This is a genomic window from Buttiauxella noackiae (assembly GCF_000737905.1).
Taxonomy (GTDB): Bacteria; Pseudomonadota; Gammaproteobacteria; order Enterobacterales; family Enterobacteriaceae; genus Buttiauxella; species Buttiauxella noackiae.
In genome coordinates this window covers 57,672-252,722 of sequence record NZ_JPRU01000004.1, presented here as the reverse complement: position 1 = coordinate 252,722, position 195,051 = coordinate 57,672, and the positions used below count along the sequence as shown (strand labels likewise).

The 195,051-nt window shown below is 49.7% G+C and carries 172 protein-coding genes, 1 tRNA gene, 1 rRNA gene, 2 pseudogenes and 1 riboswitch (1 of these 177 cut by a window edge); of the genes and pseudogenes, 109 read left to right on the top strand and 67 right to left on the bottom strand.

The window, feature by feature from the left end:
• Positions 1-838: ribosomal RNA gene (locus IX31_RS18905) — 16S ribosomal RNA — on the bottom strand; the annotation flags it as partial.
• Between the two features lie 392 nt (positions 839-1,230).
• A complete protein-coding gene (gene gmhB / locus IX31_RS18900) occupies positions 1,231-1,803 on the bottom strand; it encodes a D-glycero-beta-D-manno-heptose 1,7-bisphosphate 7-phosphatase (protein ID WP_034461039.1) in 573 nt (190 codons plus the stop codon).
• 190 nt (positions 1,804-1,993) lie between these two features.
• Here gmhB and metN point away from each other — a divergent pair, with 190 nt between their 5' ends.
• From metN to IX31_RS23025, 7 genes are all read left to right on the top strand, one after another.
• The gene (gene metN, locus IX31_RS18895; RefSeq protein WP_034461037.1) at positions 1,994-3,025 is read left to right on the top strand and encodes a methionine ABC transporter ATP-binding protein MetN; all 1,032 of its coding nucleotides are present in this window, start codon (positions 1,994-1,996) and stop codon (positions 3,023-3,025) included.
• Positions 3,018-3,671: a methionine ABC transporter permease MetI gene (locus tag IX31_RS18890; protein ID WP_034461035.1), complete on the top strand. Its 654-nt coding sequence runs from the start codon at positions 3,018-3,020 to the stop codon at positions 3,669-3,671. The genes metN and IX31_RS18890 overlap by 8 nt, the downstream gene beginning before the upstream one ends.
• A gap of 44 nt (positions 3,672-3,715) precedes the next feature.
• Positions 3,716-4,531: a methionine ABC transporter substrate-binding lipoprotein MetQ gene (gene metQ / locus IX31_RS18885; protein ID WP_034461034.1), complete on the top strand. Its 816-nt coding sequence runs from the start codon at positions 3,716-3,718 to the stop codon at positions 4,529-4,531.
• A gap of 114 nt (positions 4,532-4,645) precedes the next feature.
• Positions 4,646-5,050: an Rcs stress response system protein RcsF gene (rcsF, locus tag IX31_RS18880; protein WP_034461033.1), complete on the top strand. Its 405-nt coding sequence runs from the start codon at positions 4,646-4,648 to the stop codon at positions 5,048-5,050.
• Positions 5,047-5,754, top strand: a complete 708-nt coding sequence (gene tsaA / locus IX31_RS18875; RefSeq protein ID WP_034461031.1) for a tRNA (N6-threonylcarbamoyladenosine(37)-N6)-methyltransferase TrmO — start codon at positions 5,047-5,049, stop codon at positions 5,752-5,754. Before rcsF ends, tsaA begins: the two co-directional genes overlap by 4 nt.
• 113 nt (positions 5,755-5,867) lie before the next feature.
• The gene (proS, locus tag IX31_RS18870; RefSeq protein ID WP_034461030.1) at positions 5,868-7,586 is read left to right on the top strand and encodes a proline--tRNA ligase; all 1,719 of its coding nucleotides are present in this window, start codon (positions 5,868-5,870) and stop codon (positions 7,584-7,586) included.
• 112 nt (positions 7,587-7,698) lie between these two features.
• Positions 7,699-8,954, top strand: a protein-coding gene (locus IX31_RS23025) for an IS3 family transposase (RefSeq protein ID WP_122974063.1) whose coding sequence is annotated in 2 segments (ribosomal slippage) — positions 7,699-8,050 and positions 8,050-8,954 — 1,257 coding nt in all. Because the reading frame shifts where the segments join, the coding sequence is not laid out codon by codon here.
• 13 nt (positions 8,955-8,967) lie between these two features.
• On the opposite strand, the gene zupT is transcribed toward IX31_RS23025, so the two are convergent.
• Positions 8,968-9,735, bottom strand: a complete 768-nt coding sequence (gene zupT / locus IX31_RS18855) for a zinc transporter ZupT (RefSeq protein ID WP_034461027.1) — start codon at positions 9,733-9,735, stop codon at positions 8,968-8,970.
• A gap of 199 nt (positions 9,736-9,934) precedes the next feature.
• Here zupT and ygiD point away from each other — a divergent pair, with 199 nt between their 5' ends.
• Complete coding sequence (gene ygiD / locus IX31_RS18850) at positions 9,935-10,723, top strand: 4,5-DOPA-extradiol-dioxygenase (RefSeq protein ID WP_034461025.1); 789 nt, start codon at positions 9,935-9,937, stop codon at positions 10,721-10,723.
• A 64-nt stretch (positions 10,724-10,787) separates the two neighbouring features.
• Here the strand turns inward: ygiD and IX31_RS18845 are convergent, their stop codons facing one another.
• From IX31_RS18845 to tolC, 3 genes are all read right to left on the bottom strand, one after another.
• Positions 10,788-11,948 (bottom strand): glutathionylspermidine synthase family protein, encoded by a 1,161-nt coding sequence (locus IX31_RS18845; protein WP_034461024.1) that lies wholly within the window; start codon positions 11,946-11,948, stop codon positions 10,788-10,790.
• A 6-nt stretch (positions 11,949-11,954) separates the two neighbouring features.
• Positions 11,955-12,629, bottom strand: coding sequence for a DUF1190 family protein (locus tag IX31_RS18840; RefSeq protein WP_034461022.1), 675 nt, complete (start codon positions 12,627-12,629; stop codon positions 11,955-11,957).
• A gap of 159 nt (positions 12,630-12,788) precedes the next feature.
• The gene (gene tolC / locus IX31_RS18835) at positions 12,789-14,282 is read right to left on the bottom strand and encodes an outer membrane channel protein TolC (protein ID WP_034461021.1); all 1,494 of its coding nucleotides are present in this window, start codon (positions 14,280-14,282) and stop codon (positions 12,789-12,791) included.
• Positions 14,283-14,489: 207 nt separating this feature from the next.
• Here tolC and nudF point away from each other — a divergent pair, with 207 nt between their 5' ends.
• The 5 genes from nudF to parE are packed head-to-tail and all read left to right on the top strand — an operon-like array spanning position 14,490 to position 18,915.
• Positions 14,490-15,122: an ADP-ribose diphosphatase gene (gene nudF, locus IX31_RS18830; RefSeq protein ID WP_034461020.1), complete on the top strand. Its 633-nt coding sequence runs from the start codon at positions 14,490-14,492 to the stop codon at positions 15,120-15,122.
• A 2-nt stretch (positions 15,123-15,124) separates the two neighbouring features.
• A complete protein-coding gene (locus tag IX31_RS18825; RefSeq protein WP_034461019.1) occupies positions 15,125-15,547 on the top strand; it encodes a DUF1249 family protein in 423 nt (140 codons plus the stop codon).
• A gap of 25 nt (positions 15,548-15,572) precedes the next feature.
• Complete coding sequence (gene cpdA, locus IX31_RS18820) at positions 15,573-16,400, top strand: 3',5'-cyclic-AMP phosphodiesterase (RefSeq protein WP_034461018.1); 828 nt, start codon at positions 15,573-15,575, stop codon at positions 16,398-16,400.
• A complete protein-coding gene (yqiA, locus tag IX31_RS18815; protein ID WP_034461016.1) occupies positions 16,400-16,975 on the top strand; it encodes an esterase YqiA in 576 nt (191 codons plus the stop codon). The genes cpdA and yqiA overlap by 1 nt, the downstream gene beginning before the upstream one ends.
• A 44-nt stretch (positions 16,976-17,019) precedes the next feature.
• On the top strand, positions 17,020-18,915 hold the full coding sequence (gene parE, locus IX31_RS18810; RefSeq protein ID WP_034461014.1) for a DNA topoisomerase IV subunit B: 1,896 nt from the start codon (positions 17,020-17,022) through the stop codon (positions 18,913-18,915).
• A 244-nt stretch (positions 18,916-19,159) separates the two neighbouring features.
• Here parE and IX31_RS22105 read toward each other — a convergent pair whose 3' ends face one another.
• Positions 19,160-20,902 carry an EAL domain-containing protein gene (locus tag IX31_RS22105; RefSeq protein ID WP_051880764.1) on the bottom strand — a complete coding sequence of 581 codons (1,743 nt, stop codon included), beginning with the start codon at positions 20,900-20,902 and terminating at the stop codon, positions 19,160-19,162.
• A gap of 579 nt (positions 20,903-21,481) precedes the next feature.
• On the opposite strand from IX31_RS22105, the gene IX31_RS18800 reads away from it, so the two are divergent.
• The 6 genes from IX31_RS18800 (at position 21,482) to IX31_RS18775 (ending at position 27,174) form a co-directional block, all read left to right on the top strand.
• Positions 21,482-22,162, top strand: a complete 681-nt coding sequence (locus IX31_RS18800) for an N-acetylmannosamine-6-phosphate 2-epimerase (protein WP_034461012.1) — start codon at positions 21,482-21,484, stop codon at positions 22,160-22,162.
• Between the two features lie 13 nt (positions 22,163-22,175).
• Entirely contained in the window at positions 22,176-23,051 is an 876-nt protein-coding gene (gene nanK, locus IX31_RS18795) for an N-acetylmannosamine kinase (protein ID WP_034461010.1), read from the top strand.
• Positions 23,052-23,117: 66 nt separating this feature from the next.
• Entirely contained in the window at positions 23,118-24,599 is a 1,482-nt protein-coding gene (locus IX31_RS18790) for a sodium:solute symporter family protein (RefSeq protein ID WP_034461008.1), read from the top strand.
• Between the two features lie 11 nt (positions 24,600-24,610).
• Positions 24,611-25,075: an N-acetylneuraminate anomerase gene (gene nanQ / locus IX31_RS18785; RefSeq protein WP_034461006.1), complete on the top strand. Its 465-nt coding sequence runs from the start codon at positions 24,611-24,613 to the stop codon at positions 25,073-25,075.
• A gap of 179 nt (positions 25,076-25,254) precedes the next feature.
• Entirely contained in the window at positions 25,255-26,136 is an 882-nt protein-coding gene (locus IX31_RS18780) for a MurR/RpiR family transcriptional regulator (RefSeq protein ID WP_034461005.1), read from the top strand.
• Positions 26,137-26,283: 147 nt separating this feature from the next.
• Positions 26,284-27,174 carry a dihydrodipicolinate synthase family protein gene (locus IX31_RS18775; RefSeq protein ID WP_034461004.1) on the top strand — a complete coding sequence of 297 codons (891 nt, stop codon included), beginning with the start codon at positions 26,284-26,286 and terminating at the stop codon, positions 27,172-27,174.
• A gap of 82 nt (positions 27,175-27,256) precedes the next feature.
• On the opposite strand, the gene IX31_RS18770 is transcribed toward IX31_RS18775, so the two are convergent.
• From IX31_RS18770 to qseB, 4 genes are all read right to left on the bottom strand, one after another.
• Entirely contained in the window at positions 27,257-27,574 is a 318-nt protein-coding gene (locus IX31_RS18770) for a putative quinol monooxygenase (protein ID WP_034461003.1), read from the bottom strand.
• Between the two features lie 30 nt (positions 27,575-27,604).
• Positions 27,605-28,186, bottom strand: coding sequence for an NAD(P)H-dependent oxidoreductase (locus IX31_RS18765; protein WP_034461002.1), 582 nt, complete (start codon positions 28,184-28,186; stop codon positions 27,605-27,607).
• Positions 28,187-28,307: 121 nt separating this feature from the next.
• The gene (gene qseC, locus IX31_RS18760; RefSeq protein ID WP_034461001.1) at positions 28,308-29,663 is read right to left on the bottom strand and encodes a quorum sensing histidine kinase QseC; all 1,356 of its coding nucleotides are present in this window, start codon (positions 29,661-29,663) and stop codon (positions 28,308-28,310) included.
• Positions 29,657-30,319 carry a quorum sensing response regulator transcription factor QseB gene (gene qseB / locus IX31_RS18755; protein ID WP_034461000.1) on the bottom strand — a complete coding sequence of 221 codons (663 nt, stop codon included), beginning with the start codon at positions 30,317-30,319 and terminating at the stop codon, positions 29,657-29,659. The genes qseC and qseB overlap by 7 nt, the downstream gene beginning before the upstream one ends.
• A gap of 192 nt (positions 30,320-30,511) precedes the next feature.
• On the opposite strand from qseB, the gene IX31_RS18750 reads away from it, so the two are divergent.
• The 5 genes and pseudogenes from IX31_RS18750 to IX31_RS18730 form a co-directional block, all read left to right on the top strand.
• The gene (locus IX31_RS18750; RefSeq protein WP_034460999.1) at positions 30,512-30,916 is read left to right on the top strand and encodes a YgiW/YdeI family stress tolerance OB fold protein; all 405 of its coding nucleotides are present in this window, start codon (positions 30,512-30,514) and stop codon (positions 30,914-30,916) included.
• Positions 30,917-31,200: 284 nt separating this feature from the next.
• Positions 31,201-33,471, top strand: coding sequence for a DNA topoisomerase IV subunit A (parC, locus tag IX31_RS18745; RefSeq protein WP_034460997.1), 2,271 nt, complete (start codon positions 31,201-31,203; stop codon positions 33,469-33,471).
• A gap of 180 nt (positions 33,472-33,651) precedes the next feature.
• A complete protein-coding gene (locus IX31_RS18740) occupies positions 33,652-34,407 on the top strand; it encodes a 1-acylglycerol-3-phosphate O-acyltransferase (RefSeq protein ID WP_034460995.1) in 756 nt (251 codons plus the stop codon).
• 95 nt (positions 34,408-34,502) lie between these two features.
• Positions 34,503-35,915, top strand: coding sequence for a cell division protein FtsP (gene ftsP, locus IX31_RS18735; protein ID WP_034460993.1), 1,413 nt, complete (start codon positions 34,503-34,505; stop codon positions 35,913-35,915).
• A gap of 140 nt (positions 35,916-36,055) precedes the next feature.
• A pseudogene (locus tag IX31_RS18730) lies at positions 36,056-38,254 on the top strand (YgiQ family radical SAM protein); the annotation flags it as partial.
• A 219-nt stretch (positions 38,255-38,473) separates the two neighbouring features.
• Here IX31_RS18730 and dkgA read toward each other — a convergent pair.
• Complete coding sequence (gene dkgA, locus IX31_RS18725; protein ID WP_034460992.1) at positions 38,474-39,301, bottom strand: 2,5-didehydrogluconate reductase DkgA; 828 nt, start codon at positions 39,299-39,301, stop codon at positions 38,474-38,476.
• 106 nt (positions 39,302-39,407) lie between these two features.
• Entirely contained in the window at positions 39,408-40,571 is a 1,164-nt protein-coding gene (gene yqhD / locus IX31_RS18720; RefSeq protein ID WP_034460991.1) for an alcohol dehydrogenase, read from the bottom strand.
• Between the two features lie 193 nt (positions 40,572-40,764).
• On the opposite strand from yqhD, the gene IX31_RS18715 reads away from it, so the two are divergent.
• Positions 40,765-41,655 (top strand): AraC family transcriptional regulator, encoded by an 891-nt coding sequence (locus IX31_RS18715; protein WP_034460990.1) that lies wholly within the window; start codon positions 40,765-40,767, stop codon positions 41,653-41,655.
• Between the two features lie 48 nt (positions 41,656-41,703).
• Here IX31_RS18715 and IX31_RS18710 read toward each other — a convergent pair whose 3' ends face one another.
• Together IX31_RS18710 and metC are read right to left on the bottom strand one after the other, a co-directional pair.
• Positions 41,704-42,363, bottom strand: coding sequence for a DedA family protein (locus IX31_RS18710; protein WP_034460989.1), 660 nt, complete (start codon positions 42,361-42,363; stop codon positions 41,704-41,706).
• A 180-nt stretch (positions 42,364-42,543) separates the two neighbouring features.
• On the bottom strand, positions 42,544-43,731 hold the full coding sequence (gene metC, locus IX31_RS18705) for a cystathionine beta-lyase (RefSeq protein ID WP_034461058.1): 1,188 nt from the start codon (positions 43,729-43,731) through the stop codon (positions 42,544-42,546).
• Positions 43,732-43,919: 188 nt separating this feature from the next.
• On the opposite strand from metC, the gene exbB reads away from it, so the two are divergent.
• From exbB to IX31_RS18690, 3 genes are all read left to right on the top strand, one after another.
• On the top strand, positions 43,920-44,654 hold the full coding sequence (gene exbB, locus IX31_RS18700; RefSeq protein ID WP_034460988.1) for a tol-pal system-associated acyl-CoA thioesterase: 735 nt from the start codon (positions 43,920-43,922) through the stop codon (positions 44,652-44,654).
• Positions 44,655-44,658: 4 nt separating this feature from the next.
• Positions 44,659-45,084 carry a TonB system transport protein ExbD gene (exbD, locus tag IX31_RS18695; RefSeq protein ID WP_034460987.1) on the top strand — a complete coding sequence of 142 codons (426 nt, stop codon included), beginning with the start codon at positions 44,659-44,661 and terminating at the stop codon, positions 45,082-45,084.
• A gap of 295 nt (positions 45,085-45,379) precedes the next feature.
• Positions 45,380-46,831 carry a methyl-accepting chemotaxis protein gene (locus IX31_RS18690; protein WP_034460986.1) on the top strand — a complete coding sequence of 484 codons (1,452 nt, stop codon included), beginning with the start codon at positions 45,380-45,382 and terminating at the stop codon, positions 46,829-46,831.
• A 69-nt stretch (positions 46,832-46,900) separates the two neighbouring features.
• On the opposite strand, the gene IX31_RS18685 is transcribed toward IX31_RS18690, so the two are convergent.
• Together IX31_RS18685 and IX31_RS18680 are read right to left on the bottom strand one after the other, a co-directional pair.
• Positions 46,901-47,293 carry a cytoplasmic protein gene (locus IX31_RS18685; RefSeq protein ID WP_122974062.1) on the bottom strand — a complete coding sequence of 131 codons (393 nt, stop codon included), beginning with the start codon at positions 47,291-47,293 and terminating at the stop codon, positions 46,901-46,903.
• Positions 47,293-47,691 carry a hypothetical protein gene (locus IX31_RS18680; protein ID WP_034460985.1) on the bottom strand — a complete coding sequence of 133 codons (399 nt, stop codon included), beginning with the start codon at positions 47,689-47,691 and terminating at the stop codon, positions 47,293-47,295. Before IX31_RS18680 ends, IX31_RS18685 begins: the two co-directional genes overlap by 1 nt.
• Before the next feature lie 103 nt (positions 47,692-47,794).
• Here IX31_RS18680 and IX31_RS18675 point away from each other — a divergent pair, with 103 nt between their 5' ends.
• Both IX31_RS18675 and IX31_RS23710 read left to right on the top strand, forming a co-directional pair.
• Complete coding sequence (locus IX31_RS18675) at positions 47,795-48,298, top strand: ESA_00282 family adhesion-associated protein (RefSeq protein WP_034460984.1); 504 nt, start codon at positions 47,795-47,797, stop codon at positions 48,296-48,298.
• Positions 48,299-48,490: 192 nt separating this feature from the next.
• Positions 48,491-49,051, top strand: coding sequence for an NlpC/P60 family protein (locus tag IX31_RS23710; protein ID WP_034460983.1), 561 nt, complete (start codon positions 48,491-48,493; stop codon positions 49,049-49,051).
• A 328-nt stretch (positions 49,052-49,379) separates the two neighbouring features.
• On the opposite strand, the gene IX31_RS18665 is transcribed toward IX31_RS23710, so the two are convergent.
• From IX31_RS18665 to IX31_RS18635, 7 genes are all read right to left on the bottom strand, one after another.
• The gene (locus IX31_RS18665; RefSeq protein ID WP_034460982.1) at positions 49,380-50,741 is read right to left on the bottom strand and encodes an HdeD family acid-resistance protein; all 1,362 of its coding nucleotides are present in this window, start codon (positions 50,739-50,741) and stop codon (positions 49,380-49,382) included.
• Positions 50,742-50,932: 191 nt separating this feature from the next.
• Positions 50,933-51,613, bottom strand: a complete 681-nt coding sequence (locus IX31_RS18660; protein ID WP_034460980.1) for an ABC transporter ATP-binding protein — start codon at positions 51,611-51,613, stop codon at positions 50,933-50,935.
• Positions 51,607-52,287, bottom strand: coding sequence for an energy-coupling factor ABC transporter ATP-binding protein (locus IX31_RS18655; RefSeq protein ID WP_081908682.1), 681 nt, complete (start codon positions 52,285-52,287; stop codon positions 51,607-51,609). Before IX31_RS18655 ends, IX31_RS18660 begins: the two co-directional genes overlap by 7 nt.
• Positions 52,272-52,982, bottom strand: coding sequence for an energy-coupling factor transporter transmembrane component T (locus tag IX31_RS18650; protein ID WP_034460978.1), 711 nt, complete (start codon positions 52,980-52,982; stop codon positions 52,272-52,274). Before IX31_RS18650 ends, IX31_RS18655 begins: the two co-directional genes overlap by 16 nt.
• On the bottom strand, positions 52,982-53,560 hold the full coding sequence (locus IX31_RS18645; protein ID WP_034460977.1) for an ECF transporter S component: 579 nt from the start codon (positions 53,558-53,560) through the stop codon (positions 52,982-52,984). The genes IX31_RS18650 and IX31_RS18645 overlap by 1 nt, the downstream gene beginning before the upstream one ends.
• A gap of 29 nt (positions 53,561-53,589) precedes the next feature.
• Positions 53,590-54,024, bottom strand: coding sequence for a PPC domain-containing DNA-binding protein (locus IX31_RS18640; protein WP_034460976.1), 435 nt, complete (start codon positions 54,022-54,024; stop codon positions 53,590-53,592).
• A gap of 316 nt (positions 54,025-54,340) precedes the next feature.
• Positions 54,341-54,416: transfer RNA gene (locus IX31_RS18635), tRNA-Phe, on the bottom strand.
• Positions 54,417-54,852: 436 nt separating this feature from the next.
• On the opposite strand from IX31_RS18635, the gene IX31_RS18630 reads away from it, so the two are divergent.
• The gene (locus IX31_RS18630; protein ID WP_034460975.1) at positions 54,853-56,991 is read left to right on the top strand and encodes an ornithine decarboxylase; all 2,139 of its coding nucleotides are present in this window, start codon (positions 54,853-54,855) and stop codon (positions 56,989-56,991) included.
• A 44-nt stretch (positions 56,992-57,035) separates the two neighbouring features.
• On the opposite strand, the gene IX31_RS18625 is transcribed toward IX31_RS18630, so the two are convergent.
• The 4 genes from IX31_RS18625 to mutY all read right to left on the bottom strand — a co-directional run bounded on the left by IX31_RS18625 (position 57,036) and on the right by mutY (position 61,228).
• Positions 57,036-58,289, bottom strand: a complete 1,254-nt coding sequence (locus IX31_RS18625) for a nucleoside permease (RefSeq protein WP_034460974.1) — start codon at positions 58,287-58,289, stop codon at positions 57,036-57,038.
• 255 nt (positions 58,290-58,544) lie between these two features.
• The gene (gene mltC, locus IX31_RS18620; RefSeq protein ID WP_034460972.1) at positions 58,545-59,621 is read right to left on the bottom strand and encodes a membrane-bound lytic murein transglycosylase MltC; all 1,077 of its coding nucleotides are present in this window, start codon (positions 59,619-59,621) and stop codon (positions 58,545-58,547) included.
• Between the two features lie 246 nt (positions 59,622-59,867).
• Entirely contained in the window at positions 59,868-60,140 is a 273-nt protein-coding gene (locus tag IX31_RS18615; RefSeq protein WP_034460971.1) for an oxidative damage protection protein, read from the bottom strand.
• Between the two features lie 2 nt (positions 60,141-60,142).
• The gene (gene mutY / locus IX31_RS18610) at positions 60,143-61,228 is read right to left on the bottom strand and encodes an A/G-specific adenine glycosylase (protein ID WP_034460970.1); all 1,086 of its coding nucleotides are present in this window, start codon (positions 61,226-61,228) and stop codon (positions 60,143-60,145) included.
• Positions 61,229-61,506: 278 nt separating this feature from the next.
• Here mutY and trmB point away from each other — a divergent pair, with 278 nt between their 5' ends.
• The 3 genes from trmB to IX31_RS18595 are packed head-to-tail and all read left to right on the top strand — an operon-like array spanning position 61,507 to position 63,323.
• On the top strand, positions 61,507-62,226 hold the full coding sequence (trmB, locus tag IX31_RS18605) for a tRNA (guanosine(46)-N7)-methyltransferase TrmB (protein WP_034460969.1): 720 nt from the start codon (positions 61,507-61,509) through the stop codon (positions 62,224-62,226).
• Positions 62,226-62,552 carry a YggL family protein gene (locus tag IX31_RS18600; protein ID WP_034460967.1) on the top strand — a complete coding sequence of 109 codons (327 nt, stop codon included), beginning with the start codon at positions 62,226-62,228 and terminating at the stop codon, positions 62,550-62,552. The genes trmB and IX31_RS18600 overlap by 1 nt, the downstream gene beginning before the upstream one ends.
• Before the next feature lie 54 nt (positions 62,553-62,606).
• Complete coding sequence (locus IX31_RS18595) at positions 62,607-63,323, top strand: YggN family protein (RefSeq protein WP_034460966.1); 717 nt, start codon at positions 62,607-62,609, stop codon at positions 63,321-63,323.
• Between the two features lie 239 nt (positions 63,324-63,562).
• Here IX31_RS18595 and leuD read toward each other — a convergent pair whose 3' ends face one another.
• Genes leuD through leuA form a run of 4 tightly spaced genes read right to left on the bottom strand, consistent with a single transcriptional unit; the run spans position 63,563 to position 68,247 of the window.
• Entirely contained in the window at positions 63,563-64,168 is a 606-nt protein-coding gene (gene leuD, locus IX31_RS18590) for a 3-isopropylmalate dehydratase small subunit (RefSeq protein WP_034460965.1), read from the bottom strand.
• 11 nt (positions 64,169-64,179) lie between these two features.
• Positions 64,180-65,580: a 3-isopropylmalate dehydratase large subunit gene (leuC, locus tag IX31_RS18585; protein ID WP_034460964.1), complete on the bottom strand. Its 1,401-nt coding sequence runs from the start codon at positions 65,578-65,580 to the stop codon at positions 64,180-64,182.
• Between the two features lie 2 nt (positions 65,581-65,582).
• Positions 65,583-66,674: a 3-isopropylmalate dehydrogenase gene (leuB, locus tag IX31_RS18580; RefSeq protein ID WP_034460962.1), complete on the bottom strand. Its 1,092-nt coding sequence runs from the start codon at positions 66,672-66,674 to the stop codon at positions 65,583-65,585.
• 1 nt (position 66,675) lies between these two features.
• Complete coding sequence (gene leuA, locus IX31_RS18575) at positions 66,676-68,247, bottom strand: 2-isopropylmalate synthase (RefSeq protein ID WP_034460961.1); 1,572 nt, start codon at positions 68,245-68,247, stop codon at positions 66,676-66,678.
• A gap of 842 nt (positions 68,248-69,089) precedes the next feature.
• Here leuA and leuO point away from each other — a divergent pair.
• From leuO to lpxC, 20 genes are all read left to right on the top strand, one after another.
• On the top strand, positions 69,090-70,034 hold the full coding sequence (leuO, locus tag IX31_RS18570; RefSeq protein ID WP_034460959.1) for a transcriptional regulator LeuO: 945 nt from the start codon (positions 69,090-69,092) through the stop codon (positions 70,032-70,034).
• Positions 70,035-70,445: 411 nt separating this feature from the next.
• Entirely contained in the window at positions 70,446-72,170 is a 1,725-nt protein-coding gene (gene ilvI, locus IX31_RS18565; protein WP_072009481.1) for an acetolactate synthase 3 large subunit, read from the top strand.
• A 2-nt stretch (positions 72,171-72,172) separates the two neighbouring features.
• The gene (gene ilvN / locus IX31_RS18560) at positions 72,173-72,664 is read left to right on the top strand and encodes an acetolactate synthase small subunit (RefSeq protein WP_034460956.1); all 492 of its coding nucleotides are present in this window, start codon (positions 72,173-72,175) and stop codon (positions 72,662-72,664) included.
• A gap of 173 nt (positions 72,665-72,837) precedes the next feature.
• Complete coding sequence (gene cra, locus IX31_RS18555; protein ID WP_034460955.1) at positions 72,838-73,842, top strand: catabolite repressor/activator; 1,005 nt, start codon at positions 72,838-72,840, stop codon at positions 73,840-73,842.
• 564 nt (positions 73,843-74,406) lie between these two features.
• A complete protein-coding gene (gene mraZ, locus IX31_RS18550; RefSeq protein WP_034460954.1) occupies positions 74,407-74,865 on the top strand; it encodes a division/cell wall cluster transcriptional repressor MraZ in 459 nt (152 codons plus the stop codon).
• 3 nt (positions 74,866-74,868) lie between these two features.
• Positions 74,869-75,810 (top strand): 16S rRNA (cytosine(1402)-N(4))-methyltransferase RsmH, encoded by a 942-nt coding sequence (gene rsmH / locus IX31_RS18545; protein ID WP_034460953.1) that lies wholly within the window; start codon positions 74,869-74,871, stop codon positions 75,808-75,810.
• A complete protein-coding gene (gene ftsL / locus IX31_RS18540) occupies positions 75,807-76,172 on the top strand; it encodes a cell division protein FtsL (protein WP_034460952.1) in 366 nt (121 codons plus the stop codon). The genes rsmH and ftsL overlap by 4 nt, the downstream gene beginning before the upstream one ends.
• A gap of 15 nt (positions 76,173-76,187) precedes the next feature.
• A complete protein-coding gene (locus tag IX31_RS18535; RefSeq protein WP_034460951.1) occupies positions 76,188-77,954 on the top strand; it encodes a peptidoglycan glycosyltransferase FtsI in 1,767 nt (588 codons plus the stop codon).
• Entirely contained in the window at positions 77,941-79,428 is a 1,488-nt protein-coding gene (gene murE, locus IX31_RS18530) for a UDP-N-acetylmuramoyl-L-alanyl-D-glutamate--2,6-diaminopimelate ligase (protein ID WP_034460950.1), read from the top strand. The genes IX31_RS18535 and murE overlap by 14 nt, the downstream gene beginning before the upstream one ends.
• A complete protein-coding gene (murF, locus tag IX31_RS18525; RefSeq protein ID WP_034460948.1) occupies positions 79,425-80,783 on the top strand; it encodes a UDP-N-acetylmuramoyl-tripeptide--D-alanyl-D-alanine ligase in 1,359 nt (452 codons plus the stop codon). Before murE ends, murF begins: the two co-directional genes overlap by 4 nt.
• Positions 80,777-81,859 (top strand): phospho-N-acetylmuramoyl-pentapeptide-transferase, encoded by a 1,083-nt coding sequence (gene mraY, locus IX31_RS18520; protein ID WP_034460947.1) that lies wholly within the window; start codon positions 80,777-80,779, stop codon positions 81,857-81,859. The genes murF and mraY overlap by 7 nt, the downstream gene beginning before the upstream one ends.
• A 2-nt stretch (positions 81,860-81,861) precedes the next feature.
• Positions 81,862-83,178, top strand: a complete 1,317-nt coding sequence (gene murD / locus IX31_RS18515) for a UDP-N-acetylmuramoyl-L-alanine--D-glutamate ligase (RefSeq protein WP_034460946.1) — start codon at positions 81,862-81,864, stop codon at positions 83,176-83,178.
• Positions 83,178-84,422: a cell division protein FtsW gene (gene ftsW, locus IX31_RS18510; RefSeq protein ID WP_034460945.1), complete on the top strand. Its 1,245-nt coding sequence runs from the start codon at positions 83,178-83,180 to the stop codon at positions 84,420-84,422. The genes murD and ftsW overlap by 1 nt, the downstream gene beginning before the upstream one ends.
• Positions 84,419-85,486 (top strand): undecaprenyldiphospho-muramoylpentapeptide beta-N-acetylglucosaminyltransferase, encoded by a 1,068-nt coding sequence (murG, locus tag IX31_RS18505; protein ID WP_034460944.1) that lies wholly within the window; start codon positions 84,419-84,421, stop codon positions 85,484-85,486. The genes ftsW and murG overlap by 4 nt, the downstream gene beginning before the upstream one ends.
• A 67-nt stretch (positions 85,487-85,553) precedes the next feature.
• Positions 85,554-87,020, top strand: a complete 1,467-nt coding sequence (gene murC, locus IX31_RS18500; protein ID WP_034460943.1) for a UDP-N-acetylmuramate--L-alanine ligase — start codon at positions 85,554-85,556, stop codon at positions 87,018-87,020.
• Position 87,021: 1 nt separating this feature from the next.
• Positions 87,022-87,942 carry a D-alanine--D-alanine ligase gene (locus IX31_RS18495; RefSeq protein ID WP_034460942.1) on the top strand — a complete coding sequence of 307 codons (921 nt, stop codon included), beginning with the start codon at positions 87,022-87,024 and terminating at the stop codon, positions 87,940-87,942.
• 1 nt (position 87,943) lies between these two features.
• The gene (gene ftsQ, locus IX31_RS18490; RefSeq protein ID WP_034460941.1) at positions 87,944-88,780 is read left to right on the top strand and encodes a cell division protein FtsQ; all 837 of its coding nucleotides are present in this window, start codon (positions 87,944-87,946) and stop codon (positions 88,778-88,780) included.
• 2 nt (positions 88,781-88,782) lie between these two features.
• A complete protein-coding gene (gene ftsA / locus IX31_RS18485; protein ID WP_034460940.1) occupies positions 88,783-90,039 on the top strand; it encodes a cell division protein FtsA in 1,257 nt (418 codons plus the stop codon).
• A gap of 63 nt (positions 90,040-90,102) precedes the next feature.
• The gene (gene ftsZ, locus IX31_RS18480) at positions 90,103-91,254 is read left to right on the top strand and encodes a cell division protein FtsZ (protein WP_034460939.1); all 1,152 of its coding nucleotides are present in this window, start codon (positions 90,103-90,105) and stop codon (positions 91,252-91,254) included.
• 100 nt (positions 91,255-91,354) lie between these two features.
• On the top strand, positions 91,355-92,272 hold the full coding sequence (lpxC, locus tag IX31_RS18475) for a UDP-3-O-acyl-N-acetylglucosamine deacetylase (RefSeq protein ID WP_034460936.1): 918 nt from the start codon (positions 91,355-91,357) through the stop codon (positions 92,270-92,272).
• 8 nt (positions 92,273-92,280) lie between these two features.
• On the opposite strand, the gene IX31_RS18470 is transcribed toward lpxC, so the two are convergent.
• Entirely contained in the window at positions 92,281-92,799 is a 519-nt protein-coding gene (locus tag IX31_RS18470; protein WP_034460935.1) for a DUF721 domain-containing protein, read from the bottom strand.
• 22 nt (positions 92,800-92,821) lie between these two features.
• Between IX31_RS18470 and secM the strand changes: the two genes are divergently transcribed.
• From secM to mutT, 3 genes are all read left to right on the top strand, one after another.
• The gene (secM, locus tag IX31_RS18465; protein WP_034460933.1) at positions 92,822-93,331 is read left to right on the top strand and encodes a secA translation cis-regulator SecM; all 510 of its coding nucleotides are present in this window, start codon (positions 92,822-92,824) and stop codon (positions 93,329-93,331) included.
• Positions 93,332-93,399: 68 nt separating this feature from the next.
• Positions 93,400-96,105: a preprotein translocase subunit SecA gene (gene secA / locus IX31_RS18460; RefSeq protein WP_034460931.1), complete on the top strand. Its 2,706-nt coding sequence runs from the start codon at positions 93,400-93,402 to the stop codon at positions 96,103-96,105.
• A gap of 64 nt (positions 96,106-96,169) precedes the next feature.
• A complete protein-coding gene (gene mutT / locus IX31_RS18455) occupies positions 96,170-96,559 on the top strand; it encodes an 8-oxo-dGTP diphosphatase MutT (RefSeq protein ID WP_034460929.1) in 390 nt (129 codons plus the stop codon).
• Here mutT and yacG read toward each other — a convergent pair.
• The 3 genes from yacG to coaE are packed head-to-tail and all read right to left on the bottom strand — an operon-like array spanning position 96,556 to position 98,126.
• Positions 96,556-96,753, bottom strand: coding sequence for a DNA gyrase inhibitor YacG (gene yacG, locus IX31_RS18450; protein WP_034460927.1), 198 nt, complete (start codon positions 96,751-96,753; stop codon positions 96,556-96,558). The two genes, mutT and yacG, sit on opposite strands and share 4 nt — an antisense overlap.
• Before the next feature lie 9 nt (positions 96,754-96,762).
• Entirely contained in the window at positions 96,763-97,506 is a 744-nt protein-coding gene (zapD, locus tag IX31_RS18445) for a cell division protein ZapD (RefSeq protein WP_034460925.1), read from the bottom strand.
• Positions 97,506-98,126 (bottom strand): dephospho-CoA kinase, encoded by a 621-nt coding sequence (gene coaE, locus IX31_RS18440; protein WP_034460924.1) that lies wholly within the window; start codon positions 98,124-98,126, stop codon positions 97,506-97,508. The genes zapD and coaE overlap by 1 nt, the downstream gene beginning before the upstream one ends.
• Positions 98,127-98,526: 400 nt before the next feature.
• Here coaE and IX31_RS18435 point away from each other — a divergent pair, with 400 nt between their 5' ends.
• Positions 98,527-99,570, top strand: a complete 1,044-nt coding sequence (locus IX31_RS18435; protein ID WP_034460923.1) for a GMP reductase — start codon at positions 98,527-98,529, stop codon at positions 99,568-99,570.
• A 39-nt stretch (positions 99,571-99,609) separates the two neighbouring features.
• On the opposite strand, the gene hofC is transcribed toward IX31_RS18435, so the two are convergent.
• From hofC to nadC, 4 genes are all read right to left on the bottom strand, one after another.
• Positions 99,610-100,815 carry a protein transport protein HofC gene (gene hofC, locus IX31_RS18430; RefSeq protein ID WP_034460921.1) on the bottom strand — a complete coding sequence of 402 codons (1,206 nt, stop codon included), beginning with the start codon at positions 100,813-100,815 and terminating at the stop codon, positions 99,610-99,612.
• A complete protein-coding gene (gene gspE / locus IX31_RS18425; RefSeq protein WP_034460920.1) occupies positions 100,808-102,187 on the bottom strand; it encodes a type II secretion system protein GspE in 1,380 nt (459 codons plus the stop codon). The genes hofC and gspE overlap by 8 nt, the downstream gene beginning before the upstream one ends.
• A gap of 3 nt (positions 102,188-102,190) precedes the next feature.
• On the bottom strand, positions 102,191-102,640 hold the full coding sequence (gene ppdD, locus IX31_RS18420) for a prepilin peptidase-dependent pilin (RefSeq protein ID WP_034460919.1): 450 nt from the start codon (positions 102,638-102,640) through the stop codon (positions 102,191-102,193).
• A gap of 188 nt (positions 102,641-102,828) precedes the next feature.
• The gene (nadC, locus tag IX31_RS18415) at positions 102,829-103,719 is read right to left on the bottom strand and encodes a carboxylating nicotinate-nucleotide diphosphorylase (RefSeq protein ID WP_034460918.1); all 891 of its coding nucleotides are present in this window, start codon (positions 103,717-103,719) and stop codon (positions 102,829-102,831) included.
• An 82-nt stretch (positions 103,720-103,801) separates the two neighbouring features.
• On the opposite strand from nadC, the gene ampD reads away from it, so the two are divergent.
• On the top strand, positions 103,802-104,365 hold the full coding sequence (gene ampD / locus IX31_RS18410; RefSeq protein WP_034460917.1) for a 1,6-anhydro-N-acetylmuramyl-L-alanine amidase AmpD: 564 nt from the start codon (positions 103,802-103,804) through the stop codon (positions 104,363-104,365).
• Positions 104,362-105,216: a beta-lactamase regulator AmpE gene (gene ampE, locus IX31_RS18405; protein WP_034460916.1), complete on the top strand. Its 855-nt coding sequence runs from the start codon at positions 104,362-104,364 to the stop codon at positions 105,214-105,216. Before ampD ends, ampE begins: the two co-directional genes overlap by 4 nt.
• A 143-nt stretch (positions 105,217-105,359) precedes the next feature.
• Here ampE and aroP read toward each other — a convergent pair whose 3' ends face one another.
• On the bottom strand, positions 105,360-106,718 hold the full coding sequence (gene aroP, locus IX31_RS18400) for an aromatic amino acid transporter AroP (protein ID WP_034460915.1): 1,359 nt from the start codon (positions 106,716-106,718) through the stop codon (positions 105,360-105,362).
• A gap of 556 nt (positions 106,719-107,274) precedes the next feature.
• Here aroP and pdhR point away from each other — a divergent pair.
• From pdhR to lpdA, 4 genes are all read left to right on the top strand, one after another.
• A complete protein-coding gene (pdhR, locus tag IX31_RS18395; protein ID WP_034460913.1) occupies positions 107,275-108,039 on the top strand; it encodes a pyruvate dehydrogenase complex transcriptional repressor PdhR in 765 nt (254 codons plus the stop codon).
• 269 nt (positions 108,040-108,308) lie between these two features.
• Positions 108,309-110,972, top strand: coding sequence for a pyruvate dehydrogenase (acetyl-transferring), homodimeric type (gene aceE / locus IX31_RS18390; RefSeq protein ID WP_034460912.1), 2,664 nt, complete (start codon positions 108,309-108,311; stop codon positions 110,970-110,972).
• Between the two features lie 15 nt (positions 110,973-110,987).
• Complete coding sequence (aceF, locus tag IX31_RS18385) at positions 110,988-112,877, top strand: pyruvate dehydrogenase complex dihydrolipoyllysine-residue acetyltransferase (protein WP_034460911.1); 1,890 nt, start codon at positions 110,988-110,990, stop codon at positions 112,875-112,877.
• Positions 112,878-113,091: 214 nt separating this feature from the next.
• Positions 113,092-114,516, top strand: a complete 1,425-nt coding sequence (gene lpdA, locus IX31_RS18380; protein ID WP_034460910.1) for a dihydrolipoyl dehydrogenase — start codon at positions 113,092-113,094, stop codon at positions 114,514-114,516.
• Positions 114,517-114,566: 50 nt separating this feature from the next.
• Here lpdA and IX31_RS18375 read toward each other — a convergent pair whose 3' ends face one another.
• Positions 114,567-115,415 (bottom strand): DUF2950 domain-containing protein, encoded by an 849-nt coding sequence (locus tag IX31_RS18375; RefSeq protein WP_122974057.1) that lies wholly within the window; start codon positions 115,413-115,415, stop codon positions 114,567-114,569.
• A gap of 12 nt (positions 115,416-115,427) precedes the next feature.
• A complete protein-coding gene (locus tag IX31_RS18370) occupies positions 115,428-117,044 on the bottom strand; it encodes a DUF3300 domain-containing protein (RefSeq protein ID WP_034460907.1) in 1,617 nt (538 codons plus the stop codon).
• 484 nt (positions 117,045-117,528) lie between these two features.
• On the opposite strand from IX31_RS18370, the gene IX31_RS18365 reads away from it, so the two are divergent.
• The 3 genes from IX31_RS18365 to yacL all read left to right on the top strand — a co-directional run bounded on the left by IX31_RS18365 (position 117,529) and on the right by yacL (position 122,389).
• Positions 117,529-118,959, top strand: a complete 1,431-nt coding sequence (locus IX31_RS18365; RefSeq protein ID WP_034460906.1) for a 6-phospho-beta-glucosidase — start codon at positions 117,529-117,531, stop codon at positions 118,957-118,959.
• A 314-nt stretch (positions 118,960-119,273) separates the two neighbouring features.
• Positions 119,274-121,871, top strand: coding sequence for a bifunctional aconitate hydratase 2/2-methylisocitrate dehydratase (gene acnB / locus IX31_RS18360; RefSeq protein ID WP_122974056.1), 2,598 nt, complete (start codon positions 119,274-119,276; stop codon positions 121,869-121,871).
• A 152-nt stretch (positions 121,872-122,023) separates the two neighbouring features.
• Positions 122,024-122,389 carry a protein YacL gene (gene yacL, locus IX31_RS18355; protein WP_034460903.1) on the top strand — a complete coding sequence of 122 codons (366 nt, stop codon included), beginning with the start codon at positions 122,024-122,026 and terminating at the stop codon, positions 122,387-122,389.
• Positions 122,390-122,474: 85 nt separating this feature from the next.
• On the opposite strand, the gene IX31_RS18350 is transcribed toward yacL, so the two are convergent.
• Positions 122,475-122,822 carry a YacC family pilotin-like protein gene (locus IX31_RS18350; protein ID WP_034460902.1) on the bottom strand — a complete coding sequence of 116 codons (348 nt, stop codon included), beginning with the start codon at positions 122,820-122,822 and terminating at the stop codon, positions 122,475-122,477.
• 156 nt (positions 122,823-122,978) lie between these two features.
• Between IX31_RS18350 and cueO the strand changes: the two genes are divergently transcribed.
• Positions 122,979-124,556 (top strand): multicopper oxidase CueO, encoded by a 1,578-nt coding sequence (gene cueO, locus IX31_RS18345; RefSeq protein ID WP_034460901.1) that lies wholly within the window; start codon positions 122,979-122,981, stop codon positions 124,554-124,556.
• Positions 124,557-124,632: 76 nt separating this feature from the next.
• Here cueO and IX31_RS18340 read toward each other — a convergent pair whose 3' ends face one another.
• Entirely contained in the window at positions 124,633-127,047 is a 2,415-nt protein-coding gene (locus IX31_RS18340) for a glucose/quinate/shikimate family membrane-bound PQQ-dependent dehydrogenase (protein ID WP_422110234.1), read from the bottom strand.
• Between the two features lie 160 nt (positions 127,048-127,207).
• On the opposite strand from IX31_RS18340, the gene hpt reads away from it, so the two are divergent.
• Entirely contained in the window at positions 127,208-127,744 is a 537-nt protein-coding gene (gene hpt / locus IX31_RS18335) for a hypoxanthine phosphoribosyltransferase (RefSeq protein WP_034460899.1), read from the top strand.
• A gap of 55 nt (positions 127,745-127,799) precedes the next feature.
• Here the strand turns inward: hpt and can are convergent, their stop codons facing one another.
• Positions 127,800-128,480: a carbonate dehydratase gene (gene can / locus IX31_RS18330; RefSeq protein WP_034460898.1), complete on the bottom strand. Its 681-nt coding sequence runs from the start codon at positions 128,478-128,480 to the stop codon at positions 127,800-127,802.
• 120 nt (positions 128,481-128,600) lie between these two features.
• Here can and IX31_RS18325 point away from each other — a divergent pair, with 120 nt between their 5' ends.
• The 4 genes from IX31_RS18325 to IX31_RS18310 all read left to right on the top strand — a co-directional run bounded on the left by IX31_RS18325 (position 128,601) and on the right by IX31_RS18310 (position 132,179).
• Complete coding sequence (locus IX31_RS18325) at positions 128,601-129,527, top strand: ABC transporter ATP-binding protein (protein WP_034460897.1); 927 nt, start codon at positions 128,601-128,603, stop codon at positions 129,525-129,527.
• Complete coding sequence (locus IX31_RS18320; RefSeq protein WP_034460895.1) at positions 129,524-130,294, top strand: ABC transporter permease; 771 nt, start codon at positions 129,524-129,526, stop codon at positions 130,292-130,294. Before IX31_RS18325 ends, IX31_RS18320 begins: the two co-directional genes overlap by 4 nt.
• A gap of 118 nt (positions 130,295-130,412) precedes the next feature.
• A complete protein-coding gene (locus tag IX31_RS18315) occupies positions 130,413-130,844 on the top strand; it encodes a PTS sugar transporter subunit IIA (protein ID WP_034460894.1) in 432 nt (143 codons plus the stop codon).
• 84 nt (positions 130,845-130,928) lie between these two features.
• On the top strand, positions 130,929-132,179 hold the full coding sequence (locus IX31_RS18310) for a polysaccharide deacetylase family protein (protein ID WP_034460892.1): 1,251 nt from the start codon (positions 130,929-130,931) through the stop codon (positions 132,177-132,179).
• 53 nt (positions 132,180-132,232) lie between these two features.
• Here IX31_RS18310 and panD read toward each other — a convergent pair whose 3' ends face one another.
• The 9 genes and pseudogenes from panD to thpR form a co-directional block, all read right to left on the bottom strand.
• Positions 132,233-132,613, bottom strand: a complete 381-nt coding sequence (gene panD / locus IX31_RS18305) for an aspartate 1-decarboxylase (RefSeq protein ID WP_034460890.1) — start codon at positions 132,611-132,613, stop codon at positions 132,233-132,235.
• A gap of 93 nt (positions 132,614-132,706) precedes the next feature.
• Positions 132,707-133,561, bottom strand: a complete 855-nt coding sequence (gene panC, locus IX31_RS18300) for a pantoate--beta-alanine ligase (protein WP_034460889.1) — start codon at positions 133,559-133,561, stop codon at positions 132,707-132,709.
• Between the two features lie 13 nt (positions 133,562-133,574).
• Positions 133,575-134,369, bottom strand: a complete 795-nt coding sequence (gene panB / locus IX31_RS18295; RefSeq protein WP_034460888.1) for a 3-methyl-2-oxobutanoate hydroxymethyltransferase — start codon at positions 134,367-134,369, stop codon at positions 133,575-133,577.
• A 66-nt stretch (positions 134,370-134,435) separates the two neighbouring features.
• The gene (gene folK, locus IX31_RS18290; RefSeq protein ID WP_034460887.1) at positions 134,436-134,915 is read right to left on the bottom strand and encodes a 2-amino-4-hydroxy-6-hydroxymethyldihydropteridine diphosphokinase; all 480 of its coding nucleotides are present in this window, start codon (positions 134,913-134,915) and stop codon (positions 134,436-134,438) included.
• Positions 134,912-136,309 (bottom strand): polynucleotide adenylyltransferase PcnB, encoded by a 1,398-nt coding sequence (gene pcnB, locus IX31_RS18285; RefSeq protein WP_206742542.1) that lies wholly within the window; start codon positions 136,307-136,309, stop codon positions 134,912-134,914. Before pcnB ends, folK begins: the two co-directional genes overlap by 4 nt.
• Positions 136,310-136,365: 56 nt before the next feature.
• Positions 136,366-137,261: pseudogene (gene gluQRS, locus IX31_RS18280) on the bottom strand (tRNA glutamyl-Q(34) synthetase GluQRS).
• 77 nt (positions 137,262-137,338) lie between these two features.
• Positions 137,339-137,794, bottom strand: a complete 456-nt coding sequence (gene dksA / locus IX31_RS18275; protein WP_034460885.1) for an RNA polymerase-binding protein DksA — start codon at positions 137,792-137,794, stop codon at positions 137,339-137,341.
• A gap of 296 nt (positions 137,795-138,090) precedes the next feature.
• Positions 138,091-138,798, bottom strand: a complete 708-nt coding sequence (sfsA, locus tag IX31_RS18270; RefSeq protein ID WP_034460884.1) for a DNA/RNA nuclease SfsA — start codon at positions 138,796-138,798, stop codon at positions 138,091-138,093.
• Positions 138,799-139,338 carry an RNA 2',3'-cyclic phosphodiesterase gene (thpR, locus tag IX31_RS18265; RefSeq protein WP_034460883.1) on the bottom strand — a complete coding sequence of 180 codons (540 nt, stop codon included), beginning with the start codon at positions 139,336-139,338 and terminating at the stop codon, positions 138,799-138,801. It abuts the gene before it with no gap.
• A gap of 72 nt (positions 139,339-139,410) precedes the next feature.
• Between thpR and hrpB the strand changes: the two genes are divergently transcribed.
• From hrpB to fhuB, 6 genes are all read left to right on the top strand, one after another.
• Positions 139,411-141,843: an ATP-dependent helicase HrpB gene (hrpB, locus tag IX31_RS18260; RefSeq protein WP_034460882.1), complete on the top strand. Its 2,433-nt coding sequence runs from the start codon at positions 139,411-139,413 to the stop codon at positions 141,841-141,843.
• A gap of 79 nt (positions 141,844-141,922) precedes the next feature.
• The gene (gene mrcB / locus IX31_RS18255) at positions 141,923-144,478 is read left to right on the top strand and encodes a bifunctional glycosyl transferase/transpeptidase (RefSeq protein ID WP_034460881.1); all 2,556 of its coding nucleotides are present in this window, start codon (positions 141,923-141,925) and stop codon (positions 144,476-144,478) included.
• A gap of 212 nt (positions 144,479-144,690) precedes the next feature.
• Positions 144,691-146,922 (top strand): ferrichrome porin FhuA, encoded by a 2,232-nt coding sequence (gene fhuA / locus IX31_RS18250; protein WP_034460879.1) that lies wholly within the window; start codon positions 144,691-144,693, stop codon positions 146,920-146,922.
• Positions 146,923-146,969: 47 nt separating this feature from the next.
• Positions 146,970-147,767, top strand: a complete 798-nt coding sequence (fhuC, locus tag IX31_RS18245) for a Fe3+-hydroxamate ABC transporter ATP-binding protein FhuC (protein ID WP_034460877.1) — start codon at positions 146,970-146,972, stop codon at positions 147,765-147,767.
• Positions 147,767-148,666 (top strand): Fe(3+)-hydroxamate ABC transporter substrate-binding protein FhuD, encoded by a 900-nt coding sequence (gene fhuD, locus IX31_RS18240; protein ID WP_034460875.1) that lies wholly within the window; start codon positions 147,767-147,769, stop codon positions 148,664-148,666. Before fhuC ends, fhuD begins: the two co-directional genes overlap by 1 nt.
• Positions 148,663-150,648: a Fe(3+)-hydroxamate ABC transporter permease FhuB gene (gene fhuB, locus IX31_RS18235; protein WP_034460874.1), complete on the top strand. Its 1,986-nt coding sequence runs from the start codon at positions 148,663-148,665 to the stop codon at positions 150,646-150,648. The genes fhuD and fhuB overlap by 4 nt, the downstream gene beginning before the upstream one ends.
• 87 nt (positions 150,649-150,735) lie before the next feature.
• On the opposite strand, the gene hemL is transcribed toward fhuB, so the two are convergent.
• Positions 150,736-152,016 (bottom strand): glutamate-1-semialdehyde 2,1-aminomutase, encoded by a 1,281-nt coding sequence (gene hemL / locus IX31_RS18230; RefSeq protein WP_034460872.1) that lies wholly within the window; start codon positions 152,014-152,016, stop codon positions 150,736-150,738.
• 138 nt (positions 152,017-152,154) lie between these two features.
• Here hemL and clcA point away from each other — a divergent pair, with 138 nt between their 5' ends.
• Positions 152,155-153,576 (top strand): H(+)/Cl(-) exchange transporter ClcA, encoded by a 1,422-nt coding sequence (gene clcA, locus IX31_RS18225; RefSeq protein WP_034460871.1) that lies wholly within the window; start codon positions 152,155-152,157, stop codon positions 153,574-153,576.
• An 81-nt stretch (positions 153,577-153,657) separates the two neighbouring features.
• Positions 153,658-154,005: an iron-sulfur cluster insertion protein ErpA gene (gene erpA, locus IX31_RS18220; RefSeq protein WP_034460870.1), complete on the top strand. Its 348-nt coding sequence runs from the start codon at positions 153,658-153,660 to the stop codon at positions 154,003-154,005.
• Positions 154,006-154,143: 138 nt separating this feature from the next.
• Here erpA and IX31_RS18215 read toward each other — a convergent pair whose 3' ends face one another.
• From IX31_RS18215 to mtnN, 3 genes are read right to left on the bottom strand one after another with little or no spacing between them, the layout of a single operon-like run.
• The gene (locus IX31_RS18215; protein WP_034460869.1) at positions 154,144-154,764 is read right to left on the bottom strand and encodes a TRIC cation channel family protein; all 621 of its coding nucleotides are present in this window, start codon (positions 154,762-154,764) and stop codon (positions 154,144-154,146) included.
• A gap of 25 nt (positions 154,765-154,789) precedes the next feature.
• Positions 154,790-155,590: a vitamin B12 ABC transporter substrate-binding protein BtuF gene (gene btuF, locus IX31_RS18210; protein WP_034460867.1), complete on the bottom strand. Its 801-nt coding sequence runs from the start codon at positions 155,588-155,590 to the stop codon at positions 154,790-154,792.
• A complete protein-coding gene (gene mtnN / locus IX31_RS18205; protein ID WP_034460866.1) occupies positions 155,583-156,281 on the bottom strand; it encodes a 5'-methylthioadenosine/S-adenosylhomocysteine nucleosidase in 699 nt (232 codons plus the stop codon). The genes btuF and mtnN overlap by 8 nt, the downstream gene beginning before the upstream one ends.
• Before the next feature lie 92 nt (positions 156,282-156,373).
• Between mtnN and dgt the strand changes: the two genes are divergently transcribed.
• From dgt to IX31_RS18190, 3 genes are all read left to right on the top strand, one after another.
• Complete coding sequence (dgt, locus tag IX31_RS18200) at positions 156,374-157,888, top strand: dGTPase (protein ID WP_034460865.1); 1,515 nt, start codon at positions 156,374-156,376, stop codon at positions 157,886-157,888.
• Between the two features lie 143 nt (positions 157,889-158,031).
• Entirely contained in the window at positions 158,032-159,480 is a 1,449-nt protein-coding gene (gene degP, locus IX31_RS18195) for a serine endoprotease DegP (protein WP_034460864.1), read from the top strand.
• A gap of 167 nt (positions 159,481-159,647) precedes the next feature.
• Positions 159,648-160,805, top strand: coding sequence for a CdaR family transcriptional regulator (locus tag IX31_RS18190; RefSeq protein WP_034460863.1), 1,158 nt, complete (start codon positions 159,648-159,650; stop codon positions 160,803-160,805).
• A 31-nt stretch (positions 160,806-160,836) separates the two neighbouring features.
• On the opposite strand, the gene IX31_RS18185 is transcribed toward IX31_RS18190, so the two are convergent.
• The 4 genes from IX31_RS18185 to map all read right to left on the bottom strand — a co-directional run bounded on the left by IX31_RS18185 (position 160,837) and on the right by map (position 165,735).
• Positions 160,837-161,226: a DUF3461 family protein gene (locus tag IX31_RS18185; protein WP_034460862.1), complete on the bottom strand. Its 390-nt coding sequence runs from the start codon at positions 161,224-161,226 to the stop codon at positions 160,837-160,839.
• 109 nt (positions 161,227-161,335) lie between these two features.
• A complete protein-coding gene (gene dapD / locus IX31_RS18180) occupies positions 161,336-162,160 on the bottom strand; it encodes a 2,3,4,5-tetrahydropyridine-2,6-dicarboxylate N-succinyltransferase (RefSeq protein WP_034461055.1) in 825 nt (274 codons plus the stop codon).
• A gap of 45 nt (positions 162,161-162,205) precedes the next feature.
• On the bottom strand, positions 162,206-164,878 hold the full coding sequence (glnD, locus tag IX31_RS18175) for a bifunctional uridylyltransferase/uridylyl-removing protein GlnD (protein WP_034461053.1): 2,673 nt from the start codon (positions 164,876-164,878) through the stop codon (positions 162,206-162,208).
• A gap of 62 nt (positions 164,879-164,940) precedes the next feature.
• A complete protein-coding gene (gene map, locus IX31_RS18170) occupies positions 164,941-165,735 on the bottom strand; it encodes a type I methionyl aminopeptidase (protein ID WP_034460861.1) in 795 nt (264 codons plus the stop codon).
• 311 nt (positions 165,736-166,046) lie between these two features.
• On the opposite strand from map, the gene rpsB reads away from it, so the two are divergent.
• The 21 genes from rpsB (at position 166,047) to IX31_RS18065 (ending at position 190,088) form a co-directional block, all read left to right on the top strand.
• Positions 166,047-166,772 (top strand): 30S ribosomal protein S2, encoded by a 726-nt coding sequence (rpsB, locus tag IX31_RS18165; RefSeq protein ID WP_034460860.1) that lies wholly within the window; start codon positions 166,047-166,049, stop codon positions 166,770-166,772.
• 152 nt (positions 166,773-166,924) lie between these two features.
• Entirely contained in the window at positions 166,925-167,776 is an 852-nt protein-coding gene (tsf, locus tag IX31_RS18160; protein WP_034460859.1) for a translation elongation factor Ts, read from the top strand.
• Positions 167,777-167,918: 142 nt separating this feature from the next.
• Positions 167,919-168,644 (top strand): UMP kinase, encoded by a 726-nt coding sequence (gene pyrH, locus IX31_RS18155; protein WP_034460858.1) that lies wholly within the window; start codon positions 167,919-167,921, stop codon positions 168,642-168,644.
• Positions 168,645-168,805: 161 nt separating this feature from the next.
• Entirely contained in the window at positions 168,806-169,363 is a 558-nt protein-coding gene (frr, locus tag IX31_RS18150; protein ID WP_034460857.1) for a ribosome recycling factor, read from the top strand.
• A 109-nt stretch (positions 169,364-169,472) separates the two neighbouring features.
• Complete coding sequence (gene ispC / locus IX31_RS18145; protein ID WP_034461052.1) at positions 169,473-170,672, top strand: 1-deoxy-D-xylulose-5-phosphate reductoisomerase; 1,200 nt, start codon at positions 169,473-169,475, stop codon at positions 170,670-170,672.
• A 186-nt stretch (positions 170,673-170,858) separates the two neighbouring features.
• Positions 170,859-171,611 (top strand): (2E,6E)-farnesyl-diphosphate-specific ditrans,polycis-undecaprenyl-diphosphate synthase, encoded by a 753-nt coding sequence (gene ispU, locus IX31_RS18140; RefSeq protein ID WP_034460856.1) that lies wholly within the window; start codon positions 170,859-170,861, stop codon positions 171,609-171,611.
• A gap of 18 nt (positions 171,612-171,629) precedes the next feature.
• Entirely contained in the window at positions 171,630-172,487 is an 858-nt protein-coding gene (cdsA, locus tag IX31_RS18135) for a phosphatidate cytidylyltransferase (protein ID WP_034460855.1), read from the top strand.
• 11 nt (positions 172,488-172,498) lie between these two features.
• Positions 172,499-173,851 (top strand): sigma E protease regulator RseP, encoded by a 1,353-nt coding sequence (gene rseP / locus IX31_RS18130; protein ID WP_034460854.1) that lies wholly within the window; start codon positions 172,499-172,501, stop codon positions 173,849-173,851.
• A gap of 32 nt (positions 173,852-173,883) precedes the next feature.
• Positions 173,884-176,301, top strand: coding sequence for an outer membrane protein assembly factor BamA (bamA, locus tag IX31_RS18125; RefSeq protein ID WP_034460853.1), 2,418 nt, complete (start codon positions 173,884-173,886; stop codon positions 176,299-176,301).
• 121 nt (positions 176,302-176,422) lie between these two features.
• Complete coding sequence (skp, locus tag IX31_RS18120) at positions 176,423-176,923, top strand: molecular chaperone Skp (protein ID WP_034460852.1); 501 nt, start codon at positions 176,423-176,425, stop codon at positions 176,921-176,923.
• Positions 176,924-176,926: 3 nt separating this feature from the next.
• A complete protein-coding gene (gene lpxD / locus IX31_RS18115) occupies positions 176,927-177,952 on the top strand; it encodes a UDP-3-O-(3-hydroxymyristoyl)glucosamine N-acyltransferase (RefSeq protein WP_034460850.1) in 1,026 nt (341 codons plus the stop codon).
• Positions 177,953-178,068: 116 nt separating this feature from the next.
• Positions 178,069-178,524: a 3-hydroxyacyl-ACP dehydratase FabZ gene (gene fabZ / locus IX31_RS18110; protein ID WP_034460847.1), complete on the top strand. Its 456-nt coding sequence runs from the start codon at positions 178,069-178,071 to the stop codon at positions 178,522-178,524.
• A 3-nt stretch (positions 178,525-178,527) separates the two neighbouring features.
• Positions 178,528-179,316: an acyl-ACP--UDP-N-acetylglucosamine O-acyltransferase gene (gene lpxA / locus IX31_RS18105; protein ID WP_034460846.1), complete on the top strand. Its 789-nt coding sequence runs from the start codon at positions 178,528-178,530 to the stop codon at positions 179,314-179,316.
• Complete coding sequence (gene lpxB / locus IX31_RS18100) at positions 179,317-180,462, top strand: lipid-A-disaccharide synthase (protein WP_034460844.1); 1,146 nt, start codon at positions 179,317-179,319, stop codon at positions 180,460-180,462. It abuts the gene before it with no gap.
• Positions 180,462-181,058, top strand: a complete 597-nt coding sequence (rnhB, locus tag IX31_RS18095) for a ribonuclease HII (RefSeq protein ID WP_034460842.1) — start codon at positions 180,462-180,464, stop codon at positions 181,056-181,058. The genes lpxB and rnhB overlap by 1 nt, the downstream gene beginning before the upstream one ends.
• A gap of 38 nt (positions 181,059-181,096) precedes the next feature.
• Positions 181,097-184,579: a DNA polymerase III subunit alpha gene (gene dnaE, locus IX31_RS18090; protein ID WP_034460840.1), complete on the top strand. Its 3,483-nt coding sequence runs from the start codon at positions 181,097-181,099 to the stop codon at positions 184,577-184,579.
• Between the two features lie 12 nt (positions 184,580-184,591).
• Entirely contained in the window at positions 184,592-185,551 is a 960-nt protein-coding gene (accA, locus tag IX31_RS18085; protein WP_034460838.1) for an acetyl-CoA carboxylase carboxyl transferase subunit alpha, read from the top strand.
• Between the two features lie 267 nt (positions 185,552-185,818).
• Entirely contained in the window at positions 185,819-187,960 is a 2,142-nt protein-coding gene (locus IX31_RS18080) for a lysine decarboxylase LdcC (RefSeq protein WP_034460837.1), read from the top strand.
• 56 nt (positions 187,961-188,016) lie between these two features.
• Positions 188,017-188,406 carry a VOC family protein gene (locus tag IX31_RS18075; RefSeq protein WP_034460834.1) on the top strand — a complete coding sequence of 130 codons (390 nt, stop codon included), beginning with the start codon at positions 188,017-188,019 and terminating at the stop codon, positions 188,404-188,406.
• A gap of 63 nt (positions 188,407-188,469) precedes the next feature.
• Positions 188,470-189,780 carry a tRNA lysidine(34) synthetase TilS gene (tilS, locus tag IX31_RS18070; RefSeq protein ID WP_034461051.1) on the top strand — a complete coding sequence of 437 codons (1,311 nt, stop codon included), beginning with the start codon at positions 188,470-188,472 and terminating at the stop codon, positions 189,778-189,780.
• A complete protein-coding gene (locus IX31_RS18065) occupies positions 189,777-190,088 on the top strand; it encodes a c-type cytochrome (protein ID WP_034460832.1) in 312 nt (103 codons plus the stop codon). The genes tilS and IX31_RS18065 overlap by 4 nt, the downstream gene beginning before the upstream one ends.
• Before the next feature lie 45 nt (positions 190,089-190,133).
• Here the strand turns inward: IX31_RS18065 and rof are convergent, their stop codons facing one another.
• Both rof and IX31_RS18055 read right to left on the bottom strand, forming a co-directional pair.
• Positions 190,134-190,394 carry a Rho-binding antiterminator gene (gene rof / locus IX31_RS18060; RefSeq protein WP_034460830.1) on the bottom strand — a complete coding sequence of 87 codons (261 nt, stop codon included), beginning with the start codon at positions 190,392-190,394 and terminating at the stop codon, positions 190,134-190,136.
• Complete coding sequence (locus tag IX31_RS18055; protein ID WP_034460828.1) at positions 190,381-190,581, bottom strand: YaeP family protein; 201 nt, start codon at positions 190,579-190,581, stop codon at positions 190,381-190,383. Before IX31_RS18055 ends, rof begins: the two co-directional genes overlap by 14 nt.
• 206 nt (positions 190,582-190,787) lie before the next feature.
• Between IX31_RS18055 and IX31_RS18050 the strand changes: the two genes are divergently transcribed.
• The 3 genes from IX31_RS18050 to nlpE are packed head-to-tail and all read left to right on the top strand — an operon-like array spanning position 190,788 to position 192,483.
• Positions 190,788-191,330, top strand: coding sequence for a YaeQ family protein (locus IX31_RS18050; protein ID WP_034460826.1), 543 nt, complete (start codon positions 190,788-190,790; stop codon positions 191,328-191,330).
• Positions 191,330-191,749, top strand: a complete 420-nt coding sequence (gene arfB, locus IX31_RS18045) for an alternative ribosome rescue aminoacyl-tRNA hydrolase ArfB (protein ID WP_034460825.1) — start codon at positions 191,330-191,332, stop codon at positions 191,747-191,749. The genes IX31_RS18050 and arfB overlap by 1 nt, the downstream gene beginning before the upstream one ends.
• Before the next feature lie 38 nt (positions 191,750-191,787).
• Entirely contained in the window at positions 191,788-192,483 is a 696-nt protein-coding gene (nlpE, locus tag IX31_RS18040) for an envelope stress response activation lipoprotein NlpE (protein ID WP_034461050.1), read from the top strand.
• A 14-nt stretch (positions 192,484-192,497) separates the two neighbouring features.
• Here the strand turns inward: nlpE and IX31_RS23020 are convergent.
• Both IX31_RS23020 and ribB read right to left on the bottom strand, forming a co-directional pair.
• Positions 192,498-193,753 (bottom strand): IS3 family transposase gene (locus IX31_RS23020; RefSeq protein WP_122973988.1). Its coding sequence is split into 2 segments (ribosomal slippage): positions 192,498-193,402 and positions 193,402-193,753, totalling 1,257 coding nucleotides; the frame shifts between segments, so codons are not numbered across the junction.
• 97 nt (positions 193,754-193,850) lie between these two features.
• The gene (ribB, locus tag IX31_RS18025; protein WP_034460824.1) at positions 193,851-194,504 is read right to left on the bottom strand and encodes a 3,4-dihydroxy-2-butanone-4-phosphate synthase; all 654 of its coding nucleotides are present in this window, start codon (positions 194,502-194,504) and stop codon (positions 193,851-193,853) included.
• A 96-nt stretch (positions 194,505-194,600) separates the two neighbouring features.
• A riboswitch (FMN riboswitch) is annotated at positions 194,601-194,748 on the bottom strand.
• A 125-nt stretch (positions 194,749-194,873) separates the two neighbouring features.
• On the opposite strand from ribB, the gene ubiK reads away from it, so the two are divergent.
• Positions 194,874-195,051: the 5' portion of a ubiquinone biosynthesis accessory factor UbiK gene (gene ubiK / locus IX31_RS18020; protein ID WP_034460823.1), read on the top strand. The gene runs 107 nt beyond the window's last position; the window shows 178 of its 285 coding nt (coding positions 1-178); the start codon lies at positions 194,874-194,876; its stop codon lies off the right edge, out of view.

The window sequence follows — 195,051 nt, the reverse complement described above, 5'->3', positions numbered from 1 at the left end:
GGAACAACCTCCAAGTCGACATCGTTTACGGCGTGGACTACCAGGGTATCTAATCCTGTTTGCTCCCCACGCTTTCGCACCTGAGCGTCAGTCTTTGTCCAGGGGGCCGCCTTCGCCACCGGTATTCCTCCAGATCTCTACGCATTTCACCGCTACACCTGGAATTCTACCCCCCTCTACAAGACTCTAGCCTGCCAGTTTCGAATGCAGTTCCCAGGTTGAGCCCGGGGATTTCACATCCGACTTGACAGACCGCCTGCGTGCGCTTTACGCCCAGTAATTCCGATTAACGCTTGCACCCTCCGTATTACCGCGGCTGCTGGCACGGAGTTAGCCGGTGCTTCTTCTGCGAGTAACGTCAATCACTGCGGTTATTAACCACAATGCCTTCCTCCTCGCTGAAAGTACTTTACAACCCGAAGGCCTTCTTCATACACGCGGCATGGCTGCATCAGGCTTGCGCCCATTGTGCAATATTCCCCACTGCTGCCTCCCGTAGGAGTCTGGACCGTGTCTCAGTTCCAGTGTGGCTGGTCATCCTCTCAGACCAGCTAGGGATCGTCGCCTAGGTGAGCCATTACCTCACCTACTAGCTAATCCCATCTGGGCACATCTGATGGCAAGAGGCCCGAAGGTCCCCCTCTTTGGTCCGAAGACGTTATGCGGTATTAGCTACCGTTTCCAGTAGTTATCCCCCTCCATCAGGCAGTTTCCCAGACATTACTCACCCGTCCGCCGCTCGTCACCCAGGAGCAAGCTCCCTGTGCTACCGCTCGACTTGCATGTGTTAGGCCTGCCGCCAGCGTTCAATCTGAGCCATGATCAAACTCTTCAATTAAAAGCTTGATTTGCTTCAACTCGTGAAGCGGTGCTCAAAAATTAACTTTCGTAATAATTCAACTAAATGAATTACTGCTTGGTCACTCTTCAAGACTTGATATTTTTTGTGATACCCGAAGGTATCTGAGATATCAATCCTGCGAGTGCCCACACAGATTGTCTGATAAATTGTTAAAGAGCAGTGAGTTGCGCGCTTTCGCTTGCTAACTCGAGGTGGCGTATATTACGCTTTCCTCTTTCAGAGTCAAGCGATTATTTCGCGCTTTTCTCCAACTAACCAGCCGGTTTGTAAGCCGTTGTGCCGTGTCAGTGGAGGCGCAGTATAGGGATTTTCTGGAAGCTGACAACCCCTATTTTCAAAATAATTATCAATCGCGCATTTTTTAAGCATTACGCCTGTTTTTGGCGCGATTTTATCGCTTTTGGCAGATCCGCGAGGCTATTAATGACAAAATCAGCCGCAGCTTCACTTTGTTCAGTGACTGGCTTGCCAGTGCGAACCAATACTTTTGTCCCTACTTGTGCAGCTGATGCCGCCTGCATGTCTTCCAATTTGTCACCAACCATATATGAAGAAGCCATATCTATATGAAGGAACTCTTGAGCTGAGAGCAACATGCCCGGCTGCGGTTTACGGCAATCACAGGTTTGTCGAAACTCTTCTACTATAGCCTCAGGGTGATGTGGGCAGTAATAGATACCATCAAGATCAACACCACGGTCTGCTAAAGACCAGTCCATCCATTCCGTCAGATTTTCAAAATCCCCTTCCGTAAACATGCCACGGGCGATGCCTGATTGGTTAGTGACAAGAACCAATGCATAGCCCATTGCTTTTAACTCACGCATTGCGTCAATCACACCATCAATGAACTCGAACTGATCAACTTCATGGACATAGCCATGATCAACATTAATGGTGCCATCACGATCGAGAAAAATAGCGGGAACAGACTGTGCCACTTGGAAACTCCTGAAACTGGGATTATTAGCCGTAGTATCGCATGATTTCTTATCCGGACGAGAATAGACAATCATTCGCGGATTGATTTAGACGTCTGGATGCCTTAACATCCATATTGATATCGGTCATCGCCCGTTATCGGCAGCAGAAAATGCCACGGCTTACACTCATACGATAATAAATAACCTAATGATTAAACTTTCGAATATCACCAAAGTGTTCCAACAAGGGAATCGCAGCATACAGGCGTTGAATAACGTCAGCCTGCATGTTCCTGCTGGGCAAATTTATGGCGTTATCGGCGCATCCGGTGCTGGGAAGAGCACTCTTATCCGCTGTGTAAATCTGCTTGAGCGCCCAACTGAGGGTTCAGTACTGGTCGATGGTCAGGAACTGACAACGCTTTCTGAAGGCCAACTTACTAAAGCACGCCGTCAGATTGGCATGATTTTCCAACATTTTAATTTGCTATCATCCCGCACTGTTTATGGCAACGTCGCATTGCCTTTAGAGTTGGACAATACTCCGCGCGAAGAAGTTAAGCGTCGAGTTTTCGAGCTACTTGATTTGGTGGGCCTGAGTGAAAAGCATGATGCTTACCCTGCCAATCTTTCTGGCGGGCAAAAACAGCGTGTCGCTATTGCTCGCGCACTGGCCAGCAATCCAAAAGTGTTGTTGTGTGATGAGGCCACCAGCGCACTCGACCCAGCAACAACGCGTTCGATTCTCGAACTACTGAAAGATATTAACCGCCGCCTTGGTCTGACTATTCTATTAATTACCCATGAAATGGATGTCGTAAAACGTATCTGTGATTGTGTTGCGGTAATTAGTGACGGTGAGTTAATCGAACAAGATACCGTGAGCGAAGTGTTCTCTCATCCTAAGACGCCGCTCGCACAACAGTTTATTCAATCCACTCTGCATCTGGATATTCCTGAAGATTACGCTCAGCGTTTAAGCACAGATAAAAGCGAAACTACCGTTCCGCTGCTTCGCCTGGAGTTTACTGGCCAATCTGTCGATGCACCGTTACTTTCCGAAACTGCACGCCGCTTTAATGTGAATAGCAATATCATCAGCGCGCAGATGGATTACGCCGGTGGCGTGAAATTCGGCATCATGCTGTGCGAATTGCATGGAGAACATCAGGATATGGACGCTGCTATCGCCTATTTGCAGCAGCAACATGTAAAAGTAGAGGTGCTGGGTTATGTCTGAGCCAATGATGTGGTTACTTTTAAAAGGCGTGTATGAAACGCTGGCGATGACGTTTGTGTCTGGCTTCTTTGGCTTTGTACTCGGCTTGCCTGTCGGCGTATTGCTCTATATTACCAGGCCTGGGCAGATCAGCGCTAACACGAAGGTTTATAACAGCCTGTCGGCGTTGGTAAATATCTTCCGTTCTATTCCGTTCATTATATTGCTGGTTTGGATGATTCCATTTACCCGAGCCATTGTCGGAACGTCTATTGGTCTGCAAGCCGCTATCGTTCCACTAACAGTAGGTGCGGCACCATTTATCGCGCGTATGGTGGAAAACGCCCTGCTGGAAATCCCATCGGGCCTGATTGAAGCTTCTCGTGCAATGGGCGCAACACCCATGCAGATTATTCGCAAAGTTCTACTGCCAGAAGCACTACCGGGTCTGGTCAATGCTGCAACCATCACACTGATTACCCTGGTTGGCTATTCTGCTATGGGCGGTGCCGTTGGTGCCGGCGGTTTAGGTCAGATTGGTTATCAGTATGGTTATATCGGATATAACGCTACCGTGATGAATACGGTATTAGTGTTATTGGTGGTATTAGTGTATTTAATTCAATTCTCAGGCGATCGTATCGTCCGGGCAGTGACTCACAAATAATACATTCAACACAACATCATTTTTACACATAGTAAGGAAGGGATATGTCTTTTAAATTAAAAACCTTTGCAGCAGTTGGTGCTCTGATTGGTTCTCTGGCACTTGTGGGTTGCGGTCAGGACGAGAAAGATCCAAACCATATTAAAGTTGGCGTCATCGTTGGTGCTGAACAGCAGGTTGCCGAAGTTGCGCAGAAAGTCGCAAAAGAGAAATATGGCCTGGATGTTGAGCTGGTGACCTTTAACGACTACGTTCTGCCTAACGAAGCGCTGAGCAAAGGCGATATCGATGCTAACGCCTTCCAGCACAAACCATACCTGGATCAGCAGATCAAAGACCGTGGTTACAAACTGGTTTCTGTAGGTAACACATTCGTGTATCCAATTGCAGGCTACTCCAAAAAAATCAAATCATTGGATGAGCTGCAAACCGGCGCACAGATTGCTCTGCCAAACGACCCAACTAACCTTGGTCGTTCCCTGTTGCTGCTGCAGAAACAAGGTCTGATCAAACTGAAAGATGGTGTTGGCCTGCTGCCAACAGTTCTGGATGTTACTGAGAACCCTAAAAACCTGAAGCTGGTTGAGCTGGAAGCACCGCAACTGCCACGTTCTCTGGACGATGCCCAGATTGCCCTGGCGGTTATCAACACCACCTACGCAAGCCAGATCGGCCTGACTCCAGCAAAAGACGGTATCTTTGTTGAAGATAAAGACTCTCCATATGTAAACCTGATCGTTTCACGCGAAGATAACAAAGACGCTGAAAACGTGAAGAAATTCGTTCAGGCTTACCAGTCTGACGAAGTTTATGAAGCAGCAAACAAAGTCTTCAACGGCGGCGCAGTAAAAGGCTGGTAAGTTTCCAATCTTCTATTTTTGCGTAAATAATCTAAGACGGGCTAATGCCCGTCTTGTTATTTGTACGAGAGCTTGGTTCAATAATCGCGTTTTATCATTCATTGAGGAAAAATTATGCGTGCTTTACCGATCTGTTTATTAGCAGTCATGCTGAGCGGCTGTACGATGCTAAGCAGATCCCCTGTTGAACCTGTTAAAAGCACTGCAACAGCGCCAGCACCAGAACCCGCTAAGCCTAAAGCTCCACGTCCAGCACCAGTAAGAATCTATACCAATGCTGAAGAGTTAGTCGGTAAACCATTCCGCGATCTCGGTGAAGTCAGCGGCGATTCGTGCCAGGTGAGCAATCAGGATTCACCACCGAATATCCCGACAGCTCGTAAACGCTTACAAGTAAACGCATCAAAAATGAAAGCAAATGCGGTCTTACTGCATAGCTGTGATGTCACCAGCGGCACGCCAGGATGTTACCGTCAGGCTGTTTGCGTTGGTTCGGCGTTAAACGTTTCTGCAAAATGACAGCATTTAGTTTCGAGCAAATTGGCGTTATCCGCTCTCCTTATAAAGAGAAGTTTGCCGTCCCCCGCCAACCAGGTTTAGTGACTGATGGCGGCGGCGAATTGCATTTACAACCTCCCTACAATGTGGCGGATGCCGTTCGTGGCCTCGAAGGTTTTAGTCATTTATGGCTGCTATTTGTCTTTCACCAAACAATGGAAGGTGGCTGGCGTCCTACGGTTCGCCCACCGCGTCTGGGTGGGAATGCGCGTATGGGGGTTTTTGCCACTCGTTCAACCTTCCGCCCAAATCCCATCGGTATGTCGCTGGTTGAACTGAAAGGCATTCGTTGCCAAAAAGATCAGGTCATTTTGCAGTTAGGCAGTCTGGATTTGGTCGACGGAACCCCCATCGTTGATATCAAACCCTACTTGCCGTTTGCGGAAGCCGTGCCAGAAGCCATAGCGGGTTATGCACAAAACGCACCTGCAGCGGATATGCCGGTATATTTTACTACTGATGTTCAGCAGCAATTACCGGTGCTGGATGAACGTTATCCTTACATTGAGCGTTTCATCCGCCAGGTGCTCGCACAAGATCCTCGTCCGGCCTATCGTAAAACGGAAGATGCAGGTAAAACCTATGCCGTTTTATTGCTGGACTTTAACGTTCGCTGGCGTGTTACCGACCAAGGTTCAGAAGTGTTTGCAATTGAGACCCGTTAATTTATCGCCCTTCTCTTTTGACATCCCTGCCACACTGGTAAACTAAAACACTTATTTTGCATCAGGCTACTCAGGTAGCCAGTTATCTGCCGTTCAAATGGAACCGTAACAACATGCGTACTAGCCAATATCTGCTCTCCACACTGAAGGAGACACCAGCCGACGCCGAAGTCATCAGTCACCAACTGATGCTGCGCGCCGGGATGATCCGCAAACTCGCTTCTGGTTTGTATACCTGGTTGCCGACCGGTCTGCGCGTCCTGAAAAAAGTCGAAAATATCGTGCGTGAAGAGATGAACAACGCCGGTGCCATCGAGATGTGCATGCCCGTGGTTCAGCCCGCAGATTTGTGGCAGGAAAGTGGTCGTTGGGAACAATACGGTCCAGAGCTGTTACGTTTTGTTGATCGTGGCGATCGTCCATTTGTTCTCGGCCCAACTCACGAAGAAGTCATCACTGACCTGATTCGTAACGAACTGAGTTCTTACAAACAACTGCCGCTGAACTTCTTCCAGATCCAGACGAAGTTCCGTGACGAAGTGCGCCCACGTTTCGGTGTAATGCGCTCCCGTGAGTTCCTGATGAAAGATGCCTACTCTTTCCATACCTCTCAGGAATCCTTGCAAGAAACTTACGATGCGATGTATCAGGCTTACAGCAAAATCTTCAGCCGTATGGGTCTGGATTTCCGCGCGGTAGAAGCAGATACCGGCTCCATCGGCGGCAGCGCATCCCATGAATTCCAGGTGCTGGCGCAGAGCGGTGAAGACGATGTTATCTTCTCAACCGATTCTGATTACGCGGCGAATATTGAATTTGCTGAAGCTGTCGCTCCAGCTGGTGGCCGCGCGGCACCGACTGTTGAAATGACGCAGATCGACACGCCGAACGCAAAAACCATCGCTGAGCTGGTTGAGCAGTTCAATCTGCCAGTTGAAAAAACAGTGAAGACTTTGATGGTCAAAGCCACCGAAGGCAGCGCTTATCCGCTGGTTGCTTTGTTGGTTCGTGGCGATCACGAACTTAATGAAGTTAAAGCAGAAAAACTGCCACAAGTTGCCAGCCCACTGACTTTCGCGACCGAAGAAGAAATTCGTACGGTAGCTAAAGCAGGCCCAGGTTCACTTGGTCCAATCAACCTGCCAATTCCTGTTGTTGTTGACCGTTCCGTTGCGGCAATGAGCGATTTCGCGGCTGGCGCTAACATCGACGGTAAACACTTCGTCGGTATTAACTGGGAACGTGATGTTGCACTACCAGAAGTGGCCGACATCCGTAACGTAGTTGAAGGCGATCCAAGCCCGGATGGTAAAGGTACTTTGCTGATCAAACGCGGTATCGAAGTGGGGCATATCTTCCAGCTCGGCACCAAGTATTCAGAAGCGATGAAAGCTTCTGTTCAGGGTGAAGATGGCCGTAACCAGACTCTGACCATGGGTTGCTACGGTATCGGTGTGACTCGCGTAGTTGCTGCGGCTATCGAACAGAACAACGACGAGCGTGGTATTGTTTGGCCAGATGCGATTGCACCATTCCAGGTTGCGATTCTGCCAATGAACATGCACAAATCTTTCCGCGTTAAAGAGCTGGCAGAAGAGCTGTACTCAACACTGCGTGCCAAAGGCATCGACGTGTTAATGGATGACCGTAAAGAGCGTCCTGGCGTAATGTTTGCCGATATGGAGCTGATTGGTATTCCTCACACTGTCGTTATCGGCGATCGCAACCTCGATAGCGAAGAAGTTGAATACAAAAACCGCCGTGAAGGTGAGAAGCAGATGATCAAAACCGGCGAAATCATTGATTTCTTGCTGGCACAGATTCAACGCTAAGACTAGCGCATGAAGTAAAAAGCCCCGCTAAGTGATTAGCGGGGCCTTTTTATATCTACTGACCCGTCCTGAATAGCGTTGACACGTTCCTGACTTAAATCCGGAGAACGTGATGATGACTGAGTTCAAACGCACCCAACGTGATTATCCTCTATCCTTTAAAATAGCCGTTGTTGAGCAGGTTGAAAAAGGCGAGATGACCTATAAACAGGCCCAGCAGCGGTATGGCATCCAGGGGCGCTCCACCGTTCTTGTCTGGCTGCGTAAATATGGCCGGCTTGACTGGAGTCCCGGACTTCCTGACCTGGTGAAGAGGAAACGGCCTGTGGCTCAGACGACTATCCCGCTTACACCCGAACAAAGAATCAGGGAACTTGAAGAACAGCTTGAGCTGGCGAACCAGAAAGCGGAGTTTTTTGAGTCGRTTATCAATGTCCTGAAAAATGATTACGGGGTGAGTGTCGTAAAAAAGCGGCACGGCAAGTCCTCGCGCAAAGTCCGGCCCCCAAAATAACCGTTACGCGCGCATGCCAGTTCCTGGGGCACAGCAGACAGGCGTGGTATCAGGACAACACAAGGCGCAGAAAACGCCAGGAACAACATGCCCGGGTTCTTGCGTTTGTTACCCGCGTCAGGTGTCGTCAGCCGCGAATCGGTACGCGTAAACTGCACTATCTGCTGAACACTCAGGCCGATAACATGCTGAATATAGGACGAGACCGTCTGTTTAACCTGCTGAATGAATACCGGCTCCTGGTGCCAGTGAAACGGGCGTATCACAAAACCACCAACAGCCACCATCGCTTTTACCGGCATCCTAATTTGCTGAAACCCGGCCCGGGACAGGTTACCGCCCTTGAGCCAGAGCAGGTCTGGGTTGCCGACATTACGTACCTTCCACTGCTCAGTGGCACAGCTTATCTGAGTCTGGTCACAGATGCCTGCTCCAGAAAAATCATGGGTTATCATGTCGGGGAAAACCTGCAGACAGAAAATGTGGTAAAAGCGTTCAGACAGGCTCTGAGGCGAAGAAAAACGACGGRGYCCCTGGTTCATCACTCTGACAGAGGACTGCAATACTGTTCAGTGCTTTATCAGTCAGTCCATGAGAAAAACGGGATAACCTGTTCAATGACCGATGGTTATGACTGCTACCAGAATGCGCTGGCTGAGCGAATAAACGGGATCCTGAAAAATGAGTTTTTACTCTCGCGTCCTGCAGACCTGGCGCAGGCCCGGGAAATGGTAAAAGAATCCGTGGCGATTTATAACCATGAGCGGCCACACCTGGCCCTGAAATACAAAACGCCCGATGATGTTCATCAGGCGTTTTACAGACAGAAAACTGTCAACGTATATCAGGACTAGTCAATATCGAGTATTATCCAATCCCATTAGTTTGCAGCAACGTCAGGCTAAACCCCATCACTGCCATACCGCAAAGAACGCCATAACTCGGATTGTTATGTGGGTCGATTTCCTTAGCGAGCGGCATCAGTTCGTCAACCGACAACGCCACCATGATGCCTGCGACGGCAGCCATAATTGCAGCCATTAAAACTGGCGAAATCATCGGGCCTAAAATCAGCCAGGCCAATACACCACCGAGAATTTCCGCAAGTCCCGAAATCCCAGCCCAGAAGATAGCTTTGCGTTTTGAACCCGTAGCCGCGTAGACCGGGCCTGCCACGGCCAAACCTTCAGGAATGTTGTGCAATGCTACTGCGAGCGCAATCCCCATCCCTAATTCCAGGTTACTACTGGCAGTCACAAAGGTCGCCACCCCTTCAGGGAAGTTGTGTAGGCTAATACCCAGCGTTAGCAGCAATGCGGTGCGGCGTAAGTTACGCGGCTGCGGCTTGCTGTCCATCAAGTCTTGCGGATGCGCATGGGGCAGGGCGCGATCGAGTGCGAAATAGCCCAGCAAACCCAGCATAAACATGCCATAACCCAGTACCGGCGACATTCCCTCGGTATGAAGTGCGGCTGGCAGCATCTCCATTAAAGAGATAAGCAGCATAATGCCCGCTGCAAAGCCGAGGGAAAATGCCAGCACACGGTTTGATGGTTTCTGGCCGAGGACGCCAAGAAAAGCACCAATGAAAGTGGCTCCCCCTGCTAATAGGGTCAGGATCAAGGGTACTGACATTTATCACTCCTTTTGATAATGATTCTCATTCATATTAATGGGCGATGTGATAAAAATCGAGAGCCAGTTGAGAAGCTTTACACATCGCTTACATTCAAATTTCCTGAAGATCTTCATCATTCTTATCTGAGTTCTTCATAGCGTAAAAGCGCGTACTGTAGTTTTCATAAACTGAATGACCTGATTAAAGGACACTACCATGACAACTCAACGAATGCCTGCGCTGTTCCTCGGACACGGTAGCCCAATGAACGTGCTTGAAGATAACCAATATACCCAAGCCTGGCGCCATTTGGGAGAGACCTTACCGCGTCCAAAAGCAATTGTGGTTGTATCTGCGCACTGGTTCACTAAAGGCACGGGTGTTACGGCAATGGAAACGCCAAAAACCATCCATGATTTCGGCGGCTTCCCACAGGCCTTATACGATACTCATTACCCCGCACCGGGCTCCCCTGAGCTGGCACAACAGTTGGTCGATTTGCTGGCACCCGTTCCGGTGATGCAAGACAAAGAAGCCTGGGGGTTTGATCACGGCTCCTGGGGCGTTCTTATAAAGATGTACCCGAATGCTGATATTCCAATGGTGCAGCTCAGTATCGATAGTACCAAACCAGCCGAGTGGCATTTTGAAATAGGCCGTAAACTGGCGACGTTACGCGACCAGGGTATTATGCTGATTGCCAGTGGCAACGTTGTCCATAACCTGCGTACTGCGCGCTGGCATGGTGAAAACACGCCATACCCATGGGCTGAGTCGTTTAACCAATATGTGAAAGACAATCTCACATGGTCTGGGCCGGTTGCCGAGCACCCGTTGGTGAATTACTTGCAGCACGAAGGCGGATCGTTATCTAACCCAACTCCGGATCACTACCTGCCATTACTGTATGTATTGGGGGCGTGGGATGGTAAAGAGCCGATAACTCTACCAACGGACGGGATAGAGATGGGATCGTTGAGTATGCTTTCGGTGCAAATCGGCTGACACGTTATAATTCAAATTGCATATGCTGATATAAAAAAGGCGCGAAATTCGCGCCTTTCGGTATTTATTCTACAAATATATGCGGATAGAAGCGCGATAGATCCTGAGTGATTAGCTCGCGATCCTCACGAATACCAATTCCTGCAGGTTGATCGTTGATAAGCCAACTGCCGATCAACACATAACTGTCGCCAAATTTAGGTAACTGATAGAACTCCTGCACAATCATACCTTCTTCACCGTAAGGGCCATCGACACGGGCAATTTCTTCGCCGTTTTCGATGATCTTCACATTCGCGCCTTCGCGAGAGAAGATTGGCTTCACCACGTACTTATTCATCGGCGGATAGTTATCTTCGGCGAAATAAGCAGGCAGTAAGTTTGGATGATCCGGGAACATTTCCCACAGCATTGGTAGCAATGCTTTGTTGGAAATAATGCTCTTCCAGGCAGGTTCCAGCCAGCGAACGCCAGCGTCTTCGAGTTTGGTGGAGAACATTTCACGCAGCATGAATTCCCACGGATAGAGCTTGAACAGGTTACTGATAACCTGATCCTGCAAATCGGTGAACTGGCCTTTCTCGCCCAGGCCGATTTCTTCCATGTAGACGAATTCGCTCGCCACTTCTGCTTCAGCTGCACAATCTTGCAAATACTGGACAGTACCGCGATCTTCTACTGTGTCCTGGCAGCATGCGAAATGCACCAGATTGAAACCGTGCTGCTGTTTTAATTCAGCAAAACGCTCGATGATCTTTTCTTGCAGGCTGTTGAACTGATCGCTTTGGGCTGGCAGGTTGCCGGCCTGGATCTGATCTTCCAGCCAGATCCACTGGAAGAATGCCGCTTCGTATAAAGACGTTGGCGTGTCGGCGTTGTTTTCCAGCAGCTTAGGTTCACCAGCGCCATCCCACGCAATATCCAGGCGTGAGTAAAGAGATGGCTGTTGCGTGCGCCAGGACTGACGCACAAATTCCCAGGTGTGCTTAGGAATGCGGAACTTAGCCAGCAGCTCATCGCTGCCCACAACTTTTTCTACAACTTTCAGGCACATCTGATGCAGTTCAGCGGTGACTTCTTCCAGGCGTTCAACTTGAGGGAGTGTCAGCTTGTAATATGCGTCTTCACACCAGTACGGCTCGCCATACATGGTGTGAAAGTTAAAACCATATTCTGTGGCTTTTTCGCGCCAGTCCGGGCGCTCAGTAATCGCAATTCTTTCCATAATTTCTTAGCCACCCATGGAGCGAGAAGAACCCGTTGCGCTGTTGCTGCGCTGCATTGTTGATTGTTTGGCGACTGAATCACCGAAACCGCCACGAGTTACTGTGCTGGTAGTTGCAGGTTTTGGCGCCATAGCAGTTTTCGGAACTGTAGCCGTACGACCAGGTGTGGCTGCACCGTAGCTTTTACCGGTGGCATCGGCGTATTTACCATAAGCCGGGCTTGCTGGGTTTTTCGAGGTGAACAGCGGTTGCTGAGCAAAGCCTGCTCCGCCACCCATCAGACGGCCCATCATGTAGCCTGCCATCAGCGGCATCCAGAAGCTGCCGCTTTGTTGTGGCTGAGCCTGAGCTTGTTCACCCGCCATGCTTGCCTGTGCTGGAGCTTGCTGACATTGGCCTTCACCAAATTCAGCGATACATTCTTCGCGTGAAGCATATTTCGGTGCGGTACGTTCTGCTTCTTTCAAGGCATTGTTAAAAGCAGTCGTACATTCGGCACTTTTGCCTGGGTTGGCCTGCGAGCATTCATCCGCGTTTTGATACATGGAAACTGTTTCGTCATTTTGTTCGCAACCGGCAAGCATAAATACTGCGGTAACTGCCAGTGCGACCGGCGTCAAATGGCGTGCGTTCCAGCTTTTGCGGAACGATGCGTGATTTATGATTTTTGTCCGTTTCATTATTCTGTCCTGAGCCCAGTGGTCATGGTGCTTAGAATAGGGGATGAATGGTTGAAATTGAAGCGATGACGACTGTTTGGAGGGAGATCTTTACCTTGCCTTACGTTCGGATGCGTAAGTTGTGACGGGGGCATGTTGTCATGCCCCCGAAATAGCCAATCAGTTACCGAATGGGTTAGCTGATTTTTTGTTTGTTGCTGAGACTGGAGTGGCTTGTGCAGGTGTTTCCGTCTTAGTGGTTGCGGCTGTATCAGCTGAGTAACCATCTGCGCGGGCATTCTGGTCTGGCGTTTCTGGCGCGACGCTTTCGGCAGTCGTTGGTACTGGTTTGCCTAATGTGCCGTTCAACGCAACCAGATCTTGTTCGTTAAGTGTACCCAGAGCTGATTTAATATTCAGCTGGTTGATCAGGTAGTTATAACGAGCACTAGAGAGCTGTTGTTTTGCGTTATACAGCGTTGTCGTCGCATCTAACACATCAACGATGGTACGTGTACCCACGGAATAACCTGCTTCCATTGCATCTAAAGAGCTTTGGGCAGAGACAACCGCTTGTTTATAAGCGTTGATGGTACTGATAGAGGCGTTAACGTTGTTAAACGAAGAACGCACCGTTTGCACCACGCTACGATGTGCGCTTTCCAGTTGCTCACTTGCGCCAACAAAGTTGTATTGCGCTTGTTTCACCTGAGAGGTTACAGAACCGCCGCTATACAATGGCAGGGAGAAGTTCAGACCGATTTTATTCTGGCCTACACCCTGGTCATCGTACGCCTGGCTGGTGGTTTTAGAGCCGCTGTAATTAGTGTCAGAAACACCGGTAGAAGCGGTTAAACCTACAGTTGGCATATGGCCCGTTTCAGCGTAACGAATTTGCTCGCGCGCCAGGTCCTGCGACAGACGTGCCTGTAACAATGCCAGGTTACGCTTTTCAGCCTCTTTCAGCAGATTATTTACTGCATCAGGTTTGTTGGTTTTGAAGCCATCAACATTCAGCGAAGCCAGAGACGGATAGTAGTTACCGGTGACCTGGCGTAACGTTTCTACCGCGTTATCCAGATTATTCCGTGCAGTCACTTCGTTCGCTAATACGTTATCGTATTGTGCTCGGGCGTTCTGTACGTCTGTGATTGCAACCAAACCAACGTTAAAGCGCTGAGTAGTTTGATCTAACTGGCGATAAATAGCCTGTTTCTGTGCTTCTGTGTAGGAGAGTGCGTCAATGGCACTCAACACGTTGAAATAGGCAGTAGCAGTATTCAGGATCAGTGTTTGCTGGTCGGTCTGATAAGTAACATCTTGTATACCGGCAGATTTCTCTTGCAGTGTGAGCGCACGCCATTTCGACATATCAAAAATGGTTTGTGTTAATTGCAAAGAGGCACTGGTCGTAGTGGAGTCGATGCCATTCGAGTCACGGAAGCCATTGCTGTATCCATAATCAGCACCAAGGCCTAGCTGCGGTAGTAATGGGCTGCGTGCTTCGTTGATTTTTTCGAATGCGGCATCACGGTCAGCAGCGGATTTTCGCAAGTCCGGGTTGCTTAAACGTGCCTGCTGATAAACCTGCATCAGGTTTTCTGCCTGGCTCATGGCACTGAAACCCGTTAGGCTCAGACCGATAAGAATTGGGAGCAGTTTCTTCATTTGCATTCCTTGTTGTGAAGCAGAAATTGTTTGTTAGCGCTGACAAGAGCCGAAAATGATCGCCGATTCTAGCAGAGTCTGCCAGCTGGGAAGCTTGGCGTAATGTGCCATCTGCCCTTAATTTTCATCAATCTACCACATAGGAAATGAAACGGCAGTCGTACAGACTTGTATTAGCACATTTCATGACCATAAAAATATCAGGAAACCACTATGACTAAGCAAAAAGATCAACTTGTCACGTTAGGTAAAAACGATGTTGAAATTATTGCACGGGAAACGCTTTATAGCGGTTTTTTTTCGCTAGATCTTTATCGCTTCCGCCATCGCCTGTTTAATGGCGAAATGAGTGGTGAAGTTCGGCGTGAAATTTTAGAACGCGGGCACGCCGCAGTACTGCTACCCTATGACCCTGTGCGAGACGAAGTTGTATTGATAGAGCAGATTCGGATTGCTGCCTATGACACAAGCGAGAGCCCGTGGCTGCTCGAACTGGTTGCAGGAATGATTGAAGAAGGTGAAAGCGTCGAAGACGTTGCTCGCCGCGAAGCAGTTGAAGAGGCTGGAGTGGTTGTCGGTCGGACTAAACCGGTCATTAACTACCTGGCAAGCCCCGGCGGAACTAGTGAGCGTTTATCTATCCTTGTTGGGGAAGTGGACGCAACTTTGGCTACGGGCATACATGGTCTGGCAGATGAAAATGAAGATATTCGTGTTCATGTCGTGAGCCGGGAACAGGCTTATCAGTTAGTAGAAGAAGGGAAAATCGACAACGCAGCTTCAGTCATCGCACTGCTTTGGCTGCAATTGCATCATGAGAAATTAAGAGCCGAGTGGAACAACTAAACATGAAGCGCTACACACCTGACTTCCCGGAAATGATGCGCCTGTGCGAAACCAATTTTGCACAACTACGACGCCTGCTTCCTCGTAATGATGAGGTAGGTGAAAAAGTCACTTATCAGGTCAGTAGCGCCCAATATCGACTCACTATCCTTGAGTCGACACGCTATACAACTCTTGTGCAAATCGAACAAACGGCCCCAACTGTGAGCTACTGGAGCCTACCATCGATGTCGGTCAGGCTATATCATGACGCGATGGTCGCGGAAGTGTGTTCAAGTCAGCAGATCTTTCGCTTCAAAGCGCGTTATGATTATCCTAATAAAAAGTTGCATCAACGCGACGAAAAGCATCAAATTAACCAGTTTCTAGCCGATTGGCTGCGTTATTGTTTGGCGCATGGAGCGATGGCGGTTCCGGTTTGTTAGTGAGGGTGAAACCTAAGGACACCATTTGGAAAGCCTGTTAAATCTTCCTGTGGCCGGTGGGGGCCAGATCAGGATCTTGCAAATTACAGATACCCACCTGTTCTCTGGAAAGAACGAAACGCTGCTTGGTATCAATACCTGGATGAGTTATCAGGCTGTTATTGACGCCATCCTCGCTGAGCAGCGTCATTACGACCTTATCGTTGCAACTGGGGATTTAGCCCAGGATCATAGTGCGCAAGCCTACCAACACTTTGTTGAAGGCATAGCGGAGATTCCTGCGCCCTGCGTTTGGCTTCCCGGTAATCACGATTTCCAACCGGCGATGTTTAGCTCGTTGCTGGAAGCCGGTATTTCCCCGGCGAAACAAGTTTTCTTAGGCGATAGCTGGCAGATTTTGTTGCTGGACAGCCAGGTGTTTGGTGTCCCACATGGTGAATTGAGCGACTATCAGCTCGACTGGCTCGAGCGCAAGCTCGCCGGTGCACCTGAACGCCATACTCTATTGTTGTTGCATCATCACCCTGTCCCTGCGGGCTGTAGTTGGCTGGATCAACATAGCCTGCGCAATGCCGCCGAGCTTGATAACGTGCTGCAAAAATTCCCAAAAGTGAAAACTCTGGTGTGTGGGCATATTCATCAGGAGTTAGATCTCGACTGGAATGGCCGGCGCATGCTGGCAACACCTTCTACTTGCGTGCAATTCAAACCTCACTGCTCTAACTTCACCCTCGATACCATCGAGCCCGGTTGGCGCTGGCTGGAACTTCATCCAAACGGTGGGGTGACTACTGAGGTTTGTCGCTTGAAAGGTGCGGTGTTTAACCCAGATACCGCGTCAGAAGGGTATTGATGTCAACGCTACTTTACTTACACGGCTTCAATAGCTCGCCGCGTTCAGCCAAGGCGACCAGTTTGAAAGCGTGGCTTGCGCAGAACCATCCGCATATCAATATGATTGTACCGGAACTTCCACCGTATCCTGCCGATGCGGCAGAGTTGCTGGAGTCGCTGGTGCTGGAGCATGGTGGTGAACCGTTAGGTGTAGTCGGCTCGTCTTTAGGTGGCTATTACGCCACCTGGCTGTCGCAATGTTTCACGCTTCCTGCTGTAGTGGTAAACCCGGCAGTCCGGCCTTTTGAATTGCTGGTGGATTATCTCGGCACCAACGAGAACCCCTACACCGGGCAGCAATATGTGCTAGAGTCTCGCCATATTTACGATCTTAAAGTCATGCAAGTTGACCCGTTAGATTCGCCAGATCTTATCTGGTTGTTGCAACAAACGGGTGACGAAGTGCTTGATTATCGCCAGGCGGTTGCGTACTACACCCCCTGTCGCCAGACGGTAGAATCCGGTGGCAATCACGCCTTTGTAGGCTTCGAAGATTATTTCACACAGATCGTCGACTTTCTTGGCCTGCACTGAGGCCTGATGTCGGATTCCTGTTTCGCTATCTGAACGAATAAACCATGACGCAATCCAGTTATAACGCCGATGCCATTGAGGTACTCACCGGGCTTGAGCCTGTTCGCCGCCGTCCGGGGATGTACACCGACACCACCCGTCCAAACCATTTGGGCCAGGAAGTCATTGATAACAGCGTGGATGAAGCGCTGGCAGGCCATGCGAAGCGTGTTGATGTTATTCTCCATGCCGACCAGTCGTTAGAAGTCATTGATGACGGGCGCGGCATGCCGGTAGATATCCACCCGGAAGAGGGCGTTCCGGCGGTCGAGCTTATTCTTTGTCGCCTGCATGCTGGCGGTAAATTCTCCAATAAAAACTACCAGTTCTCTGGTGGTCTGCACGGCGTGGGCATTTCTGTCGTTAACGCCTTGTCAAAACGTGTTGAAGTCACCGTGCGCCGCGATGCGCAGGTTTACAGCATTGCCTTTGAAAACGGCGATAAAGTCCAGGAACTGGCGGTGGTCGGCACCTGCGGTAAACGCAACACCGGCACCAGCGTTCACTTCTGGCCAGATGCTTCCTTCTTCGACAGCCCGCGTTTTTCCGTTTCCCGTTTAAGCCATTTGCTGAAAGCGAAAGCGGTGCTTTGCCCGGGTGTGGAAATCACTTTCACCGACAAAGTGAATAATACTGAGCAACGCTGGTGCTACCAGGATGGTCTGAAAGATTATTTGTGCGAAGCGGTAAATGGCTTGCCTACGCTCCCTGAGTCTCCATTTGTCGGTAACTTCGCCGGGGATGTCGAGCAAGTTGACTGGGCGTTGTTGTGGCTCCCTGAAGGCGGGGAATTGCTGACGGAAAGCTACGTCAACCTGATCCCAACAATGCAGGGCGGTACTCACGTCAACGGTTTGCGCCAGGGTCTGCTTGATGCGATGCGCGAATTTTGCGAATACCGCAACATTCTGCCGCGTGGCGTAAAGTTATCTGCTGAAGATATCTGGGAACGTTGCGCTTACGTGCTCTCGGTTAAAATGCAGGATCCTCAGTTCGCCGGGCAAACCAAAGAACGCCTGTCATCACGCCAGTGTGCGGCATTTGTTTCCGGTGTTGTGAAAGACGCATTCAGCTTATGGCTGAACCAGAATATTCAGATTGCAGAACAACTCGCTGAACTGGCGATTTCCAGCGCCCAGCGTCGTATGCGAGCCGCCAAAAAAGTGGTACGTAAAAAACTGACCAGCGGCCCGGCATTACCAGGCAAACTGGCAGACTGCTCCGCGCAGGATTTGAGTCGCACTGAGTTGTTCCTGGTGGAAGGGGATTCCGCAGGCGGTTCAGCTAAACAGGCCCGTGACCGTGAATATCAGGCGATCATGCCTCTTAAAGGTAAGATCCTCAACACCTGGGAAGTCTCTTCCGACGAAGTACTGGCATCACAAGAAGTGCACGATATTTCTGTCGCGATCGGTATTGATCCAGACAGTGAAGACCTGAGCCAGCTGCGCTACGGTAAAGTTTGTATCCTTGCGGATGCGGACTCCGATGGTTTGCACATTGCCACTTTGCTGTGTGCGTTGTTCGTACGCCACTTCCGTTCGCTGGTTCGCGGTGGGCATGTCTATGTCGCGATGCCACCTTTGTACCGCATCGATCTGGGCAAAGAGGTTTACTACGCCCTGGATGAAGAAGAGAAAGCCGGTGTGCTTGAGCAACTCAAACGTAAGAAAGGGAAACCGAACGTTCAGCGCTTTAAAGGGCTGGGCGAAATGAACCCCCTGCAATTACGTGAAACGACGCTCGATCCAAACACTCGCCGCCTGGTGCAGCTCACGATTGACGATGAGGACAACGATAAAACAATGGCAATCATGGATATGTTGCTTGCGAAGAAACGTTCCGAAGATCGTCGCAATTGGCTGCAAGATAAAGGCGATATGGCGGATCTTGAAGTCTGATGTCCCTGCAAGGATAGATTGATAAATCTGCTAAACGTTGAGCAAGGAAGCTCTGGCGCAAGCTGCAAAACGTCAGGCCTTGCTCTAAAGATTTAGTGTAAAAATATTCTTTATTTCAGTCTGTTAAATCGAGTCGTGGGAAATCGATCCCAGGATGTAAATACTGCCTGAATTTAGAATTCGATAAGAAAGTTGCAGGCAACTTTCCTCACACTTAATTTTCTATATTGAAGCAAAATCCCTCCTATGCCCCCAATGTATCCAAAAAATCGGATAAAGGAACCGGGCGGTGGTACAAATAGCCCTGCTGATAATCAACGTTGTTATCATGCAAATATTTTGCCTGTTCCTCAGTTTCAACGCCTTCCGCAATAACTTTTAAATTCAGTGATTTTGATAATGAGACAACATTTTCTACGATATGGTGAGAGATAGCATCAAGACCAATCATTTTAATAAAACTACGGTCAATTTTAATATAGCTTACCGGGAATTTTTGGAGGTAGTGGTGGGTAGCATATCCTGTTCCGAAATCGTCAAGGGCAAAAAGAATATTTAGATTATTAAGCGCCACAGCACCTTTTATCGCAATTTTAGTATCAGTATTAAAGTTTCTTTCTGTTATTTCGAATATAGTTGTGATTGAAGTACAATTTTCTTTAAATGATTTACTTCTTGTAACCAACTCCGGATCTTCTAAATGATCAGGAGAGATATTAATTGATAAATGAAAATTACTCGGTAGTTTATGTGCCTTAATTTGTAAGGTTTTCTGTATGTTCTCAAGTAATTGATGTGTCACTTTAATAATAATTCCGCTTGATTCCATTGCCGGAATAAATGTATTTGGGGGAATGAGTCCCATCGTTGGGTGTTTCCATCGAAGAAGTATTTCACAACCAATGATTTCTTTATTTCTTGTGTCCATTATTGCCTGCGCAAAAGGTATGAACTCATTTTTTTTCATGGCGCGGAGCATGTATTTTTTAGAAAGGAAATTATAATTAGAAAATGATTGCAGGAACATAAAAGAAAAAATGATAAATGTTATGATACCTATTGGTAATCCGGCTTGAGTTGCTACTCTGATTATTTTCTCTTGTATAGTAGTATATTGTTCAATATAGAGTATGCCACTCAGTATCTCTTTGTTAGTATAGTTAGAGTAAACCCCTCCTTTAGTTTTTACGATTGAAGCAATTTCTTTATTCGAAGGGTCATTATCGCTGGAAATTATAATTTTATTATTCTTGTCAAATACTACAACGTGATAATTATTATCGTTGTTTTTAACTATTTTATTTATATAATCAAGGTTAAGATCAAGGGAAATAGCTCCTTTGAATTCATCTTTATTATAAACAGGCGCTGTAACCGTTAGTATCTGCCCCTTCCCGGCAATATCAATATAAGGGGTTGTGATTTTCACCTCACGCTTAGGATTATTTTCTGGTGTAACTAAATACCAGAATGGATCGGTATACATGCCGGGATTAAAATAGTAAGTGCTAACCTTTTTTTCAGATGAGTAAGGAGCGATATAGACAAATGAGTTTTTGGAAGTGTAGTAGATCCATGAGTATAATTTTGTAAAATAACCATCCCCTACATCAATGTTAAGAGACGCTGCAGCATTAGCTTCATTTTTTGTATCAGAATCTAATTTATCATAAGAACCAATACCGCTAATCATCCCTCCAGAAATATTATTGTGAGGTGTTATTTTAAAATGCCAATTCTCTGAAGAATTATTGTTTTTTATTGGCATTGAAATGGGATTGTAACGATTGTTAGATTGTAAGTTAATCTCCATCTGTTTTCGTAGCATTTCGCACAATACAATGCTTACGTTTATTTTTTCACTGATGCTTTTTATATATGTCTCAACTGTTTCATTTATACGTACAGTATCTTTTTCCCAATATGAGCCCAACATTGCAGCAACGCAAACCACCCAAATTACTAACAATAAATGCTTTTTATTCATTATTTATGAGCCAGTTATAAGTATTTATGTATTATTATATAAATAATTGGATTGCGTATTCAATATTTAGATTAAGGTATGTCTGGGGTGCATTATCTTTCTCGTGGCTTGAAATCAAATGAAGCTCAACGGAAGTCAGTGAGTCAGAAATTGATAATACTTTTCATTTTGTAATGCCCTATTTTTACAGAATATATTAAATAGCTAAAGCGCATTTGTGAACTCAATGAGATGCCAGAATCGATTAGCTTTTTTTCATACGTTGGGTGGAATTACCTCTTTCAGATAATGCTTTCAGATATTAAGGGTTACGATGGTTTTTAAAGAAAAAAAGGGGGTAAATAGATCCAGTGATATGACATCCTTGGCCTGATTGAAAAAAACACTTTGCTTTTCTCTGCATCAGATTTCGCTTTATCGACCATCCTCACAAGTTAAAAATCTTGGTTACCGATCTCGCGAACCCCGTGCGTATGACCCTCCTCACATTTTTCCCGTTTGTAGCTTGAAATAGTAATACTCCATCCGCTATTCTTTTTTTGGAGTTAAACTTCATTTGAGTTTGCAAGGCGGAGCACAATGTCACTACTAACAGCATTAGAACAAAGCGTGCGTGATTGCGGGGGGCTTATCGTCTCCTGTCAGCCCGTACCCGGAAGCCCAATGGACAGGCCTGATATCGTGGCAGCAATGGCGCAAGCTGCTGTATCTGCGGGAGCTGTTGCCATACGCATTGAAGGAATCGCCAATCTGGAGGCGGTACGGCCACTTATTTCAGTTCCAATCATTGGCATTATGAAACGCGACCTGGAAGACTCAGCGGTGCGCATCACCCCGTTTTTGCATGACGTTGATGCGCTTGCAAAAGCCGGAGCAGACATTATTGCCTTTGATGCAACATTCCGCCCGCGCCCGGTGGCCATTGATGAACTGATTGCCCGTATTCACCATCATGGATTGCTGGCAATGGCAGACAGTTCCACGGTAGAAGAAGGCCTCAACTGCAAACACAAAGGCGTCGAGTTTATCGGCACAACGATGTCTGGTTACACCACTTCAGTTACGCCTGAAGGACCGGATCTGATGATGGTGTCAGAGTTAAGCGATGCTGGCTGCCGCGTCATTGCTGAAGGTCGTTACAACTCTCCTGAGCTGGCATCACAGGCTATCAATCATGGCGCATGGGCTGTTACTGTTGGTTCAGCCATCACACGTATTGAACATATTTGCCAGTGGTTCAGTGATGCCGTTAAGCGCTAAGCCGGAGAAGATGATGAACACACTTGCTATTGATATCGGCGGTACCAAGCTGGCCGCGGCGCTTATCAACTCGCAGCATGAAATCTCGCTACGCACGGAGATCCCCACTCCGGCACATGCAGAGCCACAAGCTCTGGAGCAGGCTCTGGCTCATTTGGTTGAAGTCTATGAAGGGAAAGCACAGCGGGTGGCGATTGCCTCTACAGGTATTATTGATAACGGAATTCTTACTGCGCTAAATCCAGATAATCTCGGCGGGCTGAATCAATTTCCATTGCAGGCGACCGTTGAACGTCTCACGGGGTTGCCGTGTGTAGTTCTCAACGATGCACAGGCTGCCGCCTGGGCAGAATATTGCCATCTGTCAGCTCAATTCAAACACGTTACGTTTATTACGGTTTCCACAGGAGTAGGTGGTGGCATCGTGATCAATGGTGAGTTGCTAACGGGTCCTCATGCCTTTGCAGGCCACATTGGGCATACCCAGGCGGATCCGAATGGCCCGATGTGTGGTTGCGGACGTGTTGGTTGTGTTGAAGCCATAGCGTCCGGGCGAGCCATTGCAGCAGGGGCTCAGCACGATCTTTTGGGAAAAAATGCCCGCGAAATCTTTGCTTTGGCGCAGGAAGGAAATGAGCAGGCACAACAACTAGTTGCGCGTTCAGCACAGGCAATTTGCCAACTGATTGCCAATCTTAAAGCTCTGTTGGATACCGAATGCATCGTGCTAGGTGGTAGCGTCGGGCTTGCCCAGGGTTACCTTCTACAGGTGGAAAAGCAGCTCGCAACACTACCCGTGGCATTCCATGTTCCAGTTTATTCAGCTCACTATCTGCATGATGCGGGGTTAATGGGTGCTGCCCTCTGGTCTGAATATCGCGCAGTCTGATCGTTTATAAAATTTAAAATTCAGACAGTTACCTCACCCTAATAAAACCATAAGTAGGAAAGTGCCATAATGACTCATTCTTTCGGCATCTTAAATTACGTTGTTCTTTTCGGCTATTTACTGGCCATGATGTTAGTCGGTGTCTATTTTTCAAAGCGGCAGAAAACGGCTGATGATTATTTCCGTGGCGGCGGCCGAATTCCTGGCTGGGCTGCAGGTGTCAGTGTATTTGCTACTACGCTAAGCTCAATTACCTTTATGTCCATTCCAGCCAAGGCATTCACCACTGACTGGACATTTATTCTCGGCCAATATCTGGTTATTGCTATTTTGCCGGTTGTCTTTTACTTCTATATTCCATTCTTCCGAAAGCTAAAAGTAACCTCTGCCTACGAATATCTTGAAGCTCGTTTTGATGTTCGTAGCCGCTTGTTCGCCAGTCTCTCTTTTATGATGTTTAACATTGGCCGTATCGCCATTATCACTTATTTAACGGTATTGGCTCTGCGACCATTTATTGGTATTGACCCTATTGTTTTAGTGCTGCTGATTAGTGTTATGTGCATTATTTACACCTGGATGGGCGGTATCGAAGGGGTTATCTGGACTGACGTTATTCAGGGGTTGTTGTTATCGGGCAGCGCGGTGCTTATTTTCATCGTAATTTGCTTTAAGGTGCAGGGCGGGTTCGGCGAGATTTTTACCGTGACCCAACATGCCGATAAATTCTTCCCGACTTCACAGTTCCGCTGGAGCTGGACGGAAAGCACAGTGCCCGTACTGATGATTGGTTTTCTGTTTGCCAATATTCAACAATTTACTGCCAGCCAGGACGTGGTCCAGCGCTATATCGTGACGGACTCCATCGAGGAGACGAAGAAAACACTGCTGACCAACGCTAAGCTTATCGCCATTATTCCTATCTTCTTCTTTGCTATCGGTTCGGCTCTGTTTGTTTACTACAAACAAAACCCAGGCCTGTTACCCGCAGGTTTTAACATCGGGGGAATCTTGCCGCTATTCGTGGTGACAGAAATGCCTACAGGTATTGCCGGTTTGATTATCGCCGCTATTTTTGCTGCTGCGCAGTCCAGTATTTCAAGCAGCCTGAACAGCATCTCCAGTTGCTTTAACTCCGATATTTATCAACGACTGAGCAGCAAAAAGAGAACCCCAGAAAACAGTATGCGTATGGCGAAACTGGTGATCCTTATTGCCGGGCTATTTAGTAGCGCTGCGACGGTATGGTTGGTGATGGCGAATGAATCAGAAATCTGGGATGCCTTTAACAGCTTGATTGGGCTGATGGGTGGCCCGATGACAGGTCTGTTTATGCTGGGGATTTTCTGCAAACGCGCCAATGCGGGTAGTGCCACTCTTGGCATTGTGGTCAGTATTGTAGCGGTGCTGTTTGCCCGCTATGCCACAGACTTGAATTTCTTCTTCTATGGTGTGGTTGGCTGTCTGAGTGTAGTTATCAGCGGCGTTATTTTCGCCCCATTATTTGCTTCAGCGCCAGCGCTGACGCTTGGTGAAACACGTGAGTAAAAGGTGACATCATGATTTTAGGACGCATTTCAGAGCTCAGTGCTCAGACCGGTATCGCTCCTCAGCTACTGGCTATTATTAAGCAGGCACTGGCAAGGCATCCGGAAACACTAAGTGCGGGCCGCCATGAAATAGACGGCGACGATATCTTTATGAATGTTATGAGCTTTGATACCTCAGAACCGCAGAGCAAGCGTTACGAGCAGCATCGCGAATATCTTGATATTCAGCTGTTACTTAGTGGCCATGAGCGCATTGATTTTGGCCCCGTTGGTGCGGCAATAGAGCCAGATGTTTATCACCAGGATGATGATTATCTGCTTTGTGATGAGGTCGCGCCTTGCCAGACTTTGCATATGCAACCCGGAATGTTTGCGATATTTCTTCCAGGGGAGCCACATAAACCAGGCTGTATCAGCGAAACGGCGCAGTCAATCAGTAAGGTAGTCATCAAAGTGCATTATCGCTGTCTATAACATGATGTTTTAAAGCCATAATAATATTAAGCCGTAAATTAGTTCTTCTTTGACGACGCGATGTACGCATACCCCCTATGCTTACATCGCGCTTTTTTTCATGCCACAGACTTGTTACGCTCTCAACCATTCAATATTGCAGGCTTTTTGCCACAACACGCACTCAAGAGCAGGAAATTATGGAGTCTCAAGCCCTACGTCTTAAACCCGGAAAAATCCTCGACACACTGGGTGCGATGCAAAATAGCATGACGCGTGTTTCACAGCGGATCGCGCACTATATTCTGACCTCTCCACAGCAGGTGACTCAGCTCTCTATCGCCGAGTTGTCACGCGAAACACAGGCTGGCGAAGCCACCGTTATTCGTTTCTGTCGCACCCTGGGCTATAAAGGTTTTCAAGATTTTAAAATGGATTTGGCTATTGAGTTAGCCACGATGGATACAGATAACAGTAGCCCGCTGTTGGATGGAGAAATCACTGAGTCAGACGATGCGCATACCATTGGTTTGAAACTGCAAAGCACCATTAATAATGTGTTGTCTGAAACCTTAAACCTGCTGGATATGAATCAGGTTAATCAGGTAGTCGATGCGTTGCGTACCAGTAACTCGGTATATATTTTCGGTGTCGGTTCGTCGGGAATTACGGCGGAAGATATGAAGCATAAGCTGATGCGTATTGGTTTGCGGGTCGATGCAGTTACTAATAATCACTTTATGTATATGCAGGCCACATTACTCAAAGCGGGCGATGTCGCGATTGCTATCAGCCACACTGGTACATCACCGGAAACCGTCCATGCCCTCAAGCTTGCCAGGCAAGCGGGAGCTACAACGGTAGCGCTGACCCATAATTTAGGCTCCCCACTTATTGAAATAGCCGATTTTAGCCTGATCAACGGTAACCGCCAGGGGATGCTGCAAGGCGATTCGATTGGCACTAAGACAGCACAACTATTTGTACTGGATTTGCTCTACACCTTGCTGGTACAAGCTGCACCAGAGCAAGCCCGGGAAAGTAAGTTGCGTACCATGGACGCACTTAACATCGCAAAGTAATGCCACATTAGCGGCATTGATCACAGTTCAATGTATTAAGCCATTTTAGCTATGCAGCCATGGTTGCATCACTCCATTTGTCGCCTTAATATAGAGTTAAACTTCATAATCGCAAATCATTAGAAGTAAAACTCCAAAGAGGCTTGCATGGAAAAGTTAACTGGCTTAATCGCCGCGCCGCACACCCCGTTTACCGCTGATGGTAGTGTTAATTATCCGGTTATTGACCAAATAGCTGCACATTTGATTAAGCAAGGTGTTAAAGGTGCCTATGTACTGGGAACTACCGGTGAAGGTATTCATTGCTCGGTAGATGAGCGCAAAAAAATTGCAGAACGTTGGGTGAGTGCAAGTGCGGGTAAATTGAGTATCACTTTGCATACTGGTGCTCTGAGTATCGCAGACTCTGTTGAACTTAGCCGCCATGCTGAAACTTTAGATATCTTTGCTACCTCAGTGATTGGTCCTTGTTTCTTCAAGCCGGGTAACATCGAAGACTTAGTCGAATACTGCCGCATCAATGCTGCAGCTGCACCATCTAAAGGTTTCTACTATTACCATTCCGGCATGTCTGGTGTGAATCTCGATATGGAGCAATTTTTACAGGTTGCAGCCGATCGTATTCCTAACCTTACTGGCATGAAGTTTAACTCCAGTGACATGTATGAATATCAACGCTGTGTGCGCGTGAATAACGGCCAGTTCGATATTCCATTTGGTGTGGATGAGTTTCTACCTGCGGGCCTGGCATGTGGTGCGGTTGGTGCCGTTGGCAGCACCTATAACTACGCAGCGCCTTTGTATCACCGCCTGATAGAGAGTTTTAATCGTGGTGACCAGGCAGATGTTGCTGGTTGCATGGATAAGGTCATCGCTATCATCCGCGTGCTGGTGCAGTACGGTGGTGTTGCGGCTGGTAAAGTTGCGATGAAACTCCATGGCATTGATGTCGGCGACCCGCGTCGTCCGCTGCGCCCAATGACTGAGCAGCAAAAGCAAGATGCGCTGCAAGCCTTCCGCAAGGCTGATTTCCTTTAATCTGCCTGCAATATTCAGGTTTAGAAAATAAAAAAGGGAGCTGGTGTAAACACCGCTCCCTTTAATGATTCGGTAAACCCAATTACTTAATTGCGTCTTCCAGAATATGGATATGAACGTCCAGAACGTCATCTTTAACCGTGACGCTGTGCGCTTTCATATGCTGTGTTTGCAGGTGAGCTTCCAGGTGAGCCACGCTCTCCCATTTTTCCAGCATAAACACAGAATCTGGTGCAGTGGTCTGGAACGCGACTTGTGCGTTATGGTCGATGAGTGGCGCATAACCAAAGCAGCCTTCCTCTTCGAGCACGGTAGGAATAATTTTTGCAAACGCGTCCAGTACAGCCTGGCGATGGTGAACACCAGGGCGGGTACGAATTTCAGCTATTACTGTAATCATGTTCAACTCCTTGTTGTCGACATAAGACAGTTAAGCAAAAACTCGGCCCAGATGCTCGCGGTATTCTGCGATAAAACGCGGTACATCAGGCGCTTTCATTACATCGTTGGCGATAAAGGTCGGCAGGCCTTCCATTCCAAGGAACTGGTTAGCTTTGTGGAATGGCAGATAAACACCATCAACGCCAACACCGTGGAAGAACTGTTCTTTATCTTCAAATGCTTGCAGCGGGGCGTTCCAGGTGAGTGACAACATGTAAGTTTTGCCCTGGATCAGGCCGCCGGAACCGTATTTTTTCTCTGCATCAGAACGGGTGCGACCATCGCTTGCATACAGTGAGCCATGACCTTCAGTAAATACATCATCAATGTATTTCTTCATGGTCCATGGTGCGCCCATCCACCAGCCTGGCATCTGGTAAATCACGGTATCAGCCCACATATATTTTGCGACTTCTTCTTTAATGTCGTACTCGCTGTCGGTACGTGTGACCTGAACATCATGCCCGAGGTCGCGCAAAAAGCTTTCCGCGACGTCGGTCAGGGTGTCGTTAAGTTGGCCGTTAGAATGGGCGAATTTTTTCGCACCATTGATAATCAGAATGTTGCTCATCGTTATTCCTCGAATAATTGCGTCTGGCGCGGAGTTTACCGTGATGGCTGTCACAGTTAAATGCCATAAATAGGCAAAGACTTTTGCTAAAAACGCAATAATCAGAGGGCTGAATCTGTTTTTACCAGTGTATTTTTACCTGAAATCCACCGCTGGTGGCGTTTAAGAAAATCGCCTGCATACCGTGTAATGCAGCGATTCTTCTGACGATGGATAACCCGAGACCGCTGCCGGTTTTTTCCTGTCCGGGTGGACGGAAGAAGCGTTCACCCAAAGAGCTCAGATATTCAGGGCTAACGCCCGGGCCGTTGTCGGTAATCGTAATTTCGTGACTCTGGAGAACGACGTTGACTACGCTGCCGCGCGGGCTGTAGCGCACGGCATTATCCAGCACGTTTCTGACCATCAAACTAAGCAGTAGCGGCTGACCCTGGCGTGTTACTTTTGCGTCCTGAATATCAAGGCGAATATCAATGCCTTCACGCTGCGCCTCGTGATACGCATCCATCACCGCATTTTGCAGTAGCGGCTGAAAAGCTACCTCTTGCACATCATCCAGACCCGCTAAAGAATCCAGCCGCGATAAGGTCAGCAGTTGATCGACCAGGCGAGTCGCACGATCGATGCCCGCGCTCAGGTTACTCAGTGCGTGATCGCGCATCGGTTCATCATTTTGCGCAAGCTGTGCCACTTCGGCCTGTACTTTTAATGCGGCGAGTGGGCTGCGTAGCTCATGTGCGGCATCAGAGGTAAAGCGCCGTTCGCGCTGCATAAATTCCCCGGTACGGCTAAATAGCTGATTAAGTGCTATCACCAAAGGGCGCACTTCTTGCGGCAGCGTTTGTGTTGGCAGTTCACTGGCATCGTCTGGTTTACGGCTACGTAATTGCAGCGCCAGTTTGTGGAGCGGGGAGAGTGCCCGGCTAACCAGCCATACCAACAACAGCAAAATCATCGGTGAGGCGATAAGCCACGGAGTAAGTTGAGACAAAACGATATCCCGTGCCAGATCTTCGCGGTATTCCCACTCTTGACCTACCACGATACGGTATTTTCCATCAGGTGTTGTCACCCAGACCATGCGCCACATATCGTCATCGCCCGCCAGCTTGCCATCAACAAATCCGTCACGCTGGTAGCGATAGATGAGATACCTGCCGTTGTCGCCGTCATTGAGCAGCAACTGCCCGTTGGCGGTATAAATGGCGAAGGCGAGGGTGTCATCATCTTGCTTACCGCGATGATGCGAAATCATCTTTTTGGTACGAGGCAATTGTGTATCGCTTTGCACACCATCAAGCTCCAAAGCACTCAGACGTTTGGCAAACAGCACTTGTTGGGTATCAAACAGTTTATTGAGGTTTTTGCTGGTTTGCTGCCAGGCAGCAACACTTGCGCCAACCCAGGCAACCAGCGTGAGCAAAATAAACCCGGCAATGAGTCTTGCGCGTAAACTCTGAGTCACTCTTTTTAGCATTCTTCACCTAACGTATAACCAATGCCGTGCACTGTACGAATAAACCCGCTGCCGAGTTTGCGGCGTAAATGGTGGATATGCACTTCCAGCGCATTTCGGGAAACATCGTTCTCCCAACTATAAAGTTTCTCTTCAATAAGCGTGCGCGGTAATACGCGTCCTGCGTTACGCATAAATAATTCCAGCAAGGCGAATTCTTTAGGTTTTAGCAGCAGTGGTTCGCCGTCGCGGGTAACGGTTAATTTAATCGGATCAAGTTCAACACCAGCGTGGCAAAGGGTTGATTGCGTCTGCCCATGATTACGGCGAATTAAAACCTGTAAGCGAGTGGCAACTTCTATTAACGCAAAGGGTTTACACAAATAGTCATCGGCACCAAGTTGTAATCCCTCAACACGTTGTTCCAGTGCATCGCGCGCGGTTAGAATTAACACAGGTTCAGTTCGGCCATTACGACGCCAGTATTTTAAGATATCCAGTCCGTCGATTCCCGGCAGACTTAAATCCAGCACCACTGCGTCGTAGGGGGCTAAACTCAGAGCTGACTGGCCTTGAAGACCATCAGTAAACCAGTCGACGGTAAAGCCCATTTTTGTCAGCCCGGCTTTGAGTCCATCGCCAATGAGCTTATCGTCTTCAATTAGTAATATGCGCATGGTGTTTCCCTTACTGCCCATTTGCGGGAAGTTAATAACTTTTGCGAGGATGTGTACAGGGGAAAAATACGATGCTTCGGCATGGTGCACAATTGACTAAAAAAAGCGATTTTTGATGGGAGAATTAAGATCGCGTTAAGATCTATCACGTTAAATAGCACTCATGAAATCATTCATAAAAGGAAAATTAAAATGAAAAAAATAGCCGCTATTATGACTATTCTCGCTATTACCGCAGCACCTGCACTGGCTGCAAATCAGGGCGGTTTCTCTGATCCGAACGCAGCTCCTGCCACCACACAAACTCAAACCGCAGGCGGTTTTGTCGGCCCAAGTGGCAGCAACACCACGGCGACACAGGCCAAGTCACTGTCTGACGATACCTGGGTCACTTTGCGCGGCAAGATTGAGTCACGCATCGGCGGCGACCATTACATCTTCCGTGATACTTCTGGCACCATTAATGTCGATATCGACCATAAGCGCTGGAACGGCCAGACCATCACTCCGCAAGATACCGTTGAGATTCAAGGTGAAGTCGATAAGGACTGGAACTCTGTTGAAATCGACGTGAAGCAAATTACTAAAGTAAAATAATGCCCCGAATGAGCCGCCATTTGCGGCTCATTTCTTCCTCCCTTACTTCTCTTAAAGATACGCACTCCTCTGTGACTACGACTGCCAGATAGGTTACTATCGGCGGCAATTACGCCGTTTATACCCGTCATATTTCAATCTGCATGTGCGTTGGCTGCACTCACTTACCCCAGTCACTTACTCAAGTAAGCTTGTGGGATTACTGAGTTTGCCGTCTTTGTGCAACGCGAATTATTTAGGGTATGTGGCAACACTCGGCTCGTCAGTTTGAGGATGAATAATTAATGAGTGATTTAACTCATGATGGTGCAGAACGCCTTGCGCTGCACGAATTCACGGAAAATGCGTATCTCAACTACTCCATGTACGTCATTATGGACCGCGCCCTGCCGTTCATTGGCGATGGTTTAAAGCCCGTACAGCGTCGTATCGTCTATGCGATGTCGGAGTTGGGGTTAAGCAATAGCGCTAAATTCAAAAAATCTGCCCGTACCGTCGGTGACGTACTGGGTAAATACCATCCACACGGCGACAGCGCTTGTTATGAAGCCATGGTATTGATGGCACAACCCTTCTCTTATCGCTACCCGCTGGTTGATGGCCAGGGAAACTGGGGTGCGCCGGATGATCCGAAATCCTTCGCCGCGATGCGTTATACCGAATCGCGTCTGTCGAAATATGCTGAAGTCCTGCTGGGAGAGTTAGGGCAGGGGACGGTTGATTATGTGCCAAACTTTGACGGCACCATGCAGGAGCCAAAAATGCTTCCTGCGCGTCTGCCGAATATCCTGCTAAACGGCACCACCGGCATTGCCGTTGGTATGGCAACCGACATCCCTCCGCATAACTTACGTGAAGTAGCGAAAGCGGCAATCACTCTGATTGACCAGCCGAAAACTACGCTTGATGAGCTGCTGGATATTGTTCAGGGGCCGGATTACCCGACAGAAGCCGAAATCATCACCCCGCGTGAAGAGATCCGCAAAATCTACCAGAACGGCCGTGGCTCTGTGCGTATGCGTGCGGTGTGGAAAAAAGAAGATGGCGATGTGGTGATCACCGCGTTGCCGCACCAGGTTTCCGGCGCGCGCGTACTTGAACAAATCGCCAACCAAATGCGTGCTAAAAAACTGCCAATGGTTGAAGACTTGCGCGATGAGTCGAACCACGAAAACCCAACGCGTCTGGTGATTGTTCCCCGTTCTAACCGTATCGACGTAGAGCAGGTGATGAACCACCTGTTTGCCACCACCGATCTTGAGAAAAGCTATCGCATCAACCTCAATATGATTGGCCTGGACAACCGTCCATCGGTGAAAAACCTGCTGGAAATTTTGACCGAATGGCTGGTTTATCGTCGTGAAACGGTGCGCCGTCGCCTTAGCTACCGTCTCGAAAAAGTACTCAAACGCCTGCATATCCTCGAAGGTTTGCTGGTGGCATTCCTCAATATCGACGAAGTGATTCATATCATTCGTACCGAGGATGAGCCGAAGCCGGTGCTGATGTCGCGTTTCGAATTAAGCGAAACCCAGGCTGAATCTATCCTCGAGCTGAAATTACGTCACCTCGCAAAACTCGAAGAGATGAAGATTCGCGGCGAGCAGAGCGAGCTGGAAAAAGAGCGTGACCAATTGCAGGGCATTCTGGCGTCTGAACGCAAAATGAATACCTTGCTGAAGAAAGAGTTGCAGGCGGATTCAGATGCTTATGGCGACGATCGTCGTTCGCCACTGCGTGAACGTGGTGAAGCGAAAGCCATGAGCGAGCACGACATGACGCCGTCTGAACCCGTCACTATCGTGCTGTCGCAAATGGGTTGGGTGCGTAGCGCCAAAGGCCATGATATCGACGCGCAAGGTTTGAATTACAAAGCGGGTGATAGCTTCCTGGGTTGTGCTAAAGGCAAGAGCAACCAGCCGGTGGCATTTATCGACTCCACCGGGCGTAGCTACGCTCTCGACCCGATTACGTTACCGTCAGCGCGCGGGCAGGGCGAACCCCTTACCGGTAAACTGACACCGCCGCCGGGTGCCGTCGTTGAACACGTATTAATGGCGCCTGATGATCAAAAATTACTGATGGCGTCAGATGCAGGCTACGGTTTCGTCTGTACCTTTAATGATTTAGTGTCACGTAACCGTGCGGGTAAAACGCTCATCTCATTGCCGGAAAACGCAAAAGTGATGCCGCCGGTAGAGATTTCAAGTGTTGATGACATGCTGCTGGCAATCACCGCTGCGGGGCGTATGTTGATGTTCCCTGTTGGCGATTTACCGCAGCTTTCTAAAGGGAAAGGGAATAAAATTATCTCTATTCCAACTGCTGAAGCAGCAAACGGCGAAGACAAACTGGTTCATCTATTTGTATTGCCGCCGCAAAGCACCGTTACTTTGCACGTCGGCAAGCGCAAAATTAAACTTCGTCCGGAAGAGCTTCAAAAAATCACTGGTGAGCGAGGTCGTCGCGGCACATTGATGCGTGGTCTACAACGCATTGATCGTGTTGAAGTTGATTCTCCGCTTCGCGCAAGTGCAGGTGATAGCGAAGAGTAATCAAAAAAATGGCGGCTTAAAGGCCGCCAGATTGGTATGTTTTACGCTTAAGCAAGTCGTACACCCGTCATCATTCAAGTTGCAGAGCCCTGACTACCCCCATGCTTACAGTCTGGTGCTTTCCTGCATGGCGAATTATTTAGGGTATACTTGTCAGCGCTTTTGGCTTTTGAGGTTGTTATGCTATCCATCGTACGTTTTATTATCGTTATAATTTATTGCATCCTGGTGAGCATTTTTGGCTGTATTTATTGCCTGTTCAGCCCACGTAACCCGCGCCACGTTGCAACTTTTGGCCATCTGTTTGGGCGCCTGGCACCGGTATTCGGTTTGAAAGTCGAAACCCGTTTACCGAAAGGTCATGAAAATCACCCGACGGCGATTTATATCTGTAACCACCAGAATAATTTCGACATGGTCACTGCTGCGAATATTGTGCAGCCACCGACAGTTACTGTTGGTAAAAAGAGCCTGCTGTGGATTCCATTTTTTGGCCAAATCTATTGGCTGACTGGAAATATGCTTATCGACCGTGATAATCGCGCCAAAGCTCTCAGCACCATTTCCCAGGTTGTGGCACAAATTCAGAAACGTAAAATATCGGTCTGGATGTTTCCTGAAGGCACGCGTAGCCGTGGTCGTGGCCTGTTACCGTTCAAAACCGGCGCTTTCCATGCCGCAATTGCTGCGGGCGTCCCAATTATTCCGGTGTGTGTTTCCAATACCAGCAATAAAATTAAGCTAAACCGTTGGAATAACGGTTTGGTGATTGTCGAAATGCTGGAGCCAATTGATATCAGTGGTTATGGCAAAGATCAGGCGCGTAAACTCGCTACGCATTGCCGCGATATCATGAGGGAAAAAATCGCCGAATTAGATAAAGAAGTCGCTGAGCGTGAAGCCTCCGGCCGAGTTGAGAAAAAGCAGGCGAATTAATCATTTTTATACCCCTGCAATTAGATGTATGACGGGGATATTTTGGCGGCACGTCTTGTGCCGCACCACGTTAGTCAGTTTCACATGGAGTTAATATGTCACTCAGTCGGCGTCAGTTTATCCAGGCATCAGGAGTCGCACTTTGTGCAGGCTCGGTGCCACTGAGGGCAAACGCAGCAGGGCTGCAGCAACCTTTACCCGTACCGCCGTTATTAGAATCTCGTCGTGGTCAGCCTTTGTTCCTGACCTTACAGCGCGCGCATTGGTCATTTACCGGCGGTGCTAAAGCGCCGGTCTGGGGTTTGAACGGACGTTATCTCGGGCCGACCATTCGGGTATGGAGCGGTGATGACGTGAAGATGATTTACAGCAATCGTCTACAAGAAAATATCGCTATGACGATTGCCGGTTTACAGGTTCCAGGCCCGCTTATGGGCGGTGCTGCACGTATGATGCAACCCAATGTGGATTGGGCCCCGGTTCTGCCTATTCGCCAGCAAGCAGCGACGCTTTGGTATCATGCCAACACGCCTAACCGTACCGCAAAGCAGGTTTACAATGGCCTTGCGGGCATGTGGCTGATTGAAGATGAAGTGAGTAAGTCGCTGCCGATTCCTAACCACTATGGCGTCGATGACTTCCCGGTCATTATTCAGGATAAGCGCCTCGATAACTTTGGTGCGCCTGAATATGAAGAGCCGGGCAATGGTGGATTTGTGGGCGACACATTGTTGGTGAATGGTGTGCAGGGGCCATATGTTGAGGTCTCTCGCGGTTGGGTGCGTTTGCGTTTGCTGAACGCTTCCAACTCGCGCCGCTATTTGCTGCAAATGAGCGATGGCCGCGCGATGCACGTGATTTCCAGTGACCAGGGTTTCCTGCCAGCACCGGTTTCCGTGAAGCAACTTTCACTGGCTCCGGGCGAACGCCGTGAGATTCTGGTGGATATGAGTGACGGCAAAGAAGTGTCGATAACCTGCGGTGAAGCTGCCGGTATCATGGATAGAATCCGTGGCTTCTTCGAGCCGTCGAGCATTCTTATTTCCACGTTGGTTCTCACGTTGCGTGCCACCGGCCTGCTGCCGTTAGTGACTGATACATTACCAATGCGTCTTCTGCCGGATGAGATTATCAATGGCAACCCGGCGCGTAGCCGTGAAATTACACTCGGCGAAGATCCTGGCATTAACGGTCAGCTATGGGATATGAAACGCATTGATATTCAGACTCAGCAAGGCACCTGGGAGCGCTGGACTGTGCGTTCCGATATGCCGCAATCCTTCCATATTGAAGGTGTGAGTTTCCTGATTAAAAACGTCAATGGCGCGGCACCATTTGGTGAAGACCGCGGCTGGAAAGACACGGTTTGGGTTGATGGGCAGGTCGAGTTACTGGTCTATTTTGGTCAGCCTTCCTGGGAACATTTCCCATTCTTGTATACAAGTCAGACGCTTGAAATGGCGGACCGTGGATCTATCGGGCAGCTGCTGGTGCAGCCTGCGCCATAAACCATTTAGGCCCTTTCCATCAGTGAAAGGGCCTTAGATTTTAACACGGCAATAACACTTCATTTTTGAACCCATACCAGCGTATAATCGCCGGCTTTGGTTATTTTTAAATCATTTTTTATTCATTTTTCGGAAGCATTATGAGCTCTATTAGCTTGATCCAGCCCGATCGCGAACTCTTTTCGTGGCCACAATACTGGGCTGCCTGTTTCGGCCCGGCACCATTTTTACCCATGTCACGTAAGGAAATGGACGAGTTAGGTTGGGATAGCTGTGACATCATTCTGGTTACCGGAGATGCCTACGTTGACCATCCAAGTTTCGGTATGGCGATCTGTGGCCGTATGTTGGAAGCCCAGGGCTTCCGCGTGGGCATCATTGCTCAACCGGACTGGAACACTAAAGAAGACTTCATGCGCCTTGGCAAACCGAATCTGTTTTTCGGTGTGACTGCTGGCAACATGGACTCCATGATCAACCGCTACACCGCGGACCGCAAGCTGCGCCATGACGATGCGTACACGCCAGATAACGTGGCAGGTAAACGCCCGGATCGCGCATCACTTGCTTACACCCAGCGTTGTAAAGAAGCCTGGCGCGATGTGCCTGTTATTCTTGGTGGCATTGAAGCGAGCCTGCGCCGTACCGCGCATTACGATTACTGGTCTGATACCGTTCGTCGTTCAATCCTGGTCGATGCTAAAGCCGATATGCTCATTTTTGGCAACGGCGAGCGCCCTTTGGTAGAAGTAGCTCACCGCCTGGCAATGGGTGAGAAAATCGACCAAATCTGCGACGTGCGTAACACCGCTATGATGCGTAAAGAAGCGATGCCGGGCTGGTCTGGTGTGGATTCTACGCGTCTGGATATGCCTGGCCGTATTGACCCGATTCCACACCCTTACGGCGAAGATTTGCCGTGTGCAGAAACCGGTAAGCCGGATAAGCCAATTAACGAAGCGCAGGCTATCGTGGTTAAGCCTGCACCGATGAAGCCGTGGGAAAAAACCTACGTGTTGCTGCCGTCCTTTGAAAAAGTCAAAAACGACAAAGTGCTATATGCGCATGCCTCACGTATTTTGCACCATGAAACCAACCCAGGTTGTGCTCGAGCGTTGATGCAAAAACATGGTGACCGTTATATCTGGATTAACCCGCCAGCCATCCCGCTTTCCACTGAAGAGATGGACAGTGTGTTTGCACTGCCTTACAAGCGCGTTCCGCATCCTGCCTATGGCAAGGCGCGTATCCCTGCTTATGAGATGATTCGTTTCTCGGTGAACATCATGCGTGGTTGCTTTGGTGGCTGTTCATTCTGTTCTATTACCGAACACGAAGGTCGCATCATCCAGAGCCGCTCCGAAGATTCGATCATCAGCGAAATTGAAGCGATGCGCGATACCGTTCCAGGCTTCACTGGCGTGGTTTCGGATCTCGGTGGCCCAACCGCTAACATGTATATGCTGCGCTGTAAGTCACCGCGTGCGGAACAGACTTGCCGCCGCTTGTCTTGCGTCTATCCGGATATTTGCCCGCACATGGACACCAACCATGAGCCGACGATCAACTTGTATCGCCGCGCCCGTGAGATTAAAGGTGTTAAGAAGATCCTGATCGCATCCGGTGTTCGTTACGATATCGCGGTGGAAGATCCACGTTATATCAAAGAGCTGGCGACGCACCACGTGGGTGGTTATCTGAAGATTGCCCCGGAACATACCGAAGAAGGGCCGCTGTCGAAGATGATGAAGCCGGGTATGGGCAGTTATCAGCGTTTTAAAGAGCTGTTTGATACTTATTCTAAACAGGCAGGTAAAGAGCAGTACCTGATTCCTTACTTTATCTCCGCGCACCCTGGTACGCGTGATGAAGACATGGTGAATCTGGCACTGTGGCTGAAGAAAAACCGCTTCCGTTTGGATCAGGTGCAGAACTTCTACCCGTCACCGCTCGCGAACTCGACCACCATGTATTACACCGGTAAGAACCCGCTGGGTAAGATTGGCTATAAGAGTGAAGATGTGGTGGTGCCGAAAGGTGACCGTCAGCGCCGCTTGCACAAAGCGCTGCTGCGTTATCATGATCCTGCCAACTGGCCGTTGATTCGTGAAGCACTGGAAGCGATGGGTAAAAAGCACCTGATTGGTGGCCGTCGTGAGTGCCTGGTGCCTTCGCCAACGATTGAAGAGATGCGTGAAGCGCGTCGTTATAACCGTGGTGCGCGCCCAGCATTGACGAAACATACGCCAATGACACATCAGCGTCGTGCACCTGCTGATGCTAAAGCAGTTGCTGGTGCAAAACCTGGTGTTGGTTCGAAACCTGCTGCTGGTGCCAAATCTGGCGCTGGTTCGAAACCTAATGCTGGTGCGAAAGCGTCTACAGGTGCAAGACCTGCACCTAAAGTTGTATCGAAGCCTACAAGTCGCAAGCGCCCAGCTTAACGATTGTTGTAAAACAGCGGTAGGGCGGATGTCGTGAACCACATCAGCACTACCGCTACAATATTTTTCGTAGGTCGGATAAGCGTAAGCGCCATCCGACACTATGAAACAGTTTTACGAGCCAAACACATCAGGGTCTGGTCCCAGACGCTTATGACTATCCAGCTTCGCAATCTCGCTTAACTCGTCTTTATCAAGACGGAAATCAAACACGTCAAAGTTCTCAGCAATGCGCGATGGTGTGACCGATTTCGGGATCACAACCAGCCCACTATCCAGATGCCAGCGAATGACAATCTGTGCCGGGGTTTTGCCATATTTATCGGCCAGGTCGCGGATGATTTTCTTATCAAACACACCCTCACCGCCCTGAGCCAGTGGGCTCCAGGATTCGGTCTGAATTTTGTGTGTCGCATTCCAGGCATGAAGCTGGCGTTGTTGCAGTAATGGATGGAGTTCAATCTGGTTGATAACCGGCGAGACGCCCGTTTCGTCAATCAAACGCTGGAGATGGTTAAGTTGGAAATTACACACGCCGATGCTTTTGACCAGCCCCTGCTTTTGCAACTCAATCATGCCTTTCCAGGCTTCAACATAATGATCTTTGCTCGGCACCGGCCAGTGCATCAAATACAGATCGACGTAATCGAGCTGTAATTTCTCAAGGCTATCTTCTAACGCCTGACGCGGCCTCTGCTGGTCGTCATTCCACAGTTTGGTGGTGATAAACAGCTCTTCACGCGGGATACTGGCCTGTTTTAGCGCATTACCCACGCCGTCTTCGTTCTTGTACGCGGCGGCGGTATCAATAGATCGATAGCCGACCTCCAGCGCTTTATCGATTGCAATTTGAACCTGGTCGTTGCTGGCTTGCCAGACGCCGAGGCCTAACTGCGGCATCACATTCCCGTCCTGGAGCTTGATTATGGTTGGGTTTGCCATGTATTCCTCCTTAATCAAATGATACGACTGGGGCCAGGCCCCAGCGTAATAATGCATTTAAGTCTGGACCAAATACTCAGAAACGTGAAAAAAATGGCTAAATTACTTAGCGTGCTGCCTCGTAAATGCGACGGCTTACGTCCAGAGTAATATCCTGATGCTCACCCAGTTTGGTCATGCCTTTTTCTTCCAGTTTCACTAGCAGAGCTGGGATAGAGCTACCATCCAGACCGTAGGCTGACAGGCGAGTTGGTGCTCCCATTTGCTCGAAGAAATTACGTGTAGCTTCAATCGCTGCATCAATACGTTCTTCTTCAGAACCTTCAGTGATGTTCCATACGCGTTCAGCATACTGCAGCAGTTTGCCGCGTTTCTCGTTACGTTTTTCATTCAGCAGAGAAGGCAGAACAACCGCCAGGGTTTGTGCGTGATCCAGACCGTGCATCGCAGTCAGTTCATGCCCGAGCATGTGAGTTGCCCAGTCCTGCGGGACGCCAGCACCAATCAAACCGTTTAACGCCATGGTCGCCGCCCACATTACATTGGCACGCACGTCATAGTTTTCTGGTTCTTTCAGCGCAATTGGGCCGTCTTCAACCAGTGTTAACAGAATGCCTTCGGCAAAACGGTCCTGCACTTTGGCGTTCACAGGGTAGGTGATGTATTGCTCAACGGTGTGAACAAAAGCATCGACTACGCCGTTTGCGACCTGGCGCGGTGGCAAAGTATAGGTGTAAACCGGGTCAAGTACCGCGAAGACAGGCTGCACGTGTTCAGACATAAACGCTTGTTTGTCGCCGGTTGAGCGGCGGGAAACCACCGCGCCTTTATTGGATTCAGAACCGGTTGCAGGCAGCGTCAATACGGAACCCAGCGGGATTGCACTCTTAACGTCACTACCGCGAGTCAGCAGGATATTCCACGGATCTTGATCCAGCGGATAGTTCGCTGCTGCTGCGATGAATTTAGTGCCGTCGAGCACAGAACCGCCACCAACGGCTAACAGGAAAGTGACTTTCTGCTGGCGCACCACTTCTACTGCTTTCATCAGCGTTTCGTAAGCCGGGTTTGGTTCGATGCCGCTAAATTCCAGTACATCCAGCCCTTCGAGTTCGGCGTAAACCTGGTCCAGTACGCCATTTTTCTTCACGCTGCCGCCGCCGTAGGTGATCAACACACGAGCATCAGCAGGAATTTGTGCGCGCAATTCGGAAATAGCGCCTTTACCAAACAGGATGCGAGTTGGGGTATGTAGGTCGAAGTTGTTCATTATTTGATTCCTGTGGTTTGGATCGTTAGAGACAATACTTATCGAATTTGATGGTAGCCATTGTCGGCTTCAGGTGGCTATCTCTCAATGCTTATTCCTGCCTTTGTCTTGCCTATTTCTACTTACCTCTGGAGAAAAATAAAAATTAGTCGCAGACTTATTGCGTCATAAAAGCCTTGTGGAGCGGAAGGAAATGAAGCGAAAAGAGATTTGTCTGCAATTAACAAATAAGATTAATCATTTGATACAAAAAGAAAATAATGCTCTTTCTTCATTGCCAAATGTCACTTTATTGTATGGTACGAAACCTTATGCCCGCACCCCGGTGATGTATGAGCCGGGAATCATTATTCTCTTTTCTGGCCATAAAACGGGTTATCTAAACGATCGCGTGTTTCGCTACGATGCTAATGAATATCTGCTGTTAACGGTGCCACTGCCTTTTGAATGCGAAACCTTCGCGACACCTGAAGTTCCGCTGGCTGGCCTGCGTATTAACATCGATATTTTGCAGTTGCAGGACTTGCTGATGGATATCGGTGAAGACGATTTATCACATCCGCAAACATGCTCAACGGGCATTAATTCCGCCGAACTTTCAGAAGAAATTCTTTGCGCCGTCGAGCGTTTACTCGACGTGCTCGAGAACCCGCTCGACGCGCGTATTTTGGGTAAACAAATTATCCGTGAAATTCTCTATCACATCCTGGTGGGGTCGTGTGGTGCAGCATTGTTGGCATTGGTCAGCCGGCAGACGCATTTCAGCCTGATTAGCCGTGTTCTGAGACGTATCGAAACGCAGTACACCGAGAACCTCTCAGTGGACCAACTGGCCGCTGAAGCGAATATGAGCGTCTCTGCGTTTCATCATAACTTTAAGTCGGTGACCAGTACTTCGCCGCTGCAATACCTCAAAAGCTATCGTCTGCATAAAGCGCGGATGTTGATTTTGCATGACGGGATGAAAGCTAGCGCTGCGGCTATCCGTGTGGGATATGAAAGTGCTTCGCAGTTTAGCCGCGAGTTTAAACGCTACTTTGGGGTAACCCCGGGAGAAGATGCCGCTCGTATGCGAGTCATTTAAGCTGAAGCTTACAGAGTGGATAATTTCGCATTACCCACTCTGTGATTTTTATGCGGGGTTAAATCTTTTTTTAATAACTACAAATAGCGTGCCTACCAGACCTGCGACCAGCAGAACCATCGGCAGAATCATCAGGCAGGTCATCACCTGGTCTTCGTGGCGTTTCACAAATGGAATCATGCTCAGGGCATAACCCAGACTGGTGACGCTGCCAACCCACAACAACCCACTTAACCAGTTAAATACCTGGAAGCGGCGATTGCTAAGGCCAGAAATGCCCGCCATGGTTGGCAGCAATGTGCGCACAAACGCCAAAAAACGCCCAGCTAACAATGCGAACAAACCGTGTCGGTCAAACATCACCGTTGCTCGTTCGTGATATTGCGGTGGAAGTTGTTTCAACCAGCTTTTCACCACCCGAGTATTGCCGAGCCAGCGGCCTTGCACATAGCTCAGCCAGCAACCGAGGCTTGCCGCCGCGGTTAAGATAATGATTGTCGGGACGAAATCCATGACCCCTTTTGCCACTAACGCTCCTGCGAGTAACAGCAGACTGTCGCCCGGCAAAAACGAGGCGGGCAGCAATCCATTTTCGAGAAACAGCGTCGCAAACATGACGCAATAAACCACTCCAACAACATGAGGGTCCGCGAGTGCAGCAAAGTCATGTTGCCAAAGCGCTTGAACGATATTGTGTATAACAGCCATGGCAAATCCTGTGGAACCGCTTTATTGAGCAGGCCTGAATCTACAGTAGTTAGATTAGGCACACCTTAGTTTTAGGGGCTTAGTGTAACGCTAAAAAACCTGCGACATCTTGATCGCAGGCTCAACAAATCATCATGGAATAGCAAAAACTGTCCTTCCGGGCGTCCACTTCTGGCAATTTTAGGCGATCCGCTGGAAACCTGCTTCAAGATCGGCGATGAGATCGTCAACATTTTCCAGGCCAATATGAATGCGTACTAATGTCCCACTGAAGTCTATCCCGCCAGCCGGGCGGATCTGCGCGAGTTCTTCCGGTTGGTTGGCTAGGATAAGCGATTCATAGCCCCCCCAGGAATAGGCCATACTAAAATAATGGAAATTATCCAGGTAGTGCTGATATTGCTCGTTATTTAAACGATTTTTCAGCACGAATGAGAACAAGCCGCTACTACCTGTAAAGTCTCGTTTCCAGAATTCATGCCCTTTACTGCCGGGTAGTGCAGGGTGATTTACACGTTCAACCTGTGGGTGTTGCGCCAGCCATTCGGCAATTTTCAAACTACTTTCATGATGTTGACGCAGGCGCACACCAAGAGTGCGTAAACCCCTGCTCGTCATATAAGCGGTATCGGCATCCAACATTTGCCCCATCAGATAAGAATTTTCACGCAGTTGATCCCAGCAACGAGCATTTGATACAGCTGTGCCAACCATCGCATCCGAGTGGCCAATCAGGTATTTGGTGCCAGCCTGAATTGAAATATCGATACCAAAATCCAGCGCCTTAAAGAGAATGCCTGCCGCCCAGGTGTTATCAATCATGATAATGGCATCCGGGGCAACGCTGCGCACCGCCTGCACAATTGCTGGAACGTCATGTACTTCCATTGTGATAGAGCCAGGTGATTCCAGAAATACGACTTTAGTATTGGGTTGTACAAGTTCTGCGATGCCTGCGCCAATCATCGGGTCAAACCAGGTGGTGCTCACGCCGAGCCTTGCGAGGATTTTGGTGCAGAAGTCCTGGCTAGGCTCGTAAGCTGTGCCAGTCATCAACACATTGTCGCCGTGCTCGACGAACGCCAGAATCGCATTGGCAACGGCTGCGGCACCACAAGGGTAAAGCGCACAACCCGCACCGCCTTCGAGCTCGCACATTGCTTCTTGTAAAGAAAAGTGGGTCAGGGTGCCGCGACGACCATAAAAAAGTTCGCCTTTCGCGCGGTTAGCCGTTGCCAGCTTTTTGGCTTCAACACTTTCGAACACCAAAGAAGAAGCGCGTTGAATGACGCTGTTAACCGAACCCTGGGTGAATTTTTTATCGCGCCCGGCATTAACCAGCGCCGTTTCAATGTGCTTTTTACTCATCTTCACTTTACCCTGTTTAACCATCTGGATGTCTAAATCTAACTTATCATGCTTTTGCTGCGTAAGCGCAAGGAATGCATAGACAATTTAAGGCACTCTTTAAATACTAATGAGAACTACTATCAATTCGATGTCGTTTTGATATTATTGCGCACAGTTTTTGTATCATTTCGTGGTGGAGAGTAAGAGTGACGAATAATTTGATGCAGACAGACCTCTCTGTCTGGGGCATGTATCAACATGCCGACATCGTGGTAAAGATTGTGATGATCGGCCTGATTATGGCCTCTGTCGTCACGTGGGCAATCTTCTTTAGCAAAAGTGTTGAGCTGTCTGCGCAAAAGCGTCGTCTGAAGCGTGAACAGCAACAACTGGCTAATGCCCGCTCTCTGAACGAAGCCAGTGAAATGGCGGAAGCATTTGATGCAAAAAGCCTGAGCACCATGCTTATCAATGAAGCGCAAAATGAGCTTGAGCTTTCCGCGGGCAGCGAAGATAACGAAGGCATTAAAGAGCGTACCGGTTTCCGCCTTGAACGTCGTGTCGCAGCTGCGGGTCGTCACATGGGGCGCGGTAATGGCTTCCTTGCGACCATCGGTGCGATCTCCCCGTTCGTCGGCCTGTTTGGTACGGTCTGGGGCATCATGAACAGCTTTATTGGTATTGCGCAGTCGCAGACCACTAACCTTGCTGTGGTGGCACCTGGTATTGCAGAAGCATTGTTAGCAACGGCTATCGGCCTGATTGCAGCAATTCCTGCGGTAGTTATCTACAACGTATTTGCCCGTGTTATCGGCGGCTATAAAGCTTCTCTGGGTGACGTTGCGGCTCAGGTTCTGTTGTTGCAAAGTCGTGACCTGGATTTAGAGGCCAGCTCTCAGGCTCGCCCGGTACGTACGGCTCAGAAACTGCGTGTAGGTTAATCCCATGGCAATGAGTTTTAACGAAAACCACGACGATAACGGCGAAATGCATGATATCAACGTGACGCCGTTTATCGATGTCATGTTGGTGTTGCTGATTATCTTCATGGTGGCAGCACCCCTTGCGACGGTTGATGTGAAGGTTAACCTTCCAGCATCCTCAAGCCAGCCGCAGCCGCGCCCGGAAAAACCGATTTATCTCTCCGTCAAAGCGGACAAAACCATGTTTATTGGGAACGACGAAGTGACCAGGGATAACATGGTTAACATGCTGATGGCTGCGACAGAAGGTAAGAAAGACACCACGATCTTCTTCCGCGCTGACAAAACGGTTGATTACGAAACCATGATGAGCGTGATGGATACTCTGCATCAGGCAGGGTATTTGAAGATTGGCTTGGTGGGACAAGAAGTCACCAAAACTCAATAACGTTTGATTTATTACTGCAACGAAATCCCCTGCGGCCTGCTAGTTTAACTATCAGGTCGCTTTTTCATACCCATACTGATTTTACTTAGTTCAGTATCCCATCCTGTAAATCACTCTTTCATTTGCTCCTCTTTGCTGACTTAATTCAAATTATAAAAATCACTCAGCTTTATTATTGAAAACAGAAGAAAAATATACTCAGGCTAACAATAACCTTCTATGCTTTTTCTGTACGTAATAGTTCCATCTTGAAAATACCTAATAAAAACTTAATGATAAAAATGTGGATAACCAAATGGCAACGATGACTGTTTTTGATGCAGGCAACAAAAAGCCCGATGTGGTGTCTCTTCGAAGTATTTATCTACATGCAGATGTATTAATGTTTTTTGTTGTCTGGGGGCTATTTGTAATTTCGCTTGGTGTGGGGTGGGCTTACGATGCACTATCCGTTGCACTTATAGCTGGCAGCATTCTTGCTGTAAGCTCCAGTATTGTTAAGCTATTGCTCCCCGGAAAACTATTTACCCGGCTCTATTACGCTTTTACATTAATTGGATTTGCCGCATTGCTAATTCAATTAGGCGATGGTGAAACTGAATATCACTTTTCGGTTTTTGTATTGCTATCAGCAATATTAGCTTATCGCGATTATCGACCATTATTAATGGGGGCGGCGGTTGCAGCGCTTCACCATGTATTATTTGCCTGGCTGCAAGCTAATGAGTTATTCGGTATCACCTGCTTTATGCATCCAGGAATTCATATGGTCGTATTCCATGCCATTTTTGTGGTGGCACAAACTGCGATACTCATTTACATGGCATTGCGCATGGCCGATGACGCACGTTCCGCCAGCGAAGTGGCGCAGTTAGCAGCACAGATAAATTGCCAGCCGGGTTTCCTGACCCTTACGTGTAGTGAAAGGGAAAGTCGCACGCCATTTGCTCAAACCTTTAATACTACGCTTACCACGATGAGAAGTACCCTAAGCCAGGTGAGCACTGGTGTGGCATCAGTACTCGCAGCTTCGGAAAGTATCATCCAACGTAATGCCGCACTGTCTAAACGTACTGACGAGCAGGCCGCAGCACTTGCCGTTGCCGCCAGTGCCATGGAACAACTCAGCTCCTCCGCAGTCGCGACTAGTGACAAAGCGCAAAGTGCCAGAGCGCTTGCCACTCAGGCAAGTCATCTCGCAAGCAAAGGTGGAGTCAGTATTGATGCTGCCACACGTACTATGGAGCAAATCCGCGAAGAGTCTGACCACATCAGCAACATACTTGAACTGATTGATGGCATTGCCTTCCAGACTAATATTCTGTCCCTGAATGCCTCCGTTGAAGCAGCCCGGGCAGGTGCTCATGGTCGAGGATTCGCGGTGGTGGCTTCGGAAGTACGCACACTGGCGTTACGATGCGAAAATGCGGCCAAAGACATTCGCCAGTTGATAAGCGTATCGGTAGAGTGTACTCGGACAGGCTCGGTGCAAGTGGAAAATGCTGGGCAAACCATGCGTGAAGTGATTGGTTCCATTAATGCGCTGGCAGGGTTGGTGGAGGAGCTTTCCGATATGAGTGCCCAGCAAAGTATCAGCATCACGCAAATGAATGAAAGTATTGCCAGTATCGATGAAAGCGTGAGGTATAACGTGGAGCATACTGCGCAAACCGTACAGGCCGCGCGCCAACAACAGCATCAGGCTGATGATTTACAGCAGGCAATCTCAGTATTTCGTCTGGCCTGATAGCAGGTTTCGCGAGCGAATTTTTGTCGCTTGAAAGAGTGCCTGCTTGCTGCAGGCGCCTCAGCAACTTTATAAGTGGGGTGTTTTGTAGCTGTTTTCCAGCAATGCGCGGGTACGTGAGAGTGTTTGTGTTTCTTCATCTCTCAACTTCTGATACACCTCCTCTAGTCGAGCCAGAATTTCGGCTTTAAGCCTGGGATTGTGGCTGATGATTTCGCTAAGCACGGCGCCGTAAATCTCATCTTTTACGCGATATGGGTAAATTTGATGGCGGTTGTGCCATTTTTGCTCAACCAATGCCGCAGTGATATTGATCTGGCCTTGTGCGATGCGAGCAATATTTTCATTTTTAATCTGTACCAGCACGGCGATATTTTCACGTAATAACGTATTTTCAGACACTGTATCGTCAGATGGCACAGCCGTTTGAAGAGGGGGGAATTGCAATTCTGACATTGGCATTACTCATCCAGCGAATAAAACAGAGGCCAGCTTTTTTCCTGGGTTAACTGATTTACCCAGATTTGCTGCGAATGATGACTTATCTGCAATTTTTTATCTTCTATTAGCATTTGCAGATCGGCAGAGTTGATTTTTTCTTGTTCTATGAGTTCATTTAATACTGTCACTATCGCTTCAATTTTTACTGCATAAAATAAGCGGTCTTTTAAATGCTGGTCATTCTCTTCAAGCAATGTATTTTTCGCTTGCCCAGCATAATGAGGGGCGCTCAGAATCGTTTTCTCCAGAACTAAAAGATTATCCTGAGAATTTAGTGTTAGAGCGCTATGTTCTTCTGATACGGCAATATCAGCCTGTGAGACAGGAAAGGTCACTGGCACCAGGTTGTTGGGCAGCATTAGAGATGTCCTTTTATAGCAATGGAATTAAATTTTATGGTTAACAGACGGCTGGTTGACTATATGTTGCCTCAAAATTACTATAAAAAAAACAGGAGTCCTCATGCAAAGCGTCTTTTATTCAATTGTATTAATATTGTTATTGCTGTGCGTAGTACTAGTGCTGATGCGTGAGATTTCGCATCCCAAAGTGAAATTAACGCCCCGTAACGTCCCTAAATTAAATTTATCTGAAATTGATGAGCGTGAAGATTATTTTGCTAAGTTAATGTCAAAAATAACGCCTGATTATTACTGGCGAGTGAGCCATGAATATGTGGATTTCAACCACGCCACTATCAAACGGATGCGTATCGACGAACTCAGTGCTGATCTGGCACTCTTTAACGCTCAGCGACGTTGTAGTGATTTACACTCTGCCATCTACCGCTATTACGAAAATCTCAGAAAACGCTGTTCAGAGGGGGAGACGGTACCTTTTGCTGATATCGAGGTGCTGAATTTACGTCAGTGCTTTGATGAGTTCAGTCATGATGCTTATCCTGCATTGGTTGCTTTGGTGTGGCCGCATCTTCAGCGCCCAGAGGTCTGTCTTGAGAATGTATAGTGCCTTTTCCCATTTAGATTGATCTGACATCAGGCTGTTTTTTAAACTAAAAAAATCCAAATCTAAAAATGGACTGATTATCTTCTGGATTAACATTCAGTATTGTTTATTATTTGCTCACCCAAAGGAGTTGCTCGCCACGTTGCTGAACATTCAGCAATGAAGTATTTACCTTCAATAAAGATATAACGCATGTATTTGTTTAAAAAAATCGTTACCGCTTCACTCTTAATTATCCCTTTAGTTATTAGTGCAAATTCCTTTGCTTTTAATATGCCAAAGGAATTTGCATCATTGGGTGTTAATGCTCTTTCACATAAAGATGTGTTTTCTAAACAGGCTTCACTTATAAATCCTGAAGGAAAAATAAATTCTAATAATATCAGAGCCACTATATTGGCTGAATTTTCCAACTGGAAAGGAACACGCTATCATTTTGGTGGCACCACACATAAAGGTGTGGATTGCTCTGCACTCATGCAGCATATTTTTAGTGATTCTTTTCACAAGTCGCTGCCAAGAACGACAACTCAGCAAATTCGAAATGGTGAACACGTCAATAAAGAAATGCTTAAACCAGGTGATTTAGTCTTTTTTCAAACTTCTCCAGGTACCCGTCATGTTGGCGTGTACGTCGGTAATAATGAGTTTATCCATGCTTCAAGCAGCGTGGGAGTAACCATTTCCTCACTGGCTAACCGCTACTGGATGGATCATTATGAAACGGCTCGGCGTTTAAAAATGATTGGCTGAATATAAATAATATTCCTGAAATTTTGTATTTATCACCATTATTATAGTTGTTCATTTAGAATTATGTTTTCTAATTTTTGGAATTTATACTCTTATTTCCAACGAGATGCTTATTAAATGAAAAGAAATTTAATTCGCTATATGACGAGTGCTGTAATGGTGGTTTTAGCGGCAGCTATGATGCGATTTTAAGTGGAGTGGAAAAGGCTGAACATGTGATGGTCGGCGGGAAATAGCGCGTCACCAACGGCAATATCGCTGGGCTGGATGTAGCGGATTTAATCTCCCGTCGCACAAAGGCTACGAAAAATGGTATCGGATATTTAAGCTAATCTTCCGTAACGCTTTCTTCGCTTTTGCCTTTCCCCCATGCAGCGCGGCGCTGGAGCATCTTTTTTAACGCCCGGCCGGATGTATTTAACCAACCGGTTGGGCGTGGGTCGGCAAGCATACTCAGGGCGCGGGCGTAATCCAGCACAAGCCCTGGTGTCCAGGCCATGGTTTCAGCACGCTTACGCAGTTGCAGCGCCACCCAAAGTTCTGGCGTCGACATCAATTTCCCCATTGCCATCCAGAACCCGCGTTTATGCCATAGCCGCCCAACCGATCCTTCTAGTGCGGCTTCCAACGCCCGCGCTACGCTACTGGAGCAGTTGCGGTAAGTCAGGTTGTAGGACTCATTCTGGCGGTAACTTTCCCAGAATGTTTTTAGCTTTTCCTCGTTATAATTACGGATGCGCACTTTTCTTGTCGACGGGCACCACTTTGCGGCCTCCGTCGCATAATCTGGCTGAAATAATCCTGCAACGTTGTTTTCCGGGGTCGCGCGTAACAGCCGGACGAACTCGTCGGGCGACTGGTCAATAAGTTCTGCAGGATAGAGGCTGATATAAACCCCACCTGGGGACTCAAGGGCTGCGTGGCCGGTTGAGATAACCCCGTTGCGGTCGACAGCGGCGATATAACGGCTTATTACCGGGCGGGGAATTGTCTCGCTCGGGGCTGAGTCAGCAGGTGTCCAGACATGAACCGTCAGTGCTTTTTCATCATCGCTGGGTGGCCCGTCCCACTCCACGACCTTAAGCGGCGGAACATCTGCTTCTTCCATAAAGACCGCACCTTTAAGCCCAGGGTTTGCAGCGGCGCTTTTAACGCGGTTGGCGAGAATAAACATATTCCAGCCCGCAAAAGCCAGGCCCAGCCCGAGGCAGTACGGGACCGTACCTTCATAGTGGGAGGGCCAGGGTTGGAAGAGGAATATTGCCAGCGCTATTTCGACAATTCCGCCCCAGAATGCGGGCCGCCAGCGCCGATAGCGCACTACTAATGCAGAAGCGATTTGTAGTGCGCCATCAAACATAAAAAGTGTGCCGAAGATCATCGCCAGCACGAAGTTTCCGTCATGATGGCCCGCCAGAATCAACAGCGCAGCCACAGTAAATGCCCCGCCTTTTACGTAGCGCAGCACGCGCTGCCCGCCCATACCGCTATGAGCAACCATCAGCGTCGCACATCCTTCGATCAGCAGTAAGCAGGCAAAAGGTTCAATAGGAAAGAACAGTGTTCCGTCCAATGCATCAATGAATATCACCACGCCGGCAATTAGCGTAACCCAGCCAAAACGGCGCAGCCCGCGCCAGTGGGAGCGCAGGAAATCAACGCCAAGCAGGATCATTGTTAGCCGCATCATGGATGTCATTCCGAGAATCAGTCCAAGAAATATATAGTCCACAAGGCTGCTAAGTGCGTTATTTCAGCAAGCCACCAGAATTGTTTTTTTGTAGTCAGGTAGATATTGAAGTGAAGAGGGGACTGGTGGTGAATATGGTGAAGAGCTCTGATGGGGTAGATGTCAATTTAATGATTAACATTGATACCTCATCAACTTATATGCATTGAGTGAGTCTCCCGATCTTCGACGATAACACCATTGGCTAATCGGATCGTGCGGGAGAAATGCTGCTTCACAAAGTCATAGTCATGGCTTATAGCGAGAATAGTCGTGCCCTGCTCACGGCAGACGGACAACCATTTCGTAAAAATTGCCAGCCACTGACTGTCAAAATCGCGACTCGGTTCATCTAATAATAATAATGGCGGAGCAACGGCCGCGAGACTGGCAACTGCCACCATTCGGCGTTGACCAGCATGTAAGTCCAGAGGGTGGGCGTCCGCGACATCGGTTAACTCGCAAAGAGCGAGGGTCTGCATGATTTTCTGTTGTAGTTCATCACCGCGTATTCCTTGATGTCGTAAACCAAAAGCAATTTCATCACGTACACGGTTATGGAATATTTGCCGCTCCGCTTCCTGGAATAACACACCCACCAGAGGTGCGCGCTGTGCTGCTTTCATGCTGGCAATATTTTTGTTCTGTAAGAATACGTGCCCACTCCCCGGTTTTAATAATCCGGCAATCAGACGCAGCAACGTCGATTTTCCCGCACCGTTATCGCCAATTAGTGCCACCCATTCCCCTGAGTTAATAGTCAAATTCAGTCCATTAATGATAGGCGTAGACACTGTCGGCCATTGAAACCCCAGAGATTCAATCTTTAACATACCGATAATCGCCCCTCAGAGAGTGTCCAGGTTTGCTGGCATTCCGCCCCAATATGCGCCAGTGAGCGTTCAAAAAGTATGATGATGCACTGTTGCTGCTGGGCGTAAGTCACCAGCCGTTGCAATAAAGTTGTGGTTGCTTGTGGTGTCAGGCGGCTAAACGCTTCATCAAGTAATAACAGCTTTGGATGCATCGCCAGTGCACAGGCCATTACTACGCGCTGTGTTTCACCACCTGAAAGAGTTGCCGGATGGCGAGCCCGCAAGGCATGGCAATCGGTAAAGATCAGGGCCTGATCGATGCGATCCATAATCTCAGCCTCACTTAGGCAAAGATTTTCCGGGCCGAAAGCTATCTCTTCTTCGACAGTGAAGGTACATCCTGACAATTGTAATTGCGGTGCTTGCTGAATTAATTGCACTTGTTGGGCCATTTCAACCAGCGATCGTGAGCCTATTGGTGCATCCAGTACTCGTCCTTCGCCCAGTAAATCACCGGGCAAGAAATCAGGAAAATAACCGGCTATTAACTGTGCAAGAGTGGTTTTTCCACTGCCATTACCACCGCAGATGCCATAGAGCCCCGGAGTAGAACAGTGCAGATTGATCTCTTGCAGTTGCCAGCCTCGGCTGCCTTGTGGAGTAAAACTCAATGCGTTCAGTGCCACAGCCATAACCAGACTCCTGTTTCCAGCACCATAATCAACAGCAGGACGTAGCGAATAACACGTTGCAACGCGCTATCCGGTGGTGCCCATAGAGTGGTGCGCTTCGGATGCAGGCGGAACGCACGCATATCTAGCGCAGAACTCCGCGCCGTTAAATCATTTAAGGCACTGTGAGTCAGCGGCATCAGCAGTGCCGGAATATAACGCAGACGTTGATACCAGCGGCCATCAAGCGGTACACCGCGAGCAAGTTGTGCTTCGTAAATTGCCGCGAGTTGCGCGCGTAATTGTTCGACAATCAGCAGTGGCCCGGCAAGCAAATAGGTCATTCCAGGCGGCAATCTACTGGCAAAAAGTGCGCGAATAATGCGTTGTGCTGGCACAAACTGCAGCAAAATTTGTCCACTACTAAGCAATGCCAGCAGCCGCAACCATAAGGCTACCGCTCTCAGTAGTTGATGATTATCACGAGCTTCACCGTGTAACCACCACGCCAACCAGCCGCTGTGCACCAGCCACAGACCTCCAGCCATCGGTAGCATTACCCACACCACATAACGCCAGCGGTGACGGGTACTTTTCATCACAATGAGCGCGAGGAACATCGCCAGGCTGTAAGACAGAAGGGGATAACCCAGCGGCATCAGCAAGCTGCTGATGCCGAGTACCACCCAAATGGTCAGGGAGGTAAAAGGATGCATTAGCGGACGGCTGCCATTGCAGGGAAGTTACGTAAAGTCCGTTGCGGCATATTGCGTACCAGCAACCAGACGAGAATCGCCGTGACTATTTTATCTACCAGATTGGCGCCCAGAACGGTCATTGCCACCGACTCAATCAGGTCATTACCCATTGAATGCACATATGCGACAAAGAAGTCAGCGCCACTACCGGTGACTCCACCAAACAGATAGGTGCGGATCGGTACGGCGATGATGGTCACAGCCAGCGTGATCACCACGCCGCTGACAATCACTTTTGGCAGTGAACGGAACCAGCCTGCGCGCGCCAGTAAACCCGCAACCAGGCCAATGACCATGGCTACTGGAGCAAATGCCGCTGCAATCGGATCGGTTAATAATCCCCAAATAATATTGGTCAGTAACCCTGCCAACATGCCGATAATCGGACCGGCGAGAACCGCACTGAGCAATGTCCCGATTGAGTCTAGAAAAATTGGCAATTTCAGCATCGACACTAACTGACCTGCAATCATGTTGATAGCGATAGAAATAACAATCAAAACCAGTGTCTGACTGGACAACCTTTTACGTGCCATAAGTACCCCAAAGATAAAAGAAGAATGACCTATTTGTTCTGGATATGGCGTGGTGTAACACTCAGTTCGTCATACCCCGAAAGCGCACAAGGTTGTCGGTTAAATGAAAGATCGTTCAATTCCCCAATCACCAGCTCAAGAGTGGTGCGAACCAGGCAGCCGTCCATCACATGGCCACCTGTCATCTGCCCATTTTTATCGGCTACCGATAAGTGCAGATGTTCGCCACCTTCTTCAAGCGTGCCAATAAGCGACACCACCTCAAATTTTCCGCTCAATAAGGTCGTTTCTTCGCGCCCGGCATAGCGAAAAGCCACTTCGCTCAGGCTACCGACGCAACCGCTTATCCATGCAGCATGTAACCCGTGTAAGCGAATAAAATCGCGTAACGCACTGAGCAATTCTTGTTGTGGTATGAGACGCAAAGCATAAAAACGTGCCGTTGATGGCGTAGATGTCACCACAGTGAGATCCTCTAAACCAAGATTTTGAGATACAGAAAAATAAAGCTCTACGTTCAGTAGAGAGTTTAGTGGCGTCAGACAGGCAGGATGTACTTCAGGAGGGTAATTAATTCCAGTTAACTCCGAACCTCGGACGTTAAGGCACATAATAGGGAGTGATTTAGCCAATGTATATGACATATATCAGCTAAAACTGGCATAGGTTCGAGGCTGAATCAGTACGAGTAATCGAACCTTTAAGCATTAAAAAAGGGGCGATGAAGAGTCCAAATCCCCAATAGCAAAAAACCCGCCATAGGCGGGTTCTTCTAAATAGTGGTGCCCGGACTCGGAATCGAACCAAGGACACGGGGATTTTCAATCCCCTGCTCTACCGACTGAGCTATCCGGGCAACGGGGCGCATTAAACCGTAAAGGCCGTTTGGCGTCAACGGTTTTGTGTTAATAAGCCGTGCGTTTGCACGAATAATGTGCTCCAGGTAACAGCGCTGTCTTGAACCACAGGTCAGAAGGTGCCATGATTGCGCGAAATTTCACACATCTGAGACGGGACGCTTATTGATGTTTATAGTCACTGTTTACCGACATCTTTCGACAGCGCTCGTTCACCTTTCTGCACTCACCCGAAGACCCTTGCACACCATGCGGTGAGGGCAACGCACGCTCGCTGTAGGACATCAGTAAAATCAGGCGATGCCTGGTTTTACTGATGTCTGGCGGTCGGAGTGGGTATCATCCTGCAGACCATCAAGACACATTCGCCGGGGAATGCTCCCTTTGCTGTGCCACATGGCACTCACTCATCCTTGAACTCTGGGATTTGTGCATATGAAATCTTTAAAAATTGCCGCCAGCCACGATGTGGTTGCAACTGTTTCCACGCATCGTGAAGTGGTTGCGCTTGATAGCACAGACTTCACTGATGTCGCCGCTGTTGTGCTTTCTGTCGCGGATAGTCGCAGCGGCATTCTGGCGCTGCTCAAACGCACGGGTTTTTCGATTCCTGTTTTTTTAGCGGCTGATGAATGGTCAGGCGAGCAAGAAGGGATCACGGGGCTGATAACCGGCAAAGCGCAGGATTATCTGGAACTGGAAACCGCCGCTGTCGATTATGAAGAAAGCTTGCTGCCGCCATTTTTCGATACGTTGACGAAATATGTCGCGATGGAAAACAGCACTTTTGCCTGCCCGGGGCACCAGCACGGTGAGTTTTTCAAAAAACATCCGGCAGGGCGCCAGTTCTATGATTTCTTTGGCGAAAATCTATTCCGTGCTGATATGTGCAATGCGGACGTTAAACTCGGCGATTTGTTGATCCATGAAGGATCGGCCAAACATGCGCAGAAGTTTGCTGCCAAAGTATTTAATGCCGATAAAACGTACTTCGTTTTAAACGGTACGTCGGCTGCAAACAAAGTCGTGACAAATGCGCTGCTAACCCGTGGCGATTTGGTCCTGTTCGATCGCAATAACCATAAATCAAACCACCACGGCGCATTGATTCAGGCGGGGGCGACACCGGTTTATCTGGAGGCGTCTCGCAATCCATTTGGTTTTATCGGCGGAATTGATGCGCACTGCTTTGATGAAAAGTATCTGCGTGAATTGATCGCAGAAGTTGCCCCGGAACGTGCTCAGCAAAAACGCCCGTTCCGCCTTGCAATTATCCAGCTCGGTACTTATGACGGCACGGTTTATAACGCGCGTCAGGTCGTGGATAACATCGGCCATCTTTGCGATTACATTCTGTTTGATTCAGCATGGGTCGGCTATGAGCAATTCATCCCGATGATGGCTGATTGCTCGCCGCTGCTCTTGGACCTGAACGAAAACGATCCTGGCATTTTTGTTACGCAATCGGTGCATAAACAGCAGGCTGGATTCTCGCAAACGTCGCAGATCCACAAGAAAGATAACCATCTGCGTGGGCAAGCGCGTTTTTGTCCGCATAAACGTTTGAACAATGCTTTCATGCTGCATGCTTCAACCAGCCCTTTCTACCCGTTGTTTGCCGCTCTTGATGTGAATGCGAAAATTCACGAAGGGGAGAGCGGCCGCCGCCTGTGGGCTGAGTGTGTCGATCTGGGGATTGAAGCGCGTAAAGCGATTATCGCTAACTGCAAGATGATCAAACCCTTTATTCCACCAGTGGTTGCGGGTAGACCATGGCAGGATCACCCAACAACCGCAATTGCTCAGGAGCGCCGTTTCTTCAGCTTTGAGCCGGGTGAAAAGTGGCACGGCTTTGAAGGATATGCGCAGGATGAATACTTTGTTGATCCTTGCAAGCTGCTGCTGACTACGCCGGGGATCGATCCTCAAACAGGGCAATATACGGACTTTGGTGTGCCTGCGGCGATCCTCGCAAACTACCTGCGTGAAAACGGTATTGTCCCCGAAAAAGCAGACCTCAACTCGATTCTATTCCTGCTGACGCCTGCGGAAAGTGTGGAGAAGATGGCGAATCTGGTCGCGATGCTGGCGCAATTTGAACAGCATATTGAAGATGATACGCCGCTGGTGGACGTACTGCCGACTATCTATCAGAAGTATTCCCAACGCTATAAAGGCTACACGCTGCGTCAACTTTGTCAGGAGATGCACGATCTTTACGTCAGCTTTGAAGTGAAGGATCTGCAAAAAGCGATGTTCCGCAAAGCCAGCTTCCCTGCCGTTGCCATGAACCCGCAGGATGCAAACAGCGAGTTTATTCGCGGCAATGTGGAACTGGTGCGTCTGAGCCAGTCAGAAGGGCGCATTGCAGCGGAGGGAGCGTTGCCGTATCCACCAGGTGTGCTTTGCGTGGTGCCAGGCGAAGTCTGGGGAAGTGCTGCGCTGCGTTATTTCCTGGCGCTCGAGGAAGGCGTGAACATGCTGCCGGGCTTCTCGCCGGAGTTGCAGGGTGTTTATAGCGAAACGGATGCGGATGGGATTAAGCGCCTTTACGGATATATGGTTAAGGCGTAATAAAAAACTCCCCGTTTCAGTTTCGAAACGGGGAATGTTCACGATCAAACCACAGGCTGGGCAGCAACTGGCGTTCTGACGTGTTTGTATTTGAACAGTGCCACAAAGGCGAAGGCCAGTACCAGTGAATAACCGGCGAAAATCAGCCATACGGTCTGCCAATCGGTAATCCCTGCTGTAGTGAAATTCTCCACCACTTTACCGCTGACAATCCCACCCAGGATGCAACCAAAACCGTTTGTCATCATCAGGAACATGCCCTGTGCACTGGCACGGATTTCTGGTCTCACCTCTTTTTCAACAAATACTGAACCGGAAATGTTGAAGAAGTCGAAGGCGCAACCGTAGACGATCATCGACAGTACCAGTAACACGGTGCCCATTGGTGACGGGTCGCCAAAGGCAAACAGACCAAAGCGTAACATCCACGCTACGATACTGATAAGCATCACGTTTTTAATGCCGTAACGAATCAGGAAGAACGGAATCGTCAGGATAAATACTGTTTCGGAAATCTGCGAAATCGACATCAGCACAGATGCGTGTTCGACAATAAAGCTGCTGGCGAACAGCGGGTTTTGGTCAAAACTGTGCAGGAAGGTGTTACCAAACATATTGGTAATTTGCAGTTCGGCACCTAACAGCATCGAGAAGATGAAGAAAATAGCCATGCGCTTGTTTTTAAATAAGGCGAAGGCATCCAGCCCAAGCATTGAAGTCCAGCTCTGGTTTTTCTGCGCGTTAGCAACCGGGATGTGCGGTAGCGTTAGAGTGAACAGGGCTAAAACGACTGACAGCGTTGCGCCGATATAAAGCTGCATATGACTTAATTCAAAACCTGAGAAGCTCACGCCCCACATGGCGAAGATAAAGCCAATGGTTCCCCAGATACGGATTGGCGGGAAGTCCCTGACAATATCCATTCCCGCTGATTGCAGGCGATAGTAAGAGATGGTGTTCACCAGCCCAAGCGTTGGCATATAGGCCAGGGAGTTCAGCAGAATAACGATGAACATCGCGCCTGGTGTTGTGACCTGTGCGGCGAAATACAAGGTGATGGCGCCAACGATATGGCAAGCCGCGTAGAGCCAGCGTGCACTAATCCATTTGTCCGCAATAATGCCGAGTAACGTCGGCATGAATACCGCAGCGATACCCAACGAACTGTACACCGCGCCGATGGCTGCGCCATCAAACTTAAGGGTGACGAACATATAGGAGCCGAGCGTGGTGAGCCAACTCCCCCACAGGCAGAACTGCAGAAACGAAAGTATTTTTAGCTGCAGCTTAAGGTTCATGTAAATTTCCTCACAGGATTTTGGTATTGAATGTTTCGTTTCTAACATATGACATGAAATATGTTATGAAAGTAACATTAGCAGTGCCGTGAAGTAATTTTTGGTACATTCAGCAAATAAATGAAAACATCCTCAAATTGCATTCGAGAATAGTGATTTCGGTTACACTTTTTGCGCGATCTGGCGATAAAACGGGGGAGGAGCGATATCTCCCACCGTAGAAACGACGGGTGGGAGATATGACAAGCATCAGAATTAGCGTCGGCGGTAACTCTTCTGCGCGGTGTTCACTTTGTAGAGATAATTACGTGATTCTGCAGAAGGGTGGCGCGTGGTCAGAGTCTGGTAGACATCCCCAGGTTCCATGCTGTTGATAATGTTGAAGGCACGGGTTTTGTCGCTGTTGAACACGCGTAACACGCTGCCTGCACCGCCGTTGTAAGCCGTTATCATTGCGTAACGACGCGATGTCGGATTATCAATGCCACTCAAGTAGCTGTTTTGCAAAATGGCGAGATAAGCGGTACCGGTGTCGATATTGCTTTCAGGATCAAACAAATAGCTGCGGCTTGGCTTGCCCCATTTCCCTTGCGATTTAAATACATCAACCCCGGCGCTGTGCTGCACAACCTGCATCAGCCCCAGGGCGTCTGCGTGGCTGACTGCGTACGGGTTGAAGCTTGATTCAGTCTGCATAATGGCCAGAATCAACGATTCATCGACGCCGTATTTCTTCGATGCTTTACGCACCATGCTGATATATTTATGTGCTCGTTTATCAAGGTGGTTTGGTACCAGATTGATAGTCACGCTATAAACAATTTTAAGCCCGGTACTGCGGCTTTTCAGACGAGTTTGCAGCAGATAGTCAGCAAATTTGGCAGCGCGTCCTTCCCAACGAATCGCCTGGCCGGTGTTATCAACCACCTGGCCATACAGGAACGGTTGTTTGGAGATCAATACATCGTTGGCATCGGAATAAAGATCGATAGAGCCAGGATCGTCACCCATCAGCAAAGTGGTGATGATCGCCTGGCGCAGGTGCGCCGCAGGATCTGTGCCAGCAATGGTTTCAATGGTAATCGTACCGTCGTCAAAGTTGATATGGCTACGGGTCAAATATTGATCGGTATATTTTACGTAGTCTTTGGGCCCTGCAATCAACACTTCCTTCATGCCCCAGATATTTTCGATGTTGTGAGCAAATTGCCCCATCAAAATATCGAAACCATTGGTGTCCTTAACAAAAGCCTCGTTATAGGAATCATCTTTTTTGCTCGAACATGAGATGAGCAACGGAACAACCAGAGCTAGCGCGAGAAATTTTTTCATCGTTCAGTGTATGCGTTGTGCTTGATGTGGTTTGTACCCGTCATATTTCAAGTTGCAGGAGTGTTGGCTGCAGTCAAAAATCCCGGTCACTCACTTTAGTAAGTTCCGGGAGATTTGTATTCTGCCGCGTTACTCGGCGTAGCCTCGCCCCAAAGGGACCAGCGCTTACGCTGTTCAAAAGGCTGAAGCCTTTTGTTCTGCAACTTAAATTACTCTGGGTATGTAAGGGTTAGTGACCCTGTATTTTTATTTTTCTGGCGGCGTGTAGCCTTCGATGTGGACTTCTTTGCCTTCGAACAGGAAATTGACCATTTCAGCTTCCAGCTCTTTGCGATGCTCTGGATTCATCATGCTCATTTTACGTTCGTTGATCAGCATGGTTTGCTTTGCCTGCCACAACGCCCACGCTTCTTTAGAGATTTCGTTATAAATACGTTTGCCTAGTTCGCCTGGATAAAGTTGGAAATCCTGGCCTTCTGCGTCACGTTGTAGGTAAGTACAAAAAATAGTTCTGCTCATCATTATTCCTCTTCAACGGCTCGGGCCGCTTTTACGACTACCGGCTCGGCGTGCAATTGCTGTAATAAACGCTCTACAGGGGCGGCCAGTCCTACGGACGGTGGCTGCGCTAAGTTATACCAGAGAGCGGTTCCTTCATCCATGCACCCACTGAATGAAGGCACTGGGAGCCACATTGGAACGATGTCCAAATGGAAGTGGCTGAATGTATGGCGGAAGGCGGTTAATTGCGTCAGATTATCTGCTGGAAGCTGGTGTTGTGCCAGCCAGTCGCGCAGCTCCTTTTCGGTTGTGAACTGTGGGAAGCAGTACAAACCACCCCACAGACCAACCGGTGGGCGCTGGGCAAGCAGTACGCTGTCCTGGTGCTGCATCATTAGTAAATAGCCGGTGCGTTCCGGTATGGTGACCTTAGGCTTCTTACCAGGATAACTGGCCCAACTGTTATTGGCATAGGCCACGCAGATATTATTCACCGGGCAAAGTTCGCATTTTGGTTTCGAGCGGGTACAAACCATCGCTCCAAGATCCATCATTGCTTGGTTAAACTGGCCCACGCCTTGCGCTGGCGTGACCTGCTCGGTTATATCCCACAGCTTCTTCTCAACATCTTTTTTACCCGGCCAGCCTTCAATGGCATAACAACGTGCAAGCACGCGTTTTACGTTGCCATCGAGAATCGGGAAGTGTTTACCGAGTGACAGGGAAAGAATCGCACCCGCAGTCGAGCGGCCAACGCCCGGCAATGCGGCCACTTCTTCAAAAGTTTCCGGGAACTTGCCGCTATGCTGGTTCGCCACCATTTGCGCAGCTTTATGTAGGTTACGGGCGCGGGCGTAGTACCCCAGTCCAGTCCACAAATGCAGTACTTCATCAAGAGGCGCGTTGGCGAGATCTGTGACAGTCGGGAAGCGCTCCATAAAACGCTCAAAGTAAGGAATGACGGTAGCAACTTGCGTTTGTTGCAACATCACCTCAGACAGCCATACTTTATAAGGCGTTTTTTCGAGTTGCCATGGCAGTGTCTTGCGCCCGTATTTTTGGTACCAGTCGAGAACCTGGTGGGAGAATTGCGGCGCTTGTGTCATTGTTGCCAGGTCATCCGATAAATATGTGAATTATACCCGTCACCCTTCAATATGCAGGGGTGTTGGCTGCTCTCATTCACCCGAATCACTTACTCAAGTAAGCTTATCGGGGTTCACTCGATTGCCGCCTACCTGCATCTTGAAGTAACTTGGGTATAGGGGGCTGATTCCAGCACAGACGACTCCGTGCTGTAAACCGGAACTTTCTGGTGCTTGCTTCTCATCATTAACTTTGGATAATGCCCGTTCCCCAAATACTAACTCTAAGCCTGAACACCATGAAAAATGACGTCATCTCACCGGAATTTAATGAAGAAGGCCGCGCAATGCGCCGGATTCGTAGTTTTGTACGCCGCCAGGGCCGCCTGACTAAAGGGCAGGAGTTCGCTCTGGAAAACTACTGGCCGGTGATGGGCGTTGAATATCAAGACGCGCCTGTTGATTTTACCGAGCTGTTTGGCCGCGAAGCGCCAGTCACGCTGGAGATCGGTTTCGGCATGGGTACGTCGTTGGTGGCAATGGCAAAGGCTAATCCACAGCAGAACTTTTTGGGTATAGAAGTACATTCACCGGGCGTTGGTGCATGCCTCGCGACGGCTCACGAAGAAGGTGTCGAGAACCTGCGTGTGATGTGCCACGATGCGGTCGAAGTGTTGCAAAAAATGGTTCCTGACAATTCTTTATCCATGGTTCAGCTCTTTTTCCCTGATCCGTGGCACAAAGCGCGTCATAATAAGCGCCGTATCGTTCAAGTGCCGTTTGCCGAACTGGTAAAAAGCAAACTGAAACTGGGTGGTGTTTTCCATATGGCAACCGACTGGGAACCTTATGCAGAACACATGCTCGAAGTGATGTCCTCTATTGATGGTTATAAAAACCAGTCAGAGACTAACGACTACGTACCGCGCCCGGATTCACGTCCGGTGACCAAATTTGAACAACGTGGCCATCGTCTTGGTCACGGCGTATGGGACTTAATGTTCGAGAGGGTAAAGTAATGGCAATTAATCGTAGCCGTCGTTTGCGTAAGAAAATGCACATTGATGAGTTCCAGGAATTGGGCTTTTCTGTTGCATGGCGTTTCCCGGAAGGCACCTCCGAAGAACAAATCGATAAAACCGTTGATGCATTTATTGACGAAGTTATTGATAAGAATGGTTTGGCCTTTGATGGTGGTGGCCACCTATCCTGGGAAGGCTTAATCTGCCTGCAGGAAATTGGCAAATGTACCGAAGAGCATCAGGCTCTGGTGCGCAAATGGCTTGAAGATCACAAGGCAGAAGACGTTCGCACTAGCGATCTGTTTGATGTCTGGTGGGATTGATTGAAATAGTACAAATGGGCTGGTGAAAACCGGCCCTTTTTTTCAGGAGTAACTATGATTCGTAAGGCTCTGATGGGCGTTCTGCTGCTAACCGCGATGCAGGCGCAGGCAGACTATAAATGTAGCGTCACGCCTCGCGATGACGTGGTTATTAATCCGCAGTCCGTTCAGGTTGTGGGTGAGAATGGCAATCTGGTTATTGCCCCCGATGGCAGCCTGAAATTTAATGGCAAGTCGCACACATTAAACGCAACTCAGCGCCAATTGGCAGTAAATTACCAGAAAGCACTGCGTAGCGATCTCCCGTGGATCAACAACGGTGCATTGACCCGTGTTGAAAAAGGGCGTGTCGCGCTGGATAAAATCATCGCTCAGCAAGCCGGTGAGAGCAGCAGTATGCGTGGGCGTCTGACCAAACTCGACGCGCAGCTTAAAGAGCAGATGAACCGCATCATTGAAACGCGTCAGGATGGCTTAACCTTCCATTACAAAGCGATTGATCAGGTGCGTGCCGATGGGCAACAACTGGTAAATCAGGCGATGGGCGGCATCCTTCAGGACAGTATCAATGAGATAGGGGCCAAAGCCGTTCTCAAAGGTGGCGGTAATCCGTTGCAAAACGTGCTCGGTAGCCTCGGTGGTTTGCAGACCGCAGTTCAGAATGAGTGGAAAAATCAGGAAAAAGATTTCGAGCAGTTTGGCCGCGACGTTTGCAGCAAAGTGGTGACGCTGGAAGGGCAGCGGAAGGGGCTGGTTGAAACTCTTAAGTAAAATACCCGTCATACTTCAAGCTGCAGGGGTGTTGGCTGCACTCACTCACCCCAGTCACTTACTAAAGTAAGCTTCTGGGGATTATGAGCCTCGTCCATGAGGCTCACACTTCGGGCCAGCGCAAGCGCTGTTCAAATCTGTTCCTGACAGATTTGTCCCTCCCTTGCCGCCTACCTGCAACTCGAATTATTTAGGGTATTAAATTGTGGGTGAAGTTTGGGTTTCACCCGCCATGATACTTAACGCATAAACGCTGGTTGTTTCTGCTCGTAAGCAGAAATAGAACCTTCGTGTTGCAGCGTCAGGCCGATACTATCCAGCCCTTCTAACATGCAGTGGCGGCGGAAAGTATCGATATTAAATGAATAGCTTTTCTCACCTGCAATCACGGTTTGCGCTTCCAGATCGACTACAAATTTAATCCCAGGATTTGCTGCAACCAGTTTGAACAGCTCATCGACTTCTTCTTCGCTCAACGTCACCGGCAGCAGCTGGTTGTTGAATGAGTTACCGTAGAAAATATCTGCAAAGCTTGGTGCGATAACCACTTTAAAACCGTAATCGGTTAAAGCCCACGGAGCGTGTTCACGTGAAGAGCCACAGCCGAAGTTTTCACGCGCCAGCAAAATAGAGGCACCTTTAAACTCCGGGAAGTTCAGCACGAACTCAGGGTTTGGCTTTTGCCCTGCATCATCCAGGAAACGCCAGTCGTTAAACAGATGAGCGCCAAAACCGGTGCGTGTGACTTTCTGCAAAAACTGCTTAGGAATAATTGCGTCGGTATCAACGTTTGCGGCATCCAGCGGAACGACCAGGCCGGTATGTTGGATAAATTTCTCTGCCATGGTGTTTTCCCTTATTTCAACGTGCGGATGTCAGCAAAGTGACCGGATACAGCGGCGGCCGCTGCCATTGCCGGGCTAACCAGGTGTGTGCGGCCACCGCGGCCCTGGCGGCCTTCAAAGTTACGGTTGCTGGTGGAGGCGCAACGCTCACCTGGCTCCAGGCGGTCGTTGTTCATCGCAAGGCACATTGAGCAGCCCGGCAAACGCCATTCAAAGCCGGCTTCGATGAAAATCTTATCCAGGCCTTCAGCTTCCGCCTGCGCTTTTACCGGACCGGAACCCGGAACCACTAACGCCTGCACGCCTGGTGCCACTTTACGGCCTTTGGCAATTTGCGCCGCAGCACGTAAATCTTCAATGCGCGAGTTGGTGCATGAACCGATAAATACTTTGTCAATAGCGACTTCGGTTAATGGAATACCCGGTTTCAGGCCCATATAGGCCAATGCTTTCTCGGCAGAAGCGCGTTCAACGGGGTCTGCGAAGGATTCAGGATTCGGGATGTTTTCCGTAACGGAAATCACCTGGCCTGGGTTTGTGCCCCAGGTAACTTGGGGGGCGATTTCAGCGGCATCCAGCGTGACAATAGTGTCGAAGTGAGCCCCTTCGTCGGTGCTGAAGGTTTTCCAGTATGCCACTGCATCATCCCACTCGGCAGCTTTTGGTGCATGCAGACGGCCTTTTACGTAGTCGAAGGTAGTTTGGTCTGGCGCCACAATACCGGCTTTGGCCCCCATTTCGATTGCCATGTTGCACAGCGTCATGCGGCCTTCCATCGACAGCGCCTGAATTGCGCTACCACAGAATTCCACCACATGCCCGGTGCCGCCAGCGCTACCGGTTTTGCCAATAATCGCCAGCACAATGTCTTTGGCTGTAATACCTGGTGCGGCGGTGCCGGTCACTTCAATCTTCATGGTTTTCGCACGACCCTGTTTCAGGGTTTGCGTTGCCAGAACATGTTCAACTTCTGAAGTACCGATACCGAATGCCAGTGCGCCAAATGCGCCGTGGGTCGCGGTATGGGAGTCGCCACAAACAATGGTCATGCCAGGCAATGTAATGCCTTGCTCAGGGCCCATCACGTGGACAATACCCTGGAATGGGTGGTTAAGGTCATACAGTTCAACGCCGAACTCTTTGCAGTTCTTCATCAACTCTTGCATTTGAATGCGGGCCATTTCGCCAGAAGCGTTGATGTCTTTAGTCTGCGTAGAAACGTTGTGGTCCATGGTGGCAAAGGTTTTGCCTGGCTGACGCACCGGGCGCTTGTGCGCACGCAGGCCATCAAACGCCTGCGGGGAGGTCACTTCGTGAACCAGATGACGGTCGATATACAGCAGTGGCGTTTCATCCACCGCTTCGTAAACGACGTGGGCATCGTACAACTTCTGATATAACGTCTTCGCCATGATTATTTCCCCTCTGCCACGAAGTGAGCAATGGTATCGCCCATTTCGTCGGTGCTGATTGCATTGCCATCGCGAGCCAAATCGCCGGTACGGAAACCTTCTTCCAGCGCAATGTTGATAGCGTTTTCGATGGCCAAAGCGGCCTCTTCAGCGTCCAGGCTGTAGCGCAATAACAGAGCCAGAGACAGGATTTGCGCAATTGGGTTAGCAATATTTTTACCTGCAATATCTGGCGCGGAGCCGCCCGCAGGTTCATACAGGCCAAAACCTTGCTCGTTCAGGCTTGCAGAGGGCAACATGCCCATAGAGCCGGTGATCATTGCGCACTCGTCAGACAGAATATCGCCAAACAGGTTGGAGCACAGCAACACGTCAAACTGAGACGGGTCTTTAATCAACTGCATGGTGGCGTTGTCGATGTACATGTGCGTCAGCGTGACGTCCGGGTATTCGTTGGCGATTTCATTAACGATTTGGCGCCACATTACCGAAGATTGCAGTACGTTAGCTTTATCAATCGAGGTGACGATGTTCCGGCGTTTGCGGGCGGACTCGAAAGCTATACGCGCGATACGTTCGATCTCGAAGCGGTAATAAACTTCAGTATCAAAAGCTTTTTCATGCATACCGGAGCCTTCGCGACCTTTCGGCTGGCCGAAGTAGATACCGCCAGTCAATTCACGCACACACAGAATGTCGAAACCGTTAGCGGCGATATCTGCACGCAGTGGGCAAAATTCTTCCAGGCCTTTATACAAGCGGGCAGGGCGCAGGTTGCTGAATAATTTAAAGTGCTTGCGCAGCGGCAGCAATGCGCCACGTTCAGGTTGTTCAACCGGCGGCAGGTGCTCCCATTTCGGGCCGCCTACGGAGCCGAACAGAATGGCATCAGCTTGCTCGCAGCCTTCAACGGTAACTGGTGGCAATGGGTTGCCGTGACGGTCGATGGCAATCCCACCCACGTCATATTGACTGGTGGTAATACGCATATCGAAGCGCGTACGAACTGCATCCAGCACTTTCAACGCCTGAGCCATAACTTCTGGGCCAATGCCGTCCCCCGGCAATACTGCTATATGATGAGTTTTTGACATGTCACACGGTTTCCTGATTATTTTCTTTATTATGAGCTTTGCGTTGCAATTCTTTTTCGACGATGCCTGCGCGCCAGATGTTGTTCAGCACATTTATCATCGCTTTCGCTGAAGATTCTACGATATCGGTCGCAAGTCCTACGCCATGGAAGCGGCGGCCTTTATGAGTCACAACAATATCTACCTGACCCAGAGCATCTTTACCCTGACCTTTCGCGGACAGCTGATATTTCACTAATTCGACATCGTAATTGGTGATGCGGTTAATCGCCTGGTAGACCGCATCGACCGGGCCGTTGCCTGTTGCTGCTTCAGACTGCGTTTCTTCACCGCATTGCAACTGGACAGAAGCGGTTGAAATCACACTTGAGCCCGACTGCACGTTGAAGTATTCCATGCGGAAGTGTTCTGGCTCTTCTTGTTGCTTGCCAATGAACGCCAGCGCTTCCAAATCGTAGTCAAAGACCTGCCCTTTTTTGTCGGCCAGTTTCAGGAAAGCGTCGTACAAAGAGTCCAGGTTGTAATCGTCCTCTTTATAACCCATCTCTTCCATGCGGTGTTTCACAGCCGCGCGACCAGAACGGGATGTCAGGTTCAACTGCACCTGATTCAGACCAATAGTTTCCGGGGTCATGATTTCGTAGTTTTCACGGTTTTTCAGCACGCCATCCTGGTGAATACCGGAGGAGTGAGCGAAAGCATTGGAACCGACGATGGCTTTGTTGGCAGGGATTGGCATGTTGCACAGCTGGCTAACGATTTGGCTGGTGCGGTAAATTTCATGGTGATTGATATTGGTATGCACGTCTAACATTTGGCCGCGTACTTTAATCGCCATAATGACTTCTTCCAGCGCGGTGTTACCGGCACGTTCGCCGATACCGTTCAGTGTACCTTCAACCTGACGAGCACCCGCCTGAATTGCAGCGATAGAGTTACCTGTTGCCATGCCCAGATCGTCGTGGCAGTGAACGGAGATAATGGCTTTATCAATGTTAGGTACGCGATTATACAAAGTCTGAATAATGCCGCCGAACTGTACCGGTGTGGTATAACCCACGGTGTCTGGAATGTTGATAGTTGTAGCGCCTGCGCCAATGGCGGCTTCTACTATACGGCACAGGTTATCGATTGGAGTACGGCCTGCATCTTCACATGAGAACTCTACGTCGTCAGTGTAGTTACGGGCGCGTTTAACAGAATTGACTGCGCGAGCTAACACATCATCGAAGGTGCTGCGTAATTTGGTTTCAATGTGCATGGTGGACGTGGCCAGAAACACATGAATACGGAATGCTTCAGCAATCTTCAACGCTTCAGCAGCAACATCAATATCTTTATCAACACAGCGAGCGAGACCACATACACGGCTATTTTTGATATTGCGAGCGATGGTCTGTACAGATTCGAAGTCGCCAGGAGATGAAACCGGGAAACCAACTTCCATTACGTCAACACCCATACGTTCCAGCGCCATCGCAATTTGCAGCTTCTCTTTTACACTCAGACTTGCCTGTAATGCCTGCTCACCATCACGCAAAGTAGTATCGAAAATAATGACTTGTTGGCTCATGTTGTGGTCCTTTCTCGTCTTAGGGGCCCTTGCTACGAGCATAAAAAAACCCGCGCAGTGGCGCGGGTTTTTTCTGTCTGATGGCTTGAATCAACGTTCGATTTCGCCCACCAGCCTACCGCGCAAAGAAGTTGCGTTTAGTAGTAGACCTAGTAGGCGAATGGTGCGAATCATGTTTTCAAGCCCCAAGTGAATTCGTTATGCATTTATTGGTACTTGATCTGCCCTGCTGTGTCAACAATCGATTCTCTCAGGCACAGTTTTGGGGATAGTTAGGTGGGTGTGATGGACAGTTATTTGTGCTGGTATATCAATTTTTCATAATATTTATAAAAGGTATGAAAAAGGACTGCTTACCGTTTTATGTGAAAATGAAATCATCAGAAACAATTAAAAATAATATGTTTTCTATCACTTTCATTCATCATGATTATGATTTAAGAGGGTTATTCACGGTCATGACTCTATTTTAGGAATTTGTCTCCTTTCCTTATCACTCGATTACCAGTAGAACTATTGTTTCCGACCAGAGATGTTATCCATGATTGATATATAATTCATTGGGTGAATCATTGTGCGTAAAGTCATTTTGTGATTTCATTAGCCTGATTCAGGAATCAATTGACTGAAAGAAGTTATTTGCATCTTTATAGTTGTACCAGACTTGTCAGTAGCTAAAGCCGTGTTGGCGTGTCAGGGAACATGAATAAAAAATTATATTTTTATTTTTAAATGATGTTTTCAATCGTATTGATCAGCATGTTCTGCTTAGCAAGTGATAATAAGGATAGCCCGCAGAATTAATCTGTGAAAAAGGACGAACCATCTTAGTGGAGTTAGCCATGTCTGATAATTATGTAGAACAACCAACAGCTCATGATGGGTTTAAACCTCAACTACGTTCTGTTGATTTAAATTTATTAACTGTATTTGATGCTGTTATGCAAGTGCAGAATATTACCCGTGCAGCTCAAACTCTGGGGATGTCTCAGCCCGCAGTGAGTAATGCGGTAGCCCGATTGAAAATAATGTTCAATGATGAGCTATTCGTGCGGTATGGTCGAGGTATACAGCCTACGGCTCGCGCTTTCCAACTGTTTGGCTCCATCCGCCAGGCTTTACAGTTGGTACAGAATGAGTTGCCAGGAGCAGGCTTTGATCCAGGCTGCAGTGAAAGGGTGTTTAACATTTGTGTCAGCAGTCCTTTAGACAATTTTTTAACATCAGTTATCTTTAATAATGTGAAACGCTTTGCGCCAGGAATTCAGTTACTCTTTAAGTCGTCTTTAAATAAAGATATTGAACATCAATTGCGTTATCAGGAAACAGAGTTTGTTATTAGCTATACTGAATTTCGTCGTCCTGAGTTTACATGTATTCCATTATTTGAAGATGAAATGGTCCTGGTGGCTAGTAAGAAACATCCACGTTTAGTTAAACCATTAACTGAAGAAGATATTTATAACGAAAAACATGCGGTTGTTTCTCTGGAACGCTTTGCATCATTCAGTGCACCATGGTATCAAACAGCAGATAGACTAGCCTGTATTGCCTATCAAGGCATGGCAATGACCAGCGTTTTAAATATTGTGTCGCAGACGCAACTGGTTGCGATAGCACCACGCTGGTTAGCAGAGGAGTTTTCTGACTCACTTAATTTGCAAACATTCCCATTGCCGCTAAAGGATAATACGGTCACTTGTTATTTATCGTGGCATGAAGCCGCCGGCCGCGATAAAGGGCACCAATGGATGGAGAAATTGCTAACCACGGTGTGTAGTAAATAGATTTAGAATCTTCTTCTGAGTTATCCGGGTGGTTAAAACCATCCGGTTATCCTTCTTTTATTGGTTTTTGTAGTTTTTTCCGCTTTAGTTGATTTTGTGCTTTCTCTCCAGAACATCTGATAAATCGCGCGCTAATTAGATTTATCCTGCAAAGCCACCATTCGTAATATTTTCAGTCATCATTTCTCCTTATATTCAGAGCTTAACTCTGCCAGTCGAGGGTTTTGTAGTGGTCGCAAGAAAATCCCTGTTTGAGGCGTGAACATTGGTAATTGATTGCCTGATTTTCAACGGTTATGTTAGGTAACTATCAATAATAAAAAGACATATGCAGGGCGCAACAACCTGCCTCAACGACTTAGCTGAAATGATTTCGGTGGTCGGTCAAACACGTAAGCCTGGAGGCAAACCATGGAGATGTTGTCAGGAGCCGAGATGGTCGTCCGATCGCTTATCGATCAGGGCGTTAAACATGTATTCGGTTACCCAGGAGGCGCAGTACTCGATATCTATGATGCGCTTCATACTATTGGCGGCATTGATCACGTGCTGGTACGCCATGAACAAGCAGCAGTGCATATGGCTGATGGCCTGGCGCGTGCAACCGGCGAAGTAGGTGTCGTGCTGGTGACATCTGGTCCCGGTGCCACAAATGCGATTACAGGTATCGCCACTGCTTATATGGACTCCATTCCAATGGTGGTGCTTTCTGGTCAGGTTGCTACATCGCTGATTGGCTATGATGCATTCCAGGAGTGCGACATGGTGGGGATTTCGCGTCCGGTCGTGAAACACAGCTTTCTAGTCAAACAAGCAGAAGACATTCCTGGCATCATCAAAAAAGCCTTCTGGCTTGCTGCAAGTGGTCGCCCTGGGCCGGTTGTGGTCGATTTGCCAAAAGACATTATGAGTCCGGCAAATAAGTTCCCTTACAGTTACCCCGAAACAGTCAGTATGCGTTCTTACAACCCCACAACTCAGGGGCACAAAGGGCAAATTAAGCGCGCATTGCAAACCTTGCTGGCGGCGAAAAAGCCGGTCATGTATGTCGGTGGTGGAGCGATCACGTCTGGCTGCCATGATGAGCTGCTTGAGTTAGCCCAGAAGCTGAATATTCCGGTGGTCTCCTCTTTAATGGGTCTTGGCGTGTTTCCAGGGACTCATCGGCAGGCATTAGGCATGTTAGGTATGCACGGAACCTACGAAGCCAACATGGTGATGCACAACTCCGATGTAATTTTCGGTGTCGGTGTGCGCTTTGATGACCGAACCACCAACAATCTCGCGAAGTACTGCCCGAATGCGACAGTGCTGCATATTGATATCGACCCAACTTCTATTTCTAAAACTGTCGGTGCGGATATTCCTATTGTTGGCGATGCGCGTCAGGTTTTACAACAAATGCTGGAGCTGGTGGTGCAGGAAGATATGTCGCAATCCTGCGATGATATCCGTGACTGGTGGCACCAGATTGAGCAATGGCGTGCACGTCAGTGTCTGGAGTTTGACAGAACAAGCGATAAGATTAAGCCGCAGGCGGTGATTGAAACTATCTATCGTTTGACCAAAGGCGAGGCTTACGTCACCTCAGATGTCGGTCAGCACCAAATGTTTGCTGCACTTTATTACACCTTTGATAAACCTCGCCGTTGGATTAACTCTGGTGGCCTCGGCACTATGGGCTTTGGTTTGCCAGCCGCACTGGGTGTGAAGCTGGCATTACCAGACGAAACCGTGGTTTGTGTTACGGGTGATGGCAGTATTCAAATGAATATCCAGGAACTCTCTACCGCGCTGCAATACGGTTTGCCGGTATTGGTGCTTAACCTCAACAACCGTTATCTCGGTATGGTGAAACAGTGGCAAGACATGATTTATTCTGGCCGCCATTCTCAATCCTACATGGAGTCGTTACCTGATTTTGTGCGTGTTGCGGAAGCTTATGGGCATGTTGGGATCAACATTAACGAGCCGCATGAGCTGGAAAGCAAACTGATCGAAGCGCTGGAGGCGGTAGGTAACCAGCGTCTGGTATTTGTCGACGTCGCAGTTGATGGCACTGAGCATGTGTACCCAATGCAGATCCGTGGCGGTGGTATGGATGAGATGTGGTTAAGCAAAACGGAGAGAACCTGATTATGCGCCGGATATTATCTGTATTACTCGAAAATGAGTCCGGGGCGCTGTCCCGTGTTATAGGCTTATTTGCTCAGCGCGGTTACAACATTGAAAGTCTGACTGTGGCTCCGACTGACGATCCCACCCTGTCTCGCATGACTATCCAAACGGTTGGTGATGCGAAAGTGTTGGAGCAGATTGAAAAGCAACTGCATAAACTAGTGGATGTCCTGCGTGTCAGCGAACTGGTGCAAGGGGCGCATGTCGAGCGTGAAATCATGCTGGTAAAAGTGCAGGCAAGTGGTTACGGGCGTGAAGAAGTGAAGCGCAACGCAGAAATCTTCCGTGGGCAAATCATTGATGTCACACCAACGCTCTACACGGTTCAACTGGCAGGAACCAGCGACAAACTGGATGCGTTCCTGAATACCATTCGTGAAGTGGCTAAGATTGTGGAAGTAGCACGCTCAGGTATTGTAGGCGTATCGCGTGGCGATAAGATTATGCGCTAGCCGGTAAAGGCGGCTAAATAATAAACCCGGTAAAACACGTACCGGGTTTTTTTTGCAAATGGCGCAGCAACTGCCAGCAAAAGCGGTTGCCCGAGGTATTATTCTGCGCTTAGATGATAAAAATGAAACCATGACCAGGGTATGGTTATGGAAATCCTAAATAAGGGGCTACTGTGAAATTGGATGAAATCGCGCGCCTGGCTGGAGTTTCGCGCACCACGGCGAGCTACGTCATCAACGGTAAGGCAAAACAGTATCGCGTTAGCGATAAGACCGTTGAGAAAGTCATGGCAGTTGTACGCGAACATAACTACCACCCGAATGCTGTGGCTGCAGGATTACGTGCCGGGCGCACGCGTTCTATCGGATTAGTTATTCCAGACCTTGAGAACACAAGTTATACCCGTATCGCCAACTATCTGGAGCGTCAGGCTCGTCAGCGTGGATATCAGTTGCTTATCGCGTGCTCTGAAGATCAACCTGATAATGAAATGCGTTGTATTGAGCATCTGCTACAACGCCAGGTTGATGCGATCATTGTTTCAACTTCATTGCCACCTGAACACCCTTTCTATCAGCGTTGGGCAAACGATCCGTTTCCTATCATCGCACTTGACCGTGCACTCGATCGTGAAAATTTCATCAGCGTAGTCGGTGCAGATCAGGAAGACGCGGAGATGCTGGCCAGCGAGCTGCGTACTTTCCCTGCTGAAACGGTTCTTTATCTTGGCGCGTTGCCGGAATTGTCAGTTAGTTACTTGCGTGAACAAGGTTTCCGCAGCGCGTGGAAAGATGATCCACGTGAAGTGCACTTCTTATATGCGAATAGTTATGAGCGTGAAGCAGCAGCGCAGCTTTTTGATAAGTGGTTGGAAACTCACCCAATGCCGCAGGCTCTGTACACCACTTCTTTTGCATTATTACAAGGTGTCATGGATGTAACATTGCGTCGTGAAGGGCATTTGCCGTCAGAGCTAGCTATTGCGACTTTCGGAGACAATGAGCTGCTTGATTTCCTGCAATGTCCAGTATTGGCTGTTGCGCAGCGCCACCGTGATGTAGCGGAACGAGTACTGGAATTAGTATTGGCAAGCCTCGATGAGCCACGTAAACCTAAGCCTGGATTAACCCGTATTCGTCGTAATCTATATCGCCGTGGCAGTTTAAGTCGGCACTAACAAGAGTTGGCAGTTACGGCTGCCATTCTTAATTAAGAATAATCCCGTTTTATTTCCCATGGTTATTCAGGTAATTATTTTTCATTGATAATAGACACTTCTCTTAATTCCAGAATCGATATAATTCCTCCTTCTGAATTATTTTGTTACATAGCAGTGTGTAAAAGTGCCCGATAATTAAACAATAGTTCTTAGTGAGCATTCAAACTAACCCGCAGCCCGCGTTTCGCCTGCATCTGGCGCTGTTATCCTGCAGAGAAATACCTTAAAATGCCGACCGCGTCGCAAACTGAACACTTCATATTTTACCTTGCAGGTTTTCAGTCGATTTAACGATATTTATGCTTATTGATCTTTTTTCTTTCAAATATTCATAACGTTAATTTTGCATCGTGGATGTAGCGCCTTTTCACGCCAGTCAATTATCAATCGCTTAGGAGATGAAAATTATTTCCATCAGCGTTGTAGCTTGCTTGACAAGGTTTTCCTCCGCTCCGTAAACTCCTTTGGGTGGGAATTTGTGGGTCAAAGTGGTGGAAAGGGGAATTTAAGGGTGAGGCTGGCATGTTCCGTGGGGCAACATTAGTCAATCTCGACAGCAAAGGGCGGCTTGCCGTACCTACCCGTTACCGGGATGCGCTTGTCGAAACCTCTGAAGGTCAGATGGTTTGTACCATCGACATTCATCACCCATGCCTGCTGCTTTATACCCTTCCCGAGTGGGAAATTATCGAACAAAAGCTAGCTCGTCTGTCGAGCATGAACCCGGTTGAACGTCGCGTGCAGCGACTATTACTGGGCCATGCCAGTGAATGTCAGATGGATAGCGCCGGGCGATTATTGCTGGCACCTGTTTTGCGCCAATACGCCGGGCTAACCAAAGAAGTGATGCTGGTTGGGCAGTTCAATAAGTTTGAACTGTGGGATGAAACGACCTGGCATCAACAGGTCAAGGAAGACATCGACGCTGAGCAGACTACGACGACTACCTTGTCGGACCGTCTGCAGGACTTGTCACTATAAATAATGATGGAAAATTTTAAACATACTTCAGTCCTGCTTGATGAGGCCGTGAATGGTCTCAACATTCGTCAGGATGGCATTTACATTGATGGCACGTTTGGCCGCGGTGGTCACTCTCGCTTGATTCTTTCCCAACTGGGACCAGAAGGGCGCCTGTTGGCAATCGACCGCGATCCTCAAGCGATTGAGGCTGCTAAGGCAATTGATGATCCGCGTTTCTCTATCATTCATGGACCTTTCTCTGAATTAGCTGAATATGCACGCGAACGCGACTTACTAGGCAAAATTGACGGCATCTTGTTGGATCTTGGCGTCTCTTCCCCACAACTTGATGATGCAGAACGCGGCTTCTCGTTTATGCGTGATGGCCCGTTGGATATGCGTATGGACCCGACTCGTGGCCAGTCAGCTGCGGAATGGTTGCTCAGTGCTGAAGAAGCAGATATCGCCTGGGTGATTAAAACCTTCGGTGAAGAAAAGTTTGGTAAACGTATTGCGCGCGCCATTATTGAGCGCAACCGCGAACAGCCAATGACACGCACTAAAGAACTTGCGACGGTTGTAGCTGCGGCAATGCCGGTTAAAGACAAATTCAAACACCCGGCCACGCGTACTTTCCAGGCTATTCGTATCTGGATAAACAGCGAACTTGAAGAGATCGAAAAGGCACTGAAAGGCTCGATTGAAACACTGGCAACGGGTGGGCGCCTGTCAATTATCAGTTTCCATTCTCTTGAAGACCGCATTGTTAAGCGCTTTATGCGCGAAAACACCCGTGGCCCACAGGTTCCTGCCGGTATCCCAATGACTGAAGCCCAGCTCAATAAGCTCGGTGGCAGGTATTTAAAATCAATCGGCAAAATGATGCCAGGTGATGAAGAAGTGGCGGAAAACCCGCGCGCGCGTAGTTCGGTGCTGCGCATCGCTGAAAGGACGAACGCATGATCAGCAAAGTGGCAGAAGCCCTACATAAAGTTACTGGCCAGTTGAGCAGTGGCGAGCGGCATGCACTACCAGGAGTGATTGGTGGTGATTTGTTGCGTCATGGGAAACTACCACTGATCTTGTTCACCTCCATTATCATTACTGCCATTTTTGTTGTGACAACCGCTCACCACACCCGTCTGCTCACCGCTCAGCGTGAGCAAATGGTTGTGGAACGTGATGCGCTGGATATCGAATGGCGAAATCTGATTTTGGAAGAAAATGCACTGGGCGATCATAGCCGGGTGGAGCGGGTCGCAACGGAAAAGCTGCAATTGCAGCATGTTGACCCATCGCAGGAAAATATAGTAGTTCAGCAATAAGGAATCGCGTGGCAGATGAGAGCAGCGGCAAAAACGCTTAAACCGAAACGCCAGGAAGAACAGGCCAACTTTGTAAGTTGGCGTTTTGCGTTGCTTTGCGGTTGCATTTTGCTGGCGCTGGTTTTCTTGCTGGGGCGCGTTGCCTGGCTGCAAATCATTGCGCCAGATATGCTGGTTCGCCAGGGAGACATGCGCTCTTTGCGTGTGCAGGAAGTCTCTACTTCTCGTGGCATGATTAGCGATCGCGCTGGTCGTCCATTGGCAGTAAGCGTGCCGGTGAATGCGATTTGGGCCGATCCGAAAGAGCTGCATGATGCGGGTGGTATTACGCTGGATAACCGCTGGAAAGCGCTGGCGGATGCTCTGAAAATCCCTCTTGATCAACTGGCCTCCCGCGTTAACAGCAACCCGAAAGGCCGATTTATTTATCTCGCCCGTCAGGTGAACCCTGATATTGGCGATTACATCAAAAAACTCAAACTTCCCGGCATTCATTTACGTCAGGAATCTCGCCGTTACTACCCTTCTGGCGAAGTAACCGCTCACCTCATTGGCTTCACTAACGTTGATAGCCAGGGTATCGAGGGTGTTGAAAAAAGCTTCGACAAATGGCTAACCGGCCAACCGGGCGAGCGCATCGTGCGTAAAGACCGTTTCGGGCGTGTTATTGAAGACATTTCTTCAACTGACAGCCAGGCCGCTCATAACCTCGCGTTGAGTATCGATGAACGTTTGCAGGCGTTAGTTTATCGTGAGCTAAACAATGCTGTTGCCTTCAACAAAGCGGAATCAGGTAGTGCGGTGCTGGTCGATGTAAGCACTGGCGAAGTGTTAGCGATGGCAAACAGTCCATCCTATAACCCAAATAATTTAAGCGGAACCCCGAAGGACATCATGCGTAATCGTACCATTACGGATGTTTTCGAGCCGGGTTCGACAGTGAAACCGATGGTGGTCATGACTGCGCTGCAACGTGGCGTGGTACGTGAAAATACCGTTCTGAATACCGTGCCGTACCGCATTAATGGTCATGAGATCAAAGATGTGGCGCGTTACAGCGAATTGACCCTTACCGGGGTGCTACAGAAGTCGAGTAACGTCGGGGTTTCTAAACTGGCGTTAGCGATGCCCTCCTCAGCGTTGGTAGATACTTACTCACGTTTTGGATTGGGAAAAGCGACCAATTTGGGGCTGGTCGGAGAACGCAGTGGCTTATATCCGCAAAAACAACGGTGGTCTGACATAGAGAGGGCCACCTTCTCTTTCGGCTACGGGCTAATGGTAACCCCGTTACAGTTAGCGCGAGTCTACGCAACGATTGGCAGCTACGGCGTGTATCGCCCACTGTCAATTACGAAGGTTGATCCACCGGTTCCAGGTGAACGTATTTTCCCTGAGCAGTTGGTTCGTACCGTCGTTCATATGATGGAAAGTGTGGCATTGCCTGGTGGTGGTGGCGTTAAAGCAGCCATCAAAGGCTACCGCATTGCAATCAAGACCGGTACGGCGAAAAAAGTCGGCCCGGACGGAAAATACGTCAACAAATACATTGCTTACACCGCAGGCGTAGCGCCAGCAAGTAACCCTCGATTTGCGCTGGTTGTGGTGATTAACGACCCACAGGCAGGGAAGTATTACGGTGGTGCCGTCTCTGCACCTGTGTTCGGTGCCATTATGGGCGGCGTTCTGCGCACCATGAATATCGAACCGGATGCTCTGGCGACAGGTGAAAAAAGTGAATTTGTAATTAATCAAAATGAGGGATCAGGTGGCAGATCGTAATTTGCGCGACCTTCTTGCTCCGTGGGTGCCACAAGCGCCGGAGAGAGCTCTGCGAGAAATGACACTCGATAGCCGCGTGGCGGCATCGGGCGACCTTTTTGTGGCTATAGTCGGTCATCAGGCGGACGGGCGTCGATATATCCCGCAGGCAATAGCGCAAGGCGTAGCCGCTATCGTTGCTGAAGCTGAAGGCGAAGCAGTAGATGGCGAAATCCGTGAAATGCACGGTGTGCCGGTTATTTATCTGAGTCAGTTGCATCAACGACTTTCTGCTTTGGCTGGGCGTTTTTACAACGAACCCTCAAGTGCATTACGCCTGGTTGGCGTGACGGGCACTAATGGCAAAACGACTACTGCTCAGTTACTCGCACAGTGGAGCCAGTTATTAGGCGAAACCAGTGCCGTTATGGGTACTGTGGGCAATGGTTTACTCGGCAATGTGAAACCGACCGAAAACACCACTGGTTCTGCCGTTGACGTGCAGCATGTGCTGGCGGCTCTGGCTGATGAAGGCGCAAGCTTTGCGGCCATGGAAGTCTCCTCACACGGGCTGGTCCAGCATCGTGTTTCTGCATTGAAATTCGCCGCCAGTGTGTTCACCAATCTCAGCCGCGATCACCTTGATTACCACGGTGATATGGCAGGTTATGAAGCGGCGAAGTGGTTGTTGTTCTCCGAACATGATTACGGTCATGCAATCATTAATGCCGATGATGAAATCGGACGCAATTGGTTAGCGCGTTTGCCTGACGCTGTTGCCGTTACGATGGAAAATAATTTGCAGCCAGGCTGTCGTGGCCGTTGGTTGAAAGCAACCAACGTGCATTATCACGATGGCGGGGCTACCATCCAGTTCAGCTCTTCATGGGGCGATGGAGAAATTGAAAGCCGCCTGATGGGGGCTTTTAACGTCAGTAACTTGTTGTTAGCGTTGGCAACCCTGTTAGTGCTGGATTATCCACTCGAAGAACTGCTGAAAACGGCTCCGAGCCTGCAACCGGTTTGTGGCCGCATGGAAGTTTTCGCAGCTCCTGGTAAGCCGACGGTTGTGGTGGATTACGCCCATACACCAGATGCGCTGGAAAAAGCCCTGCAGGCAGCTCGTCTACATTGTAGCGGCAAGCTGTGGTGTGTCTTCGGCTGTGGTGGGGACCGTGATAAAGGTAAGCGCCCAATTATGGGGGGTATCGCTGAACAGTATGCTGATGTTGTTGTTGTTACCGATGACAATCCTCGCACTGAAGAGCCAAAAGCGATCGTTGCCGATATTCTGGTCGGTATGCTGGATGCGGGCCGTGTACATGTGGTTTCAGGCCGTGCTGAAGCCGTCACTAACGCGGTTATGCAAGCGCAAGAAAATGATGTGGTTCTGGTGGCTGGGAAAGGTCATGAGGACTATCAAATCGTAGGTGTACGCCGTCTGGACTACTCTGACCGTGTCACTGTCGCCCGTCTTTTGGGGGTTGTGGCATGATTCGCGTTTCATTGAGTCAACTCGCTACCATCCTGCATGGAGAGCTGCACGGCGCCGATATCGATATCATTGATGTTACTACCGACACGCGCAAATTAACGCAGGGCTGTCTGTTCGTCGCACTGAAAGGTGAGCGTTATGATGCTCACGACTTTGCGCAAGATGCCGTGAAAGGTGGGGCAGGGGCGTTACTGGTTAGCCGCAAGTTAGCTATTGATGTCCCACAGCTTGTCGTTACCGATACGCATCAGGCATTTGGCGAGCTCGCAGCCTGGGTGCGTCAGCAAGTTCCAACACGTATTGTCGCGCTGACCGGCTCTTCCGGCAAAACCTCTGTAAAAGAGATGACCGCGGCTATTTTGCGTGAATGCGGTAACACCTTATATACCGCTGGCAATCTGAATAACGATATTGGCGTGCCAATGACGTTGTTACGCCTGACGCCAGAACATGAATATGCGGTCATTGAGCTCGGTGCGAATCACCAGGGTGAAATCGCCTGGACTGTGAATCTCACGCGTCCGGAAGCTGCATTGGTAAATAACCTGGCGGCTGCACACCTGGAAGGGTTTGGGTCGCTTGCCGGTGTTGCAAAAGCAAAAGGCGAAATATTCGCTGGTTTGTCTGAGAACGGTATCGCTATTCTCAACGCAGATAATAATGACTGGCTGAACTGGCAGGAAGTGATTGGTGAGCGCAAAGTATGGCGTTTTTCACCGAATGCCACAGGCAGTGATTTTACTGCAACCAATGTGCACATCACCGCGCATGGCACCGATTTCACCATCAAAACACCAATGGGTGACGTTGATGTTACGCTCCCACTTCCTGGTCGCCATAACATTGCTAATGCGCTGGCTGCGGCCTCACTTGCGATGTCGGTAGGCGCTTCTCTGGGGGCGGTTAAAATCGGTCTGGCAGGGCTTAAGGCCGTACCTGGGCGTCTGTTCCCGATTCAACTTTCTGAAAACCAACTGCTCCTCGACGACAGTTACAACGCCAATGTGGGGTCGATGACCGCTGCAGCACAGGTGCTGTCTGAAATGCCGGGTTACCGTGTGATGGTAGTCGGTGATATGGGTGAGTTGGGTGCAGAATCTGTGGAATGCCATCGTCAGGTGGGGGAAGCAGCAAAAGCGTCAGGCATTGATTGCGTACTGAGCGTGGGCACACTGAGCGAAACAATCAGTACTGCCTCTGAAGTTGGCGAACACTTTACCGATAAGCCTTCTTTAATTGTGCGCCTGAGGGCGCTACTCGTAGAGCATTCAATGATTACCATTTTAGTGAAGGGTTCACGTAGTGCCGCCATGGAACAGGTCGTACACGCATTACAGGAGAATGGAACATGTTAGTTTGGCTGGCCGAACATTTGGTCAAATATTATTCCGGCTTTAACGTCTTTTCCTATTTGACGTTTCGCGCCATTGTCAGCCTGCTGACTGCTCTGTTCATCTCGTTATGGATGGGGCCACGTATGATTGCTCGTTTGCAGCAACTCTCCTTCGGCCAGGTCGTGCGTAACGACGGTCCGGAATCTCATTTCAGCAAACGCGGTACACCGACGATGGGCGGGATTATGATCCTGACTTCTATCGTTATCTCCGTGTTGATGTGGGCATATCCATCAAATCCCTATGTCTGGTGTGTGCTGTTCGTGCTGATTGGTTACGGAGTGATTGGCTTTATCGATGACTACCGCAAAGTGGTGCGTAAAGACACTAAAGGATTGATTGCACGGTGGAAATACTTCTGGATGTCTGTCATCGCGCTGGCTGTAGCCTTCACGATGTACAGCGTAGGGAAAGGAACGCCAGCCACCGAGCTGGTTGTGCCGTTCTTTAAAGACGTAATGCCACAGCTTGGTCTTTTCTACGTACTATTGGCGTACTTCGTTATCGTCGGTACTGGCAACGCAGTAAACCTGACCGATGGCCTGGATGGTCTGGCGATTATGCCAACTGTGCTGGTGGCATCTGGGTTTGCGCTGGTAGCCTGGGCAACGGGTAACATCAAATTTGCTGAATATCTGCATATTCCATATCTACGTCATGCCGGGGAACTGGTCATTGTCTGTACGGCAATTGTTGGTGCGGGGCTTGGTTTCTTGTGGTTCAACACCTACCCGGCGCAAGTATTTATGGGTGACGTTGGATCTTTAGCGCTTGGTGGCGCACTCGGAACTATCGCTGTGCTGCTGCGTCAGGAATTCCTGTTAGTCATTATGGGTGGCGTGTTTGTGGTTGAAACGCTGTCAGTCATCTTGCAAGTTGGCTCCTTCAAATTGCGCGGGCAGCGCATTTTCCGCATGGCCCCAATTCATCACCATTATGAATTGAAAGGTTGGCCGGAGCCGCGAGTCATTGTGCGCTTCTGGATTATTTCGCTGATGCTGGTCCTGATTGGCCTGGCTACCCTGAAGGTGCGTTAACTATGACTGATTACCAGGGTAAAAACGTCGTCATTATCGGATTGGGCCTCACCGGCCTGTCCTGCGTGGACTTTTTCCTTGCACGTGGTGTTACGCCACGTGTGATGGACACCCGCATTTCACCACCGGGTCTTGAGAAATTGCCTGAATCGGTGGAGCGACATACTGGTTCACTCAACGAAGACTGGTTGTTAGCGGCTGACTTGATTATTGCCAGCCCTGGTATCGCTGTAGCTCATCCCGATTTGACCCGTGCAGCAGATGCTGGCGTTGAAATTGTGGGTGATATCGAACTTTTTTGTCGTGAAGCACAAGCTCCGATTGTGGCGATTACTGGCTCTAATGGTAAAAGCACCGTCACCACGTTAGTCGGTGAAATGGCTAAAGCAGCTGGTGTGAATGTGGGTGTCGGTGGAAATATTGGCCTACCTGCGTTAATGCTGCTGGAGCCAAATCGTGAGCTTTATGTGCTTGAGCTATCCAGTTTTCAGTTGGAAACCACTTTTAGCCTGAAAGCTGCTGCGGCGACGATTCTTAACGTCACTGAAGACCACATGGACAGATATCCGTTTGGTCTGCAGCAGTATCGTGCAGCCAAATTACGTGTTTATGAAAACGCCACTGTCTGTGTAGTCAACGCCGATGACGCGCTGACGATGCCTGTGCGTGGTGCAGACGAACGCTGCATCAGCTTTGGCGTCGACGTAGGTGACTATCACCTTAATCACCAGCAAGGCGATATCTGGCTGCGGGTAAAAGGTGAGAAAATACTCAACACCAAAGAGATGAAAGTGGTTGGTCGCCATAACTACACCAACGCGCTTGCTGCATTGGCGCTGGCTGATGCGGTGAAACTTCCTCGCTCCAGTAGCTTGAAAGCACTTACAACATTTACCGGCCTTGCTCATCGCTTCCAGCTCGCCTGGGAACGTAACGGCGTGCGCTGGATTAACGATTCTAAAGCGACCAATGTTGGTAGCACTGAAGCGGCGCTAAATGGCTTGAAAGTTGAGGGTACTCTGCATCTATTGTTGGGTGGTGATGGCAAATCTGCTGATTTCTCTTCACTTGCTCAATACCTGCAAGGCTCTGCAATTCGTCTTTACTGCTTTGGTCGTGATGGTGCTGAACTTGCTGCATTGCGTCCGGATGTTGCTGAGCAAACTGAAACGATGGAACAGGCGATGAAATTAATCGCCTCTCGTGTCAAGGCGGGTGATATGGTCCTGCTTTCCCCTGCTTGTGCAAGCCTCGATCAGTTCAAAAACTTTGAGCAACGTGGTGACCAATTCACCTTACTTGCGAAGGAGCTTGGCTGATGCGCTTATCTCTCCCTCGCCTGCGTATGCCTCGCGTGCCTGGATTTGCCATCCTGGGCTGGTTGGGCTCAGCGCTTAAAGGCTGGGTGATGGGCACCAAAGAAGCGGACTCCAATAACATCGTGATGTATGACCGCACGTTGTTATGGCTGACTTTCGGGTTAGCTGCTGTCGGTTTCATTATGGTGACATCTGCATCTATGCCAGTAGGGCAGCGCCTGGCCAATGATCCCTTCCTGTTCGCAAAACGTGATGGGTTGTACATCGTTCTGGCGTTTGCGCTGGCAATGGTGACATTACGCCTTCCGATGGATTTCTGGCAGCGTCACAGTACCGCAATGCTGTTGCTCTCAATCGCTATGCTTTTGATTGTACTGGTTGTTGGTAGCTCGGTTAACGGTGCATCACGTTGGATTGCTTTCGGCCCGTTGCGTATTCAGCCAGCCGAGTTCACGAAACTGTCGTTGTTCTGTTATCTCGCCAACTATCTGGTTCGTAAGGTTGATGAAGTACGTAATAACCTGCGTGGCTTCCTCAAACCGATGGGCGTCATTCTGGTATTAGCCGTGCTACTGCTGGCGCAGCCTGACCTTGGTACTGTGGTTGTGCTGTTTGTTACCACGCTGGCGATGCTGTTCCTGGCAGGGGCCAAACTCTGGCAGTTCCTGGCCATTATCGGTATGGGTATCTCAGCCGTTATTCTGCTGATCCTTGCCGAGCCGTATCGTATCCGCCGCGTAACATCATTCTGGAACCCATGGGATGACCCATTTGGTAGTGGCTACCAGCTAACACAGTCTCTGATGGCATTTGGCCGCGGAGAATTGTGGGGGCAGGGCTTAGGTAACTCAGTTCAAAAACTCGAGTATTTACCAGAAGCACATACCGACTTCATCTTCTCAATTATCGCTGAAGAGCTGGGATATATCGGTGTGGTACTAGCTTTATTGATGGTATTCTTCGTGGCTTTTCGTGCGATGTCCATCGGTAAACGTGCATTAGAAATGGACCAGCGTTTTGCGGGCTTCTTAGGCTGTTCAATCGGAGTCTGGTTTAGTTTCCAGGCACTGGTAAACGTTGGTGCGGCAGCGGGTATGTTGCCAACCAAAGGCCTGACATTACCACTGATCAGTTACGGTGGTTCGAGCCTGTTAATTATGTCTACAGCAATCATGATGTTGCTGCGTATTGATCATGAAACACGTCTTGCCAAAGCGCAGGCGTTTACGAAGGGTGTGCGATGAGTAATCAAACCCGGCGGTTAATGGTGATGGCTGGCGGGACCGGCGGGCATGTCTTCCCGGGTCTCGCGGTGGCACATCACTTAATGGCTCAGGGCTGGCAAGTACGCTGGCTCGGAACTGCCGATCGTATGGAAGCTGACTTAGTTCCTAAACATGGAATTGAGATCGATTTTATTCGTATTTCTGGCTTGCGTGGCAAAGGCCTAAAAGCAATGTTGCTGGCGCCGGTTCGTATTTTCAATGCCTGGCGTCAGGCGCGGGCCATTATGAAAGCCTGGCGTCCGGACGTGGTTCTGGGGATGGGCGGTTATGTATCCGGCCCTGGCGGCGTGGCGGCCTGGTCGCTTGGTATTCCGGTGGTGTTGCACGAGCAAAACGGTATTGCCGGGTTAACCAACAAATGGCTTTCAAAGATCGCTAAAAAAGTAATGCAGGCATTTCCGGGCGCATTCTCGAATGCTGACGTAGTCGGCAACCCGGTACGTAACGATGTGCTGGCTTTACCATTACCGCAAGAACGTTTTGCCGGGCGCGAAGGCCCTGTGCGGATATTAGTTGTTGGTGGTTCTCAGGGCGCAAGAGTGCTGAATCAAATCATCCCGCAGGTTGCTGGTCGACTGGGCGATGCTATCACCATTTGGCACCAGAGTGGCAAAGGTGGTGAGGAATTTGTTAAGCAAGGTTATGCCGAAGTCGGACAGTCTCAGCATAAAGTGACCGAATTTATTGATGATATGGCCGCCGCTTATGCGTGGGCCGATGTCGTGGTTTGTCGCTCCGGTGCATTAACCGTTAGCGAAGTCGCGGCGGCAGGGTTACCTGCACTGTTTGTACCCTTCCAGCACAAAGACCGGCAGCAATACTGGAATGCGCTGCCGTTGGAAAAAGCTGGAGCGGCAAAAATACTGGAGCAACCGCAGTTTACCGTGGATGCCGTTACCCAAACTCTCGCCGGGTGGGACAGAGCAACGTTATTGGCAATGGCTGAACGTGCGCGTGCTGTATCCATTCCTGATGCCACAGAGCGGGTAGCAAAAGAAGTGAGCGCCGCAGCACTGGCGTAATCATTGTGGGTGGCTGTGTTGCCCATGAATATTTGAAGTAATGGCGTTTGACGCTGCAGGTTAGAGAATGAATACACAACAACTGGCGAAACTGCGTTCTATCGTGCCCGAGATGCGTCGCGTCCGGCACATTCACTTTGTTGGCATCGGCGGCGCCGGTATGGGCGGTATTGCCGAAGTTTTAGCTAACGAAGGTTACCAGATCAGTGGGTCTGATCTGGCTCCGAACCCGGTCACTCAGCAGTTGTCGGCGCTGGGCGCCACGATTTATTTCAATCATCGCCCGGAAAACGTGCTCGATGCGAGCGTTGTGGTGGTTTCTACCGCGATCTCTATGGATAACCCGGAAATTGTTGCGGCCCATGAAGCTCGTATTCCCGTTATTCGTCGTGCCGAAATGTTGGCCGAGCTGATGCGTTTTCGTCATGGCATCGCGATTGCCGGTACGCACGGTAAAACGACCACTACTGCGATGATTTCTAGTATTTATGCAGAAGCAGGACTCGATCCTACTTTTGTGAACGGTGGCCTGGTAAAAGCGGCGGGAACACATGCGCGTTTAGGTCACAGCCGTTACCTGATTGCAGAAGCCGATGAGAGTGATGCGTCATTCCTCCATTTGCAGCCGATGGTTTCTGTGGTGACAAATATCGAAGCTGACCACATGGATACTTACCAGGGTGACTTCGAGAATTTAAAGCAGACGTTTATTAACTTCCTGCATAACTTACCGTTCTATGGTCTTGCAGTAATGTGTGTCGATGATCCGGTTATTCGCGAGTTGTTGCCGCGCGTAGGTCGCAAAATCACTACGTACGGTTTTAGCGAAGATGCGGATGTGCGCATTGAAAGCTATCAGCAGAAAGGGGCTCAGGGACACTTTACTATTTCGCGTCAGGATAAACCTGCGTTGCACGTTACCCTGAATGCACCTGGCCGCCACAATGCACTAAATGCGGCTGCTGCGGTGTCTGTAGCCACAGAAGAAGGTATTGATGATGCTGACATTCTGCGTGCACTGGAAAGCTTCCAGGGAACTGGCCGCCGCTTTGATTTCCTGGGCGAATATCCACTCGCGCAGGTGAATGGTAAAGAAGGTACTGCCATGCTGGTGGATGACTACGGTCACCATCCGACAGAGGTCGATGCAACCATTAAGGCGGCGCGTGCGGGTTGGCCGGATAAAAATCTGGTCATGATTTTCCAGCCGCACCGTTTCACTCGTACCCGTGATTTGTACGATGATTTTGCTAACGTGTTGTCTCAGGTAGATTCGTTGCTGATGCTGGATGTTTATTCTGCTGGCGAAGCTGCAATTCCGGGTGCTGATAGCCGTTCACTGTGTCGTACCATTCGTGGGCGTGGAAAAGTTGACCCCATTCTGGTACCAGATGCCAGTCAGATTGCGGACATTTTAGCGCCAGTTTTGACGGGAAATGACCTGATCCTGGTGCAAGGTGCTGGGAATGTCGGGAAAGTTGCCAGAAACCTGGCTGAATTTAAATTGCAGTCCCACACTAAGGAGAGCGAATAAAATGGCTGATAAAATCGCTGTCCTGCTGGGCGGTACTTCCGCTGAACGTGAGGTTTCATTGCAATCAGGCGCTGCAGTTCTTGCAGGCCTCAGAGAAGCAGGAATTGATGCGCACGAAGTCGATCCTAAAAATACGCTAGTTACTGAACTGAAAGCGCAGGGCTTTGATAAAGTATTTATTGCCTTACATGGCCGTGGCGGAGAGGACGGAACGCTGCAGGGTTTGCTTGAACTCCTAAAGTTGCCTTACACCGGTAGCGGCGTGATGGCTTCTGCTGTCAGTATGGATAAACTGCGTACCAAATTGCTGTGGAAAGGTGCTGATTTACCGGTTGCTCCATGGGTTGCACTAAGCCGCCGTGATGTTGAAGCAGGCATTAGTGCAGCTACAGTCGAATGCATCGCAAGCTTAGGGTTGCCTGTTATCGTTAAGCCAAGTCGTGAAGGCTCAAGCGTTGGTATGTCTAAGGTTGATAATGTTTCAGCACTGCCAGCAGCGCTTGAATTAGCCTTTGAGCATGACGAAGAAGTGCTAATCGAAAAATGGCTAAGCGGCCCTGAATACACGGTTGCGATTGTAGGCGAAGAAATATTACCGTCAATTCGTATCCAACCCGCCGGAATTTTCTATGATTATGAGGCGAAGTATCTCTCTGATGAGACACAATATTTCTGCCCGAGCGGTTTAATTGAGCCGCGCGAGCAAGAATTGCAAGCTTTAGTGTTGCAAGCCTGGCAAGTTTTGGGTTGCAGTGGTTGGGGGCGCGTAGATGTCATGCTTGATAGCGATGGCCAGTTTTATCTACTGGAAGTAAATACTTCTCCGGGGATGACCAGTCATAGTTTAGTGCCGATGGCGGCACGCCAGGCCGGGATGACGTTTTCTCAACTGGTAGTCCGTATTCTGGAGTTGGCAGACTGATATGTCGCAAGCAGCTCTGAATACGCGTAATCGCCAGGAAGAAGAGGAAACCAGTTCTCGTCGCAGTAATGGTGGGCGGCTGGCCGGGATTATTTTCCTGAGCGCAGTACTGTTTACGGTATTTATCGGCGGCTGGATCGTAGTCGGCTGGATGGAAGATGCTCAGCGTCTGCCGCTATCGAAGTTGGTGGTTACTGGTGAACGGCACTACACCCGTAATGATGATATTCGTCAGTCAATTCTGGCACTTGGGCCCCCGGGCACCTTTATGACCCAGGATGTGAATATCATCCAGCAGCAAATTGAACGTTTGCCATGGATTAAGCAGGCAAGTGTCAGAAAGCAGTGGCCGGACGAATTAAAGATTCATCTGGTCGAATACGTACCCATCGCGCGCTGGAATGATCAGCATATGATTGATGCGCAGGGAAATTCGTTTAGCGTTCCGGCGGAACGTTCTGCAAAACAGAATTTACCTATGTTATCCGGCCCAGAAGGCAGTGAAGGTGAAGTGTTGGAAGGCTTCCGTGACATGGGCACAGTGCTGGCAAAGGATAAATTTACGTTGAAAGAAGCGGCGATGACCGCTCGTCGTTCCTGGCAATTGACGTTGAATAATGGCATTAAGCTCAACCTGGGCCGGGGCGATACGATGAAACGCTTGAGTCGCTTTGTGGAACTTTACCCTGTTCTGCAGCAGCAAGAGCAAGCCGACAATAAAAGGATTAGTTATGTCGACTTGCGTTATGACTCAGGCGCGGCAGTAGGCTGGCAGCCTGCTCCCGTAGTAGAACAACCTAATCCTAATCAGCAACAGAATCAGGCACAGGCAGAATAACAATGATCAAGGCGACGGACAGAAAACTGGTAGTAGGACTGGAGATCGGTACCGCAAAGGTTGCCGCTTTAGTAGGGGAAGTTCTGCCTGACGGTATGGTCAATATTATTGGCGTGGGCAGTTGCCCATCGCGTGGTATGGACAAGGGTGGCGTAAACGATCTTGAGTCAGTCGTTAAATGCGTTCAACGTGCGATAGACCAAGCCGAGTTGATGGCTGATTGCCAGATATCCTCGGTCTACCTTGCGCTGTCAGGTAAGCATATTAGCTGTCAAAATGAGATTGGTATGGTGCCAATCTCTGAAGAAGAAGTGACGCAGGAAGACGTTGAAAACGTTGTTCACACCGCAAAGTCGGTGCGCGTACGTGACGAACATCGTGTTTTGCATGTAATCCCGCAAGAATACGCGATTGACTACCAGGAAGGCATCAAAAATCCTGTAGGTTTATCGGGTGTACGTATGCAGGCTAAAGTGCACTTGATTACTTGCCACAACGATATGGCTAAAAACATCGTCAAAGCTGTTGAACGATGTGGTCTCAAAGTTGACCAACTGATTTTTGCAGGTCTTGCAGCGAGCTATGCAGTATTGACCGAAGATGAACGTGAATTAGGGGTCTGCGTAGTAGATGTCGGTGGTGGTACTATGGACATCGCGGTTTACACTGGCGGCGCACTGCGCCACACCAAAGTTATCCCTTATGCAGGGAATGTGGTGACCAGCGATATCGCATATGCTTTCGGCACCCCACCGAGTGATGCTGAAGCCATTAAAGTGCGCCATGGGTGCGCGCTGGGTTCGATAGTTGGTAAAGACGAAAACGTTGAAGTGCCAAGCGTAGGTGGACGTCCACCGCGTAGCTTACAACGCCAGACGCTCGCAGAAGTTATCGAGCCGCGTTATACCGAGCTGTTGAACCTGGTAAACGAAGAAATTTTGCAGTTACAAGAACAACTTCGCCAGCAAGGTGTGAAGCACCACCTGGCCGCGGGGATTGTTTTGACAGGCGGTGCGGCACAAATTGAAGGCCTGGCAGCCTGTGCGCAACGGGTGTTCCATACCCAAGTACGTATAGGACAACCGCTAAATATTACAGGTCTGACTGATTATGCCCAGGAGTCTTATTACTCCACAGCAGTCGGCTTGCTGCACTACGGGAAAGAAACTCATCTCAGTGGTGAAGCAGAAGTGGAAAAACGAACCTCTGTCGGCTCATGGATTAAGCGAATCAACAGCTGGCTGAGAAAAGAGTTTTAATTTTTATAAGAGACCAGACAAAATTAGCGGTCTCAGGCGACAGGCACAAAACGGAGAGAAACTATGTTTGAACCTATGGAACTGACCAACGACGCGGTGATTAAAGTCATCGGCGTCGGTGGTGGCGGCGGTAATGCCGTTGAACACATGGTGCGTGAACGCATCGAAGGTGTTGAATTCTTTGCAGTGAATACTGATGCTCAAGCGTTACGTAAAACTGCTGTAGGCCAGACTATCCAGATTGGTAATGGTATTACCAAAGGTCTGGGTGCTGGAGCGAACCCTGAAGTGGGTCGTACCGCTGCGGAAGAAGATCGCGATGCGTTACGTGCGGCCCTTGAAGGCGCAGACATGGTATTTATCGCTGCAGGTATGGGCGGTGGTACAGGGACAGGTGCTGCACCTGTAGTGGCAGAAGTGGCCAAAGATCTAGGTATCCTGACCGTCGCTGTTGTGACTAAGCCTTTCAACTTTGAAGGCAAGAAGCGCATGGCATTCGCGGAGCAGGGTATTGCTGAGCTCTCTAAGCATGTCGACTCCTTGATCACCATCCCTAACGACAAATTGTTGAAAGTGCTGGGCCGTGGTATTTCTTTGCTTGACGCTTTTGGCGCAGCAAACGATGTGCTTAAAGGCGCAGTGCAGGGTATCGCAGAACTGATTACTCGTCCGGGTCTGATGAACGTCGACTTTGCTGACGTGCGCACCGTAATGTCCGAAATGGGTTATGCCATGATGGGCTCTGGTGTTGCAAGTGGCGAAGACCGAGCTGAAGAAGCGGCAGAAATGGCGATTTCCAGCCCACTGTTGGAAGACATCGATCTGTCTGGCGCTCGTGGCGTTCTGGTCAACATCACCGCTGGCTTCGACCTGCGTCTGGATGAGTTCGAAACTGTGGGTAACACCATTCGTGCGTTCGCTTCTGATAACGCGACTGTGGTTATCGGTACATCTCTGGACCCAGAGATGAACGACGAACTGCGTGTAACTGTTGTTGCAACCGGTATTGGCATGGACAAACGTCCAGAAATTACCCTTGTGACCAACAAGCAGACTCAGCAGCCAGTTATGGATCGCTACCAGCAACACGGTATGGCCCCGCTTCAGCAAGAGCAGAAGCCTGCTGCCAAGGTAGTTAATGACAATACGCCACAAACGACGAAAGAGCCTGATTATCTGGATATTCCAGCGTTTTTGCGCAAGCAAGCTGATTAAGAATAAACCGGAATTTGGGGAACTGCGCTCTTTGTGCTAAACTGGCCCACCGATTGTGATATACACTTCGGTTGGATAGTTAATTTGGCGAGATTATACGATGATCAAACAAAGGACTCTTAAACGTATCGTTCAGGCGACTGGTGTCGGTTTACATACCGGCAAGAAAGTCATGCTGACGTTACGCCCTGCGCCGGCAAATACCGGGGTCATCTATCGTCGCACTGACTTGAATCCTCCGGTAGATTTTCCGGCAGATGCCAAATCTGTGCGTGATACCATGCTCTGTACTTGCCTGGTGAACGAGCACGATGTGCGGATTTCTACCGTTGAGCATTTGAATGCCGCCCTTGCGGGATTAGGTATTGATAACATCATTATTGAAGTCAATGCCCCTGAAATCCCTATCATGGACGGTAGTGCAGCGCCATTCGTCTACCTGCTGCTTGATGCCGGGATTGACGAATTAAACTGTGCAAAGAAATTTGTACGCGTCAAAGAAACAGTGCGCGTTGAAGACGGCGATAAATGGGCTGAATTCAAGCCGTATAATGGTTTCTCGTTGGATTTCACCATCGACTTTAACCATCCGGCGATTGATGCCAGCACCCAACGCTACAGCATGAACTTCTCTGCCGACGCTTTCATGCGCCAGATTAGCCGTGCTCGTACCTTCGGTTTCATGCGTGATATCGAATATCTGCAGTCCCGTGGTTTGTGCCTGGGCGGTAGCTTCGATTGTGCCATCGTTGTTGACGATTATCGCGTACTGAACGAAGACGGCTTGCGTTTTGAAGATGAATTCGTTCGTCACAAAATGCTCGATGCGATTGGTGACTTGTTCATGTGCGGCCACAACATTATCGGCGCGTTTACCGCCTATAAGTCAGGTCATGCACTGAATAACAAATTGCTTCAGGCTGTTCTGGCGAAGCAGGAAGCCTGGGAATGGGCAACCTTCGAAGACGATGCTGAGCTTCCGTTAGCGTTTAAAGCACCGAAAATGGTTCTGGCATAACACCAGAATTATTTATTGCGACTGGTTTCATTGGTACTCTCTCCGGCCAATGATGCCAGTCGTTCTATTATTGCCTTTAATTTTTCCGGGCTACGCTCAGCCACCATTCTTAGTGCCTCAGCACTTTGCTGACTCAGAACTCTGTTAACCCCTTCAGTTTTACCCTTCACTGTTTGAATGCTGTTTTCTTGTACTGATTCTTGCCCAATTGCAGCCAGTGATGGATTAATCCTGATGTCGATTGATGTCAATGATGGTAATATTTGTGCACGTAATGCACTCAGTAGCGTGGCTTGTTCATAGCGTAAACGCATCAGCCAGCTAGCATTTGCAGTTTCAAGTACGAGAATGCCTTGTCGGAAATTTGCTACCCGGCACCAGGGATGTAGTTGAGCGGGTAATATCCCTTTCACTGCCCTGTTAAGCCTAAGTAGTGCAGTTGCGCGTTGTTGCACGTTTTGCAACACGCTTTCGGCTCCAGCATCATCGAACAAATGATCTAAAGATTGTGGGCGACTATCACGCATACATAATGCTCCGGCGGATAAAGTGATTGGTATTCTAAATTGTTGGCGACAGTTTGGCAGACGTTATTTCTGGCCGCATCTCTTATTGGGGATGGTCGCGGCAAGTTTTGGCATGCCTGCGCTCGGTCAAAATACCGAGCCAACTGCACCTGCTGAAACCGCCACCAGTAGTAGCCACGATTACCTCAACAAGGTCAGCTTCAATAGTCTGGCATTATTGCAGGAAAGTACCCGCCGACCATCATTTAGTGTCGATTACTGGCATCAACATGCAATTCGAACAGTAATACGCCACCTTTCTTTTGCTATGGCGCCGCAAACGCAGCCAGTAGCACAAGAGAGTTTGCCACTTCAGGCACATAAACTCGCTTTACTGAACACGCTCAGCGCGCTGCTCACCCAGGAAAGTAAACCCCCAGTTATTGTGCGTCATACTGCACTTTGGCAATCGCCAGCTGTCGAGACTTTTAGTCCTGCCATTTGGATAAGCCAGGTCCAGGGTATTCGCGCTGGACCACAACGCCTCAGCTAAACCCCATTTCCTTTAATTATAACGTTATTTTTAGCTCTGCCCTGACGGTAGGCGTTTGAGAATTAATTATGCTAATCAAATTATTAACTAAAGTTTTCGGTAGCCGTAACGACCGCACCCTGCGTCGTATGCGTAAAGTTGTAAACCTTATCAATGCTATGGAACCGGAAATTGAAAAGCTTTCCGATGATGAATTAAAAGCAAAAACTGGCGAATTCCGTGCGCGTCTTGAGAAAGGCGAAGTGCTGGAGAATCTGATTCCGGAAGCTTTTGCTGTTGTTCGTGAAGCGAGTAAACGTGTATTTGGCATGCGCCACTTCGATGTACAGTTGCTCGGCGGTATGGTTCTGAATGAGCGTTGTATCGCAGAGATGCGTACTGGTGAAGGTAAAACACTGACTGCAACTCTGCCTGCATACCTGAATGCATTAAGCGGCCGTGGTGTTCACGTTGTTACAGTGAACGACTATCTGGCCCAGCGTGATGCTGAAAACAACCGTCCTTTATTCGAATACCTTGGCCTGAGTGTTGGTATCAACTTGCCAAACATGCCGGCACCTGCAAAGCGCGAAGCTTATGCAGCGGACATCACTTACGGCACCAACAACGAATACGGCTTTGACTACCTGCGTGACAACATGGCGTTCAGTCCAGAAGAACGCGTTCAGCGCAAACTGCACTACGCATTAGTGGATGAGGTTGACTCAATTCTTATCGATGAAGCGCGTACACCGCTTATCATCTCCGGCCCAGCTGAAGACAGCTCCGAGATGTACCGCAAAGTAAACAAAATCATCCCGAGCCTGATCCGTCAGGAAAAAGAAGATTCTGATACTTTCCAGGGCGAAGGCCACTTCTCGGTGGATGAAAAATCTCGTCAGGTAAACATTACTGAACGTGGTCTGGTACTGGTTGAAGAGTTGCTGGTTCAGGAAGGCATTATGGAAGAAGGCGAGTCTTTGTACTCCCCAACTAACATTATGCTGATGCACCACGTGACTGCTGCACTGCGTGCGCATGTGCTGTTCACCCGTGACGTTGACTATATTGTTAAAGATGGTGAAGTCATCATCGTTGATGAACATACCGGTCGTACCATGCAAGGCCGCCGTTGGTCTGATGGCTTGCACCAGGCTGTCGAAGCTAAAGAAGGCGTCGATATACAGAACGAAAACCAGACGCTGGCATCCATCACCTTCCAGAACTACTTCCGTCTGTATGAAAAACTGGCGGGTATGACGGGTACTGCGGATACCGAAGCGTTCGAATTCAGCTCTATCTACAAGCTCGATACCATCGTTGTGCCAACTAACCGCCCAATGATTCGTAAAGACATGCCTGATTTGGTCTATATGACTGAAGCAGACAAGATTGTGGCAATCATTGAAGATATTAAAGAGCGTACTACCAACGGGCAGCCTGTCCTGGTCGGTACCATTTCAATCGAAAAATCCGAAGTGGTTTCTGCTGAGTTGACCAAAGCGGGAATCAAACACAACGTTCTGAACGCCAAGTTCCACGCTAACGAAGCGGGTATCGTTGCTCAGGCCGGTTACCCAGCCGCCGTGACCATCGCAACCAACATGGCAGGCCGTGGTACGGATATCGTATTGGGTGGTAGCTGGCAGGCAGAAGTTGCTGAGCTTGAAAACCCAACCCCTGAGCAAATCGCGCAGATTAAAGCTGACTGGCAAGTTCGTCATGATGCGGTTCTGGCATCGGGTGGCTTGCACATCATTGGTACTGAGCGTCACGAATCTCGCCGTATCGATAACCAGCTCCGTGGCCGTTCCGGTCGCCAGGGTGATGCGGGTTCATCTCGCTTCTACCTGTCTATGGAAGACTCACTGATGCGTATTTTCGCATCGGATCGTGTTTCAGGCATGATGCGTAAACTCGGTATGAAACCGGGCGAAGCGATTGAACACCCATGGGTTACTAAGGCAATTGCTAACGCCCAGCGTAAAGTTGAAAGCCGTAACTTCGATATTCGTAAACAGCTTCTGGAATATGATGATGTGGCCAACGATCAGCGTCGTGCGATCTACAGCCAGCGTAACGAATTGCTGGATGTGAGCGACGTTAGCGAAACCATCAATAGCATCCGCGAAGACGTCTTTAAAGTGACTATTGACGCACACATTCCACCGCAATCACTGGAAGAAATGTGGGATGTCGAAGGTCTGGAAGAGCGTCTGAAAAACGACTTTGATCTTGAGCTGCCAATTAAAGAGTGGCTGGATAAAGAGCCGGAGCTGCATGAAGAAACACTGCGTGAGCGTATTTTGCAAAACGCTATCGAAGTGTATCAGCGCAAAGAAGAAGTGGTTGGTGTTGAAATGATGCGTCACTTCGAAAAAGGCGTCATGTTGCAGACTCTGGATTCACTGTGGAAAGAGCACCTTGCAGCAATGGATTATCTACGCCAGGGTATCCACTTGCGTGGTTATGCGCAAAAAGATCCTAAGCAAGAATACAAGCGTGAGTCTTTCGCCATGTTTGCATCAATGCTTGAAGCGCTGAAATATGAAGTGATCAGTACGCTGAGTAAGGTACAGGTTCGTATGCCTGAAGAAGTTGAGGCAATGGAACAGCAGCGCCGTGAAGAAGCTGAGCGCCTGGCACAGATGCAACAGCTGAGCCACCAGGATGACGAAACACTGGCTGCAGAATCATTGGCAGCAGAAACGGGTGAGCGCAAAGTGGGTCGTAACGATCCGTGCCCATGCGGTTCTGGTAAGAAATTCAAACAGTGTCATGGCCGTTTAAGCTAAGAACGTAATTGTCGATAAAGGCGCAGCTTGCTGCGCCTTTTTTCTATGGAGCATCTGCACAAAAATGAAACAACTACAAATCGCCGTCGGTATCATCCGCAATCAAACGGGTGAAATTTTCATTACTCAAAGAGCGGCTGATGCGCATATGGCCAACAAGCTTGAGTTTCCCGGAGGGAAGATTGAAGCCGATGAAACGCCTGAACAAGCATTAGTCCGTGAGCTTCAGGAAGAGACAGGTATCACAGCCACTGATTTCACGCTGTTTGATAAACTGGTTTATCAGTTTCCGGACAGGCACATCACACTGTGGTTTTTCATGGTGGAAAGCTGGGAAGGCGAGCCGTGGGGCAAAGAAGGGCAACCGGGTCAATGGATTGCGCAAAATGCGCTGGTGGCGTCAGATTTTCCACCAGCCAATGAACCTGTAATTAGCAAATTACAGCAAGGTTAACGTAGGTCTTCTTCACTCCAGTCGTCGCTTTCTGATAAATCGCCGCTGCTAGGAATTCGTTTTTCTTCGGCGGCCCATTCACCTAAGTCAATCAACTGGCAGCGTTTGCAGCAAAATGGGCGATAGGGGCTCGTTTCATCCCAGATGACAACTTTACCGCAGCCCGGGCAATTCACTTTTATTGTTTCAGTCATGTTGGCTCCTTAACAGCACGCCAGCTCAAAATCGAGACGTTCTGGGATGAGTCCATTTTCGCTATCTAGCGGCAGGAAACGGATCGCAAAACGGCTCTTATGGCCAGAAACTTGCGGATAAAGCTGCGACGAAAGGTCCAGCTGTAAACGCAGTAAATCGGCGTCATCCCCGTTATCCTGATAAAAACCATTAAGGCTGGTTTGTTTACGGAATGGTGCAGAATTGCGAATAATATCTAGTACCAGATCCAGCGCTTGCTTTAATGGCTGCAACGTCGCAAGCCAGCTATTAATTTGTGCGTCACGTTGATCCTGTGGTGAATACAGCCAGATGTGTAAGGTTGGCAAATCAAAACTACAGCACCCGCCAGGAATACTCAGACGCTGGCGAACCAAGGCTATCAAACGGTCTTCACGTAATGCCTGCCCCAGTCGAGGAGCGGCCATTAAAACACCGCCGCGTTCTTTGAGTTGGCTACGCAGTGAATCAATTCGCTGCATATCTACACCTGGAACTTCTGACCAGTTCAATAACTTACGCTGCTGGCGCTCCAGTTCTTTGAGAATATCAGTACGAATCTCACCGCGCTCAAAGACATCCAGCAGGTCGCCGATATTGCGGAAAAAATGCAGTGCTTTGGCCGTTTCATCTACCGGTAATGAACTTTCGAGTTGTTGGATTAAGAACTCGATACGCAACCATGTGCGCATTTTTTCATTAAGTGGGTGCTCAAAAAGAATCTGGGTGCTCATTATTCGTTATCCTGCTGTGCGGCCTGGGCTGCCAGTTCCAGATACTGGCGGTGCAGACGGTCAACATGTGCGGCCACCTGTACAGTGCCACCATCATTATTAATTACATCATCGGCGGCGCTTAAGCGTGCCTCGCGCGTCGCTTGTGCTGCAAGGATTTGCAGCACATGTTCGCGACTAACTTTATCGCGCGCAATAGTACGTGCGATTTGCACTTCTGGCGAGACATCAACAACCAGAACACGATCTGCCTTTTGTTGTAGGTTATTCTCAATTAATAAAGGAACAACCCATAAAACGTAGGGAGAAAGAGCCTGGTTGATTTCAGCTTGGGTTCGCTGATGGATAAGTGGGTGTAGCAGAGCATTGAGCCATTTTTTCTCTTCCGCGGAAGAAAAGATCTTTGCGCGAAGAGCCCGACGGTCGAGAGTGCCATCCTGAAGGAGGATCTCACCACCAAAATGGTCAGAAATAATGCTAAGAGCGGGTTGTCCTGGCTCTACGACCTGACGCGCAATCACATCAGCATCTACAACGGTAATACCTAAGCGGGAAAAGTGATCGGCGACAGTACTTTTGCCACTACCAATGCCACCCGTTAATGCAACCGTATAAACCATAAAAAACCAGACCCTAAATCTACGTTTCAACAAAGAGATAGAAAGCTTATTTGCACCTGGATTACTTCAGGAAAGTGCCACATCACGGGGAAAAACACGCCCATGTAGTGATTTCCTGTTACTCAGGTAAATTCTAACGATTGTAGCGCAAAAAAGACTGTTTTCGCAGTCTTGCAGAGCCATTAATAGTGCGTATGATAACGTCACTGGAATTGGTAGTTGTACCCGTCATACTTCAAGCCGCAGATGCGTTGGCCGCACTCACAAACCCCAGTCACTTACTCAAGTAAGCTCCCGGGGATTTGCTCCCTTGCCGCCTTTCTGCAACTCGAATTATTCAGGGTATAGATTGCTGATTGCGTTCACGCGTCCTTCGCCATTCGACCCAGGAATCTGCAACATGCGTATTGAAGAAGATTTGAAGTTAGGTTTTAAAGACGTTCTTATTCGCCCGAAACGTTCCACACTGAAAAGCCGCTCTGATGTAGAGCTTGAGCGCCAGTTCACTTTCAAACACTCCGGTATTGCATGGTCAGGTGTTCCGATCATCGCTGCTAACATGGACACTGTTGGTACATTCGGCATGGCCCAGGCATTGGCCTCGTTTGATATCCTCACCGCCGTTCATAAGCACTACTCTGTTGAAGAGTGGAGCAACTTCGTTAAGTCTGTTTCAGACGACCTTCTTAAGTTCGTGATGGTTTCAACCGGTACATCAGACGCTGATTTCCAGAAGACAAAACAGATTCTTTCTTTGAACCCAGCGCTGAAATTTATCTGTATCGATGTGGCTAATGGCTACTCCGAACACTTCACTCAGTTCGTTTCTAAAGCTCGTGAAGCATGGCCAGATAAAGTTATCTGTGCAGGTAACGTTGTTACTGGCGAAATGTGCGAAGAGCTTATCCTCTCCGGTGCGGACATTGTTAAAGTTGGTATTGGTCCAGGCTCTGTGTGTACTACTCGTGTGAAAACAGGTGTTGGTTACCCGCAGCTTTCTGCTGTTATTGAATGTGCTGATGCCGCTCATGGCCTGGGTGGCCAGATTGTTAGTGACGGTGGTTGTACTATGCCTGGCGATGTTGCTAAAGCATTTGGCGGTGGCGCAGATTTCGTGATGCTGGGCGGTATGCTGGCTGGTCATGATGAAAGTGGCGGCACAATCGTTGAAGAAAACGGCGAGAAATTCATGCTGTTCTACGGTATGAGTTCTGAATCTGCAATGACTCGCCATGTTGGTGGTGTTGCACAGTACCGTGCAGCAGAAGGCAAAACCGTTAAGCTGCCATTACGTGGCCCTGTTGAAAATACTGCCCGCGATATCATGGGTGGCTTGCGTTCCGCATGTACTTACGTGGGTGCTTCTCGCCTGAAAGAGTTGACCAAGCGTACTACGTTCATTCGTGTGAATGAGCAGGAAAACCGCGTTTTCAATAGCCTCTAAGCTATCAGCGACATACGGCGTGGCACTTTCGCTACGCCGTCATCCCGCGCTCATTGCATCGCCTAACTGAAAAATAGGCAGATACATCGCAATGACCAGCGTCCCAATGATAATCCCCACAACTAACATCATTACTGGCTCCAGAGCGGCGGCAAGATTGTCTGCCAGTTCCTCGGTATGGTTATGATGCCAACTTGCTAACTTCTCGAGCATTAAATCCAGCGCGCCTGATTCTTCTCCTATGCGTATCAATTGGCAACATAATGGTGTGAAGCGCTCGCTTTGTGAGAGTGTTTGCCATAGTGGTATACCTTGAGTCACCTGCTGGGTTATTTGCTGAATAACTTTCTTCCATAGTCGTTGCGGCAAAGTGGTTTCGACAGCCTTAAGCCCTTGTAGTAAGGGGATTCCTGCGTGCTGGGAAAGGGATAGAGTAGTATAGATTTGGCTGAGAATTTGCCCGCGCCATAGCGGAGCGAGCAATGGGATTCGCAGCATCAGATGTTGTTCGTACTCTTGCCAATGAGGTTTCTTTGTTCGCAAAAAATAGCCAAGGGTCATGAGTATCAAACTGGCCAACAGCCACCATATTCCCTGTGTTGTTACCCAGTTTGATACTGCCATTACCGCTACTGTAATAGCGGGTAATGGGGCATTAAATGAGTGATAAATATTGGCAAACTCGGGCAGTACAAAACTCATCATCCCGATAGTCACTAGTAGTGCTATCGCCACGATAAACAGTGGATAACGCAGGGCCTTCATGACCTTTTTACGCAGTTGGTACAGTTTTTCTTGTTGATTAGCCAGCTTTTGGCAGCACTCGTCTAGCTTTCCGGTTAGCTCACCAATATGAATCAGAGCGATGAACAGCGGCGGAAAAACCCCTGGCCATTGTTGTAAGGCGGCAGAGAAAGATATGCCATTAGAAACGCGATGTCCGATATCTTTTAGCAGCGCACGCCATTCACCAAAAGGATGTTGCTGCGCGATGAGTAATAGCCCGTCAGACAAGGATATTCCCGCCTGCAGCAACGTCGCCAACTGGCGGAATACCTGGATTTTTTGCTGGATATGCCAGCAGCCTCGGCGGGCCTGCGGTATTTTCCGCAATTGCAAAAGCTGAAGCTCTGCGCTAATTAACTGCTCTCTGATAGATTCCGCATTATCCCCAAGAACATCCCCATGTTGAATTTGCCCGTATTGATCGACTGCTTTCCAGTGCCAGAGTACAAACTTAGCCATGAGGAACACCAAGCACCCGATATAGCTCTTCGAGAGTGGTTAGCCCTTGCTCAACAGCCTGGCAGCCACTTTCAAATAGCGTCATCATGCCTTGTTGCCGTGCCAGCGTTTCGATTTCATTGGCTGGCATGCCGGTAATAATTGCGGATTGAAGTTCTGTATCGATAATTAAAATTTCAAATAATGCAGTTCTCCCATAGAAGCCTCCATAACAGCGATCACAGCCAGTTGCTTGCCAATGAGGCAAAGCATTGGCCCAAAGCGATGTGGGTAGAATGATGTCTTCGGGAAGTTGTTCTTTACAGTGTGGGCAGAGTTTACGTACCAGTCGCTGTGCAACGACCATGGTCAGTGCAGATGCTAACATCCATCGCTCAATTCCCATTTGTTCGAGGCGAACGACAGTCTCAGTTGTGGAGTTGGTATGCAGTGTTGAAAGTACCAGATGGCCTGTTTGCGCAGCTTTAATGGCTATTTCTGCCGTATCGCCATCACGAATTTCGCCCACCATGATGATGTCCGGATCCTGGCGTAGCAAGGCGCGTAAAACATTTTGAAAATTAAGCCCCGCTTTAGTGTTAATTTGCGTTTGATTAAGACCTTGCATAGGGATTTCTATCGGGTCTTCAACACTGCATAGATTAGCCGAGGCTTGGTTAAGTATCTTTAATGCACTGTAAAGGGTGAGTGTTTTCCCGCTACCAGTGGGGCCAGTGACGAGAATCATGCCCTGCGGATTGGCTAACGCGCTTTGAAAGCGAGAGCTATTTTCTGGTGACATGCCTAACTCCGATAGCTCAAAGGTTTGCTCTGTTTGTGCCATCAAACGTAAGACAACTTTTTCACCGTGATACACCGGCAGTGTCGCTATGCGAAATGAACATTTACGCTCTTCTATTTCGATTTCCATTTGCCCATCTTGAGGAAGGCGGCGCTCTGCTATATCCAAATTTGCCAATACCTTAAGTCGTGCGGTTAGCGGTGCAGCCAGATGCGATGGTAGCCGTGGTTGCAGTTGCAGCACGCCATCAATGCGAAAACGAATTTGATACCCTTGCTCTATTGGTTCGAAGTGAATGTCTGATGCCCTTAATTGCTGGGCTTTGCGGAGAGTATCTTGCAACAGTTGAACCACTGGCGCTGTGTTCTCAAGGGATTCCTCGGAGCTAACAGACAACCGTGAGTGTCTTGCTTTTTCCAGCTGTTCAGCTGGCCAGTATTCAACATTGGCAGGCTTATCACAGATAAAACGCAATGCTTCAAAAAACTGTACGGGTGGGTTTGGCGCAATAGCGATATGCAGCAATGGGGCTTCAGAGAGCAATATCGCCTGATACTGGTTACACAGTGCGAGAATCTGCTGATTTGCCATGGTTTAATTTCCCGCTTGCTTATTATCAAAACGGAAGACTTCTTCGCAGGTTTGTTGAAGAGAATTATTACTGGCAGTGCTACAGGTTCGTGACCAGCCTTCGACTCCTTCTACATCGCTCCAACGTGGAGATAGGGAGATGGTGAGCCCATTGAGACTTTCTTGCCCCGCAAGCGTAACAGCACCTTTTTCGATGCTCATGCTGCTTACATAGCGGGTGGTTTTAGGTGAAGGAATACTGTTGCTGCCCGCGTCACATTCGCTAATTCCACCCCGTTCAATCGCGCAAAGTTCAATAGCGGTACGGTAGGGCAGGAAGGTTTGCAGAACGTCAGTCAGGGCCGCTTTCCGCAGGTAGTTTTGATAGGCAGGAATACCGATGGCGCTGAGAATCGCAATAATACCGATCACTACCATCAGCTCAATAAGTGTGAATCCTTGTTGTTTGTTCATATGCCGCTCCATGTTGAGATAGCGGCACTTTGCGTCGTTTAAATTCTTCAGGCGAGGGCGAGTGTAAAGATCAGGAAGCTGTCTTCCAGGATATTTTTGCGATTTGCATAGGTGGCAATAAAAATGCGAGCGGTAACGTAACGGGAAGAAATAAGCAGATGAGTTTTAGCTCATCTGCCCGGTAGAAATTAGCGGAAACGCATGGAGAGATCGAGCGCGCGGACATGTTTAGTCAGCGCGCCAACAGAGATAAAGTCGACACCCGTTTCAGCAAATTCACGGATAGTTTCTTTCGTTACGTTTCCTGATACTTCCAGACGCGCTTTACCACTGGTGATAGCGACCGCCTTACACATATCTTCAACATTGAAATTATCGAGCATGATAATGTCAGCCCCGGCATGCAGTGCCTGTTCCAGTTCATCAAGAGACTCGACTTCAACCTCAACAGGCACATCCGGATGGAACCAGAAGGCTTTTTCTATCGCCTGGCGTATGGATCCTGAGGAGATGATGTGGTTCTCTTTGATCAAAAATGCGTCAGACAAACCTAAACGGTGGTTGCTGCCACCTCCGCATAGTACTGCGTATTTCAGTGCGGTACGCAGGCCCGGCAGCGTTTTACGTGTATCGAGCAATTGCGTGTTTGTACCAGCTAACAAATCAACATAGGTGCGCACTTCGCTGGCAACACCAGACAGAGTTTGCACAAAGTTAAGCGCGGTACGCTCACCTGTTAATAGCACGCGCGATAATCCGGTTAATTCGAAAAGTGGCTGGTCAGCGACAACGAGATCACCATCTTCAACATGCCAGGTTACTTTGACATCCCCGCCAAGCTGGATGAAAACTTCTTCGACCCAACGTTTACCACAGAACACGCCATCTTCACGGGTGATGATTACGGCATGTGAACGGTGGTCTGCATCCAGGAGTTGTGCAGTGATATCGTTATTGGGATTGACGTCGCCACCAAGGTCTTCACGTAAAGCCTGAGAAACAGCTTCTGGAATATCAAGGTTAATACGTTCGAGAAGCTCGTCACGTCGGCGGTCTGGGTTATAACGGCGAGGAGGCATGATAAAACTCCGAAATGGCTTAGTTAATGTCGAAACATGCTACATTGATGCGACCTCAAGTACCACTCTAAGGAGACCGTGGATGCAGCTAAAAGACGGCTGGCTGGTGGGTGTTAAACATGTCCCATCCCCCCATTTCGATTGCCGACCGGAGGATGAAACACCTTCGTTGTTGGTGGTGCATAACATCAGTTTGCCACCAGGTGAATTTGGTGGGCCGTGGATTGATGCGTTATTTACCGGAACACTTGATTCAGAAGCTCATCCGTACTTCGCGGGTATCGCACATTTACGAGTTTCAGCGCATTGCCTGATTCGCCGTGATGGCGAAATTGTTCAGTATGTTGCTTTTGATAAACGTGCCTGGCATGCAGGGGTTTCTGTATATCACGGGCGTGAACGCTGTAACGATTTTTCCATTGGTATTGAGTTGGAAGGGACAGATACGCTGCCCTATACCGATGAGCAATATCAAAAACTTGCTGAAATTACGGATGTGCTGGGACACGCTTATCCGGCAATTGCCGACCATATGACGGGACATTGTGATATTGCACCGGATCGTAAAACCGACCCAGGCCCTGCATTCGACTGGTCGCGTTTTCGCCATTCGGTAGAGGTAACGTCGAATAAGGAGATGGAATGACGCTGTTTACATTATTGCTGGTGATGATTTGGGAACGGTTATTTAAGCTGGGTGAGCACTGGCAGCTAGATCACCGCCTTGAAGTGCTTTTCCGGCGTGTAAAAAGCTTTTCGTTATTACGCACCATTTTGATGACCGCCCTGTGTATGTTGTTGGTTTTCCTCTGTATTCGTGCGTTGCAAGGTTTGTTCTTCAACGTGCCACTGCTCGTTTTCTGGATTGCTCTCGGCGTGTTGTGTATTGGCGCAGGCCAGGTTCGTCTGCATTACCATGCGTATTTGCAGGCGGCGAGCCATGGCGATAGTCACGCGCGAGACGCGATGGCGAGTGAACTGACGCTAATTCACGGTGTTCCACCCGATTGTGACGAACGTGAGTATCTGAAAGAACTGCAAAATGCGCTACTGTGGATTAACTTTCGCTTTTATCTCGCACCGCTTTTCTGGTTTATCGTCGGTGGTGTGTGGGGACCGGTAACGCTTGCGGGTTATGCTTTCTTGCGTGCATGGCAGACATGGCTTGCGCGCCATCATTCTCCGCAAGAGCGTTTGCATTCAGGTATTGATGCTATTTTACATGTGCTGGACTGGGTTCCAGTGCGTCTGTTTGGTGTGGCATATGCACTGCTGGGACATGGAGAAAGGGCGCTTCCAGCATGGTTTGCCTCATTAGTCGATCGCCATACTTCGCAATATCAGGTATTGACCAGGCTGGCTCAGTATTCGCTAGCCCGAGAACCACATCTCGATAAAATCAAAACACCGAAAGCAGCAGTTTCAATGGCGAAGAAAACGTCGCTGGTGATTTTGGTGGTGGTGGCATTACTGACTATTTACGGCACTCTGGTTTAGAGTCGCTGTGGTTGTAAGTTGGAATGCAAAACAGTGGCATATTTCTATGCTATGAAACGTCACATAGTATTGATAATCAATTGTTAATAACAAAAAGCCCCGGTGAGCAAAGGCTTCACCGGGGCTTTTTGCAGAAGTCATGCTTAAGCTTTAACGCTCTTCAAGTTCTTCTGTTTGATGAAATAACCAATACCCAGAATGACCACCCATACAGGAATCAGCCATACGGAGATTGCCATGCCTGGCGTCATCGCCATGATAACCAGCACTGCCGCCATAAACAGCAAGCAGACGTAGTTACCCAATGGATAGAACAGAGCAGGGAAACGCGTTTTCACACCCTGTTGTTGTTTCGCACGGCGGAACTTCATATGCGCCAGGCTAATCATTGCCCAGTTGATCACCAGTGCGGATACCACCAGCGCCATCAGCAGACCAAAGGCTTCTGCTGGTGCCAGATAGTTGATCAGTACGCACAGCGCAGTGAACAGAGCAGAAACCATGATGGTATTAACCGGCACGCCACGCTTATCAACTTTCTGCAGCGCTTTAGGCGCGTTGCCTTGTTGGGCCAGGCCAAACAGCATACGGCTGTTGCAGTAAACACAGCTGTTATAAACAGATAGTGCGGCGGTAAGAACCACAACGTTCAGTGCGTTAGCTACAAAGGTGTCACCCAGTTCGTGGAAGATCAGTACGAACGGGCTGGTATCAGCGGTAACGCGAGTCCACGGCATCAGAGACAACAGAACAGCCAGTGAGCCCACATAGAAAATCAGAATACGGTAGATAACCTGGTTGGTTGCTTTCGGAATGCTAACTTGTGGGTTATCTGCTTCAGCCGCAGTAATCCCAACCAGTTCCAGCCCGCCAAATGAGAACATGATAATGGCCATCATCATGACAAGTCCGGTCCAGCCATGCGGCAAGAATCCGCCTTGTTCCCAGAGGTTACGAACTGTCGCTTGTGGACCTGCGTGGCCGCCAAACAGCAACCAGGCACCAAACACAATCATGGCGACAACGGCGATGACTTTAATAATCGCGAACCAAAACTCCATTTCACCAAAGACTTTTACGTTAGTCAGGTTGATGGCGTTGATCACAACGAAAAAGACTGCAGCGGAGGCCCAGGTTGGGATTTCCGGATACCAGAACTGAATGTATTTACCGACTGCGGTCAGTTCTGCCATGGCTACCAGCACATACAGCACCCAGTAGTTCCAGCCAGAAGCAAAACCTGCAAACCCACCCCAGTATTTGTAAGCAAAGTGGCTAAATGAACCAGCTACCGGCTCTTCAACAACCATTTCACCCAACTGGCGCATGATCAGAAAGGCAATAAAGCCTGCGATCGCGTAACCCAGAATAATACCCGGCCCGGCGGACTGGATGACAGACGCGCTGCCCAGAAACAGACCTGTCCCGATTGCACCACCCAGCGCGATGAGCTGGATATGGCGGTTTTTAAGGCCGCGTTTAAGCGTGTCGCCTTGTTCCATCTTTAACCTCGTGTGTGGTTATTTTCAGGGCGTTCATTACGCCTCTGTAAGTTTGTAATTCCGTAATGTGTAGTCTTTATTTTACGGTTTTTAATTCCAGTATTTTGCGCATTGGACTACCGCAGCGCAAAGAATAGTGGTAAGCGCGAGTGTTTGCACCTGCTTTCTATTCTTGTCGTGACGAGTTGAATAAAAAGAAAGCAGTTGTCACCCAACCCGAGTTATTCGTTTCGTTTATTAATTGCCCACAATAAGCGCATTAGATGAATTAATATTCATATTTTAAACTGATGAATCGGTTCAAATTGCCCAAAATTGCGAATTTGGTGACTTATAAAAAGTTAAATCTACTTCTTTGGTGGTAACCGCAAGGTTTGTGTGTGGTTGCATTTTTGAAACATCATTCCTTTATTGTTGTTAAAATACCCCCAGTTTAATGATTCTGATCAAAACCAATATGGACAGAAGGTGAATACTTTGTTACTTTAGCGTCAACGATGTGAAATTGGTCATACCAATTGACTACATGAAGGCTAATGGCAGAGACAGGGAATAAATGGCCTACAGCAAAATCCGCCAACCAAAATTATCCGATGTGATTGAGCAGCAGTTGGAGTTTCTCATCCTCGAGGGAACCTTGCGTCCCGGCGAAAAACTCCCACCAGAACGCGAATTGGCAAAACAATTTGACGTTTCTCGTCCTTCACTACGCGAGGCCATTCAGCGTCTCGAAGCGAAAGGACTCCTGCTTCGTCGTCAGGGCGGCGGTACTTTTGTCCAGAACAGTCTTTGGCAAAGTTTAAGCGACCCGCTGGTCGAACTGCTGTCTGACCATCCTGAATCCCAGTTTGATCTGCTCGAAACCCGCCACGCACTTGAAGGTATCGCGGCGTATTACGCGGCATTGCGTGGTACGGACGAAGATCTCAAACGCATTGGCGACTGCCATGTAGCCATTCAACAAGCGCAAGAGTCCGGCGACCTGGATGCGGAATCCGATGCTGTTATGCAGTATCAAATCGCCGTCACAGAAGCTGCCCACAACGTGGTGCTACTACACTTGTTGCGCTGTATGTCACCCATGCTCGAACAAAACGTTCGTCAGAATTTTGAATTGCTCTACGCGCGCCGTGAAATGCTGGCGCAAGTGAGCAGCCATCGCGCCAGCATTTTTGCGGCGATTATGGCTCGCCAACCGGAGCAGGCGCGCGAAGCGTCGCACCGTCACCTGGCATTTATCGAAGAAATATTGCTGGATCGCAGCCGCGAACAGAGTCGTCGAGAACGTTCTCTACGGCGCTTACAGCAACGTAAGGAATGAGAACCCGAAATTTCTGGTTCTTTTAAGCGCCACTATTTAGAGCGCGGCAACTAAACGCAGAACCTGTCTTATTGTGCTTTGTGTTGCCCAAATAGTTCAGGGTGTATCGCGGCGGCAAGCGCGCGAATCCTCAGGAGCATAGCTAACTATGTGACTGGGATGAGGAAGCGCAGCCAACAAAGAGACAACCCGAAATATGAAGGGCAAAAAGCACAATGGGACAGGTTCCAGATAATCAACGTATTAGACACAGATAAGGAATACCACCCATGTCAGAACGTTTCCCAAATGACGTGGATCCGATCGAAACTCGCGACTGGCAACAGGCGATCGAATCGGTCATCCGTGAAGAAGGTGTTGAGCGCGCACAGTACCTGATCGATCAGTTACTGAGCGAAGCCCGTAAAGGCGGAGTAAAAGTTGCAGAAGGTTCTGCTGCCCGTCAGTACGTAAACTCCATCGCCGTTGAAGATGAACCGGAATACCCGGGGAATCTGGAGCTGGAACGCCGTATTCGTTCTGCTATCCGTTGGAACGCCATCATGACTGTCCTGCGAGCGTCTAAAAAAGACCTCGATCTGGGCGGCCATATGTCCTCTTTCCAGTCTTCTGCAACCGTGTATGACGTGTGTTTCAACCACTTCTTCCGCGCGCGCAATGCGAAAGATGGCGGCGATCTGGTGTACTTCCAGGGCCACATCTCCCCAGGTGTTTACGCACGTGCTTTCCTTGAAGGCCGCCTGACTGAAGACCAGATGAACAATTTCCGTCAGGAAGTTCACGGTAATGGTCTGTCCTCTTACCCGCACCCTAAATTGATGCCTGAATTCTGGCAGTTCCCGACCGTATCTATGGGTCTGGGTCCAATCGGTGCTATCTATCAGGCTAAGTTCCAGAAATACCTGGAACACCGTGGTCTGAAAGACACCTCCGCACAGCGCGTTTACGCGTTCCTGGGCGACGGTGAGATGGATGAGCCAGAATCCAAAGGTGCGATCACTATCGCAACCCGTGAAAAACTGGATAACCTCTGCTTCATCATCAACTGTAACTTGCAGCGTCTTGATGGCCCGGTAACCGGTAACGGCAAAATCATTAACGAACTGGAAGGTATCTTCGCGGGTGCTGGCTGGAACGTTATCAAAGTGATTTGGGGTTCTCGTTGGGACGAACTGCTGCGTAAAGATACCAGCGGTAAACTGTTGCAGCTGATGGGCGAAACCGTTGACGGTGACTACCAGACCTTCAAATCCAAAAACGGCGCGTATGTGCGTGAGCACTTCTTCGGCAAATATCCAGAAACTGCTGCACTGGTTAAAGATATGTCCGACGACGAGATTTGGGCTCTGAACCGTGGTGGCCACGATCCTAAGAAAATCTACGCTGCACTGCGCAATGCACAAGAAACCAAAGGCAAAGCAACTGTTATCCTTGCTCATACCGTTAAAGGTTATGGCATGGGTGAAACTGCCGAAGGTAAAAACATCGCCCACCAGGTTAAGAAAATGAACATGGACGGCGTTCGTTATGTCCGCGACCGTTTCAATGTGCCGGTGACCGATGCTGAAATCGAAAAACTGCCTTACATTAAGTTTGAAGAAGGCAGCGAAGAGTACAAATATCTGCATGGCCAGCGTGAGAAACTGAACGGCTATCTGCCGACGCGTCTGCCAAAATTCACCGAGAAACTGGAACTGCCTACCCTGGCTGACTTCAGCTCCCTGTTAGAAGAGCAGAACAAAGAAATCTCCACCACTATCGCTTTCGTTCGTGCTCTGAACGTAATGCTGAAGAACCCGTCTATCAAAGACCGTCTGGTTCCAATCATTGCTGATGAAGCGCGTACTTTCGGTATGGAAGGTCTGTTCCGTCAGATCGGTATTTACAGCCCGAACGGCCAGCAGTACACCCCGCAGGACCGTGAGCAGGTTGCTTACTACAAAGAAGACGAGAAAGGTCAGATCCTGCAAGAAGGTATTAACGAGCTGGGCGCAGGTTCTTCCTGGCTGGCTGCTGCGACCTCTTACAGCACCAACGATCTGCCAATGATCCCGTTCTACATCTACTACTCCATGTTCGGTTTCCAACGTATTGGCGACCTGTGCTGGGCAGCGGGTGACCAACAGGCGCGTGGCTTCCTGGTCGGTGGTACTTCTGGTCGTACGACTCTGAATGGTGAAGGCCTGCAGCACGAAGATGGCCACAGCCATATTCAGTCTCTGACTATCCCGAACTGTATCTCTTACGACCCGGCTTACGCTTACGAAGTTGCTGTCATCATGCATGACGGTCTGGTGCGTATGTACGGTGAAGCACAAGAGAACATTTACTACTACATCACTACGCTGAACGAAAACTACCACATGCCAGCCATGCCAGAAGGCGCGGAAGAAGGCATCCGTAAAGGTATCTACAAACTGGAAACAGTTGAAGGAACCAAAGGTAAAGTTCAGCTGATGGGCTCCGGTTCTATCCTGCGTCACGTGCGTGAAGCGGCACAGATCCTGGCTAAAGATTATGGCGTTGGCTCTGATGTATTCAGCGTAACTTCCTTCACTGAACTGGCGCGTGATGGCCAGGATTGTGAGCGCTGGAACATGCTGCACCCAACGGCTGAACCACGTGTACCGTACGTTGCTCAGATTCTGAGTGATGCACCAGCGGTAGCGTCTACTGACTATATGAAACTGTTCGCTGAGCAGATCCGTAACTTCATCCCGGCAAGCGATTACCGCGTACTGGGTACTGATGGCTTCGGTCGTTCAGACAGCCGCGAAAACCTGCGTCACCACTTCGAAGTGGACGCATCTTATGTGGTTGTTGCAGCACTTGGCGAACTGGCTAAACGTGGCGAAATCGATAAGAAAGTGGTGGCTGACGCTATCACCAAATTCAACATCGATGCAGATAAAGTCAACCCGCGTCTGGCATAAGAGGTAAAGAATAAAATGGCTATCGAAATCAACGTACCGGACATTGGTGCAGACGAAGTTGAAGTCACCGAAATCATGGTGAAAGTGGGCGATAAGGTTGAAGTTGACCAGTCCATCATCTCCGTGGAAGGTGATAAGGCTTCAATGGAAGTCCCTTCTCCGCAAGCAGGTGTGGTCAAAGAGATCAAAGTTGCGGTAGGTGACAAAGTTGAAACCGGCAAACTGGTTATGATTTTCGAATCCGCCGAAGGTGCAGCGCAAGCTGCACCAGCTCCGGCTGAAGAGAAGAAAGAAGCAGCGCCAGCGGCCGCTCCGCAAGCTGCGGCAGCAAAAGAAGTGAACGTGCCAGATATCGGCGGTGACGAAGTAGAAGTTACCGAGATTATGGTTAAAGTTGGCGACAAAGTAGAAGCAGAGCAAAGTCTCATCACCGTTGAAGGTGATAAAGCTTCTATGGAAGTCCCGGCACCGTTCGCAGGCGTTGTAAAAGAGATCAAAATCAACACTGGCGACAAAGTGTCTACCGGTTCCCTGATTATGGTCTTCGAAGTAGCGGGTGCTGCACCTGCTGCAACCGAAACTAAAGCGGAAGCAGCTCCGGCACAAGCCGCACCAGCCGCTTCCGGCTCTAAAGAAGTTAACGTGCCAGACATCGGCGGTGACGAAGTTGAAGTGACTGAAGTGATGGTTAAAGTGGGCGACAAAGTTGCCGCTGAACAATCACTGATCACCGTAGAAGGCGACAAAGCCTCTATGGAAGTCCCGGCTCCGTTCGCGGGTGTGGTTAAAGAAATCAAAATTAATACTGGCGACAAAGTGTCTACCGGTTCTTTGATTATGGTCTTTGAAGTGCAAGGCGCAGCACCTGCGGCTCCAGCAGCTAAGCAAGAAGCAGCGGCTCCGGCTCCTGCGGCAGCAGCTCAGAAACCAGCTGCGGCGCCAGCTAAAGCCGAAGGCAAAACTGAATTTGCTGAAAACGACGCTTACGTCCATGCAACTCCGCTGATCCGCCGCCTGGCGCGCGAATTTGGCGTAAACCTGGCGAAAGTGAAAGGGACTGGCCGTAAAGGTCGTATCCTGCGCGAAGACGTTCAGGCTTACGTGAAAGATGCGGTGAAACGCGCTGAATCTGCCCCTGCTGCTGCAACCGGCGGCGGTCTGCCTGGCATGCTGCCATGGCCGAAAGTTGATTTCAGCAAGTTCGGCGAAATCGAAGAAGTTGAACTGGGCCGTATCCAGAAAATTTCTGGTGCGAACCTGAGCCGTAACTGGGTGATGATCCCGCACGTTACGCACTTCGACAAAACCGATATCACCGATCTGGAAGCGTTCCGCAAACAGCAGAACGACGAAGCTGCTAAACGCAAGCTTGACGTGAAGTTCACCCCTGTTGTGTTCATCATGAAAGCCGTTGCTGCTGCTCTTGAGCAAATGCCACGCTTCAACAGCTCCCTGTCCGAAGACGGTCAGAAGCTGACGCTGAAAAAATACATCAACATCGGTGTTGCGGTTGATACGCCAAACGGCCTGGTTGTTCCTGTCTTTAAAGACGTGAACAAGAAGAGCATCAGCGAGCTGTCTCGCGAACTGATGGCTATCTCTAAGAAAGCTCGTGATGGCAAGCTGACTGCTGGCGAAATGCAGGGCGGTTGCTTCACCATCTCAAGCCTGGGCGGTATCGGGACGACTCACTTCGCGCCAATTGTTAACGCGCCTGAAGTGGCAATCCTGGGCGTTTCCAAGTCGGCCATTGAGCCAGTCTGGAACGGTAAAGAGTTCACTCCGCGTCTGATGATGCCGATGTCTCTGTCCTTCGACCACCGCGTGATTGATGGTGCTGATGGTGCTCGCTTCATCACCATCATCAACAACATGCTGGCCGATATTCGCCGCCTGGTGATGTAAGCCAAAAAGCCGGCCAAGCGGTCGGCTTTTTTCTGGTAATCTCATGATGCTGTTTGAGATTCTCAGGTGCAAAAATACAAATCGTTTGCCGTTTGTTGTTTCAAATTTGTTAACAATTTTGTAAACTGCGGGCGGATAGAACGTCCCGGTGGATGATGGGCGTTAAGACATAAAAATGACGTCAGACCCGCCGGAAATAAATTAAGAGGTCATGATGAGTACTGAAATCAAAACTCAGGTCGTGGTACTTGGGGCAGGTCCCGCAGGTTATTCTGCTGCCTTCCGTTGCGCTGATTTAGGTCTGGAAACCATTATTGTTGAACGTTACAGCACCCTCGGTGGTGTTTGTCTGAACGTCGGCTGTATCCCTTCTAAAGCCCTGTTGCACGTTGCTAAAGTTATCGAAGAAGCGAAAGCTTTGGCTGAGCACGGTATCGTTTTCGGCGAGCCGAAAACTGACATCGACAAAATCCGTACCTGGAAAGAAAAGGTTATCAACCAGTTGACTGGTGGCCTGTCTGGTATGGCGAAAGGTCGTAAAGTTAAAGTGGTGACTGGCCTGGGTAAATTTACCGGTGCTAACACCCTGGTTGTTGAAGGCGAAAATGGTCCAACCACCATCACCTTCGATAACGCAATCATCGCGGCGGGTTCTCGTCCGATTCAGCTGCCATTCATTCCGCATGAAGATCCACGCGTATGGGATTCTACCGACGCACTGGAACTGAAAGCTGTACCAAAACGCATGTTGGTTATGGGCGGCGGTATCATCGGTCTGGAAATGGGTACTGTGTACCATGCGCTGGGTTCAGAGATTGACGTGGTTGAAATGTTTGACCAGGTTATCCCGGCTGCCGACAAAGACGTGGTGAAAGTCTTCACCAAGCGTATCAGCAAGCAATTCAACCTGATGCTGGAAACCAAAGTGACTGCCGTTGAAGCCAAAGAAGATGGCATCTACGTCACAATGGAAGGCAAAAAAGCCCCAGCAGAACCACAGCGTTACGACGCGGTTCTGGTTGCCATCGGCCGCGTACCTAACGGTAAGCTGCTCGATGCTGGCGCTGCTGGCGTTGAAGTTGACGATCGCGGTTTCATTCGTACCGACAAGCAAATGCGCACTAACGTGCCGCACATCTATGCTATCGGCGACATCGTTGGCCAGCCAATGCTTGCTCACAAAGGTGTTCACGAAGGCCACGTTGCCGCTGAAGTTATCGCCGGCATGAAGCATTACTTCGACCCGAAAGTGATTCCTTCAATCGCTTATACCGAACCAGAAGTTGCATGGGTTGGTTTGACCGAGAAAGAAGCGAAAGAAAAAGGCATCAGCTACGAAACCGCCACCTTCCCGTGGGCTGCTTCTGGCCGTGCTATCGCTTCCGATTGTGCAGACGGTATGACCAAACTGATTTTCGACAAAGAAACTCACCGTGTTATCGGTGGTGCGATTGTCGGTACTAACGGCGGCGAGCTGTTGGGCGAAATCGGTCTGGCTATCGAAATGGGTTGTGACGCAGAAGACATCGCGCTCACCATCCACGCGCACCCGACTCTGCATGAGTCCGTAGGCCTGGCTGCTGAGATCTTCGAAGGTAGCATCACTGACCTGCCAAACCCGAAAGCGAAAAAGAAGTAATCGTTTGATGGTTAAGAAAAAAGCGGCTTAGGCCGCTTTTTTTTATTGGATTATTGCTGCTCTTGTTGCCAGCTTTCATCAGGGTTGAACTGTGTTATCTCTTTTACTTTTTCAGCCGTCTGCTCACCCAAATCCTTCTGATACACCACTCCCTGATTATTCACCATAAAGGTAGTCACCCCTGTTTCGCCATATTCGACAGGCCAGGCGACTAACGCAAAGCCTTCCACCATTTTCCCGTCACTGATATAGCTCTTTTCGCCGCCCGGTGCTTTTGCTCCCTGGGATGTAAGAATGCGGAAGTGATAGCCGTGATAACCCATTCCCGGTTGTACCGGACTGAAGCCTGGGCCGAGTGGGCTAGGCGCTTCACCAGGAGATGCGGGCCAGTAGAGGCCATCTTTCTTGCCTTCGCTGCTGGTAAATTTTTGTGCGTACTGTTTATCTAACTGATAGTAATCCTGCTGGGCGTCAACGTAAGCATGGATTGCCTGAATCGCTGAAAGCTCATTCAGGCCAATGGTACGCGTAAGAATTTCATCCGCTGCACTCTCCATATCGAAATGCCAGCCTGCATCAGATTTCACCATCGGAATAGGTAACTGCCAGTTTTCCTGCCCGACGTTCAGATGCGCAATATCGCCTTTTTCCTCGATGTTATGACTCACTTTCCAGTCACGGATAAAACGGGCGACAGCTTCCGGGTCGGCTTTTTCATCCGGCAGATAGTGACGCCAGTTATCGCCCAGCACTTCGGTAAGCGTGGCTTCATCCTGGCTTATCACGGCATTGGCAAATGAGCTGGCCGCAAGCTCTGGCGTGGTGAATTGTTGCTGTGCCTGAACAAAGGCAGGCAGCATCAGCATTAGTAGTGCACTTAACTTCATACGATTTTTCATGATGCCTCCCCGTTAGCGACGATGAAATTCACGATGTTCAGAACCACGAGCCGCAGCGCGTGGCTCACGATTGATCGATGAGCGATGAAGACTTTGCTGCCCACGCTGGTTTTGTGCCTGCCAGGAAGGAGAGCGACTGTCATTCCCGCTTAACGCGTTGGAACGTGGTGATTGCACCCGCTGCTGCTGTCGTTGGGGATCTTGCTGGCGCGTCTCCCGGCGCTGTTGCTGTTGTGCCGTTGGATGGTTGATCTGATTTTTTGCCGTCTCTCTGCGTTGCTGCTGCTGACCCGAATTGTTTAGCTGGCTTTTCGCCGCATTTCGACGGGCATCGGTATTTTGCGAATCATAACCACGATAGTTATTGCGCTGGGCGATCTGATTGAGCTGTTTAGATGAAGCCTGGCGTTGGGCATCACGTGTAGCCAGTTGAGGTGCCGCTGCGTCAATTCTCCCTTTGTTCTGCTGTAACTGTGTCGCTGCCGCTTGCCGTTGGGCATCACGATTGACCGGGGCGTTTTGCGTGGCGCTCAGGCCGCCAGGGACATTGGTCTGGTGATAGCGTTGGGCAACGTTGTTGTCGTGGTAAGGAACGCCGTTACGGTAGGCCGGATTATGCTGCCAGGCGACATTGTTTTTCTGGAGGTTTTGTCCAGATATATGGTTGAAGTTATTCACGTTGTTAATATTAATGTTGTTGTTACCGCCGCCGTGATAGCCACCATCATGATGGTAATCGTCGTCATCGTGATCCCAGTCGATGTTACTGAACAGTGCGTAAGTGGTGGCAACGCCAAGGCTGAAACCGAGGCCATTCACAAAGCTGTTGGCAAACTGTTCTCCCGGAGGCGGTGGGAGATAAACCGGTGGATACGCGGTGTTCGGCCAGGTGCCATAAACCGTAGATGGATTGTAGCTTGGCACATACACTACCTGCGGATCGGCAGGCTCGATTTTAATCACCGTTTGAGCAGGTGCCGCCGCTACGGTTTTCGATGAAGATGAGCTGGTGCTGGCAGGCGCGGCTACCGTTGTATTCTGGTTTACGGTTACAGGCGCCGTGGTCACGGTCTGTTGCGGTGTGGATTTTAACGAGCCGGTTTGCTGCGCCAGCAAACGCAATTTCTGCACTGAATCCATGACATCTTTTGGTTGCGCTAAAAATGCATCGCCAAGATTTTGCACCCACTCAGGGTTTTCACCCATCAGCGCCATTAATTGCGGGAAGGCAACGAGGGATTTAACGCTCGGATCCCACGGCTGATTCGCCACGGCCTGAATCGCGGCATCACCTTGTAGCGTCGGGTTATCACGCGACCATTGCACCGCCTGAACAACGTTTGCGGGGTAGGTCGCAGCCATCAACACCTGTGACATCAGTGAATCTGGATACAGCGCTATGGGGGCAACCCACTGGTCGATCTGTGCGGTGGTAAACGTTGGGGTGGCGGCTGTAGCGACAGGAGTCGCCGCGGTTGGCGCAGGCGTTGCTACTGGAGCAGGCTGCGTAACTGGTGCTGCGGGGACAGGTTCGGCTGTCTGGCTTTTAACGTACAGTACACCAGATGCCGCGAAAATGCCGGCGCTGCATATGAGGGCAAGAACATGAGGCTTGAATGGCAACTTCATTTAACTTCTCCTGGTATTCAGAAGGATACCCCTGGACTAAAGAGCAGTGCCGAATGGCGGCTATATCGCGGCGAGTATAGAGCGCTGATAGTTTAATTTTTGACTTAAACGGTGATTCTTGCCGTAAATGTCGTTTGAAAGCGTGAAATATTATTTCGAGCCGCGCTGAGTGTGCGTCGAGAAAGTGCAACCCAGTAATTTTTGTAGGCGACGGCATAGAAAAAGGCTTAGGTATTTGCGAATCCAGGCTCTGTGTTACTTCATGATATCTTCGTAAACCCGCTTAATTCTCCACCCTTCAGCCAAATCTATCTTGGGCAAATAGCAACACCATGGCCGTTGAAATGGCTATGCGCACAGCTCTCATAGCGGTAGATATCTTCGTCATGTGACCTGACTAAAGTATTTGCCATGATGATTCGGTCTACCATTTCAGTCAGCATTACCGGTCGCACATTCGCGATCTCTAATTGAGGGAAAAAATATGTCCGGATTTAAAGATGGATTTCTGTGGGGCGGTGCGGTTGCCGCTCATCAGTTGGAAGGCGGCTGGAAAGAAGGTGGTAAGGGGATTAGCGTTGCCGATGTTATGACCGCGGGTGCTCATGGTGTTCCACGCGAAATTACTGACGGTGTGTTGCCGGGGAAAAACTATCCGAACCATGATGCGATAGATTTTTACCATCGCTATAAAGAAGACATCCAACTGTTTGCCGAGATGGGTTTTAAATGTTTCCGTACTTCCATCGCCTGGACGCGCATCTTCCCGCTTGGAGATGAGCTGGAGCCGAATGAAGCGGGTCTGCAATTTTACGACAATCTGTTCGATGAATGCCTGAAACACGGTATCGAGCCGGTGATTACGCTGTCGCATTTCGAGATGCCTTACCATTTGGTTACCGAATACGGCGGATGGCGCAATCGTAAGCTTATCGACTTCTTCGTGCATTTTGCCAAAGTGGTCTTCACACGTTACCAGCACAAAGTGAAGTACTGGATGACCTTTAACGAGATCAACAATCAGGCTAATTTCCACGAAGATTTCGCCCCGTTTACCAACTCCGGTCTGAAGTATGAACCGGGCGAAGATCGCGAGCCGGTGATGTTCCAGGCTGCACACTACGAATTGGTCGCCAGCGCGCTGGCAGTGCGTGCTGCGCGTGAGATCAATCCAGATCTGCGGGTCGGCTGCATGATCGCCATGTGCCCAATCTACCCGCTGAGCTGTGCGCCAAACGATGTGATGATGGCGATGAATGCCATGCACCGTCGATACTGGTTTACCGATGTTCACGTGCGCGGCAAGTATCCTAAACATCTGCTGAATTACTTTGAACGCCGTGACTTCAAGTTAGACATTACCGGTGAAGATCTCGTTGCACTAGAGCAGGGCTGTGTCGATTACATCGGCTTTAGCTACTACATGTCGTTTGCCACCAAAGCCACGGACGATAATCCGCAACTGGATTATGATGAATCTAAAAGTCTGGTCTCTAACCCGTATGTCCAGAAATCGGACTGGGGCTGGCAGATAGATCCAGTAGGGCTTCGCTACTCATTGAACTGGTTCTGGGATCATTACCAGCTGCCGCTGTTTATCGTTGAAAATGGCTTTGGCGCGATTGATGTTCAGGGAAGCGATGGCGTGGTGGATGACCAATACCGCATCGACTATATGTCTGCTCATATCCGCGAGATGAAAAAAGCGGTTGTGGAAGACGGCGTTGACCTGATGGGTTATACCCCATGGGGATGCATCGACCTGGTTTCTGCGGGCACGGGCGAGATGAAAAAACGTTATGGCCTTATCTACGTAGATAAAGATAACGAAGGTAAAGGGACGTTAAACCGCAGCCGGAAGAAATCTTTCGCCTGGTATAAAGACGTGATTGCTTCGAATGGTGAGAAGCTTTAAAACGTCTAGTAAAGATGATTAATATCGAGGGCTGATGGTTTTTTAACATCAGCCTTTTTACATTTTCAGGGGAAAAAAGCCGCCTCGCCACTGCCCAAAACGAAGCCAGAAGGCCATATCGAAAAGTAATGTTTTGCCCTTAACGATTCAGCAAGTATTTAATGTTGCTTTTTTGTAAACACATTCACCCTCCCTGAAAATCCTGCTATGCTGCCCGTCGCGGTACCGGGCATTTACCCTACAAACTGCTGTCTCACAGGAGCGTGAAGAGAATAGCCGGAACCGAAATGACAATGAGAGCGAGGAGAACCGTCGTGCTAGAAGAATACCGTAAGCACGTAGCCGAACGTGCTGCAGATGGGATTGTTCCAAAACCTTTAGAAGCATCCCAAATGGCCGCACTGGTCGAGCTGCTGAAATCCCCGCCAGCGGGTGAAGAAGAATTCCTTTTAGATCTTATTACTAATCGTGTTCCGCCAGGCGTTGATGAAGCCGCCTACGTTAAAGCCGGTTTTCTGGCTGCCATCACTAAAGGTGATGCCACTTCCCCGTTAATCTCCCCTGAGAAAGCTGTAGAACTGCTTGGCACCATGCAAGGCGGCTACAACATTCATCCACTGATTGACGCGCTGGATAACGAAAAGCTGGCACCAATTGCCGCTAAAGCGCTTTCCCACACGCTGCTGATGTTTGATAACTTCTACGATGTGGAAGAGAAAGCAAAAGCCGGTAACGTTCATGCGCAACAAGTGCTGAAATCATGGGCTGACGCCGAATGGTTCCTGTCTCGTCCAAAGCTGGCCGAGAAAATCACTGTTACCGTATTTAAAGTCACCGGCGAAACGAATACCGATGACTTGTCTCCAGCTCCAGATGCCTGGTCACGCCCGGATATCCCTCTGCACGCGTTGGCGATGCTGAAAAATGCCCGTGAAGGTATCGAGCCGGATCAACCTGGCAGTGTTGGTCCGATCAAACAGATCGAAGCGCTGAACAAAAAAGGTTTCCCACTGGCTTATGTGGGCGATGTTGTAGGTACCGGTTCTTCGCGTAAATCTGCGACTAACTCCGTGCTGTGGTTCATGGGCGACGACATCCCGAATGTGCCGAACAAGCGCGGCGGCGGTGTGGTGCTCGGTGGCAAAATCGCGCCAATCTTCTTCAACACGATGGAAGATGCCGGTGCGTTGCCAATTGAAGTAGACGTAAACGATCTGCACATGGGCGATGTCATCGACATCTATCCATATAAAGGCGAAGTGCGTAATCACGAAACCAACGAAGTTATCGCAAACTTTGAGCTGAAAACTGACGTGTTGCTGGACGAAGTTCGTGCTGGTGGCCGTATTCCGTTGATCATCGGTCGTGGCCTGACAACCAAAGCGCGCGAAGCTTTGGATCTGCCGCGTAGCGAAGTGTTTGTGCAGGCGAAAGATGTTGCGGCGAGCACTCGCGGCTTCTCTCTGGCGCAGAAAATGGTTGGCCGTGCCTGTGGCGTTGAAGGCATTCGTCCGAACCAGTACTGCGAACCAAAAATGACGTCTGTTGGTTCTCAAGACACCACCGGTCCAATGACCCGTGACGAACTGAAAGACCTGGCGTGTCTGGGCTTCTCGGCAGATTTGGTGATGCAGTCCTTCTGCCACACCGCCGCGTATCCGAAACCGGTGGATGTGAATACTCACCATACGCTTCCGGACTTCATCATGAACCGTGGCGGCGTGTCGCTGCGTCCGGGCGATGGCGTTATCCACTCCTGGCTGAACCGTATGTTGCTGCCTGATACCGTGGGTACTGGTGGTGACTCCCACACCCGTTTCCCAATCGGGATCTCCTTCCCTGCGGGTTCTGGTCTGGTCGCGTTTGCTGCGGCAACCGGCGTTATGCCACTGGATATGCCTGAGTCTGTGCTGGTGCGCTTCAAAGGCAAAATGCAGCCGGGTATCACCCTACGCGACCTGGTTCACGCCATCCCGCTGTATGCGATCAAACAGGGTCTGCTGACCGTTGAGAAGAAAGGTAAGAAAAACATCTTCTCTGGCCGTATCCTGGAAATCGAAGGCCTGCCAACGCTGAAAGTAGAACAGGCATTTGAGCTGACCGATGCTTCCGCTGAGCGTTCAGCTGCTGGCTGCACCATCAAATTGGATCGCGAGCCGATCGAAGAGTACCTGAGCTCCAACATTGTGCTGCTGAAGTGGATGATCGCAGAAGGTTACGGCGATCGTCGTACACTTGAGCGCCGTATTCAGGGCATGGAAAAATGGCTGGCCGATCCTCAGTTGATGGAAGCCGATGCCGATGCAGAATACGCAGAGATCATCGAAATCGATCTGAACGATATCAAAGAGCCAATCCTGTGCGCGCCAAACGATCCGGACGATGCGCGTCTGCTGTCTGATGTGGCTGGCGAGAAAATCGATGAAGTATTTATCGGTTCTTGCATGACCAACATCGGCCACTTCCGCGCGGCGGGTAAACTGCTTGATAGCCACAAAGGCCAGTTGCCTACTCGTCTATGGGTTGCGCCACCAACGCGTATGGATGCCGCTCAGTTGACTGAAGAAGGCTACTACAGCGTATTTGGTAAGAGCGGTGCGCGTATCGAAATCCCAGGCTGTTCACTGTGTATGGGTAACCAGGCGCGTGTGGCCGACGGTTCCACCGTGGTTTCAACGTCTACCCGTAACTTCCCTAACCGTTTAGGCACTGGTGCGAACGTATTCCTGGCTTCCGCAGAACTGGCCGCAGTGGCATCACTGCTGGGCAAACTGCCAACGCCTGACGAATACCAGACCTTTATGGCACAGGTTGATAAGACCGCTGTGGATACCTATCGTTACCTGAACTTCGACAAGCTTTCTCAATATACCGAGAAAGCTGACGGTGTGATTTTCCAGACTGCGGTATAACATTTCCCCAATCTGCGACAAGGGAGGCTTAGGCCTCCCTTTTTATTTGCCCCGCGCGGGCCTGAACGCTGTTTTTCGCCGACTTTGCTGCGATAATTACCTTATACGCTAAGGGGTACTGCATTTCCCCAGGCAGGGTAGAGGAAAACACCATGGAATATGAATTTTTGCGTGATGTCACCGGTTTGGTGAAAGTGCGTATGTCGATGGGTCATGAAGTGGTGGGCCATTGGTTTAACGAAGAAGTGAAAGATAATCTCGGCTTGCTTGATGAAGTAGAAGAAGCGGCAAATTCAGTAAAAGGTAGTGAACGCCAGTGGCAACGTGTCGGGCATGAATACACAGTGTTGCTCGATGGTGAAGAAGTGATGATTCGCGCCAATCAGCTGGAAATTTCAGGTGATGAAATGGAAGAAGGAATGAACTACTACGACGAAGAGAGTTTGTCTTTCTGTGGCGTTGAGGACTTTATGCTCGTCATTAATGCTTACCGGGAATTTGTGGCGCAGAACCGATAACTTATTTTCAAAGCAGTGTCCCAAAAGCCTGCGGGAAGACTTTTGGGACGGCATCACTTTCCGCACTGGGTTGTGGAAGTTCCGGCTATTTCACGTAGGCGAGTAAGCTCAACGAGTCACGGGCCAACGCTTTACATTTGTTTGCGGTAGGAATCGCAATACCGCTCAAATCACGGTAGCTATCTTCCCCGAGTGATTTCATGTTGAAAGTATCGTAGTTGCTCAAATCCCACTGGTTTTGCTGGGCAAAAAACACCAGTGCGCGACGAATTTGTCCGTTAGGCAGGTTTTGGTAGCCACAATCATTTTTCAGAAACACAAATACCGCAGTAAGATCGGCCATATCTTCTGCTTCAGACTCGCTAAGTGCCTGGCTGCTGGTGGAAAAAGCCAGCAATAACCCCAGCATTAATGCCCTAACTCCCATCTTCATCACATCTACCACTTTTCATCAGATACGAAACGTTAACACAGTTAAATAAGGTGCGACGAGATTTATTCGCAGCGCCATACGCTGGGTAAAACTTGACCTTCCCCTTGGGGCAGGGTTTATGCTCATTCACATGCCTGCTAAAGAAAGGAATTGAATATGCATCGCCGTGATTTTCTAAAATATTCTGCTGCCATTAGTGCATTTAGCGCCTTACCGCTTTGGAGTAAAGCGGCACTGGCTGCTGATAGACCCGCATTACCGATCCCCGGAATTCTCGCCCCTGATGCAAAGAATAGCATTCGTTTAGCAGTGCAAGCGGGCAAAAGCACATTCAATGGAAAAACTGCCACTACCTGGGGCTATAACGGCAACTTGCTAGGGCCTGCTTTGCAACTGACTCAGGGCGAAGAGGTCACCGTTGAGATTAATAATAACCTCGCAGAAGAAACCACGGTTCACTGGCATGGTTTAGAAGTTCCCGGTGATGTTGACGGTGGGCCACAAGGCGTGATTGCCGCAGGTGGTAAACGCTCTGTGAAATTTACGCCGCAACAACGCGCTGCAACTTGTTGGTTCCACCCACATCAGCATGGAAAAACAGGCCATCAAGTTGCGATGGGGCTCGCAGGGTTGGTGTTAATCGATGATAAAGAAAGTCGTGCGTTACGCTTACCAAAGCAGTGGGGCATCGATGATGTTCCGCTGATTATCCAAGACAAACGCTTTGCTGCCGATGGGCAAATTGATTATCAGCTAGACATGATGAGTGCCGCGGTAGGCTGGTTTGGTGACACTCTATTGTGCAATGGCGCGGTTTATCCTCAACATGCTAACCCGCGTGGATGGCTGCGTTTGCGTTTACTCAATGGTTGTAACGCGCGCTCGCTCAATATTGCGGCCAGCGATAATCGCCCGCTGTACGTGATTGCCAGTGATGGTGGCTTACTTGCGGAGCCAGTTAAAGTAACCGAACTCCCTATGCTGATGGGCGAGCGTTTCGAAGTGCTGGTGGATACGAGTGATGGGAAAGCGTTTGATATCGTCACGCTGCCAGTCAAACAAATGGGTATGACGGTTGAGCCTTTCGACAAACCCCAGCCAGTGGTGCGCATTCAGCCACTGATTATTGCGGCATCGGGCGAAATGCCAGACAAACTGGTTAACGTACCGGCTCTGCCAAATATTGAAGGCATTACCGAACGCTGGCTGCAACTGATGATGGACCCGATGCTGGATATGATGGGGATGCAGGCGCTGATGGACAAATATGGTCAGCAGGCAATGGCGGGTATGAACATGGCCGGGCATGGCAATATGGGGAATATGGGCCAGATGGATCATGGGAAGATGAACCATGGCGCAATGAACCACGGCAAGCAGCGTTTTGATTTCCATAATGCCAACAAGATTAACGGCAAAGCATTTGATATGAACACGCCAGCGTTTGCTGCCGAAAAGGGCAAATACGAGAAATGGACGATTTCCGGTGAGGGCGACATGATGCTTCACCCATTCCATATTCACGGCACGCAGTTCCGTATCCTGAGTGAAAATGGCCAACCGGTAGCTGCCCATCGTCAGGGCTGGAAAGATACAGTTCGAGTAGAAGGTGGGCGCAGTGAAGTGCTGGTGAAGTTCGATCATGCGGCTTCTAAAGAGCAGGCGTATATGGCGCATTGCCATTTACTGGAGCATGAAGACACAGGCATGATGCTTGGGTTTACGGTGGCGTAAAAAAGGCGGATGAACAGAAGTCTGTTCATCCGCCAGTTTCGTCGGTCGGATAAGCGCTACGCCATCCGACAGTTTTTTACTTAGCGTCGTCCGGCAAAGCGTAAGCGACAATATAATCGCCCATCTTCGTGCCAAACGAGCCATGACCACCAGCTGAAATCACGACGTATTGTTTACCATTCGCTTCATAGGTCATTGGCGTTGCCTGGCCACCGGCTGGCAAACGCGCTTCCCACAGTTTCTCACCATTGCTCATGTTATAAGCACGCAGGTAGTTATCTGCGGTTGCACCAATAAACAGCACATTCCCGGCGGTAGAAATTGGGCCACCCAGCATTGGCATCCCCATTTTAAACGGCAGCGGAAGCGGTGAGCTGTCGCGCACGGTACCGATACGTTTTTTCCATACCACTTCGTTGGTTTTCAAATCTACCGCAGAGATATAGCCCCATGCAGGCTGTTTACACGGTAAGCCAAACGGAGAGAGGAACGGGTTAAGCGTCACGCCGTACGGCACGCCATACTGTGGCTGAATGCCGGTTTCGGTGCCTGAGCCTTTAGCATCTTTCGGCGGCTCCATTGGATTGCCTGGGCCACGTGGCATCAGTTTAGATACAAACGGCAGTGCCATTGGGTTGGCAATCGCCACCTGGCGGTTAGGGTCAACGGAAATGCCGCCCCACTCGAACATCCCCAGGTTACCCGGGAACACAAGCGTGCCTTGCTCAGACGGTGGTGTGAAAATGCCTTCATAACGCAGTTTATGGAAGATGATGCGACAAACCATTTGGTCATAAAGTGTCGCTCCCCACATATCCGCACCGCTCAGGTCTTTCTTCGGACGGAAACTCAAATCCGAGAACGGCTGAGTTGGCGTCACGTAATCACCTTTTGCTGCACCTTGCGGAACAGGTTTTTCCGGAGCAGGAACCACCAGTTTGCCGTCACGGCGGTCGAGCACAAAGATGTTACCGGTTTTCGCAGGCGCATAGATAACCGGAACGGTTTCGCCTTTAACGGTAATGTCCGCAAGCGTTGGCTGTGATGGCATATCCATATCCCACAGGTCGTGGTGAACCGTTTGATATGACCAGGCCAGTTTCCCGGTAGTTGCGTTTAGTGCCACGATGCTGCTGGCATAACGCTCTTGCTCCGGCGTGCGGTTACCGCCCCAAATATCTGGTGTGGTCACACCCATCGGCAGGTACACCAAATCTAACTTCGCGTCATAGGCCGCTGGTGCCCAGGAGTTCGGTGAGTTAATAGTGTAGTGATGCTCATCACCAGGAATGGTGTTGGGATCTTTAGCACCCGGATCGAATGCCCACAGCAATTTACCGCTGTTTACATCAAAGCCGCGGATAACACCAGACGGCTCGCGAGTGGAGTAGTTATCGGTGACCGCACCGGCAATCACGATAACTTTATCGGTGATAATCGGAGGTGAAGTGGGTTCGTACATGCCAGGTGTTGTGACCGGCATATTGGTTTGCAGATTCAGGATGCCTTTGTTAGCAAAGCTTTCGCAAAGCTTGCCGTTATCGGCATTAATGGCAAACAGGCGTCCATCATTCACAGGAAGAATGATACGACGTGGGCAATCAGAAACGACATCAGGAGCTGCATTGTCCGCTGTTGCTTCGTGGTAAGAAACACCACGGCAAGTCACGTGCTGGAACGAAGGGTTCGTATCCATACGCGGGTCGAATTTCCACTTCTGTTTACCGGTAGTCGCATCCAGCGCAAACAGTTGCTGGTGTGCGGTACATAAGTAAAGCGTGTCGCGGATTTTAATCGGAGTGACTTCGTTAGTGATTTCACCCGGATCGGTTGGGCGTTTCACATCGCCAGTCTGGAAACGCCACGCTTCTTTAAGCTGGCCGACGTTTTTATCGTTGATCTGTTTTAAAGGAGAGTAGCGCTGGCCTTCCTGATTACGGCCATATGCTGGCCAGTCGGCATCAGGAATGGTAGAGCTTACCGCCCCAGGCGTCTGCGCATCCGCACTTAGCGTGCCATTAATTTCTTGTGGATCGTTAAATACCGCCCAGGCCAGTGCAACCACGGTAATGGCAAGCACGGCACCCAGTGCGGGAGCTGCACCCGCAGACGGTAAAATAAGATGACGATAAACAAATGGCAGTAGCAGCCATACGCCGAAGAAGAACAGGACGTCTAAACGTGGGGTTAATGCCCAGAAATCGAAACCGACTTCCCAAACGCCCCATGCTACGGTGCAAAGCAGTAGTGCAGCATAAAGCCACAGGGCAAGAGCTTTGCGTTGCCAAAGTAACCATGCGGTGATTAACATCACCACCCCTGCAATTGGGTAGTACCAGGACCCACCAATTGCCACTAACCATATCCCGCCAATTAATAAATACAGCCCAGTTAGTACTGCAAACAGGACTGTTAAGGTTGCGATGACTCGCGAACCTGAGTTATTTGTTTTCACAATTATCACGCTCTTAAAAGTTTGATAGCAATTCATTATAGTTATTAACAAGTGTGATATTCATCACATAAATGGCTTTTTTACCAATTGGGCACGGGAATGGGTTTTGCTGTTATACTGCTGGCCTGAATATTTTGTGTTGGCTTAAATCTAACCAACATCGAATGATTTATTTTTAAATCATATGGTTATAACTATGAAACATACTGTTGAAGTGATGATCCCCGAAGCGGAGATCAAAGCCCGTATCGCTGAATTGGGTCGTGAGATCACTGAACATTATCGTGATAGCGGTAGTGATATGGTGCTGGTTGGCTTGCTGCGTGGCTCATTTATGTTCATGGCAGACCTCTGCCGTGAAGTGCAAGTGCCCCACGAAGTCGATTTTATGACCGCATCCAGTTATGGCAGCGGCATGTCCACCACCCGCGATGTGAAAATCCTCAAAGATCTCGATGAGGATATCCGCGGCAAAGACGTGCTGATCGTCGAAGATATTATCGACTCCGGTAATACGCTGAGCAAAGTGCGTGAGATTCTTAGCCTGCGTGAACCAAAGTCACTGGCTATTTGTACGCTGCTGGATAAACCAGAGCGTCGCGAAGTGGACGTGAACGTTGAGTGGGTTGGTTTCGCCATTCCTGACGAGTTCGTGGTGGGTTATGGTATTGATTACGCGCAGCGTTATCGCCATCTGCCATACGTTGGTAAAGTGGTTCTGCTGGACGAATAAGTCTGCGGCTACATCCATTAAAAAAGGGCCTTTAAGGCCCTTTTTGCTATCTGTATTACTGCGAAGGTGTTCTATTCTTGTGGCTGCGATGGGAGTTCTGGAGATTCGAAATCCCGCTGCGATAGCCTTGCTCAAGAGATTCGCGGCTAGTGGCCGTTACTTCCAGATCACGCAGGCGTCCATCGTGAATACCGTAAGCCCAGCCGTGCACTGTCACTTTCTGACTGCGTTTCCACGCTGACTGCATTATGGTGGAATGGCCAAGGTTATAAACCTGTTCCATCACATTGAGCTCACAAAGCGTATCCAGACGTTGCTCTGGTGGGAGTTCTCCCAGTAGCGAACTATGCTTGAACCAGATATCGCGGATGTGCAGTAGCCAGTTGTTTATCAGCCCTAAATCTGGGTTCTCAACCGCCGCTTGTACACCACCGCATCCGTAGTGACCGCAAATGATGATGTGTTCAACTTCCAGGACATCTACCGCGTACTGCACGACAGAAAGGCAATTTAAATCCGTATGAATTACCAGGTTTGCCACGTTACGGTGAACGAACAATTCGCCAGGCTCAAGGCCAGTCAGACGTTCAGCAGGTACGCGACTATCAGAACAGCCAATCCATAAGAAGCGAGGCTTTTGGGCTTGAGACAAACGTTCGAAAAAGCCTGGGTCTTCGTCCTCCATCAGTTTTGACCAGACCTGGTTATTACTGATGAGGGTATCAATGTCTTTCATGGAGGTTAACAACCTGTAACGGATGAAGTGCGTTGAGGTAATATAGGGCAACTGATTGTGCAACTGAAATAATTTTTAAACAGCTTAACTTTTTTGTACCGAACAAGGTAACCGCAAATAATGACCATTGCATTAGAACTGGAACAGTTAACGAAAACCTATCCCGGTGGTGTTCAGGCACTGCGTGGCATAGATCTTCGTGTTGAGGCAGGGGACTTTTACGCTCTGCTGGGGCCCAATGGCGCAGGGAAATCTACTACCATCGGTATTATCAGCTCGCTGGTAAATAAAACCTCTGGTCGGGTACGTGTGTTTGGTTATGACCTGCAAAAAGACATTGTGAATGCTAAACGCCAGCTTGGTTTGGTGCCGCAGGAGTTTAACTTCAACCCATTTGAGACCGTACAGCAAATCGTTGTGCATCAGGCGGGATACTATGGCGTTGAAAAAAGCGAAGCTATTGCGCGCAGCGAAAAGTACCTGAAACAGCTCGATTTGTGGGAAAAACGCAACGAACGTGCACGTATGTTATCGGGTGGTATGAAACGCCGTCTGATGATTGCTCGTGCCTTAATGCATGAGCCAAAGTTGCTGATTCTGGATGAACCAACAGCCGGTGTCGACATTGAGCTGCGCCGCTCAATGTGGGGATTCCTGAAGGATCTGAACGATAAAGGCACCACTATTATTCTGACCACTCACTACCTTGAAGAAGCAGAAATGCTGTGCCGCAATATTGGCATCATTCAAAATGGTGAGTTAGTCGAAAATACCTCGATGAAATCACTACTTTCGAAACTGAAGTCAGAAACTTTTATTCTCGATTTAGCGCCGAAAAGCCCATTACCGAAGCTTGATGGTTACCAATATCGGCTGGTGGATACTTCCACTCTGGAAGTGGAAGTGCTGCGTGAGCAAGGAATAAATAGTGTCTTCAGTCAGTTAAGCTCGCAAGGGGTTCAGGTATTAAGTATGCGTAACAAAGCTAACCGTCTTGAGGAGTTGTTCGTCACGTTGGTAAATGGCCCGAAAGGAGAAAAGGCATGATGCATCTCTATTGGGTGGCGCTAAAAAGTATCTGGACGAAAGAAATCCACCGTTTCACGCGTATCTGGATCCAAACTTTGGTACCGCCGGTCATTACCATGACCCTGTATTTTATTATTTTCGGTAATTTGATTGGCTCACAGATTGGCTCAATGCATGGTTTCACCTATATGCAGTTCATCGTGCCGGGCCTGATCATGATGGCGGTTATCACTAACTCTTACGCTAACGTGGCCTCTTCGTTCTTCAGTGCGAAGTTCCAGCGCAACATTGAAGAGCTGCTGGTGGCACCTGTGCCGACGCATATTATCATTGCTGGCTATGTTGGTGGTGGCGTAGCGCGCGGTCTGTGTGTTGGGATTCTGGTGACGGCGGTATCGCTGTTCTTCGTGCCTTTCCAGGTTCACTCGTGGCTGTTTGTCGCCCTAACGCTGTTGTTGACTGCAATCCTGTTCTCGCTAGCGGGTTTGCTCAATGCCGTGTTTGCTAAAACCTTTGACGACATCAGCCTGATCCCAACCTTCGTGCTGACTCCGCTGACCTATTTAGGCGGCGTGTTCTACTCCCTGACGCTGTTGCCACCATTCTGGCAGGCTCTGTCCCACCTGAACCCGGTGGTGTATATGATCAGTGGCTTCCGTTACGGTTTCCTCGGTATCAACGATGTACCATTGCTGTTTACTGTCACAGTGCTGGTGGGCTTTATCGCCGCCTTCTATATCTTGTGCTGGTATCTGATTCAACGTGGCCGCGGTCTGCGCAGCTAATTCCACTAACCTCCCCGAAAGGGGAGGTTACTCAGAGTTTTCTTACTTCGTTTTGATTAGCATCACGTGGCAGATTTTTCGCTCTGGCACACTTGCGCTCTGCGAAAAGGAGAACGCCATGTTAGGTTGGGTTATTGCCGGTCATGACTATTACGCTCAGGATATGCTGGATGCAATCGAGCGACGTTTTGGACCGCAACCGCAATGTTGCGCGGTTAATTATTGGAATGGTCTTAGCACCAATATGCTAAGCCGTATGATGTGTGATGCATTGTACAATTGCGATTCTGGGGAGGGAGTGGTCTTTCTGACCGATAAAACCGGGGCTGCACCATATCGTACGGCTGCACTCATGAGCCATCAACATTCCCATTGTGAAGTGATCTCTGGCGTCACGCTACCTGTGCTATTCGCGATGCGTATGCACCGAGAAACGCTGACCAGCGAAGAGTTCCGTGACCGTATTGTTGAGCAGGGCGGCGATGACATCACCAGCCTCTGGCATCAACAACAAAAAAATCCGCCATTTGTGTTACTCCACCAATATTGATTTGAAAGGTTGGTATTGGGTGTGCTTTTGTTAGAATGACGCCTTCTTTGGGCCTTTGAGATACTCAGTGCTATCAAATCCGTTATGCTAACTCGCCTTTTCTTTGCCGTGCTGATGCTGATTTGTGGCAGTAGCGCTAATGCCAGTCTGCTCAGCAGCAATCACACCCCTGCGCAATATATGCAAACCACCGAAGATGCTGATATCTGGGCGCAAGTGGGGGATAAAGTCATCTCTGTTGGCACTGTTCAGGAAGGGCAGATTCTGGCAGTCGTGCCAATGGCGGCAGACTACTACGAATTTAACTTTGGTTTTGGCACCGGATTTATTGATAAAGCGCATCTTGAACCGGTTGTGGGTAAGCAACGAATTGAAGACCGGCTGGGTGATCTGAATAAACCGCTGAGCAACCAGAATTTAGTCACTTTCCGTGATGTTGCTGTGTATAACGAACCGGATACCCGGAGCGCCACGTTTGGTACATTAGCCGATAATTTACGTTACCCGATAATTGCCAGTCTGAAAGACCGCTTAAACCAAACCTGGTATCAAATTCGTATTGGCAATCGTCTTGGATATGTCAGCAGTCTCGATGCGCAGCAGGACAATGGTATTCCGGTACTCACCTACCATCATATTTTGCGTGATGAAGAGAACACTCGCTTTCGCCATACATCAACAACTACCTCGGTGGTCGCATTCAGCAACCAAATGACGTGGTTGCGCGATACGGGCTACACAACACTGACGATGTATCAGCTTGAAGGCTACGTACGTAACCGTATGAATCTGCCTGCGCGGGCGGTAGTGATTACCTTTGACGATGGCCTGAAATCGGTTTACCGCTACGCTTATCCGATTCTTAAAGAGTACGGCTTCAAAGCGACTTCCTTTATTATTTCTTCGCGCATTAAAGCGCATCCACAAACCTGGAACCCGAAAACGCTGCAATTTATGAGTATCTCGGAATTACAGGCCAGCCAGGATGTGTTTGATATCCAGTCGCATACCCATTTCTTGCATCGCGTTGATGCTAATCGTCAGCCGACACTTTTACGCCGCACCTATCGTAATATCTTGCTCGATTTTGAACATTCGCGCCGCGCGCTTGCGCAGTTTAATCCGCATGTTTTATATCTTTCGTATCCGTTCGGCGGTTACAACGATAAGGCGGTGACAGCTGCTAACGATGCGGGGTTCCATATGGCTGTGACGACTGTGCGTGGGAAAGTGAAGCCGGGGGATAATCCGTTTTTGCTAAAACGGCTTTATATACTGAGAACTGACTCGCTAGAAACGATGTCACGGCTAATTAGCAATCAGACCAAACCTTAGATAAAAAAAGACCTGCTTAACAAAGCAGGTCTTTTTCATTCGTACGGAGGTTGTTATGCAACCTGAACCGGTACGGCTTTCGCAAGACGTTTCATTTCGTTATCGCCATCGAAATAGGCGACTTTCGGCTGCCAGGTGCGTGCCTGCTCATCTGGCATAGTCACGTAAGTGGCAATAATCATAATGTCGCCCACATCAGCACAATGCGCTGCGGCACCATTCACCGAAATGATTTTTGAACCACGTTCGCCAGCGATGGCGTAAGTTGAAAAACGCTTACCGTTGGTGACGTTATAAATATCAATGGCTTCATATTCCAGAATGCCTGCCGCCTCAAGGAAGTCCTGATCGATGGCGCAGGAGCCTTCATAATGCAAATCCGCCTGCGTCACTTTGACACGGTGAAGTTTGCCTTGCAGCATGGTGCGTATCATAAAATTAAACCTTAATTACGGGGTCCGAATAGAGCTGATTTCATCAGCTCTATGAATATAAGCGGGCAGTATTGCCCGATTTATGAATGCTGTCTACTGCGCCAGATCAACCTGAATATTATCAATCAAACGCGCCTGGCCAAGCCATGCGGCCATTAATACCACCGCACGTTTACTCTCAACGTTCAGCTCTAACAAGGTATCGGCATCGCGGATTTGCAGGTCGTCAGAACGAAAACCTTTTTCATTCAGTTCGGTGGCGGCAATAGCCAACATTTCTTCGGTATCACGCTCACCAGACCGCAGTTTATCCGCCAGAGACTGCATCACTTTATGCAGGCCAGGGGCGATTTTGCGCTGCTCTGCGGTTAGATAGCCATTGCGTGAGCTCAGTGCCAGGCCATCTTTCGCGCGAACCGTCGGCACACCGATAATTTCGATGTCATAGCCCATATCCGCCACCATCTTGCGGATCACGGCGACCTGCTGGAAGTCCTTCTCACCGAAGCAGGCGATATCAGGTTGCACCATGTTAAAGAGCTTGCTGACAATGGTAGAGACGCCACGGAAATGCCCTGGGCGACTTGCGCCTTCGAGCATGGTAGAAAGCCCCGGGACTTCAACAAAGGTCTGTGAGTCCAGACCTTGTGGATAAATATCGGCTGGGGCAGGGGCAAATACCAAATCCACTTTGCGGCGGTTTAGTTTCTCGCAATCTTCCTGCAAGGTGCGGGGATAGCGAGTTAAATCATCCGGACGGTCAAACTGCATCGGGTTCACAAAAATGGTGGTAACCACCACATCCGCGCGGCTTTTTGCATCATCGACCAGCTTCATATGGCCGTCGTGCAGGTTGCCCATGGTCGGCACTAGTGCGATGCGTTTACCTTCCTGGCGCCAGCGGCGGATTTGCTGGCGTAACAGCGGTATCGTTTCGATAATCAACACAACCCTTCTCCTGTCAGTGGAAACTATGTTCTTCACCTGGGTAGGCGCCTGATTCAACTTCAGCTATGTACTGGCGTACCGCGGCGCGCATGTCGCCGTTTCCTGTAAGGAAGTTTTTGGCAAATTTTGGAATATGACCTCCGGTGATACCAAAGGCATCGTGCATAACCAGAATCTGTCCATCAGTGACATTACCCGCGCCAATACCGATGACTGGAATGCTTAGCGCTTCGGTGATGCGTTTTGCCAGCGCGACCGGCACACATTCCAGCACTAACAACTGCGCGCCTGCTGCTTCGAGCGCTACTGCATCATCAAACAGCGTTTGCGCGGCTTGCTCGTCACGGCCCTGGACTTTGTACCCGCCGAAGATATTGACGGATTGCGGCGTCAGGCCCAAATGCCCACAAACCGGAACGGCTCGTTCAGTCAGCATTTTGACGGTTTCAACCAACCAGCGCCCGCCTTCGATTTTGACCATATTAGCACCGGCGCGCATAACGATGGCTGAATTGGCAAACGCCTGTTCAGGCGTGGCATATGCCATAAAAGGCAGGTCAGCAAGCAGAAGGCAGTTTGGAGCACCACGACGTACCGCGCGAGTGTGGTAGGCAATATCTTCCACGGTAACGGGCAAAGTGGAATCGTGGCCCTGGACGGTCATCCCTAATGAATCGCCAACCAGCATCACACCTATGCCTTCATCGGCAAACAGTTTTGCAAAGCTGAAATCATAAGAGGTGATGGTTGCGAATTTGCGTTGAGCCTGTTTCCACTGGCGCAACTGAGACATGGTGATTGGTTTCATGGCAATCCCAGAGAAATAAGAATGAGAGGTGAAATCGTTACATTAGCAAACAGAACACGTCCGTGGTTACCAAAACGTAATCCCATCCTGGGAGAGAGTATCTAAAATTTCAGCGGCGCGCTTGCCGTCCGGGAAGGTGCAGTCGGGGGCAATTTCCAGCAGCGGAACCAACATAAACGCACGATTCTTCATATCATAATGCGGCACGATAAGCGTTGGTGTTGCGACAGTCAGATTACCGAACAGCATAATGTCGAGATCAAGTGTGCGCGGCCCCCAGCGTTCAGCTTTACGCACGCGACCATGCTCCAACTCAATACGTTGAGTATGGGCTAGTAATGCTTCGGGAGACAGTTCAGTTTCCAGGGCAACAGCGGCATTCAGGTAATCAGGTTGGTCTTGTGGGCCGAGTGGCTTTGTTCGGTAGTACGAAGAGGTTGCAACCACCCGGCTTTGCGGAATGGTTGCTATGGCGTCCAGCGCATGAGTCACTTGCTCAAGCGGAGACGCCAGGTTGCTGCCGAGTGCGATGTACGCAAGCGTCATGCACTTCCACCGCTACGTGGTGCACGCTTGCGTGGGCGACGATGGCGGCGGCGTACTGTTGGCTCATCGCCTAACACATCGAGCATATCTTTCTGTGCAGGTGGAGCTGCAACCTGGAACTCACCCCACCATTTGGTCAGGCGCAGTAATTCCTGGTTATTTTCCACTTCCGCACGCAGTGCCAGCAGATCGTAGGCAGCGCGGAACTTAGGATGTTCCATCAGCTTCCATGCGCGTTTGCCCTGGCGGCGTGACAGGCGAAGCTGCAGGCCCCAGATATCACGCACAAGCGTGGTGATACGTTTTGGAATCGCCAGCGCACGGCAAGCTTCATCCAGCACTTCGTTCATCGCCAGTGCAAAAGCGTCCATATAGGCAAGGCCGCTTTCCTGAGTCAGCTTTTGGGCCATCTCAAGTTGCGGATACCAGAATATGGCCGAGAACAAGAAGGCCGGATTAACACGCATATCGTTCTGAATGCGGTTATCGGTATTCTTCAGCACCTGAACGATCATTCGTTCCATCGGGCTGTCACCCTGCTCGGTAAAGTAGCGGGTGATGGTCGGGAATAACGGCTGGAACAGCTGATATTCGCGCAGTAATTCGTAAGTTGGATAACCGTGGCCAGCTTGCAGAAGTTTCAGTGACTCTTCAAACAAACGAGCAGGCGGTACATCATTAATCAAGGTTGCTAAGCGCGGAATAGGTTCGCCAGTTTCCGGGCTAATCGTCATATTCAGCTTGGCGGCAAAGCGCACTGCACGAAGCATGCGGACAGGGTCTTCACGGTAGCGCGTTTCAGGATCGCCAATCAGACGGATAACGCCATTGCGTAAATCATTCAGGCCACCGACATAATCGCGAACTGAGAAATCCGCCACGCTGTAATAGAGGCTGTTGATGGTGAAATCGCGGCGCTGTGCATCTTCTTCGATAGAACCGAAGATGTTGTCACGAAGCAACATACCGTTTTGACCGGTCTGTGAAGTCTGTTTATCAGACTTCTGCTCTTCATGGTGACCACGGAAAGTAGCAACTTCAATGATTTCCGGCCCAAACATCACATGTGCCAGACGGAAGCGACGGCCCACCAGACGACAGTTGCGGAACAGTTTACGCACTTGATCCGGCGTAGCACTGGTCGTGACATCAAAGTCTTTCGGCTGTTTGCCGAGCAAAAGGTCACGGACACCGCCACCCACGAGGTAAGCCTCGTAGCCTGCTTTGTTCAGACGATAGAGCACCTTGAGGGCATTTTCACTGATATCTTTGCGGGACAGAGCGTGCTGGTCACGCGGAATTACCGTGATTTTCGGGAGATCTTCACTCTCCTCGACCACGACGTCATCGCGGTTAAGCACCTTGCGGCAAAAATTAGCGACTCGGGTAAAAATAGTACACCTCGGCAGTGTCAATCATAGGGACAAAAAAAACAGCGGCTAATCATAGCTCAGTGCGTGGCATTTGAGAATGACGTATTCACGCCGAGCCTGGTTCAATAGCCTCAAGCGACCAGGTTTGCACCGCCTGATGGAGTAACTCGTTGAGCGTCAAATCTTGCCAATGGGCAATTTCTGGTTGATTCAAAAATGCCAGCGCTGCATGAATAACTGGACGTGGATCGCCTTGCGGTAGGGCTGGCGCGTGATTCTGCTTAGAAAGCTTTGCCCCATTCTCATTAAGCACTAAGGGCAAATGTACGTAATCAGGCACCGTCCATCCAAATTGTTGATACAGTGAAATTTGTCTTACCGTTGGCTCAATTAAATCTGCGCCACGTACAATTTCGCTTACACCTTGATAATTATCATCCACTACCACAGCAAGATTATAGGCAAATAACCCATCCCGGCGGTGAATGATGAAATCTTCACGAGCCAGTTGCTCGTCGGCGATTAACGTCCCATGAAGTTTATCTTCAAAACTTAATACCGGGTGATGTTGCATAAAACGTAACGCGGCATTATTAGGACCATGGTTTAACGTGCGGCAATGGCCATCGTAAAAACCGCCAATTTGCTGAATCCGGCTGCGTGTGCAGGTGCAGTAATAACTCAACCCTTGCTGATGTAACCATGAGAGTGCTGCGCGGTAGGCTTCGTGTCGTTGGGATTGCCATAAAACTTCGCCATCCCACTCCAACCCGTAATGCTCCAGCTGCCGCAATATAGTAGCAGCGGCGCCCGGTACTTCACGTGGTGGGTCAATATCCTCAATACGCACCAGCCATTGGCCATGTTTTGAGCGTGCTTGCAGGTAGCTGCCGAGTGCGGCAATTAACGAGCCGAAATGGAGTTCACCCGAAGGCGAGGGGGCAAAGCGCCCAATGTAGTGGGGTGTGTTCATGATTTGCTGCGGTAGGCCAGAAATAAATAAGGCGGGAGAGTATCCCGCCATTATGAGTAATCTGAAATTGCGAGCCGTTAACCGGCCATTTGTTTTTCGCGAATTTCTGCCAACGTTTTACAGTCAATGCACAAATCAGCTGTCGGGCGAGCTTCGAGACGGCGGATGCCGATTTCAACACCACAGGACTCGCAGAAACCGAAGTCTTCGTCTTCTACTTTCTTGAGTGTCTTCTCGATTTTCTTGATCAGTTTACGTTCCCTGTCACGGTTACGCAGTTCGAGGCTGAACTCTTCTTCCTGGGCTGCACGGTCTACCGGATCCGGGAAGTTTGCTGCTTCATCCTGCATATGCGTCACCGTGCGATCAACTTCATCCATAAGTTGGCTACGCCAGGCTTCAAGAATAAGCTTGAAGTGCGACAGCTGGGCTTCGTTCATATACTCTTCGCCCGCTTTCTCCTGATATGGCTCCACCCCAGCGATGGCGAGGATACTCAGGGACGATGTTTTACGCTTTTGCCCTTCTTGCATGTTGTTTCTCCTTAACACGCACTATCGGTCCCCTGTTCGGGGGAAAATCAGGCCGCTATAAATAGCAGATGCTTTTCAGGATGGCAATTATATAAATTCCTCTCTTGACAAGCCTGTGAAGAAAAGCGTATTTACGCGAACCGCCAGCACACAAAACAGACAAACGTTAATACCCTTTATACTTCAGGCTGCATCTTTGTTGGCGGCGCTTACTCGCCCGAATCACTTACTTCAGTAAGTTCATCGGGGCTCATTCACTTGCCGCCGCGATGCAACTCGAATTATTGTGGGTACTCTTAAATTAAACAAACAGGCAACGGCGAAATTAGAGTAAGCCCACGGGCAGAAAGTTCAGCCTTATAAGCAATAATCTCAACACCGCACTGCTGCGCTTCGTATAACAGTTCAGCGTACTTCGCATCAATGTGGCGAGCCGGGGAAACTTGAGTGATGGAAGAATGTAGTACCGCAAACAACAGCACCGCTCGCTCACCTTGCAAAACCACGCTCATCAATTCCCGCAGATGCTTTTGTCCTCGCAGGCTTACTGCGTCCGGGAAATATCCACAACCTTGTTGTGATAACGTCACTGATTTTACTTCAATATAGCAGTTAACCTTGCAATCTGCCTGCAACATAAAATCAATGCGGCTGCGCTCAGCTCCGTATTTGACTTCACTTTTAATGGTGGTGTAACCCATTATTTCCGCAATGGTTTCTGACGCTAATGCTTCTTTCACTACCGTGTTCGCACGCAGCGTATTAACGCAAATAAATTCGTCGTTTTGTGTCTGGGTTATTTCCCAGGTGTGGGGATATTTTCGAGTCGGGCTATCTGATGTGGAATACCACACTGTATCGCCAGGGGTTGCACATCCGGTCATTGCGCCGGTGTTTGGGCAATGGAGCGTTAACTCTTCACCAGACGGAGTGACCACATCAGCCAGAAAGCGTTTATAGCGTTTGATGAGTGTGGCTTGTTGTAGTGGGGGACTAAACTCCATTTACTCTTCCTTATTGCTTAATGACCAGCGCTGTAGCTCCAGGTAACGCGTTCGCCCTTGCTTGAAAATTGATTCATACAATACGAAGTCTTCAACTTTGTATTGCCAGCGAAAACCAGGTGGCGGGATGGCAACCGCACGCGATGTGTTCCGATAAAGCGTGATATGTGGGTGAAATGGCTGCGGGCTTTGGTAGCAGCCGCTACGAGCTGCCTGGGCACGCAACATATTTGCTAACTGAATCAGCCCCAGAGGTGCATGTCGGGGGCCAATCCACACCACGTTTGATCGCAACCACTGCCCTGCATCATCAATTGTCAGGGTAAAACCGCTTTGGCGGATCCTCCCGGCGAGCACGCTGAGTGCTTTTTGCTTTTCAATACTGATATCGCCTAAAAAGGCGAGAGTCAGATGCAAGTTGGCAGCAGCGACCGGACGCCCGGAATCTTCAGGAAACTGAGTGGCGCGCCACTGGATAATCTGTTTTTGTACCTCGGCTGGCAATTCGAGGGCAAAAAACAGACGGCGAGTTTCAGCCATAGTGGTCTCTCGTTATGAATTGGCTTGATGCTACAATAGCGAACTTCGCATCATACCCGTTTGGAGCCCTTTGTGCCGTCATTACCGGTTGCCGCAGTGCTACCCGATATTCTTAACGCCTTGCAAAATGCGCCACAGGTTTTACTGAGCGCCCCAACGGGGGCGGGTAAATCGACCTGGCTTCCGTTGCAAATTTTACGGCAGGCAAACCTAGGCGGTCGCATTCTACTGCTGGAACCACGTCGCCTGGCGGCACGAAACGTTGCGCAGCGCCTCGCAGAATTACTCGGTGAAAAACCCGGTGAAACAGTTGGTTACCGAATGCGTGCTGAAACCTGTGTTGGGCCAAATACGCAGCTTGAAGTGGTAACCGAAGGTATTTTGACGCGCATGATTCAGCACGATCCTGAGCTTTCAGGTGTTGCGTTGGTGATCCTCGATGAATTCCATGAACGTAGCCTGCAAGCCGATCTGGCGCTGGCATTGTTGCTTGATGTGCAGCAGGGGCTACGCGACGATCTCAAATTACTGGTTATGTCTGCAACGCTTGATAATGCGCGCCTTCAGCAATGTTTACCGCTGGCACCTGTAATCAGCTCTGAAGGGCGAGCATTTCCTGTTGAACGCCGCTACAACCCGCTTTCTACCCATCAACGCTTTGATGAAGCGGTTGCCATTGCCGTAGCCAATTTGCTGCGAGAAGAGTCGGGTTCGCTGCTGCTGTTTTTACCGGGTGTCAGTGAAATTCAGCGTGTTCTGCAACAGTTACAAGATCGCGTCACAAGTGATGTCCAGCTTTGCCCGCTATATGGTGCACTGCCTTTAAGCGAACAGCGCAAAGCGATTCTTCCGGCAGCAAACGGTTCGCGTAAAGTGGTGCTGGCGACCAATATTGCCGAAACCAGCCTGACGATTGAAGGCATTCGCCTGGTGGTGGATTGCGCGCAGGAACGCGTCGCACGCTTTGATGTTCGTACTGGGCTCACAAGGCTTATCACACAGCGAATTAGCCAGGCTTCGATGATTCAACGCGCCGGGCGAGCGGGGCGTCTGGAGCCGGGTATTTGTCTGCACTTAACCAGTGCCGAGCAGGCAGAACGCGCGAGCTTGCAAAGTGAACCGGAAATCCTGCAAAGCGACCTCTCTGGTTTGCTGCTTGATTTAATGCAATGGGGTTGCCAGGAACCGGGTCAGTTGACCTGGCTTGATGCACCGCCCGTCGTCAATTTAGCGGCTGCGCGAACCTTATTGCGCCAGCTCAATGCCCTGGATGAACAAAATAAACTCACGCCCGTAGGCCAGAAAATGGCGAATCTGGGTAACGAACCGCGCCTGGCCGCGATGTTGGTTAACGCTAAAGATGCTGACCAACAGGCGACGGCATCGCGGCTTGTCGCGATTCTTGAAGAGCCACCACGCGGCCAGGACTGCGATTTGCGTAACGCATTTAGCAGACGTCAGGACAATTGGCAGCAGCGGAGTTCTCAGCTTCTTAAGCGTCTTAACAGCCATGGTGGAGAGGTGGATTTTAATCTTGCTGCATCATTGATGGCACAATCTTTTCCTGACAGGATTGCCCGCCGTCGTGGTCAGGATGGTCGCTACCAGTTAGCTAACGGCATGGGCGCGATGCTTAACCAGGATGATCCGCTTACGCGCTACGAATGGTTGTTAGCACCGCTATTATTGCAGGGTAGCAATACACCTGATGCACGTATCCTGCAGGCTATCCCGCTGGACATTGAGTCGCTAACGCTACAGTGCCCGGCGTTGCTGACCGAAAGTGACACCGTGGAGTGGGATGAAACGCAAGGGACTTTAAAAGCGTTTCGTCGCACCCAAATTGGCAAATTAGTGTTGAAAGTCCAGCCACTGGCGAAACCTTCTGAAGATGAGCTCCACCAGGCAATGCTTAATGGTATTCGTGAAAAAGGCCTGTCGGTGCTTAGCTGGTCGGCACATGCGCAGCAGTTAAGAACACGCCTGGTATGTGCAGCAAAATGGTTGCCAGAACTTAAATGGCCAGACGTGTCAGATGAGGCATTGCTGCGCGATTTAGACCGCTGGTTATTACCTGAACTGCATGGTGTACACTCGTGGCGGGCGTTAAAAAACATTGATGTCACATGGGCGTTACAGAACCTGATCGACTGGAACGCGCGAGTACGTCTGGATAGTGCGCTGCCAACTCATTACACTGTGCCGACTGGAAGCCAGATAGTCATTCGCTATGATGATGAAAACCCGCCAGTTCTTGCTGTTCGTATGCAAGAAATGTTTGGTGAAGCTCAAACTCCGGTGATTGCCGAAGGCCGTGTGCCACTGGTTCTGGAGTTGCTCTCTCCGGCACAACGCCCTTTGCAGATAACGCGTGATTTAACCGCTTTCTGGAATGGTGCCTATCGGGAAGTGCAAAAAGAGATGAAAGGACGTTATCCAAAACACGTCTGGCCGGACTCGCCAGCAGATGCGCTGCCTACGCGGCGTACCAAAAAGTACCAATAACTTTGAGAGATTTCCTCTTTCGACTTGAGTTGAGATGAGGAGAATCAGGCCGTGCGCCTTATTTTTGGTGGAGAAAGCAATGGCGGGGAATGACCGCGAACCGATTGGACGTAAAGGAAAACCTTCACGTCCTGTGAAAGAGAAAGTAAGCCGTCGTCGTGTCCGTGAAGAGGAATATGACGCGGATTACGATGATGATTATGAAGACGAGGAACCGATGCCGCCACGTAAAGGAAAAGGCAGTGGCAATGGTCGTCCGCCACGTAAAAAGCGCCGTTGGTTCTGGTTCATGGTAAAACTGTTTGTTGTCTTTGCTGTGCTGTTTGTGATTTACGGTGTCTACCTGGATCAGAAGATCCGTACCCGTATTGATGGGAAAGTCTGGCAGCTCCCGGCGGCAGTGTATGGTCGTATGGTGAACCTTGAACCAGACATGCCGTACAGCAAAAAAGAGATGGTTAACCTGCTGGAAGCGACACAGTACCGCCAGGTGACTAAGATGACGCGCCCTGGTGAGTTTACGGTACAGGGCAACAGCATTGAGATGATCCGTCGTCCGTTTGATTTCCCTGACAGTAAAGAAGGGCAGATCCGCGCACGTCTGAATTTTGATGGCGACCATCTGGAATCTATCCAGAACATGGATAACAACCGCAGCTTCGGTTTCTTCCGTCTGGATCCACGCTTGATCACCATGCTGTCTTCACCGAACGGTGAACAGCGCCTGTTTGTGCCGCGCACCGGTTTCCCGGAGCTGTTGGTTGACACGTTGATCGCAACAGAAGACCGCCATTTCTACGAGCATGATGGGATTAGCTTCTTCTCCATTGGCCGTGCGGTGCTGGCGAACCTGACAGCTGGCCGTACTGTGCAGGGTGCAAGTACGCTGACGCAACAGTTGGTCAAAAACCTGTTCTTGTCGAGCGAGCGTTCTTACTGGCGTAAAGCGAACGAAGCGTACATGGCGCTGATCATGGATGCGCGTTACGGCAAAGATCGCATCCTTGAGCTGTATCTGAACGAGGTGTATCTAGGTCAGAGCGGCGATAATGAAATTCGTGGTTTCCCACTGGCGAGCCTGTACTACTTTGGCCGCCCGGTAGAAGAACTGAGCCTCGATCAGCAAGCATTGCTGGTGGGCATGGTGAAAGGTGCGTCGATTTACAACCCATGGCGTAACCCAAAACTGGCGCTGGAACGTCGTAACCTCGTCTTACGCTTGCTGCAAGAGCAGAAAGTTATCGATCAGGAGCTTTACGATATGCTGAGCGCGCGCCCTCTGGGTGTGCAACCGCGTGGTGGTGTCATTTCACCGCAGCCTGCATTTATGCAGATGGTACGTAATGAGCTTCAGACTAAGCTCGGCGACAAAGTTAAAGACCTCTCCGGCGTAAAGATCTTCACCACTTTCGACTCCGTTTCCCAGGATGCGGCAGAAAAAGCGGTGAGTGAAGGAGTTCCGGTATTGCGAGCCTCCCGTAAGCTCAAAGATCTGGAAGCGGCAATGGTGATTGTTGACCGTTCAACCGGTGAAGTTCGTGCGATGGTTGGCGGAGCAGAAACACAGTTTGCGGGCTTCAACCGCGCGATGCAGGCACGCCGTTCTATCGGTTCTCTGGCGAAACCGGCGACCTATCTGACAGCCTTGAGCCAGCCGGACGCTTACCGCCTGAACACCTGGATTGCCGATGCGCCAATCGCGCTGAAACAGCCGAACGGGCAAGTGTGGTCGCCGCAGAACGATGACCGTCGCTACAGTGAAAGTGGCAAGGTGATGCTGGTGGATGCGCTGACGCGCTCAATGAACGTGCCAACCGTTAATCTCGGTATGGCGCTGGGCTTGCCAGCAGTTACCGACACCTGGATAAAACTCGGCGTGCCGGAAAACCAGTTGCATCCGGTTCCTGCGATGTTGCTCGGTGCGCTGAACCTGACGCCAATTGAAGTGGCTCAGGCATTCCAGACCATCGCCAGCGGCGGCAACCGGGCAACGCTTTCTGCATTGCGTTCGGTTATTGCTGAAGATGGCACCGTGCTGTACCAAAGCTTCCCGCAGGCGGAGCAAGCTGTACCTCCACAGGCCGCATATATGACGCTGTTTACCATGCAGCAAGTTATGGCTCGCGGTACTGGTCGCGCGTTAGGTGGCAAATATCCAAACCTGCACTTAGCAGGTAAAACGGGTACCACCAACGATAACGTCGACACCTGGTTTGCGGGCATTGATGGCAAAGAAGTGGCCATTACATGGGTTGGGCGTGACAACAACCAGCCGACCAAACTGTACGGTGCGAGCGGGGCAATGTCGCTTTACCAACGTTATCTGGCTAACCAGACGCCAATTCCACTGGTGCTCAATCCACCGGAAGATATCGTTGATATGGGCGTTGATAGTGCGGGTTACTTCCAGTGTGGCGGGGGGGGAGATCGTGTGCTGCCCGTTTGGACGACGAATCCAGACGGATTGTGCCAGCAAAGCCAACAGGCTGAGCAGACTAATAATCCGTTTAGCCAGTCGCAGCCGCCACAGACCCAGCAGCCGCAACAGCAGCAACAACAACAACCGCAGCAGCAGCAAGAGCAAAGTAGTGATGGTGTTGCCGGTTGGATAAAGGACATGTTCGGCAGTAAATAATTCGCGCTGTTTTCTACTAAAGCCTCCGTTTGTAACGGGGGCTTTTCTTTTTTGTTAAATCCATGCAATTACTCTGGTTAATTATTATTCCCTCGCACTTTTCATGGGTGTGATCCGCTTGCTATGCGCTTTCCGTTTCGACTATTATTCTGCGGCTAATAATAATTATCGTTTACGTTATCATTCGTCACTACTTCATCAGAGAAAAACCAATGGCGCGTTTAAGAACTGGACAACCAGTCAACACCTCAATCCGTAAACTTGCATTCTTTGTTGCTGCCGCCGTCAGTGGCGTGAGTGCATCAAGCTTTGCAGCAGACAACACAACCACCAAAGAAGACACCATCACGGTTTCTGCCAGCACTGCTGACGAAAGCGCGTGGGGCCCGTCCCCAACGATTGCGGCGAAACGCACAGCTACCGCAACGAAAACTGATACGCCGATTGAGAAGACTCCACAGTCTATTTCAGTTGTGACTAATGAAGAGATGCAGATGCATCAATTCCAGTCGGTGAAAGAAGCGTTAGGTTACACACCTGGTGTTACGGTAAGCAGCCGTGGAGCTTCAAACACCTACGATTTCGTAATCATCCGTGGCTTTTCTTCTGTTGGCCTGAACCAGAATAACTATCTGGATGGCTTGAAAATGCAGGGTGATTTTTACAACGATGCAGTCATAGACCCATACATGTTAGAGCGCGTTGAACTGATGCGTGGCCCAACCTCTGTGTTGTACGGCAAAAGCAGCCCTGGCGGCATAGTTTCTATGGTGAGTAAGCGCCCAACCACAGAGCCGCTCAAAGAAGTACAGTTCAAAATGGGCACAGACAGCCTGTTCCAGACTGGTTTTGATTTTAGTGATGCGCTGGATGACGATGGTGTTTACTCCTATCGATTGACCGGTGTTGCTCGCTCAGGTAACGAACAACAGCAGAATTCTGAAGCGCAGCGTTATGCTATCGCACCATCTTTCTCATGGCGTCCTGATGACAAGACGAACTTCACCTTCTTGTCGTATTTCCAGAATGAGCCAGAAACCGGTTACTACGGCTGGCTGCCAAAAGAAGGTACGGTTGAACCATTACCGGGTGGCGGCCATCTGCCAACCGACTTTAATGAAGGTGCAACCAATAACAGCTATTCCCGTAACCAAAAAATGGTCGGTTACAGCTTCGAACACGGCTTTAACGACACCTTCACAGTGCGTCAAAACCTACGTTTCTCTGAGATTAAAGTTGCACAGCAGAGTGCCTATGGTACTGGTTTATGCAATAACAGCATGAACGCCTACAACGTTTATTGCCAGGCGCTGACCCCAGAACAACGCGCCCACTATTTAGGTCGTGGCACAGTTGTTGACAATGAACGCCTGCAAAACTTTAGCGTTGATACCCAACTGCAAAGCAACTTCACTACTGGTGCTGTTGAACACACCCTGTTAACTGGTGTGGATTACTCGCGTATGCGTAACGACATCAGCGCCTTGTTTGGTAATGCACCTCCTCTGGATCTGAATAATCTACCGCCAATGGAATCGGTTGATTTCGGCGATGCAGTGCCTTACCAGATGAACGAAAGTAAACAAACGGGTATCTACGTTCAGGATCAGGCTGAGTGGGATAAGTGGGTACTGACATTAGGTGGTCGTTACGACTGGTCTAAGCAGGCCACAACTGTGCGCAGTGATAATGGTTACATCGACCGTAACGATAAACAGTTTACCTGGCGTGGAGGTGTGAACTATCTGTTTGATAACGGCATTTCACCATACTTCAGCTACAGCCAGTCTTTCGAGCCTAATGCCTTTAGCCTTTACAGCACACCACGTGTTGCTTATGAACCTTCCAAAGGTGAGCAATACGAAGCTGGCATGAAGTATGTGCCGAAAGATATGCCAGTCGTGATTACCGGTGCGGTTTATCAGCTGACCAAGACCGATACGTTGATGGCTGACCCAACAAATGCCCTCAATCAAGTTCCAGCTGGTGAAGTGCGTGCTCGCGGTGTTGAATTGGAAGCCAAAGCGGCTATCAATGCCAATATCAACATGACGGCCTCTTATACCTACACTGACGCGGAATACACCAAAGATACTAACTTGAAAGGCAATACACCTGCACAAGTGCCAGAACATATGGCATCACTGTGGGGCGATTACACCTTCAACGATGGTGTATTGAGTGGTTTGACGCTGGGTACTGGCGGCCGCTTTATCGGTTCCAGCTACGGTGACCCTGCGAATACCTTCAAAGTTGGAAGTGCCGCGGTATTGGATGCAGTGGTCAAATATGACCTGGGGCGCTTTGGTATGAATGGCTCAAGCATTGCGGTGAACGTGAATAACCTGCTTGATCGTGAATACGTTGCCAGTTGCTTCGAGACCTACGGTTGCTTCTGGGGCGCTGAGCGTCAGGTTGTTGCGACTGCAACATTCCGCTTCTAAGTGTATTCGGGCACGGTTCGCCGTGCCCATCAACAAAGATGGCTATCATGCAGGACAAACACCTTCATCCCGATACCACGTTTAGCCTCACTGACGTTACCTTCCGCGTACCCGGTCGCACGCTTCTCCATCCTCTGTCGATCACCTTTCCTGTCGGAAAAGTCACCGGCCTGATTGGACACAACGGCTCGGGCAAATCGACACTGTTGAAAATGCTAGGCCGCCATCAGAAGTCCTCTGATGGGGAAATCAGTCTCAACGATCAACCATTGGATAGCTGGAGCAGTAAGGAATTTGCGCGCAAAGTCGCGTATTTACCACAACAACTCCCGGCGGCTGAAGGGATGACGGTACGCGAGCTAGTGGCAATTGGCCGCTATCCGTGGCATGGCGCGCTGGGCCGTTTTGGCGTGGCGGACAGGGAACTGGTTGACGAGGCCATCTCGCTAGTCGGACTGAAACCTTTTGCTCATCGTCTGGTAGACAGCCTTTCTGGTGGTGAACGCCAGCGCGCGTGGATAGCCATGCTGGTGGCGCAGGATAGCCGTTGCTTACTGTTAGATGAACCGACATCGGCGCTGGATATTGCCCACCAGGTTGATGTGCTGGCGCTTATTCATCGTCTTAGCCAGGAACGCGGCCTGACGGTAATTGCCGTTCTGCACGATATCAATATGGCCGCTCGCTACTGTGATCACCTTGTGGCATTGCGCGGTGGTGAAATGATAGCGCAGGGTTCTCCTGCGGAACTGATGCAAAGTGAAACGCTGGAAAAAATTTACGGCATCCCGATGGGCATTTTGCCACATCCTGCGGGTGCGGCTCCGGTGAGCTTTGTCTACTGATGAGTGAGCTGATTAACCCATTACTGAGTCGTCGGCAGTTACTCGCAGCACTGGCGCTCTCACCGTTATTGCTCAAAATGGGCAATGCGCAGGCCGCTGCCATCGACCCTCATCGCATTGTTGCTCTGGAATGGTTGCCGGTGGAGCTGATGCTGGCACTGGGTATCACGCCTTATGCAATGGCCGATATCACCAATTACAAAGCCTGGGTTGGCGAACCGAAATTGCCGGATGGCATTATCGAAGTTGGTTTGCGCACCGAGCCTAATCTCGAACTTCTTACGCAATTAAAACCGTCGCTGATCCTTTATTCCGCGGGCTACGGCCCGTCACCGGAAAAAATGTCCCGTATTGCGCCGGGTTTAGGGTTCAGTTTTAACGATGGCTCCGGCAAACCGCTGACCGTTGCTCGCCAGTCACTGACAGAACTGGGCGAAAAATTAGGTATGCAGCAAGCGGCTCGCGATCACTTGCTGAAATTCGACCAGTTTATCGAGCAGATGAAACCCCGCTTTGCTTCCCGAGGGGATAAACCCGTTTTGCTGATGACATTGTTAGATTCGCGCCACGCGCTGGTTATTGGCAAAAACAGTCTGTTCCAACAGGTGATGGATTTGCTGGGCGTGAAAAATGCCTGGTCTGGCGAAACTAACTTCTGGGGTAGTGCGGTGGTGGGCCTTGAGCGCTTAGCTGAAGTCAAAGACGCCGATGTTATCTGTTTTGATCACAATAACGATGCGGAAATGGCGCGCGTAACCGCAACGCCGTTGTGGAATGCAATGCCTTTTGTTCGCCAAAACCGCTTCCAACGCGTGCCGCCAGTATGGCTTTATGGCGCGACACTTTCCGCCATGAACTTCACCACTACGCTTGCGAAAGCCATAGGGAGCCAGACGTGAAATATCGTTATGCTTTGCTCCCCGCGCTGCTTTTATCTGTGCTGTTTGTTATTGCCTGTGTGCTGACGCTACACAACCTGAATGCACAGTTGCCTTCTGCGCAGTGGAGTGCGGCCTGGTGGCAGCCCAATATTGATGACATCAATCAGATGTTATTTCACTACAGTTTGCTGCCGCGCCTTGCCATATCTTTGTTAGTTGGGGCAGGGCTTGGATTAGTGGGTGTGTTATTCCAGCAGGTGTTACGAAACCCGCTTGCTGAGCCAACCACGCTTGGTGTGGCAAGTGGCGCGCAACTTGGTATCACGGTTGCCACACTGTGGGCATTGCCCGGCGGGTTTGCCACACAGCAGTTCGCCGCCCTGGTAGGGGCAGGCGTTGTGGGTCTACTCGTGTTTGGCGTCGCCTGGGGTAAGCGTTTATCGCCGGTCACGCTGATTCTTGCAGGGTTGGTGCTTAGCCTTTATTGCGGCGCGGTAAACCAACTGTTGGCTATCTTCCACCATGATCAATTGCAGAACATGTTCCTGTGGAGCACCGGTTCGCTGAACCAGCAAGACTGGGACATCGTCAACGGCCTGTGGCCACGTTTGGTTGGGGGCTTGCTGTTAACACTGCTGCTGTTGCGCCCGCTTACGCTGATGGGTCTCGACGATGGCGTGGCGCGTAACCTTGGTCTGGCGCTTTCAGTGGTGCGGCTCGCAACGCTGGTGCTGGCGATTGCTATCAGTGCGCTTTTGGTGAATGCGGTTGGGATTATTGGCTTTATCGGACTTTTTGCACCACTGCTGGCGAAAATGCTCGGTGCGCGGCGTCTGGTTGCCCGGTTATTACTGGCTCCGCTTATCGGCGCGTTAATTTTGTGGCTGTCCGATCAATCCGTTATCTGGCTCACCAGCGCCTGGCGCGAAATTTCGACCGGCACGGTGACGGCTCTGATTGGCGCTCCTTTATTGCTGTGGCTGCTGCCACGCCTGCGCACCGTTGGCACACCGGCAATGAACCAGGGTGATAATGTTCCGAGCGAACGCCAGCATCTGGGCTGGTGGGTGTTAATCGGTAGCGGTGTTTTAGCGTTAGTTCTTGTCACTGCGCTAACGCTTGGACGCGATGCGTATGGCTGGAACTGGGTAAGCGGTTCGTTATTCCACGACCTGTTGCAGTGGCGTTGGCCACGTGTATTAGCCGCGCTGACGGCGGGTATGATGCTGGCGGTTGCGGGCAGCGTTATCCAACGTCTGACCGGTAATGCGATGGCGAGCCCCGAAGTTTTAGGTATCAGCTCTGGTGCGGCATTCGGTGTGGTGGTGATGTTGTTTATCGTACCTGGCAATGCATTCGGTTGGTTGTTCCCTGCAGGCAGTCTTGGGGCGGCGGTGACACTGTTGGTCATCATGGTGACGGCAAGCCGTGGCGGTTTTTCTCCGCAACGCATGTTACTCGCCGGGATGGCACTGAGTACTGCGTTTACCATGTTGTTGATGCTACTGATGGCGAGTGGCGACCCGCGTATGGCGGGGATCCTGACGTGGATTTCCGGCTCTACCTATAACGTTAGCGGCGATCAAGCCGTCAGAACCCTTATTCTGATGGTGGTTCTATTTGCCCTGACGCCGCTTTGCCGCCGTTGGTTAATGATTCTGCCGCTAGGCGGAGCAACCGCACGGGCAATCGGCATGGCGCTGACACCATCACGTTTTGCGCTGCTTTTGCTGGCTGCAACCTTAACCGCTGCGGCAACGATGACCGTCGGGCCACTCAGTTTTGTTGGCTTAATGGCACCACATATCGCGCGTATGCTTGGTTTCCGGCGTGCAATGCCACAGCTGATAATATCGGCGTTATTAGGTGGGATGTTGATGGTTGCCGCGGACTGGTGTGGAAGAATGATCCTGTTCCCGGATCAGGTGCCTGCTGGCTTGCTGGCAACGTTTATCGGTGCGCCTTACTTTATTTATTTGCTGCGTAAACAGAGTCGTTAGTTGAGGTGGATGACGCTTCGCTTATCCACCCTACAAATGCTGCGTAGGGTGGATAAGCGAAGCGTCATCCGCCAATACTACCAGTGATTACAACTTTGCAAACACTCTACGCGCCGCGTCGATAGTCTTCTGAATATCTTCCTTAGAATGCGCAACTGACATAAAGCCTGCCTCAAACGCAGACGGTGCCAGGTAAACGCCTTCTTCCAGCATCAGGTGGAAGAACTTCTTGAAGCGTTCAACATCGCACGCCATCACGTCCTGGTAGCACGTTACCGTTTCCGCGTCAGTGAAGAACAAACCAAACATCCCACCCACATTGTTCACAACCAATGGAATGTTTTCGGCTTCTGCTGCGTTAAGCAGTCCGTCAGCCAGCATTTCGGTCAGTTCAGTCAATGTCTGGTGAACGCCAGGTTGCGCGACTTCAGTCAGGCAAGCGTAACCTGCTGCCATCGCAATTGGGTTACCGGAAAGCGTACCTGCCTGGTAAACCGGGCCGGTTGGTGCCAGAGCATCCATGATTTCACGACGGCCACCGAATGCACCTACCGGCATACCACCACCGATGATTTTGCCCAGGCAGGTTAGATCAGGCTCAACGCCGTAGTAAGACTGCGCGCCTGCCAGAGCAACACGGAAGCCGGTCATCACTTCATCGATGATAAACAGTGCGCCAAACTCATCGCACAAGGCACGTAAACCTGGCAGGAAATCATCGTTTGGAGGAATGCAGTTCATGTTGCCTGCGACCGGTTCAACAATGACGCAGGCGATATCTTCTGGATACTGCTCAAACGCTGCGCGAACGGAGGCGAGATCGTTATAAGTGCAGGTGAGGGTGTGTTTGGCAAAGTCTGCCGGAACGCCCGGTGAGTTGGGCTGGCCGAGGGTCAGTGCGCCAGAACCGGCTTTCACTAACAGGCAGTCGGCGTGGCCGTGGTAGCAGCCTTCGAACTTGATGATTTTATCGCGGCCGGTGAAACCACGGGCCAGACGAATAGCACTCATGGTGGCTTCGGTACCGGAGTTCACCATTCGTACCATATCCATGGTTGGAACCAGTTCGGTAACCAGTTCCGCCATTTTCACTTCCATCTCGGTTGGCGCGCCAAAGCTCAGACCGCGTTCAACCGCTTCAATCACGGCGTTGCGAATGGCTGGGTGATTATGGCCGAGAACCATCGGGCCCCATGAGCCCACATAATCGATATAGGCTTTGCCATCAGCGTCATACAGGTAAGCCCCGTCAGCGCGTTCGATAAACAGCGGCACACCGCCGACGCCGGTAAAAGCACGAACCGGCGAGTTCACGCCGCCAGGGATGACTTTGCGTGCGGCAGCGTACAGGTTTTCAGACTTACTCATGAATCGGCTCCTGATTCGTGGAAATAGTGGCAACACGCTATTCTAAGGGAAACTTGTGAAGTTATGAAAGTTTTGCCCAAATGCGTCGAGAGAGTAGAATGCCCCCTCGATTTGTATTACCAATAAATGATTAACCTAATGAATCACTCCCACCCCTCTTTTGAAGCACAACAAGTTGTGCGCTTACGCCGGGGCGACATGGTGCGTCGCCTAATTCGACAGGATAAAACGCCTGTCGCTATTCTTTTTATGGCCGCGATAGTAGGGACGTTAGCCGGTTTGGTAGGTGTCGCTTTTGAAAAGGCGGTCACCTGGGTTCAACAAAATCGTCTGGCGATGCTGGCGCATGTGGCCGATTACAGCCTGATCGTCTGGCCGCTGGCATTCATCAGTTCAATGGTTTTGGCGATGATTGGCTACTATTTAGTGCGCCGTTATGCGCCGGAAGCGGGGGGCTCTGGCATCCCTGAAATTGAAGGTGCACTGGAAGAGTTGCGCCCGGTGCGCTGGTGGCGTGTCATCCCGGTTAAATTTATCGGTGGTATGGGAACACTCGGCGCAGGGATGGTTCTCGGGCGTGAAGGGCCAACGGTGCAACTGGGCGGGAATATCGGGCGTATGGTGCTGGATATTTTCCGTTTACGGGGTGCCGAAGCCCGGCATTCGCTGTTAGCGACCGGTGCCGCTGCGGGTTTATCCGCTGCATTTAATGCACCGCTGGCGGGGATTCTGTTCATTATTGAAGAGATGCGCCCGCAGTTTCGCTATAACCTGATTTCGATAAAAGCCGTGTTTATCGGCGTGATTATGTCGAGCGTGGTTTTCCGTATTTTTAACGGTGAGAACGCTGTTATTGAGGTCGGGAAACTTTCTAATGCGCCTGTTAACACACTCTGGCTGTACCTGGTATTGGGCATGGTATTTGGTATTGTCGGCGTGTTCTTTAACGCGATGGTGTTCCGCACCCAGGATATGTTCCAGCGCTTCCACGGAGGAAATCTCAAAAAGTGGGTAATTATTGGCGGCCTGTTAGGTGGTATTTGCGGGATTCTTGGTCTTATCCAACCTGCAGCAGCTGGTGGTGGTTTTAACCTGATCCCCATTGCTGCTGCCGGAAATTACACGTTAGGCATGCTGCTGTTTATCTTTATTGCTCGCGTGATTACCACGCTGCTGTGTTTTTCTTCCGGCGCACCAGGTGGGATTTTTGCACCGATGCTGGCGTTGGGCACGTTACTGGGCACGGCATTTGGTATGGCGAGTGCGGCTTGGTTCCCGGCCTATCACCTTGAAGTTGGGACGTTTGCCATTGCAGGAATGGGCGCGTTGTTTGCCGCATCGGTACGTGCGCCGTTGACGGGGATTGTGTTGGTTCTGGAAATGACTGACAATTATCAGCTCATTTTGCCAATGATTATTACCTGCCTTGGCGCGACACTTTTGGCACAATTCCTCGGCGGTAAACCGCTATACTCCTCGATTCTTGCGCGCACACTTGCCAAACAGGAAGCCGAAAAGCAGGCTAAAGAACAACAGACCCCGAGCGGGGAGAATACTTGAACGATTTACTCGGGTATTAGATAATGGCCCAAAGTTTGGGGTTAAATTTCACCCAATATCTTATTTCGTTGGGAGCAAAAAATGAGTGATGACGTAGCAGTGCTGCCGTTGCAGTTTACAGAAGCCGCAGCCAATAAAGTAAAAAACCTGATCGCGGATGAGGAAAATCCAAATCTGAAACTGCGCGTTTACATCACCGGTGGTGGTTGCAGCGGCTTCCAGTATGGTTTTACTTTTGACGATCAGATTAATGACGGCGATATGACTATCGAGAAGCAAGGTGTTGCCCTGGTCGTTGACCCGATGAGCCTTCAATATCTGGTTGGCGGCGCGGTGGATTACACTGAAGGTCTGGAAGGTTCACGCTTTGTAGTGACAAACCCGAATGCGAAAAGCACCTGTGGGTGTGGTTCTTCGTTCAGCGTTTAAACCTTCATACTTCGAGCTGCAGATGCGATGACTAAACCCGTTCGCCTTTCTGCAACTCGAATTATTTCGTTTAGATAATGGGTTATAAACGTTCGTGTAGGCCGGATAAGCGAAAGCGTCATCCGGCTTTTTTATTGTTTATTGCCTGTCATCCAGCGCAAATGTCGGTAATTTGAGATGCCAACGAATGGCAGCCAGACGAATTGCGAGGGTGACGACCATACCAATCATACTCGCCTGTTCCAGTGGAACGTGGAAGGTGTAGAACGCTGTGGCATGCACAATGCCACCTGCAATACACGCCGTGGCGTAGATTTCGGTACGCAGGATCATTGGGATTTCACGCGCTAAAACGTCACGAATAATCCCACCGCCAACACCGGTCAACACGCCCATGCAAATGGCAATCAGTGGGCTTGTGCCCGCCAAAAACGCTTTATTCACCCCAATACCCACAAACACCGCAAGCCCCACGGCATCAAGCACTGGCAAAATCCATTTTGGGAGGCGACGCGGTTGTCGAATTAACACAATAGTCAGCATACAGGTGACCATTGCGACCACTAAGTCGGTTGGGTCTTTAACCCAAAATACCGGGCCATTATCCAGCGCCATATCGCGAATTGTTCCGCCGCCAACCGCTGTCACTACGCCCAGAACCAGAACACCAAACGGGTCCATACGTAGTTTACCTGCCAGCAGTACGCCGGATATTGCAAAGACGGCTGTGCCAATGATGTCCAGCCAATAGACGAGCATGTGGGTGTTATCCTCATAAAAAAGGTTATTTTTCTGCCAGCTCCTCACAGAGCTGTTTTGCGGCGAGGATAATACGTGGGCCCGAGCGACTAAACCAGTCATCATTCACTGCAATAACCGGAATTTTTAACTGGGTATTCCAGAATTGTTCAACCGGAGGGATTTTCGTCTCATCGCCGGTGATAATAATAGCCTGCGGGCGGCGGCTTAGCACCTGCTCACGACTCACCTGCGGCCAAGGAACCCGGCTATCTGCAAAGATATTTTGCCCACCACATACTCCCAGAATTTCGTCCTGAATCGAACCACTTCCTGATGTAAATAGCGGCTGCTGGCCGAACTGGAGAAACACTTTTTTCTTCGGGCCCTGTGCATATTGTGCTTTCAGATCGGCAAACTCTTTTGCCAGTTGATCTGCGGCGTTGTTGGCCGTTTGCGGTGTCGGGCTGTATTGGCTCAATTGACGCAATGCGGCAACCACTCCTTCGACCGTTGCCGGATCAAGCCAGACAACTTTAATACCCAATGCTTTTAGTTGATTGACCTGGCGCTCAGCATTTCCACCGCGCCAGGCAAGAACCACATCAGGTTTTAGCGCCACAATGCGCTCAAGGTTCATTCCTTGCCAGTTCGAGACTTGCTCAAGCTTTTTGGCGGCTTCCGGAAAGTCTGACCAGGCGCTGACCGCTACTGGCGTGATACCAGCCGCAAATGCCAGTTCAGTATTGCTCGGCGATAGTGAGATAACCCGCGGCGCGGCATTAAGCCACGCCGGGAGACAACACAGAAGCGCGGCGATCCCGCGCCAAAAGTTCTTATTAACCACGAGCCAGTTTCTGCACCAGGTTTTCAACCATTAGCGTGGACTGCTTCGCTGCAACAGCTAAGAACTCTTCGAAGCTCAGATGGGATTGCTGATCGGCAACATCAGAAATCGCGCGAACCACCACAAACGGGGTACCGAAGTTATGGCAAACGTGCGCAACGGCTGTTGCTTCCATTTCCACAGCAACTGCCTGTGGGAAGTTATGGCGAATTTTTGCCAGTGCCACAGAACCGTTAATAAAGGCATCACCACTAACAACCAAACCGCGTACGGCGTTCAGGTTTAGCTCGGCAATGCACTCTTCAGCCGCGGCAATCAGTTTGGCGTCGGCAGCAAAACCTGCCGGGCAACCAGGCAATTGACCATATTCATAGCCAAAAGCGGTAACGTCTGCGTCGTGGTAACGCACTTCATCAGAAACCACGATATCGCCAACTTTAAGTGTGGCTGCGAGACCACCCGCAGAACCGGTGTTGATCACCACATCTGGTTTGCAATGCTCAAGCAGGAGAGTTGCACCCATTGCCGCTGCGACTTTGCCAATACCTGATTTCAGCAAAGCGACTTCCACGCCATTCAGGGTGCCGGTGTAAATTTCACACCCGGCAAGCTTCAGAGTCTGACGGCTTTCAATTTTGTCACGCAGCAGCGTAACTTCTTCTTCCATTGCACCAATGATGCCTACTTTCATAGTGATTCTCGCTAAAGTGTTAAATTACCTTCATAGTCTATCATGGCTGGCATCAAGGAATTAATCCGCTGTTAAAAGGCGAAGGAGAGGGCATGAGTGAGATAGATTTCCGCAAGAAAATTAACTGGCACCGCCGTTTCCGCTCGCCTGATGGGCTGAAGAATGAACATGAAATCCAGCGTATTTTTGAAAGCGATCGCGGGAGAATCGTCAATTCTCCGGCAATTCGCCGATTGCAGCAGAAAACTCAAGTTTTCCCTCTGGAGCGTAACGCCTCTGTTCGCACTCGCTTGACGCACTCGATGGAAGTTCAGCAAGTCGGACGCTACATCGCCAAAGAAGTGCTCAGTCGCCTGAAGGAGCAGCAAGACCTTGAGCGTTATGGTTTGCATGAGCTCACTGGACCGTTTGAAAGCATTGTTGAAATGGCGTGCCTGATGCACGACATCGGTAACCCACCGTTCGGCCATTTTGGTGAGTCAGCCATTAATGACTGGTTCCGCCAGCGTTTATTCCCAACAGATGCCGGCAGCCAGCCGCGCAGCGACGATCGTTGCCGGGTTGAAGCTTTACGCCTGCGTGAAGGTGAAGATCAATTGAATGGCTTACGCCGCAAGGTACGCCAGGATCTGTGTCAATTTGAAGGTAATGCACAGGGGATTCGTCTGGTACACAGTCTACTACGCATGAATCTGACCTGGGCGCAGGTTGGTTGCATTCTGAAATATACGCGCCCGGCCTGGTTTGTTGGCGAGCCGCCAAAAAGCCACGCTTATCTGATGAAAAAACCGGGCTTCTATCTTTCTGAAGAGTCCTACATTGCCCGTTTGCGCACAGAGCTTGAATTGGGCGAATACAGCCGTTTCCCACTGACATGGATAATGGAAGCTGCGGACGATATTTCTTACTGTGTGGCGGATCTGGAAGATGCGGTTGAGAAGCGCATTTTCAGCGTTGAACAACTTTATCAGCATTTATGTGATGCCTGGGGCGAGCATAGCAAAGGCGATCTTTTTGAGCGTGTGGTTGATGAGGCCTGGGATAAATCCCGTTCAAATCAGATGCGCCGCAGTACCGAAGATCAGTTCTTTATGTATCTGCGCGTCAACACGCTAAACCAGTTGGTGCCTTACGCCGCACAACGTTTTATCGATAATCTTGGCGATATATTTAGCGGTGAGTTCAATCACGCGCTGCTCGAAGATGACAGCCCCTTTGCGCGCCTGCTGGAGCTATATAAGCAGGTTGCATTTAAACATGTATTTAGTCACCCAGAAGTTGAGCAACTTGAGTTACAAGGTTATCGCGTTATCAGTGGCTTACTTGAAATTTACAGTCCATTACTCAATATATCAGTTGAGGATTTTGCTGAACTGGTGGAGAAAGAAAGTTTACGTCGTCTGCCGATTGAAACTCGACTCTTCCACAAATTGTCTACAAAACATAGGCTTGCGTATATTGAGGCAGTCAGTGATTTGACGCCGTCGGCCAGTGATTTCCCGGTATGGGAATATTATTACCGCTGTCGTCTAATTCAGGATTATATCAGTGGAATGACGGACTTATTCGCATGGGATGAGTATCGGCGCCTGATGGCGGTGGAATAAGTTGCTCATTGAGTTTTGTAAAGACGGACAATAAATTTTTACTTTTTCCAGTGACTTATCGGCGGAACTTAGCGCCTCAATTGTCACTCTATATTGGCCTACACAGCAATTTTGCGTGACTTATTAACTTGAGACTGAAATCGATGAAAAAAACAACTTTAGCAATGAGCGCGCTGGCTCTTAGCCTGAGTATGGCGCTGAGTCCTGTATCTGCAATTGCGGCAGAGACAGCTTCTTCTGTACCTGCAACCGCAGCGCAACCTATGCCAAGTCTTGCGCCGATGCTGGAAAAAGTAATGCCTTCCGTGGTGAGTATTAACGTTGAGGGTAGCACTACGGTTAATACGCCACGTATGGGGCGTAACTTCCAACAGTTCTTTGGTGATAATTCACCGTTCTGTCAGGAAGGCTCTCCATTCCAGAGCTCTCCATTCTGCCAGGCAGGCCCAGGTGAAGAAGGCCCTCAGGGCGGCGGTCAGCAACAGAAATTTGCAGCACTGGGTTCTGGTGTAATTATTGACGCAGCTAAAGGCTATGTGGTGACAAACAACCACGTTGTTGATAATGCGACAAAAATCCAGGTATCCCTGAGCGATGGACGTAAGTTCGAAGCAAAAGTGGTAGGTAAAGATCCACGTTCTGATATCGCACTGTTGCAGTTGCAGGACCCGAAAAATCTGACTGCGATAAAAATGGCTGACTCCGACGCACTGCGCGTTGGTGATTACACAGTGGCTATCGGTAACCCATATGGTCTGGGCGAAACTGTGACCTCCGGTATTGTTTCAGCCTTGGGTCGTAGTGGCCTGAACATTGAAAACTATGAGAACTTTATCCAGACCGATGCGGCAATCAACCGTGGTAACTCCGGTGGTGCGCTGGTTAACCTTAATGGTGAACTGATAGGGATTAACACTGCGATTCTGGCACCAGACGGTGGCAACATCGGTATCGGTTTTGCTATCCCAAGCAACATGGTGAAAAACCTGACCGCGCAGATGGTGCAGTATGGTCAAGTTAAGCGTGGTGAGCTGGGTATCATGGGTACCGAGTTGAACTCTGAACTGGCAAAAGCGATGAAGGTTGACGCGCAACGTGGTGCATTTGTCAGCCAGGTTATGCCGAACTCTTCTGCTGCGAAAGCGGGTGTGAAAGCCGGTGACGTTGTGGTTTCCATGAACGGTAAAGCAATTAGCAGCTTCGCTGCCTTGCGCGCGGAAGTGGGCTCTATGCCAGTCGGCAGTAAACTGACACTTGGCCTGTTGCGTGATGGCAAACCCGTTTCAGTCAATCTGGAACTGCAACAAAGCAGCCAGACTCAGGTCGACTCTGCCACCATCTTTACTGGTATTGAAGGTGCTGAAATGAGTAACCGCAGCGGTAAAGATGAGAAGGGTGTCATCGTCAATAACGTTAAAGGTAATAGCCCTGCTGCGCGTATTGGCCTGAAAAAAGGCGATATTATCATTGGTGTTAACCAGCAGGTTGTAAATAACATCGCTGAGCTGCGCAAAATTCTGGACACCAAGCCGTCAGTAATGGCGCTTAATATTCAGCGTGGCGACAGCACCATCTATCTGTTGATGCAGTAATTAATTGCCACTAAGTTCTCCTTAAACCATCAGGGCCGCAAATCGCGGCCCTTTTTTGTGAGCCTTACCACAACTCCATACTCTTCAGTTGTGCTTTGTGCATTCGCACAATGCTGAGGCGATCTATCTCGCCTATGCTAGGCCATTAGCACGACTCAGGAGGACACATGGCTGGCTGGCACCTTGATACCAAAATGGCGCAGGACATTGTGGCGCGCACCATGACCATTATTGATACCAACATTAACGTGATGGATGCGCGTGGTCGAATTATTGGCAGCGGTGATAAAGAACGTATTGGTGAATTGCACGAAGGTGCATTGCTGGTGCTCTCTCAGGGGCGTGTGGTTGATATTGATGATGCCGTAGCCCGGCATCTGCACGGTGTACGCCAGGGGATTAACCTGCCGCTACGCATCGAAGGTGAAATTGTCGGTGTTATCGGTCTGACTGGAGAGCCTGGCTCGTTGCGTAAATATGGTGAGCTGGTGTGTATGACGGCGGAGATGATGCTTGAACAATCTCGTCTGATGCACTTGCTGGCCCAGGACACACGTCTGCGTGAAGAGCTGGTGATGAATTTGATTCAGGCCGAAGAACAGACACCTGCGTTGAGTGAATGGGCACAACGTTTGGGTATCGATCTGAATCAACCTCGTGTGGTCGCCGTGGTGGAAGTCGATAGTGGGCAGCTTGGCGTGGAAAGCGCTATGGAAGAGTTACAGCAGCTGCAAACTGCACTAACGACACCTGAGCGGAATAATTTGATAGCTATTGTGTCGTTAACGGAGATGGTGGTGCTGAAGCCCGCGCTAAATCCCTTTGGCCGTTGGGATGCAGAAGACCACCGTAAGCGAGTGGAACAGCTCATCAACCGCATGAAAGAAAATGGTCAGCTACGCTTCCGTGTCGCGCTGGGCAACTATTTTACTGGCCCTGGAAGTATTGCGCGCTCGTACCGAACCGCTCGCACTACCATGATGGTCGGCAAACAGCGTATGCCGGAAAGTCGGGGCTATTTTTACCAGGATTTGATGTTGCCGGTGCTGCTGGATAGTTTGCGTGGCGGCTGGCAGGCGAATGAACTGGCGCGCCCTTTAGCTCGTCTGAAATCAATGGATAACAACGGACTGTTGCGCCGAACGTTAAGCGCGTGGTTCCGACACAACGTGCAGCCACTTGCAACGTCTAAAGCATTGTTTATTCATCGTAATACGCTCGAATACCGGCTTAACCGTATTTCGGAATTAACAGGGTTAGATTTAGGGAATTTTGACGATAGATTGTTGCTGTATGTGGCGTTGCAGCTGGATGAGCAAAGATAAGAAAAGGGCCGGAGATTCCGGCCCTTTTGGATTATTTACCGCGGGTTAGCTTTTCAAGATCGGATTCAATTTCACTGATCTTATGAGCAACCACCGATTCCAGATGGCGAAGATCGTCGAGGATTTTGCGTTTCAGATCCACTTCAGTGCGATCTCGTTGGCAAAGTTGATCTAATTCATCAATTACATAGCGCAGATTCGGGCTGATTTCCTGCACTTCTTTGTAACCCTGGCCGACGCCATCGGCAACGACAGTTTTGCGCTGGCGTGGGTATTTAAACTTCACGCTTTTAGCGAAAAACTCGCCTTTATCCTTCTGGAAATAGATTTTCAGGATATCGTTGTTGGCTTCCTGCCGGAGGCTATAACGATCGATTTCATCAGGATTGGTAATACCCAGACTTTTCAAGTTATCGTACATAGTGTGACCTTTTTCGATATCATTAACCTATAGATAATTAACGGAAAAATCCTTTTCCGCTAGCCCTAAATGCTAAAAAGGCGGGTAAGCCCGCCTTTTACACATTTTATTAGTCGATAGTGCGAAGCAGCTCGTTGATTCCAACTTTGCCGCGAGTTTTCGCGTCGACTTTTTTCACGATAACTGCACAGTACAGGCTGTATTTACCATCTTTAGATGGCAAGTTGCCGGAAACAACCACGGAACCTGCTGGTACGCGGCCGTAATGCACTTCGCCGGTTTCACGGTCATAAATACGCGTGCTTTGGCCGATGTAAACGCCCATAGAAATCACAGAGCCTTCTTCAACGATAACGCCTTCCACAACTTCTGAACGCGCGCCGATGAAGCAGTTATCTTCGATGATAGTTGGGTTAGCCTGTAATGGCTCCAGAACACCACCGATGCCGACGCCACCAGACAGGTGAACGTTTTTACCAATCTGCGCACAAGAACCAACAGTCGCCCAGGTATCAACCATTGAGCCTTCATCAACGTATGCACCGATGTTGACGTAAGACGGCATCAGAACGGTGTTACGTGCGATGTATGCGCCCTGGCGAACGGCCGCTGGTGGCACAACGCGGAAGCCTTCTTTCTGGAAGCGTGCTTCGTCATAGTTGGCGAATTTCATCGGCACTTTATCGAAGTAGCGGCTTTCGGCACCATCAATAACCTGGTTGTCATTGATACGGAAAGAGAGCAGAACGGCTTTCTTCAGCCATTGGTGGGTAACCCACTGGCCATCAATTTTTTCGGCAACGCGCAGCGCACCGCTGTCGAGCAGGGAGATGACCTGGTTTACCGCTTCACGAGTGACGGTATCAGCATTTGCAGGAGTGATTTCGGCGCGGCGCTCGAAAGCGGTTTCAATTACATTTTGTAGCTGCTGCATTGGCATTGTGAACATTTTCCTGATTGTGACGAAATTAACAGACTGTTATTTATCGTTTGGATTAAGGGCCGCTGTCAACCGTTGCTGTACTTCCTCTTGCAACTCATTATTAAGAGCACGCCGGTCGGCGGTGGCTATTATAAATAAATCTTCTACTCGCTCGCCAATTGTCGTAATTCTGGCCCCGTAAAGCGAAATTCCGAGATCGGCAAACACTTCTCCCACGCGAGCCAGTAAACCTGGCTGATCTAAAGCTATCAGCTCCAGGAACGTTCTTCTATCGGTATGCGTTGGCAGGAAATTCACCTCAGTATCGACGGTAAAGTGACGTAGTTTGGCAGACTGGCGGCGCGGCTGAGGTGTTTGCCAACTGGTCTGCGTAATGGCTTGTTCAATGCTGTGGCGGATAAGATCATGCCTGTCGGCGGAAAGCGGACTGCCATCCGGCTCCAGCACAATAAAGGTATCCATTGCCATGCCATCGCGCGTCGTAAATATTTGTGCGTCATGAACGCTGAGGTTGCGCCTGTCCAGCTCGGCACAAACGGCGGCAAACAGGTGAGGGCGGTCAGGGCTCCAGATGAAGATTTCGGTACCCCCCCGTGTTGCCTGCGGGCTAAGCAAAATCATCGGCTTGCTGAGGTCGTGCTTCAGCAAATGGCGCGCATGCCAGGCGATTTGATTTGGTGTGTGGCGAACAAAATAGTTCGCCCGACAGCGACGCCAGATGTTATGCAGCGCCTCTTCGTTGATGTTATCCATACGCAGCAACGCCAGCGCCTGAAGCTGGTGGTGGCGCACGCGTTCACGCATATCCGGGCTATTTTGCATTCCGCGGCGCAGCTGTTTTTCGGTAGCGAAATAGAGCTCACGCAACAGGCTCTGTTTCCAGCTATTCCACAAGGTTTCGTTGGTCGCACAGATATCAGCGACGGTCAGGCAAACCAGGTAACGCAGGCGGTTTTCAGTCTGCACTTCTTCGGCAAACTGCTTAATGACTTCCGGGTCCTGAATATCACGGCGCTGCGCGGTGACTGACATCAACAAATGTTGGCGCACAAGCCATGCGACGAGCTGTGTTTCGCGTGAGTTCAGGCCGTGCAGTTCGGCAAATTTTAAGACGTCCTGAGCGCCAAGAACGGAGTGATCGCCGCCGCGACCTTTGGCGATGTCATGGAACAGGGCTGCAATCAGGATCAGCTCCGGATGCGACAGACGGGGCCAGAGATCCACACATAGTGGGTGCTTCGGGCGGGTTTCTTCTTTCGCGAAGCTTTCCAGTTTTTGCAGCACGCGAATGGTGTGTTCATCGACCGTGTAAGCATGGAACAGGTCAAACTGCATTTGCCCGACGATATGCGACCACTGCGGCATATACGCCCACAACACACTGTGGCGGTGCATTGGCAGTAAAGCGCGGCTCACGGCACCGGGATGGCGCAATATCGTGAGGAAGAGATCGCGCGCTTCTGGAATGTAGCAAAGCGGCTGTACTAAATGGCGACGTGCATGGCGCAAATGGCGTAAGGTGGTTGAATAAATTCCGGTGATGTCACGGTTACGCACCATCATGTAAAACATGCGCAAAATGGCCTGCGGTTCACGCATAAATAGCGTTTCGTCACGCAGATCGATAAGCGTGCCACGTAACTGGAAGTCATCGTCCAATGGGCGCGGTTTTTCGCTGGCATCAAGTGCAAGAATCGCTTCATCAAACAGCTGCAACAGCATTTGGTTAAGCTCACCGACGCGACGGGTCACACGATAGAAATCTTTCATCATGTGTTCGACTGGCTGATTGCCATCACCGTTGTAATCCAGACGCTGAGCAACGCTTAGCTGCCTGTCGAATAACAAACGGTTGTCATAGCGATTCACTTCGAGATGCAAAGCGAAGCGAATACGCCACAGTAGGTGCTGGCACTCATCCAGTTCATTTCTTTCCGCTTCGGTTAAAAAACCAAAACCGACCATTTCGCTCATGGACGTGGCGCCAAAGTGGCGACGAGCGACCCATTGCAAAGTATGGATGTCACGCAAACCGCCGGGGCTGCTTTTGATATCTGGCTCGAGGTTATAACTTGTGCCGTGGTAACGCTGGTGACGAACATTTTGCTCATCAATTTTTGCGGCAAAGAATTTGGCGGATGGCCAGAAGCCGTCACTGAAAATGTGTTTTTGCAGTTCAAGGAAGAGTGCAACATCGCCAATCAGTAAGCGCGACTCAATCAGGTTGGTGGCAACCGTTAAATCAGAAAGACCTTCAAGCAGGCACTCTTCAAGCGTGCGTACGCTGTGCCCGACTTCTAACTTTACGTCCCACAGTAGTGTGAGAAGTTCACCGATTTTTTGGGATTGTGGTTCGCTCAGACGTTTACGGCTGAGTATCAACAAATCAATGTCAGATAACGGATGGAGTTCCCCGCGCCCGTAGCCGCCCACCGCGACAAGTGCGGTTTCAGGGACATCACCAAAACCGTAATTTACCCATAACCGTTGCAGTAGCTGGTCGATAAACTCGGTGCGGGCATCGATAAGTTTTTCGGCGGAATTACCGTCGTCGAATGCTGTTCCTAACCATTGCTGGAAAGTGTCAAGGCGGGCTTTAATTTCGGCGCAATTAAGCTCTGAATCTGTCCAGTTGATGGGGTATTCAGGTTGCCCGGAAATCTCAGGAAGCACAGTGGTTGCGTACTGCTCGGGTAAGCTCGGTGTCATGTCGCCATCCATAAAAAAAGCCGGCATAAGCCGGCTTCGATTGCTGACTTTCGCCAGGCATATCACTCGTTATGCGAAATCACCGCGGGGATGGTGTCATCCTTGCGTAAAGTGAGAATTTCGCAGCCGTTATCTGTCACCACAATAGTATGCTCGTATTGTGCAGACAAGCAGCGATCTTTGGTTTTCACTGTCCAACCGTCTTTCATGGTACGAATACGGTAATCGCCAGAGTTCACCATCGGCTCGATGGTGAAAGTCATGCCCGGTTGCAGCACTACGCCACCGTCATCAGCATCGTAATGCAGCACCTGTGGTTCTTCGTGGAATACGCGGCCAATACCGTGTCCACAGTATTCACGAACCACAGAAAAACCTTCAGCTTCGACGAATTTCTGAATTGCAGCACCCAGAGTGCGCAGGCGAATACCTGGTTTTACCATGCGAAGGGACAAATACAGGCTTTCCTGGGTAACACGGCACAGGCGCTCACCCAGAATGGTCGGTTTACCGACGATGAACATTTTTGAGGTGTCACCGTGGTATTCGTCTTTGATGACAGTGACGTCAATGTTGACGATGTCGCCATTTTTCAAAATCTTAGCGTCATCAGGAATGCCGTGACAGACCACTTCGTTAATAGAGATACACACTGATTTTGGGAAGCCGTGGTAACCCAGGCACGCGGAAATAGCTTGCTGCTGGTTAACGATGTAATCGTTACAAATACGGTCCAGTTCACCAGTGCTAACGCCCGGTTGTACATGGGGTTCAATCATTTCCAGCACTTCAGCGGCAAGTCGGCCCGCGATGCGCATTTTTTCGATTTCTTCAGGTGTTTTAATTGAGATAGCCATTAATTCGATCCGCAGGTGTCGTCATTAGCGACAATAATTGAGCAGGTGTAGGTCAATGTTATCAGGGCCTACGATCGGTGCCAAATCGAGAATCAGTGTGCGCACTATCTGCTAACAACTATTGGAGTCCGGGTCTGTTTTATGGTATAAAGCGCGCCGGACTTGTATTCCGATTTTTCGGGTACAGCCAACACTCTCACTTTGTGTAAATAACACACACGTATCGACACATATTCCGGGGTGCCCTTTGGGGTCGGTAATATGGGATACGTGGAGGCTTAACCCCATACTTTTATATAGAGGTTTTAATCATGGCAACTGTTTCCATGCGCGACATGCTCAAGGCTGGTGTTCACTTCGGTCACCAAACCCGTTACTGGAACCCGAAAATGAAGCCTTTCATCTTCGGCGCTCGTAACAAAGTTCACATCATCAACCTTGAAAAAACTGTACCTATGTTCAACGAAGCTTTGGCTGAGCTGAGCAAGATTTCTTCTCGTAAAGGCAAAATCCTTTTCGTTGGTACTAAGCGTGCTGCAAGCGAACCAGTAAAAGAAGCTGCTCTGAGCTGCGATCAGTTCTTCGTGAACCATCGCTGGTTGGGCGGCATGCTGACTAACTGGAAAACTGTTCGTCAGTCCATCAAACGTCTGAAAGACCTGGAAATCCAGTCTCAGGACGGTACCTTCGACAAACTGACCAAGAAAGAAGCACTGATGCGTACCCGTGAGCTGGTGAAGTTGGAAAACAGCCTGGGTGGTATCAAGGATATGGGCGGTCTGCCGGATGCTCTGTTTGTAATCGACGCTGATCACGAACACATTGCAATCAAAGAAGCGAACAACCTGGGTATCCCAGTATTCTCTATCGTTGATACTAACTCCGATCCAGATGGCGTTGATTTCGTTATCCCTGGTAACGACGATGCAATCCGTGCTGTAACCCTGTATCTGGGTGCTGTAGCTGCTACCGTTCGTGAAGGCCGCTCTCAGGATCTGGCTTCTCAGGCAGAAGAAAGCTTCGTAGAAGCTGAATAATAAGGTTCGCTCTCATTGAGCCCTTATTAACCAGGTATTGAATAGTTTGGTTAGGGGGCCTGTCTCAGGCCCCCTTTTTATTTTGAGCCAGGGTTCGTCTATTCCGTGGACCAGGGCTTATCTCTCTCTACGAGATAACCGAGGATTTTAGAATGGCTGATATTACTGCTGCTCTGGTAAAAGAACTGCGTGAACGTACTGGCGCAGGCATGATGGATTGCAAAAAGTCACTGACTGAAGCTAATGGCGACATCGAGCTGGCAATCGAAAACATGCGTAAGTCTGGTGCGATCAAAGCGGCTAAGAAAGCAGGCAACGTAGCTGCTGACGGCGTGATCAAAACTAAGATCGCAGACGGCTACGCTGTGATTCTGGAAGTTAACTGCCAGACTGACTTCGTTGCTAAAGATGGTGGTTTCCAGGCATTTGCTGACAAAGTGCTGGACGCTGCTGCTGCAGGCAAAATTACTGATATCGAAGTACTGAAAGCACAGTTCGAAGAAGAGCGTGTTGCACTGGTTGCTAAAATCGGTGAGAACATCAACATTCGTCGTGTTGCAGTTCTGGAAGGTGATGTTCTGGGTAGCTACCTGCACGGTGCTCGCATCGGTGTTGTTGTTGCAGCTAAAGGCGCTGACGAAGAGCTGGTTAAGCAAATCGCTATGCACGTTGCTGCAAGCAAGCCAGAATTCGTTAAGCCAGAAGACGTGTCTGCTGAAGTTGTTGAGAAAGAGTACCAGGTTCAGCTCGACATCGCTATGCAGTCTGGCAAGCCGAAAGAAATCGCAGAGAAAATGGTTGAAGGCCGCATGAAGAAATTCACCGGTGAAGTTTCTCTGACTGGTCAGCCTTTCGTCATCGACCCAAGCAAAACTGTTGGTCAGCTGCTGAAAGAGCATAATGCTGATGTAAATGGCTTCATCCGCTTTGAAGTGGGCGAAGGCATCCAGAAAGTTGAGACTGACTTCGCAGCAGAAGTTGCTGCAATGTCCAAGCAGTCTTAATTTTTAAAGGAGCCGCCAATTGGCGGTTCCTTTTTATCTGGCTTTAAAAATCAGCCTGCTCTGATACAGATCTTGTTGATATGCGACATTATGTCGCCTGAATTTACCATCCCCATTCGTTGACTGTTCCCAGGAAAGAATCATGGCTACCAATGCAAAACCTGTCTACAAACGCATTCTGCTCAAGCTAAGCGGCGAAGCGCTGCAAGGTACCGAAGGCTTCGGTATTGATGCAAGCATCCTTGATCGTATGGCTCAGGAAATTAAAGAGCTGGTTGAATTGGGTATTCAGGTCGGGGTGGTGATTGGTGGTGGCAACTTATTCCGCGGTGCAGGCCTGGCAAAAGCCGGTATGAACCGTGTTGTGGGCGACCACATGGGCATGCTGGCAACCGTAATGAACGGTCTGGCAATGCGTGATGCGCTTCATCGCGCCTATGTGAACGCTCGTCTGATGTCTGCTATTCCATTGAATGGCGTATGTGATAACTACAGCTGGGCAGAAGCTATCAGCTTGCTGCGCAATAACCGCGTAGTTATCCTGGCAGCCGGTACCGGTAATCCATTCTTTACTACTGACTCTGCTGCGTGTCTGCGTGGTATTGAGATTGAAGCGGACGTGGTACTGAAAGCCACGAAAGTAGATGGCGTGTTTACTGCGGATCCTGTTAAAGATCCTACTGCAACGCTTTATGAGCAACTGACTTATACCGAAGTGTTGGATAAAGAGCTGAAAGTGATGGATTTGGCTGCGTTCACGCTTGCCCGCGATCACAAATTGCCGATTCGTGTTTTCAACATGAACAAACCTGGTGCACTTCGCCGTGTGGTTATGGGCGAAAAAGAAGGCACTTTAATCACTGAATAATTTCAGTCGATGCTTAATCAGGGTAAGATTCAGTTTCAAACAGTCGTAACAGGTGAACCCCAACGGGCGCCATGAATAAACAGGGCTATACTTAGCTCGCAGCGTCTGCATAGCGGCGTGAAGTGTGGTCTGCCCTAAACCAGTTTTCAAGGATTCGTAACGTGATTAGCGATATCAGAAAAGATGCCGAAGTGCGTATGGAAAAATGCGTAGAAGCATTCAAAACCCAAATCAGTAAAATCCGCACCGGCCGCGCCTCTCCATCCCTGCTGGACGGTATCATTGTGGAGTATTACGGCACCCCGACTCCACTGCGCCAATTGGCAAGTGTAACGGTTGAAGATTCTCGCACACTGAAGATCAACGTGTTTGACCGTTCTCTGAGCCAGGCCGTTGAGAAAGCGATCATGACTTCCGACCTCGGTCTGAACCCAAGCTCTGCTGGTACCGACATTCGTGTTCCACTACCGGCACTGACTGAAGAACGTCGTAAAGATCTGATCAAAATTGTACGTGGCGAAGCTGAAGGCGCACGTGTGGCGGTTCGTAACGTTCGCCGTGATGCTAACGACAAAGTGAAAGCGCTGCTGAAAGATAAAGAAATCAGTGAAGATGACGATCGCCGTTCTCAGGACGACGTTCAGAAAATGACTGATGCTGCTATCAAGAAAGTAGATGCTGCGCTTGCTGAGAAAGAAGCTGAGTTGATGCAGTTCTAATCCGTTGAGATGACGGATCAAACGCCGTATGCAAGCCGTGGCTCATGCCACGATTATTGTCTACGGCGTTTTTTATTTGATTATTCATACTAAAACTCCAGAGCGCCCCATGAAGCAACTGACCATTCTCGGCTCTACCGGATCTATCGGTACCAGTACCCTTAGCGTTGTTCGTCATAATCCTGATAACTTTTCCGTCATCGCCCTGGTAGCCGGGAAAAATGTCGCGCGCATGGCTGAGCAGTGCCTGGAGTTCAAGCCGCGCTGGGCAGTAATGGATGATGAAGTTTCTGCTGGAGAGTTACGTCGTTTGCTTAAAGAGCAAGGGAGTAGCACTGAAGTTCTGGCCGGGCAGCAGGCAGCTTGTGAAATGGCGGCGCTGGATGAAGTTAATCAGGTTATGGCGGCTATTGTTGGCGCTGCCGGCCTGTTACCCACTCTTGCGGCGATTGCTGCAGGCAAGCAAGTGTTACTGGCAAATAAAGAATCTCTGGTGACTTGTGGGCGGCTGTTTATGGATGCTGTACAACGAAGCCATGCTCAGCTTCTGCCTATCGACAGCGAACACAACGCAATTTTTCAGAGTTTGCCGGAAACAATTCAGCAAAACCTCGGGTACGCTGAACTTGAGGGTAATGGCGTTTCGTCAATTATTCTTACCGGGTCAGGTGGCCCATTCCGTGAGACGCCGTTAGGCGAACTGGCAGCAATGACTCCGGACCAGGCTTGTAGCCATCCGAACTGGTCGATGGGACGTAAAATCTCAGTCGACTCGGCCACCATGATGAACAAAGGTCTCGAATACATTGAAGCTCGTTGGCTATTCAATGCTTCAGCGAAACAAATGGAAGTACTGATACATCCGCAGTCGGTTATCCACTCGATGGTTCGTTATCGTGATGGTAGTGTGCTGGCGCAGTTAGGCGCTCCAGATATGCGCACGCCTATCGCACACGCCATGGCATTTCCTGAGCGCGTGCAGTCAGGTGTTGAACCACTCGATTTTTGTAAAATTGGTACTTTCACCTTCATGGAACCAGACTATCATCGCTATCCTTGCCTGAAGCTTGCAATGGAAGCATTTGAGCAGGGGCAAGCTGCAACGACCGTACTGAACGCTGCAAATGAAATTGTGGTTGAAGCTTTCTTGCAACAACAGCTACGTTTTACAGACATTGCTTCCTTAAATCGCGCAGTCCTTGATAGTGTTGAATTGACTGAGCCGAAGAGCGTGGAAGAGGTTCTTGCTGTTGATGCGAAAGCACGCGAGGTTGCCCGAGATTTGGTGACGCGCATCGCTTCCCGATGATTATTTATTCAGCTGATATGCCTCTATTTGTTAGCTTTGTGCTTCAGTGATATAGTCTGCGCCATCTTTCGGCCAGGAATAACTGACTGAAAGATTGGTAAGCCGTGTTATAGCACGGCTTTTTTATGTAAAAGCTGAGATCATTCTGAGTACCGCTTAATCCTTATCTGGGAATAATTACGCGTTATGTTGTCTGCAAACCAACAATTAAGCGAAACACAATCCGGACATGGCGCACGCCATGTTGCCATTATTATGGATGGCAACGGTCGCTGGGCGAAACGACAAGGGAAGATGAGGGTTTCCGGCCATAAGGCGGGGGCGAAATCTGTTCGCCGGGCGGTAAGTTTTGCGGCAAATAATGGTATAGATGCGCTTACGCTCTATGCTTTTAGTAGTGAAAACTGGAATCGTCCAGCTCAAGAAGTTAGCGCACTAATGGAGTTGTTTGTGTGGGCTTTAGACAGTGAAGTCAAAAGTTTGCATCGTCACAATGTCTGTTTGCGTATTATCGGCGATATCAGCCGATTCAATGCTCGCCTGCAAGAACGTATCAAAAAAGCCGAAGACTTAACGAGTGCCAACACAGGTTTGACTCTCAATATTGCCGCGAACTATGGCGGGCGTTGGGATATTATTCAAGGTGTGCGGCATCTTGCCGAACAGGTACAAGAAGGCTTACTGCGTCCAGACCAGATTGATGAAGAGATGCTGAGTAAGCAAATCTGCATGAATGAACTGGCTCCCGTAGATTTAGTAATTAGGACAGGGGGAGAGCATCGTATTAGTAACTTTCTGATTTGGCAGATTGCCTACGCAGAACTTTATTTCACTGATGTTCTTTGGCCTGATTTCGATGAACAAGACTTTGAAGGTGCATTAAATGCTTTTGCAAATCGAGAGCGTCGCTTTGGCGGCACAGCACCTGGTAGTGAGTAAGCCTGTTGGGGGTCACTTTTGCTGAAGTATCGCCTGCTTTCTGCGTTTATTTTAATCCCGGTGGTTATTGCCGCGTTATTTTGGCTTCCACCAGTAGGATTTGCTATTACAACCCTCGTGGTATGTATGCTGGCAGCCTGGGAATGGGGACAATTGGCAGGTTTTAAAGCGCGTTCTCAACGTGTTTGGCTTGCTGTGTTGTGTGGTCTGTTACTGGCATTAATGCTTTATGCATTACCTGAATACCAGCGTACGGTTCATATTCCGTTGATTGAGGCTTCGCTATGGGCATCACTTGCCTGGTGGTTTGCCGCGCTGTTACTGGTGTTGTTTTATCCAGGTTCTGCATCAATCTGGCGCAACTCAAAAGTGTTGCGTCTGTTGTTTGGCGTATTAACGATTGTGCCGTTTTTCTGGGGCATGATTGTATTACGTAACTGGCATTACGAGATTAACCACTACACCGGTTCAATCTGGCTGTTGTATGTGATGGTTCTAGTCTGGGGAGCTGACTCCGGTGCTTATATGTTTGGCAAAATGTTTGGCAAACACAAATTAGCGCCGAAAGTGTCTCCGGGTAAAACATGGCAGGGCTTCTTTGGTGGGTTGTTCACTTCTGCGATTATCTCCGTGCTGTTCGGCATGTGGGCGAATCTGGATGTGTCACCGGCTATTCTGTTGACCTGTTCGGTTATAGCTGCTCTTGCTTCAGTATTGGGCGATTTAACCGAAAGTATGTTTAAGCGTGAAGCAGGGATTAAAGATAGCGGTCACCTGATCCCCGGTCATGGTGGTATCCTTGACCGCATTGATAGCCTCACAGCAGCAGTACCGGTATTTGCCTGTCTGTTATTGCTGGTATTCAGGACGATTTAACGGAAGGTTATATGCTGAGCTTACTCTGGAATTTGGCTGCGTTTATTGTCGCACTGGGTGTCTTAATTACCGTGCATGAGTTCGGTCATTTCTGGGTAGCTCGCCGCTGTGGCGTCAAAGTAGAGCGCTTTTCCATTGGTTTTGGTAAAGCGCTCTGGCGTCGTTCCGATCGCCACGGTACCGAATTTGTAATCGCCCTGATCCCACTAGGTGGTTATGTCAAAATGCTTGATGAGCGTGTTGAGCCGGTTACGCCGGAACTACGCCATCAGGCCTTCAATAACAAAACCGTTTCTCAACGTGCTGCAATTATTGCTGCCGGCCCTATTGCTAACTTTATCTTCGCCGTGTTTGCCTACTGGCTGGTGTTTATCATCGGTGTCCCTGGTGTTCGTCCGGTTGTTGGTGAAGTAATGCCCAACTCGATAGCAGCCGAAGCACAAATTGCACCAGGCATGGAACTTAAAGCGATAGATGGTATCGAAACGCCTGACTGGGAATCGGTTCAACTTGAGTTGATGGCAAAGATTGGTGATGACAGTGTTAATCTTACGCTGGCACCACTAGGTTCAAATCTGAAAAGTGAGAAAACTCTAGATTTGCGCCACTGGCAATTTGAGCCTGAAAAGCAGGATCCGATCACTTCATTAGGCATCGGCCCGCGTCGCCCGCAAATTGAAACGGTATTACAAGAAGTACAGCCCAATTCCGCTGCGAGCAAAGCGGGTTTGCAAGGCGGGGACAGGATCGTTAAAGTCAACGGTGCGGCACTTGCTCAGTGGACAGAATTTGTTAGTCAGGTGCGTGACAATCCAGGTCACCCACTGGAGCTAGAAATAGAAAGACAAGGGGCGCTCTTGTCTTTAACGCTGATACCGGATACAAAACCGGGTAAAGCGAAGGCTGAAGGGTTTGCGGGGGTAGTACCAAAGGTTATCCCACTGCCTGATGAGTATAAAACAGTACGCCAGTATGGGCCGTTTGCTGCTGTCGCGGAAGCCACGGATAAAACCTGGCAACTGATGAAGCTTACAGTCAATATGCTGGGAAAATTAATAACCGGTGACATCAAACTGAATAACCTCAGTGGGCCAATCTCTATAGCTCAAGGGGCAGGGATGTCAGCGGAATCTGGGTTGATTTACTATCTGATGTTCCTGGCGCTGATTAGCGTCAATCTGGGGATAATCAACCTGTTTCCGTTACCCGTTCTGGACGGGGGGCATCTGCTCTTTTTGGCGATTGAAAAGCTGAAGGGTGGGCCGGTTTCCGAGCGAGTTCAAGACTTTAGTTACCGCATTGGCTCTATATTGCTGGTGCTGTTGATGGGGCTTGCACTTTTCAATGATTTCTCTCGGTTTTAGAGAGAATAGGTTAGGAAGAACGCATAACAACGATGGCGATGAAAAAGTTGCTCATAGCGTCGCTGCTGTTTAGCAGCGCCACCGTATACGGTGCAGACGGGTTCGTGGTGAAGGATATTCATTTCGAAGGCCTGCAGCGAGTCGCCGTCGGTGCGGCCCTCCTCAGCATGCCGGTTCGCGTAGGCGATACTGTCTCTGACGAGGATATCAGTAATACTATTCGTTCACTGTTTGCTACCGGGAACTTCGAAGATGTCCGGGTACTTCGTGATGGCGAAACGTTAGTTGTTCAGGTGAAAGAACGCCCGACAATCGCGAGTATTACCTTCTCCGGTAACAAGTCCGTGAAGGACGACATGCTCAAGCAGAACCTCGAGGCTTCTAGTGTGCGTGTCGGCGAATCACTGGATAGAACGACCCTGGCTGATATTGAAAAAGGGCTGGAAGATTTCTACTACAGCGTTGGTAAGTATAGTGCCAGCGTGAAAGCCGTTGTTACGCCATTGCCGCGTAACCGTGTTGACCTGAAACTGGTATTCCAGGAAGGCGTTTCAGCCAAAATTCAGCAAATCAACATCGTAGGCAACCATGCGTTTACGACTGATGAACTCATTTCGCATTTCCAGTTGCGTGATGAAGTGCCATGGTGGAACGTGGTGGGCGATCGTAAATATCAGAAACAGAAGCTTGCCGGTGACCTCGAAACACTGCGCAGCTACTACCTGGACCGTGGTTATGCTCGATTCAACATCGATTCCACGCAGGTCAGTCTGACGCCTGATAAGAAAAGCATTTACGTTACCATCAACGTGACCGAAGGCGATCAGTACAAGATTGCTGGCGTGACGGTGAACGGCAATCTGGCAGGGCACTCAGCAGAAATTGAAACGCTGACTAAACTCAAACCAGGTGAGCTTTATAACGGCACCAAAGTGACCAAGATGGAAGACGACATCAAGAAACTGTTGGGTCGTTATGGTTACGCCTATCCGCGTGTGCAAACGCAACCTGAGATCAATGATGCAGATAAGACCGTTAAGCTGCATGTGAACGTTGATTCAGGTAACCGTTATTACGTGCGTAAAATTCGTTTCGAAGGCAACGACACCAGTAAAGATTCAGTCCTGCGTCGTGAAATGCGCCAAATGGAAGGGACCTGGCTGGGTAGCGATCTTGTTAACTCCGGTAAAGATCGTCTGAATCGTTTGGGTTACTTCGAAACTGTAGATGTTGATACACAACGTGTGCCAGGTAGCCCTGACCAGGTTGATGTAGTCTACAAAGTTAAAGAGCGTAATACCGGTAGCTTCAACTTTGGTGTGGGTTACGGTACTGAAAGTGGTATCAGCTTCCAGGTCGGTGTCCAGCAGGATAACTGGTTAGGAACAGGTTACTCGGTTGGTATCAACGGTACCAAAAACGATTATCAGACATATGCTGAATTGTCGGTAACCGATCCATACTTTACAGTTGATGGTGTGAGCCTCGGCGGCCGTGTCTTCTACAATGACTTTAAAGCTGATGATGCGGATCTTTCTGACTACACCAATACAAGTTATGGTGTGGACGGAACGCTTGGCTTCCCGGTTAACGAAAACAACACATTGCGCCTGGGCTTAGGTTACGTGCATAACGACCTGTCCAACATGCAACCGCAGGTTGCGATGTGGCGTTATCTGGATTCAGTCGGCCAATCGGCTGATAAAAACTCTGATAACAACGGGTTTGCCGCAGATGACTTCACGCTGAACTATGGCTGGACGTACAACAAACTTGACCGTGGTTACTTCCCAACGGAAGGTTCGCGTGTGAACCTGAACGGTAAAGTTACCGTACCAGGCTCTGATAACGAGTTCTATAAAGTGACGCTGGATACGGCAAGCTACTTCCCAATTAATGAAGATCATACCTGGGTAATGTTAGGGCGGACTCGTTGGGGTTACGGTGATGGTTTGGGCGGTAAAGAGATGCCGTTCTATGAAAACTTCTATGCCGGTGGCTCCAGTACTGTTCGTGGTTTCCAGTCTAATAACATTGGCCCGAAAGCTGTTTATTACGGCGGCAATGATACAGATAACTGTAACAAAGCTTCGTCAAACGAAGTGTGTAGTTCTGACGATGCTGTCGGTGGTAACGCAATGGCGGTGGCAAGTCTTGAACTTATCACGCCAACGCCATTCCTGAGCGAGAAGTACGCGAACTCTGTTCGTACCTCTCTGTTCGTGGATGCCGGTACTGTTTGGGATACTAACTGGCAAAATACTCAGCAAATGAAAGACGCTGGGGTGCCGGACTACAGTGACCCAAGTAATATTCGTATGTCAGCAGGTGTCGCATTGCAATGGATGTCACCGCTGGGGCCGTTGGTGTTCTCTTATGCCCAACCGTTCAAGAAATACGAAGGCGACAAAGCAGAACAGTTCCAGTTTAACATTGGTAAAACCTGGTAACTGTTCCGCGCGAAGGATTGCATAAAAGCAGTGTAGCGTTGATGCCAGTTCGCTAAATGCAGAACTGGCACACGCAAAAAAGAGTGTCTTCGGACACATTCGGGATGGTAAGGAGTTTATTGTGAAAAAGTGGTTATTTGCCGCAGGTCTTGGCCTCGCTATGGCTGCATCTGCCAGCGTTCAAGCAGCTGACAGCATTGCTGTAGTAAACATGGGCAACCTGTTCCAACAGGTAGCACAGAGCACCGGTGTGTCTAAAACTCTTGAAAACGAGTTTAAAGGCCGCGCAAGCGAGTTGCAGAATATGGAAGGCGACCTGCAGTCCAAAATGCAAAGGCTGCAACGCGATGGTTCTACCATGAAAGCTGCTGACCGCAGCAAAGCTGAAAAAGATCTGATGGCTCAGCGCCAGCAGTTCCAAACTAAAGCTCAGGCATTCGAACAAGATCGTCAACGTCGCTCTAACGAAGAGCGTGGCAAACTGGTTACTCGTATTCAGAGCGCAGTGAAGAAAGTTGCTGATGACAAAGGCATCGACGTAGTTCTGGATGCTAACACCGTTGCATATGCAGGCAGCAGTGTTAAAGACATCACTTCAGATGTTCTGAAACAGGTTAAATAAGTAATGTCTTCAATTCGACTGGCTGATTTAGCCCAGCAGTTGGATGCAGATTTGCACGGTGATGGCGATCTCGTCATCACCGGCGTTGCATCTATGCAAACGGCCCAGGCTGGCCAAATTACGTTTATGGTTAACCCACGTTACCGTGAGCAATTGGCTGTTTGCCAGGCTTCTGCCGTCGTTATGACTGAAGCCGACCTCCCTTTCGCACATAGCGCTGCATTGGTAGTGAAGAACCCCTACCTCACATATGCTCGCATGGCGCAACTCCTTGATTCGACGCCGCAACCAGCTCAAAATATCGCACCAAGTGCTGTTATTGATGCAACTGCGACGTTGGGTAATAACGTCTCCATTGGCGCAAATGCGGTTATCGAGTCTGGTGTTGTGCTAGGCGATAACGTTGTGATTGGTGCAGGCTGTTTCGTGGGTAAACACACCAAAATTGGTGCTGGCACCCGCCTGTGGGCGAATGTGTCGATTTACCATGAAATCCAGATTGGTGAACAGTGCCTGGTTCAGTCTGGTACCGTCATCGGTTCAGATGGTTTTGGTTACGCTAACGATCGTGGCAATTGGGTGAAGATCCCCCAACTTGGCCGTGTGATCATTGGCGATCGTGTCGAGATCGGTGCTTGTACGACGATTGACCGAGGCGCACTAGACGACACGATTATTGGCAATGGTGTTATCATTGATAATCAATGCCAGATTGCACATAACGTTGTGATTGGCGACAATACTGCCGTTGCTGGCGGTGTGATCATGGCTGGCAGCCTGAAAATTGGTCGTTACTGCATGATTGGTGGTGCCAGTGTTATCAATGGTCATATGGAAATCTGCGATAAAGTCACCGTGACCGGAATGGGCATGGTAATGCGTCCTATCACAGAGCCTGGGGTTTACTCCTCTGGTATTCCACTACAGCCGAACAAAGTGTGGCGTAAAACAGCCGCGTTGGTGATGAATATCGACGAGATCAGCAAGCGCTTGAAATCCGTTGAGAAAAAAATCAATCAACAAGACTAAAAGTCACCCGCCCAAGACGCGTTAGTGCTTACTGATTTGCGGCCTGCTACCTATCCCGAGATAGTCGCAGGCCGTGTTATTATTGTCATTTGGTACATTTAGACAGGAAGAGTATCTTGACTACCGACACTCATACTCTGCACATCGAAGAGATTTTGGAACTTCTGCCGCACCGTTACCCGTTCTTGCTGGTAGACCGCGTGCTGGATTTTGAAGAAGGGCGTTTTTTACGTGCAGTAAAAAATGTCACAGTAAACGAGCCGTTTTTCCAGGGCCATTTCCCTGGTAAACCGATTTTCCCGGGTGTGCTAATTCTTGAAGCGATGGCGCAAGCCACCGGTATTCTTGCGTTCAAAAGCGTTGGGAAGCTGGAACCTGGTGAGCTTTACTACTTTGCTGGTATTGACGAAGCGCGTTTCAAACGCCCAGTGGTACCTGGTGATCAGATGATCATGGAAGTTACTTTCGAGAAAACCCGCCGTGGTCTGACGCGTTTTAAGGGCGTGGCAACTGTTGACGGTAAAATTGTCTGCGAAGCAACTATGATGTGTGCCCGCAGCCGGGAGAGTTAATACGTGATTGATAAATCCGCCTTTATTCATCCATCAGCCATTGTGGAAGACGGTGCCGTTATTGGCGCTAATGTTCATATTGGTCCGTTTTGTATTGTTGGTCCACATGTTGAAATCGGTGAAGGTACCGTTCTGAAATCTCATGTTGTGGTAAATGGTCATACGACCATTGGCCGTGATAACGAAATTTATCAGTTCGCGTCCATTGGTGAAGTTAACCAGGATCTGAAATATGCCGGTGAACCGACTCGTGTGGAAATTGGCGATCGCAACCGCATTCGCGAAAGCGTCACCATCCATCGAGGAACAGAGCAGGGCGGTGGCTTGACGAAGGTGGGTAGCGATAACTTGCTGATGGTCAACGCTCACGTAGCGCATGACTGTACTGTCGGTAACCGCTGCATCCTCGCAAATAACGCCACTCTCGCTGGTCACGTTTCTGTTGATGATTTTGCAATTATTGGTGGTATGACCGCTGTGCACCAGTTCTGCATTATCGGCGCGCACGTGATGGTGGGCGGTTGTTCTGGTGTGGCGCAAGATGTTCCACCGTATGTTATTGCGCAGGGCAACCACGCAACGCCATTCGGCGTAAACATCGAAGGCCTGAAACGCCGCGGTTTCTCCAGAGAAGCGATACATGCTGTTCGTAACGCATATAAAATTCTCTACCGCAGTGGGAAAACCTTCGAAGAAGCGAAGCCTGAAATTGCTGAGATTGCTGAGCAACATCCAGAAGTGAACGCATTCGTTGAATTCTTTGCCCGTTCAACTCGTGGTCTGATTCGCTAAATGAAACCTGGTCGTCCGCTTACGATTGCCCTGGTCGCCGGAGAAACTTCCGGCGATATTCTTGGTGCAGGTCTGATTCGCGCCCTCAAGGCTCGTGTTCCTGATGCTCGCTTTGTTGGTGTTGCAGGGCCTCTGATGCAGGCCGAAGGTTGCGAAGCCTGGTATGAGATGGAAGAATTGGCAGTGATGGGCATTGTAGAAGTGCTCGGTCGTCTGCGCCGGTTACTCCATATTCGAGCCGATCTCACACGCCGCTTCACCGAGTTGCAGCCAGATGTTTTCGTCGGTATTGATGCACCAGATTTCAATATCACGCTGGAAGGCAATCTTAAAAAGCAGGGTATTCGCACAATTCATTACGTCAGCCCTTCTGTTTGGGCGTGGCGCCAAAAACGTGTTTTCAAAATTGGCAGAGCAACAGATTTAGTGCTCGCATTTCTGCCTTTCGAAAAAGCGTTTTACGACAGATTTAATGTCCCCTGCCGCTTTATCGGTCATACCATGGCTGATGCGATGCCGCTTGATCCTGATAAAAATGCCGCACGCGCGACTTTAGGTATTTCCCCAGAGGCTAAATGCCTGGCGTTGTTGCCGGGAAGCCGTGGTGCAGAAGTTGAGATGCTCAGCGCTGATTTCCTGAAAACAGCGCTTTTACTGCGCGAACGTTTTCCGGGGCTGGAAATTGTCGTTCCGCTGGTTAACGCGAAACGTCGCGAACAGTTCGAGCGTATCAAAGCTGAAGTGGCTCCTGACCTGACGATGCACTTGCTTAACGGGCAAGGGCGCGAAGCGATGGTCGCAAGCGATGCCGCCTTGCTGGCATCTGGTACAGCGGCACTTGAATGCATGCTGGCGAAATGCCCGATGGTGGTTGGTTATCGCATGAAGCCGTTCACCTTCTGGCTTGCAAAGCGCCTGGTCAAAACGGATTACGTTTCACTGCCAAATCTGCTGGCTGGTCGTGAGCTGGTTAAAGAGTTATTGCAGGATGAATGCGAGCCCAATGCGCTTGCAAAGGCGCTTGCCCCGTTGCTTGAAGATGGTTTACAGAGCCACCAAATGCACGACACCTTCCGCGACCTGCACCAGCAGATTCGTTGTAATGCCGATGAACAAGCGGCAGATGCTGTGCTGGAGCTTGCATAATGATTGAATTTATTTACCCTCATACGCACCTGGTAGCAGGTGTTGATGAAGTGGGGCGCGGCCCGCTGGTTGGTGCTGTCGTCACTGCTGCGGTGATTCTCGACCCAGAAAAGCCTATCATTGGCCTTGCTGATTCTAAGAAACTCTCTGAAAAACGTCGCAATGCACTTTACGATGAAATCGTCGAAAAGGCGCTTTCATGGAGTCTTGGCCGTGCTGAGCCAGAAGAGATTGACCAGTTAAACATTTTGCATGCCACCATGCTTGCGATGCAGCGTGCTGTTGCTGGCCTGCGCGTGGTTCCTGAATATGTATTGATTGATGGTAACCGTTGCCCCGCACTGCCGATGCCTTCTTTGGCGGTGGTAAAAGGTGACAGCCGGGTTGCAGAAATAAGTGCTGCATCAATAATTGCCAAAGTGACGCGCGATCGTGAAATGGCAGAGCTTGATCTCTCTTTTCCGCAATACGGTTTTGCCCAACACAAAGGCTACCCCACTGCTTTTCATCTGGAAAGGCTGGCAGAGCATGGTGCGACTGAACACCACCGTCGTAGCTTTGCTCCGGTCAAACGCGCTCTCGGACTGGCGTCCTGATTTGCGGACGTACGTTACACATCTAAACGGAATGAGAAATGGCTGAACCACGTTTCGTGCACCTGCGAGTGCACAGCGACTACTCCATGGTTGATGGCCTGGCAAAAACAGCTCCATTGGTGAAGAAAGCCGCGGCGATGGGGATGCCAGCAATTGCTATCACTGATTTTACCAACCTCTGTGGGCTGGTGAAATTCTATGGTGCTGCTCATGGCGCAGGGCTCAAGCCGATTATTGGTGCAGATTTTAACGTTGCCAATGAATTGCTGGGCGATGAGCTTAGCCATTTGACCGTGCTTGCCGCAGACAATGTCGGTTACCAAAACCTGACGTTGTTAATCTCCAAAGCCTACCAGCGTGGTTATGGTGCAGCGGGCCCGATTATCGATCGAGCCTGGCTTGCCGAATTGAACGAAGGGCTTATCCTTCTTTCTGGTGGGCGCATGGGGGATATTGGCAAAAACTTGTTGCGTGGAAATACGGCACAGCTTGATCAGTGCCTGGAATTCTATCAGCAGTATTTTGCCGATCGCTTCTATCTGGAACTGATTCGTACAGGTCGTCCTGATGAAGAAAGCTATTTGCATGCTGCCGTCGCTTTAGCTGATGAACGTGGTTTGCCGGTCGTAGCAACCAATGACGTAAGGTTCATTGAGTCTACCGATTTTGATGCCCATGAAATCCGCGTTGCTATCCACGATGGCTTTACCCTTGATGACCCGAAACGCCCACGTAATTACTCTTCGCAGCAGTATCTGCGTACTGAAGAGGAAATGTGTGAACTCTTTTCAGACGTTCCTGAAGCACTGGAAAACAGCGTAGAAATCGCCAGACGCTGTAACGTTACCGTGCGTCTGGGCGAGTACTTCCTGCCGCAATTCCCAACTGGCGATATGTCGACCGAAGACTTCCTGGTCATGAAGTCTAAAGAAGGGCTCGAAGATCGTCTGGAATTCTTGTTCAAAGATCCTGAAGAGCGTGCAGCAAAAAGACCGCCGTATGACGAGCGTCTGGATATTGAGCTTAAAGTTATTAACCAGATGGGCTTCCCAGGCTACTTCCTGATCGTTATGGAATTTATCCAGTGGTCCAAAGACAACGGCGTGCCGGTAGGGCCTGGGCGTGGTTCTGGTGCGGGTTCACTGGTTGCTTATGCTCTGAAAATTACCGATCTTGATCCGCTGGAATTTGACCTGCTGTTCGAACGTTTTCTTAACCCGGAACGTGTATCGATGCCCGACTTCGATATCGACTTCTGCATGGAAAAACGCGATAGGGTAATCGATCACGTCGCCGAAATGTACGGGCGCGAAGCGGTATCACAGATTATTACCTTTGGTACGATGGCGGCAAAAGCGGTTATCCGCGATGTGGGCCGTGTACTGGGGCACCCTTATGGATTTGTTGATCGTATCTCTAAACTGATTCCGCCAGATCCGGGGATGACGCTTGCTAAAGCGTTTGAAGTTGAACCGCAGCTTCCAGAAATGTACGACGCTGACGAAGAAGTTAAAGCGCTTATCGACATGGCGCGTAAACTTGAAGGCGTAACGCGTAACGCCGGTAAACATGCCGGTGGCGTGGTAATTGCGCCAACAAAAATTACCGACTTTGCTCCGCTTTATTGCGATGACCAGGGCCAAAACCCGGTCACCCAGTTCGATAAAAACGATGTGGAATATGCGGGCCTTGTGAAGTTCGACTTCCTCGGCTTGCGTACACTGACCATCATCGACTGGGCGTTGAAGATGATCAACCCGCGTCGGGCGAAGCAAGGTTTAGAGCCAATTGATATCGCTGCTATCCCTCTCGAAGACAAGAAAAGCTTCGACATGCTGCAACGCTCGGAAACCACAGCGGTGTTCCAGCTAGAATCCCGCGGTATGAAAGATCTTATCAAGCGTCTGCAGCCTGACTGCTTTGAAGATATGATCGCACTGGTAGCATTATTCCGCCCAGGCCCATTGCAATCAGGCATGGTTGATAACTTTATCGACCGTAAGCATGGGCGTGAAGCTATCTCTTACCCGGATATTCAATGGCAGCATGAAAGCCTGAAACCGGTGCTGGAGCCAACTTATGGCATTATCCTGTATCAAGAACAGGTTATGCAGATTGCCCAGGTGCTGGCGGGATACTCGCTGGGCGGTGCAGACATGTTGCGTCGTGCAATGGGTAAAAAGAACCCAGTTGAGATGGCGAAGCAGCGTGGTGGGTTTGAAGATGGCGCGAAGTCTCGTGGCATCGACGGCGAACTGGCGATTAAGATCTTTGACCTGGTAGAGAAATTTGCCGGTTACGGGTTTAACAAATCTCACTCAGCAGCCTATGCACTGGTTTCTTACCAGACACTATGGCTAAAAGCGCACTATCCGGCAGAGTTTATGGCGGCGGTAATGACCGCTGACATGGATAACACTGAGAAAATCGTCGGCCTGGTTGATGAGTGCTGGCGCATGGGCCTGAAAATTTTGCCACCGGATATTAACTCCGGGCTGTACCATTTCCACGTTAATGACGATGGGGAAATTGTTTACGGTATCGGCGCGATTAAAGGTGTCGGTGAAGGCCCGATTGAAGCGATAATTGAGGCGCGTAACGAAGGTGGTTATTTCCGTGAGTTATTCGACCTCTGTGCGCGAGCTGACGTTAAAAAACTCAATAAACGTATCCTTGAAAAATTAGTGATGTCCGGGGCATTTGACCGCCTCGGGCCGCATCGCGCCGCATTAATGAATGCGCTGCCCGATGCACTTAAAGCGGCTGACCAACACGCCAAAGCCGAAGCTATCGGTCAGGTGGATATGTTTGGTGTTCTGGCTGATGAGCCGGAGCAGGTTGAGCAGTCCTACGCCAGCGTCGTTCCGTGGCCTGAGCAAGTGGTACTGGATGGTGAACGTGAAACGTTGGGCTTGTATCTTACCGGTCACCCAATCACCCAGTACTTGAAAGAAATTGAGCGCTATGTCGGTGGCATGCGCCTGAAAGAGATGCACCCGACAGAACGTGGTAAAATGACCACAGCTGCGGGTCTGGTGATTGCTTCGCGCGTGATGGTTACCAAGCGCGGCAATCGCATTGGCATCTGTACTCTGGATGACCGTTCTGGTCGCCTGGAAGTGATGCTATTCACAGATGCGTTAGAAAAGTACCAGCATCTGTTGGAAAAAGACCGTATCCTGATCGTCAGCGGACAGGTCAGCTTTGATGACTTCAGCGGTGGCCTTAAAATGACTGCTCGCGAAGTAATGGACATTGACGAGGCCCGCGAAAAGTATGCGCGTGGGCTTGCTATCTCGCTGACGGACAGGCAAATTGATGACCAGCTTTTGAACCGTCTCCGTCAGTCTCTGGAACCCCATCGTTCGGGGACCATTCCAGTACATCTCTACTATCAGAGAGCGGATGCACGAGCGCGTTTGCGTTTTGGCGCAGCATGGCGTGTATCCCCAAGCGATCGTTTGCTCAATGAGCTTCGCACGCTGATAGGATCGGAGCAGGTGGAACTGGAGTTTGACTAATACAGGAATATTATGAGTCTGAATTTCCTCGATTTTGAACAGCCGATTGCAGAGCTGGAAGCGAAAATTGATTCCCTGACTGCAGTTAGCCGTCAGGACGAAAAGTTAGATATTAATCTGGACGAAGAAGTGCAGCGTCTGCGTGAAAAAAGCGTAGAACTCACACGTAAGATCTTTGCCGATTTAGGAGCATGGCAGATTGCTCAACTGGCGCGTCACCCGCAGCGCCCGTATACGCTTGATTACCTGCGTCTCGCTTTTGATGAGTTCGATGAACTCGCGGGTGACCGTGCGTATGCTGACGATAAAGCTATTGTTGGTGGGATTGCGCGTCTTGATGGTCGTCCTGTTATGGTCATTGGCCATCAGAAAGGCCGTGAGACTAAAGAGAAAATCCGCCGTAACTTTGGTATGCCAGCACCAGAAGGCTACCGTAAAGCACTGCGTTTGATGGAAATGGCTGAGCGCTTCAAAATGCCAATCATTACCTTCATCGATACCCCGGGAGCTTATCCTGGTGTGGGTGCGGAAGAACGCGGTCAGTCAGAAGCTATCGCTCGCAACTTACGTGAAATGTCTGGCCTGAAAGTGCCGGTCATCTGTACCGTAATTGGCGAAGGTGGTTCTGGTGGTGCATTGGCAATCGGTGTGGGCGATAAAGTGAATATGCTGCAATACAGCACCTATTCTGTTATCTCTCCAGAAGGCTGTGCTTCAATTCTGTGGAAAAGTGCTGATAAAGCACCAATCGCCGCAGAAGCAATGGGCATTATTGCTCCGCGTCTGAAAGAGCTTAAGCTGATTGATACCGTTATTCCTGAACCATTGGGCGGTGCACACCGTAACGTGGAAGCAATGGCAGCTTCACTGAAAGCGCAATTGCTGGCTGATCTTGCCGACCTGGACGTGCTGAATACCGAAGAGCTGCTGGCTCGTCGTTATCATCGTCTGATGAGCTATGGCTACGCGTGATATACCCATAATCCTTCAAGCTGCAGGGCGTTGGCTGCACTCACTTACCCGAATCACTTACCTTAGTAAGCTCATCGGGATAAGTTCCTTGGCCGCCTACCTGCAACTTGAATGCTAACGGGTGTATTGAAGAAGAAGGTCAGAAGAGATTCTGGCCTTTTTTACTATCTGAATTCCACACTTTATAAAGCTTTACACCTCAGCACTTGTCCTCAGCTACTTTTCAATAAACTATGCTTACCTGTAGGTTTTTCCAGGAGGTGAGCATTGAATATTATTGCCATTATGGGGACGCACGGCGTTTTCTACAAAGATGAGCCGATCAAAGAGCTGCATCAGGCGCTGGAAGTGCAAGGTTTTCGGCTCATTTACCCCACCAACAGCAACGACCTGCTCAAACTCATTGAACATAATCCGCGTATTTGTGGCGTCATTTTTGACTGGGACGAGTACAGCCTGGATTTGTGCAGTGAAATTAATTCGCTGAATGAATATTTGCCGCTGTATGCGTTTATCAATACCCACTCTTCGCTGGATGTCAGCGTCAACGAAATGCGCATGGCGCTGTGGTTTTTTGAATACGCACTTAGTGCCGCTGACGATATCGCCATGCGTATCCGTCAGTACACCAACGAGTATCTGGACACCATCACGCCGCCGTTAACCAAAGCGTTGTTTAACTACGTTAACGAAGGGAAATATACCTTCTGCACGCCCGGCCATATGGCAGGTACCGCTTATCTCAAAAGTCCGGTAGGGTGCTTGTTCTATGACTTCTTTGGCGCGAATACGCTGAAGGCGGATGTCTCTATTTCGGTGACGGAGCTGGGATCGTTGCTGGATCATACCGGTCCGCATCTGGAAGCCGAGGAGTATATCGCCCGCACTTTCGGTGCGGAGCAGAGTTACATGGTGACCAACGGCACATCCACGTCGAATAAAATCGTTGGCATGTACGCCGCCCCTTCAGGAAGCACGGTGCTGATTGACCGTAACTGCCACAAATCATTAACCCATTTGTTGATGATGACAGACCTGGTTCCCATCTGGCTCAAGCCGACGCGCAACGCGCTGGGAATACTGGGCGGCATCCCGAAGCGGGAATTTATGCGCGAAAGTATTGAGGCGAAAGTTGCTGCGACTGAAAACGCGCAGTGGCCAGTGCATGCGGTTATCACCAACTCGACTTACGATGGTTTGCTTTATAACACCGAATTTATCAAAAAGACTCTGGATGTACCGTCGATTCACTTCGATTCTGCCTGGGTACCATACACTAACTTCCACTCAATTTATCAGGGCAAAAGCGGTATGAGTGGCGAGCGTGTGCCGGGCAAGGTTATCTACGAAACCCAGTCCACGCATAAGCTACTGGCGGCGTTATCGCAAGCATCCCTTATTCATATCAAAGGTGATTACGATGAGGAAACCTTCAACGAAGCCTACATGATGCATACCACCACATCGCCAAGTTATCCCCTGGTGGCATCGATTGAAACGGCGGCTGCGATGTTGCGTGGCAATCCTGGTAAGCGGTTGATTAACCGTTCAGTAGAACGTGCATTGCATTTCCGTCGTGAAGTTCAGCGCCTACGTGAAGAGTCTGAAGACTGGTTCTTCGATATCTGGCAGCCGGAATACATCGATGAAGCCGCCTGTTGGCCGATTTCACCAGGTGAAGAGAACTGGCATGGATTCAAAGATGCTGATGCCGACCATATGTACCTCGACCCGATTAAAGTCACTATTCTGACACCAGGCATGGATGAGTTAGGGACGATGGCCGAAGAAGGGATTCCCGCTGCGCTGGTGGCGAAGTTCCTCGATGAGCGTGGCGTTGTGGTCGAAAAAACAGGCCCGTATAACTTGCTGTTCTTGTTCAGTATTGGGATAGACAAAACCAAGGCATTAAGTTTGCTGCGTGGCTTGACGGAGTTTAAACGCTCTTACGATCTCAATCTGCGCGTGAAAAACATGCTGCCAGATTTGTATGCCGAAGACCCTGATTTTTACCGCAATATGCGCATTCAGGATTTGGCGCAAGGTATCCACAAACTGATTAAACAGCATAATCTTTCTGACCTGATGCTGCGTGCTTTTGATGTGCTTCCTGAAATGAAAATGACTCCGCACAAGGCTTATCAACAGCAAGTGAAAGGTAACGTTGAAACGGTCGAAATAGAGCAACTGCTAAATCGTGTTTCAGCAAACATGATCCTGCCGTATCCGCCAGGTGTGCCAGTTGTGATGCCTGGTGAGATGATCACCAACGAGAGCCGTGCGGTACTCGATTTTCTACTGATGCTGTGTTCAGTAGGCGAGCACTATCCCGGCTTTGAAACGGATATTCACGGGGCTAAGCTTGGCGAGGATGGTATCTATCGTGTAAGAGTCTTAAAAAATATGTAGCCTATTGATTTAGCGAAACATGATAGCTACCGTGCGAAAAAGACAAAGGAGCATTTATGCTGGGTTTAAAGCAAGTTCACCACATCGCTATCATTGCGTCGGATTACCCAACCAGTAAGCATTTTTACTGCGATATTCTTGGCTTTACTCTGCAAGCGGAAGCGTACCGTGAAGAGAGAGATTCATGGAAAGGGGATTTGGCGTTGAATGGGCAATATGTCATCGAGCTGTTCTCATTTCCATTTCCGCCTGCAAGGCCGAGTCGCCCTGAAGCTTGTGGCTTGCGCCATCTGGCATTTAGCGTTGACGATATCGACAACGCGATTGTTCATCTTGAGGGGCATGGCGTGAAGTGTGAGCCGGTTCGTATCGATCCTTTCACCGACAAGCGTTTTACTTTCTTTAATGACCCTGATGGTTTACCGCTTGAGCTTTATCAGCAGTAACGCTTGCCTGATATGTCGTTGCCCAGTAACGTGCTGGGCAAATCCTTATTTGAACTACTGACTATGCAACTTCGTCCTCTATTCACATTACTGCAGCCGCACCCAAATTTGCTGGTGGCGTTTAGTGGTGGGCTGGATTCCACGGTATTGCTTCATCAGTTGGTTACGCTTCGTGATACACAGGCTGCAAATTTTCATATTCGCGCAATGCATATTCACCACGGTCTAAGTCCTTTTGCCGATGAATGGGCGGAGCATTGCCGGAAAATTTGCGAGCAATGGAACGTTCCGTTTGAAGTAAAACGAGTGCAGCTGGTTGATGATGGATTTGGGATTGAAGCCCATGCGCGAGCAGCACGTTATCAAGCGCTGGCCGAAACCATACAGTCAAACGAAGTTTTACTGACTGCGCAGCATCTTGATGATCAATGCGAAACGTTTTTGCTGGCCTTAAAGCGGGGAAGTGGTCCTGCAGGATTGGCCGCTATGCCAGAGCGTTTGCCGTTTGGTGAGACAGAATTAATTCGACCGTTGCTGGGGAAAACACGCAAAGATCTTGAAGCCTGGGCGAGTGAGTACCAATTAACATGGATAGAAGACGAAAGTAATCAGGATGATAGCTACGACCGTAATTTCTTGCGTCTGCATGTATTGCCTGAAATCCAGCAGCGTTGGCCTCATTTCCCGCAAAGCGTTGCGCGCAGCGCTGAGTTATGTGGAGAACAAGAGCAGTTACTTGATGAGTTGCTTGCCGAACAACTAGAGGCGCTGATTCAGGACGATGGCTCATTACTTATTGAGCCTCTAAAGATGCTCAGTGATATCCGCCGTGCGGCATTGTTACGCCGCTGGTTTGCCCGCCAAAAAGCCGCTATGCCTTCGCGAGCAGCGCTGGCACACCTGTGGGATGAGGTTGCAACCAGCCGTGAAGATGCCAACCCCCGTTTGAAATTTGGCAACTTTGAAGTTCGCCGTTATCAGGGGGCATTGTATTGGTTGCCGTTGATGAATGGAGTAGATGATGAGATCATTTCTTGGTCTGTACCTTTTGCCCCATTAACGTTGCCAGATGGTCTGGGAACGTTGCAATGCGCGACTGGCGGGCAGGAAATTCGGGCCCCTCGTAATGACGAACCCGTTACCATCCGTTTTAAGGCTTCCGGGCAGTTCCATATTGTAGGGCGCGAGCGTGGTCGGAGTTTGAAAAAAATCTGGCAAGAATTGGGTATTCCGCCATGGCAACGTGCGCGAACACCGCTGTTATATTATGGCGAACAACTGATTGCAGCTCTGGGCGTTTTTGTTACCCAGGATGGGAAAGCAACGGAACAATCATGCTGGCGTGTCGACTGGCAAAAGGAGAATCAGCAATGAAGAGAATGATTATTTTGGCGGGTCTTATTTTGTGTGCCCAGCCGGTAATGGCAAAAGGAGATGCGCAAGCTGGTGAACAAAAAGCAATGATGTGTGTTGCCTGTCATGGTGCAACGGGGAAAGTTTCTGTACCCATGTACCCAAACCTGGCAGGACAAAACGAGGCATATCTTGAGCATTCGTTGAAGGCATATAAAAAGGGCGAGCGTAGCGGTGGGCAAGCTGAAGTGATGAAAGCGTACGTTAGCGGTTTGTCTGATGAGGACATCAGCAATCTGGCGGCTTATTACGCTTCAATGAAGCCATAAAAAAGGGCAGCCCTGGGCTGCCCACGCATGCGGATACTTTGCGTATCAGGATTCGCTAACTACGACAGTACCAATTTCAGGATGGCTGAAGCTGGTAATTTTATCGAGACGAACTTCGCGAGTGGCTCCGGCATCATCGAGAATCAAATATTCGATGTTTTTACGAGACACCAGGTCACTGGCTTTCGCCTTGAAAACTTCTCCGCTCTTTAGCTCCAGCGTCAATAATAAGTGATGCTGGCAGGCGAGCTCGAGATTGTCATAGTCATCACAATTGATGGGTTGATAGGCATCATTCATTGACATAATCGCTCACCAGTAAGTTCGCGGCAGCATACGCCGCCTGTTCCCTAATAGATTCTGGTTGTGCTTCGTTGGAAGCCACTTCGTTCAGCACCTTCAAAACGCAACCTAGTGCATCGGGAATGTAACCCAAATCTCCGCTGGCTATTTCCGCATAGCGCCGCCGTACTAATTCACAATACTTTTCCACATGCCCTCCTTTCAGAGTCCCGACCTCAGACTTAATCGTGGGATGCCAGTTTAAGCCTACGAAGATAAACTCTGTTTAGCAAGGTGACTATACCACAGGGATGAAACCGATATCAGCAGCGTAACCCTCTACTTGAATGAATACATAACAGCGTTTTAGCGAGGTTTTGGTTACAATGAGCGCCTAATTGAGTTCGGAGAAGTGTGATGGCGTTAAAAGCGACAATCTATAAAGCGATGGTAAATGTTGCCGATCTCGATCGCAATCAATTCCTGGATAGCAACCTGACGCTTGCGCGCCATCCTTCGGAAACGCAAGAACGTATGATGCTTCGCCTGCTGGCGTGGATTAAATACGCCAACGAGCGTCTGCAATTTAGCCGTGGTTTAAGTGCTGAAGACGAGCCAGAAATCTGGCAGCGTAACGATCATATGGGCATTGACCTGTGGGTTGAACTGGGTCTGCCAGATGAAAAACGCCTGAAAAAAGCTTGCAGCCAGTCTGCGGAAGTGGCGTTGTTTACCTACAACAGCCGTGCCGCTGAAGTTTGGTGGCAGCAGCATCAAAACAAACTCAAGCAATATCAAAACTTGTCTATCTGGTATCTGGATGATGAGCAACTGGCAAAGTTGTGTGAGTTTGGTACCCGTTCGATGAACTTACAGGCCACCATTCAGGACGGTGCGATCTGGTTATCTGATGCTGAGAATAATCTCGAAATTCACTTTACGGCATGGCAGCATCATTGATGATTGTGGTGTCCCGGACGGTAACAATACCGGACAATGAAGTCACCATTACGGCTATCCGCGCGCAGGGAGCGGGTGGTCAGCATGTGAATAAAACCTCAACGGCAATCCATTTGCGTTTTGACATTCGCGACTCAAGCCTGCCAGAGTATTATAAAGAGCGTTTGTTAGCGGTCAGCCACCATCTTATTACGCCGGATGGCGTGGTAGTGATAAAGGCGCAGGAGTACCGTAGTCAGGAAATGAATCGTGAAGCTGCCGTCGCAAGACTCATTTCATTGATTCAGGAATTAACCGTTGAGCAGAAAAGCCGACGAGCGACGCGGCCTACACGAGCTTCAAAAGAGCGCCGCCTCGCATCTAAATCGCAGAAATCAACGACGAAATCATTACGCGGGAAAGTCCGTCGCCCTGAATGACGAACGGCAAAGAAATTGACCAGCAGAAGGAAGAGATGGTGAAAAAGATTCTATTGTCAGCAATTGCCGTGTGCAGCTTGTTTGCGCTTTTTGGCTGTAATAATCGGGCTGAAGTTCAAACCTTGCAACCGACGCAAGCCGCAGAGTTGCAGCCGATGCAACAAAGTTACCAGGGCGTTTTACCCTGTGCAGATTGTTCGGGTATCGAAACTTCGCTATTTTTGGAAAAAGACGGTACCTGGGTGATGAATCAGCGTTATCAGGACGCGAAAGAACCGGCAGTATTTGCCTCTTACGGTAGCTGGGCACGCACCGCGGATAAATTGGTTCTCACTGAACGTGACGGCGAAAAACTCTATTTCCGCCCGAAGGGTGATAACCTGGAGATGTTAGATAGGGCAGGTAACTCGATTGAGTCTCAGCTCAATTACACTCTGACGCCAAGTAAACAAGCGTTACCTGCAACGCCAATGACCATGAAAGGTATGTATAAATACATGGCTGATGCGGCGATTTTCCAAGATTGCTCTACAGGGAAAACATTCGCTGTGGCCAGTAACGCAGAACTAGAACGTGGATACGCGGCTGCGCGGGGCGAGGATTATCAGCCCGTGTTGCTGGTGGTTGATGCTCACTTTACTTTGCAGGCTTCACCAGATAGCGGCGAGTTGAAGAAAACAGTTGTTGCGGACCGAGCAGCCAAATTTGAGCCAAAGAAAAGCTGCCACGATTGATAAAAGAGTAGTGACTAGTCCTGATATAAGTTGACAGTTTTCTGTCTATAAAACGCCTGATGAACATCATCGGGCGTTTTGTATTTCAGGGCCTGGTGTGGCCGCTCATGGTTATAAATCGCCACAGATTCTTTTACCATTTCCCGGGCCTGCGCCAGGTCTGCAGGACGCGAGAGTAAAAACTCATTTTTCAGGATCCCGTTTATTCGCTCAGCCAGCGCATTCTGGTAGCAGTCATAACCATCGGTCATTGAACAGGTTATCCCGTTTTTCTCATGGACTGACTGATAAAGCGCTGAGCAGTATTGCAGTCCTCTGTCAGAGTGATGAACCAGGGGCTCCGTCGTTTTTCTTCGCCTCAGAGCCTGTCTGAACGCTTTTACCACATTTTCTGTCTGCAGGTTTTCCCCGACATGATAACCCATGATTTTTCTGGAGCAGGCATCTGTGACCAGACTCAGATAAGCTGTGCCACTGAGCAGTGGAAGGTACGTAATGTCGGCAACCCAGACCTGCTCTGGCTCAAGGGCGGTAACCTGTCCCGGGCCGGGTTTCAGCAAATTAGGATGCCGGTAAAAGCGATGGTGGCTGTTGGTGGTTTTGTGATACGCCCGTTTCACTGGCACCAGGAGCCGGTATTCATTCAGCAGGTTAAACAGACGGTCTCGTCCTATATTCAGCATGTTATCGGCCTGAGTGTTCAGCAGATAGTGCAGTTTACGCGTACCGATTCGCGGCTGACGACACCTGACGCGGGTAACAAACGCAAGAACCCGGGCATGTTGTTCCTGGCGTTTTCTGCGCCTTGTGTTGTCCTGATACCACGCCTGTCTGCTGTGCCCCAGGAACTGGCATGCGCGCGTAACGGTTATTTTGGGGGCCGGACTTTGCGCGAGGACTTGCCGTGCCGCTTTTTTACGACACTCACCCCGTAATCATTTTTCAGGACATTGATAATCGACTCAAAAAACTCCGCTTTCTGGTTCGCCAGCTCAAGCTGTTCTTCAAGTTCCCTGATTCTTTGTTCGGGTGTAAGCGGGATAGTCGTCTGAGCCACAGGCCGTTTCCTCTTCACCAGGTCAGGAAGTCCGGGACTCCAGTCAAGCCGGCCATATTTACGCAGCCAGACAAGAACGGTGGAGCGCCCCTGGATGCCATACCGCTGCTGGGCCTGTTTATAGGTCATCTCGCCTTTTTCAACCTGCTCAACAACGGCTATTTTAAAGGATAGAGGATAATCACGTTGGGTGCGTTTGAACTCAGTCATCATCACGTTCTCCGGATTTAAGTCAGGAACGTGTCAACGCTATTCAGGACGGGTCAATACTTAAAAAAAAGCCCGGTCTAAAAACCGGGCTTTTTACTTTTTAGCTAGCTTTGCGTTCGTGAGACTGGCGGTATTCCACCAGGTCTTCAATCGTCACAACAGCCATGTTGTGCTGGCGAGCAAAGGTGATGCACTCTGGCGCGCGCGCCATGCTGCCATCGTCGTTGGTCAGTTCGCACAGCACACCCGCAGGTTTGAATCCAGCAAGAGTAACCAAATCGATAGTGGCTTCAGTGTGGCCACCACGAGTTAACACGCCACCAGGCTGAGCGCGCAGCGGGAACACATGGCCCGGGCGGTTCAGGTCGCTTGGTTTTGCGCCATCAGCGATCGCGGCACGCACGGTAGTAATACGGTCTGCAGCAGAAACACCAGTAGTTACACCGGTTGCAGCTTCGATAGTCACAGTAAACCCGGTGCCATAAGCACTGGTGTTGTTCTCAACCATCATTGGCAATTCGAGTTGTTTACGGCGTTCTTCAGTCAGGCACAGGCAAACAATACCGCTACCGTGGCGAATGGTCAGCGCCATTTGCTCAACGGTCATGGTTTCCGCAGGAAAAATCATGTCGCCTTCGTTCTCGCGATCTTCATCGTCAAGAACCATAACCCCGCGGCCTTCACGTAGTGCTTCAAGAGCGTGTTCTACGCGCTGTGTAGGGGTGCCAAATGCAGAAAGGAGCGTCTGATTCATGGTAAAAAAACCTCATTAAAATTATGGTTACCAGAATCAGGGCAGTCTTAGGAGCTAAAAAAATAACGTGAGCAGGCTTAAAAGCTTGAGCTTAGTCGTTACTCTCTCCCATCCGGACTATAACCGTCGGCTCCGGAATTACACCGGATCTGCTGACCTCCAGAGTGCTCTGGAGCGCTCGCGGGCTTTCAGCGTTCGCTGATTTACCGCCGGTGGGGAGTTACACCCCGCCCTGAGAATAAGCAGACTTACTATAACGCCGATGATTTTCTCTGGCAACGGCAAACCTTATAACATTTCGGGTTTCTAACCAGTCGTGCAGGCATTACAATTAAGGCAGACCAATCCCGTAAGATTATGGAAGCCGCTATGATTGACCCGAAAAAAATTGAACAGATCGCACGCCAGGTCCACGAGTCAATGCCGAAAGGGATTCGTGAATTCGGGGATGATGTTGAGAAGAAAGTGCGTCAGGTTTTGCAGTCTCAGTTAACCCGTCTTGATCTGGTAAGCCGTGAAGAGTTTGACGTGCAGACTCAGGTGCTGC

Coding starts and splice junctions, on each gene's coding strand:
- IX31_RS18435 (WP_034460923.1), top strand. CDS start 98,527: ATGCGTATTGAAGAAGATTTGAAGTTAGGTTTTAAAGACGTTCTTATT.
- IX31_RS18690 (WP_034460986.1), top strand. CDS start 45,380: ATGGCAACGATGACTGTTTTTGATGCAGGCAACAAAAAGCCCGATGTG.
- rcsF (WP_034461033.1), top strand. CDS start 4,646: ATGCGTGCTTTACCGATCTGTTTATTAGCAGTCATGCTGAGCGGCTGT.
- IX31_RS18315 (WP_034460894.1), top strand. CDS start 130,413: ATGTTAGGTTGGGTTATTGCCGGTCATGACTATTACGCTCAGGATATG.
- ftsW (WP_034460945.1), top strand. CDS start 83,178: ATGCGCTTATCTCTCCCTCGCCTGCGTATGCCTCGCGTGCCTGGATTT.
- ftsZ (WP_034460939.1), top strand. CDS start 90,103: ATGTTTGAACCTATGGAACTGACCAACGACGCGGTGATTAAAGTCATC.
- folK (WP_034460887.1), bottom strand. CDS start 134,915: ATGACGCTTGCGTACATCGCACTCGGCAGCAACCTGGCGTCTCCGCTT.
- IX31_RS18320 (WP_034460895.1), top strand. CDS start 129,524: ATGATGCATCTCTATTGGGTGGCGCTAAAAAGTATCTGGACGAAAGAA.
- fhuA (WP_034460879.1), top strand. CDS start 144,691: ATGGCGCGTTTAAGAACTGGACAACCAGTCAACACCTCAATCCGTAAA.
- IX31_RS18840 (WP_034461022.1), bottom strand. CDS start 12,629: ATGAAACGGACAAAAATCATAAATCACGCATCGTTCCGCAAAAGCTGG.
- mltC (WP_034460972.1), bottom strand. CDS start 59,621: ATGAAAAAATTTCTCGCGCTAGCTCTGGTTGTTCCGTTGCTCATCTCA.
- metC (WP_034461058.1), bottom strand. CDS start 43,731: ATGAGTAAAAAGCACATTGAAACGGCGCTGGTTAATGCCGGGCGCGAT.
- mutT (WP_034460929.1), top strand. CDS start 96,170: ATGAAACAACTACAAATCGCCGTCGGTATCATCCGCAATCAAACGGGT.
- clcA (WP_034460871.1), top strand. CDS start 152,155: ATGAATCACTCCCACCCCTCTTTTGAAGCACAACAAGTTGTGCGCTTA.
- IX31_RS18685 (WP_122974062.1), bottom strand. CDS start 47,293: ATGCCAATGTCAGAATTGCAATTCCCCCCTCTTCAAACGGCTGTGCCA.
- tsf (WP_034460859.1), top strand. CDS start 166,925: ATGGCTGATATTACTGCTGCTCTGGTAAAAGAACTGCGTGAACGTACT.
- IX31_RS18710 (WP_034460989.1), bottom strand. CDS start 42,363: ATGGCTGTTATACACAATATCGTTCAAGCGCTTTGGCAACATGACTTT.
- IX31_RS18625 (WP_034460974.1), bottom strand. CDS start 58,289: ATGAACCTTAAGCTGCAGCTAAAAATACTTTCGTTTCTGCAGTTCTGC.
- parE (WP_034461014.1), top strand. CDS start 17,020: ATGACGCAATCCAGTTATAACGCCGATGCCATTGAGGTACTCACCGGG.
- IX31_RS18595 (WP_034460966.1), top strand. CDS start 62,607: ATGATTCGTAAGGCTCTGATGGGCGTTCTGCTGCTAACCGCGATGCAG.
- rpsB (WP_034460860.1), top strand. CDS start 166,047: ATGGCAACTGTTTCCATGCGCGACATGCTCAAGGCTGGTGTTCACTTC.
- ampE (WP_034460916.1), top strand. CDS start 104,362: ATGACGCTGTTTACATTATTGCTGGTGATGATTTGGGAACGGTTATTT.
- mtnN (WP_034460866.1), bottom strand. CDS start 156,281: ATGAAAGTAGGCATCATTGGTGCAATGGAAGAAGAAGTTACGCTGCTG.
- hemL (WP_034460872.1), bottom strand. CDS start 152,016: ATGAGTAAGTCTGAAAACCTGTACGCTGCCGCACGCAAAGTCATCCCT.
- IX31_RS18740 (WP_034460995.1), top strand. CDS start 33,652: ATGCTATCCATCGTACGTTTTATTATCGTTATAATTTATTGCATCCTG.
- IX31_RS18665 (WP_034460982.1), bottom strand. CDS start 50,741: ATGATGCGGCTAACAATGATCCTGCTTGGCGTTGATTTCCTGCGCTCC.
- ftsL (WP_034460952.1), top strand. CDS start 75,807: ATGATCAGCAAAGTGGCAGAAGCCCTACATAAAGTTACTGGCCAGTTG.
- IX31_RS18370 (WP_034460907.1), bottom strand. CDS start 117,044: ATGAAGTTGCCATTCAAGCCTCATGTTCTTGCCCTCATATGCAGCGCC.
- IX31_RS18615 (WP_034460971.1), bottom strand. CDS start 60,140: ATGAGCAGAACTATTTTTTGTACTTACCTACAACGTGACGCAGAAGGC.
- yacL (WP_034460903.1), top strand. CDS start 122,024: ATGGAATATGAATTTTTGCGTGATGTCACCGGTTTGGTGAAAGTGCGT.
- cueO (WP_034460901.1), top strand. CDS start 122,979: ATGCATCGCCGTGATTTTCTAAAATATTCTGCTGCCATTAGTGCATTT.
- zupT (WP_034461027.1), bottom strand. CDS start 9,735: ATGTCAGTACCCTTGATCCTGACCCTATTAGCAGGGGGAGCCACTTTC.
- yqhD (WP_034460991.1), bottom strand. CDS start 40,571: ATGAACAACTTCGACCTACATACCCCAACTCGCATCCTGTTTGGTAAA.
- can (WP_034460898.1), bottom strand. CDS start 128,480: ATGAAAGACATTGATACCCTCATCAGTAATAACCAGGTCTGGTCAAAA.
- tilS (WP_034461051.1), top strand. CDS start 188,470: ATGCAACTTCGTCCTCTATTCACATTACTGCAGCCGCACCCAAATTTG.
- IX31_RS18750 (WP_034460999.1), top strand. CDS start 30,512: ATGAAAAAAATAGCCGCTATTATGACTATTCTCGCTATTACCGCAGCA.
- ampD (WP_034460917.1), top strand. CDS start 103,802: ATGCAGCTAAAAGACGGCTGGCTGGTGGGTGTTAAACATGTCCCATCC.
- aceE (WP_034460912.1), top strand. CDS start 108,309: ATGTCAGAACGTTTCCCAAATGACGTGGATCCGATCGAAACTCGCGAC.
- rseP (WP_034460854.1), top strand. CDS start 172,499: ATGCTGAGCTTACTCTGGAATTTGGCTGCGTTTATTGTCGCACTGGGT.
- IX31_RS18775 (WP_034461004.1), top strand. CDS start 26,284: ATGGAAAAGTTAACTGGCTTAATCGCCGCGCCGCACACCCCGTTTACC.
- pdhR (WP_034460913.1), top strand. CDS start 107,275: ATGGCCTACAGCAAAATCCGCCAACCAAAATTATCCGATGTGATTGAG.
- fhuD (WP_034460875.1), top strand. CDS start 147,767: ATGAGTGAGCTGATTAACCCATTACTGAGTCGTCGGCAGTTACTCGCA.
- ppdD (WP_034460919.1), bottom strand. CDS start 102,640: ATGAACAAACAACAAGGATTCACACTTATTGAGCTGATGGTAGTGATC.
- IX31_RS18650 (WP_034460978.1), bottom strand. CDS start 52,982: ATGCATCCTTTTACCTCCCTGACCATTTGGGTGGTACTCGGCATCAGC.
- IX31_RS18365 (WP_034460906.1), top strand. CDS start 117,529: ATGTCCGGATTTAAAGATGGATTTCTGTGGGGCGGTGCGGTTGCCGCT.
- tolC (WP_034461021.1), bottom strand. CDS start 14,282: ATGCAAATGAAGAAACTGCTCCCAATTCTTATCGGTCTGAGCCTAACG.
- mrcB (WP_034460881.1), top strand. CDS start 141,923: ATGGCGGGGAATGACCGCGAACCGATTGGACGTAAAGGAAAACCTTCA.
- zapD (WP_034460925.1), bottom strand. CDS start 97,506: ATGAGCACCCAGATTCTTTTTGAGCACCCACTTAATGAAAAAATGCGC.
- IX31_RS18600 (WP_034460967.1), top strand. CDS start 62,226: ATGGCAATTAATCGTAGCCGTCGTTTGCGTAAGAAAATGCACATTGAT.
- sfsA (WP_034460884.1), bottom strand. CDS start 138,798: ATGGAGTTTAGTCCCCCACTACAACAAGCCACACTCATCAAACGCTAT.
- exbD (WP_034460987.1), top strand. CDS start 44,659: ATGGCAATGAGTTTTAACGAAAACCACGACGATAACGGCGAAATGCAT.
- lpxC (WP_034460936.1), top strand. CDS start 91,355: ATGATCAAACAAAGGACTCTTAAACGTATCGTTCAGGCGACTGGTGTC.
- metQ (WP_034461034.1), top strand. CDS start 3,716: ATGTCTTTTAAATTAAAAACCTTTGCAGCAGTTGGTGCTCTGATTGGT.
- IX31_RS18310 (WP_034460892.1), top strand. CDS start 130,929: ATGCTAACTCGCCTTTTCTTTGCCGTGCTGATGCTGATTTGTGGCAGT.
- nadC (WP_034460918.1), bottom strand. CDS start 103,719: ATGCCTCCTCGCCGTTATAACCCAGACCGCCGACGTGACGAGCTTCTC.
- ftsA (WP_034460940.1), top strand. CDS start 88,783: ATGATCAAGGCGACGGACAGAAAACTGGTAGTAGGACTGGAGATCGGT.
- IX31_RS18800 (WP_034461012.1), top strand. CDS start 21,482: ATGTCACTACTAACAGCATTAGAACAAAGCGTGCGTGATTGCGGGGGG.
- yacG (WP_034460927.1), bottom strand. CDS start 96,753: ATGACTGAAACAATAAAAGTGAATTGCCCGGGCTGCGGTAAAGTTGTC.
- fhuC (WP_034460877.1), top strand. CDS start 146,970: ATGCAGGACAAACACCTTCATCCCGATACCACGTTTAGCCTCACTGAC.
- glnD (WP_034461053.1), bottom strand. CDS start 164,878: ATGACACCGAGCTTACCCGAGCAGTACGCAACCACTGTGCTTCCTGAG.
- erpA (WP_034460870.1), top strand. CDS start 153,658: ATGAGTGATGACGTAGCAGTGCTGCCGTTGCAGTTTACAGAAGCCGCA.
- ilvI (WP_072009481.1), top strand. CDS start 70,446: ATGGAGATGTTGTCAGGAGCCGAGATGGTCGTCCGATCGCTTATCGAT.
- IX31_RS18185 (WP_034460862.1), bottom strand. CDS start 161,226: ATGTACGATAACTTGAAAAGTCTGGGTATTACCAATCCTGATGAAATC.
- IX31_RS18325 (WP_034460897.1), top strand. CDS start 128,601: ATGACCATTGCATTAGAACTGGAACAGTTAACGAAAACCTATCCCGGT.
- pyrH (WP_034460858.1), top strand. CDS start 167,919: ATGGCTACCAATGCAAAACCTGTCTACAAACGCATTCTGCTCAAGCTA.
- IX31_RS18075 (WP_034460834.1), top strand. CDS start 188,017: ATGCTGGGTTTAAAGCAAGTTCACCACATCGCTATCATTGCGTCGGAT.
- IX31_RS18770 (WP_034461003.1), bottom strand. CDS start 27,574: ATGATTACAGTAATAGCTGAAATTCGTACCCGCCCTGGTGTTCACCAT.
- dapD (WP_034461055.1), bottom strand. CDS start 162,160: ATGCAGCAGCTACAAAATGTAATTGAAACCGCTTTCGAGCGCCGCGCC.
- IX31_RS18470 (WP_034460935.1), bottom strand. CDS start 92,799: ATGCGTGATAGTCGCCCACAATCTTTAGATCATTTGTTCGATGATGCT.
- IX31_RS18655 (WP_081908682.1), bottom strand. CDS start 52,287: ATGGCTGTGGCACTGAACGCATTGAGTTTTACTCCACAAGGCAGCCGA.
- murF (WP_034460948.1), top strand. CDS start 79,425: ATGATTCGCGTTTCATTGAGTCAACTCGCTACCATCCTGCATGGAGAG.
- IX31_RS18825 (WP_034461019.1), top strand. CDS start 15,125: ATGAAGCGCTACACACCTGACTTCCCGGAAATGATGCGCCTGTGCGAA.
- hofC (WP_034460921.1), bottom strand. CDS start 100,815: ATGGCTAAGTTTGTACTCTGGCACTGGAAAGCAGTCGATCAATACGGG.
- secA (WP_034460931.1), top strand. CDS start 93,400: ATGCTAATCAAATTATTAACTAAAGTTTTCGGTAGCCGTAACGACCGC.
- metN (WP_034461037.1), top strand. CDS start 1,994: ATGATTAAACTTTCGAATATCACCAAAGTGTTCCAACAAGGGAATCGC.
- murC (WP_034460943.1), top strand. CDS start 85,554: ATGAATACACAACAACTGGCGAAACTGCGTTCTATCGTGCCCGAGATG.
- tsaA (WP_034461031.1), top strand. CDS start 5,047: ATGACAGCATTTAGTTTCGAGCAAATTGGCGTTATCCGCTCTCCTTAT.
- mraY (WP_034460947.1), top strand. CDS start 80,777: ATGTTAGTTTGGCTGGCCGAACATTTGGTCAAATATTATTCCGGCTTT.
- arfB (WP_034460825.1), top strand. CDS start 191,330: ATGATTGTGGTGTCCCGGACGGTAACAATACCGGACAATGAAGTCACC.
- IX31_RS18845 (WP_034461024.1), bottom strand. CDS start 11,948: ATGGAAAGAATTGCGATTACTGAGCGCCCGGACTGGCGCGAAAAAGCC.
- ilvN (WP_034460956.1), top strand. CDS start 72,173: ATGCGCCGGATATTATCTGTATTACTCGAAAATGAGTCCGGGGCGCTG.
- murG (WP_034460944.1), top strand. CDS start 84,419: ATGAGTAATCAAACCCGGCGGTTAATGGTGATGGCTGGCGGGACCGGC.
- nudF (WP_034461020.1), top strand. CDS start 14,490: ATGACTAAGCAAAAAGATCAACTTGTCACGTTAGGTAAAAACGATGTT.
- rof (WP_034460830.1), bottom strand. CDS start 190,394: ATGTCAATGAATGATGCCTATCAACCCATCAATTGTGATGACTATGAC.
- qseC (WP_034461001.1), bottom strand. CDS start 29,663: ATGCTAAAAAGAGTGACTCAGAGTTTACGCGCAAGACTCATTGCCGGG.
- aroP (WP_034460915.1), bottom strand. CDS start 106,718: ATGGAACAAGGCGACACGCTTAAACGCGGCCTTAAAAACCGCCATATC.
- lpxD (WP_034460850.1), top strand. CDS start 176,927: ATGTCTTCAATTCGACTGGCTGATTTAGCCCAGCAGTTGGATGCAGAT.
- ygiD (WP_034461025.1), top strand. CDS start 9,935: ATGACAACTCAACGAATGCCTGCGCTGTTCCTCGGACACGGTAGCCCA.
- ispU (WP_034460856.1), top strand. CDS start 170,859: ATGTTGTCTGCAAACCAACAATTAAGCGAAACACAATCCGGACATGGC.
- mutY (WP_034460970.1), bottom strand. CDS start 61,228: ATGACACAAGCGCCGCAATTCTCCCACCAGGTTCTCGACTGGTACCAA.
- leuB (WP_034460962.1), bottom strand. CDS start 66,674: ATGTCAAAAACTCATCATATAGCAGTATTGCCGGGGGACGGCATTGGC.
- ispC (WP_034461052.1), top strand. CDS start 169,473: ATGAAGCAACTGACCATTCTCGGCTCTACCGGATCTATCGGTACCAGT.
- IX31_RS18645 (WP_034460977.1), bottom strand. CDS start 53,560: ATGGCACGTAAAAGGTTGTCCAGTCAGACACTGGTTTTGATTGTTATT.
- leuC (WP_034460964.1), bottom strand. CDS start 65,580: ATGGCGAAGACGTTATATCAGAAGTTGTACGATGCCCACGTCGTTTAC.
- ftsP (WP_034460993.1), top strand. CDS start 34,503: ATGTCACTCAGTCGGCGTCAGTTTATCCAGGCATCAGGAGTCGCACTT.
- nanQ (WP_034461006.1), top strand. CDS start 24,611: ATGATTTTAGGACGCATTTCAGAGCTCAGTGCTCAGACCGGTATCGCT.
- IX31_RS18190 (WP_034460863.1), top strand. CDS start 159,648: ATGGCTGGCTGGCACCTTGATACCAAAATGGCGCAGGACATTGTGGCG.
- yqiA (WP_034461016.1), top strand. CDS start 16,400: ATGTCAACGCTACTTTACTTACACGGCTTCAATAGCTCGCCGCGTTCA.
- nanK (WP_034461010.1), top strand. CDS start 22,176: ATGAACACACTTGCTATTGATATCGGCGGTACCAAGCTGGCCGCGGCG.
- IX31_RS23710 (WP_034460983.1), top strand. CDS start 48,491: ATGTATTTGTTTAAAAAAATCGTTACCGCTTCACTCTTAATTATCCCT.
- IX31_RS18340 (WP_422110234.1), bottom strand. CDS start 127,047: ATGAATTGCTATCAAACTTTTAAGAGCGTGATAATTGTGAAAACAAAT.
- IX31_RS18350 (WP_034460902.1), bottom strand. CDS start 122,822: ATGAAGATGGGAGTTAGGGCATTAATGCTGGGGTTATTGCTGGCTTTT.
- IX31_RS18660 (WP_034460980.1), bottom strand. CDS start 51,613: ATGTTAAAGATTGAATCTCTGGGGTTTCAATGGCCGACAGTGTCTACG.
- qseB (WP_034461000.1), bottom strand. CDS start 30,319: ATGCGCATATTACTAATTGAAGACGATAAGCTCATTGGCGATGGACTC.
- IX31_RS18065 (WP_034460832.1), top strand. CDS start 189,777: ATGAAGAGAATGATTATTTTGGCGGGTCTTATTTTGTGTGCCCAGCCG.
- IX31_RS18780 (WP_034461005.1), top strand. CDS start 25,255: ATGGAGTCTCAAGCCCTACGTCTTAAACCCGGAAAAATCCTCGACACA.
- IX31_RS18375 (WP_122974057.1), bottom strand. CDS start 115,415: ATGAAAAATCGTATGAAGTTAAGTGCACTACTAATGCTGATGCTGCCT.
- IX31_RS18535 (WP_034460951.1), top strand. CDS start 76,188: ATGAGAGCAGCGGCAAAAACGCTTAAACCGAAACGCCAGGAAGAACAG.
- gspE (WP_034460920.1), bottom strand. CDS start 102,187: ATGGCAAATCAGCAGATTCTCGCACTGTGTAACCAGTATCAGGCGATA.
- mraZ (WP_034460954.1), top strand. CDS start 74,407: ATGTTCCGTGGGGCAACATTAGTCAATCTCGACAGCAAAGGGCGGCTT.
- IX31_RS18215 (WP_034460869.1), bottom strand. CDS start 154,764: ATGCTCGTCTATTGGCTGGACATCATTGGCACAGCCGTCTTTGCAATA.
- IX31_RS18715 (WP_034460990.1), top strand. CDS start 40,765: ATGAAGCGAAAAGAGATTTGTCTGCAATTAACAAATAAGATTAATCAT.
- IX31_RS18680 (WP_034460985.1), bottom strand. CDS start 47,691: ATGCTGCCCAACAACCTGGTGCCAGTGACCTTTCCTGTCTCACAGGCT.
- rnhB (WP_034460842.1), top strand. CDS start 180,462: ATGATTGAATTTATTTACCCTCATACGCACCTGGTAGCAGGTGTTGAT.
- trmB (WP_034460969.1), top strand. CDS start 61,507: ATGAAAAATGACGTCATCTCACCGGAATTTAATGAAGAAGGCCGCGCA.
- degP (WP_034460864.1), top strand. CDS start 158,032: ATGAAAAAAACAACTTTAGCAATGAGCGCGCTGGCTCTTAGCCTGAGT.
- lpdA (WP_034460910.1), top strand. CDS start 113,092: ATGAGTACTGAAATCAAAACTCAGGTCGTGGTACTTGGGGCAGGTCCC.
- lpxB (WP_034460844.1), top strand. CDS start 179,317: ATGAAACCTGGTCGTCCGCTTACGATTGCCCTGGTCGCCGGAGAAACT.
- IX31_RS18495 (WP_034460942.1), top strand. CDS start 87,022: ATGGCTGATAAAATCGCTGTCCTGCTGGGCGGTACTTCCGCTGAACGT.
- dkgA (WP_034460992.1), bottom strand. CDS start 39,301: ATGGCAAACCCAACCATAATCAAGCTCCAGGACGGGAATGTGATGCCG.
- accA (WP_034460838.1), top strand. CDS start 184,592: ATGAGTCTGAATTTCCTCGATTTTGAACAGCCGATTGCAGAGCTGGAA.
- leuO (WP_034460959.1), top strand. CDS start 69,090: ATGTCTGATAATTATGTAGAACAACCAACAGCTCATGATGGGTTTAAA.
- bamA (WP_034460853.1), top strand. CDS start 173,884: ATGGCGATGAAAAAGTTGCTCATAGCGTCGCTGCTGTTTAGCAGCGCC.
- IX31_RS18765 (WP_034461002.1), bottom strand. CDS start 28,186: ATGAGCAACATTCTGATTATCAATGGTGCGAAAAAATTCGCCCATTCT.
- IX31_RS22105 (WP_051880764.1), bottom strand. CDS start 20,902: ATGAATAAAAAGCATTTATTGTTAGTAATTTGGGTGGTTTGCGTTGCT.
- IX31_RS18675 (WP_034460984.1), top strand. CDS start 47,795: ATGCAAAGCGTCTTTTATTCAATTGTATTAATATTGTTATTGCTGTGC.
- proS (WP_034461030.1), top strand. CDS start 5,868: ATGCGTACTAGCCAATATCTGCTCTCCACACTGAAGGAGACACCAGCC.
- IX31_RS18890 (WP_034461035.1), top strand. CDS start 3,018: ATGTCTGAGCCAATGATGTGGTTACTTTTAAAAGGCGTGTATGAAACG.
- leuD (WP_034460965.1), bottom strand. CDS start 64,168: ATGGCAGAGAAATTTATCCAACATACCGGCCTGGTCGTTCCGCTGGAT.
- IX31_RS18050 (WP_034460826.1), top strand. CDS start 190,788: ATGGCGTTAAAAGCGACAATCTATAAAGCGATGGTAAATGTTGCCGAT.
- dgt (WP_034460865.1), top strand. CDS start 156,374: ATGAGTGAGATAGATTTCCGCAAGAAAATTAACTGGCACCGCCGTTTC.
- ftsQ (WP_034460941.1), top strand. CDS start 87,944: ATGTCGCAAGCAGCTCTGAATACGCGTAATCGCCAGGAAGAAGAGGAA.
- rsmH (WP_034460953.1), top strand. CDS start 74,869: ATGATGGAAAATTTTAAACATACTTCAGTCCTGCTTGATGAGGCCGTG.
- murD (WP_034460946.1), top strand. CDS start 81,862: ATGACTGATTACCAGGGTAAAAACGTCGTCATTATCGGATTGGGCCTC.
- IX31_RS18630 (WP_034460975.1), top strand. CDS start 54,853: ATGAAATCTTTAAAAATTGCCGCCAGCCACGATGTGGTTGCAACTGTT.
- leuA (WP_034460961.1), bottom strand. CDS start 68,247: ATGAGCCAACAAGTCATTATTTTCGATACTACTTTGCGTGATGGTGAG.
- dnaE (WP_034460840.1), top strand. CDS start 181,097: ATGGCTGAACCACGTTTCGTGCACCTGCGAGTGCACAGCGACTACTCC.
- dksA (WP_034460885.1), bottom strand. CDS start 137,794: ATGCAAGAAGGGCAAAAGCGTAAAACATCGTCCCTGAGTATCCTCGCC.
- ribB (WP_034460824.1), bottom strand. CDS start 194,504: ATGAATCAGACGCTCCTTTCTGCATTTGGCACCCCTACACAGCGCGTA.
- map (WP_034460861.1), bottom strand. CDS start 165,735: ATGGCTATCTCAATTAAAACACCTGAAGAAATCGAAAAAATGCGCATC.
- panB (WP_034460888.1), bottom strand. CDS start 134,369: ATGAAACCAATCACCATGTCTCAGTTGCGCCAGTGGAAACAGGCTCAA.
- panD (WP_034460890.1), bottom strand. CDS start 132,613: ATGATACGCACCATGCTGCAAGGCAAACTTCACCGTGTCAAAGTGACG.
- aceF (WP_034460911.1), top strand. CDS start 110,988: ATGGCTATCGAAATCAACGTACCGGACATTGGTGCAGACGAAGTTGAA.
- coaE (WP_034460924.1), bottom strand. CDS start 98,126: ATGGTTTATACGGTTGCATTAACGGGTGGCATTGGTAGTGGCAAAAGT.
- thpR (WP_034460883.1), bottom strand. CDS start 139,338: ATGGCTGAAACTCGCCGTCTGTTTTTTGCCCTCGAATTGCCAGCCGAG.
- parC (WP_034460997.1), top strand. CDS start 31,201: ATGAGTGATTTAACTCATGATGGTGCAGAACGCCTTGCGCTGCACGAA.
- hpt (WP_034460899.1), top strand. CDS start 127,208: ATGAAACATACTGTTGAAGTGATGATCCCCGAAGCGGAGATCAAAGCC.